General features: G+C 43.7%; 163 protein-coding genes and 1 riboswitch (1 of these 164 cut by a window edge). Of the genes, 114 read left to right on the forward strand and 49 right to left on the reverse strand.

Annotated features, from left to right (window positions below):
- The 3 genes in view from AC04MM_RS12155 to aat are tightly spaced (at most 18 nt apart) and all read left to right on the forward strand, a layout consistent with a single transcriptional unit that may run on beyond the window.
- On the forward strand, positions 1-733 hold the 3' portion of the coding sequence (locus tag AC04MM_RS12155) for a protein-glutamine glutaminase family protein (protein ID WP_475380634.1). The gene continues 128 nt to the left of window position 1, outside the view; only the last 733 of its 861 coding nucleotides appear in the window; its start codon lies beyond the left edge, outside the window; its stop codon occupies positions 731-733.
- 18 nt (positions 734-751) lie between these two features.
- Positions 752-2,209, forward strand: coding sequence for a RecQ family ATP-dependent DNA helicase (locus AC04MM_RS12160; protein ID WP_475380635.1), 1,458 nt, complete (start codon positions 752-754; stop codon positions 2,207-2,209).
- Positions 2,193-2,834, forward strand: coding sequence for a leucyl/phenylalanyl-tRNA--protein transferase (gene aat / locus AC04MM_RS12165; RefSeq protein WP_475380636.1), 642 nt, complete (start codon positions 2,193-2,195; stop codon positions 2,832-2,834). Before AC04MM_RS12160 ends, aat begins: the two co-directional genes overlap by 17 nt.
- On the opposite strand, the gene AC04MM_RS12170 is transcribed toward aat, so the two are convergent.
- The gene (locus AC04MM_RS12170; RefSeq protein ID WP_475380637.1) at positions 2,831-3,808 is read right to left on the reverse strand and encodes a trypsin-like serine protease; all 978 of its coding nucleotides are present in this window, start codon (positions 3,806-3,808) and stop codon (positions 2,831-2,833) included. The two genes, aat and AC04MM_RS12170, sit on opposite strands and share 4 nt — an antisense overlap.
- 166 nt (positions 3,809-3,974) lie before the next feature.
- Complete coding sequence (locus tag AC04MM_RS12175; protein WP_475380638.1) at positions 3,975-4,454, reverse strand: PilZ domain-containing protein; 480 nt, start codon at positions 4,452-4,454, stop codon at positions 3,975-3,977.
- An 89-nt stretch (positions 4,455-4,543) separates the two neighbouring features.
- Here AC04MM_RS12175 and ppk1 point away from each other — a divergent pair, with 89 nt between their 5' ends.
- A complete protein-coding gene (gene ppk1 / locus AC04MM_RS12180; RefSeq protein WP_475380639.1) occupies positions 4,544-6,697 on the forward strand; it encodes a polyphosphate kinase 1 in 2,154 nt (717 codons plus the stop codon).
- Here the strand turns inward: ppk1 and AC04MM_RS12185 are convergent.
- Positions 6,694-7,566 carry a Ppx/GppA phosphatase family protein gene (locus AC04MM_RS12185; protein ID WP_475380640.1) on the reverse strand — a complete coding sequence of 291 codons (873 nt, stop codon included), beginning with the start codon at positions 7,564-7,566 and terminating at the stop codon, positions 6,694-6,696. The two genes, ppk1 and AC04MM_RS12185, sit on opposite strands and share 4 nt — an antisense overlap.
- Before the next feature lie 86 nt (positions 7,567-7,652).
- Between AC04MM_RS12185 and phoU the strand changes: the two genes are divergently transcribed.
- From phoU to AC04MM_RS12205, 4 genes are read left to right on the forward strand one after another with little or no spacing between them, the layout of a single operon-like run.
- Positions 7,653-8,312: a phosphate signaling complex protein PhoU gene (gene phoU / locus AC04MM_RS12190; protein WP_475380641.1), complete on the forward strand. Its 660-nt coding sequence runs from the start codon at positions 7,653-7,655 to the stop codon at positions 8,310-8,312.
- Entirely contained in the window at positions 8,299-9,009 is a 711-nt protein-coding gene (locus tag AC04MM_RS12195; RefSeq protein WP_475380642.1) for a response regulator, read from the forward strand. The genes phoU and AC04MM_RS12195 overlap by 14 nt, the downstream gene beginning before the upstream one ends.
- Positions 9,006-10,271: a sensor histidine kinase gene (locus AC04MM_RS12200; RefSeq protein ID WP_475380643.1), complete on the forward strand. Its 1,266-nt coding sequence runs from the start codon at positions 9,006-9,008 to the stop codon at positions 10,269-10,271. The genes AC04MM_RS12195 and AC04MM_RS12200 overlap by 4 nt, the downstream gene beginning before the upstream one ends.
- Before the next feature lie 2 nt (positions 10,272-10,273).
- Entirely contained in the window at positions 10,274-11,149 is an 876-nt protein-coding gene (locus AC04MM_RS12205) for an RsmB/NOP family class I SAM-dependent RNA methyltransferase (RefSeq protein WP_475380644.1), read from the forward strand.
- 61 nt (positions 11,150-11,210) lie between these two features.
- Here AC04MM_RS12205 and AC04MM_RS12210 read toward each other — a convergent pair whose 3' ends face one another.
- The gene (locus AC04MM_RS12210; protein ID WP_475380645.1) at positions 11,211-11,495 is read right to left on the reverse strand and encodes a hypothetical protein; all 285 of its coding nucleotides are present in this window, start codon (positions 11,493-11,495) and stop codon (positions 11,211-11,213) included.
- 38 nt (positions 11,496-11,533) lie between these two features.
- Between AC04MM_RS12210 and AC04MM_RS12215 the strand changes: the two genes are divergently transcribed.
- From AC04MM_RS12215 to AC04MM_RS12270, 12 genes are all read left to right on the forward strand, one after another.
- Entirely contained in the window at positions 11,534-12,847 is a 1,314-nt protein-coding gene (locus tag AC04MM_RS12215) for an NFACT RNA binding domain-containing protein (RefSeq protein WP_475380646.1), read from the forward strand.
- Between the two features lie 73 nt (positions 12,848-12,920).
- Entirely contained in the window at positions 12,921-13,841 is a 921-nt protein-coding gene (locus AC04MM_RS12220) for an ABC transporter ATP-binding protein (protein ID WP_475380647.1), read from the forward strand.
- Positions 13,838-14,617, forward strand: a complete 780-nt coding sequence (locus AC04MM_RS12225; RefSeq protein ID WP_475380648.1) for an ABC transporter permease — start codon at positions 13,838-13,840, stop codon at positions 14,615-14,617. The genes AC04MM_RS12220 and AC04MM_RS12225 overlap by 4 nt, the downstream gene beginning before the upstream one ends.
- Position 14,618: 1 nt before the next feature.
- Positions 14,619-16,193, forward strand: coding sequence for a GldG family protein (locus AC04MM_RS12230; RefSeq protein WP_475380649.1), 1,575 nt, complete (start codon positions 14,619-14,621; stop codon positions 16,191-16,193).
- A 10-nt stretch (positions 16,194-16,203) separates the two neighbouring features.
- A complete protein-coding gene (locus AC04MM_RS12235; RefSeq protein ID WP_475380650.1) occupies positions 16,204-17,601 on the forward strand; it encodes a DUF4340 domain-containing protein in 1,398 nt (465 codons plus the stop codon).
- Complete coding sequence (locus AC04MM_RS12240; protein WP_475380651.1) at positions 17,598-18,614, forward strand: GHMP family kinase ATP-binding protein; 1,017 nt, start codon at positions 17,598-17,600, stop codon at positions 18,612-18,614. Before AC04MM_RS12235 ends, AC04MM_RS12240 begins: the two co-directional genes overlap by 4 nt.
- Positions 18,569-19,459 carry a DUF429 domain-containing protein gene (locus tag AC04MM_RS12245; protein ID WP_475380652.1) on the forward strand — a complete coding sequence of 297 codons (891 nt, stop codon included), beginning with the start codon at positions 18,569-18,571 and terminating at the stop codon, positions 19,457-19,459. The genes AC04MM_RS12240 and AC04MM_RS12245 overlap by 46 nt, the downstream gene beginning before the upstream one ends.
- Positions 19,456-20,853 carry a TldD/PmbA family protein gene (locus AC04MM_RS12250; RefSeq protein WP_475380653.1) on the forward strand — a complete coding sequence of 466 codons (1,398 nt, stop codon included), beginning with the start codon at positions 19,456-19,458 and terminating at the stop codon, positions 20,851-20,853. Before AC04MM_RS12245 ends, AC04MM_RS12250 begins: the two co-directional genes overlap by 4 nt.
- A gap of 1 nt (position 20,854) precedes the next feature.
- Positions 20,855-22,195: a TldD/PmbA family protein gene (locus AC04MM_RS12255; RefSeq protein ID WP_475380654.1), complete on the forward strand. Its 1,341-nt coding sequence runs from the start codon at positions 20,855-20,857 to the stop codon at positions 22,193-22,195.
- 145 nt (positions 22,196-22,340) lie between these two features.
- The gene (locus tag AC04MM_RS12260) at positions 22,341-23,525 is read left to right on the forward strand and encodes a CapA family protein (protein WP_475380655.1); all 1,185 of its coding nucleotides are present in this window, start codon (positions 22,341-22,343) and stop codon (positions 23,523-23,525) included.
- Positions 23,526-23,538: 13 nt separating this feature from the next.
- Complete coding sequence (locus tag AC04MM_RS12265; RefSeq protein WP_475380656.1) at positions 23,539-23,970, forward strand: hypothetical protein; 432 nt, start codon at positions 23,539-23,541, stop codon at positions 23,968-23,970.
- A gap of 68 nt (positions 23,971-24,038) precedes the next feature.
- Positions 24,039-25,703, forward strand: a complete 1,665-nt coding sequence (locus AC04MM_RS12270; RefSeq protein ID WP_475380657.1) for a transglutaminase-like domain-containing protein — start codon at positions 24,039-24,041, stop codon at positions 25,701-25,703.
- A 1-nt stretch (position 25,704) separates the two neighbouring features.
- On the opposite strand, the gene AC04MM_RS12275 is transcribed toward AC04MM_RS12270, so the two are convergent.
- On the reverse strand, positions 25,705-26,823 hold the full coding sequence (locus tag AC04MM_RS12275; protein ID WP_475380658.1) for an SPL family radical SAM protein: 1,119 nt from the start codon (positions 26,821-26,823) through the stop codon (positions 25,705-25,707).
- The gene (locus tag AC04MM_RS12280) at positions 26,813-27,319 is read right to left on the reverse strand and encodes a hypothetical protein (RefSeq protein ID WP_475380659.1); all 507 of its coding nucleotides are present in this window, start codon (positions 27,317-27,319) and stop codon (positions 26,813-26,815) included. The genes AC04MM_RS12275 and AC04MM_RS12280 overlap by 11 nt, the downstream gene beginning before the upstream one ends.
- Positions 27,320-27,398: 79 nt before the next feature.
- On the opposite strand from AC04MM_RS12280, the gene AC04MM_RS12285 reads away from it, so the two are divergent.
- Positions 27,399-28,475, forward strand: a complete 1,077-nt coding sequence (locus tag AC04MM_RS12285) for a phosphatase domain-containing protein (protein WP_475380660.1) — start codon at positions 27,399-27,401, stop codon at positions 28,473-28,475.
- A gap of 10 nt (positions 28,476-28,485) precedes the next feature.
- On the opposite strand, the gene AC04MM_RS12290 is transcribed toward AC04MM_RS12285, so the two are convergent.
- Together AC04MM_RS12290 and secG are read right to left on the reverse strand one after the other, a co-directional pair.
- Positions 28,486-29,274 carry an AgmX/PglI C-terminal domain-containing protein gene (locus AC04MM_RS12290; RefSeq protein WP_475380661.1) on the reverse strand — a complete coding sequence of 263 codons (789 nt, stop codon included), beginning with the start codon at positions 29,272-29,274 and terminating at the stop codon, positions 28,486-28,488.
- A 15-nt stretch (positions 29,275-29,289) separates the two neighbouring features.
- Positions 29,290-29,640, reverse strand: a complete 351-nt coding sequence (gene secG / locus AC04MM_RS12295; protein WP_475380662.1) for a preprotein translocase subunit SecG — start codon at positions 29,638-29,640, stop codon at positions 29,290-29,292.
- A 99-nt stretch (positions 29,641-29,739) separates the two neighbouring features.
- On the opposite strand from secG, the gene tmk reads away from it, so the two are divergent.
- The 9 genes from tmk to ilvA all read left to right on the forward strand — a co-directional run bounded on the left by tmk (position 29,740) and on the right by ilvA (position 38,485).
- A complete protein-coding gene (gene tmk / locus AC04MM_RS12300) occupies positions 29,740-30,411 on the forward strand; it encodes a dTMP kinase (RefSeq protein ID WP_475380663.1) in 672 nt (223 codons plus the stop codon).
- Entirely contained in the window at positions 30,399-31,349 is a 951-nt protein-coding gene (locus AC04MM_RS12305) for a DNA polymerase III subunit (RefSeq protein WP_475380664.1), read from the forward strand. Before tmk ends, AC04MM_RS12305 begins: the two co-directional genes overlap by 13 nt.
- Positions 31,336-32,121 (forward strand): TatD family hydrolase, encoded by a 786-nt coding sequence (locus AC04MM_RS12310; protein ID WP_475380665.1) that lies wholly within the window; start codon positions 31,336-31,338, stop codon positions 32,119-32,121. Before AC04MM_RS12305 ends, AC04MM_RS12310 begins: the two co-directional genes overlap by 14 nt.
- Positions 32,122-32,153: 32 nt before the next feature.
- Complete coding sequence (gene gap / locus AC04MM_RS12315; RefSeq protein ID WP_475380666.1) at positions 32,154-33,161, forward strand: type I glyceraldehyde-3-phosphate dehydrogenase; 1,008 nt, start codon at positions 32,154-32,156, stop codon at positions 33,159-33,161.
- An 8-nt stretch (positions 33,162-33,169) separates the two neighbouring features.
- On the forward strand, positions 33,170-34,393 hold the full coding sequence (locus tag AC04MM_RS12320) for a phosphoglycerate kinase (protein ID WP_475380667.1): 1,224 nt from the start codon (positions 33,170-33,172) through the stop codon (positions 34,391-34,393).
- Positions 34,394-34,406: 13 nt separating this feature from the next.
- Entirely contained in the window at positions 34,407-35,150 is a 744-nt protein-coding gene (gene tpiA / locus AC04MM_RS12325; protein ID WP_475380668.1) for a triose-phosphate isomerase, read from the forward strand.
- 111 nt (positions 35,151-35,261) lie between these two features.
- Positions 35,262-36,680 (forward strand): hypothetical protein, encoded by a 1,419-nt coding sequence (locus tag AC04MM_RS12330; protein WP_475380669.1) that lies wholly within the window; start codon positions 35,262-35,264, stop codon positions 36,678-36,680.
- A 307-nt stretch (positions 36,681-36,987) separates the two neighbouring features.
- Positions 36,988-37,275 carry a hypothetical protein gene (locus AC04MM_RS12335; RefSeq protein ID WP_475380670.1) on the forward strand — a complete coding sequence of 96 codons (288 nt, stop codon included), beginning with the start codon at positions 36,988-36,990 and terminating at the stop codon, positions 37,273-37,275.
- Position 37,276: 1 nt separating this feature from the next.
- Positions 37,277-38,485, forward strand: coding sequence for a threonine ammonia-lyase (gene ilvA / locus AC04MM_RS12340; RefSeq protein WP_475380671.1), 1,209 nt, complete (start codon positions 37,277-37,279; stop codon positions 38,483-38,485).
- On the opposite strand, the gene AC04MM_RS12345 is transcribed toward ilvA, so the two are convergent.
- Positions 38,482-39,732 (reverse strand): hypothetical protein, encoded by a 1,251-nt coding sequence (locus AC04MM_RS12345; protein WP_475380672.1) that lies wholly within the window; start codon positions 39,730-39,732, stop codon positions 38,482-38,484. The genes ilvA and AC04MM_RS12345 overlap by 4 nt on opposite strands.
- Entirely contained in the window at positions 39,733-41,019 is a 1,287-nt protein-coding gene (locus AC04MM_RS12350; protein ID WP_475380673.1) for a hypothetical protein, read from the reverse strand. It abuts the gene before it with no gap.
- Positions 41,020-41,066: 47 nt separating this feature from the next.
- On the opposite strand from AC04MM_RS12350, the gene hisC reads away from it, so the two are divergent.
- From hisC to AC04MM_RS12400, 10 genes are all read left to right on the forward strand, one after another.
- Positions 41,067-42,185: a histidinol-phosphate transaminase gene (gene hisC, locus AC04MM_RS12355; RefSeq protein ID WP_475380674.1), complete on the forward strand. Its 1,119-nt coding sequence runs from the start codon at positions 41,067-41,069 to the stop codon at positions 42,183-42,185.
- 80 nt (positions 42,186-42,265) lie between these two features.
- A complete protein-coding gene (locus AC04MM_RS12360) occupies positions 42,266-44,938 on the forward strand; it encodes a zinc-dependent metalloprotease (protein ID WP_475380675.1) in 2,673 nt (890 codons plus the stop codon).
- Positions 44,939-45,034: 96 nt separating this feature from the next.
- Entirely contained in the window at positions 45,035-45,694 is a 660-nt protein-coding gene (gene cmk, locus AC04MM_RS12365) for a (d)CMP kinase (RefSeq protein ID WP_475380676.1), read from the forward strand.
- 136 nt (positions 45,695-45,830) lie between these two features.
- The gene (locus AC04MM_RS12370; protein ID WP_475380677.1) at positions 45,831-47,621 is read left to right on the forward strand and encodes a 30S ribosomal protein S1; all 1,791 of its coding nucleotides are present in this window, start codon (positions 45,831-45,833) and stop codon (positions 47,619-47,621) included.
- A gap of 255 nt (positions 47,622-47,876) precedes the next feature.
- The gene (gene sppA / locus AC04MM_RS12375; protein ID WP_475380678.1) at positions 47,877-48,878 is read left to right on the forward strand and encodes a signal peptide peptidase SppA; all 1,002 of its coding nucleotides are present in this window, start codon (positions 47,877-47,879) and stop codon (positions 48,876-48,878) included.
- A gap of 8 nt (positions 48,879-48,886) precedes the next feature.
- A complete protein-coding gene (locus tag AC04MM_RS12380) occupies positions 48,887-49,456 on the forward strand; it encodes an HIT family protein (protein WP_475380679.1) in 570 nt (189 codons plus the stop codon).
- A 15-nt stretch (positions 49,457-49,471) separates the two neighbouring features.
- Positions 49,472-50,215 carry a rhomboid family intramembrane serine protease gene (locus AC04MM_RS12385; protein WP_475380680.1) on the forward strand — a complete coding sequence of 248 codons (744 nt, stop codon included), beginning with the start codon at positions 49,472-49,474 and terminating at the stop codon, positions 50,213-50,215.
- An 8-nt stretch (positions 50,216-50,223) separates the two neighbouring features.
- Positions 50,224-50,400 carry a hypothetical protein gene (locus AC04MM_RS12390; RefSeq protein WP_475380681.1) on the forward strand — a complete coding sequence of 59 codons (177 nt, stop codon included), beginning with the start codon at positions 50,224-50,226 and terminating at the stop codon, positions 50,398-50,400.
- 20 nt (positions 50,401-50,420) lie between these two features.
- Entirely contained in the window at positions 50,421-51,062 is a 642-nt protein-coding gene (locus AC04MM_RS12395) for a glutathione S-transferase family protein (protein WP_475380682.1), read from the forward strand.
- A 3-nt stretch (positions 51,063-51,065) separates the two neighbouring features.
- On the forward strand, positions 51,066-52,190 hold the full coding sequence (locus tag AC04MM_RS12400) for a DNA alkylation repair protein (protein ID WP_475380683.1): 1,125 nt from the start codon (positions 51,066-51,068) through the stop codon (positions 52,188-52,190).
- Here AC04MM_RS12400 and AC04MM_RS12405 read toward each other — a convergent pair.
- Positions 52,185-53,120 carry a L,D-transpeptidase family protein gene (locus AC04MM_RS12405; protein ID WP_475380684.1) on the reverse strand — a complete coding sequence of 312 codons (936 nt, stop codon included), beginning with the start codon at positions 53,118-53,120 and terminating at the stop codon, positions 52,185-52,187. The two genes, AC04MM_RS12400 and AC04MM_RS12405, sit on opposite strands and share 6 nt — an antisense overlap.
- 140 nt (positions 53,121-53,260) lie before the next feature.
- Between AC04MM_RS12405 and AC04MM_RS12410 the strand changes: the two genes are divergently transcribed.
- Entirely contained in the window at positions 53,261-53,737 is a 477-nt protein-coding gene (locus AC04MM_RS12410) for a flagellar basal body-associated FliL family protein (protein WP_475380685.1), read from the forward strand.
- Between the two features lie 16 nt (positions 53,738-53,753).
- On the opposite strand, the gene AC04MM_RS12415 is transcribed toward AC04MM_RS12410, so the two are convergent.
- From AC04MM_RS12415 to AC04MM_RS12425, 3 genes are read right to left on the reverse strand one after another with little or no spacing between them, the layout of a single operon-like run.
- The gene (locus AC04MM_RS12415) at positions 53,754-54,386 is read right to left on the reverse strand and encodes a hypothetical protein (protein ID WP_475380686.1); all 633 of its coding nucleotides are present in this window, start codon (positions 54,384-54,386) and stop codon (positions 53,754-53,756) included.
- Positions 54,383-54,946 carry a cell wall hydrolase gene (locus AC04MM_RS12420; protein ID WP_475380687.1) on the reverse strand — a complete coding sequence of 188 codons (564 nt, stop codon included), beginning with the start codon at positions 54,944-54,946 and terminating at the stop codon, positions 54,383-54,385. Before AC04MM_RS12420 ends, AC04MM_RS12415 begins: the two co-directional genes overlap by 4 nt.
- A gap of 4 nt (positions 54,947-54,950) precedes the next feature.
- Entirely contained in the window at positions 54,951-55,700 is a 750-nt protein-coding gene (locus tag AC04MM_RS12425) for a hypothetical protein (RefSeq protein WP_475380688.1), read from the reverse strand.
- 103 nt (positions 55,701-55,803) lie between these two features.
- Here AC04MM_RS12425 and AC04MM_RS12430 point away from each other — a divergent pair, with 103 nt between their 5' ends.
- Positions 55,804-56,700 carry a LysR family transcriptional regulator gene (locus AC04MM_RS12430; RefSeq protein WP_475380689.1) on the forward strand — a complete coding sequence of 299 codons (897 nt, stop codon included), beginning with the start codon at positions 55,804-55,806 and terminating at the stop codon, positions 56,698-56,700.
- Positions 56,700-57,116, forward strand: coding sequence for an MAPEG family protein (locus AC04MM_RS12435; protein WP_475380690.1), 417 nt, complete (start codon positions 56,700-56,702; stop codon positions 57,114-57,116). The genes AC04MM_RS12430 and AC04MM_RS12435 overlap by 1 nt, the downstream gene beginning before the upstream one ends.
- 310 nt (positions 57,117-57,426) lie before the next feature.
- On the opposite strand, the gene AC04MM_RS12440 is transcribed toward AC04MM_RS12435, so the two are convergent.
- Genes AC04MM_RS12440 through nrdR form a run of 5 tightly spaced genes read right to left on the reverse strand, consistent with a single transcriptional unit; the run spans position 57,427 to position 60,122 of the window.
- Positions 57,427-58,272, reverse strand: coding sequence for a pyruvate, water dikinase regulatory protein (locus AC04MM_RS12440; RefSeq protein ID WP_475380691.1), 846 nt, complete (start codon positions 58,270-58,272; stop codon positions 57,427-57,429).
- A complete protein-coding gene (locus AC04MM_RS12445) occupies positions 58,256-58,759 on the reverse strand; it encodes a hypothetical protein (RefSeq protein WP_475380692.1) in 504 nt (167 codons plus the stop codon). The genes AC04MM_RS12440 and AC04MM_RS12445 overlap by 17 nt, the downstream gene beginning before the upstream one ends.
- 23 nt (positions 58,760-58,782) lie before the next feature.
- Positions 58,783-59,199 carry a hypothetical protein gene (locus tag AC04MM_RS12450; protein WP_475380693.1) on the reverse strand — a complete coding sequence of 139 codons (417 nt, stop codon included), beginning with the start codon at positions 59,197-59,199 and terminating at the stop codon, positions 58,783-58,785.
- A complete protein-coding gene (nusB, locus tag AC04MM_RS12455; RefSeq protein WP_475380694.1) occupies positions 59,186-59,524 on the reverse strand; it encodes a transcription antitermination factor NusB in 339 nt (112 codons plus the stop codon). Before nusB ends, AC04MM_RS12450 begins: the two co-directional genes overlap by 14 nt.
- Positions 59,525-59,537: 13 nt before the next feature.
- A complete protein-coding gene (nrdR, locus tag AC04MM_RS12460) occupies positions 59,538-60,122 on the reverse strand; it encodes a transcriptional regulator NrdR (protein ID WP_475380695.1) in 585 nt (194 codons plus the stop codon).
- A 139-nt stretch (positions 60,123-60,261) separates the two neighbouring features.
- Here nrdR and AC04MM_RS12465 point away from each other — a divergent pair, with 139 nt between their 5' ends.
- The 7 genes from AC04MM_RS12465 to udk all read left to right on the forward strand — a co-directional run bounded on the left by AC04MM_RS12465 (position 60,262) and on the right by udk (position 67,460).
- Positions 60,262-60,915: a hypothetical protein gene (locus AC04MM_RS12465; RefSeq protein ID WP_475380696.1), complete on the forward strand. Its 654-nt coding sequence runs from the start codon at positions 60,262-60,264 to the stop codon at positions 60,913-60,915.
- A 47-nt stretch (positions 60,916-60,962) separates the two neighbouring features.
- The gene (locus tag AC04MM_RS12470) at positions 60,963-62,156 is read left to right on the forward strand and encodes an RsmB/NOP family class I SAM-dependent RNA methyltransferase (protein ID WP_475380697.1); all 1,194 of its coding nucleotides are present in this window, start codon (positions 60,963-60,965) and stop codon (positions 62,154-62,156) included.
- A 98-nt stretch (positions 62,157-62,254) separates the two neighbouring features.
- Positions 62,255-63,706 (forward strand): CoA-acylating methylmalonate-semialdehyde dehydrogenase, encoded by a 1,452-nt coding sequence (gene mmsA / locus AC04MM_RS12475; protein ID WP_475380698.1) that lies wholly within the window; start codon positions 62,255-62,257, stop codon positions 63,704-63,706.
- 17 nt (positions 63,707-63,723) lie between these two features.
- Positions 63,724-64,983 carry a GTP cyclohydrolase II gene (locus tag AC04MM_RS12480; protein WP_475380699.1) on the forward strand — a complete coding sequence of 420 codons (1,260 nt, stop codon included), beginning with the start codon at positions 63,724-63,726 and terminating at the stop codon, positions 64,981-64,983.
- Entirely contained in the window at positions 64,976-66,175 is a 1,200-nt protein-coding gene (locus tag AC04MM_RS12485) for a URC4/urg3 family protein (protein ID WP_475380700.1), read from the forward strand. The genes AC04MM_RS12480 and AC04MM_RS12485 overlap by 8 nt, the downstream gene beginning before the upstream one ends.
- 42 nt (positions 66,176-66,217) lie before the next feature.
- Positions 66,218-66,850 (forward strand): uracil phosphoribosyltransferase, encoded by a 633-nt coding sequence (gene upp, locus AC04MM_RS12490; RefSeq protein WP_475380701.1) that lies wholly within the window; start codon positions 66,218-66,220, stop codon positions 66,848-66,850.
- Positions 66,819-67,460 carry a uridine kinase gene (gene udk, locus AC04MM_RS12495; protein WP_475380793.1) on the forward strand — a complete coding sequence of 214 codons (642 nt, stop codon included), beginning with the start codon at positions 66,819-66,821 and terminating at the stop codon, positions 67,458-67,460. Before upp ends, udk begins: the two co-directional genes overlap by 32 nt.
- Here udk and AC04MM_RS12500 read toward each other — a convergent pair.
- Both AC04MM_RS12500 and tpx read right to left on the reverse strand, forming a co-directional pair.
- A complete protein-coding gene (locus AC04MM_RS12500) occupies positions 67,452-68,021 on the reverse strand; it encodes a peroxiredoxin (protein ID WP_475380702.1) in 570 nt (189 codons plus the stop codon). The two genes, udk and AC04MM_RS12500, sit on opposite strands and share 9 nt — an antisense overlap.
- Positions 68,021-68,518: a thiol peroxidase gene (gene tpx / locus AC04MM_RS12505; RefSeq protein WP_475380703.1), complete on the reverse strand. Its 498-nt coding sequence runs from the start codon at positions 68,516-68,518 to the stop codon at positions 68,021-68,023. The genes AC04MM_RS12500 and tpx overlap by 1 nt, the downstream gene beginning before the upstream one ends.
- Positions 68,519-68,696: 178 nt before the next feature.
- Here tpx and AC04MM_RS12510 point away from each other — a divergent pair, with 178 nt between their 5' ends.
- On the forward strand, positions 68,697-69,425 hold the full coding sequence (locus tag AC04MM_RS12510; protein WP_475380704.1) for a YoaK family protein: 729 nt from the start codon (positions 68,697-68,699) through the stop codon (positions 69,423-69,425).
- On the opposite strand, the gene AC04MM_RS12515 is transcribed toward AC04MM_RS12510, so the two are convergent.
- Positions 69,422-70,180, reverse strand: a complete 759-nt coding sequence (locus tag AC04MM_RS12515; protein ID WP_475380705.1) for a hypothetical protein — start codon at positions 70,178-70,180, stop codon at positions 69,422-69,424. The genes AC04MM_RS12510 and AC04MM_RS12515 overlap by 4 nt on opposite strands.
- A gap of 228 nt (positions 70,181-70,408) precedes the next feature.
- Between AC04MM_RS12515 and AC04MM_RS12520 the strand changes: the two genes are divergently transcribed.
- Both AC04MM_RS12520 and AC04MM_RS12525 read left to right on the forward strand, forming a co-directional pair.
- Entirely contained in the window at positions 70,409-71,092 is a 684-nt protein-coding gene (locus AC04MM_RS12520; protein ID WP_475380706.1) for a hypothetical protein, read from the forward strand.
- The gene (locus tag AC04MM_RS12525) at positions 71,079-71,819 is read left to right on the forward strand and encodes a hypothetical protein (protein ID WP_475380707.1); all 741 of its coding nucleotides are present in this window, start codon (positions 71,079-71,081) and stop codon (positions 71,817-71,819) included. Before AC04MM_RS12520 ends, AC04MM_RS12525 begins: the two co-directional genes overlap by 14 nt.
- A 42-nt stretch (positions 71,820-71,861) precedes the next feature.
- On the opposite strand, the gene AC04MM_RS12530 is transcribed toward AC04MM_RS12525, so the two are convergent.
- Positions 71,862-72,788: a 1,4-dihydroxy-2-naphthoyl-CoA synthase gene (locus AC04MM_RS12530; RefSeq protein WP_475380794.1), complete on the reverse strand. Its 927-nt coding sequence runs from the start codon at positions 72,786-72,788 to the stop codon at positions 71,862-71,864.
- A 104-nt stretch (positions 72,789-72,892) separates the two neighbouring features.
- Here AC04MM_RS12530 and lgt point away from each other — a divergent pair, with 104 nt between their 5' ends.
- The gene (gene lgt / locus AC04MM_RS12535; RefSeq protein WP_475380708.1) at positions 72,893-73,954 is read left to right on the forward strand and encodes a prolipoprotein diacylglyceryl transferase; all 1,062 of its coding nucleotides are present in this window, start codon (positions 72,893-72,895) and stop codon (positions 73,952-73,954) included.
- 65 nt (positions 73,955-74,019) lie between these two features.
- Positions 74,020-75,612, forward strand: a complete 1,593-nt coding sequence (locus AC04MM_RS12540; RefSeq protein WP_475380709.1) for a peptide ABC transporter substrate-binding protein — start codon at positions 74,020-74,022, stop codon at positions 75,610-75,612.
- Positions 75,613-76,002: 390 nt separating this feature from the next.
- On the opposite strand, the gene hisS is transcribed toward AC04MM_RS12540, so the two are convergent.
- Positions 76,003-77,244, reverse strand: a complete 1,242-nt coding sequence (hisS, locus tag AC04MM_RS12545; RefSeq protein ID WP_475380710.1) for a histidine--tRNA ligase — start codon at positions 77,242-77,244, stop codon at positions 76,003-76,005.
- Between the two features lie 30 nt (positions 77,245-77,274).
- Here hisS and AC04MM_RS12550 point away from each other — a divergent pair, with 30 nt between their 5' ends.
- The 6 genes from AC04MM_RS12550 (at position 77,275) to AC04MM_RS12575 (ending at position 81,840) form a co-directional block, all read left to right on the forward strand.
- Positions 77,275-77,718 (forward strand): DUF3299 domain-containing protein, encoded by a 444-nt coding sequence (locus tag AC04MM_RS12550; RefSeq protein ID WP_475380711.1) that lies wholly within the window; start codon positions 77,275-77,277, stop codon positions 77,716-77,718.
- 12 nt (positions 77,719-77,730) lie between these two features.
- A complete protein-coding gene (locus tag AC04MM_RS12555) occupies positions 77,731-78,399 on the forward strand; it encodes an ABC transporter ATP-binding protein (protein WP_475380712.1) in 669 nt (222 codons plus the stop codon).
- Position 78,400: 1 nt separating this feature from the next.
- A complete protein-coding gene (locus tag AC04MM_RS12560) occupies positions 78,401-79,633 on the forward strand; it encodes an ABC transporter permease (RefSeq protein ID WP_475380713.1) in 1,233 nt (410 codons plus the stop codon).
- Positions 79,633-80,109, forward strand: coding sequence for a transcription elongation factor GreB (gene greB / locus AC04MM_RS12565; RefSeq protein WP_475380714.1), 477 nt, complete (start codon positions 79,633-79,635; stop codon positions 80,107-80,109). The genes AC04MM_RS12560 and greB overlap by 1 nt, the downstream gene beginning before the upstream one ends.
- Before the next feature lie 71 nt (positions 80,110-80,180).
- Positions 80,181-80,840 carry a hypothetical protein gene (locus AC04MM_RS12570; protein ID WP_475380715.1) on the forward strand — a complete coding sequence of 220 codons (660 nt, stop codon included), beginning with the start codon at positions 80,181-80,183 and terminating at the stop codon, positions 80,838-80,840.
- Entirely contained in the window at positions 80,818-81,840 is a 1,023-nt protein-coding gene (locus tag AC04MM_RS12575) for a cation diffusion facilitator family transporter (protein WP_475380716.1), read from the forward strand. The genes AC04MM_RS12570 and AC04MM_RS12575 overlap by 23 nt, the downstream gene beginning before the upstream one ends.
- 318 nt (positions 81,841-82,158) lie before the next feature.
- On the opposite strand, the gene AC04MM_RS12580 is transcribed toward AC04MM_RS12575, so the two are convergent.
- A complete protein-coding gene (locus AC04MM_RS12580; RefSeq protein WP_475380717.1) occupies positions 82,159-82,779 on the reverse strand; it encodes a TetR/AcrR family transcriptional regulator in 621 nt (206 codons plus the stop codon).
- A gap of 89 nt (positions 82,780-82,868) precedes the next feature.
- On the opposite strand from AC04MM_RS12580, the gene AC04MM_RS12585 reads away from it, so the two are divergent.
- The 13 genes from AC04MM_RS12585 to AC04MM_RS12645 all read left to right on the forward strand — a co-directional run bounded on the left by AC04MM_RS12585 (position 82,869) and on the right by AC04MM_RS12645 (position 93,109).
- Positions 82,869-84,125 (forward strand): NAD(P)/FAD-dependent oxidoreductase, encoded by a 1,257-nt coding sequence (locus tag AC04MM_RS12585; protein WP_475380718.1) that lies wholly within the window; start codon positions 82,869-82,871, stop codon positions 84,123-84,125.
- Positions 84,125-84,892 (forward strand): DUF1365 domain-containing protein, encoded by a 768-nt coding sequence (locus AC04MM_RS12590; RefSeq protein WP_475380719.1) that lies wholly within the window; start codon positions 84,125-84,127, stop codon positions 84,890-84,892. Before AC04MM_RS12585 ends, AC04MM_RS12590 begins: the two co-directional genes overlap by 1 nt.
- Positions 84,867-86,042: a class I SAM-dependent methyltransferase gene (locus AC04MM_RS12595; protein ID WP_475380720.1), complete on the forward strand. Its 1,176-nt coding sequence runs from the start codon at positions 84,867-84,869 to the stop codon at positions 86,040-86,042. The genes AC04MM_RS12590 and AC04MM_RS12595 overlap by 26 nt, the downstream gene beginning before the upstream one ends.
- A 3-nt stretch (positions 86,043-86,045) precedes the next feature.
- The gene (locus AC04MM_RS12600; RefSeq protein ID WP_475380721.1) at positions 86,046-87,104 is read left to right on the forward strand and encodes an SAM-dependent methyltransferase; all 1,059 of its coding nucleotides are present in this window, start codon (positions 86,046-86,048) and stop codon (positions 87,102-87,104) included.
- A 9-nt stretch (positions 87,105-87,113) separates the two neighbouring features.
- Positions 87,114-87,449, forward strand: coding sequence for a DUF1475 family protein (locus tag AC04MM_RS12605; RefSeq protein WP_475380722.1), 336 nt, complete (start codon positions 87,114-87,116; stop codon positions 87,447-87,449).
- The gene (locus AC04MM_RS12610; protein ID WP_475380723.1) at positions 87,442-87,897 is read left to right on the forward strand and encodes a DUF2062 domain-containing protein; all 456 of its coding nucleotides are present in this window, start codon (positions 87,442-87,444) and stop codon (positions 87,895-87,897) included. Before AC04MM_RS12605 ends, AC04MM_RS12610 begins: the two co-directional genes overlap by 8 nt.
- The gene (locus AC04MM_RS12615; protein WP_475380724.1) at positions 87,898-88,683 is read left to right on the forward strand and encodes a DUF1295 domain-containing protein; all 786 of its coding nucleotides are present in this window, start codon (positions 87,898-87,900) and stop codon (positions 88,681-88,683) included.
- Positions 88,684-88,688: 5 nt separating this feature from the next.
- Entirely contained in the window at positions 88,689-89,414 is a 726-nt protein-coding gene (locus AC04MM_RS12620; RefSeq protein ID WP_475380725.1) for a hypothetical protein, read from the forward strand.
- Complete coding sequence (locus AC04MM_RS12625; protein WP_475380726.1) at positions 89,398-90,195, forward strand: alpha/beta hydrolase fold domain-containing protein; 798 nt, start codon at positions 89,398-89,400, stop codon at positions 90,193-90,195. Before AC04MM_RS12620 ends, AC04MM_RS12625 begins: the two co-directional genes overlap by 17 nt.
- Before the next feature lie 54 nt (positions 90,196-90,249).
- Positions 90,250-91,086: a TIGR02147 family protein gene (locus AC04MM_RS12630; protein ID WP_475380727.1), complete on the forward strand. Its 837-nt coding sequence runs from the start codon at positions 90,250-90,252 to the stop codon at positions 91,084-91,086.
- 6 nt (positions 91,087-91,092) lie between these two features.
- A complete protein-coding gene (locus AC04MM_RS12635) occupies positions 91,093-91,812 on the forward strand; it encodes a hypothetical protein (protein WP_475380728.1) in 720 nt (239 codons plus the stop codon).
- Positions 91,812-92,585 carry an SDR family NAD(P)-dependent oxidoreductase gene (locus AC04MM_RS12640; protein WP_475380729.1) on the forward strand — a complete coding sequence of 258 codons (774 nt, stop codon included), beginning with the start codon at positions 91,812-91,814 and terminating at the stop codon, positions 92,583-92,585. The genes AC04MM_RS12635 and AC04MM_RS12640 overlap by 1 nt, the downstream gene beginning before the upstream one ends.
- 68 nt (positions 92,586-92,653) lie before the next feature.
- On the forward strand, positions 92,654-93,109 hold the full coding sequence (locus AC04MM_RS12645; protein WP_475380730.1) for a lipocalin family protein: 456 nt from the start codon (positions 92,654-92,656) through the stop codon (positions 93,107-93,109).
- 12 nt (positions 93,110-93,121) lie between these two features.
- On the opposite strand, the gene AC04MM_RS12650 is transcribed toward AC04MM_RS12645, so the two are convergent.
- Positions 93,122-93,595, reverse strand: coding sequence for a hypothetical protein (locus AC04MM_RS12650; protein ID WP_475380731.1), 474 nt, complete (start codon positions 93,593-93,595; stop codon positions 93,122-93,124).
- A 448-nt stretch (positions 93,596-94,043) separates the two neighbouring features.
- Between AC04MM_RS12650 and AC04MM_RS12655 the strand changes: the two genes are divergently transcribed.
- The 7 genes from AC04MM_RS12655 (at position 94,044) to AC04MM_RS12685 (ending at position 126,960) form a co-directional block, all read left to right on the forward strand.
- Positions 94,044-100,361, forward strand: coding sequence for a tail fiber domain-containing protein (locus tag AC04MM_RS12655; RefSeq protein WP_475380732.1), 6,318 nt, complete (start codon positions 94,044-94,046; stop codon positions 100,359-100,361).
- Between the two features lie 194 nt (positions 100,362-100,555).
- Positions 100,556-105,361 carry a tail fiber domain-containing protein gene (locus AC04MM_RS12660; protein WP_475380733.1) on the forward strand — a complete coding sequence of 1,602 codons (4,806 nt, stop codon included), beginning with the start codon at positions 100,556-100,558 and terminating at the stop codon, positions 105,359-105,361.
- 135 nt (positions 105,362-105,496) lie between these two features.
- The gene (locus AC04MM_RS12665; RefSeq protein WP_475380734.1) at positions 105,497-110,761 is read left to right on the forward strand and encodes a tail fiber domain-containing protein; all 5,265 of its coding nucleotides are present in this window, start codon (positions 105,497-105,499) and stop codon (positions 110,759-110,761) included.
- A gap of 294 nt (positions 110,762-111,055) precedes the next feature.
- Positions 111,056-111,916, forward strand: coding sequence for a hypothetical protein (locus AC04MM_RS12670; protein WP_475380735.1), 861 nt, complete (start codon positions 111,056-111,058; stop codon positions 111,914-111,916).
- A 112-nt stretch (positions 111,917-112,028) separates the two neighbouring features.
- The gene (locus AC04MM_RS12675; protein WP_475380736.1) at positions 112,029-116,537 is read left to right on the forward strand and encodes a tail fiber domain-containing protein; all 4,509 of its coding nucleotides are present in this window, start codon (positions 112,029-112,031) and stop codon (positions 116,535-116,537) included.
- Between the two features lie 112 nt (positions 116,538-116,649).
- Positions 116,650-122,130, forward strand: coding sequence for a tail fiber domain-containing protein (locus AC04MM_RS12680; RefSeq protein WP_475380737.1), 5,481 nt, complete (start codon positions 116,650-116,652; stop codon positions 122,128-122,130).
- A 219-nt stretch (positions 122,131-122,349) separates the two neighbouring features.
- Positions 122,350-126,960, forward strand: coding sequence for a tail fiber domain-containing protein (locus tag AC04MM_RS12685; RefSeq protein WP_475380738.1), 4,611 nt, complete (start codon positions 122,350-122,352; stop codon positions 126,958-126,960).
- A gap of 68 nt (positions 126,961-127,028) precedes the next feature.
- Here AC04MM_RS12685 and AC04MM_RS12690 read toward each other — a convergent pair whose 3' ends face one another.
- The 4 genes from AC04MM_RS12690 to AC04MM_RS12705 are packed head-to-tail and all read right to left on the reverse strand — an operon-like array spanning position 127,029 to position 129,908.
- On the reverse strand, positions 127,029-128,027 hold the full coding sequence (locus AC04MM_RS12690) for a serine hydrolase (protein ID WP_475380739.1): 999 nt from the start codon (positions 128,025-128,027) through the stop codon (positions 127,029-127,031).
- Positions 128,028-128,032: 5 nt separating this feature from the next.
- Positions 128,033-128,413 carry a TSUP family transporter gene (locus AC04MM_RS12695; protein ID WP_475380740.1) on the reverse strand — a complete coding sequence of 127 codons (381 nt, stop codon included), beginning with the start codon at positions 128,411-128,413 and terminating at the stop codon, positions 128,033-128,035.
- On the reverse strand, positions 128,413-129,105 hold the full coding sequence (locus AC04MM_RS12700; protein WP_475380741.1) for a lysophospholipid acyltransferase family protein: 693 nt from the start codon (positions 129,103-129,105) through the stop codon (positions 128,413-128,415). The genes AC04MM_RS12695 and AC04MM_RS12700 overlap by 1 nt, the downstream gene beginning before the upstream one ends.
- Before the next feature lie 8 nt (positions 129,106-129,113).
- Positions 129,114-129,908: a hypothetical protein gene (locus AC04MM_RS12705; protein ID WP_475380742.1), complete on the reverse strand. Its 795-nt coding sequence runs from the start codon at positions 129,906-129,908 to the stop codon at positions 129,114-129,116.
- Positions 129,909-130,082: 174 nt separating this feature from the next.
- Between AC04MM_RS12705 and AC04MM_RS12710 the strand changes: the two genes are divergently transcribed.
- A complete protein-coding gene (locus AC04MM_RS12710) occupies positions 130,083-131,000 on the forward strand; it encodes an endonuclease I family protein (protein WP_475380743.1) in 918 nt (305 codons plus the stop codon).
- An 80-nt stretch (positions 131,001-131,080) separates the two neighbouring features.
- Here AC04MM_RS12710 and AC04MM_RS12715 read toward each other — a convergent pair whose 3' ends face one another.
- Complete coding sequence (locus AC04MM_RS12715) at positions 131,081-131,518, reverse strand: ferritin-like domain-containing protein (protein WP_475380744.1); 438 nt, start codon at positions 131,516-131,518, stop codon at positions 131,081-131,083.
- Positions 131,519-131,683: 165 nt separating this feature from the next.
- Between AC04MM_RS12715 and AC04MM_RS12720 the strand changes: the two genes are divergently transcribed.
- From AC04MM_RS12720 to AC04MM_RS12740, 5 genes are all read left to right on the forward strand, one after another.
- Positions 131,684-133,372: an FAD-dependent oxidoreductase gene (locus tag AC04MM_RS12720; protein ID WP_475380745.1), complete on the forward strand. Its 1,689-nt coding sequence runs from the start codon at positions 131,684-131,686 to the stop codon at positions 133,370-133,372.
- A gap of 16 nt (positions 133,373-133,388) precedes the next feature.
- Entirely contained in the window at positions 133,389-133,946 is a 558-nt protein-coding gene (locus AC04MM_RS12725; RefSeq protein WP_475380746.1) for a YqaA family protein, read from the forward strand.
- Between the two features lie 8 nt (positions 133,947-133,954).
- The gene (locus tag AC04MM_RS12730) at positions 133,955-134,464 is read left to right on the forward strand and encodes a TlpA family protein disulfide reductase (protein WP_475380747.1); all 510 of its coding nucleotides are present in this window, start codon (positions 133,955-133,957) and stop codon (positions 134,462-134,464) included.
- A 4-nt stretch (positions 134,465-134,468) separates the two neighbouring features.
- Complete coding sequence (locus AC04MM_RS12735; protein WP_475380748.1) at positions 134,469-135,116, forward strand: SOS response-associated peptidase; 648 nt, start codon at positions 134,469-134,471, stop codon at positions 135,114-135,116.
- 140 nt (positions 135,117-135,256) lie between these two features.
- The gene (locus AC04MM_RS12740; protein ID WP_475380749.1) at positions 135,257-135,622 is read left to right on the forward strand and encodes a CoA-binding protein; all 366 of its coding nucleotides are present in this window, start codon (positions 135,257-135,259) and stop codon (positions 135,620-135,622) included.
- Between the two features lie 11 nt (positions 135,623-135,633).
- On the opposite strand, the gene AC04MM_RS12745 is transcribed toward AC04MM_RS12740, so the two are convergent.
- Complete coding sequence (locus AC04MM_RS12745) at positions 135,634-137,454, reverse strand: phosphoenolpyruvate carboxykinase (GTP) (RefSeq protein WP_475380750.1); 1,821 nt, start codon at positions 137,452-137,454, stop codon at positions 135,634-135,636.
- A gap of 147 nt (positions 137,455-137,601) precedes the next feature.
- Positions 137,602-137,955 (reverse strand): thioredoxin family protein, encoded by a 354-nt coding sequence (locus AC04MM_RS12750; protein WP_475380751.1) that lies wholly within the window; start codon positions 137,953-137,955, stop codon positions 137,602-137,604.
- Positions 137,956-138,033: 78 nt separating this feature from the next.
- Between AC04MM_RS12750 and AC04MM_RS12755 the strand changes: the two genes are divergently transcribed.
- The gene (locus tag AC04MM_RS12755; RefSeq protein ID WP_475380752.1) at positions 138,034-138,588 is read left to right on the forward strand and encodes an NADPH-dependent FMN reductase; all 555 of its coding nucleotides are present in this window, start codon (positions 138,034-138,036) and stop codon (positions 138,586-138,588) included.
- Here the strand turns inward: AC04MM_RS12755 and ligD are convergent.
- The 5 genes from ligD to AC04MM_RS12780 all read right to left on the reverse strand — a co-directional run bounded on the left by ligD (position 138,580) and on the right by AC04MM_RS12780 (position 145,288).
- Entirely contained in the window at positions 138,580-141,000 is a 2,421-nt protein-coding gene (gene ligD / locus AC04MM_RS12760) for a DNA ligase D (RefSeq protein ID WP_475380753.1), read from the reverse strand. The genes AC04MM_RS12755 and ligD overlap by 9 nt on opposite strands.
- 6 nt (positions 141,001-141,006) lie before the next feature.
- Positions 141,007-141,903, reverse strand: coding sequence for a non-homologous end joining protein Ku (ku, locus tag AC04MM_RS12765; RefSeq protein WP_475380754.1), 897 nt, complete (start codon positions 141,901-141,903; stop codon positions 141,007-141,009).
- Positions 141,904-141,916: 13 nt separating this feature from the next.
- Entirely contained in the window at positions 141,917-142,102 is a 186-nt protein-coding gene (locus tag AC04MM_RS12770) for a hypothetical protein (protein WP_475380755.1), read from the reverse strand.
- Positions 142,103-142,219: 117 nt separating this feature from the next.
- A complete protein-coding gene (lon, locus tag AC04MM_RS12775) occupies positions 142,220-144,607 on the reverse strand; it encodes an endopeptidase La (RefSeq protein WP_475380756.1) in 2,388 nt (795 codons plus the stop codon).
- Positions 144,608-144,754: 147 nt separating this feature from the next.
- Positions 144,755-145,288, reverse strand: coding sequence for an Hsp20/alpha crystallin family protein (locus tag AC04MM_RS12780; RefSeq protein ID WP_475380757.1), 534 nt, complete (start codon positions 145,286-145,288; stop codon positions 144,755-144,757).
- A 228-nt stretch (positions 145,289-145,516) separates the two neighbouring features.
- On the opposite strand from AC04MM_RS12780, the gene AC04MM_RS12785 reads away from it, so the two are divergent.
- The 13 genes from AC04MM_RS12785 to AC04MM_RS12845 all read left to right on the forward strand — a co-directional run bounded on the left by AC04MM_RS12785 (position 145,517) and on the right by AC04MM_RS12845 (position 156,121).
- Positions 145,517-146,308 carry a transposase gene (locus tag AC04MM_RS12785; protein WP_475380758.1) on the forward strand — a complete coding sequence of 264 codons (792 nt, stop codon included), beginning with the start codon at positions 145,517-145,519 and terminating at the stop codon, positions 146,306-146,308.
- A 159-nt stretch (positions 146,309-146,467) separates the two neighbouring features.
- Complete coding sequence (locus AC04MM_RS12790) at positions 146,468-147,265, forward strand: hypothetical protein (RefSeq protein ID WP_475380759.1); 798 nt, start codon at positions 146,468-146,470, stop codon at positions 147,263-147,265.
- 96 nt (positions 147,266-147,361) lie between these two features.
- Positions 147,362-148,120 (forward strand): cyclic nucleotide-binding domain-containing protein, encoded by a 759-nt coding sequence (locus AC04MM_RS12795; RefSeq protein WP_475380760.1) that lies wholly within the window; start codon positions 147,362-147,364, stop codon positions 148,118-148,120.
- Between the two features lie 113 nt (positions 148,121-148,233).
- Positions 148,234-148,485, forward strand: a complete 252-nt coding sequence (locus AC04MM_RS12800; RefSeq protein WP_475380761.1) for a hypothetical protein — start codon at positions 148,234-148,236, stop codon at positions 148,483-148,485.
- A 14-nt stretch (positions 148,486-148,499) separates the two neighbouring features.
- Positions 148,500-149,201 (forward strand): RluA family pseudouridine synthase, encoded by a 702-nt coding sequence (locus AC04MM_RS12805; RefSeq protein ID WP_475380762.1) that lies wholly within the window; start codon positions 148,500-148,502, stop codon positions 149,199-149,201.
- A gap of 115 nt (positions 149,202-149,316) precedes the next feature.
- A complete protein-coding gene (gene rpsD / locus AC04MM_RS12810; protein WP_475380763.1) occupies positions 149,317-149,943 on the forward strand; it encodes a 30S ribosomal protein S4 in 627 nt (208 codons plus the stop codon).
- A 5-nt stretch (positions 149,944-149,948) separates the two neighbouring features.
- Positions 149,949-150,179 (forward strand): hypothetical protein, encoded by a 231-nt coding sequence (locus AC04MM_RS12815; protein ID WP_475380764.1) that lies wholly within the window; start codon positions 149,949-149,951, stop codon positions 150,177-150,179.
- Positions 150,180-150,308: 129 nt separating this feature from the next.
- Complete coding sequence (locus AC04MM_RS12820) at positions 150,309-150,497, forward strand: hypothetical protein (protein WP_475380765.1); 189 nt, start codon at positions 150,309-150,311, stop codon at positions 150,495-150,497.
- Positions 150,498-150,855: 358 nt separating this feature from the next.
- Complete coding sequence (locus AC04MM_RS12825) at positions 150,856-151,437, forward strand: hypothetical protein (RefSeq protein ID WP_475380766.1); 582 nt, start codon at positions 150,856-150,858, stop codon at positions 151,435-151,437.
- Positions 151,438-151,472: 35 nt separating this feature from the next.
- A complete protein-coding gene (locus AC04MM_RS12830; RefSeq protein WP_475380767.1) occupies positions 151,473-151,619 on the forward strand; it encodes a hypothetical protein in 147 nt (48 codons plus the stop codon).
- Positions 151,620-151,763: 144 nt separating this feature from the next.
- Positions 151,764-154,499, forward strand: a complete 2,736-nt coding sequence (locus tag AC04MM_RS12835; protein ID WP_475380768.1) for a CHASE domain-containing protein — start codon at positions 151,764-151,766, stop codon at positions 154,497-154,499.
- 111 nt (positions 154,500-154,610) lie between these two features.
- Positions 154,611-155,474 carry a hypothetical protein gene (locus AC04MM_RS12840; protein WP_475380769.1) on the forward strand — a complete coding sequence of 288 codons (864 nt, stop codon included), beginning with the start codon at positions 154,611-154,613 and terminating at the stop codon, positions 155,472-155,474.
- Positions 155,475-155,590: 116 nt separating this feature from the next.
- Entirely contained in the window at positions 155,591-156,121 is a 531-nt protein-coding gene (locus AC04MM_RS12845; protein WP_475380770.1) for a fused DSP-PTPase phosphatase/NAD kinase-like protein, read from the forward strand.
- 17 nt (positions 156,122-156,138) lie between these two features.
- Here AC04MM_RS12845 and AC04MM_RS12850 read toward each other — a convergent pair whose 3' ends face one another.
- A complete protein-coding gene (locus AC04MM_RS12850) occupies positions 156,139-157,344 on the reverse strand; it encodes a response regulator (protein ID WP_475380795.1) in 1,206 nt (401 codons plus the stop codon).
- Positions 157,314-158,054 carry a PAS domain-containing protein gene (locus tag AC04MM_RS12855; protein ID WP_475380771.1) on the reverse strand — a complete coding sequence of 247 codons (741 nt, stop codon included), beginning with the start codon at positions 158,052-158,054 and terminating at the stop codon, positions 157,314-157,316. Before AC04MM_RS12855 ends, AC04MM_RS12850 begins: the two co-directional genes overlap by 31 nt.
- 174 nt (positions 158,055-158,228) lie before the next feature.
- Between AC04MM_RS12855 and AC04MM_RS12860 the strand changes: the two genes are divergently transcribed.
- Both AC04MM_RS12860 and AC04MM_RS12865 read left to right on the forward strand, forming a co-directional pair.
- Positions 158,229-159,737: a RecQ family ATP-dependent DNA helicase gene (locus AC04MM_RS12860; RefSeq protein ID WP_475380772.1), complete on the forward strand. Its 1,509-nt coding sequence runs from the start codon at positions 158,229-158,231 to the stop codon at positions 159,735-159,737.
- A gap of 100 nt (positions 159,738-159,837) precedes the next feature.
- Positions 159,838-160,497, forward strand: a complete 660-nt coding sequence (locus AC04MM_RS12865; RefSeq protein ID WP_475380773.1) for a YiiX/YebB-like N1pC/P60 family cysteine hydrolase — start codon at positions 159,838-159,840, stop codon at positions 160,495-160,497.
- 32 nt (positions 160,498-160,529) lie between these two features.
- Here the strand turns inward: AC04MM_RS12865 and AC04MM_RS12870 are convergent, their stop codons facing one another.
- Positions 160,530-161,156: a hypothetical protein gene (locus AC04MM_RS12870; protein ID WP_475380774.1), complete on the reverse strand. Its 627-nt coding sequence runs from the start codon at positions 161,154-161,156 to the stop codon at positions 160,530-160,532.
- Between the two features lie 56 nt (positions 161,157-161,212).
- Positions 161,213-161,309: riboswitch (TPP riboswitch) on the forward strand.
- Between AC04MM_RS12870 and AC04MM_RS12875 the strand changes: the two genes are divergently transcribed.
- The 4 genes from AC04MM_RS12875 (at position 161,301) to AC04MM_RS12890 (ending at position 164,284) form a co-directional block, all read left to right on the forward strand.
- Positions 161,301-161,915 carry an ECF transporter S component gene (locus tag AC04MM_RS12875; RefSeq protein WP_475380775.1) on the forward strand — a complete coding sequence of 205 codons (615 nt, stop codon included), beginning with the start codon at positions 161,301-161,303 and terminating at the stop codon, positions 161,913-161,915. (Overlaps the previous riboswitch by 9 nt.)
- Positions 161,902-163,251 carry an ATP-binding cassette domain-containing protein gene (locus AC04MM_RS12880; protein WP_475380776.1) on the forward strand — a complete coding sequence of 450 codons (1,350 nt, stop codon included), beginning with the start codon at positions 161,902-161,904 and terminating at the stop codon, positions 163,249-163,251. The genes AC04MM_RS12875 and AC04MM_RS12880 overlap by 14 nt, the downstream gene beginning before the upstream one ends.
- Positions 163,238-163,912, forward strand: coding sequence for a hypothetical protein (locus tag AC04MM_RS12885; protein WP_475380777.1), 675 nt, complete (start codon positions 163,238-163,240; stop codon positions 163,910-163,912). Before AC04MM_RS12880 ends, AC04MM_RS12885 begins: the two co-directional genes overlap by 14 nt.
- A 12-nt stretch (positions 163,913-163,924) precedes the next feature.
- A complete protein-coding gene (locus AC04MM_RS12890) occupies positions 163,925-164,284 on the forward strand; it encodes a zinc ribbon domain-containing protein YjdM (RefSeq protein ID WP_475380796.1) in 360 nt (119 codons plus the stop codon).
- 50 nt (positions 164,285-164,334) lie between these two features.
- Here the strand turns inward: AC04MM_RS12890 and AC04MM_RS12895 are convergent, their stop codons facing one another.
- From AC04MM_RS12895 to AC04MM_RS12925, 7 genes are all read right to left on the reverse strand, one after another.
- Entirely contained in the window at positions 164,335-164,673 is a 339-nt protein-coding gene (locus tag AC04MM_RS12895; RefSeq protein WP_475380778.1) for an ankyrin repeat domain-containing protein, read from the reverse strand.
- Between the two features lie 2 nt (positions 164,674-164,675).
- On the reverse strand, positions 164,676-165,416 hold the full coding sequence (gene mtgA / locus AC04MM_RS12900) for a monofunctional biosynthetic peptidoglycan transglycosylase (protein WP_475380779.1): 741 nt from the start codon (positions 165,414-165,416) through the stop codon (positions 164,676-164,678).
- Between the two features lie 110 nt (positions 165,417-165,526).
- Positions 165,527-166,282, reverse strand: coding sequence for a YkgJ family cysteine cluster protein (locus AC04MM_RS12905; RefSeq protein ID WP_475380780.1), 756 nt, complete (start codon positions 166,280-166,282; stop codon positions 165,527-165,529).
- Complete coding sequence (locus tag AC04MM_RS12910; RefSeq protein WP_475380781.1) at positions 166,282-167,517, reverse strand: DEAD/DEAH box helicase; 1,236 nt, start codon at positions 167,515-167,517, stop codon at positions 166,282-166,284. The genes AC04MM_RS12905 and AC04MM_RS12910 overlap by 1 nt, the downstream gene beginning before the upstream one ends.
- Before the next feature lie 25 nt (positions 167,518-167,542).
- On the reverse strand, positions 167,543-167,758 hold the full coding sequence (locus tag AC04MM_RS12915) for a hypothetical protein (protein ID WP_475380782.1): 216 nt from the start codon (positions 167,756-167,758) through the stop codon (positions 167,543-167,545).
- A 60-nt stretch (positions 167,759-167,818) separates the two neighbouring features.
- On the reverse strand, positions 167,819-168,229 hold the full coding sequence (locus AC04MM_RS12920; RefSeq protein ID WP_475380783.1) for a hypothetical protein: 411 nt from the start codon (positions 168,227-168,229) through the stop codon (positions 167,819-167,821).
- 95 nt (positions 168,230-168,324) lie between these two features.
- Positions 168,325-169,188, reverse strand: a complete 864-nt coding sequence (locus AC04MM_RS12925) for an MBL fold metallo-hydrolase (RefSeq protein WP_475380784.1) — start codon at positions 169,186-169,188, stop codon at positions 168,325-168,327.
- A 173-nt stretch (positions 169,189-169,361) separates the two neighbouring features.
- Between AC04MM_RS12925 and AC04MM_RS12930 the strand changes: the two genes are divergently transcribed.
- The 5 genes from AC04MM_RS12930 (at position 169,362) to AC04MM_RS12950 (ending at position 173,173) form a co-directional block, all read left to right on the forward strand.
- On the forward strand, positions 169,362-170,003 hold the full coding sequence (locus AC04MM_RS12930) for a Crp/Fnr family transcriptional regulator (RefSeq protein WP_475380785.1): 642 nt from the start codon (positions 169,362-169,364) through the stop codon (positions 170,001-170,003).
- 66 nt (positions 170,004-170,069) lie between these two features.
- On the forward strand, positions 170,070-171,497 hold the full coding sequence (locus AC04MM_RS12935) for a rhodanese-like domain-containing protein (RefSeq protein WP_475380786.1): 1,428 nt from the start codon (positions 170,070-170,072) through the stop codon (positions 171,495-171,497).
- Between the two features lie 18 nt (positions 171,498-171,515).
- Entirely contained in the window at positions 171,516-171,935 is a 420-nt protein-coding gene (locus AC04MM_RS12940) for a YeeE/YedE family protein (protein ID WP_475380787.1), read from the forward strand.
- 1 nt (position 171,936) lies between these two features.
- On the forward strand, positions 171,937-172,365 hold the full coding sequence (locus tag AC04MM_RS12945; RefSeq protein WP_475380788.1) for a DUF6691 family protein: 429 nt from the start codon (positions 171,937-171,939) through the stop codon (positions 172,363-172,365).
- A 7-nt stretch (positions 172,366-172,372) separates the two neighbouring features.
- Complete coding sequence (locus AC04MM_RS12950) at positions 172,373-173,173, forward strand: sulfite exporter TauE/SafE family protein (RefSeq protein ID WP_475380789.1); 801 nt, start codon at positions 172,373-172,375, stop codon at positions 173,171-173,173.
- Positions 173,174-173,218: 45 nt separating this feature from the next.
- Here the strand turns inward: AC04MM_RS12950 and AC04MM_RS12955 are convergent, their stop codons facing one another.
- Positions 173,219-173,605, reverse strand: coding sequence for a cupin domain-containing protein (locus AC04MM_RS12955; protein ID WP_475380790.1), 387 nt, complete (start codon positions 173,603-173,605; stop codon positions 173,219-173,221).
- 359 nt (positions 173,606-173,964) lie between these two features.
- Between AC04MM_RS12955 and AC04MM_RS12960 the strand changes: the two genes are divergently transcribed.
- Both AC04MM_RS12960 and AC04MM_RS12965 read left to right on the forward strand, forming a co-directional pair.
- A complete protein-coding gene (locus AC04MM_RS12960; protein ID WP_475380791.1) occupies positions 173,965-174,246 on the forward strand; it encodes a transposase in 282 nt (93 codons plus the stop codon).
- Positions 174,247-174,398: 152 nt separating this feature from the next.
- Positions 174,399-174,741 (forward strand): IS3 family transposase (locus tag AC04MM_RS12965; protein WP_475380792.1); only part of this gene is annotated, 343 nt, incomplete at its 3' end.

Below are 174,741 nucleotides of genomic sequence, written 5' to 3' on the forward strand. Positions count from 1 at the left end.
TCTGATCGAAGCTTATCCGGCCGAAGTGGCTGGAAAAACACCTGCCGAAGTTGCAGAGATGAATCGTAAATTGCTTGAAAGCATTAAAGGCGAAGTGCCGTTCCGGACCACATCGACCCGCGCCACAGAGATCAGCGAGACAGCGGCTCATCGCCTTGTTGATTTAACTTACCAAAATCCGGTGGTGAATCCAGGCAATAAAAAATACGATCCTAACCGCAACATTGGTTTTTGTTTTGGACGCGCAACATTTATTCATTTGATGCTTTTAAAAATGGGCGTGCAAAAAAACTCAATCCGCAAAATCTGGGCGATTGGCCCGATGAACACCGGCGATATTAACTGGCGCTACCATGTGGCGACAATGGTTTATACCAAAGAAAAGGGTTGGCTGGTTCTTGATACCAACCACGGTGGCCCAGTTACCCCGCAGGAATGGGTAGCGACATACTCGAAAATGAGCACTGATGGTAAACTTCGTTTTTATAGCAGTGATGCAAGCAAGTTTAGTTTTATGATGGGAAAATACGCGCGTATTCAAATGGGTTTAGATTTGCCGCAAGAGCGTGATTTTTACCGTAATTATTTTAAAGATATGATGGAGTGGGTGCGCAAAAGAACATTGTCAGAAGACGGCACTGTCACTGTAGATAAAGCGCCCGTGGCACAAAACTCAAATTTTGCGACGACGATGTCTGATATGTGGCGTTCCATCGTTGAGTTTTTGCGATAATTTCTTTAAACTCAGTTGGTGCACGATTTAAATCAAACTTTGCAAAAACATTTTGGCTTCGCGAATTTTCGCGGAGCTCAAGCCGCGGTAATCGAGCGTCTGATCGGCGGTCATTCAACATTGGCGCTGATGCCAACCGGCACCGGCAAGAGTCTGTGTTTTCAGTTTATGGCCCACGTACAAAAACCGGGCGAATTGGTTTTGGTGGTGTCACCGTTAATTGCGTTGATGCAGGATCAAACGCAAAAAGCGCTGGATGTGGGCTTACGTGCTTCATTTATCAATTCTTCAATTTCCGGTGATGAAAAAGAAAAACGCCTGCGCCAGCTGGCTGAAGGCAAATTTAATATTTTCTTTGTCACGCCGGAGCGGTTTAAAAAGCCGGATTTCTGGGACGTGATTCAAAAACAGAAAATTTCGTTGTTCGTGGTCGATGAAGCGCACTGCGTGAGCCTGTGGGGCCATGATTTCCGGCCGGATTACGCCAAACTCGGGCCAATTATCGACAAGCTCGGCAAACCAACGGTCTTGGGTTTAACCGCAACCGCAACCATTCCGGTGCAAAAAGAAATCTGCACATCGCTGGGCTTAGAAACCGAACACGGCATCGTCACCAGTGGCATCGAACGTCCCGAGCTGGCTTTAAAAGTTGAAGATATTTATGGTGAAGAAGAAAAATTTCAGGCGATGTACGACATCATGAAAAAACACCCTGACCAGTCAGGTATTGTGTATTTTTCGTTAATTGCCACCTTAGAAAATTTCGGCCGTTTTCTGCAGAAACAAAAATATCCCTACTTAAAATACCACGGCGATATGATGCCGGGGCAAAGACGGCAAAGTCAGCATTCGTTTTTGCGCGGCAAAGTCGGCGAACCCTTATGGATGCTGGCCACGCCGGCGTTTGGTTTAGGTGTTGATAAACCGGATGTGCGTTTTGTTTTGCACAGCGAAATTCCGTCGACTTTAGAGTCCTATTTTCAGGAGGTCGGGCGGGCCGGACGTGATGGCAAGCCAGCGCAGGCCGTGCTGTTTTACGATGAAGATGATGTGTCGATCCAGATGCAGTTTTTGGACTGGGCCTATCCGGATAAAAACTTTATCTTAAAAGTTTATCATTTAATTCAGGATAATTACGACCGGGTGTCGCAGCAGGGGTTTGATTTTTTACGTGAGCAGATGACCTTTAAAAACAAAAAAGATTTTCGCGTACAATCTGCGGTCAGTATCTTGGCGCGCTGGGGTTGTCTGGAAGAAGTCGATTCGCTGTTTGGTTACAAAGCGCTGCAGCCTCCGGCTGAATCGTTATTTACCCAGGAGAACCAGGACCTGTTAAAAAAAGAACATCAAAAAAAATTACTGACGATCTTGCAGTGGGTAAAACAGACTGATGAATGCCGCATGAAGCGCATTTATCTGTATTTCGGCCACTATGTAGATAAAGCCTGTGGTGTGTGTGATGTCTGTAGCCGGTGATCTTTTAAATGATTTTCCAGACCCGCGCGAAGCCGAAATCATCGATGATGTCATCGCGGCTGGCGGAATCCTGGATGCAGCGAATCTGCAGCTCGCTTACAGCTTAGGAATATTTCCGTGGCCACATGAAGGTTATCCGCTGTTGTGGTTTTGTCCGGATGAGCGCGGTATCCTTGAGTTTTCCGAACTGCATATCGCAAAAAGTTTAGCTAAATGGATCAGAAGACACGAGCCAACGATTACGGTTACGGTAAACCAGGCTTTTACTGAAGTGATGCGCGAGTGCCAGCAGCAGGTGCGTGCGGGCCAGAAGGGAAGCTGGATTACGGCAGAGTTAATTGCCGCTTACAGCGACTTAAATAAACTCGGCGGGGCCATATCGGTTGAATGCTGGCAGAATGATGAGCTGATATCAGGAATTTACGGCGTCAGAAGTAAAACCTACTTTAGCTGTGAGAGTATGTTTTTTAAAAAACCGAATGCTTCGAAGTATGCGTTTATCCAGTTGGTAAAACACTTGCAGAAGCAGGGGCTGACCTGGATGGATTTGCAGATGGTCACAGATGTGTCCGGCTCGTTTGGCGGAAAATATATCTCGCGTGATGAGTTTTTAGACCGGATTTAGCGCTTTGACCGGTGTTTTTTACTTTCCAGATCCTGGATTGAATCCCGGATCCAGTCTTTGTGAAAATCTAAATTTAAGTAAATACTATCGCCGTAACAAGAGTTGAATTTGTTTTCTGGGTCTTCTTCTTTTACTTTGTAAGTGGCGATGGCGATGGCCTGCAGATAAAAATGATCACCGCGTTTTATAAACAACGGCCCACCGGAGTCCCCGCCGCACACGCCGGGTGCAAAACGCTGGCTGCGTACAATCAGGCGCTGGTCTGCCTCCCGGATGTTCAGCGGAATTTTAGCTTTTAACAGTGTACCGTTTAACGGCGGCAGGAGCAGATCGTTACGGTATTCCGGATCAGCATTAAGATTTTGATACTCACTGATGCGGCCAAAACCCGTCACATAACCTTCACTGTCAGTTACGTTTGGCGAGCGATTAAAATACAAGACCGTATTTGGACGGCTTAAATAATCGTGGTCGTATTTGCCGGCAAGGATAGGATGTTCAAGCTGTAAGACCGCCAGATCAAAATGGTTAGACTTATTTTTCGGGCTCGGCGGTATTTTGGCTTCGTCTTCGCGGGCTTTATATTTAAAATACATTCCCGGAATCTGCACGGCTTGAATTTTGTAGACCTGGTCCGGAAATACCGGCTGATTAACGTCGTCAGTAAAGATCACGCGCGATTTTTCAAAGTAAGAAGCGCAATGGGCCGCAGTCAGAACATAACGGTCATGCAGTATTACGCCGCTGCATAGCCCAAACTTCTGAAATCTGAATGGGGCCGAAGGGTCAATGTCATAATTGCGCGCGATATAAACGGTGCGGCCATGGATTGCATCTTTGGCCGTAACCGGAGTGCCGCGCAGGATGCTGCCGTCGAGTCTGGTTCGATCCATAAAATCCGGGCCACCACAGGCAGCCAGTACAGAAATTAAAAATAGGATAGCGCAGAGACGTAAAGTCATGCGTTTAATCATTTCAAATTCTGTGCGTGATGAGTCGGGTTATATGCGAATAGGCAGCGGCGTTAGCGTCGAACTTCAGAGCGCCTGTTAAGGACCTGACAGTCGTGGTTTAAGCTACAGATTTTTGATGTATCAAAATGAGACTTTTAAGATGTCGCTTATAAGCTACAAAACAATTTTAAAGATAGAGGTTCATCAGAACCAGCCAGCTTAAAATCGAAAAAAACATCAGAGTCAGATAGAAAAAATGTTCGCCAAGTTTGCGTTCGTTATCGCCGTCCAGATTAAATTTTTTCGTGTCCATTTTGTTGGCCAGACCTTGAACCAGGTTAATGCGCTGGATGCGGTCTAATTTGTAAAAGTGCACAGCGACTTCATTCGCATGGGGGTCTTCGGCAGAAATGCGGATCACAATTGCATAACAGGCCATAGATTCGGCGCCGGGCACAGCGAACTGGATTTTGATTATTTCGCCCAGCTGCGGTGATAGGTCGCTTGCACAAACAAACGATAATCCGGTTAAAGAAACATTTCGTAATTCAGTTTTTTCTTCCCACGGTAAACGCTCAGCACCAGAAAAACGAATCAGACTATTATCCTGGGTATCCAGGATATATCGCGGTGATCGTGCATGATAGCGTGCTAAAGAGCCAGACATAGTACCTACTTATCGGCTAGTCGTGGAGAACGCTAAAGACAGGATCTTGACTTGTACATAACATTCTTCGGTCTTAAACTGAGACACTCATGAGTCCGGCGCAAAAAAAAGTTCGTAAAAAAAGAAAAGTTAAAAGTATCGAGCATCCCAAGAGTTCGGCGGAGATGTTTAATAACCGCGAATTAGGCTGGTTGCAGTTTAATTTGCGTGTCTTACATGAGGCGCAGGATAAGAAAAATCCACTTTTAGAACGTCTTAAGTTTTTGGCCATTTCTTCGTCAAACTTAGATGAATTTTTTATGAAGCGTGTCGGCGGTTTAAAGCGCCAAATCGCCTATGGTTTAACGCCGAAATCCTCAGACGGTCAGACCCCGAAAAAGCAGTTGCAGATGATTGCCAAGGTGATGGGGCCGATGCTGGCACACCAGTCGATGCAGATGGATCAGTTTCGTCTGGAGCTGGCGCACAAGGGATGTGAGATTGTCCCCTATAAAAATTTAAAACCGGCTGATCGCAAATTTTTAAAAGAGTATTTTGCAAAACAAATTTTTCCGATTTTAACGCCGCTCTCGGTGGATCCCGGACATCCGTTTCCGTTTATCTCCAATCTTTCGGTGTCGTTAGGTGTTTCGCTCGCGCAAGGGTCTTCAGTTGACGAAGATAAAATCTTTGCCCGGGTAAAGATTCCTAAGCTGGTCGATCAGTGGATCCAGATCGGTGAATCAACTCGTTATATTCATGCTATCGAAGTGGTTAAAGCCCACATTGCCGAACTTTTTCCGCAGATGAAGGTCAAAGGCACGATTGTTTTTAAAGTCACGCGTAATGCTGATTCAGACCGTGAAGACGAAGATACCGAAGATTTATTATCGATGATCGAAGAAGAGTTACGCCAGCGCCGTTTTGCAGAAATCGTCCGTGTTGAATTTTCTGACTGTACCGATCCATGGTTAAAAACATTTTTAATCCGTGAACTCGAGTTAAAAGAAGAAGATATCTATGATATGCCGGCCGAGTTTGATCTAAGTGATCTGCCGCTGTTAGTGAACCAGTTATCGATTCCGGGTGAAAAGTTTGCTCCATGGTCGCCGGTGGTGCCGGCGGTGTTATCTGAGCAGATTTCGATTTTTGATCAGATTAAAAAACACGATATTTTTATTCACCATCCGTTTGAATCCTTTTCGGCAACGGTTGAGCGATTTATTTCCGAAGCGGCAAGAGACCCGCAAGTGCTGGCCATTAAGATGACCTTGTACCGCACCGGTGATAACTCGTCATTTATCCGTGCATTAATTGAAGCTGCCGAAGCCGGAAAACAAGTCGTGTGCCTGATCGAGCTTAAAGCGCGTTTTGATGAACACCGCAATATTATCTGGGCGCAAGAGCTGGAATCAGCCGGTGTACATGTGGTGTACGGGCTTGTCGGCCTTAAAACACATGCCAAAACTTCATTAGTGGTGCGCAAAGAAGAAAAATCGGTACGCACCTATGCCCATATCGGAACCGGAAATTACAATGAATCAACGTCAAGATTTTACACCGATGTAGGTATCTTAACTGCTGATGAGCGCATTACTTCCGAATTACTTGAGTTGTTTAATTTTTTAACGGGCAAGTCAATGAAGACCGATTACCAGCACCTGTTGCTTGCGCCTATTAATATGTTTTCAAAATTTAAAGAACTTATTGCCCGTGAAGCTGAGCATGCCAAGAACAAACGCCCGGCCCACATTATGGCTAAATTCAACAACATGGAAGAAAACGATATTTCGATTGCACTCTACGAAGCGTCACAGGCTGGAGCTTCGGTGCAACTGATCGTGCGCGGGTTCTGCTGTATTAAGCCCGGGGTAAAAAAGCTGAGCGAAAAAATTGAAGTGCAGTCAACGATCGGCCGCTTCTTAGAGCACTCGCGTATATTTTATTTCAGAAACGGGCAGGAAAACCCTTTAGACGGCGATTTTTATATCGGTTCGGCTGACTGGATGTACCGCAATCTTCACGCCCGTGTCGAGGCGATCACGCCGATTTACGACCGTCAGGCCAAAGAAAAGTTATGGGAGATTCTGCAGTCTTACTGGAAAGATCAGGCACAAAGCTGGCAGATGCGCTCTGATGGTAGCTACCATAAAAAAACTGTTACCGATCATAAAAACATTGCCGGTGTTCAGGCCGATATGATGTCGAAAGCTTTACAGAAAATCACGTTAACTGAAGATGATCTGGTCAAAGACGAAGATTAGGCTAACAGATCGTGGATCGAGCCTTCTTTAAGGCCTGTCATCGGGATTTTGATCTTGGTAATTTCAAAGCGTTTGATGATCATTAAAATTAAATCCATGGCTAAATCCAGAACGTCGATACGGTCGGGGCGTAAGCCTAAGGCGAGCTTCTGTTCGTTTGAAAGTTTTTTCCAAAGGGTCTGAATTTTTAAGAGTTCAGACTTTTCTAAGTGGGTCTGCGGCGCCCGTTTTAATAACGACATCTTGAGTCTGGCGATAGCATCGAAGTTTCCACCGGTGCCGACGGCTACATCAAAGTGATGGCGGCCGTTTTTGATTTTTTTTAAATGGCCTTCGCAGTATTCGCGCACGTTCTTGTTTTTGTTTTTAATCGATAACAAACGAACCACGCCCAAAGGGTAACTTTTTGAAAAAAGAATTTTATCATTAAACAGTCCGGTCAGCTCGGCACTGCCGCCACCGATATCAATCAATAATGCATTCTGAAAATGATTCGACTTCGACTTAAAGATGGCATTACGGATCAGGCGGGCTTCTTCTTGGCCCGAGATGATATCAAGTTTAATTCGACTGGTTTTTTTGATCAGGTTTACAACTGAACGGTTGTTTTTGGCATCGCGCATGGCACTGGTGGCCAGGGCAATGGTTTTTTGCACTTTGTGCTTTTTGTTAAGTTTAGCGATCTTTTTAAACACCTCAAGCAGCTCGGTGACAGTTTCCGGTTGCAAGCTTTTATGCTCAAATACATCAGTTCCAAGGCGTAACGGGGCCCTAAACTTCTTTATTTGTTCCCATTGGCCGTTTTCGTGAATTTCCATGATGACGAGGCGTATAGCGTTTGAACCTACGTCAATTGAACTGACTCGCATAGTGTATAACCTTAACCTTTAAATTTATCCTAAATTGACCGCTCTCAGATTGCAAGTTGTGTAAGACCTGTGGTGTAATATCGACTATGGAAAGAACAATCGACAGCCAACTTGAAGACTTAAAAAAAACCATCCTTGAAATGGGAGGCTTTGTTGAAAAAGCCTTAGCCACAGCGATCGACGGTTTTATGAAAAAAGATTTATCGTTATTGGCTTCTGTCCATGAAATCGAAAAGCATGTGAATGAAATGCAGATCAAGATCGATAACCTTTGCTTAAACATCTTGGCTAAGCAAGGGCCTGTGGCTAAAGATTTACGTTTGATCTTATCGGTCATCAAAATCAATACCGATCTTGAGCGTATGGGTGACCAGTGTGTGAATATCGCCTACCTCGGTAAAGATATTATCAAACGCCCGGCGCAGAATATTCCGGTGAACGAAATCGAACGTATGGCGACGACGACGCGTGCTATGGTTAAGGGCTCTTTAGACAGTTTCGTGCGTATGGATGCAGCGGCAGCTGAGAAAATCCTTAAAATGGACGATGAAGTAGATACCTTAAAGAATGAAATCACGGCGTCGAACATCAAAATGATTAAAGCCGATGCAAACCTAACAGAAACTTGTCTCGACATTATCCAAGTGGCGCGTAATCTGGAGCGGTTAGGCGATCACTCAACGAACATTGCTGAAGATGTGATCTTTGCCTTTACAGGAAAAGATATCCGTCATGGGACCAATTAAAGAAAAAGCACAGATCTTAATTATCGAAGACGAGCCGGCCATTGCAGAACTTATCGCGCTGACGCTTAAAGAATTCGATGCACAGGTTGAAAAAACATTCTCTGCCGAACAGGCGATTTTTTTGCTGCAGAATAAAGCTTACGATTTGATTTTGGCTGACTGGATGTTGCCTGGCCTTCAGGGAATTGATCTGGTCACGGCCGTTAAAAACAAAAACCGCGATCAATTAATTCTGATGATTACCGCTAAAGCGGATGCCGAATCGATCGTGCGCGGGCTTGAAGCCGGTGCCGATGATTACGTCTCAAAGCCGTTTGACCCACGAGTTCTGGTGGCGAGAGTTAAAAATTTGCTGCGCCGTAAACAGGCTGAGCCGCCGCCGCAGGTGCTGGGATCGACCGAAGTCGTTGAGCTTAATGGTCTTAAATACGATTACGGTCGTGTAGAAGTTACACTTAAACAAAACCCGATCCATTTAACACCTTCAGAGTTTAAATTATTGGGCTTTTTGTTAAAGTCGCAGGGACGCGTTTTAACACGCGATCAGTTGATAGATTTGATCCAGGGCGAGGATGTGACCGTTACCGGTCGCACCATCGATACACATATTTTTGCCCTTCGTAAAAAACTTTTAGAATGGGCTGAACACATTGAAACAATCAGAGGAGTCGGGTATAGAGTCAATTATTCAATATGACTCTGTTGTACCTGGTTTTTTTCGCATTAGGCTTATTGTTGGCGTGGATTATCTCCTACGCGGTTTTCAGCCGTAAAATCAGAACACAAACTAAAAAAATGGTGCAGCTCATGCGCGCCGACGAACTTAAGTTAGACCGCCCGGATGATGCTTATGAAGATGATGACGGTCATTTTTTTGCCGATCTTGAACGGGCTTCCTACACGCTACGCCGTAAGTATTTACGTTTAAAGAAGAACGCCTTTGATGAGCGCGCGGTTTTTGAAACTATCTTCTCCGGCCTGACCGAAGCTGTGGTCACTGTTGATCCGGATTTACGCATTATTTCGTTTAATACGGCGTTCATGCAGCAGTTTAAATGGGCCCCGGCCAACGGCACGCACAGTTATTTCCTGCAGGATGTGATCCGTGAACCGGAGATCCTAGAATCTTTTAAAAAAGTTTTCAGCGGTGATCAGGTCGAGCGTAGAAACATCGGCGATTTTCAGCTGTTTGCAAGCTTGTTACCGTCGGTTGAAGATCATAAAACCTGGGCCCTTGGTGTATTCTACGATATGTCGGAAATCCAAAAGACCGAAAAAATCCGGGTCGATTTTGTCGCCAATGCGTCGCACGAGTTACGCACGCCGCTGACGGTCATCCGCGGGTATGCCGATTTATTAAATGCCAATTTACAAAAAGAGAACTCAGGCCTGGTCGAACTTTCGCGCCCGATCGTCGAGAGCGCACATCACATGACCTTGTTGTTAAATGATTTATTAAATCTGTCGCGTCTGGATAATTTAAACAAAATCGAAAAAGTTAAATTAAGTACAAAAGAAGTGACCGCCGATATTTTAGGTGAGTTAGAGCCGATCATTGCGATGAATAACAAAAAGGTCATTTGTTATTTCAATGAAGAATTTGTTTTTGCTGACTATTCTAGTCTTACCCAGGTGTTACGCAATCTGATCGTCAACGCCATCCGGTACTCGGGCGCCGATAAAAGTGCTGAAGTGATCGAACTTAAATGGACAAAACACGGATCGATGACCCAGTTAGTGGTAAAAGATAAAGGCCCGGGTATTGCTAAAGAACATCAGTCGCGTATCTTTGAGCGCTTTTACCGCGTTGATAAAGGCCGTAACCGCAATCAGGGTGGCTCTGGTCTTGGGTTGGCGTTAGTAAAACACCACACGCAGATTCACGGCGGCCAAATTTCATTACAATCTGAAGTCGGTGAGGGTTGCCAGTTCACCTGCGAATTTCCGGGCGGGCAGTAGCTATGCGGCCACCTAACGAAAAATTCGAAACCTATTTTTCTTCGGTCTATGGCGAACGCTGGCCGACTTTGTTTAAGGCGTTAGAATCGTCTGAAACCCAGGTGTTGCGTAAAAATATTTTTGCTGACTTTGATGCCAAAGAATTTTCGCCGTCACAGTTTCCCAACAGCTTTCAGGTAAACCCAGAGATCAATGTGCACAACCTGCGCGACGATAACGATATTCAGGTGTTTTATAAAATGGACCCGGCCAGTGTTTTGGTGGCGACAGCGTTAGATGTGCAGCCCGAAGATTTGGTTTTAGATATGTGCGCAGCGCCGGGCGGTAAAAGTTTAATCTTAGCTGAAAAACTAAATGGCACCGGGCAGTTAGTTTCCAATGAATATTCAAATGCGCGCCGCGAACGCCTAACCCGGGTGATTCGTGAATACCTGCCGCATGAAATGCGCCAGAATGTTTTTGTGCAGGGTAAAGACGGTAATTACTACGGCATGCATAAGGCCGGTGTCTTTGACCGCGTCTTGGCCGATGTGCCGTGCTCCGGTGAAAGACACTTACTTGAAAATCCACAGGAATTTTCTGAATGGACCAAACGCCGCAGTGAAAATCTGGCCGTACGCCAGTACTCGTTGTTATCGTCTGCTTATCTGGCTTGTCGTGTGGGCGGGCAGATTGTGTATTCGACGTGCTCGATTTCGCCGCTTGAAAACGATGACGTGGTTAAAAAGTTAAATAAAAAACGCTCAGTCGAATTTTTAACGTTTCCTGAGGCAGAAAAATATCCATTTTTAGAAAAAACTGAATTTGGTTATCAGATTTTACCGGACCGCTCGGGCGGCTATGGCCCGATGTATTTTTCGATTATTCGCAAGATCTAAAAGCTGAATATAATTTCGAGGGAAACAAATACCTGACTACTCGGGCATTCTGGACCAGAGTCTAGCCAATTGGCTCACTAGTTGTGTCATTTCGCTGTAACAGAGAAAGGCGGTAGCTTTGTAAGCTGTAGTGGCCGTAGGTTTTGATGCGGTACAGGTCTAAAACCTCCTGCTGAACCTCTTCGATCACTTCAACGTCAAGGCCTAACGGGGCGTACATTTTCAGATGCTGAAACTCTTCGACGAAAAGTTGAGTCACTCGTTCAACGAATTGGTCAGCAGTCTCAGATAAATTGTGAGTGGCTTTGATTTCTTCTTCGATAATTTGCAGAATCATTTTTTTCATATATAGATTTTTTCGGAATCCTGAAGTAAAACTAAACTGTGAAATCGCCTAGTTTTTCTGAGTTTCAGACAATTATCCAGTATCTGCATGACGAACTGATCGGAAGTCAGTTGCAGGAAGTTATCTCGACGGAAGACGGCCTTGTTCTTGGGTTTTACCGGTTCAAACTTGAGCCGAAAGCCGTGTGGTTGGTGTTCGATTTGGACACACAATTTCCTTTCGTCGGGCTTTATGAACAGAATCCATGGCTCAGAATTAAAAAAACTAAGCCGGTAGCCCTGTTTTTAACTTCACATTTTAAAAATACACATCTTAAAGATGTTCACGTGGTTGAAAACTTTGGTCGGGTGGCCGAGTTTGATTTTAGTCTTCCCGACAAAAAGTTGGTCTTGCAGCTGCGTCTGATTCCGAAACAACCCAATATCATTGTCGCGGCCGACGATAAAACCGTAGCCTGGGATAAACCACGCGAGCTGGTTAAGGCCACGGTTGATGAAAATTTTGAATCTGAAAACCGATCGATTCCCTTCTTGTTTCGCCAGTGGTTTGATCGCCGGGCGAAGATCAAAATGAAAGAGTCGGCTGCTGCCGGATCCGGAATGTCACCTTATGACCGCTGGGTGCAGCAACGGCAAAAAGACTTACTTAAAAAACAAAAAGCCATAAAGCAGATTGATGAGCAGAAAACCGAATTACAAAAGATTCCATGGGCCGCGATCGGCGATCATCTTAAAACCCATGGCTTTAAGGATCTGCCGCTTGAGTGGACCGGTTTTGTCGATTACAAGCAAAAACCTTCCTTTAATATCGAAAAAGCTTTTGAAAAAGCCAAGCAGGTCGTCAACAAATTACAAGGGGCCGATGTTCGCAAGCAGCAGCTTCTTGCTGAAATTGAAGTGGCTAAAGATGTTTCGGAAGAGCGCTTTCAGAAACACCTGTCTGAATTAGCGGCAAAGCAAGCTAAACAAGGGCAGCGTAAATCACCGGAAGGAAACTTCAGAAAGCTGACCATCGAAGGCGAGAGCCCGGTTCAGGTGCTGATGGGAAAAAACGCTGTCGAGAACTTAAAACTTCTGCGGCAAGCCAAAGCCTGGGATCTCTGGGTGCACTTAAAAGATTACCCAAGCGCTTACGCTATCCTGCAAAAGCAGAAGGATAAAAACGTATCCGATCAGGTATTAGTTCAGGCCGGGCAATGGCTGGTTAAAGAGTCGATCAAGAATAAAAAAAACATGGATGGTGCAAAACTTGCGGTGGTTATTGTTGAGTGCCGGCATGTGCGTCCGATTAAGGGTGATAAGCTGGGGCGCGTGACTTATCATCACCCTCGGGAAATGTTGATTACCGTATAAATATTTGTTTTAATTACCTTCAGACAAGACATCTGTGTGGCTTCAGCCACACACCGGACACATGGAGTGCGTCGTGATTGAAGTTAATAATCTTTGTAAGAACTACGGAGAGCGTAAAGCAATTCAAGATATCAATTTTACAATTTCTGCCGGCGATGTCGTTGGACTGTTAGGTCCAAACGGTGCTGGCAAATCTACAACCATGAAAATCATTACCGGCTTTATGGCGCCAACTTCCGGGGTGGCCCGTGTTTGTGGATTTGATGTCTTCGAAAATCCCTACGAAGTTAAAAAGCGGATCGGCTACCTGCCAGAAGCTCCGCCGGTCTACCTGGATATGAACGTCGGCGAGTACTTAAATTTTGTTGCAGATCTTAAGTTGGTTGAGGCTACGAAGAAAAAAGCATTAATCGAAAAGGCTTTACAAAAAACCCAGTTAACAGATGTAAAAGACCGCCTGATCAAGAACTTATCCAAAGGTTTTCGCCAGCGCGTGGGGATTGCCCAGGCGCTGGTGTCGGATCCTGAAGTGCTGGTGCTCGATGAACCTACGGTCGGGTTAGATCCAAAACAGGTGGCCGAAGTGCGTGACTTAATTAAAGAACTGAAAGGCCAGCACACGATTATCCTGTCGACACACATTTTACCTGAAGTGCAGGCAACCTGTAACCGCGTAATCATTATCCATCAAGGGCGTATTGTTGCCGAAGACAGTATTGAAAATATCGAAAGATTAAACCAGGGTTTGGTCACGGTTGTGATCAAAACCAAAAAAGAAATGGCTTTGGCTGCGGAGTTGAAAAAGATCGCTGGCGTTGAAAGCGTAGAAGCGATTACGGGAACGACCTTTAAACTGCAGATCAAAGATGAAGAAATTTTGGACCAGGTGGCGGGGCATGTTATCAAATCCGGTGCAGGGCTTCGTGAACTAACTCCGGCTAAAGAAAATCTTGAAGATGTGTTTTTAAAACTGACTTATGGCGGTAACTTATGAAACAAATATTAACTCTGTTCAAAAAAGAATTTAAGGCGTTATTTTTTTCACCGCTGTTTTATCTGATCGCTTTTTTAACGGCGTCGTTATTAGGTGTTACGTTTTCAATTTCAATCTTAAATTTTGCCAATCAGATTTCAAACGCGATGATGGCTATGGGGTTAGGCAGCACCCAGCAGCAGAATATCCACTATGTGGTGTTTTTGCCGCATCTGTCGCTGTTAAATTTGATTCTGATGTTTATGGTGCCGGCATTAGCGATGCGCCTGATTTCAGAAGAAAAGAAAAACCGCACGTTTGATTTGTTGCTGACCTCACCGATTTCGTCGGTGCAAATCGTGGTGGGTAAGTATTTATCTCTGTTGGCGGTGGTTTTTGGTTTGTCGGCATTAGCATTTATCTATCTGTTGGTGGCCCGCCGTATGTTTGATTTTGCCTGGGCCCCGGCCCTGTTGGCATTGACCGGTATTTTTTTGGTCGGTGCGGTGTATTCAGCACTAAGTCTGTTTGCTTCAAGCTTGACCGAAAATACGATGATCGCATTTTTTGTCGGTATTGTATTTAATATTTCAGTCTGGATTTTAGGTGGCTTTGCAGAGCTAGTTGAAAGCAACACCATGAAAGCTGTGTTTGACCAGATTTCATTGAACCAGCATTTGCAGAGTTTAGTTGAAGGTGTCTTACGGCTAAATGGCATGGTGTTTTTTGCCAGTGTAATTTTTTTGTTCTGCTTTTTGACCGAACGGGTAGTCGAATCAGCCCGCTGGAGATCGTAATATGAGTAAAAAAGGACGCTTACTTCTAGGTATTGCCTGCATTTTATTTCTGTCGTTTGGCGGTTTATACTTTGCCATTCAGGCGTGGATGCCGTTTATGTGGTTTATCTTGGCTCCGGCAGTCATTGCCTTTGTTGGTTGGATATACATGGATCGCAGGTTGTTGATCGAGCTTGCGACCATGAAGACAACGAAGCACGGTTTAAATTTAGGCGCGCTGGTTCTGATTGCGCTGGTATTTTTAGTTGGTCTTAATATTTTATCATCGAAGAAAAACAAATCATTCGATTTTACCACGGTTGGCCTGCATACGTTGTCGCCGCTTTCAATTCAGGTGTTAAACCAGCTTGAGGGCGATATTGAAATGAAGTTTTTTTATAAAGAAGGTGCTGAGAATGTCGAGGCAAACCGTAAAGCGTTTGCTCAGGTGGCGCGCCGTTATGCTGAAGCTTCGAATAAGGTAAAAATCGACTATGTCGAAATGAACTCTAACCCGAAAACCACGGCAGAATACGGTGCTAACCGTCCGATCGGTGAAGTCTTTGTCGCTTATAAAGGCCAGAAAAACCGTGTGGAATCCCAGTTCTTGGGTGCGCAAGGACAGAAGTTCAACGAGCAGGAAATCACCAATGCAATTATTAAAGTTAGCCGTAAAGAGAAAAAAATCGTTTATATCGTAGAAGGTGACGAAGAGCGCAATATCGAAGACGAAAAAAACCAGAGGGGTGTTTCTTCATTCGTGCAGATGCTGGAGAAAAATTCTTACACGGTTAAAAAAATTAACCTGATCAAGGCAACGACGATTCCTGATGAAGCCAATGCACTTGTGATCTTAGGCCCGCAAAGCGCCTTACAAAAGTTTCAGATCGATGCGATCACTAAATACCTAAGTAATGGTGGTTCATTATTTTTAACCTTTGATGATAAAAACACTGCGGGCTTGAGTGGATTGTTAAATACTTTCGGTTTAAAGCTTGAGCCGCTCTATGTGTTTAACGTGATTAATTCGCCACTGGGGCAAGTGGTCAACTCTAATGAGCCGACAGTTGCCGTGGATTATTCACCGACCAGCCCGATCACTAAGGTTTTTAGCAGCAATCAAAAAGCGATTTTTGTGGCGCCAAACTCTTTAGTGCATGTGCCGGTAAGTGCGGATATCAAGGCTGAAATGTTAGTGCGTACGCCGGAGGCTTCGGTGGCGCTAGTAAACATGGACAGCGAAAATTATGAAGGCCAGCCGCGCTCATTTAATCTGATGGCCCAGGTGACCGGTAAACTTGAAAAATCCGAAAAGCCGTTTAAAGCCGTGATCGCTGCCGATACTGACTTTTTATCAAATGGGGTGATTTACCAGAACGTGAACCGGGATATTGCCTTGAATGCGATGTCGTATTTACTGGGAGACGGTGATTTGATTTCGATTTCACCAAAAGAAGTTTCGATCACGCAGATGTCGATGTCGCCTCCGGAATTTAGCCAATTTTACAAGTTTGTGGTGATGGGAGTTTTTTTTCCGTTACCATTTTTATTTTTAGGAATTGCCATTGTCTTATGGCTAAAACGCCGTCACGCTTAGGAAACACAACATGAAGTTTTATAAAACCCTAGTCTTAGCTTTGTTAGCCGTCGCCTTTTCCGGTGGTGTGTACTACTTTACCGTTATCGAGGCTGAAAAAAAGAAAGACGCAGAAACGCATATCGTCTATCTGCAAAAAGATCAGGTTAATTACCTCGAGATTCAGAATAAAAATTCGAAGTTTGTATTTCAGAAAACCGATAAAGGCTGGAACATCGAAGAACCGATCACCGATATCGCCGATCAGCAGCGTTTGATCGAAGTTCTAAACCAGCTGACCAATGAAAAACAATTGGCCGTAGCCAAAGAAGGCGCTGCCATTAACTGGGCGGAGTTCGGTCTGGATACGCCCGAATCTTTGATTGTAATCAAAAATAATCTAGGGCAGTCACAAAAAGTATTTTTAAGTGCGACAAAAAATTTTGAAGGCAATCATTACGCCCGTATCGATAACCATGAAAAAATCCTGGTGGTAAGCCCTATGTGGTATAACTTTACCACCGAAAAACTGACTTACTTTCGCGAAAAAAGTCTTTACCGTGGCCAGATATCGGCGTTAAAAAAGATTTCAGTCAGGTCTTTGGGAGATAATTTTAGCATAGTAAACGGTGATAAGGGGTGGTATTCACCGATTTTTGATAACTACATCTTGGATCAGAGTAAAGTGCGCGCGATGATTAAAGCCATCGCCGAAAACACCATTCAGGAATATATCGGTGAAGGCGATCCATCTGATGTCGAACGCAAAGAAAAAGGTCTGGCCAAAGACTACGTCGAAGTCGTCTTTGAAACCGAGAACAGCCGCTGGGCCGTGGCCGTTAATTTAAGTGAGCAGGATAAGGCCTTATACGCGTTAACTGAAAAGCCCACCTATTTAGTAAAACTTGATCTGTCGCAGTGGGAACTGTTCGGAAATCTGTCACTGGATGCATTACGTGACCGTAAGTCGTTGCTCAGTTTTGATATCCAGGCCGTCAACCGGGTGTTTGTCAAAAACGGCAATAAAAGCCTGCAATTGATCAAAGAAGATTCGAAGTGGCGTCCGGAGGACAACAGTGAGGCTGAAAAGATCAAAATCGACACAGCTTTAATCGAAGACCTGGTAAATCAGGTGCACGATCTCGAGATCACCTATTTTATTCCGGAAGAAGAAGGTAAAGAGTTTTCCGGCAAAGACATGGTTATCCTTAAATCGTCTGAAGACCAGCTTTTATTTCAGCTGAATTGGGGGCCGCTTCAGAGGAAAAAAATCAATGGTCTGGAAAAAGACTATTTTCTGGCGCGCACCCAGGCCTCTGAAAATATTTTCGGTTTAGATAAATCGTACATTGATCAGCTGCCATTAGAAAAAATTTTAAAAGATCAGATTGCTGTAGTGCCGGCATCAGAAAAAGGAACGAAAAAATGATTACAATTAAATCTCCGACACGCGTCGATCTGGCGGGTGGCACTTTAGATCTTTGGCCATTATATAACTTTGTGAATTCGGCACGTACGGTAAATCTTGCGATCGATATTTGGACCAAGGTAAATCTGGAAGGCCGCTCTGATAACAGCATTGAAATTCATTCTCTGGATTTAAAGCAGAAATGGACTTTCGAAAATTACAACCAGTTTATCACAACACTTGATCCGAAATTACACCTGTATCAGAGTGTGATTTCTAAATTCCATAAAAAAGCGGCCGGAGCGGTAGAAAAGGGTTTTTCGTTATCAACTCAGTCAGAAAGCCCGATCGGGGGCGGATTGGGCGGCAGCAGCAGTTTAATCATTTCAATCATGAAGGCGTTTTCTGCGCTTACCGGGATAAAATTTTCTTCAAGTCATGAGATGGTTCACTGGGCGCATAACTTAGAAGCCGAAATTTTAAATACACCTACGGGCACACAGGATTATTATCCGGCGATCACCGGTGGGTTAAATTATTTAAACTACGATACCTTTGGTATTACCCAGAAAATCACGGATCCAAAGGGGTCGCCGTTGTACGATAATTTTTTATTGGTTTACACCGGTCGCAGTCACCACAGTGGTTTAAACAATTTTGAAGTTTTAAAATCAGCTATCGTTCAAGAACCAAAAGTTATGGCTGCACTGAATAAAATTAAATTAATCGCAGATGATATGTGGGAAGCTATTCAGGCCAAGGCGTGGGATAAGCTCCCAGAGCTATTTCGTGAAGAGTATGACGCACGTATTCAACTCACTCCTGCTTTCACCAGTCCTGAAATCGAAAGACTGCACCAAATCGGCTTATCAAATGGCGCACTCGCTGTTAAAATATGTGGAGCCGGTGGTGGAGGGTGTGTCCTGGTCTGGGTAGCGCCTGAGCACCGTCAGAAAGTGATCAGCGCATGCGAAAACGAAAAGTTCCAGTGTCTAAACGCAAGGCCGGTAAGCCCGCTGCAAGATCCACTGTAACTGATCCTAAAGCAAATAATGTGATTCGGTTTATCGGCGTTTCTCTTGCGGGAGGAAAGTCTGATAAGGCATGCGTTGCTGTTCTTGAATATTACCCTGAACAAAAAAAGATTTTTTTATCAAGACTGTTTGAAAAGATTAAGTCTGACGAAACGATTTCTGGCGATTTAAAGATTCACGAACTTATTTTACAAAATGCCGACACGTTAAAGTACGTCGCGTTCGATACACCTTGGACTTTACCTAACTGTGTCACCTGTAAGCTAAAATGCCCTGGTTATGAGAACTGCCACCAGCCGCATATTGAGTGGATGTGGCGTCATCAGGAAGACCGGCTAATGAAAAAACGCCCGAAAAAATTATTTACGCCGTATACCCAGCGGGCTGTGGAAATGTATTTTGCCACAGAACTTGAAGAGGTGTTTCACCTCCACCATGCGATGGGTGCTAACACAGCCCCGTTACTGGCGCGCGCCGCGTTTATCCAGCGCCGGCTTACGGTAGAGTGCATTGAGGCTTTTCCAAAGTTAACTTTATGGCGTATGGGTAAAGCCTTGAATATGATGAAGTCGCAGCTTATCGATCACCGTGCTGCTTTTGGCGGAGATGAATCGCGCGCGCAGTTTATTCAGGCATTAAATGATAATAATATCGCTTTCATTTACCACCAGGATGCAAAAAACATGGTTGAAAATAATCATGCCTTTGAAGCCTTTATGTGTGGGCTGACAGCGTTTTTAAAGTACCGCAATTTAACCGAAAAAAGGCCAAAGGGTTTTCCAGCCGGAGAAGACTGGATTGAATTCCCGTTAGAGGGTCTAAAGATTAAGGATTTTGTCGCATGATTATTCAAACACATATTTTACAAAAAGCACTGGATGCCGCTCTTTCAACAGGTGCCGACTTTGCCGATATTTTTGTTGAAGATACCTACTCATCCAACCTGTCGGTTTTAAACTCACGTCCGGATAAAGCCATCGTTGGCCAATTGTACGGCGCCGGCATCCGTGTGGTATTTGGCACCGAAGTGGTGTACGTAACCACTTCTGACTTATCCGAAAAAGGTTTGCTTAAAGCTGCACTGATCGCGGCGCAAAGTCAGAAGGGTAATGCATCTAAGATGATCCAGCCGATTCACTTAAGTAATCCTGGTCAATTTGATTCAATTCATACCTTCGGTGATAAACCGTGGGAAATTAACCGTGACAAAAAAATGGCTTGGCTCAACTCAGCGGATCAACATGCACGCAGCCTAAGTACCCATGTCACCCAGGTGGAGGCCGCATTAAATGAAAAATTCCAGAAAGTACAAATCGTTAATTCTCGTGGTGTTTCAGTTTATGATGAACGCGCTTATTCGCGTTTTAATGTTGAAACTTTTGTTGAAACTAACGGATTTAGAGAAAGTTCTGCAGAAAATCATGGTCATATGGGGACTTCTGAAATTTATGACCGCTTTGATATCAAAGCGATGACCAAAGACACGGTTGACCGCGCGTTGGTGCTGGCAAAATCAGGTTTTGCTCCCGCGGGCGAAATGCCGGTGGTGATTGCTAATGCGTTTGGCGGTGTGATTTTACACGAAGCCTGCGGTCATGGTTTAGAAACCACCTCGGTGCAAACCGGCGATTCGGTGTTCGCCGATAAGATGGGGCAAAAAATCGGTAACGACTGTTTGACCGCCATTGATGACGGCACGATCGCCAATGAGTGGGGCTCACTTAGTTTTGATGACGAAGGCATGCCAACGAAAAAAACCACGCTGATTGAAAACGGTGTGGTGAAATCTTTCTTGGTCGATCAGGTGGGTGCTATGAAAACCGGTTTTGCCGCCACGGGCAGTGGCCGCAAACAATCGTATAAGTTTGCACCGGCATCGCGTATGCGTAATACCTTTATCGCGCCGGGAAAAGATACCTTTGAAGATATGATCAAAGATGTGGATTACGGCTTGTTTGCCAAGCGTATGGGCGGGGGATCGGTTAACACCTCAACCGGCGATTACAATTTTCAGGTGCGTGAAGCCTACGTGATTAGAAATGGCCGTATCGAGGAATCAGTAAAAGGTGCCTGTTTAATCGGGCGTGGGATCGACACATTGGGAAAAATTGTCAAAGTCGGGAGCGATTTAAAAATGGCGACTGGTATGTGTGGCTCGGTGAGCGGTAGCATTCCGGCCGGCGTTGGTCAGCCAGAGGTGTTAGTGTCGTCGTTAATGGTCGGCGGAAAGGCTAAATAAGATGGATCAAATTAAAGAGAGCTTTTTAAAAATTTCTAAATTAGCGACCGAGAAAAAAGCTCAGGTTGAGCTTTTGTACACCGAATCTGAAACTTTAAAATTAGGTTACAAACAGAAAAAATTAGATAAGTTTGAATCAATTCAAAGCCAGATCGCAGGCTTACGTGTATTAGTGGGGCCGTCACAGGGCTATGCTTACACTGAAAACTTATCGGAAGGGTCACTGCTAAATGCATTTAACGAAGCGTTTAATAATGCGCAGGCAAACGCACAATCGGCAAATAGTGACAAAGCACTAGCATTAGTAAAACCGCAGGCTTTACATATCACTGAACAAAAATTTATGACGGTGCCAATAGAAGAAAAAAAGAAAGTGGCCGAAGAATTAGAAGCACAGTGTTTGGCGCAGGATAAAATCCAATCGGTGCCTTGGGCCGGTTTTAGCGAAAGCCAAGGTACGGTGCGAGTCTTAAACTCGGCCGGTGTTGATTGTAAGTATTCTTACCAGGATTATTCTGCCTATGCCTATCCTCTGGCCAAAGATGGCGAATCACAAAAGATGGCCGGCGAGGCGGTTTCAACGAGAAACTTTAATGAAATTAAAGTTTCAGAAATCACGTCGATGGCCGTCAAAAGAGCCAAAGAAAAATTAAACCCACAAACTCTGAAAACGGGTAACTACGCGACTGTAGTAACAAGCGATGAATTTGTGACGATGATCAATATGTTTGAAAGTTATTTTTCGGCCAAACAAGTGTTTGAAGGAAAATCGCTTTTAAAAGGCAAGATCGGCGAAAAAATCGCAAGCCCGCTATTTACATTAATTGATAACCCACTCGATGAAAATCTACCCGGTTACCGCCCATTTGATTCAGAAGGTGCGCCTTCACAGAAAACAACACTGATTGAAAATGGCGAGTTTAAAACATTTATCACCAATCTGGAGTACGCTAATAAAATGAATCTGCCACACACAGCACACGCGGCGAGATCACCAGCGGGCACCATGGGAATCGGTTGTACAAATCTAATAGTACCTGCAGGTAAAGAATCACTTGAAGCCCTGATCGCAAGAAACAAAACGACCGTGGTGATCACTGAATTTACCGGTGGACTTCATGCCGGTTACAATGCAACGACAGGCGAATTTTCAATGCCAGCTGAAGGATTGTTGTACGAAGACGGCAAACTGATAGGTGCAATTGATCAATTTGTGGTTTCAGGAAATATTTTAGAAGCTTTGCAAAACATAGTCGGCTTAAGTAATCAGTTAAATAACGGTAACTCTGGGCGCGTTTGTCCGGATGTGTTGATTGCATCTTTAAGCTTTGCCGGCGCTTAAAGCGAAGTGACGGAATAGGGCTCTTTTTTCGTAAAAGACCCTCCAGCTGCCGCTTATATTCATTTAACCGTCTGAAAGTTCGACGCCAGAATGTCAGAATCATTACAGGCGAAATCCGCTGTTAAATCTTTTATATTTAACAGCTATGAAAACACAAAAGCTTGTAAGCCTATTTTTAGCCGCACAAATGATAACAGCCTCTGCTTTTTCAGCCGAGGTGTTAAAGTTCAAACAGGGTTGTTCATCGGGTGATGACATCCGTGTTGTCGGTGTGGGTGATTTGTTATTACATAATCGCTTACAGGATCAGGCTTCACGCAGTAAAACCGGTTTTAAGAGTCTGTGGACTTCGATCATCCCTTTATTTAAAGAGGCAGATATAGCTTACGCCAACCTTGAAGGCACGGTGGCTGAAGGTGTTATCCGCGGCGGTAAGTTACAACAGGATCCGGGTTTTGTGTTTGATAACGCGGTTTATAGCGGTTATCCGGCATTTAATTATCATAAAAATTTAATCAGGGATTTAATTGATTCAGGAATTGATGTGGTTTCGACGGCGAATAACCATTCTTTTGACCGCGAATCAATTGGTGTGGATATGACCATCGCCGAACTGCAAAAACAAGGTCTGTTATATACAGGCACAAAAACCAAAGCATTTGCAGCTAACGAGACCTGGCACACCATCACAGAAGTCAAAAACCGCCGCATCGCTTGGCTTGCCTGTACCTATGAGACTAACGGACGCCGTGATAAATTAAAGCAAGTGTTAATGTGCTTTGAACAAAGAGAGTTAGTGTTAAAAACGGTAAACGAATTAGCCAAGGACCCGTCAATTGATGCGGTGATCGTGACGCCACACTGGGGCGGTGAATACCAATTAAAGCACAACGCCCAACAGGCTAAACTGGGTCGCGAGCTGATTGAAGCCGGAGCCGTTGCGGTGATCGGTACCCACCCGCACGTAGTACAACCGTGGGAGAAATACACAACTAAGTCAGGCCGCGAAGGTTTTATCGCTTTCTCAACCGGTAATTTTGTTGCCGGCCAGTCACCGATTGAAAAGCGCACGTCATTAATGGTGAGTATTTCATTAACCGCAAAGCCCGGTGAAAAATTGCAGATCCGTGGTGTTGAGTACGTGCCGTTGTTAATCGACAGAAGTCGCGGTATTCAGTCAAAAGATATGCGTGTGGCTTTATCAACAAATCCAACCGGTATCGCATCAACAGCGGTCAAAATCTGGAATGATAATTATGCCCATGAAAACATGATGAAGCCCACGCGTAACGAATCGCTTGAAGCCATGTGTGATTTAAATCAAAAATAGTCAGGAGAAGTGTATGTTTAAGGTTATTGTCGGTTTATTATTATTTGTTTCATCTGCGGCATTGGCCAGTCCGGCTTGCTCGGCAGCGAACTCATCAGCTCATTTTGATATTACCGGGGTCATTCACGATAAATCGGTTCAGATTAATTTTTTTGATACCGGTTTTAATCTGCAATTGAGATCAAAAAGTAAAAACAGCTTAGTGTTAATGTTTGATGGTCGCAAAGCTTACAGCTTAAACGTAAGCCCTTACAGAATTTACTCACAAAAAAGTGCACTTAGCGCAGATATTTTCAACTGCCAAGAGACAGCTGCAGTTTGTGAAAAGTTACGTGTTGAAATCGTGGCTCAGCTAGAGGCGGCTCTTGATAAAGTCGACCGTAATAACAAACAGGCTGTTAACGCCATCATCTGCGCATTAGGTATCGCAAACAGCGCCAGGTAAGCACCGTAATGGCATTTAAATTGGAAGCTATAAAAGCCTATTAACCTATTACAATTTAAGGGGGTTATATGAGCTTTTTAAGTAATAATGTCGGCCTTTTGCGGCCGCTATTGGCTAGTATTTTGACAGTCTCATTCTTGGGCTGTCAGCCTCCTAAAAAAGATAATAAGCCTGCCAAGGTTAGCCCTTTTACCGGGGTCTCGAATCTCTCTGAAAAAACCATAACCTGTGAAGCAAAAATCCGCCAGATGATTTCGGGTAAAGGTATGCAGTTTGAAGCCGTGACTGAGCTTACAACCCAGGTGTCTTTTGCGAATAATTTTTTACGCCAGCAGAGCGAAGCCGAATACTCGATCGCCCAGGTAAACGACAATACCAAATCTATCCAGGTGGCTTATGCCAATGGGACCCAAGATTACACGCAGTCTTTAGAATATGATCTTTCATTAAACGGCCAAGACTCAAAAGATCCGATGAATCTAAGTCTTACATATGAGATGACGACCGTAGATGCGGTTTCGAATCTTTCGCAGCAGTATATGATCAATGACAACTGTGAACTGAGAAATACACAAACATCTTTTAGTACGATTAAAAAACTTGAAGATTCTAAATACGTCTACTCACAGGCTAATTACTACGCCAACGGCGAAGACGACCGCAAAACCGAAAACTTCACTTTACCTGAGGGCGGTAAACTTTCAAATTTTATTGCAGACTCTAATGATATCCAGGCACTGGATAAATCGTACACTTATAGCGAAGGGTTAGGGGTACTGCAGGCCATCGTCACCGGCGAAGCCAAGGCGCAGAAGAAAAAATTTGGTCTCGATTTAAATTTTGCGGTAACGACAGCGATGCTTAAAAATGACGAATTTAAAATGCATTTACAGATTGGGCAGGATGCACAGGCCGGCATCAAGTACAGCGAAGCCGCGGGCCAGGTCACATGGACTATTCCGCAAACACTCTGGTTGCAACAATCGTTAGGCAGTAGTCAGGAGTTAGATCAGACAATTGATGTTCAATTACCGGAAAAATACTTTACCACAAATAATTCGATCACTTTAAGCGGTAACAAAATCCCGGATTACGAGCATTTCGGTGCGTACTGGATAAAATCAGAAGAGCGCGTAACTGCTGACGGCAAAAAATCTGTCGTGTTAACCGAAAAAAATGTACCGACCATCAGCGGTACGGCAACGGCGTTAGATTTAGTGTCTAATAGCACCATCCAGACTGAGCTACCGGCCATTCAGAAGGCTGCTAAAGCGATTTTGGCCGTTGAGCCGACTAACCGCAAAGCACAGGTGCAATTAATTTTAAAATATCTCTCAGAAAACTATGTCTACGATTACAGTATGGTCGAAAACAATGTGGTGCGCCCGCTGACCACAGAAGAGGCGCTAAACCGCGGTAAAGGTGTATGCCAGCACTATGCGGTGATTTTCACGGCGATTGCGCGTGCGTTAAAAATTCCGACACGAATTATAGTTGGTTTTCTATTATCTGAACAGTCAGCAGGCGGGCATGCGTGGAACGAAGTAGAAGTAAGTCCCGGTTTATGGCAGGTCGTAGAGCCGCAGGGTAAATCGATGGAAGCAACGAACACACGTTTCTACTTGCCGCTTCTGCGCGGGCTTTTTTTAGAAGATAAAGATATGAAGTCTGCAAGTTGGGTGATGGAGTACTTGGATGCAGACTACAGCATCACAGCTCCGGTCAGTCATTAAACTAGACTTGCGGCAGAGGTTTAAACATTTCTTTTAGCTCAGGCATTTGCATCGGTACTTTTTCTAAAGCACTGATCCAGGTCTCTGGGGTTTCCATACAGAAAAATGCGTTCCATTTTTCGTTTTTCGCTTTTAACCGTTTAAACACAAACGATAACATTTCACCACGAAGTGTGGCGTCGTATCTGAGTTTATTGCCTTCAGAGGGAAACATCTCGGCCCCAACGACTAACGACTGCACGCCGAAACGATCGCGCATCATATGGCGCTGTTCGGGCTGGTAGCGTAATGTGCCGATTGAGATAATCGAAACGTCTTCGGGCGTAAATTCGCGGGTGATCTCGTCAACTAAAAAGCCGTAGTTTTCTTTCCATTCAGGGTGATAAATCATTGGATCAATATGAAAAGCCAGTTTGTAACCCTGATCCCGGCATTTTTTTGCGGCGGCGATACGCTCGTGAAAGCGGGCAGTGCCGTGCTCTTCACGGTCAATCACATACGGTGGGTTAATCGACCAGCTGACCACGATGTTATCTGCGCCTTGTAAATCCAGGAACTGATCGACTTTCGCTGATTTGGTTTTAAATTCTAAAGTCCATTTAGGATACTGTTTAAAAAACTCGATCAGCTTGCGCGAATACAATGTAATTTCATCAAGCGACAGTGAATCAATAATCTCACCGGTACCGACGCGAAACGGGTGGTTGGGAAAATCAGCGATCATGGCTTTAAGTTCATTTAACGCCTGATCAATATTGGTGTAGATCAAAGACATCTTGGTATTTAAATAACTTTGTAAATAACAGTAGCTGCAATTCATATTGCACTGGCTGCCAAGATTTAAAACGTGATAGTTACAGCAGGTTAGGGTTTTCTTCTGGGTAGCACCCGGACAGCGTTTAAAAAACTGACCTTTAAATTCTGTCAGTAATAACGTCTGCTTTGATAGATTAAATTCTTCAGCGGTCATCGGACCGCGCTGTGATTCTAAAAAGCCCGCATCAACCACTTCGATAATTTCAGGCGGGTAAAGTGCGCGCACGCGAAGGGCCACCTCTGAATTTTCAGAGCAGCGGTCGATATAGATTTTTTTAAACGTAGGTAGCGTATTACTTGCCACTGATCTGCTCCTTCACGCGCTCTAACGATGAAATCGCTTTGATCAGATCGGCCTCTGACGTGATAAACATTTTAAGTTCGATGCCAGCGCGGTCACCACGGCGTTCAAATTTGGTTTTTGAGCCGTACGGCCACGGCAGTTTTTCTAAGCGGGTTTTTAATTCATCATCGCGCTGGGTGGTTGCCGGATATCGTAAAGCGCGTAAGTGCTGTGACCACTTGCTAAAGTCATGCGCTTGTTCAAACAGTGTTTCTTCATGACCCATTAAAATCAGATCACTGATCAGCTCCAGATTTTTTAATGAATCGGTGTACGAAGTGCGTGCTTCGATTAATTGACTGAGCGCTTTAAATAATAGCTGCCATTGCAGGTCAGATTTAAGCGGCGACAAAAACACCAGATCCTGGGCTTTGACTTTTTTGGCCTCAAGCCATGGCTCCACCTGAGGCGAAAACCCCAATTCTTTGGCTTTTAGTAAAAATTGATCTAGACCCATGGTCTAGGTGCTAAATCATTTTTAGATTTTTGGCAATAAAGCCTTAAAACTCTTGCGTCTTTTTGGCATAATAAAAGGCATGAAAAGCTGGAAAAGCACAGCCGAAATCAACTTAGATGTGGTTTATTTCAACTACAGGCAAGGTTATGACTTTTCTCAGCACTCAGAAGTCTATGTCTGGGATCTGGATAAAACTTACCTGGATACCTCGATTGACTCGTTACGCGGTCTGTTTCGCACCATATTCGAAAAATCTCTGACCAAAAAAAATGTGCCGGGGGCCTCTGAGTTACTTAAGAGCATTTCACGCACCCGTAAAAAGCATTTTACCGAATCGGATTTTCCGCTGTTTTTTGTGTCGGCTTCACCGCCGCAGATGGAATCAAAAATCGCCGAAAAATTTGCTCTAGACGATATCGCGCCCTTAGGCATGTTTTATAAAGACAACTTAAGAAACCTGACACCGTCGCGGTTATTATTTTTAAAAAAACAGATCGGCTATAAAGTGCAGGCGCTGATGCAGCTGCGCTGTCATTTAAGCAGTGAAGTGCGCATGATCTGCTTTGGCGATGACTCAGAATCAGATGCGATTATTTATAATTTATTTTCGGATATCTGTGCGCGTAGGCACACACCGATGGCACTAGAGCAGCTGTTGGAAGATTTAGGTATTACCCGCGCGCAGATCGAAGAGATTCTAAAATTACAATCACTGGTGCCGATCCAGGATCCGGTCGAAAAAATTTATATCAATCTCGCGACCGATACTGACCCGGATTACTACAATAAATTCGGCCGCCGCACTTTAGCTACTTACGACACCTTCCAGGTGGCGCTTGATCTGGTGCAGGACCAGCGTTTATCGCTTGAAGAATTGGGTGTGGTGATTCAGGCCTTAGAAGAAAAATACAACTATTCTACGACCCAGCTGGTGCGCGGCTTTGAAGACTTAATCCGCCGCCGTGTGATCGGGTTATCCTCGTTTGAAATGATCAAGAACTACCTGATCGAGAAAAAGCGTATTTCTCTTTCATGGTCGCCAAAGTTTGAGCCGCTCAAAGAAAAGATCGTACAAAACGGTCACGTCTACCAGTTAGACGGGTTGTTTGAACCCTGGGTTCGAACCGATGTTAATTACCGCAATGATTTTTTCTAAAGCCGGAGCCTCAGTCAAATTTAAGAGGAAAAACCGTTGTGATCGCATTACCCGAAAATTTCGGGAACACCGTGCGTGCCACAACTTCTGATAAACAGGCTTTAAAAGACTTATCCTGAATATCCGAACGGTTGATTTCAACTTTTGTCACTTTGCCCGCCGGAGAAATTTCAAACGAAATCAGGACCTGGCCATGCGCCTGTTCAGTTTTCTGGATCAACTGTCCGTAACAGCGAAAAAAATCAGACTTTTTAGATGCTAAGATTTCCTCGATTTTAGACTGCGGTAACACATCTTCAGGCAAAGCGGTTTTTAAACCTTTCTGGCGCAGGCTTTCGGCGTTTTTTTCGTTCGACAGCGCGTAATCCATCGCGGTTAACTGACGGCCTTCTTTGCGCACCCAGAACGAGGGTTCTTTGCCGAAGCGCTCGATAAATACATCACCCGAGCGAACAGTGACAAGAGTGGTTTTATCATCGGTTTGTTCAACCAAGATTTCAGAATTTTCTAACACGCGCACTTCGCCGCCGGTCTGGCTGAACGTTAACAGCGCATCCGATAACGGGGCGGTTTTAATTAAATCCAGATGGCGGATCTTAAGTCCTTTTTTTGCGGGAATATCATCGTACTGATCAAGCCCGCGGGTGATAACACCGGTCGGGTTGTCAGAGTTAATTTCGGTGATTTTTGCGATTTCTTTAGAAGCTAACAAATCAAGGTTTCGGGTTGGAACAAACACCGAAACCATAATAAGCACAAGGCCAATAATGATGAGTCCGATGACGACTCTGTTTTTCATGAGTGTAAAATAAAACTATTTAGTTTCAGTTGCAGAAGCTGGTGCCGGTGGAGGTGGAACTTCAGTCGCTGTTTCAGAAACTGCGCCAGCTGCGTTCATCGGTGTCGTCGGGATAACCGCTGAATCGATGATCGAAGATTGGGTGCGTGAAGACAACATCGCTAGACCGATACAAGTTACAACCAAGATCGCTGATACAACTTTAGTCATTGTTGCAGCCAGGGTCGTTGCGCCGGTAGCGCCTAAAACCGAGTTAGAAGAGCTTTGAGAAGTAAATACGCCGCCACCTTTAGAGTCTTGCACTAAAACTAATCCGATTAGGGCTAAACACGCTAAGATGTGAACAGTGGCTAAAAATGTGATCATCGAAAGACTCCTTCAAGTATGAACTAATAAACAAACCGTTAACTTATCGAATCAACATAATTCAGTCCAGCATGGCCTCATTTTACGCGGCGTTTAAAGGTGACAAAGGCGCAGCTTTGGAGCATATCTAAGTGGATGTTTTTTGTGGTCTTTGAAGGTTTAGATGGCTCCGGTAAATCCTCTTTAATGAAGAGGCTTGAAGCCCATTTAAAAAATCTCAAACAAGACCTGATTATGACCCGCGAACCAGGTGGCACCACCGTCGGTGATGAAATCCGCGAGATTATTCTTAAAAAACAAGCCGAACCACCATCGCCTCGTACCGAGTTACTGTTATACCAAGCCAGCCGTGCCCAGCATGTTGACCTGGTGATCCGTCCAGCCTTAGCGCAAAAAAAATGGGTATTATGTGACCGCTTTTCCGCAAGTTCGATTGCCTTTCAAGGCGGCGGACGCGGTATCTCTTTAGCGCAAGTACAGTGGCTGAATGATTTTTCGACAGATTTGCTTAGGCCGCACTTAACCGTGCTGTTGGATTTATCAGTTGAGGAGTCAAAAAAACGCCGCTCACACCGTGAAAACACCACGGAAGTGGCCGAAGACCGTATCGAAGCCGAAGCCGACTCATTTCACGAAAAAGTGCGCCAAGGATTTTTAGATCAGGCCAATGCTGATCCGACCAACTGGTTGGTGTTAAACGCAGCTCTGACTCCTGATGAGTTGTACACTCAGCTGATTGCCAAACTTACGGAGAAACAATGGCTGCGTTAGTGCAACAGGTGATAGGTCACGAAGAACAAAAGCATATGCTTTTTTCTGCCGTTGAGCACGGTTCGCTTCCGCATGCGATGGTCTTTTCTGGTCCGGCAGGTATCGGAAAAATGAAACTGGCCCTAGCTTTGGCGCAAAGTTTGGTTTGCGAAGTACCAGCAAGTGGTAAAGCTTGTGGTTACTGCGGTGCTTGCATCCGTGTCGAGAAAAACCAATCTGAAAGCGTGCGTGTTGTAAGCCCTGACGGTTTGCAGATTAAAATTTCGCAGGTGCGTGAAATTCTGGATTTTTTATCGTTAGCCAGTGATTCACAAAATCGGGTGGTGATTATTGATCAGGCCAATCAGATGAATCCACAGGCTTCAAATGCATTACTTAAAACTCTGGAAGAGCCACCGCAGGATGTCTTTTTTATTTTAACGACAACAGATGTTCGTCTGCTCATGCCGACAATTCGTTCGCGTTCGCAAATCATTTCTTTTAAAGCGTTAACGTTAGAGAATCTTCAGCGCATTAATCCGGGGCTTGCGAGCTGGATGTACCGCTCGGCCCGCGGTCAGGCGGGTAAGTTAGCCGGCTTTGCCGAAGGTGAATCTTTAGAACGCAGAAATACTGATCTGGGTTTTTTTGAACATTTTTGGTCGAACAATAATTTTGTGATGGAAACCGATATTAAAGAGTACGTAAAAGACCGTGCTTCGGCAGCGGTGGTTTTAAAAAACTGGTACACGTTTACCCGGGATTTAATTGTGCTGCCGCAATCACGTGAGCAGGTTTTAAACTCGGATCAAATTACTACATTAATCAAATTAGACTTTATTCCGCCTGAAAAACTTTATGATTTCTCAGCGGCGCTCTTACAAGCCATGCAGGATATTGATAAACTGGATTTGACTCTGTTGTTTGAGTCGCTGTGGGTGAAACATGCAAGAGCTTAACTGGATCGATATTCATACACACTTAGACCGTTTAGAAGGCGGCGCCGAAGCCGCACTTAAACTTGCGCAGGATAGCGGCGTAAAAAAACTTATCACGATCGGCACCGAGCCGGACGATCTTCCGGTGGTGTTAGAGCTGGCGCAAAAATACTACCCGGCAGTGTATTGCACCATTGGCGTTCATCCGCATGAGGGTGTTAAGTACACTGACGACGTCGGAAAATTTTTGCGTGCAAATGCTGCTAAGCCTGAAGTGGTGGCGATCGGCGAAATCGGTCTGGATTATTACTACAACCAATCTCCGAAGGCCGAACAGATTCACGCTTTTCGTGAGCAATTGAAGATTGCTGAAGAAGTTGGTCTTCCGGTTGAGATTCACACCCGTGATGCCGAAGCCGACACCATCGACATTCTTAAAGAATTTCACGGTCGGGTAAACGGGGTTATTCACTGTTTTACCGGGACCGAATGGCTGGCCCGCGAAGCCCTGGCTTTGGGATATAATATTTCGATTTCCGGAGTCGTAACATTTAAAAATGCCGATTCATTGCGTGCGATCGTGCGCGATGTGGTGCCGTTAGACAGAATTCATGTCGAAACTGATGCGCCTTTTCTAGCGCCGGTGCCGATGCGAGGAAAATCTAACACCTCGGCATATATGGTTCATACCGCAAAACTGGTCGCCGAATTAAAAGGTGTAACCGTTGAAGAGCTGGCCAAAGCGACTCAGGATAATGCGGCAAAGATGTTTAAAAAAATTAAATTTAATTAATAAAAAGAAGAACAAGTAGGAGAGTAAAGAGTATGGCAAAAGTAAAAGTAGGTATTAACGGTTTTGGTCGCATTGGCAGAGTTTTCTTTAGAGCGGCTTATGATAAAGTTGAAATCGCTGGTATCAATTCATTAGATAGCATTGAAGGTTTAGTGCACTTATTAAAATACGATTCAGCACACGGAATTTTTGATGCTGACGTAACGCACGACGGTGAAAATCTGATCGTTAACGGTAAAAAAATCCCGGTTTCAAAAACTAAAGATCCGGCACAAATTCCCTGGAAAGCCTGGGGCGTTGAACTTGTTATGGAATGTACCGGAGCTTTAAAAGGTAAAGAAGATTATCAAAAGCATATCACGGCGGGTGCTAAAAAAGTCATGATCTCTGCTCCGGCCGACGGCGTGGATATGACGGTGGTTTACGGTATTAACCACAATGACTATGATGCTACTAAGCACACCTTTATCTCTAATGCCTCTTGCACAACGAACTGCTTAGCACCGTTAGCTAAAGTTTTAGATGAAGCGTTCGGTATCGAGTCAGGCACGATGATGACGATTCACTCGTACACCAATGATCAACGTATTTTAGATTCTTCACACAAAGATTTACGTCGTGCCCGTTCTGCGGCGGTGTCGATGATTCCGACAACGACTGGTGCGGCAAAAGCGGTTGGTCTGGTTTTACCTAACTTAAAAGGCAAAATCGACGGTTTGTCAGTGCGTGTTCCGACGCCTAACGTTTCGGTTGTGGATTTTACCTTTAACGCAAAAACAGTAATGACTGCTGACTCAATCAACGCAGCCTTAAGAAAAGCAGCCAACGGTGACATGAAGGGTGTACTTGCGGTTGAAGAAAAAGAATTAGTATCGGTTGATTTCAACGGTAATACCCACTCTTCAATCGTTGATGCAAAAACGACGATGGTTATTGCCGGCGCCGGCGGTAAAATGGCTAAAGTTCTTTCGTGGTACGATAACGAAGTAGGCTTTTCTAACCGCATGGTTGATATGGCTCTACACATGATGTCGAAGTAGGCCAGATTATGTCACAAGGTTTAAAAGGTATTAAGACAATCCGTGATTTTGAATTAACAGGTAAGACTGTGTTCTTGCGTTTAGACTTAAACGTGCCGTTAGATAAAAAAACTAACAAAATCACGGATGAAACCCGTATTAAAGCAGCGCTTCCGACAATTAATTACGCCTTAGAAAAAGGTGCCAAATTAATTGTGGCTTCGCACTTAGGTCGTCCTAAATCAAAAGATGACAAGCAGTACTCGATGGAGCCGGTGGCAAAACGCTTAGGCGAGCTATTGGATGTTGAAGTGGTATTGATGGATGAGCCGGATTCTGAAGGCGTTAAACACTTTTTATCGGCGCCCATGAAAAAGCAGATCATCTGTTTGGAAAACCTGCGATTTGACGAGCGTGAAACAGAAAATAAAATGGACTTAGCACAGCAGTGGGCGGCATACACCGATATCTATATCAATGACGCTTTTGGTGCTTCACACCGTGCACACGCATCGATTCACGCGTTTCCGGAAATCATGAAGCAAAAAGGAATTGGTTTCTTGATCGAAAAAGAAATTAAAATGTTGGACGGCTTATTTGAAAGCCCGAAAAAGCCTTACATCGCCGTGCTTGGCGGTGCGAAAGTTTCTGATAAAATCCCGGTGATTGAAAAGCTGATGGATATCTGCGACGGTTTTGTGATCGGCGGCGCGATGGCGTACACCTTCTTAAAAGCGATGGATATTCCGGTTGGTAAATCACTGGTTGAAACCGACAAAATTAAATACGCCAAAGAGATGATTCAACGTGTGGAAGCACGTAATAAAACTATTTTATTGCCGGTTGACCACGTGACGACATTAAGTTTTGGCGACACTGAAAATATCAAAGTGACAGCTAATGCCGAGATACCTGAAGACCGTATGGCCTTAGATATCGGACCACAGACGATCCGTAATTTCCGCGCGTGCCTAGAAAAGGCGAACACGATTTTCTGGAACGGGCCGATGGGTGTATTTGAGACTCCGGCTTTTGCCAAGGGCTCTTTTGCCATTGCAGAAGCCTTGGCTAATAACCCGGGCCTTAAAATTGTAGGTGGTGGTGATTCAGCGGCAGCAGCCGAAGCCTCTGGTTTTGCCGACAAAATGACTCACATCTCGACCGGTGGTGGGGCAAGTTTGGAATACCTACAGGGCGAAAGACTTCCGGGTCTTGAAATTTTACGACCACGAAAGCAGTCAGAAGTTATCTAACTAAGGATGTCAAATGAGTAAGAAAATTTTTGCGGCAAACTGGAAATTACAAAAAAATCCGATACAGGCTAAAGAGTTCTGCGAAGTGTTTCGCGCCCAGGTCATGCCGCAGACTTATTTCTGGGATCACAAAGAAATTTTTATTTTTCCGCAAAATTTTTCGTTAGATGCGGTTATTCACGCTACTAAAGATACGCCGGTCATGGTGGGGCCGCAGCATATTCATTTTGAAAAAAGCGGCGCTTTTACCGGTGAAAATTCGGCCGCTTTTGCCAAAGAGATGGGGGCAAAAACCGTCTTGTTAGGCCACAGTGAACGTCGCCAGTATTTCGGTGAACAGCACGATTCGTTAAATAAAAAAGTTAAACTTTGCCAGGAGTTGGATTTGCTTCCGGTTTTCTGCATCGGTGAAACTCTGGCAGAACGCGAAAAAGGCGAGACTGAGAAAGTTTGTTTCGAACAGCTTACTCAGGCGTTAAACGGGATCGATAAGTCAAAACGCATCGTCATTGCCTACGAGCCGGTCTGGGCGATCGGCACCGGTAAGGTTGCTTCCGTTGAGCAGGTTAAAGAAATTCATGAAAAGCTATTTCATAAAATGGCCGATCTTAATTTTTCGAACTACCAATTGTTATACGGCGGTAGCGTTAAGCCGGATAATGCCAAAGAATTGCTACAGGTTCCGCATGTTGATGGTTTCTTAATTGGTGGAGCTTCGCTTGAAGTAGAAAGTTTCATGAAGATCTGCAGCCAGTAGCTGCGCATGACCCACGGGTTTTAAGCCCAACGTCGGGTTTAGTTCTGACGTTTGGTCCAGTTTTGTGTCTCAAAACTAAACTTTTTCTCAAAAAGTGACGTTAAGTAAAATGTGAAGAAGTTTAGTTACACTTTTTTCATTTTAATCGCAGCGGTCATTTTGCAAACCTCAGTGGTATGGGGAAAGCAAAATGATGTTTCTATTTTTAATCAAAAAACAAAGTCTGAAGCCTTAGTTGCGGCCAAAGTCACTAAAGCCTTGGCAAAAAATCTTTCGCCGCAGTTTTTTACTGTGCAGGTGCAATCAGAAATTGCGCCGGTATCGTTAGAAGTAAAAAAAGTAACTGTTAATCTACAGCTGTCACAGAAGCTTTCTCCGGCTTACCGTACACAGTTAACGAAATGGTTAAACCAATGGGTTGAACAAACCTATGGTGTGCGCGGAAGCGCGAAAGTTGAGTGGATTAGTGTTAATGTTGATCAAACAGTTGCACCGTTTTGGTTAGATTTGATTGTCTTGACCGGGCTATTAGTGACGGCGTTATTTTTATTGGGCCGGGCAATCATCAAAGCGCGCCCGCCGAAACAGCTTTGTTTTGCGTTTATCGAAGGTAAAATTTCTGAAGTCGTCGAAACTGAAGTCATTAATGAAGATAAAGTCTACGTCGTGCCTGTGCAGCAATTGCCGTTATCGGAGTGGATAGCTGAAACAACAGCTGAACCGGTATCTGCCGCTGAAACCCTGGTGATTGAGCCGATCGTATCGGTTGAACCATTTATCGAAACCGAGCAGGCAGAAGATGTTATTGAAGACGTAAAAGTGGTTGTGTCACCGTTTGCTTTTACTGAGCAGCTTGATAGCGAAAGTTTTAAAGATATGTTTTTAAGTTTAGATTTAGCGGCACAAGTGGCGTTTTTTATGAAAGCCCCGCGCGCGACCGTACAACGCCTGACAAGCCACTTGGATAAAAAATTAGTGGCCAAAATCTTAGCTGAGACAGCTTGCGTGCAGGAAGCCAGCGACGAAGAACTTACAGCCCAGATGACAGCGTGGCAACAGGCACAACAAAGCAAGTCTCCTGAAGCTGTAGTTACTACGATCAGCGAAAAGACCTTACGCCTTAAAGAAATCTGGCTGCAACTTCCGCGCAAAGATAAATCTTTATTGTTAGAACAAATGGGTAAAGAAAACCCAGAACTGGCTGCAGTATTTTTGCAAGATCAGCTAGAAGTAAATGTTCTTAAAACCTGGTCACCGGAAAAACTAAGAAAATTCTGCCTGCAGGTCAGAACCCGTGAACTTGCGGCCGTGATTAAAGAGTTGCCGTTTTTAAGTGAAGTTATTTTATCGGTGTGCCCGCACACCATGCGCAGTGAAGTCCTTCGCGAAGCAGAGATGATGGATACCGTTAAAACCGAAAAAAACTTCGAAGCATTTCTGGTCACTTTCGACCGCTACACGATGAGAGTCACAAAAGTAAATAAATCAGAAACTAACCTGTTACAGATTAAAACTAAACTTTTGCAATAATGTTTCACAAATAAAAATTCTCAGTTTTAGAGTTTTTGCAGCTTGTTCTTCACCGACGGGTTTCGCTGGTGAAACTCGCTGGATGCCTTCGCTTTTAAAGCTGCAATATTGCAAAGGCACTGCGTGGAAAGATATGTACTGTTTCAATTTAGGACACTGTTCTTCAAATTACGCTTTCGCGTCAAGTCATTGGGCATGCGAAAAAGTCGCTGCCTCAATTAGATTATCTTAAAGCTAGAAAACGCTGGTCGGACGTTTGCAACCTATGGTCTTAAGTCTAGAATTATAAAAGTAAGCGAGGCCACCAATGTCGAAAATAAATAACCCAGCTACCCCAGAAACAGAGCACATTCATTTTAGAAGATGCCACATCTGCGGCACTATGAATGAGCGTGCCAGCTCATTAGTTGATCGTTGTGGCAGCTGCAATAAAGCGCTGGCTCCGTTTGTCTTTTTTGATGAGCAGCGTGCTTTAGGGGTTTCTGACGAGGCTCCGAAAGAGGAGCCTTCAAAACGTGCCAGTACCATCAAAATAACCCGTCTAGCCACAGAAACTATTTATCCACCAATCTGGGGACTTACAGTATATTGGTAGTATGAAAGTTACCTTAGAAGATATCCAGCAGGCCCAGAAGACCATTGAAAATTTAGTTAACTACACACAAAGCGATTTTTCTAAATCGCTTTCTGATCTTTTGGGGTCCGATATTTATTTAAAGTTAGAGAACACCCAAAAAACCGGAAGCTTTAAAATCCGCGGGGCATCTAATAAGATCACTAATTTAACCGCTGAAGAGAAAAAACGCGGAGTGATCTGTTGTTCTGCCGGTAACCACGCACAAGGGGTGGCGCTGAGCTCGGCGTTAAACAACGTAAAATCCACAATCGTTATGCCGGTCAATGCACCGATTGCCAAAATCGAAGCGACTAAACGCTATGGTGCAGAAGTGATCATGTATGGCTCTATGTTTGATGAGGCCAAAGAACACGCACTTAAACTGGAAAAAGAACACGGCTATGTATTCGTACATCCCTACGAAGATGAGCGGGTGATCGCTGGTCAAGGCACAATTGGCCTAGAGATTTTTCAGCAAATCCCGGCTCTTGATACGGTGGTTGTGCCGATCGGCGGTGGGGGACTGATTTCCGGAATTTCTACGGCGATCAAAGCATTAAATCCAAAAATTAAAATTATCGGCGTGCAAACAGAACTGGTCAGCACAATGGCGCAAATGTTTCACACGAAAAAGTTTGTGCCGTTAACAAAACCAGTTGCTACTTTGGCTGATGGTATCGCCGTAAAAACACCAAGTGAGGTCATGTTTCATTCGTTCATTGAAAAAAATGTCGATGAGGTTGTCACTGTGACCGAAGATGAAATCGCCGAAGCGATTGTGTTTTTATTAGAACGCGCTAAAACCGTTGCCGAAGGCTCGGGAGCGGTGACCGTCGCCGCAGCTTTATCGCGCAAGTTAGTTCTGGGTAAGCGTACTTGCCTGATTGTAAGTGGCGGCAATATCGATTTAAACATCGTCTCAGACATCATTAACCGCGGTCAGATTCAGCGTGGCCGTCTTTGCGAATTATCAGTAACAGTTCCGGATGTGCCAGGAAGCCTAAGCCGCCTAACCCAGGTAATTGCTGAACATAAAGCCAATGTTCTTGAGGTTCACCATGATCGTATCCGTCATGGCTTAAATTTAAAAGAAACCCGCATTGAGTTTGTGTTAGAAACAACATCACATGAACATATCAAAAGTATTATCGCCGCTTTAGAAAAAGCCGGCGCTAAAATTAACGTTTAATTGATCTTCCAGTGAATCGATAACTGGTCGTTTTCTTTTAACTGATGACGGCCGGATTTAATCGACTTGTTATTGATCTTGATAAAGCGCTTGTTGTGATCAAATTCTGAATACAGATAAAAAGAATCCAGCGTCAGCGGTGTTTTGACCGTGTACTCGCCGTGAAAGTTATTTTCTTTCATGGCCATCGTCGTCGGTTTAAAAAACTGCGACAAATCTTCCAGGGCAAAACTTTCATCAAGTAAAAAGCCGGCACGTACATTTGAATCAGCGATAAAGTTTAACTGGGCTTCTGACTTCAGCGCAAATTTTTCGGATTTTTTGGTGCTGTTTAGCTGCAGGAGCAGATATTTAAGAACCTGGCGGATCACGCCCTGCAATTCAAAGTTATATTCGCCGGTCGGACTGGCTTTGGCGACCACCGATTTTGGCGGCATAATCAGCTTAATCTGATTTAAAATCGGCTGCGATAAAAACTGATGTAATTTGTAGTGGTAGACGAACTCCTGGATCATGGCTGATTCGATCACATGCGAAGCAGCGCACATTTTTTCAGCCAACTGGGTGCTTGAAAAATCAATGTTGATCGTGCGTGAGTTTTGCTTTTCTTCAATACCTAAAGACACTTTTAAAAGTTTATCCTGGTATTTAAGACTTAAATTGCCGTGTCCTTGGGCGCGTAAGTCGAACTGGCGGTCAAACTCGGCTTTACAGGTTTTAAACCAGATCTGCTGAAAATCAGGCTCACTTAAAAAATCCAGGTACGGTGTAGCCCGGAAGCAGCTGGTGTAATGCTCGATCTGGGCTTCGAAAAATTCAGTGAGCAAAGTTTTTTGCGGGTGTGGTTCGATCATCATCGACCATAACATCGCGTTTTTCTTGTGCGCTTCGACCAGCGGTGAAAGCGGGATCTTAAACTGAATCTGGCTTAAATCATCACTCCAGATCAGAAACAGATTCGTCGTCAAAGACGAAATAAAGAAAACTTTTGAATAACTGTAGCCGCCGTTTTCAGGGTCATTGGTAATAAAAATATCGCCGGGATTAAGTTTTAAATACTTTTTTACGATCTGGTAGCTGACCAGGCGGCTGGTGGTGGTTGAGCACAGTTCCGAATCACGCGAGAATAATAAATCGCCGTTTAAGTTAACCAGTGAAGCATTTTTAAAATGATTCAGAAAACTCTGAAAGTAGTGGTAGTCCAGGTGCCCGTAAGAAGCTAATTGCAAACTTTTATTATCAAACATTTACAGTCTCTTATAAATTTCTGTCGTCCACGAAAACGGACTAACGGCATTATCAAGTTTTTTAAATAAAATATTTAAATGGCCTGTCCACTCAAGTTTTTCTTCTTTCACTTTGTGCAAAAGAATGTCGTAACCAAGTTTGTTTACGACAAAGTCCTGGATGATTTTCAGATCAAACGGCTCTTCATAATGGGCCTGGCCTTTTTCCAGAACCTTAAACTGTGATTCGATTTTTCCGCATAAGCTGGTTTCGGCCAGTTTTGGAAACAACTGAATCAGGTTCGGATCCTGAGAGATCGTTTTGTAAAAAGCATCGACCACCAGGGTTTTAACCGAACGGCCGGCCAGCATCGGCCCAGGCTCGATCGCGGCAGGAACTTTAGAAAACACCAAGTGACCTGAAGAATGAATTTTAACTTCAGAAAACGGGTGGATACCGATGGCTTCGGATTCGATGTGTTCGTAATTCACTTTTCCCCACGGACTGTTCCAAACCGGAGAAATTTTGTTTTTCATCACGATCCAGCGTTCGAGGTCGGTGTGAATTAAAAGATCTTTTTTATTCTTTTTAAATAGATTATGTAAAAACTGATCGGCACTGAAATATAAATCAATGTTTTCAAAATCTTTCTGAAATTTATTTTTTACCCAAAAATGAATTTCTGGATCGCCGAGGCAGTCCTTAAGTTCACTGACGATTTCTTCTTTGGTGCCTTCAGAGCCGGCGTTAATCAGGGTTTTACGTAAAGTGTGTAAATTATCAGGCTCGGGATTTTTAAACACTGAAAAGTTCTGTTCTAGAAAGAAATTTTCAATTGAGGCAATTTGCTCAGCACTGAACTGGCTCAGGCTGATCACCACTTTGTTCGCCTCGGGATTGATTTTTTTTACGCGCTCCAACTCAGTTTTTAACTGATCCAGCGTGAATGCTTTGCCAAGTGGGATGATCAGTGCAGCTGCAGCCAGGGACAGACAGGTTGAATCTTCGAAGGTGTAGTTATTCTCCTGATTTTCGTTTAGCACCTGAATCACGCTTCCGCCCAGACGGAACGATTTTAACCGGTCTAAATACTTAGTGACGATGTAGACACTGGAAATTGTATGCTCAGTCGTTAAAGGTTTTACATGTTGGTTTAATATCGCCTTTAAAGATGTCTGCGGTAAGAAGAAAGTTTTTTTCAGCAGAATATCTGCAGCAGAAACACTACGGGCTTCAATTTCCGCGTAGGATTCTCCTAAATAAATGGCAAGCGAAGCTTGAGAAATTGCATTTGAAGCATTGGACATAATAAGTTCGTCTATGTTAGAGATATTGTTATTGAGGGTCAATCACTATGAAAGTATCTGCAGAGATTTTAAGTCTAGTTCCTTATAAACCAGGTAAGCCGATCGCCGAGACACAGCGCGAGTACGGTTTAACAGAAGTCTATAAACTGGCTAGCAATGAAAACCCGTTGGGTCCAAGTCCCAAAGCGGTACAGGCTATTACAAAAGCCCTGACAGAACAGCACAGATATCCGGATCCTTCATGTTATGATCTGATCCAAAAAATCTCACAAAAATGGATCGTGCCCGCAACCCAAGTGGGAATCGGTAATGGCTCTAACGAAATTATCGATCTTTTAATCCGTATTTTCTGTGAGCCTGGCGACTCAATTCTGACAACTGAAGCGGCTTTTGTTGCTTATAAAGTTTGCGCCCAGGCAGCCCGTGTAAAAGTCAGATCAGTGCCGTTGCGCCCGGATTTAACCATGGATTTAAAGGCGATTGCCGATGATTTTTACCGTAATCCGGCAGCCCGCACGCAGTTAATTTTTATCCCGAACCCGAATAATCCGACCGGTACCGCGGTCGGAGGGGCCGAGATGGACGAATTTTTAACCCGTCTTGGTAACCGCGATGATGTTTTGCTGGTATTTGATGAAGCTTACACCGAGTATGTGCGTGATCCTAATTTTAAAGCGGCATCTTCATTCTATAATAAATATTCAAACGTGATCGTGATTAAAACATTCTCTAAAGTTTACGGTTTGGCAGGCCTGCGTTTAGGCGCGATGTTAGCCCCTGAGTTTGTGTTAGAACTGTATAACCGTGTAAGAAATCCGTTTAATGTGAACGAACTGGCACAGGTAGCCGGCATTGCTGCGCTTGATGATATTGAGTATATGCAGGCATCGCAAAAATCAGTGTGGGAAGGTCTGGATTACTTCTATAAAGAATTAACCCGTTTAAAACTTCCGTACTTTAAATCTGAGGCTAATTTTGTGTTGTTCGACACACAAAGAAACGCCGAGGTTTGTTTTACCAACTTACTTAAAAAAGGCATTATCTTACGCCCGGTCGGTAATTACGGTTTTCCAAATTATTTACGTATGACCGTGGGTCGCCCGGATGAAAACCAAAAAGCCATAGCCGCCATCGAACAAATGTTAACTGAGGTTCCAAAGCTGTAGTCTTTACTGTCCAGATTTCTGACAGTGTCGAAAAACGCCACTTTCATATAGTATCAGCCAATTATTTAAGGGGATATTATATGAAATGGTTTAAAGGCCTGACTCTGGCTGTTATTGCGGGATTTGTAGCTTCTGGTTGCGCACCGAAAGACGAAAAAACCACTATTGTACGTGAGCGCCAGGCTCCGGAAAAATTAGTTGAGTCAATGCAGGTGACTGCTGATGCCGGAACCATCGTGTTGCAAAAATCCGCCTTAGGTAAAGCCTTTTTATTAACGCCATCTTTGGTTTTTTCTAAGCGTATGCCGGACTTTAACGATTTTAAACCACAGATCGTATCGTTTGAACGGTCGGCTTTGCGCATTGGTTTATTTCGTTTAAGTGCGAACAATGTTTACGACACGATCCCAACAGATAAGTTACTTCAGACCTTTCGAATCGTTAAAGAAACTAATGAGACATTAAGTATTGATATCAGCGAAGGTTTTAAAAACCTGGCGCTTGAAGAGCATTTAAGTATCGTCGACAGCGAAACCATTGAGCGCGCCAGCGAAGGCGGCGAGGGTTTAGAGACCACAATGGATATCAAAGAGGCGATGATCCGTAAAAGCGAAATCAATGGCAACGTGATGTACGTTGAGCAAGCGGTGCGAATTGGCAATTTATCAAAAAAAACGCCTAAAGAAGACGACGAAGAGTCGATGCCGAATGATCCGACAAAAGCCGAATTAACGGCACGTGTGATTATTGAGATTAAGCCTTACCTGGCGAATGATAAATTCCAGTCACAACTTTTTGATAAAGAACAGCGAGTCGGTTATTTCATCAACTTTGCCTTTTTACCTAAACAAGACGAAGCCTTACCGCAAATCGCTAAATGGGATTTATCTGAAGAACGTGAGGCCATCACAGTGGCTTTAGAAAATAATATTCCGGCTGAAATCGTTAAGGCCACCGAAGAAGGTGTCACATACTGGAACCGAGTGGTGGGGCGTGAAGTGTTAAAAATCCGCCATGGTTTTAAAGCCACTGACCGTGTATCAGATCGTATGATCGTGGTGCGCTGGGTGCAGTGGGATTCAGCGGGTTTTGCTTACGCTTCAATGCAATCAGACCCGCTTTCGGGAGAGATTTTGCGCGCACAGATTTTCATGACATCGTCATGGCTAAAAGGTGCTATTAAGAGTACGCAGTTACCGCTGGGTAAAAAAGCGGGGCTGTGTGTGTTTGAACAAAGTCAGTTGAAAACACTATCGGGCATGGTGAATTTATCTGAAGCCCAGAAATTAAAATATGCCCAGGATGTGATTCGTATGGTGGTGGCCCACGAAATGGGTCATGTGATGGGTTTACGTCATAATTTTTCGGGTTCGCTAAATCATGAAGGTAGTGATAAAGATTTATTAAAAGCAAAAAAAGATTATTTAACCGATGAAAAACACCCGGGCTTTTCGTTATCATCTACGGTGATGGATTATGAAGGTGGTATTGAGACCGCATTGCTTGGTGCGCATATCCAGCATGCGACGTTACCGTATGACCGTGCCGCCATCGGCTGGGGCTACAAACAGGAAAAAATCGAACTGGCCGCCAATACCTACTGCTCAGATGAGCACATTATGTTGGCGAACAAACAGAAAGCCGCAATCTACGGTTGTGAACGTTTTGACAGTTTAAAAAATCCGGCGGTGGGTATGGTAGAAAGTATCAAAGCCGAAATCTCAGGGCTTGCGGCATCTACTTTTGCCGATGTTGTCTTTGATAAAACCGCTGATCACCCTTACCAGCAGAAGAAAACCCTCGAGCAGTTAGCACAGATTTATCTGCATCTGGATCTGGGTCAGCTTGAAGATGTTCTTTTTAAGGCTGCCGACACGTTGTCGATGTTGTCGATTGATTCTGTGATCAAACAGTACTCGTACTCATTTAATCATACAGACAATAAAGTGACATACGACGGCTTGATTGAGGCAAAGCTTAAAGAAGATGTAAAAGCTTTTGGTGGTTTGAGCGGCTTAGTAAAGCAGGTCTTAAATTTAGAGTCGAACAACGTCGATGATTTACGTATTGTAGAAAACCAGGTGCAGGAATTTTTCAAAACATTAACGGCAGCACAGTCGGGTTTAACCGAAGCCGATCTGGCAAAAGTTTCTGAGAAAATGTTAGCTTCGGCCAAAGACGAAGATAAAAAACTTTTGGCTAAAGTGATGAGTAAGCTTGTGCCGGTGTACACGGGCCAATACCGTTACAGCTCGCATAAAGAGTATCAGGATGCGCAAAAAAATCCTGAAAAGTATAAGGCACCGATCATGCGTTACCGTAGTGAGATTAATTTGGGTGATGCCAACGAATTAATGTCGTTATTTAAAAAAGCGGTTTTAAGCGGCAAAGGTGAGGCAAAAAAAGTAACGGTCAACGGTCAGGAGTTAGAAGTCAGACTTTTTGGTCATGGTTATGAACGTGACGCTTTAATTAAAGCTTTCGTGTTAGAAAACTGGCCAGCCAGCAAGCACAGCGAAATCCGACCGGCGTTAACAGAACAGCTGGCGCAGTTAAAGGCCGAAGCGGTTGTCAACACTTTGGCTGTACTTAAAGCGGCCGGTCAACCGGTTCCAGAATCATTAACTTATGCCGAACTGGTTAAAGCCGTTGATGCGATTCCGTTTTCGCAATTGAACGGAATTTACGCTTTCGAGCTAAAAATGTACGACCTAGCAGTGCTTGAAAAATTAGAAAAAGCTAAGCCCGAGTAATAAAATGAACAGAAATCAGTCACGTCATCGTGACTGATTTTTGAATCACATTTTGCAGTTTACAAAATTCTTTTTCATAAGCTAGATTAGCGTCCCATGGGTTATGTGATCACAATCGATGGGCCAGCGGCTTCGGGCAAATCTTCGCTCAGTCGTGAACTCTCAAAAAAATTAGGCTGTCCGTGGGTTTCTACGGGTGCATTTTACCGCGGACTAGGTTACGCGGCGCTGCAGCTTAAGACGGATCTGACTGACCCGATCGCTTTATCCGAGCTGTGCAATTCCAATATCTGGGAAGTACGCCTGGCCTGGGAGCGCACCCAAGTTTATTTTAAAAACGAAAATGTCACTGACCAAATCGCCCAAGAAGCGGTGGGTAACGTTGCCAGTAAAATCAGCCATTATCCTGAAGTGCGCCAGTCTTTGCTGGATCATCAGCGCAATTGTGCCCTGGTAAACGACGGATTGATTGCCGAAGGCCGCGATTGTGGGACCGTGGTTTTTCCGCACGCTGAGGTTAAGTTGTATTTAACCGCTGACTCGGAAAACCGCGCCCAGCGTAGAGCCCAAGAGTTAGGCATGGATGAAAAATCCCTGGTTCAGCAGCAACAGATTCGAGATAAGCAGGATTCGACCCGCAAAGTGGCCCCGTTATCGGTGCCGGCCGATGCCCTGGTGATTGATACGACCAGTATGGATTTAGCCCAGGTCGTTGCCACGGCCGAGCAGTATATCCGCAGCCGTATTTCCCTCTAGAAACCCACTCTGAAAACTGGGCCCCAGACGTCCCAAAATTCTCCATTGACCCCGTAAATAAACTCCCGTAGAACGACTCTTCAACCTTAGAGTTCCAAGAGGATTCTTTGCGTGGGAGGAAAGAAAAAAACAAAACATGAACAAAACGTTAAGCAAAAGCCAAAAAGAAAAACTATCAGTCCTAGCGATGCTAGATGCTGAAGACTCAAAAATTCCAGCGAACCCAGGTATTCACTCGGGTGCAAACAAAGCTGGTGAATTCGAAAAACTTTTCGAAGCTTCAACAAAAGAACAAGACTTCAAAGTAGGTGACGTAGTCACTGGAACAGTTGTTGAAGTACAGTCAGATTACGTACTAGTTGATATCAACTACAAATCTGAAGGCTTAATCCCAATCAATGAATTCCGTATCGTAGACGGTGTTCGCCAAGTTAAAGCTGGCGACAAAGTAGAAGTATTAATCGACCGTATCGAAAACGAAAACGGCATGATCGCCTTATCTAAAGATAAAGCTGACATGTTACGTGCTTGGTCTGATATTTCTAAAGCTGCTGAGAACGAAGAAATCATCGAAGGTTTAGTAGTTGCTAAAGTAAAAGGCGGCTTATCTGTAGATATCGGCGTTAAAGCATTCTTACCTGGTTCACAAATCGATTTACGTCCAGTACGTAACATGGATGTTTACTTAGGCAAGAAGTACAAATTCAAAGTTATCAAGTTCAACAAAAAACGTGGCAATATCGTATTATCTCGCCGCGCGATTCTTGAACAAGAGCGCGATTCATTAAAAGCTCAAACAGCTGATCAAATGAAAGAAGGCGCTACAGTAGTTGGTCTTGTTAAAAACATCACTGATTACGGTGCATTCATCGATTTAGGTGGTTTAGATGGTTTATTACATATCACTGATATGTCATGGGGCCGTATCAAACACCCATCTGAGATGATCAATGTAGGCGATGAAATCAAAGTTAAGATCTTAAAATACGACACTGAAAAAGAGCGCGTATCTTTAGGTATGAAACAATTAACTGATGATCCATGGGCTAACGTACACTCTCAATACGCCATCGGTTCTAAACACAAAGGTAAAGTCGTATCAGTTGCTGAGTACGGTGCGTTTGTTGAATTAGGCGAAGGTATTGAAGGTTTAATCCACGTTTCTGAAATGTCATGGACTAAACGTGTAAAACACGCCAACCAAATGGTTCAAGTTGACCAACAAGTTGATGTACAGGTTTTAGCTATCGACACTGAAAATCGTCGTATCTCTTTAGGTATGAAACAGCTTCAAGCTAACCCATGGTTAGAAATGAAAGAATCATACCCGCCAGGAACAATCATTGAAGGTGAAGTTAAATCTATCACTGACTTCGGTGTGTTCGTAGGTATTGAAGAGGGTATCGATGGTTTAGTTCACATCTCTGATTTCTCTTGGACTAAACGTGTAAATCACCCATCAGAAATGTTCACTAAAGGTCAAAAAGTAAGAGCCGTTGTTCTTGGCGTTGACACTGAAAACGAAAGATTCTCTTTAGGTATTAAACAACTTGAAGGTGATCCTTGGGCACAAATCGAAACTAAATACGGTATTGGTACACAACACGAAGTGAAAGTGACTAAAACTGTAGATTTCGGTGCTTTCGTTGAATTAGATACTGATATCGAAGGTTTAATCCATATCTCTGAATTAACAACTGATAAAGTTAACTCTGTTGAAGACGTTGTTAAACCAGGCGATAAGATCAAAGCTGAAGTTATCACGATCGATAAAGATGCACGTAAAGTGGGTCTTTCTGCAAAACTTGTTAAACTTCGCGAACAAAAAGGCGATGTTGACGAGTACGTGAAAAAAGCGACGGCAACTTCAAAAACTAGCTTAGGCGATGTTTTCGGAGACCAGTTTAAAGGTCTTAAGAAGGACTAGTTCGATGCTATGCGGCTAGTTTGGCCGCTGCGCTAGTTGTCCTTTCTGGACGGCCTGTCTGACGGCATCCGTGCCGTCAGAATAAAAAATGACTCGATCATATTTAGGGAGCAAGAAATTGCTCCCTTTTTTTTTGGTTTTCATTAGAATTTATAGGGTATTGCGAAGCTACCATCCTTGGCGGGCTTCTGACGGCGTCCTGCCGTCAGACCGATTGGGTTGGGAAGTTTGGTTTTTCCATGGTTGGAGATTTGGATGAAAAACATGTCTTTTCGTAAGATGGTTCTATTAGGGTTATTTATCGGTTTTGCGGCATATATCGGTTATCGCGGTTATAAAGTGGCAACGACAGGGCTTCCGGGTTCTGGGAGCGAAGGTTCAATCAGTTTAAATAAAAATGAAATTCTGCACTTAGAGATCAACGGCGTGATCATGAACGGTAAAAAGTTTTTAGAAAACTTAAAGCGTTATTCTGATGAAGATGCGGTTAAAGCTATCGTGATTGAAATTAATTCTCCGGGCGGTGCAGTTGGTCCTTCGCAAGAGCTCTATCTTGAAATCAAACGGGCCAAAACCGAAACTAAAAAACCAGTCGTCTGCGTATCAACAGGCTTAATTGCTTCGGGCGGTTATTATTCGGCGATGGGCTGTGATCATTTGATGGTGGCTCCGGGGACGATGCTTGGTTCTATCGGTGTGATTATGGAATTTGCCAATTTAGAAGATTTATACTCTTGGGCTAAAGTTAAACGTTACACCATTACTTCAGGTAAATTTAAAGACTCAGGTTCGGAGTACCGTGCGATGCGAGACGATGAACGAAAATTATTCCAGGATATGATCAACGAAGTTTACGACCAGTTCAGAACAACAGTTTCAGAAGCACGTAACCTTCCGTTAGACTTTGTATCGCAGTATGCGGATGGCCGTGTGATGACCGGTGCCAAAGCTGTTGAGTTAAAATTTGCTGATTCGATTGGAACTTTTGAAGATGCCATTCGTTTTGCGGCTAAGCAGGCGAATTTAAAAGAAGATGACTATCATGTTTTGCGTCCGCGCAAAAAAAATCCGGGCTTCTGGGATTTTATCATGGATGACCAGGAAGAAGACGACTTAAATTCTATTTCTAAATCTGAGCTGCAGGCGGCTATGAAAGGTGAGCTTTCAAGTAAATCTGTTGAGACGGCCATTAAGACTTTATTTAAAATGAAAACTCTTAATCAACCGATGCTGCTTATGCCGGGATATTGGGAGTAAGCAAGCACATGGCGGGTAAGTCAAAAGCAGCAGGTAAAGACAACAAAATTGCTCTGGTTAAAGTCGATAAAGAAGTGTGGCCAATCGAGCGCGATATTTTCTATCGTCCGGGCCGCATGAAGTATGTGCGTAAGATTATTAAACCCAGCGGTTGTGTTTTTTGTACTTCAGCAGCGAAGAAAGAAAGTCTGGCCACGCTTTGTGTTTATAAAACCCAGTATACACAAGTGGTGGTTAATAAGTTTCCATATAATAACGGGCATGTTTTGGTTTTGCCGCTTCGCCACACCGGTGATCTGCTGACATTAACCGAAGCCGAGTACACGGATTTGCATCAGGTCTTACGCCTGTCGATCCAGGCAGTTAAAGATTTATACAACCCGAACGGTTTAAATATCGGCATGAACCACGGCGCGACCAGCGGCGCGGGGATTCCGGATCATTTGCACTACCACATCGTGCCGCGCTGGAACGGCGATCTTAACTTTTTTCCGCTAATCGCAGAGACGAAGTTAGTTATCGAATATCCGAAGCAAACCTATACTAAACTTAAAAAATATTTTCAGAAGAACGGTTAAGGCGAGAAAGTATCTATGACATCATTTTCTGTGGCTCCTATGTCTTCGGTCGTAAAAAAGTTATTAATTATCAATGTGGCGATCTGGGTCGTTGTTCAGATCCTGTTCGATCGGGCTTTTGGCTTTCACCACTGGCGCCTAATGATTTTAACGCCGGAACTGGTGCTTGAAAAATTCTACATTTGGCAATTGGTGACCTACCAGTTTTTTCACGCGATTTCGCCCTTTCACTTATTGTTTAATATGCTGATGCTGTGGTTCTTTGGCTCTGAGCTGGAGCGCCGCTGGGGCAGTAAGTTTTTTACCTTTTATTACCTGGCGTCCGGAGCCGGGGCTGCAATTATCTATTGCATCGGTGTGGGCATTTATGCCGCCGTCAGCGGATTTAAACCGGTGTTGTTGACCCCGGTCATGGGCGCTTCGGGTTCATTATTTGGTTTGTTAGTAGCGTACGGGATTATCTTTGCTGACCGCGAAATCTATTTTATGGGGTTCTTTCCGCTGAAAGCGAAGTATTTTGTCATGCTTGCCGGAGCAATGGATTTAATGTCCCTGATGGGAACTGGCTTTGCCGGCGGGGAAGTGGCGTATTTAGCCCATTTAGGAGGCATTGCCTCAGGTTTTCTGATTTTGCGCGGTCATGTCCAATATAAGAACTACCAGTCCAAGAGCAAGCTTAAGAAAAAGTCGTCGAACTTGCGCCTTGTGGTCGATAATGATAAGTCTACTAAGGATAATAATCCTAAATACTGGAACTAGAGGTACCTATGTCATTAAATAAAGCTTTAGAAGATTTAAAATTCGATAAAAGATTAACTGAGTTAAATTTACGTTTAGGTCGTATCACAAAAGAAGAAGTCGAAAAAAACGTCGCTTCTTTAGAAGATCTTCAATCGCAAGTTGAGCAATTAGATCTAGATTCTGAAAAATCAGAAAACAACTAGTAAGCTAAAATTCTTTTTACATGCTACCGAACCAACCTATCGACATTTACTGCATGGCCAACCAAGACCGCAGTGATCGTGTGCGCTGGCTCATCGAAGAAATAGGTCTTGAATACCGTGATCACTATTTAAAGCGAAAAAATGGTGATCTAAATTCTCCGCGCTACTTAGCGCTTAATCCCACAGGCCGCGTTCCAACTATTGTCGACAACGGTAAAGTCGTTTTTGAATCTGGTGCTATTTGCCTTTATCTGGCCGACAAGTACCGCGACAAAAAAGCATTGGCCCCGGCCTTAGATGCTATCGATCGTGCCGATTACCTGCAATGGATGGTGTGGTCGGTGGCAAGCCTAGAGTGTGTTATTGCACGTATGTTTACCCACGTGAGTACCGAAGCCGAAAAAGCCGAAACCCATGCGTTTGTAAAAAAACAATGTGCGGTCTTTGAACGGGCCCTCAATCCGCTTTTAGAAAAACAAGAGTACATTTTAAAATCAGGATTTTCGGCCGCTGATATTATGCTGGCTGCGGTGATGCCGGGGGCCTGGGAATACCTTGTAGAACCTAATCCAGCTATCAAAGCCTATATGCAACGCCTAATGCAAAGACCGGCAGCGCTAAAGACCCGCGTATTTGAAATACCGGATATGTCACAACATTAAGTCATGCCGGCCGTCGAGAAAAAAGAAAATCCATCTGCATTTAAACACTGGTTCAACGAAGCCTTGGTAAAGCGTCTTGCAGACAGTTTAAAAAAATCCTATCCCGAATTTAATGTGAAAAGTTTTATGCAAGTGGCTCATAAACTTCCAGCGTTTGAAATGAAGCCGCGTGTGCATTTAATCCGCGATGCGATGAAAGCCGAGCTTCCGGACGACTATCTGCAAGCAGTTGCAATCTTGCTAAAATCAGCCGATGTCGGAAACCTGAAAGGTTTTGACCTCTGGCCTTATACCGAATTTATCCAACAGCATGGGTTAGAACATGTCGAAGAGTCGTTAAACGCACTTTATCATTTAACATCGAGATTCACGGCTGAGTTTGCGGTACGTCCGTTTCTGGTGCAGCACCCGAAAAAAACTTTTGCCACGTTAAAAAAATGGAGCACTGATAAAAACGAACATGTGCGCCGCTGGACCAGCGAAGGTACCCGGCCGCGCCTGCCATGGGGATTAAAGCTGCATGCTTCAATCGTTGATCCAAAGCCGGGCTTAGAGATTTTAGAAAAATTAAAGTTCGATGATTCACTGTACGTGCGCAAGAGTATTGCCAATCATTTAAATGATATCGCTAAAGATCATCCGGATCTGGTGATTGCGACCCTTAAGGCCTGGCAGAAGAAAGCAAAAGTAAGTGACAAGGCCAAGCTTGCCTGGATCACCAAACAAGCGCTGCGCACGCTGATCAAGCAGGGGTATGCGCCCGCACTCGATGTGATGGGATTTGGCAAAAAAGCCCAGGTGCGTTTAGGTGAACTGAAATTAAATAAGAAAAGATTCACCGAAAGTGATGTGCTGGCCTTTGAGCTGCAAATAACATCGCGCAGTTCAAAAGCGCAGACCTTGGCCATTGACTATATTATTCATTACCAAAAGGCGGGCGGTAAACTTTCACCGAAAGTTTTTAAGCTAAAAGTGATCGAGTTAAATCCTAAAGAAGTTTTTACGGTAAAGAAAAATCATTCTCTTAAACCAGTGACCACCCGCAAACATTACGCTGGTCTACATAAACTTCAGATTCAGGTAAACGGCAAGGTGCTCACATCTAAGGAGTGGTATCTTAGTTTATAACTTAGACCACTCTTCGCGTAAGATCTGCAGATCGTCGCCTTTTTCTATCAGATAGAGGGTTTTAATGCCGGTATCCTGATGCAGCTCAGATGAGTAGTTTTGAACGAATTTAATGATGTACTGGTTCTGCGTATGTAAAATGCTCGGTTTAGAAAAATCGATAGTGATTGTTTTGTAGATGCCTTTTAATTTTTCTTTGTGTTTTAACCACGATTTTTTATTAAAGCTCGGTGCCGAAAAATCGTCTGAATAAAGTTTGATATAATTATCCAGATCCTGCTTTTGCCAGTAGTCTTTCCAGGTCGCTAACCAGGCTTTTACTTTGTTACGCTTGGCTTCGTGGGTGATGCTATCAACCCAGTTTGTTTTGGCATTGATGATGATATGGCTTTTGTTTAAGGCAATCTGATCTGCCAGTTTCTGGATGTTTTCGTTGCGTAATACCACACAGCCCTTGGAACCGCGGTTAAGCGGAACAGAGTCCGGTATTGAGTGAAGCCAGATGCCGTCGCCGGTTTTATTTTCGAACTTGTCAAAAACGTTAGGGTAGTCGGTAGTAAAAGCCAATGAACCGTACTGGTCAAAAGGGATCTCCGGCTGTGTGAGTTTTTTCTGTAAGAGGTAAATACCTTCCGGCGTTTTTTTGTCGTTACGTTTGGTTTTGTTACCGTCTTTTTTGCCGATATCTATTTCAAAAGAAACCGGCGCAGTTAGCGACTCTTCTGACTCGAAGAAGTAAAGTTTGCGCTCGGATTTATCGGCGATCATGATTGAGGATTTGATCGCCGGATCATCAGACAGCTGCAGAATTTCATTTGGCAATAACACTGCCGTGCCAGAGCCGGTCTGGGCAATAACATTTACTTTCGCAAGAGTTAGGGCGGCGAAAGTAAATATACGCAAAAATGCAGAAGTCTTATTCAGTTTCATTCTCGTAAAAATCATCTTGTCCTATTCTGAGACATCAGACAACTCTTAGGCAGCCGTATTACGACTTATGATAACAGATTTTTAACATTTTGCACATCTTTGGTCTTAAGACCAAAGTGTGGCGCTCCGATAACATCAGTATGAAACAAAAGCTGCAACTAATCTTGAATAGTCTCTTGATCCTCTTAAATCTTTGCGGATTGGTCACTGGTGCATACTGGGTTTATGCATCAACAATCGGTTACGAATCTCCCTATATCGTTGAAGAGACTTTAAGAAAACCAGCAAGTCTTCCTGACACCGTTGAAAAGGGTTTGAACGTTTATACGATGGATAAGTTTTTAGTTAACTTAAGTGGCCAGCCACAAAGACAGATCTTACTACAGGTTAATTTGGATATGTTAAATGCGCAGTCTTTTACCGAGATTATGGATGCCGATAAAACAGCGCGTGCCCGTGACAGTATTATCCGTTTACTAAATGATAAATCGTATTCAGATATCGAAACTATTCAGGGAAAATTATTCTTAAAAGATAAGATCGTTGAAGAAGTTAACAAAGTCCTACGCGTAGGACTTGTTAAAGATGTGTATTTTACAGATTTCGTAGTTCGCTAGTATTAATTCATTATCACTAAAGCGTGAATTTAACGGCTTTAGTGCCTTTGATTTCATAAACATCGCCATCACCAAGATAAGTTTCAACCTGGATACCGATTTTTTTCTTTTCTTTAAGTTTGTCAGCGTGTTCGCCAATTGCAGGTAAAACATAAAGAGGTACGCCAGTTTCTTTAACTTGAGCAGTCGCTGAAGTTGTTGCTGTCGCTGAAGCTACTGTCGTCGGTGGAATAACTGTGTTTTTGATGTTCTGAAGTGACCATTGGGCGATTTTTACCAATGTCCACTTTTTATCTCTTTGTAGAAGAGCTACGACATATTGATTGTTTAAATCTGACCCCAATAAGACGATATCTTTTTTCTCGTTGCCATCCAAGTCTTCGATAAAGGCCATCGGCAATTGACTCTCGCCCATGTCTTTAAACATTTCTAAGATTGAAGGGCTGTAATCTTTTTTGCCGAAGATCACGAATTCAGGGTTCCATTTTTTTAGAACCTGAAACGCTGTTGTCGGTAATTGAATTTCAACTTCGTTGTTATTTACTTTGATTTCTAAAACATTTGTTTTTGATGATACAATCGGCGCTGAATAGGCCAAAGAACCAGCTGCTGTAGTAATTAAGAAAGTAAAAAGTGTTAATTTGATCATCTTGCTTTATCTCCACCGGTTGGTCTCGGTTGTGGTCGTGGGCTTGTCGCAGCTGATCTGTTAGCCCCTAAATGAGTCGGGCAACGTGCGCCGCGCGGTACTAAGAAAACATGTGCTCCGCCGTCAGCGCGACCACAAGGGGTCATTTTTTTGGCCCAACTAGGAGTTACTTTGCGGGGATTATAAAAAGATAACAAGCCATTTGCCCCTTCGTTAATAGCTTGATCTGCAACGTCACGACAAGTTTGTAAAGCTCTGATGTCATCAGTTTCGCTAGCGCTGATATTGTTGCTGTAGCTATCGGCGGTCCAGCTGAATTGCGAAGGTTGGTAAACGACGGCACAAACTGTGTCCGGGTATGAGTCACTTTCTTTACGCGATAAAACTGTCTTGGCAACAGCCATCATATCTTCGCGGGGTTCGCCGCGGCTTTCGTGGTAACAATTGCAAACTAAACAACTGAATGAAGACTGACGTTCGTTGCATGTCATTCTTTCTGTGGCTGCCGTTGCAGGCAGTACGGAAAACCAAAGAGCCAGGGGTGCGATAAATTTCATCATGAAATTAGCCATTTCTTTTTTGGTACATTTTTATTCCGACGTAAGCAAGAATCACTAACAACAGTAATCCGCCGCCAAGAACCATTTCGTTTTGTAATAAACCTTTTTTCTCGTCACCGGCTAAGCCGTTTTCGTCTTCGGCTGCCAATAAGTCACCAGGCATGGCTTGACCGATGCCGGCACCTAAAACTTCACCAGAACCACGGATCGGGCCCAGATCAGGACGTGATAATAGATCTTTGGTCGCGATAACACGTAGTGATTTAACCGTGTTCATGAAGTGAGATACGTGCTTTGAGTAGTATTTATTATGAACCGAGAAAGTGACTAAGATCGCGATTTGATCTTTGATCGTTGCTAAGTAGCGGGTGTAGTAGTGTTGAACTTCAGAGTTGGCGTGTAAGCTGTCTAACCATTTTTGATCGTTAATCATCTCTTCACGCGGCGGCATGGTCACTGTCGACTGGGCAGTGCCACCGGTACGTAAATTTAACGTCATTGGCTTTGCCATATGGTCTAAGTAAATCGGGAAGTTATCAGTTGGACCCTTTTCTTTCGCTGTTAAGATAATGACCGCTTCCTTTGATTCTTGTGGATCTTCGGCACGGCACACCCATTCAGTTTGCTCTAATTTACATTTCCAATTATCTAACATCTCAAAAGAGATATAAGCATTTTTAAAAGTTCGGGCTTCAGACATAGAACCGATAAGTAAAAAAACTAACGGTAAGAGTCTAAAAGTGTATGATCTCATGTTGCCTCGCTTGTTGAATTCCATCTACAATTGTGATGTAGAAAACAGTGTAACTAATAATTTGTTCTCTGTAAAATCGGTTCGACACCCAGTGAGGTAATTTATGTTAAATCTTTCGCAACTCCAGACCTTCGTCATGGTCGTCTCTGAAGGCAGCATGACTGCCGCCGCCGACAAGCTGTTTTTGACTCAGCCTGCAGTAAGCCAACAGATGAAAAACCTGGAGGATGAGCTAGGTGTTGAACTGGTCGTACGCGGTTCTAAACAAATCAAAACGACAGCACAGGGCGAGGTGTTGTACGAGCATGCAAAGAAGATTTTAAGCCTTGCGCAGCAGGCTGAAATTTCAATCAAATCAGTCGGCGCACAATTACGTGGCCAGTTACGGATTGGTACGCTGAACACCATCGGTCTGCACTTAATGAGCCCGGTGGTCAGCCGGTTATTAAAATTTAACCCGGATTTTAAAATCAAGGTCGATTACGCCAAGGGCGAAGATTTAATCGCTGCCTATGAAAAAAATGAACTGGATGTAGTGGTGTTACCGGATGTGCAGATGAATTACGGTAAAACTCTTAAAGAAACAGCTTCGCATGTTCTTTTAAAAGAAGAGATGTGGTTAGTGGGATCGGGTAAAGATGAATTTTATCCCTCGACGGTGAGCATGAAAGACATCGCCAAAATCCCGTATGTGCATTTTGCCAACGAGTTTCCGCACTTTGATAAGATGTTAAACGAAAAATTAGGCACCGTACCGGCGGTATTTGAATCGTCAAACGTCGGAACATTAAAGCGCGTGATCGAAAACGGCTTAGGTATCGGATTTTTACCGGCCCATTCGGTAAAAAAACAGATTCGCGGTGGGCGTTTAAATAAAATCCAGACTTTAGATTTCGAATACAAGACAGAATTTATTTACTACCGTCGTGAAAAGGGGCCTTCGGCAAAAACCGCTGAGATTTTATTTCAGGCCATGACCGGCGACCAGGAGAGAAGTTAGTGGAAAAAAATTTACTGATTTATCCGATGGCCTTCTATGCTTTTTGGATGTTTGGTGTGGCGCTCAATTTATTACGCACACGTGTAAAAGGTGTTAAAAGTCGCGAGATAAATTTTAAATACTTTAAAGCGTACACAGATACGACACTGCCTGAATATGCTCGTGTGGCTGAACGCCATTACGAAAACCAGTTTGAACTGCCAACGCTGTTTTTTTCTACGGGTGTAATGCACTTTGCTCTAGGCGCTGCCAACAACGTAACCTTAAGTTTAATGTGGATATTTGTGGTTAGCCGTCTGGTGCACACGTTTATTCACTTAGGCAGTAATGATGTCAGATTTAGAATGGTTTCATTTTTTATCGGTTGGATAGCTATCGTAGCACTTTGGGTGCAATTAGTTGTTTTTGTAGTGTAGGCGTGTTTTTCTTTATCAATCAAAAATCTCAATAGCTTCATTGTAATTGTATATTCATTGAACGGAAACTGCGCGCCGAAAGGCTGCTGAAAAGATTCTGATTGTTTCGCGATTGGCTCAGGTAATTGAATCTTGTATTTGGAGCTATAAAGATTACGGCATGTATTTATCTTCTCCAATTATTTTACCAACAATGAAGGAGTTATTTTAAATTATGCCATTGAATTTTAAGAAAACTTCTCGAGCCGCAAGTTTACCGTTGGCACACTGTGACGACGGTAAACATCCGGCTAAGGTAGTAATTAAGTTTTTAAAACAACACCGAATCCGGAAGACCCATGCGGGCGGCGATCAGGCGCACAATTTCAGAAGCGGTTTCTTCTAACGCACGTTCGGTCACGTTAAAGACCGGCCAGCGTTTGTTCTGTTTAAATAAATTTTCGGCGTATTCGATTTCTTTTAAAATCTGCTGGGTCGAGGCGTAGTCGCCACCGGTGTCCTGGCCGAATTTTTCTAAACGGTTTTTTCTGATCCTTTGCAGTGAATCTATATCAATAATCAAACCGACAATTTTGCGCTGGTCGATTTCAAAGAGCTGCGGTGGCACCGGAGTGCCGGGTACGAGCGGGATGTTGGCCACTTTCCAGCCTTTGTGGCTTAGAAAAATTGACAGCGGGGTTTTGCTGGTGCGGCTGATGCCGACTAACACGATGTCGGCTTTATCCAGTTCGGTTGACACTTTACCGTCATCGTTTCTGACTGTGTATTCGATAGCTTCGATGCGCTTATAGTAATGATCATTGGTCTGACGTAAAAGACCGGTCTGGCTGGTTGCAGCCACACCGAAAAAATCATCTAAAGTTGCGATCAATGGCCCAAGCAGATCAATCGCCGGAATCGCTTTTTCAATACAGACTTCAGCAATTTTTTTTCTGATCACCGAAGATGCAAACGTGTAGGCCACCATGCCGCGTTTATCGAAACAATCATCGATCACACGCAAGACCTGTTCTTCGGTACGCAGGTTTTTACTGCGGATAATATTAATTTCTTGTTCAGCGTATTGCACCAGGGCGGCACGCACCATGGTTGCGGCGGTTTCGCCGGTACCATCTGATAAAATAAAAATAGTGTGAACGTTAGGTGTAGTAGTCATGATTGGTGATCGCGTTTTTCAGGCTCTCGCAGCGTAAACTCAACCACGGTTCGGCTTGCTTGGTCATAAGCACAATATATCGATTTTCTTCGACCCTGATCAATAAACAAACCATTTTAGCTGCATCGGGAAGGTGGTTGAACCCGATTTTATTCAAAAAAAGCGAGGCACGGGTTTTTAAAATATTAAAGTAGGGTGAAGCCGGCAGGCGAAAATGAATTTTCGGCAATTTCTTTTCAATATTCTGGCCAAAGAAAAACATCTTCTGGATTTCTGAACCTTCAATTAATAAACCCATTTCAAAAAATGCCGTTAAGCGCGAGAAAAAGATCTCCCATTGTTTGTCGCCGGAAATAAACTGCATTTGTTCTAATAACTTGTGATTTGATTCAATCTGAAATTTTGAATCTTGCGGAAAGTTAATCACGTCAAAATGTTCTTCGTGATCCAGGAATTTTTCAATCTTCGAGATAAAGCTCTTCGTCATCACTTCATCTTGAAGGAATAAACTTAGTTTGTTGAGCCTGTTACCAGGTCGCAATGCTCTAATCTGGCTTTAAGGCCAGGTGCCGGTTCAAACGGCGTAAAACAGCGCATATTTTTGATCTGTAATTGTTCAACGATTTGCTCCAAATCCTGGCTTTTGAATTCTTTAAGGTCGTGAATTAAAAATAACCAGTCAGCATCGAAGTGATTCTTCACGCCGACCAGAGTCCACGGTTTTTTTAGTGGCGCGGGCCGCATCGGAAAACCGACTTCATGAACTAAGTGAGTCAGTTCAGACGGTTGTGAGGTTTTTCTATGGCGGTGAATTTCTGAAAGTAAAAAGCCAGAATTAAAATTAATTTTTTGCCACCACGGGCTTTGTGGGTCTTCGATTAAGACCCATAGTTTGCAGGTTGTAGCCGTCAGATTAACGTCTTTCATTTCTGATCACCTGATCAATGATACCATTTACAAATGAAGCCGCTTCCTGGGTTCCGTATTGTTTTGCAATTTCAATCGCTTCGTTCATGGCGATTTTTGGTTCAATTAATTCAGAGGTGAAAAAGATTTCGCAAACCGCGATGCGGATGATGTTGCGGTCAACAGAAGCCATCCGGTCAATCTTCCAGTGGCGCGAAGCCTCCTGGATTTTTGCGTCGATTTTTTCTTTGTTCGCTTGCACAGCTTTTACAATCTCGTAAGTGTATTTAAGAACGGGCTCTTCGAAAGTTTTATCAAAGACCGTAGCTAAATCAGAAAGAGACATCTGTGGGGCAAATTCAGTTTGGAATAGGATCTGGAGTGCGAGTTCCCTTGATTGTCTTCTCATTGTTAGTGTCTTTCAATTCTTGTTGTTTCGGTTGCGGTTGTAATTGTGTTGTTAGACTTAATTGCGGGCCCGCTGTATCAATCATATCGATGAGCTCGTCACCTTCAAGTTTTTCCACGAAATCCTGGACGTCTTTAAAGGTTTTATAAACGCTGGCAAATCTAACATAGGCCACGTCATCCAGTTGTTTTAATTCAGCCATTACACGACGGCCGATCACGCGCGCCGAAATTTCGCCTTCACCGCGGGTAATAACCCACGAAGCAATTCGTTCAACGATCGCATCGAGTGCTGCCGTTGAAACCGGGCGTTTGTTGCAGGCGTAAGAAAGACCACGTAATAATTTTTCTTTTGAAAACGGCTCGCGGCGTCCGTCTTTTTTGATGACGAACGGGTAGCTTAAAACCACAGTTTCTAAAGTCGAATAGCGCGACTTACACGATAAACATTCGCGACGGCGGCGGATGCCCCCATCTTTCTGTACGCGTGTATCTAATACTTTGTCGTCTTCATTCCCGCAAAATGGGCACTTCATGGTCGTAAGTCCTTACTCACTGGTAACCTAAGCAAGGCTAGGAAGCGGGTCAATAGGCTTAAGAACTGGACTCGATTTTTGCATAGCGTTAGTCTAGAAACTGTGGTCAAATTGTAAGCGTAAATCTATCCTTATTTCTATGAACAAACTTAACATAATTCTTATTGGGTTTAGCATCGTGATTTCACAGGGTTTTGCGCAGGCAGCTCCGTTAGTGGGCAAAAAGGCCGCCGCGAAATATTTTCAGGCTAAGGGCGATTCGAGTTATGAAGCCGCGCAGCCGCCACGTTATCCGTCTTCAATTGAATCATTGGGTGCTGAAGATCACTTTATGGCCTTAGGGGTTTCGACCTACACCAGTTCAAAAGCCTACAAGTGGGGCGCTCGCAACGAACAGGATGTGGCAAAAACAGGTTTGGATATGACCTACCGTTTGACTCAGGATTATGAATTGTTCGATGAGATCATCCGAGTGAGTTACAACACCTATCGTCCGGCCAACCAAAAAGCGGCGAAAATGAGTTTTATGTACGGGATTACGTTTCCGGATGCGACCTCGAAATTTCCTCTGTATTTCGGGATCACGGCGGGGCCTGGAATTTTTTTCAATCAGTTGGACGGTGAATCGACCGTGGCCCTCGATTATCAGATGTTTTTAGGGCTTCGTCTGTTTAATTTATTCGAGAGCACTGGTTTTTTTGTTGAAGGTGGTATAAAAAACCATCTGCATTTAACAAGCGATGGCCAGCTTAACGGCACTTATATTTCTGCCGGCGCTATTTTTACGTTCTAAAGATTCAAGAGACTTCTTGGTCGCGAACGACTTTAAGGAGTTTCACCATGAGATTGCATTTTCACATCTTAAAAAAGATCGCAGAAGCTTTACACGATATTTTTGAAAACAAAAAATACGCGGATAAAGTGATCGAAAAGCTTTTCAAAGGAAACAAAAAGCTAGGTTCCCGCGACCGCCGTTTTATCGCTGAAACCATTTATGAAATCGTCCGCTATCACAGATTCTACCAGACCGTGGCCGAGTCAAATGAGTCGTATAATTTGCTGGGTGTGCATTTAGTAAAAAACGGCTTGGATACCGAAGAGTTTCAGGATGAGTATCCGATTGATATTGATGCCATTAAGACAAATCTTAAGAAAAAATATCCGCTGGCTGTCACAGAATCGTTTCCTGACTGGATGTGTGAACTGGGTGAAAAAGAATTCGGCGCTGATGAGTGGAAACAGATCATGCACGCACTTAATCGCCCGGCAGATGTGTACTTACGCACAAATACACTGCGTATCGAACGTGAAGCGCTGATGAAGGAATTAGAAAAAGAAGAGATCATCACGGAAAAAGTTGAGGGCTTACCGGAATGTTTACGCCTAATTGAACGTAAGAACGTCTTTGCTACCCAGAGTTTTAAAAACGGCTATTTCGAGGTTCAGGATGCAGCTTCGCAGTTTATTGCGCCGTTGCTGGATTTAAAACCGGGCCTGCGTGTCGTCGATGCCTGTGCCGGTGCCGGTGGTAAATCACTGCACATGGCTTCGTTAATGAAGAACAAAGGCAAGATCATCGCCATGGATATTCACGAATGGAAACTGGGCGAACTTAAAAAGCGCGCCGCCCGAAATAAAGTAGATATCATCGAAGCGAAACTCATCGAGGGCAGCAAAACTATCAAGCGTTTGGAAGGTTCTTTTGACAGAGTTTTGTTGGATGTGCCGTGTACCGGTTGGGGTGTAATCCGCCGTAACCCAGATACCAAATGGAAGTTAAGCCCTGATGAGATCGAGCGTCTGATTCAACTGCAGCGTGAAATCATCACCGAGTATTCAAAAATGTGTAAACCTGCAGGACTTATGGTTTACGCAACCTGCAGCATTTTAAATCAGGAAAACGAGAATCAAGTAAAATGGTTTTTAGAGTCTCCCGAGGGGCAGAAGTGGAACTTTAAAAAAGAAATCCGCCTATGGCCACACAAAGATAACTTTGATGGCTTCTATGCTGCGCTTTTAGAAAAGAAATCGTAGACCAAAAGTATATTCACTACGCGTTACTCTGAGATAAATTCTTTGAATTGTAGTGCAAATGTTCTAATCTTATCTTTTGACTAAAAGGTAGGGTTACCATGGTATCAGCAAATAATCTCATTGCCGGAAAATGGATCGTCGGCGCCAAAGGCGTAGAGTCGATTGTATCGCCGTATAATGGCGAAAAAATCGGAACATTTTCGGTTCCATCAACTGAACAAATCAATCAGGCTATCGCTCAGGCGCAAGAGGCGCAAAAAGCGTGGGGCCGTTTACCGATCAAAGAGCGCAGCAAAGTTTTATTTAACTTTCGTAATATTTTACTGCGTGATCTGGATAAAATTTCAAAACTAAAAGGTTCTGAGTGCGGTAAAACAACCGATGAAGCCAGAGCCGGCCTTATGAAAGGCATCGAAGTTTTAGAGTACGCTCTTTCAATCCAAAATTTAGATACCGGCGGAAAAGCTGAAGTATCGCGCGGGGTATCGTGCGAATTTCGTCGTGAGCCTTTAGGTGTCGTGGCTAATATTACGCCGTTTAACTTTCCGGCGATGGTTCCGATGTGGACAATCCCAATTGCCATTGCTTTAGGAAATTCATACGTCTGGAAGCCTTCTGAAAAAACACCGTTAACGTCTTACTTCATTGCTGAAGCATTAAAAGAAGCAGGCTTACCTGACGGCGTATTTACGGTTTTACAAGGTGGCACTGAAACAGTGAATGCGATCATTGATCACCCGGCGGTTAAAGCCATCGGCTTTGTAGGTTCTACCAAAGTAGCGAAGATCGTTTACCAGCGCGGAACCAACTTAGGTAAGCGTGTTCTTGCCTTAGGTGGCGCAAAAAATCATATCGTGTTACTTCCGGATGCAAGTCTTGAAATCAGCGGTGTGGGTATTTCTGATTCATTCACCGGTTGCGCAGGTCAGCGTTGTATGGCCGCTTCGGTATTGTTGGCTGTGGGCGAAACCAACGGCCACATCGAACAAATCGTAAAACGTGCATCCAGCCTGGAGCTCGGTAAACAGATGGGTGCCATTATCACTAAAGAACAAGTTCAGTTTTTACATAATGCCATTACCACTGCTGAAAAAGCCGGGGCAAAAATTATTCTTGATGGCCGTAAGGCTAAAGCACCAGCGGGCATGGAAGGCGGCAACTGGATTGGGCCAACTATCTTAGATAACGTTCAGCCCGGTTCTGAAGCTTCGAAATTAGAGTTATTCGGTCCGGTGTTGTCAATCATCCGCTGTAAAGACATTTCACAGGCCATGAGTATCGCCAACGACAGTGAATACGGTAATGCGTGTTCGGTATTTACCTCAAACGGGGCATTGGCTGAACGTGTAGCGAAAGAATCACACGCCGGCATGGTGGGGGTAAATGTGGGAGTTCCGGTTCCGCGTGAGCCATTCTCTTTCGGAGGGACGATGGAATCAAAATTTGGTCACGGTGATATTACCGGCGAGCAAAGCTTAAATTTTTGGTCTAATTTTAAAAAAATCACTACTAAGTGGGAAATGCAAAGCGACTCTAACTGGATGTCGTAAAGAAAGAAGAAAAGAATATGACTACACCTACAGGTAAAAAATCGAATCATATTATTTTAGCGTCGCACACGAATCTTAAATTCAAAGAAACTCTGCCGGTAAACTGGGGGGCAACAACAGCGTTGCAGCGCGGCCCGGTTGTCGCATCACTGACGAATTCTAAAACCAGAAATGCGATTGGGGCGCACTCAGGTAGCTACACAGTCTACCGCGCCTTATCGATCGCGAGCGGAAAATTCTCTCCGGTGCATAAGCCAGATCTGCATAACACAGAGGCGCCTACGCCGATCGGTCCGTACCCGCAATGGCAAGATCCGACTAAGATCGTTACTCTTGATCCTTGGGGATTAGATCCGCAGATTCATTTTAAAGAACTTTTTGAAAAAGGTTACGATATCCGTCCGACGATTGCGATGACTCAGGCGCACCTGCAATTGCCTGAAGTCTACGAAGCGATTAAAGCCGGCCGTTTAAAACCAGACGGAAAAATCATTAAAGAAAACGGCGATATCCGCGTAACTAAAGTCGCGTTAGAGCCGGTTTGGTATTTGCCGGGTATTGCTGAACGTCTGAAAGTAACCGAAGGTGAATTACGCCAGATTTTATTTCAGGAAACTGGCGGTATGTACCCGGAATTTATCACCCGTCGTGATTTAAAAGTTTGGTTACCGCCAATCGGTTCTTCGACCGCTTATATCTTCGGTGACCCAAGACACTTAGCTGATACAAATGTAGAACTGACTTGCCGTGTGCACGATGAATGCAACGGTTCAGATGTATTCGGTTCTGATATCTGTACCTGCCGTCCGTACTTAATGTACGGGATCGAGGATGCGGCCCGCACAGCTCAACGTGGCGGTGTAGGTATTATCGTGTACTACAGAAAAGAAGGCCGTGCTTTAGGTGAAGTGACAAAGTTTTTAGTTTACAACGCCCGTAAACGCCAAGTGGGCGGGGATACAGCCGCGACATATTTTAAACGTACCGAGTGTGTAGCGGGTACTGAAGATGCGCGTTTTCAGGAGTTTATGCCGGATGCACTTCATTTCTTCGGTATTAAAAAAATCCATAATTTACACTCTATGAGTAACATGAAGTACGACTCGATCGTCAAAAGCGGTATCGAAGTTGTAAACCGTATTTCGATTCCGCCAGAATTAATCCCGGCGGATGCTCAGGTCGAAATCGAAGCGAAAAAAGCAGCGGGTTACTTTTCGGCTGACGGCGCGAAAGACATTGAAGGACTTAAAAAAGTTAAAGGACGCGACATTGAGTAAGCAAGTTTCATTATCTAACCAGGAAATTAATTATATCTTATCGCCGCAAGCGATTCGTGATCAGTCAAAAAAAGTATTCGATATGACGGTCGCAGGTGATGGTTATTTTACTTTTAACGCTGAAAAACTTCAGCCGACCGTGAATTACGTTTTAGATGTGATCAGAAAGAATTATCCGGATTTAAAAATTCCGTTTCATTCGCGCTGGGGACATTTTCGTGTCGGTGGGACTGACCGCTCGAAACAGTTTGAAACAACGACTGATAAATTAGAACTGGCGCGTATTAAGTTAGACTTGGTCATTACCTCTGTTCTGCTTGATGCCGGTGCAGGCCCTGCCTGGAAGTATTTAGAAGAATCTTCTGGCAAACACTTTAACCGTTCAGAAGGTTTAGGTGTGGCTTCACTTTACATGTTTAAAGCTGGCGCGATGTCGTCTGATAAAAAATCCTGGAAAGCGGATGCCCAGGGGCTGCAATCAGTGACGGCGGCAGAATTGGAAAAACATTTTCAGGTGACCAATGACAATCCACTTGTAGGTGTTGAAGGCCGTGTGAAGTTATTAAATAACTTAGGTAAAGCCTGTGCCCATAATCCTGTTTTTAAGAAGGGAAACCGTCCGGGCAATATTATCGATCACTTAATTGAAAAGCACGGCAGTAAAATTCCGGCCACAGCGGTATTGCGTGCTGTTTTAGATGGTCTTGGCGAGATCTGGCCAGGCCGTATTTCAGCAGGAGATGTCAATCTTGGTGATGTTTGGCAGCACTCAAAATTGAATTTAGTTCCTATTCATAAGTTGTCGCAATGGATGACCTATTCATTGTTAGAACCGATCATGGAAGCCGGCTTTGATGTTGACGGTGTTGAAGGTTTAACCGGCCTTGCTGAATACCGTAACGGTGGCCTTCTGATTGATTCTGGTCTGTTAACAATGAAGGATCAGGCGAATATGGCAAAAACGTGGACGCCGGATTCTGATTTAATTATCGAATGGCGGTCGTTAACAGTATATCTTTTAGATCAAATCGGCGCCGAAATCCAAAAATCACTAAATAAATCGCCACAGGATTTTCCGTTGGCTAAAATTTTAGAAGGCGGAACTTGGTGGGCGGGAAGATTTATCGCCCAGGAAAAACGAGCCGGCGGTAATCCGCCATTAAACATCCAAAGTGATGGAACTGTATTTTAAGAGCCGGCAGGCGAAAAGCCGTGGCCAGACAGAAAGGTATATATGAATAATAAAGTAGTTGTTTTAGATCATCCATTGTTAGTGCACAAATTAGGTTACTTACGCGATAAAGAGACGGGTTCTGGTGAGTTTCGCGAATTAACCAAAGAAATCAGCCGGATCTTAGCTTTTGAAGTCATGCGTGACTGGAAGGATATGAAAACTGTTGATATCGAAACGCCTATCACCAAAACGCAAGTTAAGCGTATCCACAACACGCCAGTGGTGGTTTCAATCATGCGCGCCGGTAATGGCATGTTAGATGCGGTTTTATCAATGATTCCGTTTGCATCTGCAGGTTTTATCGGGATTTACCGTGACCGTTTTGTGAATAACACGGTCGAATACTATTTTAAAATGCCTCAGGACATCAAAGGTAAATTAGCCATTCTTTGTGATCCGTTGATTGCGACAGCTGATACCATGATTGCTGCAATCGAGCGTTTAAAAAGCTATGAAGTGGATAAAATCCGTATTCTTTCGATTTTAATCAGCGAATATGCGATCCAGAGAATTCATTCGCTTCATCCGGATGTCGAAATCATGACTTTAAATATCGAAAAAGAAGTTAATGAGCACGGATATCTGGTTCCGGGTTTGGGAGATGCTGGTGACAGACTTTTCCAAACGAAATAGATCATTAATTATCGGGGTAGCCGGCGGAAGTGGTTCAGGAAAAACCTATTTCGCCAAAGACCTGCAGCTTAAGCTGGGTCACCATCTGGCCGAGATTGTCTTTCAGGATAATTTCTACATAGATCAATCGCACAAGTTTGATAAAGACGGCGGTGCGGTTAATTTTGACCATCCCGACAGTATTGATTTTTCGCTTTTGGCCGATTGTTTAATCCAGTTAAAATCAGGAAAAGACACGGATATCCCTATTTATGATTTTAAAACCCATAGGCGCGCCAAAGAAAAACTAAATATCAAGGCCAAGCCGATTATCGTCGTTGACGGTATTTTGATTTTTCATCCCGAAAACGTGCGTGCGGTGTTCGATTATCTGGTGTTCTTTGATACTTCGGAAGATTTACGCTTTGAGCGCCGTTTGCAGCGTGACGTGAAAGAACGCGGAAGAACGCCTGAAGGGGTGCGGGCGCAGTTTAATAACCAGGTCAAGCCGATGCATGATTTATTCGTAGAACCATCTAAACGGCACGCGCATATGATCGTGAGCGACGATTCGTGCTATGAAGACGTATTGGTTAACTGCTGCGACGATATTCAAAAAAAATTAGGTTGAGCTTTTAAGCCACGCCAAAACTTCGTCAGCGTTTTTATCCGGCGGAAACACCGGGTAGAAAACTTTCTTAATTTTATTTTCATCGATATAAAAAGCCATACGTTTGATTAAGTGTTCGTTATCAAAAACAAAAGTCGGCAGATTTAATTCATTGGTCAGTTTGTAGTCGGCATCACTTAAGATCGGGTAGGGAATGTGATTTCTCTCGACGAATTCTTTTTGCACCACTGGCGTTTGAATGCTGGCACCAAAAACGGCAACGCCGAGTTTCTGAAATTCAGAGTATAAATCACGAAATTTACAGGATTGTGGCGTGCAGCCGCGGGCTCCGGGAATGGTATCCCAAAGCTCTGGGTTGGTGTTTGGTTCCAGTGGTGAACCGGCACGCGGGTAAATAAACAGAACACTCGGTTTAGCGAAAATTTCGGTCAGCACCAGTTCCTGGCCTGTCGTAGCATGTAAGCGGATATTCGGAATTGCGTGACCACGTAAGTGGTCACAGGCGCCGTCATCGACAGGTTGCGGAAGATTTGCGGGTAATTCGTAAACCGAGTCGCGCATTAAGCTAAAACTTTTAAAGCCGCTTGGTAATTTGGTTCGTTCACGATATCTGAAACTAATTCAGTGTGAAGAACTTTATCGTCTTCTGATAACACCACAACCGCACGCGCATATAAGCCCGACAAAACAGTGTCTTGCAACATTAAGCCCCAGTCAGCTCCAAAGCTAGATTTAAAGCCTGATAAGCTTTCACAGTTTTTGATGCCTTCAGCACCGCAAAAACGAGCCTGCGCAAATGGTAAATCTAAAGAAACATTCAGCACGACCGTGTTGTTCATATCGGCCGCTAATTTGTTAAACTGGCGAACTGAGGCCGCACAGGTGCCAGTGTCAATTGAAGGAAAAATATTTAATACTTTTCTTTTACCGGCGTAAGTTGCATTGCTAGCTTCTGATAAATCGCTTTTGATCAGTTTTGAGAAAGATACTTTTTGTCCAACTGCGGGTAAATTACCGTTTGTATTTGCTGGTGTGCCTTTGAAAGATAAAGAAGCCATTGTGTTCTCCTGGTTTGATTTTTTTAGACTGTACTCTTAACCGAAGGCCGAAGCAACTTTTCCGCAGCATCACACGCTTTGGTCCGGTTAATTGCTGTCGTCACAGCGTATCAAAGGGGCGGATCGATGAGTTTTCGTTATACAGGTATTTACGGGGTTTATATACTGGATAACAGTTATGATCTTTGGAAATTCGTCGATAGCTACTTATAATAAAAGCAATGTCATTGTCTGGTTACTGATGGCCTTTCAGGCAGGGCTTTTAAACGTTGGCGGCTTTATGGCGTCACACCGTTTTGTCTCGCACGTCACTGGTTTTGCCACGTTTTTTGCGGCCGATTCTGCCGCCGGTAATTATTCACACGCCTTAGGTATGTTGGTGGTGCCCCTGTTTTTTTTGTTGGGGGCCATGTTAAGCGGACAGTTAGTGGATATCCGTCTTAAACTTAACCTCAAGCCGAAATATTATTTTACCTTCGGAATTATCTTTTTAATTATTGCGACGATTTTAGTTGCCGGACATTTTAATTTTTTCAGCCCGTTTGGCCAGCCTATCGAGGTATCTAAAGATTATGCCTTGTTGATTTTGCTGTGTTTTGCCTGTGGTATCCAGAATGCGACAATAACTTCGGTTTCGCGTTCGGTGGTAAGAACTTCACATTTAACCGGACTGACAACTGATTTAGGAATCGGTTTGGTGCGCATATTAAATCGCAATAAATTAAGTGCGGCGGTTCTCGAAGAAGAGCATAAAGCCAATCTCATGCGTTTTGGAATTATTGCTTTTTTTGTATTAGGTTCATTGATCGGCGTTTTTTGTTTTTCAGCATGGGGTTATGATGCGTTTGCGCTACCGACGTTAATATCCGGCGGCCTGTTCGCCGTCATGTACCAGTTGGCGCATTAGAAATAAAGCTGCAGGGTAACTTTTGATCCCTCGCGGTTGGTGTTGGTCTCGACTTGGTTTTTAAGCGACTTCTGTTGTTCTTTAAAATACGAGCCCATTACGCGTAACGAGGCAAAATCGATAAACACACCGGCGCTTTGCTGGGTGCCGTCGGTCTCGCCAAAAAAATCTTCGCTGACCGGGATAAATTTGCGGTAATTACCAACGATGCCGAAGTACTTGAACAGATAAAGTTGCAGCGTCCCTGCTGCGAATTGCTGGTTCAGGCGGTAGCTGCCCGCGCTATCCTCGCGCGTGCGCAAACCGTAGTGAACAGTCAAATGCGTTCCTTGCAGCGTGTGACCGAATAATCTTAAGTTAAACATTCCTGTCGTATCCCTGAAATGTTCTTCTGTGTTGTTCTGGTATTCTCCGGTAAGCCCCACCAATAAGGCATAGGCCGAAAGCTCTCCCTCATAGCTTTTATACTTAGCCGAAGTTGTCCCGTCGTCCGTGCTGTACTGATTCATGTTAATCCCCAACATGAATTCGTAAGGGGATGGAGTATTTATTGATAACCACATATCCATAACCTGATTGCGGTTTTTCTGCTCCATCCAATCATATAAATTAAAGCGTTTTGCTTCTCTTGCGGCCGAGCCGCGCGATAATAGCCACGGTCTGCCACTAGCACCACTTGAATCCTGGGCTTCAGCGATTTCGTGGAAAAACTGAATCATAGTGAGAAGCGAAACGATCAAAAGTAGCTGTTTCATACCCTTATTTTACCATCTCTAAACTTCGAATTTGAAAAAAGCGAAATCCGTATCAGGGTGGTACGGTTGTAAGTGGCTTTTTAAGAACAATCTGTCTTAAGCAAGGAATCCCGATTCGACACGCCGCTTTCCAAAAAGTAATGGCCTGCCTTTTCTTTGCTTGCCGGGGGATGAAAAGCGCGCAAAGATTTTTGCACATTATTCGTGTCGATCAAGAGGGGGAAAGCCATGAAGAAACAACTAGTAGCTCTAATATTAATGAGCACGACAGTCACGACAGCATTGGGTGCATTAAAATTTGATTCAGATGTTCCTAAAAATATCCAGACACAGATCGTTGGCGATCTTGCTTTTATGGCGCAGATCACGGGCAGCGGTCAAACGCCGTTTCATAAAGAAATTTTTACCGAAGTTAGCGGTAAAGCCTATCAAACATTTTTTGATGCCCGTATTTTCTCGGTGGGCGTTGATGCCTGTGGCGGTGGTGCTGCCGTTGCCTGCGTTCAACCATTCTTTGATCCAAATAAAATGTGGTTAACTAAAAATTATATTAACTTTTCTCACCCGCAAGTGGCGCGTGCCATGGTGGTTTACCATGAGGCCCGTCACTCGGAGACTAAAAACGGAAACTGGATGCACGCCAGCTGTCCGCGACCTTTCCTGGATGAAAACGGCAAAGACAAAACCAGCATCTGGACCGGCGCCAAACTTGAAGGCGAAGCGGCTTGTGATGTGAAATACCAAGGTTCATACGGTTCTTCGACGATCATGTTAAAAAACATCAGCAAATTCTGCACTAACTGTAACGACAAAGTTAAAATGGATGCCGATATCTATGCAACTGACCAGTTAGGTCGTATTTCCAAACCGGCTGTTAAACAGCAAATGTTAAACGACTTTGCAGCGAACTAAGAAATTATTTTCAGTTTTAATCACTGGAGCTCTGCTGTGTGCAGGGCTCTATTACTTTCTGGGCCGTGAGGCGGTAAAATCGCCAAAGCTTATCAAGCCCAGTCAGCTCGATTTTTCACAAAGTAATCAGTTGCAGGAGCCTGCTCAGGCTAAAAATAATACTGAAACTAAAGCCCAATCGGCAGATAACAGTAGCGATGCTGAATCTGTGCCGGCAACTTTGTCTGAGCGCGAACAGCAGCTGTGGGCGACTTTCGAAGAAATTTTACTATCAAAGAATGACAGTGATCCACGGGTTAGCCAGCTGATCCGCCTAAGCCCTGATTTTAATAAGGCCCTCAAAGATAAATATGCGTCGCTAAAAATGGAAGACCGTAATGGCCGCGGCTTTATCGTATTTCTGATCGCTAAAAATCTGCAGACAGCAGCTGATCTCGAGTTTCTGCAGCAGGTGTACCGTGAATCACCATGTTTAAGTTTGTCAGACTGTACAACCATAGCCAGAGAGGATAACCCACATAACAGCGGAGTTGATCAGACAACGATGAATTACCCGCAGTTAGTCGCGCTTTACCAGCTAGACACCCAGCTTACGGCCAACCCCGCGTTACTCAACGATCCGAGTTTGCGGGCCGGGGTGCTGGCCACCTTAAAGCAAGCCGAGGTTTTTCCGGTGCCGATGGTGCGTGAGCGCGCCGAAAGACTGAGAAAAAAATATCACCTGTAAGAAAATAATGTCTCGGGCCTTCGGCCGGCCTATTTTTTTATTCTAGTAATGCCAAGGAAATTTATCAAAATCGCGTTCACGTTTTTGCAAGAACGCGTCGCGGCCTTCGCGGGCCTCATCAGTGCCGTAGGCTAAGCGGGTGGCTTCACCGGCAAATAATTGCTGGCCGACCAGACCGTCATCAATAAGATTAAAACCATATTTTAACATGCGGATGGCGGTCGGTGATTTGGTATTGATTTCACGCGCCCATTCTAGCGCCACTTTTTCTAGATCAGCATGAGGTGCGACTTCATTGACCATACCCATGTTAAAGGCCGTTTCGGCGTTGTAGTTGCGGCCGATAAAGAAAATCTCACGTGCTTTTTTTTGACCCACCTGGCGCGCGAGGTAAGCTGAGCCGTAGCCCGAATCAAAACTGGCCACGTCAGCATCAGTCTGTTTGAAAATCGCATGTTCTTTTGAAGCGATCGTCATGTCGCACACCACATGTAACGAGTGGCCGCCGCCCACCGCCCAACCAGGGACTACGGCAATGACAACCTTTGGCATAAAGCGGATCATGCGCTGAACTTCTAAAATATGTAAACGGCCAAGTTTGGCTAAATCGACTTTGTTCATTTCGCCGGTGCCGTTGTTGTCGGCGCCTTCGTATTTGTAACCATCTTTACCGCGGATACGCTGGTCGCCGCCAGAGCAGAACGCCCAACCGCCATCTTTAGGTGAAGGTCCATTGCCTGTGATTAAGACAACTCCGACGTCAGCCGAAATACGGGCGTGTTCAAGGGCCGTATACAGCTCATCAACGGTGCGCGGACGGAAAGCATTGCGTACTTCGGGTCTATTGAAGGCGATACGAACAGTGCCGTGGGCTTTGGCTCTATGGTAGGTGATATCGGTAAAATCGAAACCTTGAACTTCATCCCATTGGGTCGAATCAAAAATATCAGAAACTTTTTTAGTGCTCATATTTACCTCGCGTAATTCAGCTGGCGCCTCTTTGGCATCCGCCGAGACTAACATTGACCAAGGCCAGTGTCTAATGGATGATAACCCTATCCGAGGTAAAAACTATGGTTCATGATTTAAATCCATTTATATTTCGCATCACTGAAACCTTTGGGCCACGCTGGTACGGCTTTGCGTATTTGCTGGGTTTTTTATGTGCTTATTTGGTTATCAAATGGCTTGCCGAGAGACAAAATTCTGATCTGCAAGGCGAGATGGTTTCTGATTTTGTGACCTACGCTGCTTTCGGTACTTTAATTGGCGGACGTTTAGGTTACTGTTTATTCTACGACCAGTCTTTACTTTGGAGCTTCAGACCGTCGCTTCCGTTCTGGGGTGTGCTTGCGGTTAACGAAGGTGGTATGGCTTCACACGGCGGTATTATCGGTATCGTTGTGGCGTGTTTTTTATATGCCCGTAAACACCATTTAAACCCGGTGTACTTGTTAGATGTGGTTTCAATTGTCGGACCGATCGGGGTGTTCTTTGGCCGTATCGCCAATTTTATTAACGGTGAATTAGTCGGCCGTATTGCGCCGAAAGAATTTCCATTAGGTGTGCGTTTCCCCTCAGATATTTTAAACTGGCCACAGTACGAGTACGACCGCCTGCCAACGTTGTCGCCAGTGGTCGAAAAACTGGGAATCAATCCGACCCGCTGGTCAGAAATTGTCAGAGACTCGCAAAGTTCATCATCGGCCAAAGACGAACTTTACAACGCGCTATATTCAATCATTAATAAAATCCAAAATGGCGACACCGCTTTACGTGATGCGATCGGGCCTTTATTGGATTACCGTTATCCGTCGCAGTTATTTGCCGGTCTTAGTGAAGGTTTATTTACGTTTTTAGTTTTATTTTTCTTAGCGCGCAAATCACGCCGTCCGGGTGTTATCGCCGGAAGCTTTATTGTCTGTTACGCGATTGTTCGTATCGTTAATGAAATGTTCCGTGAGCCTGATATTCAGATCGGGTTTCAGGCTCTTGGTTTAACGCGCGGTCAGTGGTTAAGCGTTGCCATGTTTATCTTTGGGGTGTTGATGCTGTTCTACTGGAGCCGCACACAAACACAAACCGTGCACGGCTGGATGCGCGGTGAGAATGTGAAATTAGGTTCGAGAAAATAAATAGTTAAATTTTTTTAGTAAAGAGCCAGCTAAAGCCTGGCTCTTTTTTTATCTCAGGAGTAGTCATGAAATTGTTTGTATCCGTGATGTTATTTTCATTTTCACTTTGGGCTGCGCAGAGCCCATTACAAATCGGAATTATTCAGGAGTGGGATACGTTACATCCGGTGAGTTACCAGACCGCAGCGACTGAGTCGATCTTACAGTTTATGTACCGTGATATCGTCTACCGTGATGCCTCAGGTAAAATTTTGCCAAATCTGGCTGTCAGTATTCCGAAACTAAAAAACAAACAAGCTGTATGGACTTTACAGGAAAATGCGAAGTGGTCTGACGGTACGGCAATAACCTGTGCCGATTGGCACCTGGGGTGGCAAGTGGGTTTAAGTGATTTCGTCAGTAAAACCGAAAAAAATATTTATTCAAAAATCACCAAACTTCAGTGGGATGCAAAGTCTCCGAAAAAGTGCACCGTCACTTATGCGACCGATGAGTGGACGTATGACCGTGATCTGCCGCCGGTGTTGCCGAGCCATCTGGAAAAACAGATCTTTACCACAACCAACACCAAGGTTGGAGCTTACGAACAGAATTCTAATTACGTAAAAAACCCGACGCTTAAAGGCCTGTATTCGGGTCCCTATCAGGTGACCGAATATAAAATCGGAAGCCATATTATCTTTGAAGAAAACCCACACTTCTTCGGTAAAAAACCTGAGATAAAAAAAATCATCATCAAACATGTGGCTTCGACGGCGACTCTTAAAAGTTATCTGTTAAGTAAAGAAATCGGCGGCATTTCGGCGGTGGGATTCCCGCCGGATTTAGCTCTGGATTTTGCGGCTGATAGTTCGCTAAAGGGTTTTACCGTACACTTTAATAACGGCCCGATTTTTCAGGGCTTATTTATCAACAACGAAGATGAGTTGATGAAAAACCACTACGTACGTGAAGCGCTGGCATTAGCGATTAATAAAAAAGAATTAACCAAGGCGTTCTTGGCCGGAAAATTAAATCCGGCAGAAACCATTATTTCTGAAAACGATCTGGCTTTTAGCGCCAGACCTGCTAGCTATAACCCGAAACAGGCCGAAGCGTTGCTCGATAAAAACGGCTGGGTAAAAGATACGACCGGGATCAGAAAGAAAAACGGTAAACCTTTAGAAATCGAATTTAAAACTTCGGCGGGTATTAAACTTTACGAGACCCTGCAGGTTTCAATTTGCGAATACTTCAAACGGGTCGGTGTGCTCTGCAAAATCAAAAACGAACCGCCGCGTGTATTGCTAGGGGATTCGGTGCCGAAAGGAAATTTCCAGATTGCGCTGTTCGGTAACACAACGTATCCGGATACCTCGCTTAAAGGTCTTTATCACTCAAACGATATTCCGACAGAGAAAAATGCCTGGGCCGGCGGCAACATCTTGCGTTTTAAATCCAAAGAAATGGATCAGCTGTTAGAGAAATACGACAAAGAATGGTCGCAAAATAAACGTGTACAGATGATGCAAAAAATCGACGAAATTTTAATGACCCAAAAAGCGGTGATTCCGGTGTATCACCGCCGTGAAGCGATCGTGCTTCCGAAAGCACTTACCGGTGTGGTTCAGAGTGCGACCGGCACCGGCATGGCAAAACCGGAAAACTGGAAATTATAAGCGGTAGCGCTAGCTGCTCAGTGTCCCTGTAACGTCTGCGCACTCCGAAGGATTTTAAATCCCATGTCCGTAGGATGCCATTGTCGCAGGACAATGGTCTTGATTGTAAATCAAGATCTAAGAACAAACGTGCTGCAAGCTAGATCGCTAAATACTTCGAATTACTATGATGATTCCGAGAAACATCAAAAATAATCTTAGGACTTCTTTAGAAATGCTAAGTAGACGCCGATATCTCAAATAACTGGATTTGTTCATCGGCACCTCCTTTCCGGATCCGTTAAATCCGAAAGCTGGAAGTCAGACGAAACTAAAAAGCTGCTAGGCTACCGCCTAACAGCTTTTTCATTTTTAGCGCCACTATAACTGTAGTGAAAAAGGCCTGGCACCTTAGATTTTAGTACACTCTTCAAAGCTGGCAGGTTTTTCCTCGCCGGTTTTGAAGTCTTTGATTTTGTATTCAATTTCGCCGTTTTCTTGTTCGAATAACAAAACTGCTTTTTCAGTATTTAATTTATTCGCTTTTTCTAGTTTCTTTTTGAAATTACCGGTCATAAAGACTTCGCAGTATTTATCCTGTGCGCGCAAAGCACTGGCGATTTTTAATCCTGAAACTAAAGCTTTATCACCTAACGTGATCACCGCAATCGGGTTTTTTGCCGGCGTTTCTAACGCCTTATTTAACTCACACAGATCAGCCAAACGGTCAACGCCAGAAGCCCAGCCAACACCCGGGGTTTTTTGTCCGCCCAGAGTTTCAACTAAACCATCGTATCTGCCGCCGGCCAACACGGTGCCTTGGGCGCCAAGTTCAGTGGTTACAAATTCAAAAACCGTGTGGCAATAGTAATCAAGGCCACGCACCAGTTTTGGATTGATTTGAAATGGGATTTTTAATTCGCTTAAACCGTCAGTTACCGCTTTAAAAAACGCTTTTGAAGTTTCTGATAAGAACGCATCCATTTTCGGCGCCCCGGCGACTAATTTTTTATCGCCTTCATCTTTTGAATCCAAAATACGCATCGGATTTTTTTCTAAGCGTACTTTTGAATCTTCGGATAACTGGTCTTTCAGCGGTGTTAAATACTGCACCAAAGCATCGCGGTAGGCTTTGCGGTCGACCTGATCCCCCAGGGTGTTAATCTCTAACGTAACTTTGCCGCCTAAACCAATTTCGTTTAAAATTCTCCAGGCTAGATCTAACACTTCTACATCGGCCTGTGGGTTTTCTAAGCCAAGCACTTCAACGCCGAATTGGTAAAATTGGCGGTAACGGCCTTTTTGCGGACGTTCATAGCGAAACATCGGCCCGTAGTAGTAAAGTTTGTTTGGGTTATGCTGGGCCAAACCCTCAGAGACGTAGGCACGCACCACGCCGGCCGTGCCTTCGGGGCGTAAAGTGATCGAATCGCCGCCGCGGTCTGCAAAAGTATAGGTTTCTTTGCTAACAGCGTCTGAAGTTTCGCCTAAGGAGCGGTGAAAAACGTCAGAAAACTCAAAAATCGGCGTTTCAATTTCTTTAAAGCCATAATTTTGGGCAGCATTGTAAGCTTTGGCTTCAATCGCTCGAAAAGTCTTTTTCAGGGCCGGTAATAAATCTCTCGTGCCGCGCACGCTTTGGTATTTACTCATAGATGGGATGAGCATATCGTAATTGCCATTATGATGAAATGGATTTTAGCAGGAATTTTTGCGTTTTCTTTAGCCGTCGGTGTTGCGTTGTACTTTATGGGACGTGGAGGCGGTGGTCCTGCCACTGAGTTGGACTGGCGCGCCCTTGATCAGATGGACTATGTGAACAAAAAAGCTCCGCCGGAACTAGAAAAAGTTAATAAGACCCGCGTAAAGATTCCGGGCTTTATGGTGCCTCTTGAAGACAACCAGCGCCAAGTGACTGAGTTTTTATTAGTGCCGAGCCCGCAGGCGTGTATTCACTTACCAGCACCTCCGCCGAACCAGATGGTTTATGTTAAAATGAAAAAAGGTGTGCCTGCAGCCGATGGCCCGATCTGGGTGTACGGTGATTTTGAAATCACTCTCAAAGAATCGCAGTACGGCGAAGCCTCTTTTGAACTCATCGGCGATTACGTTGAACCTTATCAATAAACGGGGAATGTCATGTCTGCAGTTATTCAGATTAAAGATTTATCGTTTGCCTACGGCGGTGCGGATGCAAAGCCAGTATTACAAATCCCGCATTTAACGATTGATAAAAATGAAACGGTATTTCTATTCGGCCCGAGCGGCAGCGGTAAAACCACGTTGTTAGAAATCTTGGCCGGTGTGATCACCGGACAAAGCGGCGATGTCGAGATGCTGGGTAAAAAAACTCAAAGCATGAGTTTATCCGAGCGTGACCAGTTTCGCTCGAAGCATATCGGGTATATATTTCAGCAGTTTAATTTAATTCCGTATTTAACGGTAAAAGAAAATATCTTATTGCCGTTTACCTTCAGTGGTAAAAACTTTGATCAGGCTTTATATGACCGCGTGATTGAAGAGTTAGGCTTGTTTGACCATGTCGAAAAACTGGCCTCACAATTATCCGTTGGCCAGCAGCAGCGGGTAGCCGCAGCCCGTGCCTTGATTATTAAGCCGGAAATTATTTTAGCCGACGAGCCGACTTCAGCCCTTGATTACGATCATCGTGAAAATTTCTTAAAGATTTTATTTTCTCTGGTTAAGGCGCAAGGGTCGACGCTGATTTTTGTAAGCCATGACCGTTCGATTCAGAAACTGTTTGACCGGCATTTAAGTTTAACTGACGTGAATGCGGTGAAGGTGTAGTATGAATTTATCTAAATTAGCTTTTAAATCTATTCGTCACCGCTCATTTGCCACAACGGCCACCGTGTTTTCAGTGGCGTTAAGTTTGTTATTGCTTTTTTCAGTTGAGCGGGTGCGCCGCTCAGTTCAGGATAGCTTCACTCAGACAGTATCTGGGGTTGATCTGTTGGTCGGGGCACGCACCGGCTCGCTGCAGCTGGTGTTGTTCTCGGTTTTTAATATCGGCCAGGTTACCAATAATATCACCTATCAAAGTTATGAAAAAATCAGCCAGCACCCGGATGTCGAGTGGACGATTCCGATCAGTCTTGGTGATGGTCATAAGGGCTTTCGCGTTGTTGCCACCACCACTCAGTTTTTCGAGCATTATCAGGTGCGTTCGCAGGAGCATTTAAAAATTATTTCTGGCGGGCCTTTTGCCAAAGATAATGAAGTGGTGCTCGGGGCCGAAGTGGCGCAGACACTTAAATATAAATTAGGGGATAAGATTGTGGTCGCCCACGGGAGTACGACCGGCGAATCTTTTGAAGAACATGCTGAACAGCCATTAACCGTAGCCGGAATTTTAGAGTCGACTGGCACGGCGGTAGATCGTTCAGTGTATATTACGCTGGCAGCGATGGATCACATGCATGCAGACCCCAAGCAGGAAGATGAGCCAGCCCACGAACACCAGCCTAAGCCGGAAGCAATTACTTCATTTTTTGTAAAACTGAAAAGCAAAACCAAAATCTTGCCGATGCAGCGTGAAATTACCGAAAATAAAGATGAGGCGCTGTTGGCAGTTATCCCGGGCGCAGTTTTAAGTGATCTGTGGCAGAGTCTTTCGCTGATCGAATTTGTGTTAAAGCTAATTTCGGCTCTGGTCATGGTTGTGGGGTTAGTCGGCATGATTATCGCCCTGATGACCAGTCTTAACGAACGTCGCCGGGAAATGGCGATTTTACGCTCGCTTGGAGCGGGTTTTTCACATCTGGCACAGCTGGTATTTTTAGAAGTCTTTTTTATCTTAGCGCTGGCCGTTGGCACCAGTGCAGTCGTAAAAGTGCTGCTTGAAACTGCGCTTTCGCCATTCATGGCAAAAAAATTCGGATTATATTTTGCCGGTGCTTGGTTTTCGGCCACCGATATCGCCATGATGGTTACGACGGTGGTGGTGGGTTTAGTGTTTGCGTTGGTACCGATTATGGTTTTTAAAAACAGATCACTAAAAGATGGTCTTGCGGTTAAGTAATGGACAATTCGAAAAACTATATTACGCCGAAAGGTATCGCAAAACTTAAAAGTGAGTATCACGAACTGTTAAATGTTGAGCGCCCCAGGGTTGTCGAAACGGTGGCCTGGGCCGCGAGTAACGGCGATCGTTCGGAAAACGCCGATTACCAGTACGGTAAGCGCCGTCTACGCCAGATCGACGGTCGGCTTCACTTTTTACAAAAGCGCATCGAGGCGGCTGAGGTTATTGATCCCAAAACTCTGAAATCAGATAAGGTGATTTTCGGAGCTACGGTGACAATCGAAAACGAAGACGGTGAGTCTTACACTTATCAGATCGTCGGCGAAGACGAGCTCGACATTAAACAAAACAAAATATCCTGGAAATCGCCGGTCGCACGTGCCCTGTTAGGGAAAAAACTGGATGAAGAAGTTAAAATTCATAAACCAGCCGGTGATGAAATCGTGACTATCACCGAAATCTCATTTGAGTAATTGTTTATTAACGATTAGCAGCAAAGGCTCTATTTGATTGAGTCTAGGCCTGCACACGCTAGCATTAATCTATGCGTAATCGTTCAATTCTTTATTTTGCCGGATTCTTGCTAGCCGTTCTGGGCTTTCTGATGATGGACTATAGTTTACGCCGCGATTACGTGATCAAAACAGCACAGACACGTTTTAACAACTTCGAAGCGGTATCCCCGGCACAACAAGTTGAAGTTTCTGAGGTTGAACAGCGTTCGCGTTTTCTTGCGGGTTTTAAGAATTTTGTTTCACAAATGAATGTCGTCTCAGATGACCCGGAAAAAAGTGAAGAGTTATTAAACCAGTACGCTCAAACCGTAAAACCTGCAGATAATATCGCATTAGCCGACGTGCTTAAAGACAGCGACAACAGAAAAAACGAACGTACTCTGGCCTTAGAGCTGATGGTGATGAATCAGGATTTTAACTGCCACAACATCTTAAATGAATTTATTCAGAACGAGAAGTTCGGGCCGCGGGCCGATGTAGATTTTGAAATCGCATTACGGGCACAGGCCATCGAAGGCTTAACCCATTTTGCTGACAAAAAATTAGTGCGTAAAAATCTCGAAAATCTGAAAGTCCGCACCAGACATGCGTTTTTATATGAACGGGCAGATCATGCCTTAGTGTATCTTTCAGATAAAAGTTTTGCCACGCAACTGGAAACTATCGATGCTAAAGCTGTTAAGAAGTAAAAAACACGATCATTCGCATGATGGCCACGGCTGCAGCCACGATCATAGCCATGATCATAACCATGATCACGGCCATCACCATGGGCATGGTCACCACCACCATCACCACATCGAAATTAAAAGTGATGCCGATATTTCCAATGCTTTTGTTATCGGCGGCATCTTAAATCTGGTGTTTGTGGTTTTTGAACTAACGTTGGGGTTTATTACCGGCTCTGTATCTTTGATTGCCGACGCGGTTCACAACTTTTCTGATGTCGTAGCGCTGTTTTTATCGTGGATCGGTTTTAAACTGAATAAATCTAAACCATCACCGCAGTTTACTTACGGCCTAAAAAAAATGTCGTTGGTGATAACGTTTGTTAATTCGATCACTCTGATTTTAAGTTTGTTTTATATTCTCTATGAGGCATATCAGCGCATTATCACCCCACAACCGATCGCCGAGGATAAAATTATTTTAGTCGCAGGACTTGGTATTGCGGTTAATTTTCTTTCAGCTTTCTTATTCAGAAAAAACCAGAATGACGTAAATGTAAAGGGAGCTTACCTGCATTTGATGATGGATGCGTTTATTTCTGTAGGTGTTGTCGTAGCCGGTCTGGCTATTAAGTTTACCGGCTGGACGATTCTCGATCCGATTGCGGCCTGCTTGATTGTGATTTTTATCGCCAAAGGTTCAATCGCACTTTTACATGAATCGTTTGTCTTGTTGGTGGGAGGTGTTCCGCTTGCGATCAGCAGCGAAAAAGTGCGTGAACAGATTCTATCTAACCCAGAAGTTTCTGAAATTCATGATCTGCATATCTGGTCGTTGAGTTCGTCGGAAGTGGCGTTAACTGCGCATATCAAAATGAAAGAACAAAAACATCCCGGTGATTTATTTCTTAATAAACTGAATCAGGATCTTTGTCAGAAGTTTGCTATCAATCACGTTACAATCCAGATTGAAATCGGGGATGCGGCTGACACGGCCTGTGGTCTAGATCATAAATGTTAGGTTAATAATCTTAAAAGTTTGCCGCCACACTTCACAATTATTTCATGATTACATCGTAGATCGTGGAACTGGTTGTGCCAATTCGAAGTGCGATCTTAAAATTCTGGTAATCTCTGAATTTTAGAAAATCTAATACATCCCGGCATAAATTCGGATAGGCGAATTGACCTTGGCCCGGCCCCCTAGTTGGATCGTTTGAAACCTCACGATTGAGAGTTGTTGGATCGAGTGTTTACCCAAAAAACAATATATGAATAAATAATTATTTACAAAGCGCATCGCGCCAATAACAGGGCTATAGGCGGTGGATATTTGTGATTAGTTGTTCAGATTACGCAGTAAAGTTCCTACGGCCCATTTCATGGTTTTACCCTGGTCAGCACCGGATTCGTTGTACACATTACGTAAATCACTCCAGATGTTGGCGTTGATCAATGTGATGATAACTTGAATTCTCTGTTGTTCTACTTTGTTGTTTGTTGTCGGAATCTGGGCTTTGATTTTTTCCATTACTAATGCATTAAATTTTTTGCGGAATAGTACGCGCGATTGCTGGCCGAAATTTGTGTATAAATAAGCCAGCAATAAGCTTTCGTATTTATCAAAGACCTGAAACGCAAACTCCGCGAATTCCTCTACAGTCATGGTTTGCAGGTTGCTCGCCACGCGGGTGACATAAGCTTCAAGATAAGTTTCCAGTTCGCGGGTCAACGATTTTTTATCGCCAAAAAAACGGAATAAAGTGCGTGTTGATAGCCCTGCGCGATCAGCAAGTTCTTCTAATGAAATTTCGTCGCCGCGTCTTTCAACTAAAAGATCGACGTAGTTTTCGATAATTTTCTGACGGTTGTGGTTCGATTTTTCCAAACGTGAACTGTTATCGTATTTTCTTACTTTTTTGCTCTTTTTTGTGGCCTTTGCCGATTTCGTGCGTTTCATACTGGTTAGAGTATAGGAATAAGACGCTGTGTGTGCAATTGAAAAAATTAATAGCATATTCAATGCCACTAATATAATATGAAGAAATTATGAAAGTTGCAGTGGTCGGGTCGGGTATTAGTGGGTTAGGTACAGCTTTGATATTAAATCAAAAGCATGAAGTTCATCTTTTTGAAGCAGATAATCGCTTAGGTGGACATGCCCACACTAGCGTAGTCAGTAGGTTAGGTAAACAAAATAATATTGACACAGGTTTCCTTGTTTATAACGATCTGACTTATCCACATTTGAAAGCCTTGTTTAGCTACTTGCAAACTGAGACAGTAGCTTCGGATATGTCGCTATCAATTCAGGTGCCGCAGGCCGGGCTCGAATGGGCTGGGGATAATCTTAATACTGTTTTTTCGCAGCGACAGAATTTGTTTAATCCGCGATTTCACCGCCTGCTGCTTTCGATTCTGGCATTTCACCGCCAGGCTGAAAAAAACCGTGAGCTGGCGCGGCAACACAAATGGACTATTGGCGAGTTACTGCTTAAACAAAATTACCCACGCGAATTGTTAGAATGGTACGTGCTGCCGATGGTGGCAGCGATTTGGTCTACACCCGAAAAGGGCATGTTAGATTTTCCTGCGGAAACGTTTCTTACATTTTTTATCAATCACAAGCTATTGCAGGTAAATGACCGCCCGGTTTGGCGCACTGTTAAGGGGGGCTCAAAAAACTATGTTCAACAGATCGCAAGCCGCCTGCCGCATGTTCATCTTGGCGAAGCTGTTCAGAACGTTGAGCACATCGATGATAAATTAAAAGTGCAGACCGCTTTGCACAGTTATCAGTTTGATAAGGTGATCTTTGCGACGCATGCTCCGGTTACGGCCAAAATCTACAAATTCAAAAACCAACAGCAGGAAAGAATAATTAAAAGTTTTTCAACGATCCCAAATAGGGCATTGTTGCACGAAGATACTTCGTTTTTGCCACGCAAAAACCGCTGCTGGGCTTCGTGGAATGTGCAAGCGCAGTTAACGACAGAACATTCTGACAAAGTCTCGCTCACTTATTTACTAAATCGCCTGCAGCCGATGGATACGGTGAATAAGTTGCTTCTGACTCTTAACCCTGCACGCCCACCGAAAGACATGATCTTTGAAGCTCATTATGAGCATCCGAAATTTGACCAGCAGGCGATCGATGCGCAAAAAGAAATCCCTCACCTCCAGGGAAAAGACGGCGTGTATTTTGCTGGTGCGTGGACTGGCTACGGCTTTCACGAAGATGGCCTGCGCAGCGCGGTTAATGTGGCCCGCTACTTTGACATAAATCCTCCGTGGAAGGTTGACTGATGGCAATGTACCTGATGCAAGGACATGTATATCATTCCCGCTCAGAAACTGCGAACAACAGTTTTAAGTATCCAATTTTTAATGTGTATTATCAGGTCGCACAGACCAAAGAGTTGCAAGCGCTGTTACGTAAAAAATTTAAAAGCTTTTTAAGTTTTAGAGGCAGCGATTATCTGACGGATGACAAATCGACTTTGAGCGAAAAGTGTACCCATTTTTTAAAAACTAATTTTTCTTACCAGGCGGAACAGGTTTATTTGCAGACGATTCCGCGCATGTTCGGTTACGCGTTTAATCCAGTTAATTTCTGGTACTGTTACCGCGGTGAAAAATTAGATGCAGTCTTATGTGAAGTTAATAACACCTTCGGCGAAACCCATTACTACTGGCTTTACCAACAAGGTGAAGAGCTCAATAACAAATGGTTAACGGCTGAAAAACGTTTTCACGTTTCTCCGTTTTTTGCTATCGAAGGTGAATACCGTTTCAGGTTCGTGCCATCAAAAAAATCACTGCATGTCGATATTCATTTTTTAAATGCTGATGGCAGCTTAAAGTTACGCACCTGGGTACAAGGTAACTTAACGCCTCTTGAGCAGGTAAGTTTTTTCAAACTACTGTGGCGCTACGGCTGGCTGACCCCGCTTGTGGTGTTTCGTATTCATTTTCAGGCAATAAAACTATTTTTTAAACGTGTTCGATTCTATAAAAAACCGACGCCACCGATAAAGGAGATTACTCATGGCACAAGCTTCCTGGGCCGCTAAATTTTTTATTCAGGTCTTAAAAAACTCGCGGCATGGCACGATTCGCGTGACATTCCCGGACGGTAAATCAGAACTGTACGGTGAAGGCGATTACAAAGCCCATGTTCAGGTAAAAAACTGGGGCGCGATCGATCAGTTAGTAAACAAAGGGGATTTGGGTTTGGCTGAAGCCATCATCGAAGGTGATCTTGAAGTCGACAATGAAGCTGCACTTATTGAGTGGGCCTGCCGCAATGATCAATCCCTGGGGCAAGCTTTACACGGCACCCTGATGGGAACCTTGCTGTACCAGCTTAAGCGCTTACTCACGCGCAACTCTAAAAGCCAGGCCAAAAAAAATATCGTAGCCCATTACGATCTGGGAAACGACTTTTACCGCCTGTGGTTGGATCCGACGATGTCATATTCATCGGCGTTATTTAATAATCCGCACGAAACCCTAGAGCAGGCCCAGTTAAACAAGTACGACCGCATGATTGATATGTTAAATATCAAACCTTCTGATCATATTTTAGAAATCGGTTGTGGTTGGGGCGGGTTTTTTAGCCGCGCCGTCGAGCGCACCGGCTGCAATGTAACTGCCGTGATGAATTCACCCAGTCAGGCCGCACACAACCGTGCCATGATTAAAGAGCGCGGGTTAAGTCACAATGTAAATCTTCAGGAAATTGATTATCGTGATATCAAAGGTACTTACGATAAAGTTGTCTCGATTGAAATGATTGAAGCTGTGGGCGAGCAGTACTGGGATAACTATTTTCAAAAAGTGGCAAGCTCAGTCAAGGCCAAAGGATCAGCGATCATTCAGGGAATCACCATTCACGACGATTTGTTTTATAGCTACCGTCAAAAGACTGATTTCATTCAGAACTATATTTTTCCGGGTGGGATGCTTTTAGCCAACAGTATCTTTGATCGCAAAAGCCAGGAAAACGGCATGAAGCTGACTAACCAGTATGAATTCGGTATTTCGTATGCTGATACTTTAAAAATCTGGCGGGAGCGTTTTAATGAAGCGTTACCGAAAGTACGCGCTATGGGTTTTGATGAACGCTTTATCAGAATGTGGAACTTGTATCTATCTTACTGTGAAGGTGCGTTCCGCGCCGGCCGGATTAACGTGGGCCAGTATATGATTGAGAGGGTGTAAATTATGCAGCTAGAACCAGTGGTTAAATTATTTGTGCGCGGCATGGAACAGGGATTGGTTCCAGATCCGTTGATCCGCTTCGGAATCCGTCGGTTGTTAAAGCAGCGCCTGCATGATATGCGTCTGCAGGAAGTCAGCGCCAACGGTGAATTTATCAAAGCGCATGCAAATCTTTTACGACAGTCGCCGCTGGCGATCATGACCAAACAGGCTAACGAACAACACTATGAAGTGCCGACCGAATTTTACGAGCTTTGTTTGGGTAAACATAAAAAATACAGTGCCTGTTTTTGGGATGAAAATACCGTAGAACTCGAACAGGCTGAACAAAACGCCTTAGATATCTCTATCGCGCGTGCAGAAATCCAGGATGGCATGCGCATTTTAGAACTGGGATGCGGCTGGGGGTCGCTATCATTAGAACTGGCGCGCCGTTTTCCGCGCTCTGAAGTGACAGTGGTTTCAAACTCCGCTACGCAAAGACAGTTTATTGAAACTCAGGCGCATAAACGCGGATTTACAAATCTGCGTGTATTGACCCGCGACCTTGGTAAAGAAGAAAACTACGATTTCGGTCCGGAAAAATTTGACCGTGTCATGAGTATTGAAATGATGGAGCATATAAGAAACTACGAAAAGTTTTTTTCACTTGTGGCCGGTGTAATGGCCAGTGATGCAAAAATGTTTGTGCATATTTTTACCCATAAAACCACGCCTTATTTTTTTGAGACCGAAGGCGAAGATAACTGGATGGGAAAATACTTTTTCTCAGGTGGCCAGATGCCGGCGCGTGATTTATTTGAACAGTTTAACCGCGATCTCAAGGTTGAAGCTAAATGGGACTGGAACGGCACACACTACCAGAAAACTCTCGAAGCCTGGTTAGACAAGATGGATCAGAACGAAGAAAAAGTGCGTCTGCTTTTTCAAAAGGCTTATGGTGCGGATAATGTTGAAATCTGGGTAAACCGCTGGCGGGTGTTTTATATGGCCTGCTCAGAACTTTTTGGGTTCAACAAAGGTGAAGAGTGGGCAGTTACGCATTATTTACTGAAGAGGTAGGAAATAGATATGAAACGAAATCTGATTCTTTTTTTTGTGACTGTTATCTTGGCCATGTTTGCTGTGACAACTTGGGCCAGCGGCTTTGAAAATGTCATCTCAGCTACCCTGAGACTTGTTAATGAACCCTGGGTGGTGGCAACCTTGTTTGATGCCTATTTCGGATTTTTAACGTTTTTTTTGTGGGTCTGTTATAAAGAGGAAAGTGCCGGTAAACGAGTGGTTTGGTTTATTGCAATTATGCTGCTCGGAAATTTTGCCATGGCCGCATATGCACTTAAAGAAATTCGCCGCCTGAAAGAAGGCTTCACAACAGAAAAATTTTTAATTTCAAAAAATGTTTAAAAGAATTAAAAATACGCTTAAAGATCAGCTCACCCAAGGGGCCACGCCGGAAAAACTGGCCCAGAGTTTGTCTGTGGGTATTTTGCTTGGATGTTTTCCGTTGATAGGCTTTACAACGGGTTTGGCGGCAATTGCCGGAGTGATTTTTAAGCTAAATCATATTGTCACGCAGACGGCGAATTACCTGATGTATCCGGTGCAGATTATTTTAATTCCTGTTTATATCAAAGTGATCAGTATGATCACCGACGTGGGAAATGTTCCAGTAAGACCTGATCTCATCGTCAGTGCGTTTGCAAACGACTGGGTCGGGTTTGTCAAAACCTATGCTCTAGTCGGTTTGTATGCTGTTATTCTGTGGCTTGCGATAAGCTTGATCCTGGTTGTGATTTTACAAAAACTATTTTTACCGCTGATAATGCGGCTCAAAAATTTAAAGGAAAAATAGATGCTAACCTTTCAGATATTTTTAAGTGCTTTTGCAGTTACCGCAATGATCATGTTTTTAACATGGCTTTATGCTGTTAAAATTGAAAACTTCAGTATAATTGACGCGGTTTGGGCCTTTTGCTTTGTCGTACAGGGCGCAGTATTTAATCTGTTCGGCGAAGGTTTTGGCCAGCGAAAAACCTTATTGCTTATCATGCTTGCCTTCTGGGGGGGGCGGTTAGGTCTTTTTCTGGCTAAGCGCATTGCCTCACACCATCCCGCTGAAGATACCCGTTATATAAAACTGCGCGGCGATTACGGCCATAATTATAAACTTAGATTTTTATTGTTCTATTTTTATCAGGCGATCAGTGTTTCGGTGCTGACATTGCCATTTATTTTTGTTTTTAAGAATACGACCTCAGAATTAAGTTATCTTGAATGGACTGGTTTTGCTGTCTTTATCGTGGGTGTACTCGGAGAATCTTTAGCCGACTATCAGATGCAGGCCTTTCGTTCAAAGCCTGAAAACAAGGGCAAGGTCTGTAACGTGGGCTTATGGAATTACTCCCGCCATCCGAATTATTTTTTCGAAAGTGTAATCTGGTGGGGCTATTTTATTTTTACCGTGGCCACGCCAGGGTTATGGTGGGCGGTCTATGCGCCGCTAACAATTCTACTGCTGCTGGTTAAAGTCACCGGTGTTCCGCCTTCAGAGGCGCAGTCACTAAAAAGTCGGGGAGAAGCTTACCGTGAGTACCAAAGACGAACATCGGTGTTTGTGCCTTGGTTTCCGAAGAGGTAGCGCGAATGAAAAAGCTATTTTTTATTTTTATAATCTGTGCAGGTTTTTTTGCCCGTGGCGAAACACAGGTGCGCATCGGACTTTTTTATGAAGTAGGTAAAAAAACTGAAAAATACCTGTTTAAGCAAGAGACTAAAGTAACGATAACTGACCCCGTTAACCGAAGCAGTGTATCGACTATCTGGGATGACCAAGGACAGGAGCTTATGCGCGAAACCGCCGAAATTAAAAACGGCTTAGTGGTGTCACAGGTTATGGAGCAGCTGCAGATTAAAGAGAAGTACGTCTTAAAAGTAGAAAATAACAAAGCCACTTTTGAAACGTTTTCAACTCAAATACCTGAAAAGCCAAAACTTCTAGAAACGAAAACCGTGAAAATCGGCGCGCAGTTTTATACCGGTCCAAGTCTTGAGGTTTTACTGTTAAAAAATCTAGATAATCTTCAGTCTGCAAAAAAGGTTAAGTTTGATTTTGGCATTTTTGAATTACAAAAAGCGATTTCCTTTGATGTAAAAAAAACAGAAAAGCAATTTGCCGGCGAACAGCAGCTAATCCCGCTTAAGATGGAACTGAGCAGTCTGCTTTCACTGTTTGTTGATTCACTTTACTTAGAAGTTGATCCCGATACGGGAATGCTACGCCGTTACCGCGGGCGCACCCCTGTGCGCATTGCTAAAAACGGCCGTTTAGAACCTTTCGACGGAGATATATACTATGAACTTAAAAAGTAAACTTTTGGTTCCGTTTTTTCTGTCTGGACTTTTTTCTTGTGCCAGCAAATCTGTTCCGGTTGAATACGTGACTACAGACCAACACACCTTAAAGGCGGATCTGTATTTACCCACAGTTAAGTCGTCAGAGCCTATCCCCTTAGTGGTGGTGATTCATGGTGGCGGTTGGCGAAACCGCTCGGGTGATATGCAAGGTGTATGCGAAGTGCTCACGGAAAATGGCTTTGCGGCACTAAACATTACTTATCGCTTTGCGCCTGAGCACCGCTTTCCGGTGCAGCTTAACGACGTCAAAGCCGCGATTCCATGGATTTTAAAAAACGCAGAAAAATATAATCTTAATGGCCAAAAAATTGCGGTCTGGGGTTATTCTGCCGGCGCGCATCTGGCGTTTTTACTCGCTAACCAGAAAGAGCTTGGTATCAAATTTGGCGCAATAGTGGTAGGTGGAATGCCGGCTTACTTGCCGAATTTTCCTGAGTCGCCGCTGATTATTCCGTTGATTGGTAAAAAATATACTGAAGATCCGCAGGCCTGGGTTGCGGCGTCACCCGTAAGTTTTGTCTCAGAAGCTACGCCTCCGACCTTTGTTTATCACGCGGTGGACGATGCTTTAGTTACTTTTAATGAGGCCGTGGTTTTTGAAGAGAAATTAAAAAAGTTCCGGGTTCAACATGAAGTTTACCGCGTTGAAAACCGTGGCCATATCAGTCTTTATTACTTTCCTGAGAAATCAGAAGAAAAAGGCATCGGGTTTTTAAAGGCCCATATCGGGAAGTGATCCATAATTTAATTTGGATCACTATAAGGTACTGTTACAAATCGCTGACTTTGATTGAGTTTAAATATTCTAATATTTTATGCTGAGATGAAAATAATGGCACAAGACAAGAACCAAATAGTTCAAAAAGTGAGAGAATTGCTCGTCGAAGAACTTAGACGGATTCAGCAAAAATCCCCGGGGTTTTCTATGAGGTCTTTTGCTAAAAAGCTCGATGTAAGTCAGGGTGAGCTCAGCGAAGTGATTAATGGCAAGCGAAAGCCAAGTTCACGTTTGATAATTAGCCTTTATAAGCTGCTCGGGCGCCGAAATCCTGAGTTTTTAGAGCAAAGCAAACGACTGCATGACCTGGGTATCCGAAAAAAAAGACGGGATAAAAACCTGTACCGCCTGGAAGAAGACCAATTTAAGGTGATAGCTGGTTGGCATAATTTTGCATTGCTTTCGCTTGTTGAGACTATCGATTTCAAAAGTGATGTGACCTGGATCGCTCAGCGGTTAGGCATAACTAAACAACAGGCCCAAGAGACGGTTGAACGCCTGCTGCACTTGAATCTAATCTCAATCGAAAATAAAGGTGATATTGTTCTTAAAAATGAAGGTGTAAAAGCACCGGACAATATTATTTCCGCGGCCGTTAAAGAGTCGCATTTAAAGGATTTAAATTTAATCGATAAAGCCATTAGGCAAGATCTTCCCTTAGAACACAGGGACTTTACATCTTGCACTTATGCGGTTAACGTTAAAAATATTCCTAAGTTAAAAAATATGATAAGAAAGTTTCAGGATCAAGTGGCAACTCTTTTAGAGGATGGCCATTCAGATGAGGTCTATAGAATGTCGATTTATTTTTACCCTCTGACAAAGATCAAACAATCCAGAGAAGGCTGATTTTTCATGAAAATTAACTTTAGGTATTTAGGTTCTAGTTTTATTCTTCTCGTTGCGGCACTTTTCATTCCACACACCTCTTTGGCCCACAATAAAGTGGGAAACGGGGGCGGCGGCGTACTGTTGGCCCCGGATCATTACGCAACTTTTAGTTCGGTTGCTTATCTTTCAGCGGAGTATCAGCCTTCATTTGTTATGAAAGACCAGCTTGAGAATTGCACTTCTGAAATCTTTGATTCAATCAGAAGAGATATAGATAGCATGTATGGCTTTCTACCCGCGAAATATTTAAGTCTGTTGCGAACCAATTTATGCAATAAATCTTCCGGCAGATATCTGGTTTTAAACGCATTCAACGCAAACAATGCCTATTTTAAGACGCAAGCATTAAAGCATAAAAGACTTTATTCGCAATTAACCCGTTATGATAAAAATCAGATTGTGGTTTTTGCTTTTACCGATCCAGATAAAAAAAAGACATTCCTTTATCCGGAATTTTTAAAGCTAAGTTATTTTGATCAAAAAATAATTTTATTTCATGAGCTTTTTTGGCTGGCTAAATTTTCACTTGAACGATACGAAAATAAAAATGCTCTCGAGTTAAAGGCCTACGAAAAAATGCTGGCCCTAGAAGATGCCACCTACAGATACCTCAAGCAACCTAACGAACTTATTCATCGTCGCGAACTAAAAGAAGCTCTCGATCGTTTTATGAATTTTAAATAATGAATATCAAAGGTAATTTTTTTCTAATAACTGGTGCAAATAGAGGAATCGGAAGAGCTGTGGCACTCTGTGCCGCTTCTCGGGGAGCACATTTGATTCTGGTCATTAGAAACAGCGACCAGCAATTGGAAAAGAATCTTCTTGATGCCGGAGCTTCGAGTGTGCAGACAATCGTTGCAGATTTGGCAAGCCGATCCGGAGTAGAACAGTTACTTGAAAAGTTAAGTCAGCAGCGAGTCGATATCTTATTTAATAATGCAGGTGTGCTGACCGGTGGTCTTATCGAAGAGCAAAGTGACGACGAAATCTACCAGGTATTTCAGGTGAATGTGTTGTCGCTGATTCAGCTGACAAAAGCGATCGTGCCTAAGATGATTCAGCAGAAAAAAGGCCTAATTGTAAATCACTCGAGCGTTTCTGCGCTCATGCATTTTCCGGCGGCCACGACCTATTCGGCGACTAAAGCGGCGGTGCTTGCATTTAATAATTGTCTGCAGAACGAGCTTCAAGGCACGCATGTCAATACACTTGCGCTGATTACTCCGGGCGTAAAAACCCGGATGTTTGATGAAATTGACATTAAATATTCGAAAAACTTAGAAACTCCGAAAGACTCAATGCCAGCAGAAGTATATGCTGAACGTGTTTGCGATGCGATTGAGTCGGGGCAAAAATACCTTTGGCCAACGGGAGTTAGCGCTATTGGACTGTTTCTTGTAAAGTATTTTCCCAGAGTATTTTATTATGTCGTGTCTAAAAAATTCAGAAGGTGAGTTTTATGAAAAGACTGTCAGTTCTTCTTTTGTCGTTGCTGTTAACGTCTTGCGCATCGAAGACAAGAATGAAAACAGTAAGTAGCGTCGATATCAAACGTTTTATGGGAGATTGGTACGTTCTAGCCGGTCGGTTTACGCCTTTTGAAGTCGATGTTCATAACGGTTTAGAGTCTTACACGTGGAACGAAAAAGAACAGCGCATAGATATTGGCTTTACCTATAATAAAGGAAGTTTAACCGGAGAACGCAAATCAATCCCGCAAAAAGGCTGGATCTATAACACCGAGACCAACGCGCACTGGAAAGTAAGCCCGTTTTGGCCACTGAAGTTTAATTACCTGATAGTTGCCTTAGATGAAGATTACGGTTGGACGGCCATCGGTGTGCCGGATCAGAAATACTTGTGGATTATGGCCCGTGATTGGAAGAATCAGGAGTCGGTGGTTAAAAAAGCTATCGAGCAACTTGATAAAATCGGTTACAACACTAAAGATCTAGTTATTGTGCCGCATTCATGGTGATAGTTTTTTGAATTAGCGTATTTTTGCCTCGCAGGTAAACTTGCCGTATTCTCCGTTTGTTTGAATCAGGTCTTCACTTTTGACGATGTACTCTTGAGTATATTTTAAACTATCTTTGCCGACTTTTAGTTTTTTAACTAATGTATAGCGAAAATCTTTAGAAACGCGAAACTCTTGTCGTCCATAGTCGTACCCAAAAACTTTATCCAGTGGGTAGAGCTTTTTTGAATCGAGATTAAAATTGAGAGCCGCAGCGGCTTTTTCTGAATCAGACTGACCGACAATCAAAGTGCCTTCAATATGTTTTTCGTTGATGTTGTTTACTTGAATTGTACAGCTTCGACCGTTAAGAGTGTGATTTAAACCAACAGCGTCGGTGATTTGTCCCGCATAGGTCGTCGCTGCATTTGCTTGGGCGTAGGCCAGCAACAAGGTAGTGATAAAAAGAAACATGTTAGTTTTAGGTTTAAAATTTACTTTTTGCATATTGAACTAATTAGCTACATTTGTGCCAAGTTTCCTTGAGCTACAATCGTCCTCGGCGTGTATGACTGTATTACAGTTTGCGGAAGTGACAGTTTTTGAGAAGCTTAGCGAAGGCAAAAAAATAGGCTAACTTTTTTAAGAGTTAGCCCATAGTGTGTGAGCGTACGTTGGCCGTAGGCTATAAGAATGTAACTAATTATTCGGGTCAGATAAAAGTTTACTAAAGGCACACAGCTTAGAAAATGATTCAGATTAAAATTTGGAACTAGCCACTGAACATGAATGCCAATGCCAATCAGCTTAAGCTGATTTGTCTCAAGATGGCACAGGTGATCCAGTCTCAAATTTGAAACACTTGAGCTGTCATTAATTTAAGTATTTTGTATAACTACCGATCAGCTTATGGATGGGGCTTCGGCGTATTTATGCAGGTTTAATCCTGCTTTTTTTGGCAGTAATATTAGGCGCTAACAGCCAGGCTTACGCCATTTCTAGCCGTACAACCTATCAGGCTAAAATAGTTAAGCCCGATGGCTATCCTCTAGAAGCCGCAAATGTGAACTTTAAGTTTACAATTCTAGACCCTGCTGCTTCCTGTATTCTATATTCTGAAAATTATGCTGCCGTTGACATGAGGTCAACTGGTGGCCTTATTTCTTTTGCATTAGGTAATGGTGTTCGTGATTTTCCGGTAAGTGGAACGACAGCCATTTTTGCAAATGTTTTCGATAATTCTATTTTTTCAATGCCGTGTAAGTCGCCTGGTATTTATACCCCCCAGCCTGAGCATGGCCGTACGATTGTCATGCAGTTTAACGATGGCGGCGGTTGGCAGACCTTGCCCGCGATGACGATCAATGCTGTGCCGTATGCGATGTATGCGGGTAAATCCGAAAACTCTTTAAAGTTAAATAACAAAGCTGATACTGACTTTGTTGAGTACTCTAGTCTTGCAAGTTTAAACTGTCAGGCCAACGAAGCGATCAAATTTAACGGCGTAAGCTTTAGCTGTATAGCGGTAGGCTCTGGCGGCGGCGGTGGCATCACCAGTGTTACAGCTTCGGGATCGGTGCTAGCGATTGGCGGAACAGCATCGGCGCCGGTCATTAGTATTACGGCTGCAACAATGTCGCAAGACGGGTATTTAACTTCACTTGATTATGCTGAGTTTAAAGCGAAAGTCACCAGCGCAGCGGTGGCTTTACAGATCGCAAGTTCGACATTATCTGGCGATGTCACCGGAAACCCGGGCAGCACCACTGTCGCGAGCGTGGGCGGAAAGAGCGCAGCACAGATTGCTGCCAGTGTTGATACTACCTTAGCTGCAACATCAAGTGCTACGGCAGATACGATTGTAAAAAGAGATGCATTAGCCAACATCACTGTTAATGATCTTTATGCAAATGCGGCTAAAATAAGTTATGTTGATCTTTACAAGCCGAACACCAGTTTTAACATTCGCTTGCAAGCGCCCACAGCGCTAACGGCAAATTATATCTTAAATTTACCAACCACATCAGGAACAGTTGGTCAGGTGCTGGCAACAGATGGAGCCGGCAACCTATCATGGATCAATCCGTCAACTGGTTCAGTGGTCAGTGTAAGTGCCACAGCGCCGCTGGCGTCAACCGGCGGAGCAACACCTCTCATTTCAATCACGCAGGCAACCTCTAGTACCGATGGTTATTTATCATCAGCTGACTGGAACACTTTTAATAATAAACAGCAAGCAACCAGCGCAGCTATTATAGCAACGCTTGGTTATGAGCCTGCGGCCAGTGGGTCGGTTGTTAGTTCGCAGTGGATAAGTTCTGGCAATGCCATTAGCTATCTCAACGGCAATGTGGGAATTGGGACAGCAGCACCTGAGTCAAGTTTGCAGGTAAGTGGTAATTTGTCTGTAAAGCTAAATCAATCAGTCAGCCAAGTGAGTGTGGTCGGAAGTTTTGATGTCAGTGCGACCGTGCTTACAGTTAACGATGCCACGGGGTTTCCACAGCAAGGTATTTTGATTTTACGAAGCGTTTCAGGTTCTATAGAAGCTGTCAAATACAGTAGCCGCACGGGAAATTCATTCGATGGTTTGCAGCGCGCCCAGTTTGGTCGCATTGCCCGCAGTTTTACCGATGGTGATGCGGTCACTTTAGCCAGCTTAGTAGTAAATAATGCCGGTAATTACCCGCAACTTCTTGCCATGGGTACAGGCGAACTCTTTCTCGGTAATGGCTTGCCAATCAGAGATAATACGATCAGCCAAACACTTCCGGCAGTGGTTGAAGTACACAACGATACCGATTCTTACTTACGTATTTCATCAAACAACAATCATCAGACGGGTATTCGTTTTCGCGGAGCTGGTGATCGAGGCGCGTTTTATGTTTCTGGTTACAACTACTATCTCGAACCGAATGCGCAGTACGGTTCGGGGCATATTATTTTAAAAGCAAAAAATGGAGATTCCAATGTCGGTGTAGGCGTAACAGCACCAACAGCTAAACTTCATCTTACCTCAGGAACCTCAACGACAGCTCCGCTTAAGCTGACTAGTGGTGCATTACTTTCTAGCGCTTCTAACGGCGCAATAGAGTACGATGGCACGTATTTATATTATACTGATAGCACCAATACGCGGCGAGCTTTGGCAAGTGTGAGCGGGAGCCAATCGTTTTCGGGAAATCAGACTTACACAGGCCAGTTAAATGTAGCGAACAACACATCATCAACAAATAGTACAACCGGTGCGCTTGTTGTATCAGGTGGTTTAGGTGTGGGCGGTAACATCAATACCAGCGGCACAATTGTAACATCTTCAAATATGCAAGCCACATCCATTACGGCAACAAGTGGTGTTTCAACCAACGTAATTCAGGGCAATATGAATTTATTGTTAAATCCAAGCGGTGGAAATGTTGGGATAGGAGCATCTGTCCCGGTCGCACCGCTAACCGTACAAGCTGGGCAATCACCCGATTTGGAAGACGATGACGATGGAATTCTAATTGCTAACTATCAACCGACGCTGAGCTTTAAAGATTTAAGTGGCGGTGTAAGTGACGTTCGTATACGCGCTGAAAATGCTAATATGTATTTTGAGTATAGTTCTGATTTTTTCGTAAGTAGCCCTACGGTTTCAAGATGGATGACGTTATCAGATGGTGGCAATGTGGGTATAGGTACCAGTACACCATCTGCAAAATTGTCGATTGTCGGTAACGGAACAACTAGTGCTACACGGTTAGTTAATTTTGCTAGCAATAGTGGATCGTCAAGATTTACAGTTCTTGATGACGGCAGTGTGGGGATCGGTGTCATATCGCCATCTGAAAAACTTGAAGTTAACGGTAATATTTTGGCCAATAACTTTAAAACCTATGCTTTAAGCCGAACGCTGACGGCGGTCATCGGTGATACGGTTGAAATCGGAAGTTTGCAGTATTCAAACCGAACTTTTAATTTAGAGTTATCTGTTTCAACTGACGGACCTGGTTGGAGTATTATCAAGAAATATATTTTGCCTATTCGATATGAAGCTTCAACAGCCTGGTTTACGGCGCTGCCGGTGGCGCAGTCAATTCATGGTAGTAATGACTTCGATCTTGATGTGATGCCGGGAACGTTTGCAGACCCTAAGGCCTACTTACGCTTACGCCGAACGGCTGGTGCTTCAAATCTTGGTGTTAATATTCTTCTGCAGCAAAATGGGTATGCCGCGACAAACTTTATTTCAACGGCTGTTTCAGCAACTGATGTTGCTCCCGCGTTGTTTTTGCACTCGACCGTGCTTACACAAAGTAACAAAAACTTAGGTATTGAAATTAAAAATCCTTTAGCGAAAATTCATATTACTTCGGGCTCAACGACGGTGGCTCCGTTACGATTTACCTCGGGCTCGTTACTGGCAGCTCCGCAGCCTGGGGCTGTTGAATTTGATGGATCGTATTTTTATCTTACCGATAATGCCAATGTTCGCCGCTCGATTGCAATGGTGCAAAGTCAAGGTACTTTAGATAATACGCAGACCATTTCCAATACCTCGGGTAATATCACTTTGTTACCGCATGCGACCACCGGAAGTGTTGTAGTCTCAGCGACGACGGCAAGTTCTAACGCGAGTACCGGGGCCTTAGTTGTTAAGGGTGGCGTTGGTGTTTCCGGAAATTTAAATGTCAGTGGTGCAGCTGTAGCAAATCAATTAACTATTTTTGCTGCGACCAAAGATGGTGGCGGTGATATTTTTACCGCTCTTGATTCCGACCTCGTTTCGCGAACAGTGCTGACTGATCGGGGTATACAAACTTGGTATCTTAAAGATGCGGCTAATGTATTTCGCGGGTCAGTCAGTGTGTCTACACCGAATTCAAAACCAGGTTTAACTTTTTTAGATGCTTCAGCCACAGCGCGAACCGATATTCGTCACGCCGAGGGCGGCGGGCTTATCTTTGCTGCGCATGCACTGTCGACCATGCCGCCAGAACTGATGCGCATCACTTCAGATGGGTATGTGGGTATTGGTACAGCTAGTCCAGATAGTCGTTTGCACTTATCACAAAACGTGGGGGTTTCGTATACGACAGCAGCAGCGACCAGTTCTCCGAGCGGAACGGTTCTGCATATTCGTAATGATGCGCAGCTTGATTCATCCTATGCAGGGATAAAGCTCACGACGCGAAATGATGCGGGCGTAACTAATCAGTCCTACATTGGTTCTATTTCTAATAATACTGGAACCGGCGGAACCATTGTCATGGGTCATCGCAATTCAGGTAATTTTGTAGAATCACTGCGAATACTACCAAGCGGAAGAATGGGTCTTGGTACGAATGCTCCGGCCTATATGTTAGATATTAATAGTTCGGGTGGTCATTCCGTACTTAGACTTGGTGGAGCCTCGGGTTCGGCAGATTCATCAGTACGTTTAATGGAAGACAGCGGTGGCGGCGACAGTTTTGGCTTTAGTCTTTATCATGATGCCCAGTTAAACCAATTTCATCTTGCAAGACACGAAAACTCTGTAGAAGGTGTGCCTGCTCTTACGGTGAATCGAACTAACGGCCATGTGGGGATCGGTACTAGCACGCCAACTTCGATATTAGAAATAAATGCCGGTGTAAATGGTGATGCGGAATTAATTCTAGAAGCAGACACCGATGACAATAATGAAGGGGATAATCCGTTTATTCACTTCAAACAAGACGGCGATTTAATTCACGGTTTTTTAGGATTTAGCGGCAACGCTAATTCAGCATTTAATTTAACCATGGCAAATGTTGGCGCAAACAGTTTTATTTTAAATTCTGTAAGTTCTCCAATACAACTCGCAACTTCAAACACAGCACGCTTAACAATTGCAACAGATGGTAGCGTCGGAATAGGAACATCCGCGCCAGGTGAAAGACTAGATGTCGCGGGTAATATGCGAGTTGGTAATTCAGATTCCAACTATATAGCCTTTAGAGGAACTTCAGGTGATGGGCCTGGCTTGTACAACCATACATATATCGGTGAACGTTTCTATGCTCCGGGGGAAGCTTCAGAGCTGTTTTTGTTTAAAGGGAATGATTCTGATAACTCATCAGGTCCGGATCGAATTAGAATGGCTGCTTCAAACATTGTCTTTGATACTTTTACTAGTCCAAATGCAATCAGTGGATCATTCGAGTCAGTGGCCAGTTCAACTTTATTATCAACACGCATGATTATTAAGGGAAATGGTAATGTGGGTATTGGAGTTACTTCGCCAATTTATAAATTAGAAGTAGCTGGGCCGATCAAGTCTCATGGAAGCCCTAATGAACAGATATCTGGCCATTATTATAATTATTATCATATTGGCTATGGCAATGATGTGGGAGGCGGACAGCCTGATCAATACGTACTTCTAACGCCAGCCTATACTGGTACACCTGTGACTGGCTGGCAATCAGCGGGTCTAAGTGGTGTACTTTCAGCTTACAGAGGTTCAGGAGGCACATTTAATAGTGCACAAGAGTGGTATCTGACAACCCAAACGGCTTGGGATAGATCTGCAATCAATATGTTTCCAATTGGTGCTGCTGCCGGACAACCTAACATTTACACAGTTACACATGGAGGAATCAAATATCTAGCGCTTCGGATTAGTGAAGTGTCTGGATCTTCACATCAATTTACTTTCAGAGGTTCTATTTGGAATAATATCAACAGTTCAATGCCTACGATCGTTCCAGCGGCTGATTGTTCAGACATTTCCGTATTTCAATCATTTCAAAGAACTGGTTATCAAATGTTTGAAACCAGATCTGGCAACGTCGGTATCGGCACAACAACTCCTTCCTACAAATTAGATGTATCGGGAACGATCAGAGGTTTTGGTATTACGGATTCATCGGATATCCGCTTGAAAAAAGATATTAAGCCGCTAGATTTTAGCTTAGAAAAATTATTACAGGTAAATGGTGTTTCTTACCACTGGAAGGATGCGGCACTACCTAAAAAACAAATTGGTTTTATCGCCCAGCAGTTAGAAAAAATTTATCCGGAACTTGTAGAGACTGATCAATTCGGCATGAAGTCAGTGAATTATTCACATCTTGTGGCACCTATCATAGAAGCTATTAAAACTCTTTACGGCCGTATCATTCGCCTTGAGTCACGCTCGACAGAACAAGAGCGTCGGTTGGCATCGCTTGAGGTTGAAAATGCCGAACTTAAAAAGAAAGCCCAAGAATTTGAAGCGTTTAAAGTGTATTTCTGTCAAAAAGACCCAGCGGCGCCGATTTGCAAGTAGCTGTCTCAAAATAAGACTATGAGATCATCCCTATTCCCTCCTATGTTTCAGGTTAAAAGCTGGAACAGTATACCCCCCTGAAAGTTAAGCTTTTTCGTCTAAATGTCGATCAGTTAGCTGTGGAACTCACTGTGCTGGGGCGTGTTTACATTTTTAAATATCTGAGATCTAAATGGCTTGCGCTATTTGGAGTTTTGCTACTTTCTTTTTCTGTCTTTGCCTCGAATGGAAAAACAACTTATCAAGCTAAGATCGTAAAACCCGATGGCTATCCGCTGGAAGCTGCCAATGTAACATTTAAATTTACTGTATTAGATACAGTAGGCGCTTGTGTTCTTTATTCAGAATTGTATTCAGCTGTGGATATGCGCTCAACCGGTGGTTTGATTTCTTTTGCGTTGGGTAATGGTGTTCGTGATTTTCCGGCCAGTGGAACTACGGCTGTATTTGCTAAAGTTTTTGATAATTCAATTACTTCAATGCCTTGTCAGGCGCCTGGTATCTATAATCCGGGCCCTAATGATACCCGTAAAATAGTGATGCAGTTTAATGATGGCACCGGATGGCAAACACTGCCGGCCATGACCATTAACTCTGTGCCTTATGCGATGTACGCAGACCAGGCAAGCAATGCCAAAGCACTTAACGGCAAAGCGGATTCCGATTTTGTTGAAGTGTCGACTTTGGCGGGTTTAAACTGCGGTGTAAACCAAGCCATTAAATTTAACAATGCAACGTTTTCATGTATTGATGTTCCAGCTTCCGGCAGCGGGGGGATTTCAAGCGTAACTACCAGTGGTTCTGTGCTGGTCACAGGTGGTACGGCATCGGCTCCGGTAATTAGTATTCAAGCTGCAACTTTATCACAAGACGGGTATTTGACTTCGCTTGATTATGCCGAGTTTAAAGCAAAGCTTTCTGCAAGTGCGACGCAAATTATTAATACTTTGGGTTTTACACCGGTGAGCAGTTCAACGGTGGCTTCGCAAATTGCCAGCAGCACTTTAGCCGGCGATGTTTCTGGAACTCCGGGCAATAATATTGTTAGCTCTGTTGGTGGTAAAACAGCCGCACAGGTTTCAGCCAGCGTTGATGATACCTCAGCGGCAACGGCCAGTGCTACGGCTGGTACGTTAGTAAAACGAGATATTTCTGGTAATGCGACACTTAATGATCTGTACGCTAGTGCGGCAAAGATCAACTACGTCGATATTTATAAACCAACGACGAGTTTTAATGTGCGACTGCAGGCACCGACAAGTTTAAACGCCAGCTATGTTTTAAATTTACCAACAACCTCAGGTACTGCCGGGCAGGTACTGTCGACAGATGGCGCCGGCAATTTATCGTGGATTAATCCATCCACAGGATCTGTCGTCAGTGTCAGTGCGACAGCGCCATTAGCATCTACCGGTGGCACAACACCAACAATTTCAATCAGCCAGGCAACCTCAGGCACTGATGGCTATTTGTCATCCGCTGACTGGAACACATTTAATAACAAACAACAGGCGACCAGTGCGGCCATCATGGCCACTTTAGGTTATGAACCGGTAGCAAGCGGCTCAGTGGTCAGTTCGCAATGGGTCTCTAATGGTACGTCGATCAGTTACGAGCAGGGTTTTGTAGGAATTGGCCTAAGTGACCCAGCTCACAATTTATCAGTAAGTGGTACGGCTTTCTTTTCTGGTGTGGCCACTGTTTCTGGTTCGTTAAACGGGGCAGTTGTGCTACCGGGCGGTAACGTTAACCAAAACCCGGTTATTTTTCGCTTTGATCAAAACGTGCTGGCGTATGCTGATAAATGGGCAACGGTTACCACCACGCCGGTTTTTAATGCGCAAAAATTATTTAACATCAACGATGGCGGGGTTAATTTATACGATGTCAATGCGGGTGCTGATGTGGTCATCGAAGTCACAGGCGTGTCGATCGGAAATACTTCGCATAACAATATGTGGCCATTTGTGGCGTTTCACTCAAACCCTACAGGAAATGTTAAATTAGAAGTGATGAGCAGTTCACTGGCTTGGGAGACCGCTTACGAGGGCCCGACTGCCGCCTATGTTTTAAAAAAGTTCAGTATGAGTGCCGGTGGGTTACGCGGAGCACGTTTTACCTTTTCGGCTATGTCACCGGGCACCTGGCTTAAAACTGTCGGTGTCATCGGCCGTAATTCGACCCCTTACCAGTGGGTTTTAAGAAGAGATGGTGGCACTGTCTACGGAGACATAAATTTATTGGCCAAGTTGGGTGTAGGAATTTCGTCTCCATCGGCCAGATTACAAATTGCATCTGGCTCAACATCTATCGCTCCATTAAAAATAAATTCTGGTACATTGTTATCATCGGCGCAAGCCGGTGCCATCGAATATGATGGGGTAAACTTTTATCTCACCGATGATACCAACACGCGCCGATCTATCGCAACGGTTGCCAGCCCAGGCTCTTTTGATAACGCCAATACAATTTCAAATAGCGCAGGTAACATCACACTTTCGCCGAACAACACGACCGGAAGTGTTGTTGTTTCGGCAACAACAGCATCAACAAATGCAAACACAGGGGCCCTCGTTGTCAAAGGTGGCGTCGGTGTTTCAGGAAATTTAAATGTCAGCGGCACGATGGCTACGAGTAACATCGTTACTTCAATTATCAATGGCACGACTGATTTGTTGTTAAATCCTAGCGGCGGAAATGTCGGAGTCGGTGTCAGCTCGCCAACTTCACGATTAGATGTGGGCGGCGATATCAATATGGCCAACAACTCTGTGCTAAGAAGCGGTGGGCGACAACTTCTTATTATGGGCTTATCAGGCACGACCTACTTAGATTCAAACGGTCCAGGCAGCGGTATAAGATTACAACCTAACGGCAATGTCGCGATGACGTTAACTGCTTCAGGCAATGTTGGGATAGGTACGACGGTGCCAGGTAAGCGTTTTGATGTTGATAATATGACAGCCAACTTTGATGGGCTTCGGTTAAGAGGTACGCAAGATAATGTTCAGCTTACTCTGTCGAATGCCGGTACAGGCGGTCGACAATATGATTTAGTTTCAACAGGAGGTGCAGCAGGTGCGGGCCAGGGAAAGTTTTCTATTTACGATGCAGCATCTGCAGCTCATCGGCTAGCGATCGATTCATCGGGAAATGTTGGAGTAGGAGTTGTGTCACCAAACTTTAAACTTCATGTTAATTCAGATAGTGATGCTGGATTTAGAATATCGCGCAGCAGTTTATCAGGCTCAATTAAGTCGGGTATTGCAAATAATATTGGTGATGCATTTAACTCTACTGATGTAGACGATTCTTTTATTTACAATGATAGCGGCGCGTTCGCTATTGGAACAATAGCATCTCATTCTGTTAAAATAGGTACTAATGGTCAAGAAAGAATGCGCGTAGATTCGTCAGGAAAAGTGGGAATTGGAACAACGACGCCCTCATCAAAATTGCAGGTTGATGGTAATTTAACTTTACGTGAGCCAGTAGATGGTCGCCAGTTACAGTTATTACCTGCACTATCAGGCGGTCCAAGTTTTATAAGAAATAATTTTACGACAGCGGGTTTTCAGTTTCAAAATAATCCAAGTGGCGATGGGTTAACTTTTGTAGATTTAGTGCGTATTGATACGATAGGCAATTTGGGGATAGGTGTATCAAATCCTACATCAAAATTACAAGTTTCAGGTGATATTAAAATGGGTGGCAACGACAAAAGAGGTTTTAATATTTCTCAAGACTATATGTCGCTTGGTGAGACTGACAGTGGTGCAACAACAATTCTTGGGAATAATATTAAAGTAACAAATGGCAGTGACAACACAGTTCAGGTTAGTGCCAATTCAATCGATGGATCAAAGTGGCTATCTATAAATTATATTAGAGGCTTTACATTTCACAATGTTGCTTCATCACCTATTGGAACGCAGATGAATGAATCAACTGGTGAGCTCATGCGGTTAACACCCAACGGTAATCTAGGTATCGGGACAGCCACTCCTGGAGCTCCACTTGAAGTTGTACGGAATACAGCATTCGGTGGTGTAGCTAATTTCATAAAAGCATTTACTCCAGCAAACAACGAGGCTCCTTATTTAAGCTTTATGCATCAGACAGTAGCTGGCGGAAGTTTTAGTAGGTATGGATTTATTCAATCAGGTGCTGGTGTTAATGGTATAAATATTCAAGGTCTAAATGGTTCTGAATCAGGAGCAAATATTATTTTAAATGCACAATATGGTGGTGGTAACGTTGGTATCGGCACCACAAATCCAGGGGCAAAGCTTGACATTGCAGGTGCAACATACTTTGCAAATCAAAAAGGTTATGCTAACTACTATAACTTTAGTCCTTATGATCAAATGGAGTATGGTGCTATTGGGACAACAACGAGCTTAGCTCTGGTAACTAACAGCGTTTCAAGGCTTTTTATAACGCCTTCCGGAAATGTAGGCATTGGTACGCACGCTCCTTCTGAAAAACTACATGTGGTAGGTAATGTGCGCGTGCAAGGTTCGACAGATTGTATACTGGGTAATGGGGCTGGTGGTACAAATTGTTCTTCGGACATCAGGTTAAAAGAAAATGTTAAACCAATTTCGTATGCTTTGGAGAAAATTAAATCAATGCAAGGCATAGAATTCGATTGGAATAAAAACTCAGTTGCTTTTGGGCGGCACGATATTGGCGTAATAGCTCAAGATGTCGAAAAAGTTTTTCCGTCAGCTGTAGTTACAGATTCATCGAGTGGATATAAAAAAGTAGACTACGCAGTACTTGTGGCACCACTGATACAAGCAATTAAAGAGTTTTACAGTCTTGTGATGGAACGTTTTGAGAAGCAGGATAGGCAACTGGCTTCAATTACCATTTCTAAGGTTGATAAATCCGAAATCGAAAAATTAAAGGCAGACAACGCCGCGAAGGCCAAGGAAATTAAGGCTCTTAAGGCATATCTTTGCGCCAAAGATCCTGCCGCGGCTATTTGCAAATAAGTTAGCAGGTATGTTAGCTTATTTTTTCGTTTCAAAATGATACGATAAGGAAGCAACCTGATTCAGCGTAAATTGTTGAATCAGATTGTTTCCTGAATGCAACAGTAAATTCTGTTTTTTGTCGATAAGTTTATCATGAAGGTCAGTGTTGAATTAATCCAAAATAATTTAAATAAATTAATGTTTGGATTTGCGACAAAAATCTTATTTATTTTTTATGTATTGACCACTTCACTTTCGGCTTTCGCTTCAAATGGTCGTACTACCTATCAGGCAAAAATAATCAAGCCCGACGGATATCCGTTAGAAGCTTCAAGCGTAAGTTTTCGTTTTACAGTCTTGGATAGCGTCGGTAGCTGTGTGCTTTATGTTGAAGATTATGCAGCAGTTAATATGAATCAATCCACTGGGTTAATTTCTTTTTCTCTGGGAAATGGAAACCGCACATTTCCTGCCAGTGGTTCATCAATGACATTTCATAATACTTTTGATAACTCGGTGCCCGCATTTTCTTGTCAAACTCCTGGTATTTATAATCCTGGCCCTAATGATACTCGTAAAATCGTTATGCAATTTAATGATGGTAATGGGTGGCAAACCCTACCTGCTATGACTATCAATGCTGTACCCTATGCAATGTTTGCGAGCAGATCTGATGACTCAAAAACTTTAAACGGTAAAACTGATTCTGCATTTGTCGAAGCCTCAACCCTTGCGGGGCTAAATTGCACAGCTACGCAAGCTATTAAATTTAACAATGCTACATTTTCCTGCATTGAAGTGCCAGCTACGGCAAGTGGCGGTATCACAAGTTTGACAACAAGTGGTAGTGTTTTGACAATTGGAGGAACAGCATCCGCGCCAGTTATTAGTATTCAGGCAGCGACTTTATCACAAGATGGTTATCTTACTTCGCTTGATTACGCTGAATTTAAAGCTAAACTTTCAGCGAGCGGTACAGAAATAATAAACACGTTAGGTGAATCAGCTACAGCAAGTGCCACAGCTAATACTTTAGTAAAGCGTGATGAATCTGGAAGTATCAGACTAAATGAGATATACGCAAACACCGCAAAAATAAATTACATTGAGATATATAAGCCAAGCACAAGTTTTAGTATAAGACTACAATCGCCAACAAGTTTAAATACGAATTATATTTTAAATTTACCATCGACATCTGGAACAATAGGGCAGGTGTTATCCACGGACGGAAATGGTAATCTAACATGGATTAATCCATCTACAGGGTCAGTAGTCAGTGTAAGTGCTGTGGCGCCACTGGTAGCAACAGGTGGGGCAAATCCCATAATTTCAATTACTCAGGCTGATTCTTCCAGAGATGGTTATCTGTCGTCGGACGACTGGAATACATTTAATAATAAGCAAATTGCAACTAGTGCTGCAATTATTGCAACTCTTGGATTTATACCAGCAGATGAAGCGGTTAGTGGTACTTATGTCCAAAAGGCAAGTAACCTATCTGATTTAACAAACATTCTTCAAGCCAGAACTAATTTAGGCCTTGGATCTTTTGCGACAGCTTCAACTATTGATTTAGGAAGCGCTAGTGCGACTGGAATAGTAGCAGAAGAACGATTGAAAAATCAATTAAACGTGATAAGCGGCACTCAGTATATAAAAGTTACTGTCGATGGAAAAGGACGCGTAACAAGTGGTGCACAGTTGTCATCAGGCGATGTAACGGCAGCACTAGGTTATACTCCAGCAACATCCACAACATTGGCTGCTAGTTTTATACAAAAAACGGGTGATAGTATGAATGGCATACTCAATTTAGCACAAGGGACAAGTACAAGTGCCTCGTTAAAGTTCACATCAGGTACGCTATTAACATCGCCAGAATCAGGAACCATCGAATATGACGGTACACAACTTTATTTCACCGATGGTGGAAACATTCGCCGTGCATTGGCATCCAATTCAAGTCCTGGAAGTTTTGACAACACGAGTTCAATTTCAAATACCTCTGGTCATATTACTTTATCGCCAAACAACATTACTGGCAGTGTAATTGTTAACTCCTCAGCTGCTTCAATTAGCTCAGGGACAGGTGCGTTAGTAGTTAATGGTGGTGTTGGCATTGCTGGCAATATCAGCGCAGGTGGAAATTTAAATCTAACAGGTTCAGCGACAATTGGACAATCGTTAGCTTTATCACAAATGACATCTGGTAGTCTTTTGTTTGCAGGAGCTGGTGGAGTTGTTTCACAAGATAATGCTAGTTTATTCTGGGACGGAGCAACTAAACGATTAGGACTAGGTACAAATAATCCTGTTTCACTTTTATCTGTAAAAGGACAAAATCCATCTCTAACTTTAGAAACTTCTGATGGAACCGGTAGCTCATCAATCATCTTTCCTGGTAACTTCGCGACATGGTCGATACGAAATCAGCTGACTGATGGACCAGATAATGATCTATTCGGAATTTACAATTCAGCGATGGGTGCTAATCAGTTAACTCTGAGAAGAGATGGATATGTTGGTATTGGTACAAGTAGTCCAACACGGACCCTGCATGTTTTGGGTTCGCAACTTATCGAAAGATTTGCAGCCAATCCGCAACTTATTCTTCGTGGTGGCACAAATTCTTCAACAGGTAGTGATTGGGAATTTCATGTGCATCCTATTTCAGGAAATCTATTTTTAGCACGTGACCCAAGTGACGGAAGTGTCAATGACAATGCTCCAATTTTCAATGTTACAAACTACGGTAACGTAGGAATTGGCACAACAACGCCCCAATCTAACCTTTCGATTGGTTCAAATATTGGAAGCGGATATGCGCTCACTGCAAACTCACTAAGTCCATATGGTATAAATGTTCAAACTTCGGAAGCAACTCCGACTGCAAATCCTGCTTTTTGGGTTAGAACAACTCCAGACACCGGTACAACTGTTAACACATTATTTCGAATTCAAAACAACGGAAACGTTGGTGTTGGAACCAGCAATCCTGCATTTAAATTGGATATTCGAGGTCCAGCAACAACTGGCGTTGCTGCTGCTGTTGCAACTGTATCACTTCCTGATATTATTGGGAATCGCGGCGGTTTAGCTATAGGAAATGCAGCCGGTGGTGTTTTAGCCGGCTTTACTGGTGAAGTTGTAGGTACCGGAGCCTATCCAAACTCAGTCGGTCGAGGAGATATCTGGGTTCAAAACGGAGCATCAACGATTACGGCCGCAACATTCCTTGCTAATGGTAACGTCGGCATCGGAACTACTGCACCAAGTGCTAAATTAGTCGTCGATGCGGGTAGTGTAAATGATTTTGCTATTCGGGATAATTCAATTGAGAACCATAAGTATGATCACGACGGCGCTGAAGTAGCTGTGAATTATGTTGGATATCAGGCAGGTACAAGTCGATTTAGAACATTTACCGTATACAACGGCAAACAAAGTGCTCTAGCAACTTTTCAAGGTTCAACTGGAAACGTCGGAATTGGTACTACAGCTCCAGTCACTCCATTGCACATATCTACTGGTGGGGTTACGGGTTGGAATTCCGTCTTAAAGCTTGAAACTACAAATATTAATACGCATCCATTGTTAATGTTTCGTCATGCTGGTGCTGACACCGGTTATGTTGGCTTTGGTGACAGTAATGGTGCTAATGGCTTTGGTATTTATAACTACAAAAATGATGATCTAACCTTAGGTACTAGCAGTACTACCATGGTCTCGATTAAGCCTTCGGGTAACGTAGGTATTGGTATAACAACACCTACAGAAAAACTTGAAGTTAATGGATTTGTAAAAGCCCATGGATTTAAAACGAGCGCCCTCTCCGTTGGTACTGAATTACTCTATATTCGCGGAACAGGATTGAATAATAGCGCTTCACGTTTAGTAAAATTAGGAAATCAAACTTTAGTTAGTAGCAATGCGCGTGGTTTGATGTTAACGATTATTGAAGCTAGTACTCACAATCACGTAAGTTCGATGAATTATGATGTGTATGGAAGTGCAACAGAAAGTGATAACTTAGCGTCAGCATTAAATAATTTGACTCGAGATAGAATCGGAATTCTTTCAAGTTTTGACTCCTGGGAAGGTAATTTGACTGCAAATTTAAGAGCGGCAGCTAGAAGATTAGGGCTTTATAAATTGGCCGCTTCTACAGAGTACCGTGCGCCGTATGCGGCAATTTTTTATGGAGCGGGAACATCTACAAATAACACAGAAGTTGGTCGGCAGGCTTATGAAATTTTACAAAGTGGTGACGCTGATTCTTCTTATGCTGTTGTGACAACTTGGCTCACAGAAGATGGTTTTATCGGTCAAAACTTAACCAATGCATTAATGAGTGGTAATCCTAATATCGCAGATCCAGTCGTTTTAGTTAACAGTTCTGGCAATGTTGGGATTGGGACAACTAGTCCGAATAAAAATTTAACGTTAGGTAGCAACATCGTAACACAGAATAACAGTGGTGGGGACAGAATTTATTCAACTATAGGTGCTCAAACCAATGGTAGTAACTATAATGTCGGTTCTATAAAATTTATCCAGCCAGACACTCATTACCAAGATGCAGGGGCCATTGCATTTTTTTCTGCCTATGGTACTGAAGTAGAAAGAATGAGAATTACGCCTTTAGGCAACATCGGGATCGGAACTACATCTCCGATTTCACCTATCGAGATCCGCGGTGGAGCGATTATGTCAGGTGGGTGGAACCGAACTATGCGGTTGCAGGCTTCTCATCCAGCTATTCAGTTAAAAGGAACTGGTGGAGAAAATAAATCTGCGTGGATTGAATACGATGATGCAGCTTCAACTAATGGTTTGAGCCTTAGGGTTGGTGGCACTGATGATGATATTGGGACTGCAATCAGAGCTCTTTCGATTGCAGGCTCTGGAAACGTAGGTATTGGCAACATTAGCCCATCGTATAAACTAGATGTCTCTGGTGACGTGCGCGCAACTGGTAGTGTGGCGGCTTGGTCAGATATTCGCACTAAAAAAAATATTGAAATTATTCCTGAGTCCTTACACAAAATTCTACAGATTCATGGTGTCACGTTTGATTGGCGAACCAGTGAGTTTCCGGACAAAAATTTTAAAACTGACCGCGATATAGGTGTGATTGCCCAAGAAGTAGAAAAGGTTTTTCCTGAAGCAGTGCGCACAGATACTGAAGGTTATAAATCAGTTGTATATAGCATTTTAATTGCCCCGATAATTGAAGCCATTAGGGAACTTTATGCTCAACTCAGCGGTTTAAAGCAAGAATACGAACTGCAAAAAAGAGAAATTTCAGCACTTAAAGAAAAAGTTGTTGAAGTTGAACTGTTAAGAAATGAAAATAAGATATTAAAAGATTATCTTTGTCAGAAAGATAACAAGGCTGCTTTCTGCGTAAAGTGATTCACTTTTTCATTTAAATCACTTTCTTAAATATTGTAGGCTTTTGACTTTAGTAAAGGCTCGGTTGACCGAAGAGAGATATACATTAATATAACGGCGTGCCAGCGCCCTTCACACTAAGGGGAGTTATTTGCTTAACTCTCCTTTTTTTATGCTTAGTGATTCAGTTTTAATCTTGAATCACAAAGCCGTCATTTGTCGTCACTTGCCCAAATAATAAAAGTCAGCAGCAATTTATTGCTCCGTGGTTAGTTCTTATCTTGCATTAATAGAGTCCGTTAAACGGAGTATGTCATGAAAAAGAAAAAATCAGGAAAAGCGACGTTATTGTTTTTATTCATCAGTTATTTGTCATTATTGGCCCATGCAGCCGCTGATAATGCCGAAGCCATTAGAAATGAAGTCCTTAATATGAGCAATACCGAGTTAATGGTAAAGCAGAGTTTTCCTGATTATCAGGCCCCAGAAAAGTTAACGGCCGTTGTAACGGCAAACGGGGATAAGAGTAACGGTTTTGATGTTATCTACTTTAATAGTAAGGGCGTAAATGTTACGACCAGCCGCTTTATCATAGAAGAAAAAGACGAAAAGATCAGGGTACGTAAATTAAATGGGTATTATGTTGATAAAAAGCTAAATGAAATTATTCGCGGAGATTTAGGTGAGCCGTCGGCAAATGGTACCGGTGTAAGTGGTCTGGAAGTCGGCAAGGTCGTGGTGCACGGGTTTAGAGGTTGGCCAGCGAATATTGTTACTCAGTTGGGGATTTATCAGCATAACGATGAGGGCTTACAAAAAGACAGCAACGCTGTAGCGGGTATGATTAAGTTTGAATGGTATAAGTTTCCGTGGTCGAAGCACGTGCGCACTAAATTTGAGTTTGCCGAAGGGTTAAATTATTCAACACGTGTGCCTTACGAAGAAGGTTTAAGCGTGCGCGAAAAAAATGAAGGTCGAGATTCAAAATTATTAAATTATCTAGGTGTAGGGCTTGGTTTTAACTTAGGTGATATCCTGTCGAGTAAAGAGCAGCAAAACTGCTATATCGGAGGTTATGTCTACCACCGCTCTGGAATTTTTGGCATGGTATCTGCCTTTAATAAGGTTAATGGCGGCAGTAACTATCAAACGCTCTATCTTGAGTGTGAATATTAGATCTAGGTTTAGTGTCTCATATTGATATTCCGAGCTGATTCAGTCTTTAAATTTGAATCAAATTCGTTAGTTCAAGTTAACGGCTTTTTGTTGAATTTCCGATAAGTTAGCTATGCTGCAACGGCTAGTACTACTCGGCATTTTTATTCTTTCGCATTCAGTTTTTGCCATGAACGGGCGAACGACTTATCAAGCTAAGATTGTAAAGCCTGATGGTTACCCGCTTGAAGCTCCTGTGGTTAATTTTAAATTTACTGTTTTAGATGCAGCAGCTTCTTGTGTTCTATATTCAGAAAATTATTCAAATATTGATATGCGATCAACCGGGGGATTAATTTCGTTTGCACTCGGAAACGGAGTTAGGGATTTTCCAGTCAGTGGTACGACAGCTGTTTTTGCAAATGTATTTGATAATTCAATTACCTCTATGCCTTGCCAAGCGCCAGGCATATATAATCCACAAGCTAACGACTCACGACGAATTGTTATGCAATTTAACGATGGCACTGGCTGGCAAACTTTACCAGCAATGACTATTAACGATGTGCCTTACGCAATGTATGCCTCAAAGGCAAACGAAGCCAAAACACTTAATGGCAAAGCCGATTCTGCTTTTGTCGAATACTCATCACTCGCTAGCTTAAATTGCAATGCTTTAACAGAAGCCATTACGTTTAATGGTGTTAGTTTTAGCTGCGTAGCTTTAGGAGTCTCAAGCAGCGGTATCTCGAGTGTAACAACTAGTGGAAGTGTTCTTGTAACTGGTGGCACGGCATCTGCGCCTGTTATCAGTATTCAGGCGGCAACTATTTCGCAGGATGGATATTTAACTTCGCTGGATTACGCTGAGTTTAAAGCTAAACTTTCGGCCAGTGCTACAGAAATTGCTAATACGCTAGGTTTTATGCCGGTAAGTGGTGCGGCTGTAGTCTCACAAATTGCCAGTACCACTTTAGCTGGAGATGTTGGCGGTAGTCCTGGCAGTAATACAGTTTCTACCGTTGGTGGTAAATCGTCAGCGCAAATTGCGACCAGTGTTGACGACACGCTTGCTGCTACGCCAAGTGCAACGGCATCTCGAATAGTTAAGCGTGATGCTTCTGGCAACTCTTCGTTCTCCGGGGTAAGTGCGGTTACGGCAAATTTAAACTACGTCGATATCTATAAACCAACGACAAGTTTTAATATCAGACTTCAAGCTCCAACAAGCTTAAATACAAATTACATTCTAAACTTGCCATCAACATCCGGTACTACCGGCCAAGTGTTATCAACCGATGGATCGGGTAATTTATCATGGATAAATCCATCAACGGGATCGGTTGTCAGTGTGAGTGCTACAGCGCCAATGGCATCAACAGGCGGAGTAACGCCAGTTATCTCAATTACACAAGCAACATCAGGTGCCGATGGGTACTTGTCATCAGCTGACTGGAATACCTTTAACAATAAACAACAAGCCACAAGCGCTGCGATTATTGCTACTTTAGGTTATGCGCCAGCTAATGTATCTTCTTTTACATCAGGCAGTGTGCCGTTTGTAAACTCAAATGGAGCATTAGCAGAAGATAATTCGCAGTTTTTTTGGGATAACAGTAATAAGCGCCTGGGTATTGGTACAAGTAGTCCGGCGCAAAGATTATCAATCGGTGGCGGTAATTTAGAAGTTGGATATGATAATGAATTTGTTGATCGATCTATTTATTTGTGGTCATCAAATACTTTTGGTAAGCGTGCTCACATTCAGCAGACATCTGCCGGTTTAAATATTGATGGGGTCGTCGCTAATCAGTCGCTGTTCTTAGGTAAACAGTCGGGATCAGTTTACAACATCATCGAATCAAATATTAATGCAGCCAACGGCTATTTTCGTTGGCGTATAGCCAGTAATGAAGTTATGAGAATTAGCACTAGCGGCACATTAGGTTTAGGTGTGAATAATCCATCTGCTCTTATGCACCTTGCTGCCGGTACATCGGCAACGGCTTCTTTGAAGCTGACATCTGGAACATTATTAACAACACCACAATCTGGTGTTATTGAATACGATGGAAGTAACTTTTACGTAACAGACGGTACAAACACACGTAGATTCATTGCGACTGTTCAAGATCAAGGAAGCTTTGATAATACCAATTTAATTTCAAACAATTCAGGAAATATTATATTATCACCAAACAATTCAACGGGCAGTGTTGTTGTTTCTGCGACGACAACAAGCACTGATGCGAGTACAGGGGCCTTAGTAGTTAAAGGCGGTGCGGGCATTGCAGGAAATTTGAATGTCAGTGGATCAATTTTGACCTCAGCAAATATACAGGGCGCCAATCTCACGGCGACAAGCGGAATCACAACACCGGCTATTTTTGGAACCGCTAATTTAGCATTAAACCCAAGCGGAGGTAATGTCGGTATCGGCACAACAGCTCCATCAGCTCTGCTCGAGGTCAAAACTGCAACACCAGTTGTAAACTCTACGTTTATACCACTTAAACTGGCTAACCCGATCGGCGGTTTGCAAGACGGTGGTGGTAGTGGCGTTGGTCTATCATTTGCGGCAGATATTTCTAAGGGTGCGATTTTTTACGAAAGAAAAGGTTCTTTTGGGCGTGGAGATTTTCATTTTTTACAGAACACGACGGCAAATGCCTCGGCGGTAGTGCTGGCTGAATCTGTCATGACTATTAAAAACAACGGCAATGTCGGTATCGGCACAACAACGCCTGCGGCCTTGCTTCACGTTTCTGGTACTGCTGAAAATACCAATCGAAGAATTATTCTGGAAAATAATGGTTCAACCGGCAATTCAGTCGCAGAGGCCGTATTTAAAACGGGTCACAGCAGTGAGTTAAGAGTAGGTGCAGATTCATTCGGGGCATTCGTATATACCCCAAGCACAGGAACTCTGCGGGATTTCCGAATTTTTACAAATGCGACAGAAAAAATGCGTGTAACATCAGAAGGTATAGTGGGAATAGGTACTGCTAACTTATCCGGTGGCTCAGGCAACACGGCTATCGAAGGACTATTGCAAATTAAGGGTGCGGCAAGCTCGACGCTAATTCATGCAAGGGGCGGAAGCACAGATTATGCCGGTTTTAAACTAAAAGTAGGGCCAGGCAATATCAGCGGTGCTGCTGATTACTATGAGTTCACTATGCGCCCGTCATTTGGCACTGGAGTAGCAAATACGACAGATCAGTCGTTAATTTATTTTAATAATACTTATAGTCGTAGCTTTGTAGATATTGGATTAAATCCGAACGGTGGTCGTGTCGGTATTGGAACCAGCGCTCCGGCAACTTCACTAGATATCATTTCGGCAAATCCTATTATTCGGGTGGGAACATCAGATTTGCTTCAAGGGGCACTTCATTTAGGTAACAGCAATCATGGTATTGCCAGAAATTATTTAGGTAACGGCAACGATGTTGGACTATATACAACAGGTGGAGATATTCATTTTTCTGCAAACACGAGTGCAAACACGCAAATGATTATAAAAAATAATGGCAGAGTTGGGATAGGTACAGTAACACCTTCACATTTGTTGGAAGTTAGTGGAACCTATCGTGCGACGAACTCCTTAACAACTAAAGGATTCATTTCAAACACAGTTTTAGATCTAGATCGTGAGCCAGGTATTTATGGTGTTAGCTATCCAGGCTATTCAACAGCTGTCGTTGACTTTTATACCGGTGGCGGTAGCACGCCGCGATTTCAATTGATGGCGAATTACGCTGATGAGCTTTATTTTAGAGCTGCTCGTGACAGCACAACCAATTGGGATTCTCGCGGATTTAGAAGATTAGTTGTTGAAGATGAGTCGGGCAACGTCGGTATCGGTACAACTACGCCAAGCGAAAAATTATCAGTTGATGGGCGCGCTATTTTTGGGCCCAATTCGGCTTGGAGCGAAAGTTTAGTGGTTGGTATCGAGGGTTCGTTAGCGGCAACGGGTGTGCAGTCGGCAACTATTGGCGCAACTAATGGTAATTTGCACTTAGAACCAAAAAATGGTTTTGATACATATATTAATCACTACACCAGTGGTACACGACATGTTTTTATGCAAACTGGAAACAGCTCTGGCCGTGTCGGTATCGGCACCACGTCTCCATCGCAGAAATTGCACTTAGTGGGAGATGCTCGTATCCAGGGTTCGGTCACAGATTGTTACATTGGTAACGGGTCCGGCGGAACCAGCTGTTCTTCGGATGTGCGCCTTAAAGAAAATATAAAACCAATACCATTTGCATTAGATAAAATAAATTCACTTCGCGGGGTTGAGTTTGAGTGGAATGCTCTTTCAAATAGTTTTGGTCGTAAAGACATTGGTGTTATTGCCCAAGATGTTGAAAAAGTTTTTCCAACAGCTGTTAGTACCGGTGATGATGGCTACAAAAAAGTTGATTATGCAGTGCTTGTGGCTCCTCTTATTCAAGCGGTCAAAGAGATTTATAACCGGCTCAGTGAACAAGACCGAAAGATCGCCTCAGTCCATGAAACCAAAGCTGATCGCGAAGAAACAAATAGTCGTATTTTACAGCTCGAAAAAGAGAATAAAGCTTTAAAAGATTATCTCTGTAGTAAAGATCCTGCAGCGGTTGTCTGTAAGTAAGAATAAGCGTTGTGTCTCATATTGATACATTGAGCTGATTCAGACTTTAAATTTGAATCAAATTCGTTAGCTCAAGTTAACGGCTTTTTGCTGAAATTCCGATAAGTTAGCTATGCTGCAACGGCTAGTACTACTCGGCATTTTTATCCTTTCGCATTCAGTTTTTGCCATGAACGGGCGAACGACTTATCAGGCTAAGATTGTTAAGCCTGATGGTTACCCACTTGAAGCAGCTAACGTGAATTTTCGTTTTACAGTTTTAGATACCGTTGGCAGTTGTATTTTGTATGTTGAAGATTACGCTGCAGTAAACATGCAGGATAGTGGCGGGTTAATATCGTTTGCTTTGGGAAATGGCGCACGCTCGTTTCCGACCAGTGGTACCCCTCAGACATTTCAAAGTGTCTTTGATAATTCAGTTTCATCATTTTCTTGTCAGAATGCCGGTATCTATAATCCGATCTCAAACGATACACGTCGAGTCGTAATGCAGTTTAACGATGGCACTGGTTGGCAGACACTGCCCGCGATGACCATCAATGCCGTACCTTACGCGATGTATGCCGATAAGGCGAATAACGCAAGGGCCTTAAACAACAAAGCCGACACAGCTTTTGTCGAATATGCAACACTGGCTTCGCTTAATTGTAATCCGGCTACCCATGCCATCACATTTAACGGCGTAAGCTTTAGCTGTATTCCTGTGGGATCAGGTGGCGGCGGTGGTGGTATTAGTAGTGTTACCACCAGTGGCAGTGTTCTGACGACAACGGGTACTGCATCAGCACCGGTGATTGGTATTCAAGCGGTGAGTCTATCGCAAGATGGATATTTAACGGCCGTTGACTACGCTGAATTTAAAGCAAAGCTATCAGCCAGCAGCACACAGATCATCAATACATTGGGGTATGAGCCTGCAAAGAGTGTAAGTTTAACTTCGTTAAGCAACACAGTCGCAGCAAGCTTTGCGGCGATCACCAGTTCGCAGTGGGAAACCAGCGGCACTACAATCAGTTATACGGCTGGTAACGTTGGTATCGGCACCAGTGATCCAACAGCCTTGCTAAGTATTGCAAAAATTCTCGATAGTCAGTCTTCTACTTATAACGGAATTTCATCTAATCTGGATATTGATCCGAGCGTAAGTGGTGGTACGCGGGTTTGGGGTATAAGAACTGGCGTTACGATAAGTGCATCAAGTACGGGGAATTTATCATCTGGTAATCCATCGTTAACTGGTATTGAAGGCCTGGTAACACATTTAGGTTCGGGTAATATCAATAAAGTTGCGGCAATTACTGCCGGTGTTAAAAACATGGCCAGCGGCACCATCAATGAGGCTTCGGCCCTTAGAGTTTTTGCGCCAAGCAGCCCGGGATTAATTACTAATTTGTATGGATTAAAGATCGAAAATCTAACAACTAATGCAGCCAACAAGTGGGCGATTTATCAGGCCGGTTCAAACATCAATAGTTATTTAGAAGGTAATCTTGGGCTTGGTGTTTTAGCGCCAGTCACAAAGCTTGATGTATCGGGCGGGATTCGCATTAGTATGGAATCGGCAACCTGTGCTGTCAGCTATGCGGGTACACTTCGCTACAATGCCGGTGCAGTCGAGTTTTGTAACGGCTCAACGTGGGCTGCGCTCGGCATAAGCGGTGCAGGTCTACAGTCTTTTAATGGATCTACATCAGCCACACAAACATTTGCAGTGGGTACTGCCGGCCCTGCGCCGACATTTTCTACGGCCAACGGTGTGCACACGTTGAATATTCCGCTAGCTTCAGCAGGCACAACAACTGCGGGTTTAATTTCTAATGCAGATTACATCAGCTTTACTAACAAACTTAATGCAACAAGTGCTGCGGTGGTGAGTGTATTAGGTTATACGCCCGCAGCTGCGGTCAGCGTAACTATGCTGGCATCGACAGTGTCAACTTTAACTGCGTCGACAGCAGCAAGCTTTGCGGCGATCACCAGTTCACAGTGGGTCACCAGCGGAACCGATATCACCTACAACAATGGTAACGTTGGTATTGGTGTAAGTAGTCCAAGTTCAATGTTAGAAGTAAAAGATTTAACGGGTAATTTGGATTATAATGCTGTGATTAAAGTAGTGGCCAATCGTTCCAACAGTGAACGAGCAGTTATGGAAACTTACACTGAAAACAGCACCGGTTCAGATAATTTTATTTTCATGACATCAAGTATTGCCTCATCGGCAGTAGCATCTATAAATTCTCCACCATCTATTTTAATGCAAACTTTCAGATCAACACCAATGGTTGCCGGAGATTATTTCGGAGCCTATTTAGCGCGCGCCACTGACACCACAGGTTCTCATTTTCGTGATGCTGCTGGCCTTCGATTTATGACCCCCGATGGAACAACTACAGAGTTTAGAATCGGACTCAACTCTTTAGCAGGATCACCTGGTGGCGGATTTGGGAGAGCAGTATTAACTGGTACTAATAGCGGTAATATCGGCGTAGATATGATAAACCCGACAGCAAAACTAAATATCGCAGCGGGTACGAACTCAGTTGCTCCCTTAAAATTTACCTCAGGAACACTGCTCTCATCACCACAATCAGGAACAGTTGAGTATGATGGATCTCAGCTATATTTCACAGACGGCTCAAACACTCGTCGATCGCTAGCAAGCACTATAAATCCTGGAAGCTTTGAAAATACTAATTCAATTTCAAATTCTTCGGGTAATATTATTTTATATCCCAACAGTTCGGCGGGCAGTGTTGTTGTGTCTGCACCGACGGCTTCAATTGATTCAAGTACGGGAGCCCTAGTTGTAAAAGGTGGAGTTGGCGTAAGTGGTAATATTAACACCTCAGGAACACTGACGGCAACGGGTGGTGTATCAACTAGTTTAATTCAGGGAAACATGAACTTATTGCTAAATCCTAATGGTGGCAATGTGGGTATTGGTACGACTTCGCCTAATCAGAAGCTGGCAGTTGCAAACGGAACGGTGGCAGGCAACAACGTGATTGCTCGCTTTGGAACAACCGAAACTAACTGGCAAGGTTTATATGTTCAGAGTTTAACTAATACAGGCACTCTAATTCAGTCGACATTAAATGGCATAAGCAACAATAATCTAATTTTGAATTCGAATGGTGGCAACGTAGGTGTGGGAACAATAGTACCTGAAGAAAAATTTCATTTATCGAATGGATGGTTACTTTTAGATAACGCTTACGGACTTAGACTAAAATCTGCTAGTGGTGTTGTTACAAATGCTCTACGCACTGATGTAAACGATCAACTTGTGGTTGGAAGTGGGGACTGGAATAGTATAAGTTTTCATACGGGTGCGGCTGATAAGCTTTATATTGCTTCGTCGGGTGCTGTCGGGATTGGAACTATAACGCCTGAATACAAACTGCAAGTATCAGGGACTGCAAGTGTAAATGACAAGCTTTGGGCTAGCTTTGGCAATCAAGTTATGAATGGATATTCTTGGGTTAATGCGGCATTTACAACTAACAGCATTGAGATCGTAAATAATAACGGTTCTGATCCAACAAAGGCGGCTACTTTGGCCTTTCATACACATGGCCACGGTGGGCCTCAATTTAGATTAGATTCGAATGGTTCAAAAGTTCTGTATTTAGAAAGTTCAAATGCAAACTCAGCACGCGTTGCTAGTGCTTATGGTGGTGGTGCTAATAGTTACTTCACAAGATTTCATGTTGACGGAGAACTTTCATTGGCTGGTCGAGTCGGTATAGGGGTTATTAATCCCAGCACGCATTTAGATATTGCTGGACAAGTGCAAATCTCAGGTGTTAATCAGGCTAGTCCGCCTGTTGGTTTGGCATACGGACTATGGGCGCAAAATAACCGAGGGTTAGGTTTATACTCTGTTGCAACTGGCGCTAATCAAGGTCTTGGAATTTGGACTAACAAAAACGGAAATACTCCAACTGAGTCAGTAACTGTCTTACGCGATGGAGATGTCGGTATTGGCACGACTTCACCAATTGCACGGCTTGACATAAACGGTAGCCTCGCAACGAGAGGTGCTATGTTTAGATCAGGCATCGGTAATACAGGCGCTACTGGACAGTGGGTCAAGCTAGGCAAGTGGACGACCGGACAGCAGGGGCGAAATTTACTAATACGAATTGAAGCTGGAACTGGATACAATGCTATAACTAACCAAATGGGTTCGGCAGAAATTAGAATTCGCACAAGTAATGCATCGTCAGTTAATGCAAATGGTTTTTGTGCGGCATCGACATATAAATTGCAAGGTGCTAATTCATTTATCACGAGTGTTAAAGTTGTCTCCAATTTACCTGGTTGTTCTGCAACAAGTTATGATGTATTTGCTTTTATGCAGCCGTTTACGGGCGATGGTAGCTTCTTTACAGTTGAAACTGATTTAAGTTCGTCTTGGCAAAACGATGTAGTTTTCGGTTCAGCCGATCCAGGAGCTGCTAGCTCATCAGTAAATGTTGCATCAATTCTAGGTAACGCAACTAGTGGTGATGCATTTTTTCTTAATGGAAATGTCGGCATCGGGACGACGAGTCCTTCGAGTCTATTAACTTTAGCCGCATCTGCTGCTTCAGCAGAATTATTAACATTAAATAACGCAGCTACTGGGCCAAATTTATCGAATAAAATTGGTTTTTATCAGTCAACAAATCAAAATGCTTATATTGATTCTCGCTACGATGTAACAAATGGCTGGTCTTTACATTTAGGAACCCGAAACTCTGGATCGATTGCTTCTGATAAAGTAGTTATTACGGCTCCAGGCAACGTCGGCGTAGGAACGTCAGCTCCAAAAGGCAAGATGCATATAAGTCAAACTGGAGTAGCAAGCGAACCGCTTTTGATTCTACAACAATACCACAATGTTGCATCTCAAACCTCTCCTCAACTAGAATTTAGAGGATATCGAGACGTAGATGCAAACCAACCGCTTGCAAAAATTGTAGCTCAAGCCCAAACGGATGAAGCTGGCGAGCTTGCTCAAAGTGGTTCACTTCATTTTTGGACAAATGATTATGGTATTGGTGGTAGTTATGCCGAGAGAATGATGATTAGTCAAAGTGGTAACGTGGGTATCGGCACAACTAACCCAAGCCACAAGCTTGATGTAAATGGTACAATCAGAGGTTTTGGAATCACCGACAGTTCAGATATTCGCCTGAAAGAAAGTATTCAGCCTTTAGAGCAGAGCTTAGAAAAAATACTGCAAGTTGATGGTGTGGCTTATCACTGGAAAGATAAGTCGATGCCTAAAAAACAAATTGGTTTTATTGCGCAACAACTTGAAACGGTATTTCCAGAGCTGGTTGAAACTGATAATCAAGGAATGAAATCTGTTAACTATTCGCATCTAGTAGCCCCTCTTGTTGAAGCGGTTAAATCACTTTATAGCCGCGTTGTTGCGATAGAAGAACAAATGCGCCGAGAGGTTGCTTCACTTGCTCAATCTAAAGCTGAAAAGTCGGAAGTTGAGCAACTGAAGCAAGAAAATGTAGAAATTAAAAAGCAAAATGAACAGCTAATTAAATATTTATGTGCTAAAGATCCACAAGCTGATTTTTGTAATTAGTTAAATACTCCCACTCACATGAATAACAACATGTACCTCTACCTCGTACGCAAAGCAAAAAGCATATTTTATAAAAAACACCTTTCGTTTCAGAATGAGATGAAAAGCACTTTTTGTGATGAAATTTAATGTGCACTAGGTCTGATTCAGCCTTTAAATTTGAATCAAATTCGTTAACTTAAGTTAACAGATTTTTATTGAAATTCCGATAAGTTAGCTATGCTGCAACGGTTAGTATTACTCGGCATTTTGCTTTTATCGCATTTGGTGTTTGCCATGAACGGGCGAACCACCTATCAAGCTAAGATTGTAAAACCTGATGGGTATCCGCTTGAAGCGGCTAACGTTCACTTTCGTTTTAGTGTTCTGGATACTGTGGGTAGTTGTGTTTTGTATGTTGAAGATTATGCTGTGGTAAATATGCAGGATACGCGGGGATTGATCTCTTTTGCTCTTGGCAATGGCGCACGTTCGTTTCCGACCAGTGGTACACCCCAGACATTTCAAAATATTTTTGATAATTCGGTAGCCTCATTTCCTTGTCAAAATGCAGGTATTTATAATCCCACACTTAACGACACACGTAGAATCGTAATGCAGTTTAACGATGGCTCTGGCTGGCAAACATTGCCGGCCATGACCATCAACTCTGTGCCTTATGCAATGTATGCCGATAAAGCGAACGTCGCTACAACATTGAACAATAAAGCCGACACAGCTTTTGTTGAATACGCTACACTGGCATCGCTTAACTGTAATTCGGCTACTCATGCCATTACGTTTAACGGCGTAAGCTTTAGCTGTATCCCTGTGGGATCAGGTGGCGGCGGTGGTGGCATTACAAGTGTAACCACCAGTGGCAGTGTGCTGACAACAGCAGGCACTGCATCAGCACCGGTGATTGGTATTCAAGCCGTGAGTTTATCACAAGATGGATATTTAACCGCCTTAGATTATGCTGAATTTAAAGCAAAACTTTCAGCCAGCAGTACACAGATTATTAATACATTGGGGTATGAACCGGCCAACAGTGTAAGTTTAACTTCGTTAACAAACACAGTCGCAGCAAGTTTTGCGGCGATCACCAGTTCGCAGTGGGTCACGAGTGGAACGGATATCTCTTACAGCAATGGTAACGTTGGTATTGGAACAAGTAGCCCACAAAATTTATTGCACTTAAGTTATAGCGGAGCAATGGGTTACTTTAAGGCCGATAACTATTCTAATGTTAGTGCAGGGTTTGATGTTGGCGGGCGTAAAGCTCGTGGAACTTCAGAAACACCTTTGGCAGTTGTATCCGGTGATCGTCTTGCCTCTTTGTATGGTGCTGGTTATAATGGATCTGATTTTTCAGCTTATGTTGGGGCAGTTCACATCAAAGCTGATGGCAGTTTTGCAGTCAGCTCGACTCCAACTTCCATCACGTTTGAAACTGCTGCATCTGGTACAACCAACCGTACGCAAAAAATGGTAATTAAAAATGACGGTAACGTCGGGATTGGGACAAACAATCCAACGCAAAAACTGGAAGTTAATGGTGATATCAAAGCCAATAATTTAAATCATCACATTATCAGTCGAACAGTACCTACCACAATTGATGATTATATTGAAATTGGGGTTTGGAGCCTTTCTAGCGGTTCACACTCATTGGATGTTTCGATCACTGTAAATAGTGCTGGTTTTTCTCTGGCGAAAAGATATTTCATTGCAGCCAACTGGAATGCTACTTCGGGAAGTTGGCGAACTGTATTACCTATCGTTGAAGGTGGCCCATACTCAGGAAACGACATTGTTTTAGAAGCTCGAGTTAATTCGGGTGAACTCACATTAAGACTAAAACGAGTTCTGGGCTCTACTGGCGGTACTGCAAGCATCAGCATTCAACAACGTGGACATATGAATGCTACATTTAATGAATTAATGGGCACTGGGTCTGATCCAACAGTTTACTCGGCTTTTCCAAATTCAAACATCGTACAAACCTCTACTAAAACAGGTGTTGGTGTATCTGCACCCGCAACGACATTTCATGTTCGGCATTCAGACTCAGGTCAGTTGCCATTAAATGTATCAGGTCTTTTTGTAGAAAACAGTGGTTCTGCCAATGCAAGCTTTGTATTTCAAACAGCATCCACAGGTGGTGGAAAAAGTTTTAATGTAACCAATGCAGGAAATGTGGGTATTGGTACTACTACACCGGAAGCACGTTTGCAAATCGCAGCAGGAACGTCATCAAATGCTCCCCTGAAGTTAACATCAGGCATGCTACTGTCTTTACCACAAAGCGGAACTATAGAATATGACGGAGATAATTTTTATTTAACTGACGGCACAAATACACGAAGATCTATCGCTACGACTCAGTCGCAAGGATCATTTGATAATACAAACACAATTTCAAACGATTCAGGCAATATTACGCTAGCACCAAATAGCACGGCTGGCAGTGTAATTGTTTCTTCAACAACAGCCAGTGCTGATGCGAACACGGGGGCATTAGTTGTTAGAGGCGGTGCAGGTATAGCTGGTAATTTAAATGTCAGTGGTTCAATTTTAACTTCAGGAAATATTCAAGGGGCAAGTATCACAGCCACAAGTGGAATTGCGACGCCAGTGATTCAAGGTGTTCCGAGCTTGACCTTAAATCCTGTGGATAGCCCGGTAGGTATAGGAATATTAAATCCTAGTTCAGACTTACACATTGCAAAACATGATAAAAGCATTAACTTAGCGATTGAGAATTTAAGTAGTAATTCTTTAAGGTATCCAGGGCTTAGTGTAATAAATTATATGGGATCGACTGGTGGTCATCCATACATGAGTCAATCCAATTTCGGTGGTGCATCAGGAACGCCATCTGCGACGCCAGGAAGCCGTGTTATTATGTCACTCATTGGAAGTGGTCATGATGGCATTAATAGTCATCAGGTTTCTAGATTGCAATTCATATCAGAAGCTACATACACAACATCATCTACACCAACATCAATAGTTTTTTATCCTGGTAGCCAAACAGCTGCAGGATATTTTGAGGCTATGAGGTTGAATTCAAAGGGCTATCTAGGGCTGGGGACTGGAACAATAAATTTATTAGAAAAATTTGTTGTGGATACCTCAGCTGGTGGATTAACACAGCAATTCATATCAACAAAGAGTGTTTCGAATCCAGCTATTGGCACTTTAGGATCAGGTTTGACATTTGGCTGGGGTGGCCCTACAAGTGGACCTTCAATCAGAACTTTTCATGGCGGTGATTACAATCGAGCGGGCTTAGGATTTTCCACTTGGGATGGAGCCTCTGAATCAGAAAAATTTAGAATCTCACCCGCCGGTCATGTTCAAATTTATTCACCAAAAACTGCTACTGATAATAATGTTCGATTTACGACCGGATATTCAAATTCAAATTTAATATCGATTGATAATCTTAGTGGTGATGTATTACTAGATCACATTATAGGTGCTAGATTTCAAGCTTCTGCATCTACAACTGTAAACCGGCTTGTAACTTTAAAAATAGATAATGCACCAACTGTATCTGGTGCACTGACCGCCAGTTCACCATTAGCATTGTGGGTTGAAGCAGGTAACACTAGTTTTGGGGGCAATGTGGGCCTTGGTACGACGACGGCCACTAGCATGACTGCAAAATTAAATATATTGGGCTCGTCTACTGGTGAAGTTGCCCAGTATATTCAAAATACCAATACTAATGGCTATGCCGTTTTAAGACTGAATAATTTTTATGGTGCAAATGCGAGTGGCACAGCTTTGCATTCGTTTGGTCCTGGATATGGAACTTCTGGCACTGCCTATGCGCCATTAACAACAACATTATCAGGTTTCGACAGCGGTGGCCTAATTTTACATGCACATAGCGGCGATATTAATTTTTTTAGTGGTGGATCATCATCGGCAAATCGTCGAATGATAATCACAGAATCCGGTTATGTCGGACTTGGCACAGCCAACCCTGAAATGAACCTGGACTTAAGGTCGAGTGCGGATAGTTCGTTGTACTTGAATATACAGCATGACAGAAACCATGTAGGTGCGACAAATCCTAAAGTAGGCGTTCGTCTAGAGAATAACTCTGAAGCCAGTGGTGGGCCTAATCAAGCGGCATTAATATACCTTGATTCATACCAGAATAATAATGCTGGGCACCTGTATATCAGTAATCGCTCTGCCAATAAAAAAGTTATCCTACAAGCCACGACTGTGGGAAGTGTAGTTAAAGATGCTATTATTATTGATAGTACAGGCATGGTGGGTATCGCCACATCATCACCAACACAGGCCCTTGATGTTGTGGGTAATATTCAAACCAGTGGTTGCTTGTATTATGCAAGTTCCTCACTGGGCACCTGTGCCTCGGATGCAAGACTTAAAAAAGACATAATTGGTTTTGATTTAGGTTTAGAGGCACTCCTTAAAATCAATCCGGTTAAATTTAAGTATAATGGTCTTGCAGGTTTTAAAAATGATGGCAAAGAGCAATTGGGGGTGATCGCTCAGGATGTCGAACATGCAGCACCTGAGCTGGTTAAAAAGCAATTAGTGCAGTTAAATGCAAGTGATAAGGATAAAACAGAAATTAAAGTAGTTGATTACGGGGCATTTACTTATGTCATTATTAACGCGATTAAAGATCTTTATAAATACATGATTCAGCAGAGCCGGCAAGTAGCATCGCTTGCAGAATCAAAAGCTGATAAAGCAGAAATCGAAAAACTTAAGCTCGCCTATGAGTTACAAAAGCAAGAAAATCTCAAGCTGCAAAAACGTCTTGAGCATCTGGAAAAAATAATAGATTCAAAAAAATAACATACCAAATGTCTGCGAAAGGCCTAAGAAGTAGAAGCTTCTGCGAGTCGGATCAAAGGTGCAATGCTTTAGGGTTCTTTTTTATTCACATCATGCCAAACAATTTTTGATACATCGCTAATCGCAGCGATCAATTTATCAGTATCCTGACCTCGGGTCATAACACACAAAATATACGGACGCTGGGGGTGGTACACGATACCGCAGTCGTGGAGTTGCGCCAGGTTTTCTGAATTGCGTTCGCCAAACTTGCTGGATACCTTAATGTTTTCTGGCAATGGCGCCCGTAGCCCGACTCTGAATTCGCTGAAGCTGAGAAGCTGAAGTGAGGCATTAGACATTGTCGTACTTAAGTAAGTCGCATTATACAATATGCGGAAAATCGACGAATACCCGCGTACGGTAATCCAGTAATCGTTAGCTATATTATCCAGGGTTATTCCCATGTCAGTAAGAAGTTGTGAAATATTTAGTTCAGGTCTTTCTCGCAATAACATTTCAGCAGAATAATTATCAGAAAAAGTAATCATTCGGGATAACAGTTCGTCGACTAAGTATTCCTGACCGTCTTGTAAGGTAAGGGGTGGGGTAATTTTTTGTACGGCAAAGGTGACCTTACTGTCTTTTAGGCTAAATTTAATTTTCTTTTTAAGTATCTCAGGGTTTTTTTCGGCCAGCTTCATATAGTAAATTAATATCGGAACTTTTAGCAGGCTTGCGGCAGCAAATTTTTCATTTGCGTCTATCTCAATCTGAGGGCCGTTAAGTAAGTCTCTGTAAAAAACACTGATTTGCTCTGTATTTTTGTTATTTTTTGAAGTGTTGATGTAGTTTTCTATTTTTTCTTTAAGAGCATTGGCTTTCGGGGGAAGTTGATCGCTCCATTGATTGCAATCAACCAGTGGGTTAACAAATTCTTTTTGTCCCAAGTGCACTTCGTAAGCTTTGCTGCTTTTGGATTCGCTTTGTGCAGCAAAGTGATTGAAATAACTGTATACCCCAAGGCTTCCCAAAAGCAGACCCGAGAAAAACAGAAGAAAATATTTTATAAAAAGCTTATTCGTCATCATAATTATCTCGCCGTAAACCAAAGGCGCACAGCCACGATCACTAAAAACACCGAAAACATCCGGGTTAGAGTTAATGACTGAAGACCGACGGCGATTTTTGAACCAAATAACGTGCCGATAAACATCGCCGACGCAATCACCAGCCCCAGTTTAATATTATCCATTTGTATAGCGCCGGCGCGATAGTAGTTCCATACCCCGAGGACACCGACTGGTAACAACAGCGCCACCAGTGAAGTTGCCGTGGCTGTCTGTTGCTGAAAATTAAAAATATAAATCAATAAGGGCACAATAATAACACCGCCGCCGATACCGAACAGCCCCGAAGAAAGGCCCGCGACCAAGCCGATAATAAGTCCGTACATGATATGTGTTGGTAGCATTACTCTCTCTTAACTTTCTGACGCAAATTTTCGGCGTCATTTTCCGGGTGTGATACGAAAATGCTGTCAAGCCAGGTCACGTGCGCTTTTTTCTCTGGCAGACTGAACTGTTCGATCATTTTACCGATCATGCTGTCGTCATCGATAAACGATGATTCGCGGTAGGGGTGGTAGTCAATTTTAAATAACTGCACCGGAATATTGTAGTGTTGGGCAATTTCAAAAATTCCTTTTTTCCACATCTTTTCTTCTTTTAGGGTTGTCGTTCCTGACGGAAAAATTACCAGTTGTGATTTTTTATTAACAAGTTGTTCGCCCAGTTGGGTCCGCAGTCTTTCGCGGTCATGTTTGGATTCACGATCGACAAATAAAGTGCCGACACGAACTGCTGCCAAGCCTAAAATCGGCCAGCGGCGCACTTCTTTTTTGGCTAAAAAGGCAATATTCGGATTTACGGCCATTAACAGCAAAATATCTAAGTAGCTGACGTGATTGCCGACATAGATGCGTGGGCCCTCGTGCGAAAAATCACCCTGATGATGAACCGTGTAGCCAATATAGTTCATCACACTTTCAGCCCAGCGCTTTTTGTAGTGAGTAACTTTTTTGGGTTGAATATAACTTAAACCCAGCCAGTAGGCGGTGATGCCAAAGGTGCCTAACGATTTAATAAGGTAAAATGGTTTTTTCATGTAAAAAATTATTTTAACAAATCATGTGTGTAAGTAAAAGTCGCAGCCCAGCCTTCGTTGCGGTCACGCGCTAAGATTCCGTTTTTATTTTTTTCACCCAACACTTCAAAGTGTTTAACCGTAATCACCGGATTATTGCGGTCGGCTAAATCATTAAAATGAAACCACAGGCCATACGAAAGATTATTTAAGCCGTCTGAGTCGACCGCGCCGTAGTAAAATTCATTGTGGCGTTTATCGCCGTAGCCCAGTGTAAGTACTAAATTCGGTTCAACCATCGAGGTTTTTACAAAAGTATTTAAGAAAGAAAACAGCTTTACCTTGCCGATCAGCTCGGCGTAAAGGCCGTTGTGGGCTTTTAAGTCCTTATTAAGGCCAAAGTCGATCTCTGAAATATAGTCTTCGTTGTAGCCCGGAATAAAAAACTCAAGTCTGTTTACCCACTCCCACGAGTCTTCGCGGTCAGGGTAGATATCGGCAATGCTGTCATGCTTGGGAAAAATCGGATTATCACTGATCGCCTGCACGCGGGTGCGAAAACGGATTTTATCTTGATAGATAAAATCACGGTAGCTGACAGAGCTGGTCAAAAACTCAAATCGGTCTTCAAACATAAAAACCGCAACCACGGGTAAGAGTTGAAAATCGTTATATTGAATCACTCCGCGCGATTCCCAGATGGAAAAAAATTTAGCGCCTACTTTGACACCACTTACAGATTTCCAACGGTTTTCTGCTTTATATTCGGCCAAAGCATTTAAAGAACTCAACATAATAAAAACAGCAAAGATTAATTTAGACATACGATGGATTTAAGCACCTTTCATTCGGAGATGCTGCGAAAATTCACATTTTAGCACGGCGTTTCAAAAACCTAATCCTGACAATAAATTTGGTGAAATACCGCAAAAGTGTTGTTAGCTTTTTGCCAACAACTACTGATTCAATTTGTTTCCTAAGGATTTGGGGGGGGATACATGTATTGGAATTTTACGAGAACGATTGCTGCCGTTTGGTGTTTAACTTTAACCGCAAGCTTAGCCAATGCCTTTGTCTCACAGAAAAACTATTACTACGGAAAAGAGTTTATTTCCCAAGTCCAATCAGGCCAACTTAAAGACGCCGAACTTCTCGAAGCCATTTATCACGTATCTGCAGATGCTCATATAAAAACCAAAGGCCAGCCAGATACCTTAGCTCCCGACTGCGAGTCAGTAGAATTAGAAGAAAATCAATCCTGCATTCAGCACCAGGCTTTAGGTTACGACCGTGCCAGAAAACATATGTTTGGTAAATTACACCTAGAGACCAACACTCGCGGCGAATACACTGTTAAAGATGTTTATTGCGAAAAATATTTTACCGATGAAGACTTCGGTAAAACAGGCAACATCGGCCCGGGCATGATTCCGTCAAATGGTTCAATTTTAAACTGTGAACACACCTGGCCACAAAGCCGTTTTACCAGCCGTTTTCCGGCAGAAATGCAGAAATCTGATTTACACCACTTATATCCGACAGATTCACAGATGAACAGCCACAGAAGCTCTTTGCAGTTTGGCGAAGTCGGTAAAGACGCCGAAAAATTAAAATGTTCGCAAAACCGTTTAGGTCATGAAGCCAGCGGTAAAGGCGGCGTGGTATTTGAACCACCGGTAGCTCACCGTGGTAACGTCGCGCGCGCTATTTTTTACTTCGCAGCCCGCTACAAAATGAAAGTCGGCGGCGCTCAGGAAGCCACCTTAAGAAAGTGGAATCATGAAGATCCGGTAGATGCCGCTGAGCAATTAAGAAATGACCAGATTGAAGATCTACAGGGTAACCGTAATCCGTTCATCGATTTTCCGGAGTTAGTAGACCGTGTAAGCGTGTTTACTTTCAACACGACAAAGTAATTTTTTAATTACATTCAGAAATAAAAAAAGCTAACTCTTTAAGGAGTTAGCTTTTTTTGTATCTAAAATTTGTAAAAGGACTATTTCGGTTGGGCGCGTAACATTTTGTTTACTTCAGAAACGTGCATTTCTTCGTCGTAAATCATTTGGCGAGCGTACTCTTCTAAGAATACCGATTGGCCTTCAACCAGCTTTAATAAGCTGTGTAAGTTTTTAAGCTGCGCCATTTCGTGATCCAGGCTTTCTTTTAAAATATCGTTTAATGAGTGTTTGTGTGTCTCTAGTAAGGGACCGATTTTTAATGACGGGTGGCCACCAAGAGTTGTGATGTGTTCGCCGGCTTGTGAGGCGTGGGCTAATGATTCTGTCGCTTGATCGCGGAACCACTTGATGATTGGAATACGGTTGTGACCGAACACCATTAACGAGTAGTGCGTGTAACGGACAACGCCAGCTAGCTCGGCTTCTAAAATTTTGTTTAATGCCTCGATGACTTTTTTCTCATTTTTTAAACCCATAAGCTGCTCCTTCAGAATGCTTAAATTGTTTTCAAATATAATATAATCGTTTTGGGCAAAAATACCCCATAAATGAAAGCTAAATGAAAATAGCCTGAAAGTCCAATGATAAATAAAGGGCATTTCATTGTAATACGGGATGGCCTCGGGTAAGTGAGTGCACCTATGTCAGTTAATCGTCGTCAATTCATTAAGTCGTCATCTTACGTTAGTTTTGCAAGTTTCGTTCTTGGCTATGCCGTAAATTCTAAGGCATCAACTGGTTTAATGTTGGGTCAGGCACCTGGCAAACCACGCAATGAAAATGCAAATGATAATCCTATTCAACATGTTCCTTACAGTGAGTCTTCAAGCTTGGATTTTAACGGTGATAATATCAATCGCCCACACGATATCTTATGGAACATAGATGGTTACGTGGCGAAAAAAGGCGGTATTCCGGCCCCGAGCAAATCAACAAAAGTTGTAGTAGCGGGTGGCGGTATGGCAGGACTGTTGTCGGCCTACCACTTACAGGGATTAAGCCCGATGTTATTAGAGCAGGATCAGGTGTTTGGCGGTAACTCTAAAGGTGAAAACTTTGACGGCTCATTCTACTCAATCGGTGCCGCGTACGTCACGATTCCGGATGAAGGTTCCGATATCGATGTGTTCTTTAAAGCAACCGGCATCGCCGATAAATTAAAATTAGAATCTGACACTGAAACTTCCGTTAATTTTAAAAACGCTTTAATGCGGGATTTCTGGAAAGGCGCATCTGATCCTAAAAACGCTGGGCAGTTCATTAAGGTTGAAGCAGAGATGCGCCGTATTTACAACGAAGCTTACCCGGATATTCCGTGGTTTGAAGACTCGGCCGTTTCGTATGAAGAGCTTTGCCGTTTAGATAATATGACTTTTGCACAGTGGTTATCAGAAACCTTCATTGATGTGCATCCGCATATTTCAGAGTATTTTCAAGCGTATTGCTGGTCTTCATTCGGTGGTTCAATCGACGAATTATCTGCGGCCCAGGTATTAAACTTCGTAACTGCAGAAGTCGATGGTGTGCTGGCGTTACCGGGCGGTAATGCGTACATCACGCAGGTGGTTTACCAGCATTTACAAAAGACTTTACCGGAAGGTCATGTTTTGTCGGGTGCATTTGTTTTACGTATTGAAGAAAAAGCCGACGGCAAAGTCTGGGTCACTTACGAATCTAAAGACGGCCAGTTAATCACCATCGAAACCGATTTTGTGGTTTGTGCCTTTCCGAAATTTGTTGCTGAACGTGTGATCGTAAATCTGCCTGAAGACCAGTTAAAAGCGATGCAGGATTTAATGTGGCGCGGGTACATCGTGACGAATGTGATCATGGATGGGGCAGTGCCATCGCCCGGGTTTGATGTGTTTACGTTAAACGGCAAAATGCAGCCAGCGCCATCAGCGCTGAAGCCACCAAAAAATTTAATGACAGATGTGTGCTTTGGTTCTTGGGCGCAAAACGATGAGGTCAATCATTCGGTATTAACCATGTACCGTCCGCTGCCGTTTGATGGTGCAAGACAGTTCTTATTTAGCCCGTTTGCGCATCAAAAACACTTAGTGGCTTCGCAAAACGAAATCGCTGAGTTTTGTAAAGCTGTAAAGATCGATGCAAGCAAAATCAAAGGCTATCGTTTGACACGCTGGGGGCATTCATTGCCGCTGGCTAACAAAGGCATCATTGCCGCTGGTACGGTTGAAAAGCTCACTAGGCCGGTAAACAACAAGATTTTCTTCGCAAATCAAGATAATTGGGCAAATCCTGCCTTTGAATGTGCATTTAGCGAAGCTTTGACAGTTGCGCAAAAGATAGAATCCTTAAAAGTGTAGTGTTACGCTTTTGGTAATGGATAAAATAAAACGATTTATTACCCACGCGGTAAAGCTTCTCCAATATTATATTGATCGCATCTGGTATTTACCGCTGTTATCGCTTTTGGCGATATTAGATAACTTTCTGGTGGTTATTCCGACCGACGGTATATTAATTTCCAGCTCGATGTTAAAACCACATAAGTGGTTGTACTTCTCATTGTTTGTCGGAATTGGCTCGGCTATCGGCGCATTAATCTTAGCTTATATTATCCAGCTTTACGGAATTCAGGTTGTAGAAACCATGTTTCCCGATATTCAAAGCAGTTCGGCGTGGATCCGCACGCAAAAGTTTTTTGATGAGTACGGTCTATGGTTGTTATTTGCCGTGGCTGCGACACCTTTTACCCAACAGCCGGCGATTATCCTGGCGGTTCTTGCCGGGATTCCGTTAGTGCAGATTTTTTTGGTTTCGCTGGCAGGGCGTACTTTAAAGTTTATCATAATGGCTTACGTCGGTTCACATGCACCGCACCTTCTTAAGAAATTATGGGGTGTTCGTGATGAACTCAAAGAAGTTGGCATTGAGTGAGTTTTAAAATGACATTTAAATCTGTCGCCCGCGTGCTTAATATCATCTTTACGGTTGTGATTCTGGCTTTACTGGCCACGAAAATTCCCGGTATCTACGCCAACTTTAAAAGTGAAGGCGGCCAGGCCCCGGAGTTTTCACTTCTGACCAACAGTGGGTTAACTTTTGATTCGAAAGACCTGCACGCGAAAAAGGTTTTGGTTTTCTGGGCCACCTGGTGTCCGCCCTGTGAATTGGAGCTTTCACGCATCAACGGACTAGTTATAGAAAAAAGAATTTCCGCAGAGGATGTTCTCGCGGTTTCTATGGGTGAAGAAAAAGCCCTGGTCGATAAAGTTACCGCTGAACGCGGGTACCAGTTTCCGGTAGGTTATGATTTTTCCGGTGAAGTAGCACAGAAGTTCGGGGTGCAGGGCACACCGACGGTGGTCTTTTTAAATGCCGATAGAACTATCAACTGGTTTTCGGTGGGATTAAGTCCGCTTCTCAAGCTGCGGTTAAATATTTTTCTGGATTAAAGCCATGTGCTCGCAGTTTGGTTTTACCACCCGTGCCGATCAGCTAAAAAATCTAGGCATCGATACTGGCAATTTGCAGGATGACGTGTCGCTGCGGGCGCTGCCGTACACTGCGGTGCCGGTTATTGTGACGACTCCGCAGGGGTTAAAGCTTACGCCGATGAATTTTTCGTTGGTGCCGGCGTGGTCAAAAGAACCTAAAGTAAAGTTTGCCACGCATAACGCGCGCATCGAAACCGTAACCGAAAAACCGGCATGGCGCGATCCGTTTTTAAACCGTCACTGTATGATCCCGATGACCTGTTTTTACGAATCCGTTTACGAGGGACCGCATGCCGGGCATGTGATTGCATTTAATTCTGAAACTTCATTGATGTTTGCGGCAGGGCTTTTTGATGTTTGGGTTAATCCTGAAGGCAATAAGCAACTTTTTTCCTGTACCATTCTTACCACCGAACCCTCACCCTTTGTTCTGGCAAATGGCCACGACCGCACGCCGATATTCCTGGATTTTGCCGACGGCAAATCCTGGTTGAGTATGCGTGCCCCGGCAAAGGATATGGTCGATTTTTTGCTGGCGAAAAACAGGTATCCGGATTTAACAGTGACGCGAGACAGACCCCTAAAACCGGGGTGGGAAAAAAGAAAATAATTTTATACGCTAAAGACTAGGGTTAAATTTATTTACCAAAGGATCACCAAGTGATCTCTTTAGAATAGGGTCTGCCGAAGGCAGATCATACTGAAATAGGGTCTGCCGAAGGCAGATCATACTGAAAGGCGGAACGCCGTATGGCCGAAAAAGTTGTTATTCTGGGTGCCTCTGATAAACCGGATCGTTTTTCTTATAAGGCGATGATGATGTTGAAAGAACACGGGCACGAACCGATCCTGGTGCATCCGACTCTAAAAGAAATTGCCGGCCATAGTGTGCATGCTGACCTAAGTTCGATAAATCACCCGATAGATACCATAACTATGTACGTCAACCCGCGCATCAGTGTAACGATGAAAGATAAGATTATTAACTTAAAACCAAGACGGGTGATCTTTAATCCCGGCACTGAGAACCCGGCCATTGCCTTTGATCTAAAAAAAACAGGCATAGATACGATCCATGCCTGCACTCTGGTGTTATTAACCACCGGACAATTTTAATTTTCTAATAACTACATTGTAGCTTCTGAAGCCGGGGTTCCGGCTTTTTTAAAGCTCATCGCTTTTGTTTCCTGAATGTTAATGAACTCTGTTGGCAGAGAGTTTTTTAACGTTAAGAAAAATTCTTTATGCATTGCTAATTCCATCTGCCATTTTTCATTGTCGATTTTCATCGCCGCATTGAATTGCTCGTTAGAAAAATCTAAACCTGACCAGTCTAAGTCTTTGTACTGCGGAGCATAGCCTAACTCTGTTTCTATAGCGTGCGCACGACCTTCGATACGTTCGAACATCCATTTTAATACGCGCATATTGTCGCCGTATCCTGGCCACATGAACTTGCCTTGCTCGTTTTTACGGAACCAGTTCACGATAAAGATCTCTGGGGTTTTCGCGATACGGTTTGGCATTTTTAACCAGTGTTTGAAGTAGTCACCGATGTTGTAACCGCAGAACGGTAACATAGCCATCGGGTCACGGCGAACAACACCTACTGCGCCGGTTGCAGCGGCTGTGGTTTCTGAACCCACAGTTGAAGCGAAGTATACGCCGGTGTTCCAGTCTTTAGCCTGAGAAACCAGTGGAATTGTATCTGCACGGCGACCGCCGAAGATAAATGCTTCAATCGGAACGCCCGCCGGGTTTTCCATATTGGCATCTGCCGAAGGGCATTGCGACGCAGGCACTGTGAAGCGAGCGTTCGGGTGAGCAGCGAGTCGGCCACAACCCGGAGTCCACTCATTACCTTGCCAGTCAGTTAATTTTGCCGGCGGAGTATCCGTCATACCTTCCCACCAAACATCGCCTTCTGGTGTTAGAGCTACGTTTGTGAAAATCGTGTTTTTGGCGATTGTTAACATCGCGTTTGGATTGGTTTTAAAGCTTGTGCCTGGAGCCACACCGAAGAAACCCGCTTCAGGGTTGATCGCACGTAATTGGCCGTTAAGATCAGGTTTGATCCACGCGATATCATCGCCAACGGTAGTGATTTTCCAGTCCTGTAAATCTTTGGGCGGGATTAACATTGCAAAGTTTGTTTTACCGCACGCAGATGGGAAAGCCGCAGCGACGTATTTTTTCTCTTGTTTGGCATTTTCAACACCTAAAATTAACATGTGTTCGGCTAACCAGCCTTCTTCGCGCCCTAGGGTTGAAGCGATACGTAAAGCGAAACATTTTTTGCCAAGTAATGCGTTTCCGCCGTAGCCAGAACCGAATGACCAGATTGATTTTTGTTCTGGGTAGTGAACGATGTATTTTGTGTCGGCGTTGCACGGCCAGCTAACGTCTTTTTGACCAGGTTGTAATGGAGCACCTACTGAGTGAACGCATTTTACAAAGTCTGTGTCGTCATTGACTAACGCCATCACGTTAGCGCCCATGCGGGTCATTACGCGCATGTTGATGACAACATATGGAGAATCTGTGATTTCAAAACCGATTTTAGAAATTGGTGATCCTAACGGGCCCATGCAGAAAGGGATTACGTACATTGTACGGCCTTGCATACAGCCGTCGAAAAGTTTTCCTAAAGTTTCTTGCATTTGCGCCGGTGCCATCCAGTTATTGGTCGGCCCTGCGTCTTCCTGTTTTTCCGAGCAGATAAAAGTTCTGTCCTCGACGCGGGCAACGTCAGCAGGATTAGATAAGGCCAGGTAAGAATTCGGACGTAGTGTTTCGTTTAATTTTTTTAACGTGCCAGAAGCAATCATCATGTCGATGAGCTTTTGGTTTTCAGCATCAGATCCATCGCACCAGTGGATATTTGTTGGCTTTGTTAAAGTCGCGATTTCGTTAACCCAGTTAATAAGATCTTGATTATTGATCTGCATTTCAGCTCCCTGTCGTTAGGACTCATTTTTTGGATGACACGTTCTAAACCGATAGGATGGTGAGTGCAAGGACTGGCTTACTTTTGACTCGCAAATGCAGCTTTTACAGGCAGAAAAATAAGGCAAAAATGAGGCCTAAAAACATCACTATTTTAAGGCAAAAATTTCTCGGATGGCCTCGGCCAATTTTTCCCGAGGAATTACTCCCGAGGCCATGGCTGGTTCTTCGCCAAGTGGAATAAAAAGCAGGCTAGGGATCGAGCGGACTTCAAATAGGGCACCTAGTTCCGGCGATTCTTCGGTGTTCACTTTGTAAAAATTTACCTGATCCTTAAAAGCTTCGGCGGTGTCCTGTAAAATAGGATTTAATTGATGGCAGGGGCCACACCAGTCGGCGTAGAAGTCAATCACAGCCGGCTTTTCGCCTTTAAAGGCCCACTCTTTGTTAACGGTAAAATCAAATATTTTTTCTTTAAAGGTATCGATTGTTAAAACTTCCATGACTGTAAGTGTAGAAGGAATGTTGGGACTTGCGCAATTGTTAACATTTAGAAATAATTTTTTCTTTAGAGGTATTACATGAAAATTCTTACGTTTGCCGGTTCGTTACGAAAAGACTCATTAAATAAAAAACTTTGCGCAGTGGTAGCTGAGATCGTCAAGAAAAACAATTACGCTGAGATCGAGTTTGTCGATCTGCAGCCACTGAATATTCCTGTTTACGACGGTGATACCGAATCATCGGCAGGCATACCGGCGGGAGTGCAGGAGCTGGGTAAAAAAATTTCGGAAGCCCATGCCCTGATTGTCTGCATGCCAGAGTACAACGGATCAATCCCGGGAGTGTTAAAAAACGTCATCGACTGGCTATCACGTCAAAAACCGGTGTCGTTAAGCGGAAAACCGGCACTGCTGCTGGCAGCATCACCCGGCGCTTTAGGTGGTGTGCGTTCGCTATGGCATTCGCGCCAGCCGTTTGAGGTTTTGGGTGTGCAGCTTTATCCAGAGATGATGGGTGTTGCGAAAGCTCATGAAAATATAACGGCCGATAAAACTTTAGCCGATGCAAAACTGCAGGCCAATCTTGAACGTTTGCTCAAAGACTATGTCACGCATGCCAAAAAATTAGTTTAGCTTTTTAAGCTGGTCTAGAATAAAAAGTTTTTGTTCTAAATTAAAATAGCCGGCCCATGGATTGCGCGCTCGCTTTAAAAGCTTCAGTACGCGATCAACGCTAAAGTCTTTGGCCGATTTTACTTTGTTTAAGCTCTGCCAACTGACCGGAAGCGCGACACTGGCTTCGCTCTGGGCGCGCACCGAATACGGTACTATCGCGGTGGCGCCAAAACCGTTGCGCAGGTAATCCAGAAATATTTTATTTGTTCTTTTGGATTTTGCTATTTCGGTGGTGAACTTGCCCGGATTTTCTTTTGCAAGCTGTTCGCAGACGGCTTTCGAAAATTTTTTAACATCATCGAAGCTGTACTTTGCGGCGATCGGTACGTGAAGATGTAAACCTTTGTTGCCGCTGACCAGAACAAAACTTTTTAAACTGAGCCGCTGCAGAAGATTTTTAAGCAACAGAGCTGCCTTTTTTACCTCTGCGAAGTTAACACCGGGATCCGGGTCTAAATCAAAGACGATAAGGTTTGGATAATCGATCTGATAGATCAAACACCCGCGGGCATGAATTTCTAAAGTGCCCAGTTGCACCAGTTCGAAAAGCCCGGCCGGCGAATCAATATATAAGACTTCGTCAGATTTGTTTTTTAACTGCGAATGCACTTGTTGCGATAACAGGCCCGGGCCGCCGGTTTCGTGGTGTTTCTGAAAAAAACAGCTGCGGCCAACACCGTGTGGGCAGCGTAGCAGCGCCAGCGGCCGGTTTTTGATATACGGGAGAATCCATTGCTGGATGGTGCTGTAATAATCGGCCAGCTGCTTTTTTGTAAGTTTGGCTCTGGGAAAAAGTATTTTATCCGGGTTGGTGAGGGCGATGAGCTGGCTTTCTTCAAGCCGGACTGACTTGGCCTGTTTATCGAGACGTAAGCCTTTAAATGCTGCATGCCGCAGTATTTTTTCATCCGTCCAGGCGCCAAATTCAATCTGGGCCACGAGCTCCGGTTTTACAAAGGTCAGGCTGCGGCGTTGATCATGGGCTGAGAGTTGCGGGGATTTTGCGGTAAAGAAACTTTTGCCTGATTTGTATTTTTTTAGTTTTGCCAAGAGTTGCGTGCTTTCTTTTGCGGAAAAACCTGTGCCGACACGGCCGATGTACTGAAATTCTCCCTGCGGGTTATAAGCTCCCATCAGCAGAGCCCCCAGCGATTTATTATTATCCTGCAGAGTGTAGCCGCCGATGACGAACTCCTGCAGTTTTGCACATTTACTTTTAACCCAGTTTTTACCGCGCCCGGACTCGTAAGGAGCGTGGGTGTTTTTTGAAACAATTCCTTCCAGGTGCAGTGAGCAGGCAGAGGCTAAAATTTCAGAGCCGTTTCCCTGCCAGTGGTCACTCAAAAGAATTTTTTTCGAGCCGGTTTTTGTGATCAGTTCCGACAAAAGGTTTTTTCGTTTCAGCAGCGGGATAGCGCGTAAGTCTTCGCCGTTTAAATGTAAGAGGTCAAAAACATAATATAACAGATCATCACTTCTCTGCGAGTCGAGAGAATTCTGCAACCCCTGAAAGTGGCTCACGCCCTTATTATCGACCCAGACGATTTCTCCATCTAACAGTGCCGTGTCGGCCGGAATTTTAGCGCATTCTTGTTTTATGCATTTATACTTATGGCTCCAGTCAAGACCGGAGCGGGTTAAGAGTTTTATCTGGGATTTATTTTTGTGACAAAGCGTGCGGTAGCCATCAAATTTAATTTCGTGCAGCCAGTCCTTTCCGCTCGGCGGAATTTCAGACTGTAAGGCCAGCTGTGGGGCGATAAAATCAGGAAGTTTGGTTTTGCGGATTTTTTTAAGCTTTGGCTTTTTGCGCCGGTGTGTACTTTTTTCGGGTAGTCTGAGGCCGGTAATAACACTTTTATCTTGGTCTAAAATGTCATGTTCGGGATCGGCAAACTGGTCATTTCGTTTGAATAAAAGCCACTGGTTTTTTTTGCCCGTGCTCCGGCGGGTGCGCACCAGATCCCATTTACCGGATAATTTCTGCCCGCGCAGTTCAAACTCAATATGCCCTTTGCTAAAAGCAGCGCCGGGATCTTTCGGGGCAATCCATTCGCCGCGATCCCAGACGATCACATCACCGGCACCGTACTGTCCTTCTGGAATATGCCCTTCAAAATCGGCGTAATCAAGCGGGTGATCCTCCACTTCGATGGCCAGGCGTTTTTCAACGGGGTTAAGCGAGGGGCCTTTGGGAACGGCCCAGCTTTTTAAGACACCGTCAAATTCCAGGCGTAAATCGTAATGCAGGTGCGAGGCTGCGTGTTTTTGCACGACAAAAATAAGCTTTTGCTGGGAAGCTGATTTTCTGCCTTTGGGTTCTAAAGTTTTTTTGAAGTCGCGCTTATGGCGGTATTCTTGTAAACCCATGTTTTTCTAGTGATGAACTCGATGTGAGGTCTTTGATTTTTTATGCACACTTGATTTCTTTCGAGATAATAAATGCGCCATGTCTGATTGTTTTTCACGTGTTGGTTTTCCTTTGCGTAGGCTTTGTTGTAATAACGCCATCAAGTCAGCCTGATTGGTGTTCGTACTTTTTGGCGATTCTTCGTATGCAGCGGCTGCGCGCACCTTACCGGATTTTACTTTTTGTTCGATGTATTTGATCAGTTCGTCCTGGTAAGTGTCTTTGTATTTTTCGGGTTTCCATTTTTCGGTCATTTCATCGACCAGCGCTTTGGCCGCCTTCATTTCGCGCGGTGAGATCCGTACCTGTGTAAGATCATAATCATCCAGAAATTTAGCCTGTTTGATTTCGGTCACCTCATGGGCGAAACGCAGAACCTCTAAGATCAAGTAGTCAGCCCGGGGAATAATTGCAACCAGATGCTGGCGGTTGCGTAAGACAAACTTCGCTACCGCCGCTTTTTTTGTTTCTTCTAAAATATTGCGTAAAAGCACATAACCTTTTTCGCCATTTTTACCAGGTACCAGGTAATACGGCTTTTCAAAAAGTAAAAAGTCCACATCCTTTAGATTAACAAAGTCTTCAATATCAATCGTCTGGGTGGCTTTTGGGTTGGCTTTTTTAAAGTCTTCTTCCGTAATTGCAACAAACTGGTTTTTATCGTATTCGTAGGCCTTGATGATATTTTTGCGCTCGATCTCTTTACCTGTGGATTTTGAGTACTGTTTGTACCCGATGGGCGAATTATCCCGCTTATCCAGCATGCGAAAGCTGATCCGCTCTTCTTCTTTTGCGGTCATCACTGAAATCGGGATATTTAGTAGTCCGAAGCTGATCGCTCCGCTCCATATGCCGCGCGCCATAGCTGAACTCCGGTTAAATTAGTTTTTCGTTATGTCTTCGCGCCTTATCGCGCGACTTGCGTGCGTTTTCGCCGACCACATCATGGGCGCCTTCAGTGTATTCGCTTGAATCTTTCATGGCATTATCATGTAAGGTGGCAGAAGTTTTGTGGGAACGGGGACCGTGGATATTTCTTTCTTTGGTGTTTTTAGAACGCATATCGACCTCCTCATTGCTATTAAAAATTATGAGCAAGGTCTTTGCCGATACGTAGTTCAACGTATCGGCTTTGATTAACTGTCTGGGAAATCTGGGACTGCTTCAATGTGCAACTGTTTAGTTGCTCATTGCGGAGGGTAGGTTTGCGTCGTGGCTGTCACGATGATACAGAAGATCATCGCTCCAGTCTGACAGATCAATACCAAGGGCAATGGTTAATACCTGATTGATATGTTGAACCAAATGGATTTTCATCTGTGATCTGACATCTTCAGGCACATCTTTTAAATCCTTTTCGTTTCGATCTGACATGATCACTTCGCTGATTCCTGCCCGGTGGGCGGCAATAATTTTTTCTTTGATTCCGCCAACCGGCATCACTTTACCCCGCAAACTGATCTCGCCGGTCATGGCCAGTTTTGGGTTTACCACGCGGCGGGAGATAAGGGAGGCAAGCGATGTAAGTAGGGCAATACCAGCGGACGGGCCGTCTTTCGGAATTCCTCCTGATGGCACATGCAAATGGATATCAAACTTATTAAAATCAAAAGTCGGAGCTAAGGTCTGTAAGCGGGCTTTTACCAGGGATTTGGCAATTTGCGCCGACTCTTTCATAACGTCACCGAGTTGTCCGGTAACGATCATTTCACCTTTGCCCGGAACTAAGGCCGTTTCAATAAATAAGATATCGCCGCCGACCGGTGTCCACGCAAGACCCGTGACCACACCAGGTGTCGCCACCACATCGGCCACTTCGTTTTGAAAACGTTCAGGACCAAGGATATCCTCGAGATTTTGCAGTTCGACTGTGACTTTGCTTTCGCCGCGTAAGATTTTTTCAGACGCATATCTGGCCATTTCGGCAATCTTACGCTGCAGTTCACGCACGCCGGCTTCACGGGTATAATGTGAAATCGTTTTAAACAGAGCCTCGTCCGTGATCTCGATCTGGTCTGGCGTCAGGCCATGTTCTTTGATTTGTTTCGGGATCAAATGCGTTTTGGCAATATGAAACTTTTCGGCGATCGTGTATCCCGACAAATCAATCACTTCCATACGATCAAGCAAGGGCAGTGGAATACCTTCAAGGCTATTCGCCGTGGCAATAAAGAAGATATTCGACAAATCAAATGCCGTATCGAGGTAGTGATCAGTGAAAGTGGTGTTTTGTTCCGGATCTAAAACTTCCAGCATGGCTGAAGCAGGATCTCCGGAAAAGCTGCGTGACATTTTGTCGACCTCATCCAGTAAAAACAGCGCATCATTTTCACCGGCCTTTTTCAGAGCCGAAATAATTCGACCCGGAAGCGAACCGATATACGTACGTCTGTGACCGCGGATTTCGGATTCATCGCGAACCCCGCCCAGCGAGATGCGCTGGTATTTTTTACCTAAGGCGCGGGCAATACTTTGCCCCAGAGAGGTTTTACCGACCCCTGGAGGACCGATAAAAAGTAGAATCGAACCACGTTTTTCTTTTTTAAGTTTTAAGACGGCCAGGTGCTGAAGAATTCTTTTTTTAATTTTATCTAAACCATAGTGATCCGCGTGCAGCACACTTTCGGCTTCATCGAGATTAAAATCTTTTTGCGGCGAAGATTTATTCCACGGCAAAGAAACCATTAAATCCAAATGTGATCTGAGCATCTGGTGTTCGGGAGACTGCTGGCCAGAATTTTCCAGTTTTTTCAACTGTTGCATAGCCAGGTCGTTGGCCTCTTTAGGCATTTCGGCGTCTTTAATTTTTTTAAGGTAGTCGTCGACCAGCGAGCTTTCATCACCTTCACCTAACTCTTCGCGAATGGTTTTGAGTTGTTCACGTAAGATATGTTCACGCTGTGTCTGACCTAATTTTGTACCCAATTTCTGGCGGATATCCTGCCGCACCTGTAGATTGTCTTTTTGTTGGTGCATCAAAGTCAGTAAATGCATGATACGCTCTTTGATCGAAACCATTTCCAGCAGGTGCTGTCTTTCATCAAGAGTAATTTCGATATTGGCCGCAGCGAGGTAAGAAAGTAAGCCGACATCCTCGATGGCCATTACTAACTCTTGGGCCTGCTCGGTGTTACCGGGAACCAGCTGTAAGACTTCGATACTGATCTGGCGTAATGATTGTAAGAGGGCGCCCTCGGTAGAGACATCGACATCTAAGTTATCGTCCACTCGCTCAGTGTAGGCTTCATAAATTTCAGTGTCGGTTTTAAATGAGTTTACCTTCATGCGGTGATAGCCGCGTAAAGTTACAAAGTAGCCCTGTTCATGCGTGCCTTTGATCGATTCAATTTTTGCTAAGGTTCCCCAGTGAAATAACTCGTCGGGATTTTCGATGGGTTTATCCGGATGACGTTGGGCCAGCGTAATGATCCAGTTGTCTTTTAGCATTGCGGCATCGACTGCTTTCAAACTTTTATCGCGGCCGACGCGCAAGGTTTGTGTAATACCCGGATAGAGCACAGTGTTCTTGAGTGGTAAAACGGGGATAGCTCCGATTGGCATTGACATAATCTCTCCTTAAAAAAAAGCAAGGGGCACGTTTCTGCCCCTTGCTTGCCTCAGACCAAACCCTCGCGGGTTAATTATATAACTGGGGCAACGATTTAACGTCCGTGTCGACGTCTGTGTTTGCGGTCCACTTCAAGGGCACTGACGTTAAGCTTTGGTATCTTTTCCGGAAACAGGCACGTCCGTATTATCACCTTGTGCCTGTTTGTTCGTTAAACGATCGAAGAAGCTGCTCTTGCCGGATTGGATTTCAATCTTTCTGGTCTGAGCCACGGCAGTTTTCGGTAAGTAAAGCTCTAAGACACCATTTTCATAGCGGGCTTCTACTTTGTCCGCACTGATCGTGTTCGGTAATACGAAGCTTCGTTTGAACATACCGTAAGTCTTTTCAAAGCGATGCACTTGATTTGCGTCGTTTCTTTTCTCATGTTTGCGTTCACCCGAAATAACTAACGTACCGTCAGCAACTTCGATTTTAATATCTTCTTTTTTCATGCCGGGTAAATCAATGCTTAGCATGTAATGATTTTCTTCTTCGGTTAATTCTGAAGCCGGTGTGAATTCGCGCTCATCGTAAACCGGAAGACCCGGTGTAGCGAAATGATCGAACATACGATCCATTTCACTCCATAAATCTCTCGTTAGGTTTCTGCTGGTAAAGAACGGTGTAAGTGTTCTCATATAATCCTCCATAAATTTTCAGCCCTATAAGCTGGTTAATCCTTCTTAATTAAAATTTGAGTTCTCGTTTTTTTCTGTCAAGGTGGCTACGCTGTTCTCGTTCGTAGAATCCTCCTTCGAATTTTGTGGAGCGTCTAACGCAACAAGAATAAAGAACATGGCAGTTATAACGTAAAAGAGATTTCTTAAAACGTTTTTAGGTTTGATCGTCATTTTTTATTTACCTTCTTGTCGCATACAACAATTAGTTCAGAAAAAACTTTGTCAAGCTGGTCGGATCTGAGAGCGAGTTCCATCTACGCAATCCGGATTCTGGATTCCCGTTTTCTCTCATTTTCGATTCAAGGGGCACCGCCCCTGCGCAAGGCGTTGCACCTACTTAAAACTATGCAGCAATCATCCTTTTTTAAAAATCAGCCAGCTACTAAAATTCATGGTGGCGGCTCTTCCATTGGGCGCCGTCGTGCGCGCAGACCTCTGACGACGAAGTTTCCGATTCATGTTACTTTACGTTCTGACTTTGCCTACGGCGGGCGGTGCCTTATGAAGCACCATAAACTCATTTATGCAATTCTTCGTAAAGCTTCGAAGCGCTTTAAAATTTCGATTTATGAACGGGCGATTTGTGGAAATCATATTCATTTACTAGTTCGCGGAAGAAGACGGATAGATTTGCAAAATTTTTTTCGGGTTGTAGCGGGTCATATTGCTCAGAAAATTTTGCTTTTGTATCCGATCCGTTCGAGCGAGCGGTTAGCGACGAAACTACTGAACCGCCGTTTTGATGCGGGCGGTGCCCCCAAGGTCGCTGAGAATAAATGTAAACATCCAAAGAATCAGTATAAGTTTTGGCAGGCTTTGATCTTTTCAAGATTACTTTCAGGTTGGGGACGTGAGTTTCGCCACGTTAAAAAGTATGTCATTCAGAATACTTTGGAAGCGCTGAAGCTTATTCCATATCAACCGAGAAAGAGCCGCTCGTACCGTGCATCTGATATTAAAGTGAAAAACACTTCGTAGGTTCATGTTTTGTTTGCCGCCATTATTTTGTTGAAGGCGAAGGGGCGGTGCCCCCCTGATTTGTGCAACGTAATACTCGAAAGTTCAGTTTAAGTGGCAAAAATGTCGACAGTATAATTAGGATTAAAGTCTGGGAAAAAATTGCCCGAATCTTTGGGCATGAAAACACAAACAGCAAATATCTTAGTAGCCACAGTATTAGCAACCTTCACCATGACGACAGCCCATGCAATGGGACGCGGTAAACCGCAAGAGCCTAAACCAACACCGAAGCCGCCAGTGGTCACGCCGGCCCCAACGCCAAAGCCACCAGCGCCGACACCAGCCCCGGCCCCAGCGCCAGCACCAACACCGAAGCCGCCAGTGGTCACGCCGGCCCCAACACCAGCCCCAGCCCCAGTGGTTGATACCTCGGATGCCACTCCGCTTTGGGAAGCCAAGGTGGCGGGTAGCCGTGATTGGTCTAACCACTTATACTCTGAACTTGATCGTATCGGTCAGGATCTATTAGACGTAATTCCGGCAGATACGGCAACGTTTTGCCCGAACTACAAAAATCTATCGTACGAAAATCGTAAAAAGTACTGGATCTATATTATCTCGGCAATGACGAAGTTCGAATCTGGTTTTAATACCAACACATCTTTTAAAGAAGATTTTAATGACAGCTCTGGTAATAACGTGATCAGCCGCGGTCTATTACAAATCTCGATTGAAAGTTCTAAAGGCTATGATTGCGGTATGTCTGATGCCCAGGAGCTGCATAACCCGCTTAAAAACTTAAGCTGCGGCGTTAGAATCTTAGACCGTTGGGTAGGCCGCGATGGCCGCATCGCCGGTAAAGTGGATGCGAAATGGCGCGGTGGCGCAAGATACTGGTCAGTTTTACGTGAGGGTGACAAAACTTCTTACAAGTCGATTGTTGCCTGGAGTAAAGCGTTAAAGATGTGTAAATAAATGTTTTGTTAAACAGAGCTGGCTTACTTTGAGACAGAGTATGCCGGCTCTCAGATTTTATTAAAATTTCAAACTTTTCCTTCCGAAAAAGCTCACATGGTTGACCCTCAAATTGAAGATAAAAAAGTATTTCTGATTATTACCGAAGATAAAGCTAAAATGCAGGCGCTCACTAAAACTGTGCGTGCGCATGTCACTAAGCCGACGATATTTGAAGCTTATGATGTGCACGAAGCATTTTTTAAATTTCGTAATAAAGTGCCGCACGTTATTATCTTAGATTTAGAGATCGCCAAGTTCTCCGGTGCCCAGATGATTAGTGATTTATTAAAAGGCGAGGACAACCAGTTTTCAGTTATTTTTACTTCAGAGCTGCCGGATGATGAATTGTTTATTGACCAGGTTGTTAACGGACAAGTGCAGTTTTTAACTAACTACCGTGATGAAGCCTGGTTTACCCAGTGTTTAACCAAAGCGTTAAGCCGTTTAGATCAGGATAAAAAAAACGAATTTACTTTGCGCTACATGAAGCCGAATGAACAGCTCTTTAAAGAGGGTGTAATCGGGACCAGTGCTTTTTTAGTTAAACGCGGCGAGCTTGCGGCGTCTAAATTTCATAAAGGTCAGGATGTAGAGCTTGGCCGTATTAAAGCCGGCGAATTTGTCGGTGAAATGGCGCATATCAACCGGGAACCGCGTTCGGCAACCGTAACGGCGGTCACAGAGTGTGAATTGATTGAGATTCCTTTTGGAAGTTTAGATCCGATTTTATTCTCTAAACCGTCATGGTCGCGGGCACTGTTTGTAACCCTGTCAAAACGCCTGAAAATGACCAACGAAAAATTAAGTGCTTAAAGTTGCTGTCCCATAATGGGCTATAGCTTATTTTGAAACTTGTGTTAGACTAATATTAGATTATGAAAAAATGCCTTTTGAGTCTCCTTGCTATTGTTGCGATATCTTTACTTGTGTCGGTGACGCAGGCGGCCCAGTGTACTTTAGTGGGGGGAACTGATTTTTCTCTCTGTAATGCCATAGCCAAAGACAACTGTGGACTGGCAGCCAAAGGCGATTTTATGAAGTGTAAAGCAGTCACGGCTAAAAACTGCGGGTTAGCCGGACAAGAATACTTTATGACCTGCAAAGCGATCTTAGATAAAAACTGCGGTTTAATTAAAGAGCCGGGTTATAGTCTGTGTTTGGCAGTGACCAAACAATAGTGTAGATCCTAGTCATGAAAAAAGTCCCACGTAAATACCAGCCCAAAGGTTTTCATATTTTACATGAAGACCGTGACGTTATTGTCGGCAATAAAAGTGCGGGCCTGCTTACCGTCGGAGCGCTGTGGGAAAAAGAAAATACTGTGCACAATCTGTTGAATCAGTATATCCGCAAAGGCAATACGCGATCGCGCGCCTGCGTGTTTGTCGTTCATCGTCTGGATCAGGCAACATCGGGAGCGCTGATTTTTGCCAAAACCGAAGAAGTGCAGCAGTATTTAAAAAATAACTGGAAATCGACGGTCAAAACCTATTACGCGATTGTACACGGGCATTTGGCAAAAAAAGCCGGTATCTATGAAAGTTACCTGACAGAAGATGATGAGTATCATGTGCACTCAAGCAAAGATAACAGCAAAGGTGTCTTAGCGCAGACTGAGTTTGAGGTAGTTAAAGAGACCGCGTCTTTTAGCTTAGTCAAAATCAACTTATTGACGGGCAAAAAAAATCAGATCCGTGTGCATATGGCTGAACTCGGGCATGCGATCGTTGGCGACAGCAAGTACGGCAAAAACACAACCAGGTATAAGAATCTGGTCTTACATTCGGCGAGTCTAGAGTTTACCCATCCATTCAGTAAAAAGCGGGTGTTGGTTAAAGCTAAAGTACCAGATTACTTTAAGGAACTTGTGCCCTTTGATTACGATGGTGAATAATGTTTTCATTTGGCTTTCATAATCAATAAACTTTCATTTTCACTGGGTTTGCAAAATGAAAGATTAAGTCACATTCGTTTGAGTTTTTCTTTCGCCGGTTTTATCCCTTTGTCTTATGAAAAAAACAGGCAAAACTGCACGCTACAAATTACAACGTCGTCTATTAACTGAACTTCCTGGCTTGGGTAAAGCAGGTGCCCTTGAGCGCAGACCATATCCTCCGGGTCAACACGGCGGTAAACGTATTAAGTACTCTGACTACCGTTTACAACTCGAAGAAAAACAAAAAATCCGCGTACATTACAATGTGCGGGAAGAACAGTTAATCCGTTTGGTAAAATTGGCGAAAAAAGACAAATCTGGCGGCAAATGGATCAGCTCGCTGATTAATATTCTAGAAAAACGTATTGATAATATCGTGTTTCGTGCCGGTTTTGCTCCGAGTATGCGTTCAGCTTCGCAAATGATCTCTCATGGCCAGGTGCAGGTGAATGGCAAAAAAGTAAATATTCGCTCGCAAAAGCTTAAAGTAGGCGATGTGATTTCAATTACGACGAAAGGTTTAAATAACCAAATTTTCTTACAGGCTAAAGTTAATCCAAGATTACAAATGCCTGACTGGTTGGATAAAAATGTGTCTGACACTGCAGCTTCTGTAACTTTAAAAGATGAACCAGATTTAGCCGCAGTTCCATTTGCATTCGACGAAGCCTTGGTAACTTCTTACTACTCGAAGGCATAATCTTTATGGCAACGAAATTAAATAATAGTGAATTAACATGTTATGCGATTGATGACGACACTGCCGTCATCGGTGTTAAAGATCAGAAATTCGTTGTTGATTATTCGACATTGATGGATTTCGTGACTGAGTTAGCTGTTGTTGCTTCGCAAGTCGAAGCGGCTCAGGAGCAAGTTGCAACCCTGCAGGAGCAAGGCGCCGAAACTGAGATCTGCGCTTGCCAGCGGCTGCACTAACGGGACAAAATGCAGCGGCCTCCATATCCGGAGCAAACTAGCATAGCTTTATTGCTGTGGCGCTCTGGCCGTGGAACAGATGTTGAAGCCTCTATTGATAAACAGTACCCCCTAAAAAAGGAGATGTTTATGAAACACGATCAAGATAACACACCCCTTAGCAAAAAAGTGGGTGAAAAAATCGAAAAAGCCGGACAAAAAATTTCTAACGCTGGCGCTACAAAAGTAGGATCGTTCATTTCAAGAATGGGCGATAAGTTAGAACATGCCGGTGACCACAAACACGACGCAAATGCGCCAAATAAGAATCGTAAATAACAAATAACACTGTTAACAATGAAGCTGACGTTTCACATGACGTCAGCTTCATTGTACCAAAAATTCCTGTTCATGGGTCACATCGCCTGTGGCAATCACCTACCTTAAAATCTGGTCTTAGAGTTGCAACCGCAATTGATTCATACAGCTATTTGCAAACAGCAAATTATTAATATCGCTATAACACTTATTGTAAAGGAGAAGGCGCATGCGAAAAAGTAAAAGTTCCTCGAGGAGCAAAAGACGCACAAGTCCAGGACGATCAGCTTCAGGAACAAGTGATGCACGAAGCAGAGACGTGCGGAACTACCGAGATTTTAGAGATGATGAAGTCCGCTACGGAGCCCCTGGAGACCGCATGGGATCAAGATCTGCTCGCAGCGATTACGAACGTATGGAATTCGGCCGCAGTGGCAGTGACTACGGTGGCGGAGACTACGGACGTAGTGACTACAACCGAGAGGGCATGCGAACAATCTCAGGCCGTTATTCTTATTTCGAAGACGACAGTGGAAGTTCCCGCGACTGGCAATCTGATCGTGACAGTGAAAGAGGATTTTCACGCGCTGGTCGTAGCAGAGAATACTCTTCAGGTCCTGAGCAAGAGTTTTATGAAGGAAATGCAGGCCGCAGCCCGTGGCGAGACACCTATGAAAGTGAAAGAGACAATTCTTCTCGTCGGTCTGCGCGCAGTCAGAATTATCGCGGGCAGGGTAGAGGCTATACTGAATTTGACTACGATGACGAGCGCGTAAATCCGCGCGGCAGCCGCTATGCCAGCTCACACAGCTACAATGACGAGAGCGATCTCAGCCGCGAAGCCCGTTATGGTAGCTACCGCGACCCCGATGAAAGATGGATGAATAATTATGATAATCGCAATGACGATATTGACAGCGAATACGGTTACCGTGAGCGCTACAATGAAAATCGCTATTAGCAACAACAAAAACATTCTAAGGAAAGGAATAAGTTATGAAAAAATCACAAAGCTCAAATCGCAGCACTAGAAGAGGTGGCTCGCGTCAAGCAGATACTTCAGCCCGCGGAGGAGGTTCACGCACTTCGCAAGGCACCGAGCGCGAGTCGGGAGCAAATCCAAATGCCCGCCAAAGCCGCTAGTTGGCCCGTGTAACATAAATAAAAAACTGCCTATTTATGTAGGCGGTTTTTTTATAAACTAACATAGCGTATTTGGTTGTGTAGTTTTCTACATATCGGTTCTAAGGCCTTGCTGTGTATATCAATATCTCCGATAAATTAGTGGTGAAGAACTACTTTCTGCTTTCAATCTTACTCGCGCTGGTCTATGCGGTTTGTGGAGTGCTGGGTTTAAAACTCGCCGTGCCGCCTGGGTATGCGACTGCGGTCTTTCCCTCATCGGGTATCGCATTAGCTGGCCTGCTGCTGCTGGGCCGTCAGTATTGGCCGGCCGTCTTGTTCGGTTCAACGTTAATGAACATTTTTGTTTCGTACCAAAGCGGCACACTTAGCCAGTCTGCTATTGTGATCGCTGTGTTTATCGGTATCGGGGCGGCATTACAGGCCATCACGGGCGAAGTTTTGATTCGCAGGTATGTGCCGGGTTTTGCATCGCTTAGCGAAGAAAAAAACATCTTAAGTTTTTTGCTTCTTGCCGGTCCGGTCGGGTGTGTGGTCAATGCAACCTTTAGCGTTTCGGCGCTGGCTTTTTTCGGTGTTGTGAGTGGGGCCAGTTATTTTTATAACTGGGGGATGTGGCTGGTCGGCGATGCGATCGGCGCCATGGTTTTTACGCCGTTGATCCTGGCGGCTGCAGAACAGCCTCGTTTTAAGTGGACGGCCAAAAAGAAACTGGTGGTCTTGCCATCGCTGCTGTTATTCAGCTTTGTGATTTGGTTTTTCTTTTTTAGCAGTTCGCAACTTTCAGAAAAATTTAAAAGTCAGCTGCAAACCGAAGGCGACCGGAATGCCCAGCGCATCGGCGAGGCCATGGACCGTTACAAGGTCATTCTGTCAGGTGTTGAAAGATTGTTTGCATCTTCTGAATTCGTGTCACGCAAGGAGTACAGGGATTTTTTATCCGAAACAATTAAAAGCTATCCGGGGATTAAAGCTATTTCCTGGAATCCGCTGGTTAAAAGCGCGGATCGTCTGCGCCTTGAAAAGCGCGGTGAGTCTGAGGGGTTGGGCCATTTTGAAATTTTAGACCTTCAAGATATGGAAGTTCAGCGGGCAAAAAACCGTGAGCTATATTATCCTATTTTTTATGTCGAACCTTTGGCTGGCAATTCTGAAGCATTAGGGTTTGATCCGTATTCTTCTGAAGACCGGCGTAATGCCATTATCAAAGCTGTTTCTGAGAACAAAATTGTTATTTCACCGAAAATCCAGCTGATCCAGGATAATTTTTCGCCAGGTATAGCCATGTACCAGCCGGTAAAAATGAAAAACGGAAACGGCGGATTGGTCGTCGGAGTCTTTAATATCAGCGATCTTATTCAAGCCGCAATCAGCGGTGCAACCATGGAAGGCCTGAATTTTTTTATCTTTGATATCACAGATGGAAAGAAAGAAATTTTATTCTCAAAAATCGTAAAAGAAGAAGAAAGTCTGTACGCGAACGAAGAGGAAATTGAAAAAAACCGCCCGCGCTCTCTGAATATTGTGCACGTGCTGGACGTGGCCGGTCGCCAGTGGCAGATTGAACTGTTTCCGTCTAAACAGTTTATTTCATCACATGCGGATTTGACCGCCTGGTCTATGTTGCTGGGTGGTTTGTTCGTGGTTATCCTGCTACAGAGCCTGATGATGGTTATTATCGGCCGTACCGCAACAGTTGAACGTCTGGTCGATAAAAAAACCATGGAGCTATCGCAGGCCAATGCTGAACTGGAAAAATTAGCCAAACTTAAATCGGCCTTTCTTGCGAATATGTCACATGAAATCCGTACCCCCATCAACGGTGTGGTCGGCATGACTGGATTACTGCGCAATACTAAGCTTGATAGCGAGCAGCGCGAGTACGTCGATAACATTTCAACTTCAGCAAGTTCATTGCTTGGGTTAATCAACGATATTTTGGATTTTTCTAAAGTTGAAGCCGGCAAACTATCCTTAGAAGTTATTGATTTTGACCTGGAGCGCACAGTGCGTGATGCGCTTAAATCAGTTGATTATATCGCCAAGAGAAAAAACCTGCCGATCAAACTTGATCTAAGTGATATGCCGCTTCAATCACTGCGCGGTGATCCAGGCCGCCTTGCCCAGATTATCGTTAATCTTTTGAATAACGCGGTTAAATTTACTTCGACCGGCCACATCCAAATTAAGGTGATGCTGCTCAGAAGCCAAGGAGAGATGCGGTTTTACCGCTTTGAAGTTAAAGATACCGGTATCGGTATTAACGATGCGGTGCTGGAAAAGATTTTTTTACCCTTCGACCAGGCCGACACTTCGACGTCTCGTAAATACGGTGGCACCGGTTTAGGATTATCGATCTGTAAGTCGCTCGTAGAGCTGATGGGTGGACAAATCGGTGTGTACAGTCGCGTTAACGAAGGTTCTACATTCTGGTTTGAAATTCCGTTGATCGAAGGCCGCACGACTTTATCAGAACTTCGTCGTGATGATTCTAAGGAAGTGGGTCAGAAAACGTATGGCTTGAAAATCTTATTGGCCGAAGATAATCAGATTAATCAGATGGTGGCCATCAAGCAGCTGGAAAAATTGGGCTGTCAGTGTGATGTCGTTGCTAACGGTAAAGAAGCGATCGAAGCACTACGCCATATTACCTATGATCTGGTGTTGATGGATTGTCAGATGCCGGAAATGGATGGCTATGAAGCCACGCGCACGATTCGTTTGCTGAACGAGTCGTTCAGCAATATTCCGATCGTGGCAATGACAGCCAATGCCATGAAGGGTGACCGTGAAAGGTGCCTCGAGGCGGGCATGAATGATTACGTGACCAAACCTATTACGATCTCAGATCTATCTTTGGTTATCGAACAATGGACATAGACCTCTTCTAAGGCCGTGTATTTGCAGATCAAGGTCTGTATTTACACTGTTAACTGTAAAGAACGCCAGGCTGCGCAACGATACAGTTATAAACCAACAAAAGAGGTCATTGTGAGGAACTTAACCACTACGCTTGTCACTGTAATTGGATTATCAGTATTTGCCTTTAATTCGCATGCGCTTGATATCAATAAAGTGCAACTGCATTTGCCGCAGCTTAGTTTTAGCAACAGCAAAGGTTCTGGTGTTCTGCAGAATTTATCGGTCGAGACCGATGGCGGTCTTGAACAAAATTATACGCCGGCTCCGATGGCCCAGGCTGCAAGTAAGTTTGAAATTTCCAGAAGTGGCAAAACCGTTAAATTCGGTATGGCTGCATTAAACTTTACCATGAAAAATGCCAGTGATCTGCTATTTAAGTTAGAAACAGCACAGGTGCAAAAGTTAAATGTTGAACTGGCCAACGGCGGCTTACACCAGTTTACGGCAGGACTTCTTGATTTAAACCATGCTTCAACAGGGATTGTGCACGCTGAAGGGTTAGCGATGACATGCCAACATAAAAAAGGAACACCGGTCAGCTTTTCGATGCTTGTTGATGAGTGTCTAGTTAAGTCGTCTTTGCGCGCCGAGGTTTTTGAAGTGCCGGATGCCGAATCATTTTTCATCGAATCGTTTATCGATGTACCGATCAAACCTGAAACAGATGTCCTGCAGACACTTAAAGATCTGGAACTTGATATCGTTAAAGGAAACTATAACCTGAGTTTAAAAGTTAAAGGTATCCCGCTGGTAAAGGTAAAATCTGAGGGCAATATCAAAGCCGATATGAATAACAAGCGTGCCGTCATCCGTATTGATCAGGTAAAGCTTGGTTTTATCGGGGTAACAGACATCGTGATGAAACAATTAAAAAAGAAGCTTCCTCCAGAAAACTTTCGCGTCGAGCCTCCGTATATTTATGCTACTTGGTAGGCAGTAATTATAAGCCCAAGGTCCTGAAACCTTGGGCGTAAGTCCAGTTTATCCAGACCTTCCTTCAGTCCAGTCCTGCGTTCTCCGATCCGTTCCATAGTCTAGGAGAACACAACATGACAAAAACAAATATTACCGCATTTTTATTCGCATTAGCCTTAACAATTAATTTTTCATTTCAGAGAGCAGAAGCAAAATCGGAAGTCGAAGATTTGCCAAATATGTTCAAAATGAATGATAACGTTTACCGTGGCGGACGTCCGACATTGGCCGGCATGAAGCAGCTTAAAAAAATGGGAATCGAAACAGTAATCAATATTGAAAATGATGAAGAAGCTATTGCCGCTGATAAAAAAATGGCTCAGGCCGTTGGTTTGCGCTGGATTTCGATTAAATTTGACACATGGAAAAAACCGGTTGATGCCAAAGTTGATGAGACGCTTAAACTGTTACAGGACAGAAGCTTAGGGCCAATCTACTTACACTGTAAACATGGCCGTGACCGTACCGGTATGATCATGGGTTTGTATCGCGTTGAAGTTGACGGCTGGCATGCTAAAACCGCGTATAAAGAAATGAAAGACCGCGGCTTCAGAACACTGATCTGGACATTAAACAGCTACTACAAGAAAAGATCTGGTTACTAATTGATCTCGATACCGCGCTAGTGAAGGTGTCGTTTTTGCGCAGACTGGATAATATAATAAACTGTCGACAACAGCTGTCTGAAGTTTAATGGTTTGGTGATGTGGGCATCACAGCCGGCCAGTCTGCTGCGCTGACGCTCTTCGAGCATGGCGTGCGCCGTTAAGGCAATAATTGGTTTTTTAAAGTTATTCGCACGTAACCTACGGGTTACTTCATAGCCGTCAAGCTCCGGCATCTGAATATCCATCAAAATGACATCAAACTTTCCGGCAAGTGCCAGATGTAAAGCTTCGGCACCGTTGTTGGCCAGCGTAACTTCGGCACCGTGGCTGGTCAGTACGTGATTGATCAGCTCTTGGCTGTCCGGAGAATCTTCAGCCAATAAAATTCGAACATGATCTAAGTTAATGGCCACCGGCGGATGGGTGTTTTCAGGAATCTGACAGCGGTTTTCCTCGGTCGTGATGTCGGCAATAAAAGTAAATGAAAAAACCGAACCTTGGCCGGCTACCGTAGTGAGCAACTGAATATCACCACCCAGGGCCTGGGCTAAACGTTTTGAAAGCGTAAGCCCAAGTCCGGTGCCCCCGTATTTACGGGTAGTGCTGTTGTCGGCCTGAGTAAACGGGCGAAACAGTTTTTCAGATTGGCATGCCGTCAGGCCAATGCCGGTGTCACGGACAAAAATCTGATATTGAAAGCGGCCACCGGGTAAGGTTTGCCCCTGCACATCGATTTCAACGCCGCCGTCTTTGGTAAATTTGACAGCGTTACCGATCAGATTTACCAGGATCTGGCGCACGCGGGTTGAGTCGGATTTAATACGTGTAGGGATGTGTCCATCCAGATTCAGGCTCAGCGAAATATTTTTGGCATTACATTTTTCGCGAAAGATAGAAATCACTTCATAAAGCAGATGATCAAAGGCCATTTCACTGTTTTCTACTTCCAGATGGCCGGATTCTACTTTGGATAAATCTAAAATATCGTCAATAATTCGCGAAAGACTTGCACCGTTTTTAATGATCATCTGTAAAAAACGGTCTTTATCTTCTTCGCTCGGATTTTGTTCTTTGATCAGTTCCGCAAAACCCATTATCGAAGCCAGTGGGGTTCTGATTTCGTGAGACATATTGGCTAAAAACGCTGTCTTAAGCTGATTGGCGCGTTCGGATTCTTCTTTGGCGCGGATCAGCTCATCCTGGGCCTTTTTTTGTGAGATATATCGCGGTAAAAAACAGCTATCCCGCCATCTGGTTTCGGGTAAACATTAACAAAAGCATAGACGTCTAAGGGCGCATAAAAATCTTCAAATTTAACCGGCACACGTTCTTGCATCACTTTTTGGTAACTTTGAAAGAATAAAGTTTTTTTGGCCTCTTCATCCGGAAAAAAAGTTTCTAAAAAGTTTTTTCCGACCTGCTGGTGTCTTACGATGCGCGAAATGTTTTCGTGATAGCTGTTAACCTGAGTGATCTTCCAATCTTTGTCGATAGCGATAAAGCCTTCATCAATGTTTTCAATCACGTCGGCAATTTCGTGCTGTGATTGTTTGGTCGCATCAATATCGGTGCAGGTGCCGACCCAGGAAGTGATCGTGCCATGCTCGTCAAAGGAAGGAGCGGCGCGGGTTAAAAACCAGCGGTATACGCCATCAAATCTGCGAAGCCGGTGGGTAACCTCGTAGACCTTGCCATTGGTTACAGCGTCCTGCCAGAGGGGCTGCATGATTTCTAAATTTTCGGGATGATGCGCTTTAAGCCAGCCACCGTTTAGCGATTGCTCGGCGGTCAGGCCGGTGTAATCGCACCAGCGCTGATTAAACCATAATAGTTCGCCCTGCGGATCGGTGATCCAGCCTAATTGCGGAACAGAGTTCGCCAAAGCAGTGAATTGCGACGGCGTAAAAAACGCTAAACTATTAGAGTTCACAAAACCTCGTGTAGATTCAAGGCAATACCGCACATTTATCACGCATGTCCAGAGCGAAATAAACATATTTTTATCGAGTCAAAAAATGGTTAAATAGCAATTAAAATTACAGGAATAATCTTTGCATTCTCTTTGCAATCTTCCGACTGAAACTTAATAATAGCGAGAGAATTTATGTTAGAAAAACATCTGCAAAACGCATTTAATTTACCGCAATTTCGCCGTGGACAAAAAGAAATTATCGCGGCCGTTCTGGCAAAAAAAGACGCCTTGGCGGTTTTACCCACAGGCGGCGGTAAATCTTTGTGTTACCAGTTTCCCGCAACTTATCATAACAAGCTGGTTGTCGTGGTCTCACCTCTGGTCGCTTTGATGAAGGATCAGGTTATGAATCTCGGTGCAAAATCTGTTAAAGCCGGCTGTCTGTATGCCGGACAAGATGATGCCGAAAAGCGAATAATTTTTTCACAGATTAACGAGGGCGGTTGTTACATTCTGTATCTTTCGCCTGAACGCGTGCAAAAGCAGGGTTTTCAGGACTGGATTATAAACCGTGATATTGCGCTGTTTGCGGTTGATGAAGCTCACTGCGTATCGCAATGGGGGCATGATTTTCGCGAAGAGTACGCAGAACTTCGCATCTTAAAAAAACTACGTCCGGATGTGCCGGTACTGGCGTTGACCGCTTCGGCCACGCCGACTGTTTTAGATGATATCGCCAAAAACTTAGAATTAAAAAATCCTGAGCGCTTAGTGCACGGATTTTACCGCTCAAATCTTTATTATCAGGTTTCTCCGTGTGCTGGCGACCAAGAAAAATCACAGATGTTGCTGCAGGCTTTACGGCAACATCCAGATGGGCGGGTGATCATTTATTGCGGTACCCGCAAAATTACTGAAGAAGTCGCCCAGTTTTTACAAGGCGAAATTTCGCAAGTGGGTTTTTATCACGCGGGCTTAAGCCAGGCCGAGCGCACGCGTGTGCAGACTGATTATGCTTCGGGAAAATTGCGTATCTTGGTGGCGACAAATGCCTTCGGGATGGGAATCGACCAGCCTGATGTAAGACTTGTCGTGCATTTTCAAATGCCGGCCAATATCGATTCACTCTATCAGGAGATGGGACGTGCCGGTCGTGACGAGAAGCCATCAACTTGTTTGTTGTTGTATGCAAAAAAAGATAAAGGTCTGCAGTCATTTTTTATTCAGAATTCGACGGCGATCAAGGCAATCAAAGATCTGCGCTGGAGAAATTTAGAAGCCTTAGTTGCGTACTGCGAAGCTACTGAATGCCGCCACGCTGAAATTTTGACTTACTACAAAGATTCGCAAAGGCTTAAGGCCTGTGGTCACTGTGATGTCTGTGATCCGCAATCAGCGCGTCGGGTGCAAAAACCGGCGGCGGTGGCCGCTGTTCCAAAAAAATCGTCGGCAAAAAAAATCACCGAGACGCAGTTATCTGCATTAGAAGATGCGCGTTTTCAGGTTTTACGTAAATGGCGTAAGACTAAAGCGGATGAACTGGATATACCGGCATTTGTGGTTTTCGGAGATAAAACCCTGCTTGAAATCGCGAAAAAAAATCCACAGAGCCTAGAAGAACTCAAACAGATTTACGGGATCGGTGAGGCCAAGCTTGAGAAGTTCGGCTGGGATTTGCTGGCCGAAATGAGTCAGAAATAGATTTTGTTTACGGAGCTTAGGACCAGATTAAACAAAACCTTAGTCCTAAAATGCTGTTCCAAGTTATGCTTAAAAAGTAATCATGTCGATACTGGTAGATATGAAAACAAAATTACTTTTATTAGCATCAGTCATCGCTTTATCACTAACAACAAGCCAAGCTTTAGCTATGGGCCGCGGAAAACCAGCAGAACCGGCACCAACGCCAGCACCGGCAAGTAAATACAAAGAAGGTGATATCATCTTCATCCAGAGCCAGACGCAGCAAGCAGCGGCCTTACGTGAATCCACCGGTTCGGTCTGGACACATGTGGGTTTACTGCTATTACGCAGCGGCAAGTGGGTTGTGGCTGAAGCTGTTGGACCTTTAAAAGAAACACCGCTTGCTGATTTTATCGCGCGTTCAAAAAATAAATCTTACCGTGTTGTTCGCTATAAACACTTTGATCCTGAAAGAATGACATCAGCATTAAAAGCGCGCCTGCCAAAATACAATAAGCCCTATGATATTTATTTTGAGTGGACCGAAGAGCGTATCTATTGCTCTGAATTAACCTATCACTTAATGAAAGATGTCACCGGCTTTGAGTTAGGCCGTATCCAGAAAATGAAAGAGATGCGCTTAGATGGGCCATTAACTCAGGCGTTAATCAAAAAACGTCTAACCGATACTGGCCGCGAGCTTGATCCGGAAGAAATTATCGTAACTCCGGTGAGTCAGCTTGAAGACGAAGATGTTGTATTAATCGACGCTAAATAATTTATTACGTTTGTTTATGTTAAGAAAAAAGCTCACTTATTTTTTAAGTGAGCTTTTTTTTGCGATGTCGAATACATCAGGAGCGGATGACTGCATTCGATCGTAAGTTCGCCAAGGGCATTGTTAGACAGGGTGTGTGAAGACAGGCGTTTGATTTGTGTTAAGCGTTTTAACGGGTAGGCCACTTTGCCTGTGATTTTTAATTTTACATTTTCAAAGGCTACCAGTGAAAACCCACCTATCCAGTCTAACTGGTTTTTACCTGCTGGGATTAACACTTCGTCGTCATTTAAGATCACGGAAATACCGGCATTAACTACAAAGTCATAAATTTCTCCCAGATTAAAAAGGCGGTGATCCAAGCGGTATTCGTTTTTCAAATCCGGAAACAGTCCAAAGGCCTCAACCCAGTGAATATCTTTCGGCAACAGTTTTAAAGCGTGATGCAGGTCAGATTCATTTTTTTTCTTTGGCAGTTTGATCTGCGGTTTAAAGCGGGCTGAATCCTGATCGCCGATGCTCTGCCAGTTTGTATTTTTGTTGAAATGCGATTTTTTATATTTTAAACCGCCGTCGATAAAGACGATCGGGGTATCAGCCGTGTAAGAAAGTTTGCGGCGGTCGGTGCAGGGGCCTACTAAAATAGCTTTATCACTCATGGCAATGCCTTTTTAAAAAAGTGTTGTGTCTAAGAATAACTTTATGTTAGTTGTATCAAAAAAACTAGGGGTGGTTGTTATAAAACAGCCTGAGATTAAACCCTAATAACCTGTCAAGATAATGCTTGCGAAGGGAAGGTAACGATGTCGTCATCAGTGCGCGCAATCGCGTCTAATTTATCAATCAAACAATTAACCAGCCAGTACACTATTTTTGAAGTAGTGTTTCTGTGTGTCGTTTCTGTAGCCCTCGGAGTTGCGTTCTGGGGTTGGACCTTCGCCTATGAAATCACCAAGCCCGCTTTAAAACTTGTCGGCTTAAACTATTTAGCGGCTGGCTTTTGGATTTTTGCTTCGGTGTTTGTCCCGGCGATAATCCGCAGGCCTTTGGTGGCGGTGATTGCTTCTGTCATTGCGGCCGGTGTTGAAGGTGTTATCACTCATTGGGGCGTGATGGCCTTAGTGTGGGGCTTGGTGCAGGGGCTGGGGGCTGAAGCTGTATTTGCAGCTACCGGCTACCGTAAATGGTCATTTAAAGTTTTATTGTTCGCAGCGGTCATGTCGTCAACCGCAAGCTATGTGTTAGACTATTTTTACTACGGTTATGCGCAGCTTGCGGTCAGACTTCAGCTTACGCAGTATTTATCGTTTGTGATTTCGGCAGCGCTGTTAGCCGGAGTGTTGGCCTATGTGCTTGTTGAACGATTAAATAAATTAAATCTGTTAAAACGCTTTTTAGCCGCGCGTGCTGCGACTTAGTCCGTTTAAGTTTTATTACTCCGGTTCAGCGCAAAAACAACCGCAGCTTTTTTCTGAAAGCCAGATTGATTTTGCGCAGCGCGGGCTTTACTTGATCACTGGGCCATCGGGCTCGGGAAAAAGTACGCTATTGGCGTTAATAAAAGGTTTAGCTCCGTACTCTATTCCCGGACACTTTGTCGGTAAAATCCATTATAAGGATCATTTGGTTGATCAGGAGTTTGTTCGCGCCACGCAAAACGAAGTGGTTTACCTGTTTCAAAATCCGCAGCAACAAATGATTCACCAGAACACGCAGCTTGAGTTTTGTTTTACCGCCGAGAGCCAACAGCTGGAATACGAAGTCTTTGCCCAAGAAAAAAAGCGTCTCACTGAAGAGTTTGCACTGAGTGCGCTATGGAATAAAAAAACTTTCGAACTCTCCTTAGGCGAAGCCCAGCGCTTATTGCTGGCCTCGCTTTTAGCAAGTCGGCCGCAGGTTTTGCTTTTGGATGAACCCACAGCTTTTATGGATCAGCCCGCGCGCCAACTCTTTTACGCGCATTTGCAAGAACTCAAAACGCGCTATCTTATTCTGTTGGTCGATCATCACTTAAGTGAAGTCAGCGGTTATGCAGATCATGTGCTTGCGGTTGGAGAAGATGGCTGTGTGCAAATAAAAGATACAGCTTTTCTGACGCAACTGCCATCGCTTAAGCCTGATATTGCTAAGTCTTTGCCGCTTGAAAGCTCTGAGCCGTACCGTATTGAATTTTCGCAGGTGAATTTTTCTTACCGACAAGGCCTGCCAGGTTTGCAGAATATCTGCTTTCGTGCCCAAAGCCCAGATGTGGTGGTAATCCGCGGAGCAAATGGTTCCGGCAAAAGTACGTTTTTAAAACTGCTGGCCGGATTTTTAAAACCGCAAAAAGGAACCATCACTCACTCTGAAGCTAAGCGCCGCAACTGGGTTAAAACAGTCGGCTATGTGATGCAAAACCCGGAAGATAATTTTTTATACGACACGGCGGCTGAAGAAGTAGAGCGAACTGATCCTGAAGTGGTGCAACGTTTTTTTAATGGTAGAAATCTAAATGTATCGCCGTATTCGCTCTCGGAAGGAGAGAAACGCCGTTTATCACTGCTGGTGCATCTAAACAGTGAGAAAAAAGTTATTCTCTATGATGAGCCGACCTTCGGATTGGATGAAAAAAACAAACGTCTGGTGGCTGAAAGTATATTAAAATACAAAGAAAAAAATATTTTACAGATCGTAGTCACCCACGACGACACCTTTGCTGGCTGGATTGCTGATCGCACCTATGAACTGCGCGGAGGGCAGCTTGCAGAAACTTAGTTACCGGTCCTTGTACCCGGAAAAAATTCATTCGCTGACAAGTCTGTATGTTGTTGTTCTGTCTCTGGCAATGATGTTTATAGCCGGCCACACCTTGGTATTTTTAACGACATTTGCACTTACTTGTGGCTATTTTTTTTATTTGGGTCTATCACTTTTGCATTTTTTAAAAGTCGTTATTTATACTTTGGGCTTTGCGGCTTTTTATCTGTTGATGATGTTGTTGTTTCCGGGAGGAGACAGTTTCTTTTACGGTAAGCAGCTGTTAGCTGTATTTAGCAGTGTCGATTTTTTTACCAGTAAAGAGTTTACGGTTTTTCAACGTTTGTTTTTTGTTTCGACGATTTCAGTCTGCGCTCTTACGGTGATCCGCATTGAAGTCGTGCTGCTTGCGCTGGCGCAGAAAAACCGTATTTCGGTGATGTTTGTTTATCCGCTGCTCTTTGCCCTAAGTTCGATCACACTTCTTAAGCATAAGTATGAGTTGTACGTATTTAATGCGCGCCTGCGCAAGCTTAAGGGTTTTTTGCTGCCGCGCCTATTATTTCAGTTTCTGGTGTTTGTCTTACGTTTTTCTGAAAGTGGTGCGCTGTCGTTGATTGCCCGTGGCCTATCGCCGCAAAAAAAATCATATTACGATTTTAATGACAAAAGTGGTTAAGCTTTGTTTAATATGCTGATGCAAAACCGTTGTCCAAAATGCCAATCAGAAAATATCTACCAAGACGGAAACCTGTGGGTTTGCCCCGAGTGTGCCCATGAGTGGCTCGAAGGGGATAAAGCCCCAGACGCCGCGAATATCGCCGAAGCTGATACCGCTATCCGTGATGCCAACGGTAATGTGCTGGCCGATGGTGATTCTGTGATCGTTATGAAAGATTTAAAAATCAAAGGTTCATCCAGTGTGGTAAAGGGTGGCACTAAAGTGCGTAATATCCGCCTGACGGATGCCGGTGACGGGCATAACATCGCCTGCAAGATCGATGGTCTGGGGTCGATCAACTTAAAATCTGAATTCGTCAAAAAATCCTAAGGTGAGAATTAGGCTCTGGTGTTTGACAACAAATATAGAATTATATTTCGTTAGCGAAATCGAAAAAGATTTAGAATTTTTTTTAGCCAGTGTGGTTTTGTGGGCCGGGGAGGCATTAAGGCCAAGAGCTCCGTTTGCTTAAGGCGCTTGGCTGCTTCATAGGCTGTCAGGTTGTCGAATTCAGAGGTTAAATGTGGGTCTGCGCCATTGGCCAAGAGATACTTGGCTACCGCAATATGGCCTTCGCAGATCGCTGCGACCAGTGGTAGTGAGTGAATTTCTGGATGTTGGTAATTCGGGTTAACCCCGTTACCGATATGGTACTGAACCAGCGATAAATCTCCGGTTGCGGCTGCCTTAAAGAGTTCTTTCCAATCACCGGCTGACATGATTAGTTTTCTTTTTCGTCTTCATCAGAATCGAATTTAAGATCAAAGAAATCTGAGATACTTGAATCATCTTCCGGTTTAGGGATCTGAGGCGATACGCGAAATAATATTTTATGCTGACGGTTGGTCACGTAGTTAGATGGGCGGTCAATGCGGAACCTGCGCGGATTAGGAAGAACCGCCGCCATCAGCGAAGCCTGGGCCGGATTAAGTGCTTTAGCAGATTTTTTAAAATACTTGTTAGAGGCTGCCTCGACGCCGTAAACACCAGAACCTAATTCGACCACATTTAAATAGACTTCTAAAATGCGTTCTTTAGACCAGAATGTTTCGATCAATATCGTAAAGTAAGCTTCTAAACCTTTACGAACCCAGTCTCTGGCAGGCCATAAAAACACATTTTTGGCTGTTTGTTGGCTGATCGTGCTGGCGCCTTTTTTTCTTTTGTGAGTGGCGTTGTATTTCATCGCTTTTTCGATAGCATCAAAATCAAAACCGTAGTGATCAAAAAATTTATAATCTTCGGCCTTAAGCACGGCTTTTTGCATCGACGGGGCGATATCTTCCAGAGGTACCCAGGTATGTTCGATACCGACAAATTTATCCTGAAACAAAGATGCGACTGAGCGCCAGACCATCAGTGGTGTATACTGAACCGGAACAAAACGGTAAAAGATCACGGTGCCAATCGTGCTGACAAAAAATAGAAAGATAAATTGAAAAAATAACCGGCGTAATTTCACAGCGCTTACATAGCATTCTAACTAAACAGAGGCAAGGCTGTCTCCTACTATGATGTAGTCTCTGCTTAGGTCTGGCCAGAGTCAGATTTTTTTTAGCTAAATTTGTTCAGCTAAACCGTTAAGTTTAACTGACTTTTTTCCAACTGCAGAAACTCTGGCGCGAGTAGCGAATCAAGTGCTGCCGACGGGATGGTTAACGCGATTTTTCTGGCTTCTTGGTAGAACTCTAATTTGCGGGTGGCCCACTTCTCCCAGGCGGCTGCAATAAAGTAGTCGCGCTCGTCATCTTCGGTGTTTGGATCAATCGCCGCCTGACAGTAACTTAAGACATTTTCATTTAAACCCATTTTATCGATGACGGCACAGGCCAGCTGCCATTCAAAGTGGTTTAAATATTTTTCGACATCTTTCCAGTAATCAAGGCCTCGTTGACCCTGATCACTTTTGCAGAAATACGACGTGCACACACCGGGACGGTATTGCCAGATCGAACACTGGTTTTTTTGACTATCAAAAAACGGACACAGTAACTCGGATTGCTGACCAAAGCCCTCGGCGCCATAGCTTGCAATTTTTAATTGTTCTGTGCTCGAAGGAAAAAGACCTACCGGCAGCAAGAGTCCGCGCGGTTCAGATTTCTCCAGATCAGCTGCAGTCAATGCACCTAAACTAAAATTTGGAAGATAGGGAAAATAGGTGCAGCACTTAAGGTTGTTTAAAAATGGACCGGCATCGCGGGTAAGCCCGGTAGGTTTAACCATCGCACAGTTATCACAGGTAGCTAAAGATTCAGATTTAAGTGCGGTGAGACGCTCTTGCAGCCATGGTTCATAACCCTGCGGATAAATCTTTTGCTTCATGGTCATTATTTTTTCCGGCGGCGTACTTGTTTCTGTGCTTTTTCTTCGATGGCGATCATTTCAGAAAAACTTACATCTTTCTGTGGCGGCGCCATCATCACGCTGTCGTAAACACGCTTGCTGACTTTCAGAACCTCGATCGGTTTACCTAAGAACTCTTCAATATCCAAGAATAGCTTGCGCTCTTCACTCGCGCAGAAAGAAACCGCCAGGCCTTTATTAAAGCCGCGGCCGGTACGACCGATGCGGTGAACGTAGTTTTCCGGCTTTTCAGGCAGATCATAATTGATCACATGGGTCACATCGGGAATATCGATGCCGCGGGCACTTACGTCGGTTGCGATGAGCACGTTGCACTTACTCTGGCGAAACTTTTTTAATACCTCTGTGCGGTCTGCCTGATCTTTTTCGCCGTGTAAGGTCAAGGTTTCGATTTCAAACTTTTCCATGGCTTTGGCTACACGCTCGGCACGCACACGCGTACGCACGAACACGACAAATTTACCTTCGGGATTCTGGTTTAAGTACTCGCGTAAGAAAAAACGTTTGTCATCCATCTCAACAAACATCACCGCGTGGGATACGTTTTTTGAAACCGGGTCTTCCGGAGAAATCTGGATACGGATGGCATTGCTGCGCACCTGTGAGTAAGCCAGTTTTTTAATTTTTGGGTTGATCGTGGCTGAAAAGAACAACGTTTGGTGCTGCGGGTGAAGTTTACGTTTGATATCTTCGATATCGTCGATGAAGCCTAAATCAAGCATGTGATCAGCTTCGTCCAAAACTAAAATTTCAACCGGGTTCACGTTGATAAATCCCTGGCTGATCAGATCGAACATTCGTCCGGGAGTGGTAATTAAAATGTCCACGCCGTCCTGAAGTTTAGTGATTTGTCTATCCTGCTCAACGCCACCGTAGACAGCAAAGGCTTTTACTTTGGTGTGTTTGCACAGGCTATTAAAAACCTCGCCAATCTGTTGTGCCAGCTCGCGGGTAGGAACCATAATCAGACACTTAATGCCGCGGTTACGTTTGCTGAATTTATCCGAATGCAACATGTGAACGATTGGAATCGCAAAGGCTGCCGTTTTGCCGGTGCCGGTCTGCGCGATAGCTAAGACATCTTCACCTTTTAGAACCGAAGGGATGACTTTGTATTGGATATCAGTGGTGCGGAAGAAACCCAGGTTATTAAGGTTTTTAACCAGGTCATCTGAGAGGTGGAATTTTTCAAATTTCATAGAGCCGTTTATACAATTGAAACAGTCAGTCTTTCAAGCGCCATTCGTTAGAGGTGATCAGACGGGCCCCACGTTTTGAAAAAAGGTAACTCCACGCCCACTGGGTCATGACCGCAACACGGTTTTTAAACCCGACAAGGTATAAAATGTGAATAAAAAACCACGCTATCCACGCTATAAAGCCGGTCATCTTTAAGCGGCCTGACTGCGCCAGGGCGCGGTTTCTTCCGATTGTCGCCATCGGGGCCTACGACAATTCGTTTCGTGGCGCGGCCTGGTCTTTCGGAAAATAATCGTCGTTTTAAGAGCTAAGTTTCGGAGTGCCGATAAATTTTTTAAGTTCTAAAACCTGAGTCACAAGCATTGGGTCGCGGCTCTGCGCCACCATCAGTTTAGATTTAAAATCAGCATACATTTCGGATTGATCAAACAGCGAGTGCACTTCGGTGAGCACAGATTGGTGCAGCTCCGCAACGACTGTATTTTCATCATCCAGCGATTCATCCATGCGTACCACAAGGCTGGTGATTTTTTTTAACCAATCAAAATCTTCGTGTGACATCGACAAATGCAAGACATCGTACGGCGATAACTGCTTGTTGTTCTGAGCTTCGTATTTTTCTTTTTGAAACTGTAATAAAGATTTATGCACGCGCAAAAGGAGTTGTGTAATTTTGGTCAGTTCAGCTTTGTGGTTTACAGAGGCAGTCATATCAAATCCTTAGCTATCTGTACGTATAGGATAGTTTATCAATTGGGTCAATGTCAGCAAAGAAATTCTTAATTCAAAATAAGCAGCACAAAATTTTATTCTCTGATCGGAATTTTTAAATATTTGGTGCCATTATTTTCTGCCTTCGGTAAGTGACCGGCATCAATATTAACCTGCACGCTTGGTAGCAGCAGTCGTGGTGCTGCCAATGTTTTATCGCGGGTATTTCTAAATTCGACAAATTCGTTTTTGGTTGTCTTGGCTTTAAGTTGAATATTTTTTTCTTTTTCTTCGGCAATTGTTGACTCAAATGCTAAATCTCTGCCATTTGGAAGGTAGTCATGCCCGACAAAAACCCTGTAGTGGTCAGGTAATTTATAAATCTTTTCATGCACAGAATTGTAAAGATCATCGGCGCTTCCGGCCGGGAAATCACAGCGGCCGGTGCCGTAGTCAGGCATAAATAGCGCATCGCCGGTAAAAACGGCATCGCCGATAATATAGGTGCCACAGGCTGGCGTGTGGCCTGGGGTGTAGATTGTGTCGATTTTTAATGAGCCAGCCATCAGTGGTTTTCCTTCTTCAAGTAAAAGGTCGAACTGACTGCCATCTGTTTTGAAATCAGGATCCAGATTGAAGACATTTTTAAAAACTTTCTGAACTTCAGTGATTTTGGCGCCGATTCCGACTTTTGCACCAGGAATTTTACTCTTTAAAATCTGAGAGCCTGAAACATGGTCTGCATGAGCATGAGTTTCCAAAATGTAATGAATTTTGAGGTTGTTTGCCTGGACGTAGTTCAGCACTTCCTCGGCTGATTTTTGGCTCATCTTTGAGGCGGCTGGGTCGTAATCCCAAACAGGGTCAATGATAATGGCATCTTTGGTTGCCGGATCCTGAACGACGTAAGTCATTGTCCAGGTGGCTTTATCGAAGAAGGCTTTTACCTGTGGTTTCATAGATACTCCCGGTTAGATTTAGACATAATGTAACCTTAGTTACTTAATAATATAGTCTATTGGTGGGATAGTAATTATGTGCTAGATCATAATTACCTTTAAAAAAACGCATAACATCAAAGGTGCAGCCGATCCTGCGTTGCATTTTATGAAAAACTAATTAGTATTTTGTTATGGAAATTAACGAGTTATGGTCTAACTTACCGCAAGAAATTCGTTGGCAGTTAGAGTCGCAATCTACGGTGTTAAACGTTAAACGTGGCGATTTAGTCTATCGCCAAGGCGAAAAACCCCAAGGTTTGTATTTCGTTAAAGAAGGGCTAGTTGGGTTAACCAAGCTGGGTTCGAGTGGTAAAGAGCATTTGCTTAGGTTTTTTATCAAAGGCCAGTTCTTCGGGCACCGAACTTTGTTTTCTGATGAAGTGTACCATGCCTCTACGATCGCCCTTGAGGCAACTAAGTTAAAGTTTGTCCCAAAAGAAACCGTGTTTAAGATTTTAGACGCACATCCGCAGTTCTTAAAAGATATTGTGCGCGTGCTATCGCGTGAACTAAGACAGTGTGAAAACCAGCATGTCTTAATTTTGGATAATCAGATCGGCATTCGCGTCGCTCAAAGCCTCATTTTTCTGAAAGATCTTCATCCCGAGCACAACTGGACCAGACAAGAGATCGCAAATTTTTGTGCAAGCACGGTGTCAACCGTTATTAAAGCGCTGTCTGAATTGGAGGCTTCTGGGCTAATTGCGCAAGACGGCCGCTCAATAAAGATTTTAGACCGTGCTAAGCTAATCTCAATGCAGGACGAAATTTAATAATAAACGCGTAAATTGTGTGCCAGCACATATTGCGCCGGTTCTTAGGTATGTCATTATGTCGACATGGAGCCAAAGTCAAAACTAACAGAATTAAGCTGCGAGCAAGTCTACAATATCTGGTTATCAGAACCAGAGGTTTTAAAACTGTACGACTGCAGATCTAACGAGGAGTATGTCGAAGCACATATTCCAGGGGCAGTGCATACTCTGGGTTCAGAGCTTTCCAAAATCTTATCAGGCTTAAGCCAAAAACTGGCAGTTCTGATTGTAAGTCCTGAAGATAAGAATAAAATAGCTGAGACACTGTCGAGTTTTGATAATTTTGTTTTATTAACAGACTGTCATCGTTGGAGTGAATTAAATTTTCCGCTGACATCCGACTTTGAATCAAAAAATTTTAACTTCGTGCACAGAAAAGGACTAAATATGAAAAGCGATATTATTTTTCAACAGCTTTTTGACGCTGAGTCATCAACTTACACGTATATTATTGCGGATAAAAAGACGAAAGAAGCAGCTATCATAGATCCGGTCTTAGAAACAGTCGATCGCGATATTAAACTGATTGATGAGTTGGGTCTTCGGGTTATCTATGCTTTAGACACGCATATTCACGCAGATCATATTACGGGCGCTGGCGAACTTAGAAAAAGACTTGGTCTTAAAACAGCTGTAAGCCAGGCAGCTGCCGTTGAATGTGCCGATGTCGCGCTCGAACATGGGCAAGAGCTGCTTTTAGGTGATAAAAAAATAAAAGTCATTGCAACGCCAGGGCATACGAACACCTGTCTGAGTTATTACTTTGAGGGCATGATTTTTACCGGTGATGCCTTGTTGATCCGTAGTTGTGGACGAACTGATTTTCAACAGGGAAGTTCTGATAAACTATTTCATAGTGTCAGAGAAAAACTATTTAAACTGCCTGGAGAAACTGTGGTGTACCCCGCACACGACTACCGTGGACATACATCTTCAACGATAGCCACCGAAAGGCAGTTCAACGCAAGACTAAATGAATCAATTGACTTAGAAGGGTATAAAAAAATTATGTCAGAATTAAAGCTCGCGGATCCGAAAAAAATCCATGAAGCCGTGCCGGCAAATTTGGCATGCGGAATCGTGAAAGATGCGCGCTCGCTACATCCAAAAGTAGTGGATGGTGTGCCTGAGGTGTCGACCGAAGAATTGCATGCGCATTTAAGTGATGTTCAAAAGCGAAAAATAAAAATCATTGATGTGCGTAGACCCGACGAGTTCAATAACGAGCTTGGCCACATCGAGGGGGCCGCGTTAGTGACATTGGGAGCAGAGCTTACGCAGTATTTAGAGCGTGGCGATCGCAGTGAAGAAATTGTTTTTGTCTGCCGCAGCGGTGCTCGCTCGGCAACAGCGACGAACGAAAGCCTTAAGTTGGGATATAAATTCACAGCTAATATGGTTGGCGGCATGATTCGCTGGAATGAAAATAAATTTGCAACGGTTAAAAACTAAAATCGAAAGGATGTTAAAATGAAAATGGAATGGATTAATGCCTTAATAGGCGGAGTTTTGATCGGCACGTCGGTTTCATTGATGTTGTTATGGAATGGGCGTGTAACCGGAATCAGTGGCATCATCAACGGCGTTTTTTCTGTGCCCAAAGGCGATACCCTATGGAGAGTTCTTTTCATTGCAGGCCTTTTTTTGGGTGGATTGGTTATGCGTCAGCTTGATCCCGGAGTTTTTGAAAATACTTTAACTCAGGCTGCATGGACGCCTATCGTTGCAGGTTTGTTGGTGGGTTTCGGAACCATCATGGGAAGCGGCTGCACCAGTGGTCATGGTGTGTGTGGTATAAGCAGAATGTCGCCACGATCAATCGTTGCCACAGTTGTCTTTATGGTGGCTGGAATTATCTCTGTTTATTTGTTCAGAACATTAGGAGTGTAAAATGAAAAACGCATTAGCTGCATTAGTTGTAGGTTTTGTTTTTGCGATTGGTCTAGGTATTTCGGGTATGACCCAGCCCCAAAAGGTGATTGGCTTTTTAGATTTATTCGGCAACTGGGATCCTTCGCTGATTTTTGTTATGGTGGGAGCAATTTTGGTTCACTTTGTGACCTATAAGCTAATTAGAAGAAGAAACTCACCACTGCTTTCAACGCAGTGGCACGTTCCTACTAAAAAAGAAATCACACCGGCTTTAATTGTGGGTTCATTTATTTTTGGTGTGGGTTGGGCCTTAGGTGGCTTTTGCCCGGGACCAGCAGTGACATCACTGGCTAGTTTCGACATTAAAGTTTTTCAGTTCGTGGTAAGTATGCTTGTCGGAATGTTTTTATTTAGACAGGTAGATAAGGTTTTTAAATTTCAGAAGTGAGTTGTTTATGGAAACTGTAGGTTATATCGCCTCGATATTTATGGGATTATCTCTAGGGATGATCGGTGGCGGCGGTTCAATTTTAACGGTGCCAATACTGGTGTACTTATTTAGCACCAATCCGATCACGGCAACGGCCTATTCACTTTTTATCGTCGGCACGACGGCCCTGGTCGGAGGAGTATCGTACCTTAAAAAAGGTGAAGTCGATCTTAAAACCGGATTTATTTTTGCGGTTCCCAGTTTTATTGGGGTTTATTTAACAAGGGCTTATGTTGTACCAGCACTTCCGGATCCGGTTTTTTCATTGGGAACATTTGTGTTTTCAAAGCCACTGCTTATCATGTTGGTTTTTGCAGTGCTTATGGTGGCAGCCTCAGCTTCAATGATTAAGACAAAAAAATCAGAAGCTAAAAAAGCTGATTTGTCGCCAACGTCAAAATTTTTATTGATCGCCGGCGAAGGTCTGATTGTCGGCGCGGTGACTGGGTTTGTCGGCGCTGGCGGCGGATTTTTAATTATCCCGGCACTGGTGGTTCTGGTTGGTATGCCGATGAAAATGGCCGTGGGCACATCGCTATTTATTATCGCCGCTAAATCACTGATTGGATTTACCGGAGATTTACAGCATCATGCACAGATTGACTGGAAGCTTTTGTTTACAATCACAGGTATTGCCGTGATTGGCTTATTTATCGGTATGACTTTATCTAAAAAGGTTTCTGAAAAAGGGCTAAAAAAAGGATTTGGTTATTTCGTGTTAATTATGGGTGCTTTTATTTTGATTGATCAGATTCAGAAATTGTAAGAACTGGTAAACATGGTGATTCCGGATTGATGAGTATCGAACTTGTTAAAGCTCTGCTTGAAATTTGACATCAGTTTGGAGTAGTTGCCTATTGATAACCAGAATCTCAGCCTCAGAATTTGAGCGATTCTCCATGTGGTGAAGAAGCTTTGAATTAGCAGAAAAGCAAATGCTGTCTCCTGCCGTTAACTCGCACTCTGTAACCCCCTCAATCGCAAATAACTGGCCCTTTATAACATAAACAAACTCATCAGTTTGCTCGTGATAATGTGGAGCTGAGGTACGGGAGCCGGGTTTAACAACGTCGTGATGGATAAAAAAGTCTTTAGTTTCTAGTGCAGAGGATAGAACAGCAGATAGCGAATAAGATTCATTCGTTTTAGAAGATTTTAACTGTTGATGTTGGAGATTGTGGCCTTTTAAAACTTTCATTAGAAAAATCTTATGCGGTGCCTATCTAAAAGGGAACTGTTACCTAAAAATTGGTGAACTCAGTCCACCATTGGACAAACGTCACCAACTGCTTGATTTTAAACCATATTCCTTTATTCGGCGCAATCGAATTTCCTCTGAAGCGAGTATATTGATCGCCGAAAAGTACCAAAATGGCAGTTCTCTACGCCAGATAGCAAAGCTATTGGGATGCTCTAAAACCAAGATTAGGTCGGAACTTAAAAAGGCTAATGTGATTCTTCGGGAATCGATCACTCAAGAGACAAACCAGCGTTTGACCTGCTCCCCTTAAACCGCGCCATGTGATAAGTTCTAATGGTGCTAAGAAAGGGGCAAATATGCCAAAAGGAAAACGAGTCGGAGCCGAAGAAATCGTATCAAAACTACGTCTAGCAGAGGTTGATTTAGCCAAAGGCGGATCAATCGAAGAAGTTTGTAAAAAACTTCAAATTTCAACGCAAAGTTTTTATCGCTGGCGTAAAGAATATGGCGGATTGGAAATCGACCAAGCTAAAAAGCTAAAAGAACTAGAGCGCGAAAACGCACGATTAAAGCGTTTGGTTGCTGATCAAGCGTTGGACAATGCCATGCTTCGCGATGTTGCATCGGGAAACTTCTAAGCCCGGTAAGAAAACGTCAGGCTGTAGAAAGTCTAAAGAAAAATTACCACGTTTCTGAACGAAGAGCTTGTCGGGCGATTAATCAACCAAGATCCACACAAAGACATAAGTCAGCTGATGAATCGCAAGATTCGATTTTAATCAGACAACGTGTGCTTGCTTTAGCAAAGAAATATGGTCGCTATGGTTATCGAAGAATCTGGGCACTACTTAAAACTGAAGGTTTTCATGTGAACGTAAAACGTATCTACCGAATATGGCGCCAGGAGGGATTGAAAGTTCCTAGCAAACAACCCAAAAAGGCAAGACTGTGGTTGAATGATGGTTCTTGCATTAGGCTTCGTCCAGAATATAGAAACCATGTTTGGAGTTATGATTTTGTCGAAGATAAAACACATGATGGAAGAAAGTTTAGAATGTTTAATGTGATTGATGAATATACGCGTGAATGTTTAGCGATCCGTGTGCGCAGAAAATTAAATTCTAAGGATGTTT

It is taken from the genome of Bdellovibrio sp. SBM16 (genome assembly GCF_056175625.1).

Excerpts from the sequence above, each read along its gene's own strand:
- aat (WP_475380636.1), top strand. The coding sequence starts at position 2,193 with ATGTCTGTAGCCGGTGATCTTTTAAATGATTTTCCAGACCCGCGCGAA.
- AC04MM_RS12170 (WP_475380637.1), bottom strand. The coding sequence starts at position 3,808 with ATGATTAAACGCATGACTTTACGTCTCTGCGCTATCCTATTTTTAATT.
- AC04MM_RS12175 (WP_475380638.1), bottom strand. The coding sequence starts at position 4,454 with ATGTCTGGCTCTTTAGCACGCTATCATGCACGATCACCGCGATATATC.
- ppk1 (WP_475380639.1), top strand. The coding sequence starts at position 4,544 with ATGAGTCCGGCGCAAAAAAAAGTTCGTAAAAAAAGAAAAGTTAAAAGT.
- AC04MM_RS12185 (WP_475380640.1), bottom strand. The coding sequence starts at position 7,566 with ATGCGAGTCAGTTCAATTGACGTAGGTTCAAACGCTATACGCCTCGTC.
- phoU (WP_475380641.1), top strand. The coding sequence starts at position 7,653 with ATGGAAAGAACAATCGACAGCCAACTTGAAGACTTAAAAAAAACCATC.
- AC04MM_RS12195 (WP_475380642.1), top strand. The coding sequence starts at position 8,299 with ATGGGACCAATTAAAGAAAAAGCACAGATCTTAATTATCGAAGACGAG.
- AC04MM_RS12200 (WP_475380643.1), top strand. The coding sequence starts at position 9,006 with ATGACTCTGTTGTACCTGGTTTTTTTCGCATTAGGCTTATTGTTGGCG.
- AC04MM_RS12205 (WP_475380644.1), top strand. The coding sequence starts at position 10,274 with ATGCGGCCACCTAACGAAAAATTCGAAACCTATTTTTCTTCGGTCTAT.
- AC04MM_RS12210 (WP_475380645.1), bottom strand. The coding sequence starts at position 11,495 with ATGAAAAAAATGATTCTGCAAATTATCGAAGAAGAAATCAAAGCCACT.
- AC04MM_RS12225 (WP_475380648.1), top strand. The coding sequence starts at position 13,838 with ATGAAACAAATATTAACTCTGTTCAAAAAAGAATTTAAGGCGTTATTT.
- AC04MM_RS12230 (WP_475380649.1), top strand. The coding sequence starts at position 14,619 with ATGAGTAAAAAAGGACGCTTACTTCTAGGTATTGCCTGCATTTTATTT.
- AC04MM_RS12235 (WP_475380650.1), top strand. The coding sequence starts at position 16,204 with ATGAAGTTTTATAAAACCCTAGTCTTAGCTTTGTTAGCCGTCGCCTTT.
- AC04MM_RS12240 (WP_475380651.1), top strand. The coding sequence starts at position 17,598 with ATGATTACAATTAAATCTCCGACACGCGTCGATCTGGCGGGTGGCACT.
- AC04MM_RS12250 (WP_475380653.1), top strand. The coding sequence starts at position 19,456 with ATGATTATTCAAACACATATTTTACAAAAAGCACTGGATGCCGCTCTT.
- AC04MM_RS12255 (WP_475380654.1), top strand. The coding sequence starts at position 20,855 with ATGGATCAAATTAAAGAGAGCTTTTTAAAAATTTCTAAATTAGCGACC.
- AC04MM_RS12260 (WP_475380655.1), top strand. The coding sequence starts at position 22,341 with ATGAAAACACAAAAGCTTGTAAGCCTATTTTTAGCCGCACAAATGATA.
- AC04MM_RS12265 (WP_475380656.1), top strand. The coding sequence starts at position 23,539 with ATGTTTAAGGTTATTGTCGGTTTATTATTATTTGTTTCATCTGCGGCA.
- AC04MM_RS12270 (WP_475380657.1), top strand. The coding sequence starts at position 24,039 with ATGAGCTTTTTAAGTAATAATGTCGGCCTTTTGCGGCCGCTATTGGCT.
- AC04MM_RS12280 (WP_475380659.1), bottom strand. The coding sequence starts at position 27,319 with ATGGGTCTAGATCAATTTTTACTAAAAGCCAAAGAATTGGGGTTTTCG.
- AC04MM_RS12285 (WP_475380660.1), top strand. The coding sequence starts at position 27,399 with ATGAAAAGCTGGAAAAGCACAGCCGAAATCAACTTAGATGTGGTTTAT.
- AC04MM_RS12290 (WP_475380661.1), bottom strand. The coding sequence starts at position 29,274 with ATGAAAAACAGAGTCGTCATCGGACTCATCATTATTGGCCTTGTGCTT.
- secG (WP_475380662.1), bottom strand. The coding sequence starts at position 29,640 with ATGATCACATTTTTAGCCACTGTTCACATCTTAGCGTGTTTAGCCCTA.
- AC04MM_RS12305 (WP_475380664.1), top strand. The coding sequence starts at position 30,399 with ATGGCTGCGTTAGTGCAACAGGTGATAGGTCACGAAGAACAAAAGCAT.
- AC04MM_RS12310 (WP_475380665.1), top strand. The coding sequence starts at position 31,336 with ATGCAAGAGCTTAACTGGATCGATATTCATACACACTTAGACCGTTTA.
- gap (WP_475380666.1), top strand. The coding sequence starts at position 32,154 with ATGGCAAAAGTAAAAGTAGGTATTAACGGTTTTGGTCGCATTGGCAGA.
- AC04MM_RS12320 (WP_475380667.1), top strand. The coding sequence starts at position 33,170 with ATGTCACAAGGTTTAAAAGGTATTAAGACAATCCGTGATTTTGAATTA.
- tpiA (WP_475380668.1), top strand. The coding sequence starts at position 34,407 with ATGAGTAAGAAAATTTTTGCGGCAAACTGGAAATTACAAAAAAATCCG.
- AC04MM_RS12335 (WP_475380670.1), top strand. The coding sequence starts at position 36,988 with ATGTCGAAAATAAATAACCCAGCTACCCCAGAAACAGAGCACATTCAT.
- ilvA (WP_475380671.1), top strand. The coding sequence starts at position 37,277 with ATGAAAGTTACCTTAGAAGATATCCAGCAGGCCCAGAAGACCATTGAA.
- AC04MM_RS12345 (WP_475380672.1), bottom strand. The coding sequence starts at position 39,732 with ATGTTTGATAATAAAAGTTTGCAATTAGCTTCTTACGGGCACCTGGAC.
- AC04MM_RS12350 (WP_475380673.1), bottom strand. The coding sequence starts at position 41,019 with ATGTCCAATGCTTCAAATGCAATTTCTCAAGCTTCGCTTGCCATTTAT.
- hisC (WP_475380674.1), top strand. The coding sequence starts at position 41,067 with ATGAAAGTATCTGCAGAGATTTTAAGTCTAGTTCCTTATAAACCAGGT.
- AC04MM_RS12360 (WP_475380675.1), top strand. The coding sequence starts at position 42,266 with ATGAAATGGTTTAAAGGCCTGACTCTGGCTGTTATTGCGGGATTTGTA.
- cmk (WP_475380676.1), top strand. The coding sequence starts at position 45,035 with ATGGGTTATGTGATCACAATCGATGGGCCAGCGGCTTCGGGCAAATCT.
- AC04MM_RS12370 (WP_475380677.1), top strand. The coding sequence starts at position 45,831 with ATGAACAAAACGTTAAGCAAAAGCCAAAAAGAAAAACTATCAGTCCTA.
- sppA (WP_475380678.1), top strand. The coding sequence starts at position 47,877 with ATGAAAAACATGTCTTTTCGTAAGATGGTTCTATTAGGGTTATTTATC.
- AC04MM_RS12380 (WP_475380679.1), top strand. The coding sequence starts at position 48,887 with ATGGCGGGTAAGTCAAAAGCAGCAGGTAAAGACAACAAAATTGCTCTG.
- AC04MM_RS12385 (WP_475380680.1), top strand. The coding sequence starts at position 49,472 with ATGACATCATTTTCTGTGGCTCCTATGTCTTCGGTCGTAAAAAAGTTA.
- AC04MM_RS12390 (WP_475380681.1), top strand. The coding sequence starts at position 50,224 with ATGTCATTAAATAAAGCTTTAGAAGATTTAAAATTCGATAAAAGATTA.
- AC04MM_RS12395 (WP_475380682.1), top strand. The coding sequence starts at position 50,421 with ATGCTACCGAACCAACCTATCGACATTTACTGCATGGCCAACCAAGAC.
- AC04MM_RS12400 (WP_475380683.1), top strand. The coding sequence starts at position 51,066 with ATGCCGGCCGTCGAGAAAAAAGAAAATCCATCTGCATTTAAACACTGG.
- AC04MM_RS12405 (WP_475380684.1), bottom strand. The coding sequence starts at position 53,120 with ATGAAACTGAATAAGACTTCTGCATTTTTGCGTATATTTACTTTCGCC.
- AC04MM_RS12410 (WP_475380685.1), top strand. The coding sequence starts at position 53,261 with ATGAAACAAAAGCTGCAACTAATCTTGAATAGTCTCTTGATCCTCTTA.
- AC04MM_RS12415 (WP_475380686.1), bottom strand. The coding sequence starts at position 54,386 with ATGATCAAATTAACACTTTTTACTTTCTTAATTACTACAGCAGCTGGT.
- AC04MM_RS12420 (WP_475380687.1), bottom strand. The coding sequence starts at position 54,946 with ATGATGAAATTTATCGCACCCCTGGCTCTTTGGTTTTCCGTACTGCCT.
- AC04MM_RS12425 (WP_475380688.1), bottom strand. The coding sequence starts at position 55,700 with ATGAGATCATACACTTTTAGACTCTTACCGTTAGTTTTTTTACTTATC.
- AC04MM_RS12430 (WP_475380689.1), top strand. The coding sequence starts at position 55,804 with ATGTTAAATCTTTCGCAACTCCAGACCTTCGTCATGGTCGTCTCTGAA.
- AC04MM_RS12440 (WP_475380691.1), bottom strand. The coding sequence starts at position 58,272 with ATGACTACTACACCTAACGTTCACACTATTTTTATTTTATCAGATGGT.
- AC04MM_RS12445 (WP_475380692.1), bottom strand. The coding sequence starts at position 58,759 with ATGACGAAGAGCTTTATCTCGAAGATTGAAAAATTCCTGGATCACGAA.
- AC04MM_RS12450 (WP_475380693.1), bottom strand. The coding sequence starts at position 59,199 with ATGAAAGACGTTAATCTGACGGCTACAACCTGCAAACTATGGGTCTTA.
- nusB (WP_475380694.1), bottom strand. The coding sequence starts at position 59,524 with ATGTCTCTTTCTGATTTAGCTACGGTCTTTGATAAAACTTTCGAAGAG.
- nrdR (WP_475380695.1), bottom strand. The coding sequence starts at position 60,122 with ATGAAGTGCCCATTTTGCGGGAATGAAGACGACAAAGTATTAGATACA.
- AC04MM_RS12465 (WP_475380696.1), top strand. The coding sequence starts at position 60,262 with ATGAACAAACTTAACATAATTCTTATTGGGTTTAGCATCGTGATTTCA.
- AC04MM_RS12470 (WP_475380697.1), top strand. The coding sequence starts at position 60,963 with ATGAGATTGCATTTTCACATCTTAAAAAAGATCGCAGAAGCTTTACAC.
- mmsA (WP_475380698.1), top strand. The coding sequence starts at position 62,255 with ATGGTATCAGCAAATAATCTCATTGCCGGAAAATGGATCGTCGGCGCC.
- AC04MM_RS12480 (WP_475380699.1), top strand. The coding sequence starts at position 63,724 with ATGACTACACCTACAGGTAAAAAATCGAATCATATTATTTTAGCGTCG.
- upp (WP_475380701.1), top strand. The coding sequence starts at position 66,218 with ATGAATAATAAAGTAGTTGTTTTAGATCATCCATTGTTAGTGCACAAA.
- udk (WP_475380793.1), top strand. The coding sequence starts at position 66,819 with ATGCTGGTGACAGACTTTTCCAAACGAAATAGATCATTAATTATCGGG.
- AC04MM_RS12500 (WP_475380702.1), bottom strand. The coding sequence starts at position 68,021 with ATGCGCGACTCGGTTTACGAATTACCCGCAAATCTTCCGCAACCTGTC.
- tpx (WP_475380703.1), bottom strand. The coding sequence starts at position 68,518 with ATGGCTTCTTTATCTTTCAAAGGCACACCAGCAAATACAAACGGTAAT.
- AC04MM_RS12510 (WP_475380704.1), top strand. The coding sequence starts at position 68,697 with ATGATCTTTGGAAATTCGTCGATAGCTACTTATAATAAAAGCAATGTC.
- AC04MM_RS12515 (WP_475380705.1), bottom strand. The coding sequence starts at position 70,180 with ATGAAACAGCTACTTTTGATCGTTTCGCTTCTCACTATGATTCAGTTT.
- AC04MM_RS12520 (WP_475380706.1), top strand. The coding sequence starts at position 70,409 with ATGAAGAAACAACTAGTAGCTCTAATATTAATGAGCACGACAGTCACG.
- AC04MM_RS12530 (WP_475380794.1), bottom strand. The coding sequence starts at position 72,788 with ATGAGCACTAAAAAAGTTTCTGATATTTTTGATTCGACCCAATGGGAT.
- lgt (WP_475380708.1), top strand. The coding sequence starts at position 72,893 with ATGGTTCATGATTTAAATCCATTTATATTTCGCATCACTGAAACCTTT.
- AC04MM_RS12540 (WP_475380709.1), top strand. The coding sequence starts at position 74,020 with ATGAAATTGTTTGTATCCGTGATGTTATTTTCATTTTCACTTTGGGCT.
- hisS (WP_475380710.1), bottom strand. The coding sequence starts at position 77,244 with ATGAGTAAATACCAAAGCGTGCGCGGCACGAGAGATTTATTACCGGCC.
- AC04MM_RS12550 (WP_475380711.1), top strand. The coding sequence starts at position 77,275 with ATGATGAAATGGATTTTAGCAGGAATTTTTGCGTTTTCTTTAGCCGTC.
- AC04MM_RS12555 (WP_475380712.1), top strand. The coding sequence starts at position 77,731 with ATGTCTGCAGTTATTCAGATTAAAGATTTATCGTTTGCCTACGGCGGT.
- AC04MM_RS12560 (WP_475380713.1), top strand. The coding sequence starts at position 78,401 with ATGAATTTATCTAAATTAGCTTTTAAATCTATTCGTCACCGCTCATTT.
- greB (WP_475380714.1), top strand. The coding sequence starts at position 79,633 with ATGGACAATTCGAAAAACTATATTACGCCGAAAGGTATCGCAAAACTT.
- AC04MM_RS12570 (WP_475380715.1), top strand. The coding sequence starts at position 80,181 with ATGCGTAATCGTTCAATTCTTTATTTTGCCGGATTCTTGCTAGCCGTT.
- AC04MM_RS12575 (WP_475380716.1), top strand. The coding sequence starts at position 80,818 with ATGCTAAAGCTGTTAAGAAGTAAAAAACACGATCATTCGCATGATGGC.
- AC04MM_RS12580 (WP_475380717.1), bottom strand. The coding sequence starts at position 82,779 with ATGAAACGCACGAAATCGGCAAAGGCCACAAAAAAGAGCAAAAAAGTA.
- AC04MM_RS12585 (WP_475380718.1), top strand. The coding sequence starts at position 82,869 with ATGAAAGTTGCAGTGGTCGGGTCGGGTATTAGTGGGTTAGGTACAGCT.
- AC04MM_RS12590 (WP_475380719.1), top strand. The coding sequence starts at position 84,125 with ATGGCAATGTACCTGATGCAAGGACATGTATATCATTCCCGCTCAGAA.
- AC04MM_RS12595 (WP_475380720.1), top strand. The coding sequence starts at position 84,867 with ATGGCACAAGCTTCCTGGGCCGCTAAATTTTTTATTCAGGTCTTAAAA.
- AC04MM_RS12600 (WP_475380721.1), top strand. The coding sequence starts at position 86,046 with ATGCAGCTAGAACCAGTGGTTAAATTATTTGTGCGCGGCATGGAACAG.
- AC04MM_RS12605 (WP_475380722.1), top strand. The coding sequence starts at position 87,114 with ATGAAACGAAATCTGATTCTTTTTTTTGTGACTGTTATCTTGGCCATG.
- AC04MM_RS12610 (WP_475380723.1), top strand. The coding sequence starts at position 87,442 with ATGTTTAAAAGAATTAAAAATACGCTTAAAGATCAGCTCACCCAAGGG.
- AC04MM_RS12615 (WP_475380724.1), top strand. The coding sequence starts at position 87,898 with ATGCTAACCTTTCAGATATTTTTAAGTGCTTTTGCAGTTACCGCAATG.
- AC04MM_RS12620 (WP_475380725.1), top strand. The coding sequence starts at position 88,689 with ATGAAAAAGCTATTTTTTATTTTTATAATCTGTGCAGGTTTTTTTGCC.
- AC04MM_RS12625 (WP_475380726.1), top strand. The coding sequence starts at position 89,398 with ATGAACTTAAAAAGTAAACTTTTGGTTCCGTTTTTTCTGTCTGGACTT.
- AC04MM_RS12635 (WP_475380728.1), top strand. The coding sequence starts at position 91,093 with ATGAAAATTAACTTTAGGTATTTAGGTTCTAGTTTTATTCTTCTCGTT.
- AC04MM_RS12640 (WP_475380729.1), top strand. The coding sequence starts at position 91,812 with ATGAATATCAAAGGTAATTTTTTTCTAATAACTGGTGCAAATAGAGGA.
- AC04MM_RS12645 (WP_475380730.1), top strand. The coding sequence starts at position 92,654 with ATGAAAACAGTAAGTAGCGTCGATATCAAACGTTTTATGGGAGATTGG.
- AC04MM_RS12650 (WP_475380731.1), bottom strand. The coding sequence starts at position 93,595 with ATGCAAAAAGTAAATTTTAAACCTAAAACTAACATGTTTCTTTTTATC.
- AC04MM_RS12665 (WP_475380734.1), top strand. The coding sequence starts at position 105,497 with ATGAAGGTCAGTGTTGAATTAATCCAAAATAATTTAAATAAATTAATG.
- AC04MM_RS12670 (WP_475380735.1), top strand. The coding sequence starts at position 111,056 with ATGAAAAAGAAAAAATCAGGAAAAGCGACGTTATTGTTTTTATTCATC.
- AC04MM_RS12675 (WP_475380736.1), top strand. The coding sequence starts at position 112,029 with ATGCTGCAACGGCTAGTACTACTCGGCATTTTTATTCTTTCGCATTCA.
- AC04MM_RS12680 (WP_475380737.1), top strand. The coding sequence starts at position 116,650 with ATGCTGCAACGGCTAGTACTACTCGGCATTTTTATCCTTTCGCATTCA.
- AC04MM_RS12685 (WP_475380738.1), top strand. The coding sequence starts at position 122,350 with ATGCTGCAACGGTTAGTATTACTCGGCATTTTGCTTTTATCGCATTTG.
- AC04MM_RS12690 (WP_475380739.1), bottom strand. The coding sequence starts at position 128,027 with ATGACGAATAAGCTTTTTATAAAATATTTTCTTCTGTTTTTCTCGGGT.
- AC04MM_RS12695 (WP_475380740.1), bottom strand. The coding sequence starts at position 128,413 with ATGCTACCAACACATATCATGTACGGACTTATTATCGGCTTGGTCGCG.
- AC04MM_RS12700 (WP_475380741.1), bottom strand. The coding sequence starts at position 129,105 with ATGAAAAAACCATTTTACCTTATTAAATCGTTAGGCACCTTTGGCATC.
- AC04MM_RS12705 (WP_475380742.1), bottom strand. The coding sequence starts at position 129,908 with ATGTCTAAATTAATCTTTGCTGTTTTTATTATGTTGAGTTCTTTAAAT.
- AC04MM_RS12710 (WP_475380743.1), top strand. The coding sequence starts at position 130,083 with ATGTATTGGAATTTTACGAGAACGATTGCTGCCGTTTGGTGTTTAACT.
- AC04MM_RS12715 (WP_475380744.1), bottom strand. The coding sequence starts at position 131,518 with ATGGGTTTAAAAAATGAGAAAAAAGTCATCGAGGCATTAAACAAAATT.
- AC04MM_RS12720 (WP_475380745.1), top strand. The coding sequence starts at position 131,684 with ATGTCAGTTAATCGTCGTCAATTCATTAAGTCGTCATCTTACGTTAGT.
- AC04MM_RS12725 (WP_475380746.1), top strand. The coding sequence starts at position 133,389 with ATGGATAAAATAAAACGATTTATTACCCACGCGGTAAAGCTTCTCCAA.
- AC04MM_RS12730 (WP_475380747.1), top strand. The coding sequence starts at position 133,955 with ATGACATTTAAATCTGTCGCCCGCGTGCTTAATATCATCTTTACGGTT.
- AC04MM_RS12735 (WP_475380748.1), top strand. The coding sequence starts at position 134,469 with ATGTGCTCGCAGTTTGGTTTTACCACCCGTGCCGATCAGCTAAAAAAT.
- AC04MM_RS12740 (WP_475380749.1), top strand. The coding sequence starts at position 135,257 with ATGGCCGAAAAAGTTGTTATTCTGGGTGCCTCTGATAAACCGGATCGT.
- AC04MM_RS12745 (WP_475380750.1), bottom strand. The coding sequence starts at position 137,454 with ATGCAGATCAATAATCAAGATCTTATTAACTGGGTTAACGAAATCGCG.
- AC04MM_RS12750 (WP_475380751.1), bottom strand. The coding sequence starts at position 137,955 with ATGGAAGTTTTAACAATCGATACCTTTAAAGAAAAAATATTTGATTTT.
- AC04MM_RS12755 (WP_475380752.1), top strand. The coding sequence starts at position 138,034 with ATGAAAATTCTTACGTTTGCCGGTTCGTTACGAAAAGACTCATTAAAT.
- ligD (WP_475380753.1), bottom strand. The coding sequence starts at position 141,000 with ATGGGTTTACAAGAATACCGCCATAAGCGCGACTTCAAAAAAACTTTA.
- ku (WP_475380754.1), bottom strand. The coding sequence starts at position 141,903 with ATGGCGCGCGGCATATGGAGCGGAGCGATCAGCTTCGGACTACTAAAT.
- AC04MM_RS12770 (WP_475380755.1), bottom strand. The coding sequence starts at position 142,102 with ATGCGTTCTAAAAACACCAAAGAAAGAAATATCCACGGTCCCCGTTCC.
- lon (WP_475380756.1), bottom strand. The coding sequence starts at position 144,607 with ATGTCAATGCCAATCGGAGCTATCCCCGTTTTACCACTCAAGAACACT.
- AC04MM_RS12780 (WP_475380757.1), bottom strand. The coding sequence starts at position 145,288 with ATGAGAACACTTACACCGTTCTTTACCAGCAGAAACCTAACGAGAGAT.
- AC04MM_RS12790 (WP_475380759.1), top strand. The coding sequence starts at position 146,468 with ATGAAAACACAAACAGCAAATATCTTAGTAGCCACAGTATTAGCAACC.
- AC04MM_RS12795 (WP_475380760.1), top strand. The coding sequence starts at position 147,362 with ATGGTTGACCCTCAAATTGAAGATAAAAAAGTATTTCTGATTATTACC.
- AC04MM_RS12805 (WP_475380762.1), top strand. The coding sequence starts at position 148,500 with ATGAAAAAAGTCCCACGTAAATACCAGCCCAAAGGTTTTCATATTTTA.
- rpsD (WP_475380763.1), top strand. The coding sequence starts at position 149,317 with ATGAAAAAAACAGGCAAAACTGCACGCTACAAATTACAACGTCGTCTA.
- AC04MM_RS12815 (WP_475380764.1), top strand. The coding sequence starts at position 149,949 with ATGGCAACGAAATTAAATAATAGTGAATTAACATGTTATGCGATTGAT.
- AC04MM_RS12820 (WP_475380765.1), top strand. The coding sequence starts at position 150,309 with ATGAAACACGATCAAGATAACACACCCCTTAGCAAAAAAGTGGGTGAA.
- AC04MM_RS12825 (WP_475380766.1), top strand. The coding sequence starts at position 150,856 with ATGGGATCAAGATCTGCTCGCAGCGATTACGAACGTATGGAATTCGGC.
- AC04MM_RS12830 (WP_475380767.1), top strand. The coding sequence starts at position 151,473 with ATGAAAAAATCACAAAGCTCAAATCGCAGCACTAGAAGAGGTGGCTCG.
- AC04MM_RS12845 (WP_475380770.1), top strand. The coding sequence starts at position 155,591 with ATGACAAAAACAAATATTACCGCATTTTTATTCGCATTAGCCTTAACA.
- AC04MM_RS12860 (WP_475380772.1), top strand. The coding sequence starts at position 158,229 with ATGTTAGAAAAACATCTGCAAAACGCATTTAATTTACCGCAATTTCGC.
- AC04MM_RS12865 (WP_475380773.1), top strand. The coding sequence starts at position 159,838 with ATGAAAACAAAATTACTTTTATTAGCATCAGTCATCGCTTTATCACTA.
- AC04MM_RS12870 (WP_475380774.1), bottom strand. The coding sequence starts at position 161,156 with ATGAGTGATAAAGCTATTTTAGTAGGCCCCTGCACCGACCGCCGCAAA.
- AC04MM_RS12875 (WP_475380775.1), top strand. The coding sequence starts at position 161,301 with ATGTCGTCATCAGTGCGCGCAATCGCGTCTAATTTATCAATCAAACAA.
- AC04MM_RS12890 (WP_475380796.1), top strand. The coding sequence starts at position 163,925 with ATGCTGATGCAAAACCGTTGTCCAAAATGCCAATCAGAAAATATCTAC.
- AC04MM_RS12895 (WP_475380778.1), bottom strand. The coding sequence starts at position 164,673 with ATGTCAGCCGGTGATTGGAAAGAACTCTTTAAGGCAGCCGCAACCGGA.
- AC04MM_RS12905 (WP_475380780.1), bottom strand. The coding sequence starts at position 166,282 with ATGACCATGAAGCAAAAGATTTATCCGCAGGGTTATGAACCATGGCTG.
- AC04MM_RS12910 (WP_475380781.1), bottom strand. The coding sequence starts at position 167,517 with ATGAAATTTGAAAAATTCCACCTCTCAGATGACCTGGTTAAAAACCTT.
- AC04MM_RS12915 (WP_475380782.1), bottom strand. The coding sequence starts at position 167,758 with ATGGCGACAATCGGAAGAAACCGCGCCCTGGCGCAGTCAGGCCGCTTA.
- AC04MM_RS12920 (WP_475380783.1), bottom strand. The coding sequence starts at position 168,229 with ATGACTGCCTCTGTAAACCACAAAGCTGAACTGACCAAAATTACACAA.
- AC04MM_RS12925 (WP_475380784.1), bottom strand. The coding sequence starts at position 169,188 with ATGAAACCACAGGTAAAAGCCTTCTTCGATAAAGCCACCTGGACAATG.
- AC04MM_RS12930 (WP_475380785.1), top strand. The coding sequence starts at position 169,362 with ATGGAAATTAACGAGTTATGGTCTAACTTACCGCAAGAAATTCGTTGG.
- AC04MM_RS12935 (WP_475380786.1), top strand. The coding sequence starts at position 170,070 with ATGGAGCCAAAGTCAAAACTAACAGAATTAAGCTGCGAGCAAGTCTAC.
- AC04MM_RS12940 (WP_475380787.1), top strand. The coding sequence starts at position 171,516 with ATGAAAATGGAATGGATTAATGCCTTAATAGGCGGAGTTTTGATCGGC.
- AC04MM_RS12945 (WP_475380788.1), top strand. The coding sequence starts at position 171,937 with ATGAAAAACGCATTAGCTGCATTAGTTGTAGGTTTTGTTTTTGCGATT.
- AC04MM_RS12950 (WP_475380789.1), top strand. The coding sequence starts at position 172,373 with ATGGAAACTGTAGGTTATATCGCCTCGATATTTATGGGATTATCTCTA.
- AC04MM_RS12955 (WP_475380790.1), bottom strand. The coding sequence starts at position 173,605 with ATGAAAGTTTTAAAAGGCCACAATCTCCAACATCAACAGTTAAAATCT.
- AC04MM_RS12960 (WP_475380791.1), top strand. The coding sequence starts at position 173,965 with ATGCCAAAAGGAAAACGAGTCGGAGCCGAAGAAATCGTATCAAAACTA.